Source organism: Enterococcus sp. DIV0691 (genome assembly GCF_051711145.1).
Lineage (GTDB): Bacteria > Bacillota > Bacilli > Lactobacillales > Enterococcaceae > Enterococcus_B > Enterococcus_B hirae.
Window position 1 is genome coordinate 347,501 of sequence record NZ_JBIOLY010000001.1, and the last position, 230,686, is coordinate 578,186.

Below are 230,686 nucleotides of genomic sequence, written 5' to 3' on the forward strand. Positions count from 1 at the left end.
GATACTCATCATCTTTCCTCCTCTGGATAGTTTAAAAGCTCTAAACATCAACAAAATCATTTGTTTTCGTTTAGAGCTTAGCTAAAAAATCTCTTCTACTGATAAATATGGTTAATTTGTAACTATTTGTCAAAAGTTTCGCTTACTAGGAAACGATTTGTTACAGAAAATTGAAGTGAATATCTGATAGTATATGGGTTTCTCAATGGGTATGACAATTTATGCTTCGACTTGAGACCATTCATCACGTTTTTCTAAAAATTCACGAGCGAGTGCTTGCGCACCTTCTAATGTATGGCTCGCTGCCCAGCCACATTGGGTTTCGTTGCTTGCAGGGACTTCCGTTGCTTCTAGTACATCCTTCATTGTTTGCTCTAGGACATCTAAAATATCTTCGTAACTTTCATGGTTCAAAACAGTTAAGTAAAAACCTGTTTGGCAACCCATTGGTGACCAGTCAACAATATAATCTGCGTGGTTACGAATCAATTCCGCAGTTAAATGTTCTAAAGAGTGTAAACTTGGCATATCCATATGCTCTTTATTCGGTTGTTTGAAGCGAACATCATATTTGATAATGACATCGCCGTGTTCCCCAGTTTTTTTATCAGCTACTCTGATATAAGGTGCTTTTACTTTCGTGTGATCAAGATTAAAACTTTCTACATTCATTTTCATGACTTAAGGCTCCTAACTATTGGTAATCATTTTTGTTTATCGGCATCAAGTAAGCATCTCCTAGAAGAAACTTCGATAAACACAGTGCTTCCAATTAGATTCTATCACTTATTTCTTTGTAGGTGTAGCAATCTGAAATGAAATTTATCTTTTCTTTCAATCGTTAATTTTCTTCTAATTGCTGAAATGCTTGAGTTAAATCCGCAATCAGATCATCCTCATATTCAATTCCCATAGACAAGCGAATCAATCCATCTTTGATACCAGCTTTTTCTCTTTTTTCTTTAGGAACGGAAGCATGCGTCATCACTGCTGGAAGTTCAACTAAACTTTCCACACCACCTAAGCTTTCTGCCAAAATAAACAATTGGAGAGATTCAACGAAAGGAATGGCAGCCTGTTCATTTTTTAGTGTAAAAGAAACCATGCCACTATAACCACTCATTTGTGCTTGCGCAATTTCATGATTTTTATGAGTGACCAAACCAGGATAAAAGACTTGTTCAACTTCAGGGCGTTCTTTTAAGAAGTGTGCGACCGCAAAAGCATTTTTTTGATGTTCTGCCATTCGTACACTTAATGTTTTGATTCCTCTTTGAAGTAGCCAGCTGTCTTGTGGCCCTAATACACCGCCAATGGCATTTTGATAATAGCCGATAGCATCCGCTAAGGTTTCATTATTTGTAGTAACCAAACCTGCGACGAGATCACTGTGTCCTCCGAGATATTTTGTCCCGCTGTGTAAGACGATATCTGCCCCTAAGTCAAGTGGTCTCTGGAAATAAGGAGTGGCAAAAGTATTATCAACGATTGTTATCAGTTGGTGTTTTTTTGCTAGTTGACTATTTTTTTGGAGATCAGTGATTTTTAATAACGGGTTACTTGGTGTTTCTAAATAAAGTGCTTTTGTATTGGGTTGAATGGCTTGCTCTACTTGTGCCAAATCACTCGTATCGACAATTGTATATTCCAGACCACTTTTGGTTAGGACTTGATCAAAGAGTCGAAAAGTACCACCATAAACATCATCGCCTAATAAAATGTGGTCTCCTGATTGAAAAAGAGAGAAGACTGCATGAATACCGGCTAAACCAGAGGCAAAAGCAAATCCTTTGATTCCACCTTCCAACTCAGCAATCAATTCTTCAAGGGCAAAACGTGTGGGATTCCCAGAACGAGAATATTCATATTGCTTGGGATTTCCCACGCTATTTTGTCGATAAGTGGATGTTTGATAGATCGGAACACTAACTGCTCCAGTAGTAGGGTCTTCACTGATTCCGCCATGTATTAGTTTTGTTTGAATATGCATTATTTGTTCCTCCTAATTTTTTATATCTGTATTTCGGTCAAAACGACTATTTGTTTTATGAATAGATTCCTTTTGATAAATAACGGTCTGCTCCATCTGGGAAAATAGTTACCACTGAACTTCCTAAAGGTAATCGTTGGACTTCATGTAAGGCTGCCGCAAAAGCAGCGCCGCTAGAACTACCAACTAATAGACCTTGTTGCTTGGCTAGTCGCTTCGTGTAAGCAAAGCCTTCTTGATCAGAAATCGTTTCAAAACCATCTATGGTGATATCAGCAAGAAATGGTGGGGTAAATTCAACGCCAATTCCCTCGATTTTGTGACTATGAGCAGTACCACCATTCAAAATTGAGCCTTCTGGTTCGACACCAATTAAACGAATGTCTGCATTTTGTTCCTTTAAATATTTAGCGGTGCCCGCAAACGTACCGCCACTACCAATCCCCGCTACAAAGCTAGTGATTGGTTCTGTAAGTTCTTGACTAATTTCCGGTCCGATCGTCTGATAATAGGCCATGGGATTCGCCCAATTCTCAAATTGCATTGGTAGAAAGCTGTGAGGAATGGTTTTCGCTAATTCTTTACTTTTTTCAATCGCACCAACGATGCCCAGTTCACTTGGTGTGTGGATGATTGTTGCGCCTAATGCTTTCATCACTTGTTGTTTTTCCATACTGAATTTTTCAGGAACAACAAAGATTGTTTTGATAGAATAACTTAAAGCAGTTAATGCTAAACCAATTCCAGTATTACCAGCAGTAGGTTCAATAATTGTTGTCTCTTTTGTGATCTGTCCGGTTTGAATCCCTTGTTGGATCAGATAATGACCGAGTCGATCTTTGATACTTCCGCCAGGGTTCAAATACTCTAATTTCGCATAAATAGCTGAATGTTGGGGCATAGGATAATCTTTAGCAGTAAATTTAAAAAACGGGGTGGAACCAATTGCTTCGGTGATTGTTGTAATGATCATAATTCCCTCCTAAAAAATAGAATATAAAAAGGAGCTGACTATTAAATCAGCTCCTTGAAAAAATCATGAAATAAGTATTGGAAAACGGAAGAAGGCAATACCAATTTATGAAGGGCTATTAATAGACATGACAAATCGTATGCTGCTTTTATGCACCATACAACAACAAATATTCATTTGTTTTGATTTGCTGTTTGTCATGTGAAGTCCCTCCAAAAATGAATTTCATTAAAAATAGCATGATTAAACGAGAAAGTCAAAGAGTAAAACTTAAAAATAGATAATTCCCTAGTTTTCTAAGCAGTTGTCTGATACAATAAAGTTGATTATGATTAAGTTAAGAAGGAGCAAAAATAATGATCTCAGCAAGTGATTTAAGAGCCGGTATGACATTTGTTCAAGACGGTAAATTAATTAAAGTTTTAGACGCAAGCCACCACAAACCTGGTAAAGGAAACACTGTGATGCGTATGAAACTAAAAGATGTTCGTTCAGGAGCAACATATGACACAACTTTCCGACCAGAAGAAAAGTTTGAAAAAGCACATATTGATACGAAACCAGTACAATATTTATATACAATGGACGACACAGCATTCTTTATGGATCTTGAAACATATGAACAATATGAAATTCCAGTAGAGACTGTAGAAGAAGAAATGAAATATATTTTAGAAAATATGGAAGTAAAAATTCAATTCTTCGGCAGCGAAGTGATTGGTGTTCAACTTCCAACAACGGTTGTTTTGCGTGTTGTTGAAACACAACCTTCAATTAAAGGAGCAACCGTGACTGGTTCTGGTAAACCAGCTACAATGGAAACAGGTTTAGTCGTTAACGTTCCAGACTTCATCGAAACAGATGAACTACTTGAAATCAATACAACAGAAGGCACATACGTAAAACGTGCATCAAAATAATAATAAAGGCTTTTGTTCAAGATCCAGTAGGATACTTGAGCAAAAGCCTTTATTTATAGCTGTTTTTTTAATTTTTCATGGTGGGCATGTGAAAGTCGTTGATACAATGCCGTTTCAAAATCATTGTAACGACAAAAATCAATGACCGCATATTTTGCTGGGTCTAGCTCTGGAGGAATAAGCAAGGGTGAACCAATAATATAAAAATCATACTGTTTCGTGAGTGGCAGATGGGCTTTTTCAATCTCGATAAAAGGAATCTTTTCACCTAGATTAAATATCTCATAAGTGATCAAGTATTCTGAAACGTTGATAAAGCCAACTTTCAATTTATAGTCTTCTTCCAGCTTGGTATAATACGGATAAAGTAAACAAGCTTGGATGAAAGCTAATTCACTACTACAATTTTTTAACCAAAGGAAGTTTTTACGATTCGCAATCTTTTTCCAATAACTTTCGATTTTAGTAGCTAAAATTTGGATCATAGGATATTTCTTTTGGATATACGTAGAAATAAAAAAGGTTGTTAAAGGGATTTTTTGTTTGAATACAGTAAAATTCAACAATGAAAGGTAGATATTCGCATGAAGGGAAGGCTCTTCATGAAAGTTGAAATTACTAATATATTTTTGACAATGCGTTTCAAACTCTTCCAAGACTTTTTTTAAATGGTTGTTCGCCTGCAGATAAGAATGTTCCACGATTGGTAATTGGACATCTGATTTGGAATTTAGAAAAGGCCAATAATAGAACAAATAAAAAAGGGAATTGATTTCTAAAATATCGAGCTTCAAATTAGCAAGTTGAAAGAAATCATAAAAAAATTCAAGATCTGTTCCACTAGGGATAAAAGAAGTGGGAGTTAATTTATAAATATCAGTGAAATGACCCTCTTTAATTCGTAAAAGATTGATTTTACAATGGAGCATAGCTTGCTTCTTGCCGATTGCATATTTATCTTTCAGGTGTTCCGCTTCGTATAACTCAAATAGTGTTTTTAAATCATCGCTAAAATAGAGATCATCTAGACTTTCACCTAATGAAACAAACCAAAAAAAGTTAAAAAACATAATCCGGATCAGCATTTCCGAACCTGTTAGTGTTAAGTTCGTTAAGTTCAAAGTGATATGATAGTCTTTAAAATACTGCGCTAATTTTTTGGTTTGGCGAAAACAAGTGGAACGGCTAATATAGTTGCGTTGACAAAAAGAAGCAAGATCTTCATCTTGCTTCTTGATGATACTAAGCAATAACTGATAAGGGATACTTTGTGTGGTTAAAAAATTTTGATATTGATTGTAATGGATCATTCTTTCACGAATAATCAACTTATTTTTAGCCGTTAATAATTGTTTATTACTTATCTTTTCCAAGTCTTCCTGAATAGAAACAAGGATTTTTTTTAGTTTAACCATACTGATTGTTGTTTCTAAGTTTTCTCTTAGGTTATCGATCAAGTGCTCTCCTGGAGATAACGTCAATAGTTGACCATAAATAGCTAATTTTCCTCGCGAATGATCATCTAACAATAATTGCTCGATCAATAAATCACCATCTTTTCTAATTTAGTATTATTATTATTAACTCATTTTTATCATCTTGTAAATATGTATCTCAGATTTTTATATTTTTTCAGTAATTGTAGAAATGAGAAGAAAGTCAGTGTTTCAAAACCAAGTCTATTCGATCAGTTATTTTGAAAATATAAACTACATCATTATATAAAAATAACATAACGTTTATAGATATATTTCTTATTTACATATCTTCTATAGATTTAATATAACTAAAAAATCCACTTAAAAATTGAATGAGAATAAAAAGAGAAAAAATAGAGGTTTTTTCTCTTTTTTTATATTATCTAACTGAATTTTAAATAATTTTTAAGGAGGATATCTATGAGAAAGAAACAATTATTCTTTTTGTTAGGGTCTTTAGGAATCATTGTTGTACTCAATTTTTTCTTTCAGAATAGGAAACTTGTGGAAGCAAGTAATGAGGCTACTATGGAAATAATGGCTAATGAATATGGCCAAGTCCAAGCTCATCAATCTGCGGAACAATTGACCATCGAATTAGGGCTTTCTGAGAATGACCAAGGACATAGATACTTGGTACGGGTTATTGATTCAGAAACAAAAGAAATGCTTCTACCAATTCCAACAACTGAATATACGGAATACCTTAATGAAACTAGTGGAAAATGGCTCACAACTAGCCAATTTTTCAAGCAAGAGTATCACGAGAAGTGGATTTTTGCAGGCATCAAGCAGAATCAGTCAGTTGACGTAGAAGTTTTATTGGAACAACAAACGGCAGAAAATGAGCAAGGAAAAGCACTCACGCCGATTGTGAAGGAATCATTTAAGTTTCTGGAAAATAATACATTAGAGCAACAAAGTAATAAGGAAACTTCGCCGGAAACAACGGAGCAATCGACTAAATCTAACGAAGCAGACACAAAGGGATCAACAGAAAGAGGAAATGAAGAGCAGCAAGCAAAGGAACAAGATCTTGAAGAAGAGACAAAAGAAGAGGTTGTACGTCCGTTTGAGTTTCCCGCTCTCTTTTCTGCTGGAAATAATAAACAAACTGTCACACCTATCGTACCAAATTATACTAACGATTCTACTGGGGTCTACCCACAAGCAGCGTGGCAGCCGACAGGAAACGAAACGGTTCTCAATCATCAAGGAAATCAAAATGGTCAGTGGGATGGTGTAACGTCATGGAATGGCGACCCATCTAATCGGTCAAATTCTTATATTGAATACGGGGGGACAGGAGAAGAATCCTCTTATGCTATTCGTAAATATGCACGAGAAACGGCTACACCAGGATTATACGATGTTTTTTTAAATGTACGTGGGAACGTTCAAAAAGAGTTTTCACCTGTAGACGTTGTATTAGTAGTTGATTGGTCAGGCAGTATGAATGAAGACAATCGTTTGGCAGAAGTGAAACGAGGGGTCAATAGTTTTGTAGATACCCTTGACCATAGTGGTATAGCTGAAAAAGTCAATCTTGGCTATATTGGGTATTCTAGTGTGGGTTATAACAACGGTTCAATCCCACTAAGTTCATTCAATTCTGTAAAAAATCAGATTAAAGCGATCACTCCTTCAACGACACAAGGGGGAACCTTTACTCAAAAAGCGTTGAGAGAAGCTGGTGAGATGTTGGCTGAACAAAATAATCATGAAAAAGTGATTGTGTTATTAACGGATGGTGTGCCAACCTACTCCTATCACATGAACAAAGTGTTTACAGAACAAGATGGTAGTTATTATGGAACTGAATTTAGCGATGTACGAGAAGGAGCCGGAAATACTTCTCTTTTAAGTAGATATTACGATGTTCCAGATCAAAACAATCGAGAGAAGCAAATTCGGAGTACGTTTATAGCGACGATTGGCGAAGCATTAGCGTTGAAAGAACGAGGAATCAAGATCCATGGCTTAGGAATCCAATTGCAATCAGATATTCCAGCTGGCTTATCAAAAGTTGATGTGGAAACAAATATGAAGAAAATGGTATCAACGGATGAATCTGGTCAATTCTATTACGAATCGGCTGATCGTGCCACAGATATTTCTGATTATTTAGCGAAAAAAGCGGTTCATATTGCTGGAACCATCAGTAATGGAAAAGTGATTGATCCGATTGCTCAACCCTTTGTTTACGAAGAAAATACCCTCACGATCAAAGATGTAGGGAAAAATGCTGTCGCAGTAATGCCTACGATTGGTATTTCTGGTTCAACGATCCAAAGCAATCAGCTATATTTAGGGAAAGATCAGGAAATTCAAATCCATTATCAGGTACGAATCCAAACTGAAAGTAAAACGTTTAAACCCGATGTATGGTACCAAATGAATGAAAAAACAACCTTGCAACCGACGGCGGATGCTTCAACAATTGTTGAATTTGGCGTTCCTTCTGCAAAAGCACCAGGCGTAACATTGTCTTTCACAAAAGAATGGGAAGAATATGATCATGATACTAGCCTACGACCAGATCAAATCACTTATGAAATAAAACGAACGCCAACAACAGATAAAAATAGTTGGCAAACGGGATTTATCCAGTTAAATAAACCAACTAATGATACCGAGGGAACTTGGAGACGTGAAGACATCAAGTTACTCTCAGCAAGTAATGGCACTGACTATCAAGAAAACATGATGTTGCCAAAATTTAATAACCAAGGACAAGCGTTTAACTATCAAGCAAGTAACGAAATGACCGTTGAAGGTTATGAGGCTGCTAAAGTCAACGATACGACTTGGAAAAATACTAAAAAGTTTACACCATTTGATTTGAACATCACCAAACATTCTTCATCTGGAGCAAAAAATCTTGTAGGAGCAGTTTTCGAATTAACTGGTCAATCTAAAACGATCCGCTTGATCGATAACAAAGATGGCAGTTATCACTTGCCTGCTGATGTTCGATTAATGAAAGGGGAAACCTATACGCTTACAGAGGTACAGGCACCAGACGGCCATGAACTTGCTCAAAAAAACACCTGGAAGATTGCGGTATCAGCCGAAGGAAAGGTAACGATTGACGGACAATCCGCAAAAATCGAGGAACAGGCGATTCTTCTAACGATCGAAAATCCTTTCAAAAAAATTCCTTTGGCGATTCACAAATATACGCTTCATGGGTCAGAAAAAGTCCACTTAGCAGGTGCTACTTTTGAATTACAGAAAAAAGATGCTGCTGATAGTTATCGAACAGTAGCGACAAAAGTATCGGAACTAACGGGACTGGCTCAATTTACAGTAGAGGAACCAGGAGAATATCGAATGGTAGAGACGAAAGGACCCGTTGGCTATGATACGATTGCTGGGAATTATGAATGGACGATTGATCAATATGGCACGATCCACTATGAACATGAAAATGTTGAGGTAGATCCGCAGTGGACATTACAGCATCAAAACCATCTCAAACCTTTTAATCTTACGGTCTATAAAAAACAAGATAACGGGCAATCATTAAAAGGGGCTAGCTTTAAACTAGAGGGGGAAGGGTCAAGTGTCGAACTACCTCAAGCAGGTGAATCAACGGATACATTTACATTTGAAAACCTTCAACCTGGTTCTTACACGTTAACGGAAACCAAAACACCAGATGGGTATCAAGGATTGAAAAAGCCAGTCTTGATCGTGGTGAAGGAAGATGGAACAGTGACCGTGGATGGGTCCAAACAAGAAAGTGGATTAGTAGCTGGAGACGAAAATAATCAAATTACGTTAACGATTACCAATCAAGTCAAAGTTCCTTTACCTGAGACTGGCGGAATGGGTCGTATCTGGTTCTATTTAGCTGGTTTCCTTGCGATAAGCAGCACATGTTTCGTTGCCTTTTTCAAAAAACAAAGAAAGGGCGTGGCGTAATGAAAAAAAGAATCTGGTATATCTTGTTCCTCATTCCGTTGTTGTTGACGATTGGATCGCAAAGAAGTGCGGCTCAAAATATTCCGAATCAATCTTCGAATGAGCAAGTACAGATTATCTTGCATAAACTTCTGTTTACGGAAGGGAATTTACCTGATCCACAAAAAAATACGGGTGAAGAGCAAGTATTCTTCCAAGAAGCTCAGGGACTAAATGAGGTGAGTTTTTCGGTTTATGATGTCACAGCTTCTTTCTATCAATTGAGAGAACGAGGGATCGATGTCACAACAGCACAACAACAATTAGCAAAAAAGGGACAAGAGATCGGAACGTTTGTAACAGAACAAATCACCAAAACCGTTGGTAACGAAGCTGGTATCGCTCAATTTCAATTACCAAAGCAAGATGCACAAGGAAGAGATCAAGTGTATCTTTTTCAAGAAACGAAGACACCAGTAAACGTCAAAGAAAAATCAGCCAATTTAGTTGTGGTACTCCCAATTAATAATGAGCAAGGTCAAGAATTGAAGACGATTCATTTATATCCTAAGAACGAAGAAACGACTCCACTTTCTTTTTTGGAAAAAAAGATCCAAGGAGATTCCAGTGTTTCGTTTGGTGAAATCGTCACTTATACAGTAGATACCATTGTTTCTGACTGTCAAAGCTATCAACTCATTGATGAAGCTGATGATCATTTGCTCTTCTTACCTGATACATGGAAACTCAAAATTGGCGGACAAGAAATACATTCCGGGTATAAGATGGTTTCTCATCAAAATGGCTTTGAATTGACATTGGCTAAAGAGACACTCCAAAAAATGGTTGGACAACCACTTTCGATTACCTATCAGATGCAAGTATCAGCGACAGCAATTCCAGACGAGGAATTGAAGAATAACGTCACGGTCACTACAGAACGTGAGTACCTCCAACGATCAACTGCGATCCGTACGGGAGGAAAGCATTTTTTGAAAATTGATAGTCGAAATCAAAGACCTCTACAAGGCGCTGTATTTCTAGTAAGAAATCAAAGAGGTAAATACCTTCATCAAACGAAGGAAGGCGTTACTTGGCGAATGAGTAGTGAAGGAGCGTATCGACTAACTTCCGACCAATCAGGGAATTTTTCAGTTCGAGGGTTGACCGACGGGAATTATTACCTTGAAGAGATTCAGTCACCGAAAGGTTATATCAAAAGTGAAGAGCTAATTCCTTTTGTAGTTGAAAAAAATTCGTTTCAGCAAAACGGACAACAGGCGGATCCTTTGAAGGTAAAGAATCGTAAAGCAGATTTCGGTTTGCTGCCTAAAACAAATGAAAAAAATAGCCAGTTTTATGTCATCGTTGGGCTAATACTAGTTAGTATCAGTCTGTGGAAATGGAGAAAGAAAGGTGAAAATAAATGAAAAAAGAGTGGAAAGCAATCGACATTTGTTGGGGAATATTATTCGTGTTATCAGCTGTTTTAGGTAGCTGGGTAGGGCAATCGCCTGTCTTTGCAGCTACCGATCAAGAAGTTGCACAAGTGATCTTGCATAAGAAAAAAGCACTTTCTTTACCCAATGTTATTCAAAACAGTGGGAAAGAGATGACAGAGTTTGACCAATATCAAGGTCTAGGAGATGTATCATTTACTGTTTATAATGTAACGAATCAATTTTATGAACAACGAAATAATGGTAAATCAGTCGAAGAAGCGCAACAAGCAGTTCAAGAGCTGACTCCTGGAGAACCTATCACGTCGGGAACGACAGATGCACAAGGAAGCGTAACGCTGGAATTGCCAAAATCTCAAAACGGAAAAGATGCGGTTTATGTCATCAAAGAAGAACCGAAAGCAGGAGTAGTCGCAGCTGGCAATATGGTATTGGCTTTTCCTGTTTATGAAATGATCAAACAACCAGACGGCTCTTATCAGTATGGTACAGAAGAATTAGACACGATTCATTTATATCCTAAAAATCTTGTTTCTAATAATGGGGTATTGCAAGTCAAAAAAGTGGGGACAGCCGAAAATGAACCATTGAATGGCGCAGCCTTTAACATTTCAAAAACCGAAGGATCAGTAAAAAAATACCTTCATAGTGTGAAAGACGGTCTTTATACTTGGACAACTGATCAAACCGCTGCTAAATCTTTTTTGACTGGGAAAACGTATCATATCGGAACAGCTGACTTCATTGAAGAAAACAGTGAAAAAGGTCAGATGGAAATTCACGGATTAGAAGTTGGTCACTACCTTTTGGAAGAAGTGAAGGCACCAGATAACGCCGCATTGATTGAGAGTCAAACGAAAACAGCATTTGAAATTACCGAAAATAATCAAACGCCTGTCGAAAAAACGATTAAAAATGATACATCAAAAGTTGAAAAAAGTACGCCAAAATTAAATGGCAAAGATGTAGCAATTGGCGAAATGATCCAGTATGAAATCAAGGTCAATCTTCCCGAAGGAATTGCTGATAAAGAAGGTTCAATGAACAAATACACGAAATTCAATTTAATCGATCAACACGATGCAGCATTGACTTTTCATCATGCAGTCAATGGCGCCAATGGCTATGCACTTTACGATGGAGAAACAACAATCGATCCAAGTCATTATACAGTGATTGAGCAAGAAAATGGCTTTACGGTGGCAGTTGATCCAGCGTACATTCCTTCTTTAACGCCTGGAGGAACATTGAAATTTATTTATTATATGTATTTGAATGACCAAGCAAATCCAACTGCAGGATATCAAAATGAAGCAAATGTAGAAAACGACTATACGAAAGACCAAACACCGCCAACTGTTGAAGTAGTTACAGGTGGTAAGCAGTTTATCAAAGTCGATGGAGCGGTTTCGACAAACCAGCCGTTAGCAGGTGCTGGCTTTGTTGTTCGAGACCAAGATTCAAGTGAGGCGAACTATTTGTTGATTGATCCTCAAACGAAAGCCGTTAATTGGACGAAAGAGCAAGGAAAAGCGACTGTTTTTACTACTGAAAAAGATGGGTTGATTACCATCATTGGATTAGCTTATGGAACCTACTATTTAGAAGAAATCAAGGCACCAGAAAATTATGTACAGTTGACTAACCGCCTTTCATTTGTAGTCGATGAACAATCTTATCATTTGTCTGGACAAGTCATTTCACCAGAAAAGGTACCAAACAAGCATAAAGGAACATTACCTTCTACAGGTGGCAAAGGGATTTACCTTTACCTAACAATTGGTACGATCTTATTAATCATGGGTATTGGTTATTTTGTAAAAGTAAAAAAATCCCATCAATAAAAGGAAAAACTAGTCAAAAAAGGATGACGATCAATGAGTAACAAAAAGCGGCGATATTTGGATAGTTTCATGACCTTGTTATTCATCACAGGAATCGTAATTTTTATGTATCCTTTTGTTAGTGATCATATCAATGATTACTTGGATCAACAAATCATTAGAAAATACCAACAACAAGCACAACAACAAAAGACAGAAGAGTTAGAGAAAATCCAACAAAAATATCTAGAAAAAAATCGAGAACTTGCAAAAAGTAATTCTTCCCCAGGCTCTGACCCATTCGCCGAAGAAGAACCGGAGAAGGTAACACAATCAACGATCCAAAAACATACCATTGGTGTGTTATCAATCCCGAAAATCAATGTGCGACTACCGATTTTTGACCAAACGACTTCTTTTTTTCTGGAAAAAGGTGCCTCTTTATTGGCAGGAACCTCTTATCCAGTTGGGGGTGAAAGTACTCATGCCGTTCTTTCCAGTCATCGTGGATTACCCAAAGCCAAACTATTTACGGATTTAGATCAACTAGAGAAAAACGATTTGTTTTTTATCGAAAGTCAGAATGGTAAATTAGCGTATCAAGTGGATCAAATCAAAATTATTGAGCCTACAGATCTTGATGATCTGATGATTGAAAAAGGGCAGGATTTAGTTACATTATTAACGTGTACCCCTTATATGGTCAATAGTCACCGGTTGCTGGTACGAGGACACCGTATTCCCTATGAAGATCAAGACATTGAAAAAGAAGACAAGAAAATCAATAGCCAAAAAAAACGATCTCTTTTGATTCTTGGATTCGTATTGATTGGCTTGCTAGTGGTCGGGATAGTGTGTTTCATTTGCTATTTTAAACATTAAGTTTTAATATAGTTTTGAAAACTAGATGTAAAAGTCTTATAAACAGTATATAATAGGTTTATGAGAAGAAGGCATCAATGATTGGAGGAAATACAAAAATGGAAGTAGAATTTAGTCGGAAGTATCAAATAGTGAATGAAGTGTTGAATGCCGTCACCCATGGAATTGCAGCGTTTTTAAGTCTCATTTGTTTTGACTTGCTGATGGAACAAGCTCATTCAACCCTCGATTATGTTGCGTTTATCATTTATGGCAGTTCGCTGTTTTTGCTTTTTTTCAGTTCTACGTTGTTCCATAGCTTGATTTTTACAAAAGCAAAAAAAGTGTTTCAAATATTCGATCATTGTTCGATCTATTTACTGATTGCCGGGACCTATACGCCTTTTTGCCTGTTAATCGTTCAGGGACTTTCTGGTGTACTATTACTTAGTGTAATCTGGGCAACAGCAGTTATCGGGATCATTTACAAGTGTTTGACTTTAGCGAAAGCCAGTCAGGTTTCTAAAGTATCAACGATTATTTATAATGTGATGGGCTGGGGAATCGTGATCGTTTTACCGAAACTTTATCAAAACATCAATTTGACCGGTTTACTTTTATTGGTCGCTGGTGGGTTAGCTTACTCGATTGGCTCAATTTTTTATAGCATGAAAAGCAAGAGGTTCACACATGTTATTTGGCACTTATTTGTGATGTTAGGTGCATCATTGATGTTTTTAGCCGTTTACTTTGGGTATGTGGTTTAAGTAAAATCAATTTAAGAATGAATTTTCTGATGAACAAAGGAATAGCTCTCCTTTTTACAACGAAGGATTAAATTAAAAAATACGTTTGGTTTCGATGGAATGATCGCAACCAAACGTATTTTTATTTGATGGAGCAGTTGCTTTCACTAGATTGTATGATTGAAATAGTGAGATTTATGAGCATATCCATTGTTTTTTAATCTTTTATTCGCTAGTTTTGTATTTATACAAAAAAATGTATGAATGCACTTTTTTTTATTAAATTTATGAATATAGTAGACAATCACTGAGAATTTGTTTAATATTATTCAAATAAAATTCAAATCTTAATGAGAGAAATTTTAAAAAATATTGCGGAAAAGAGGTAGTCTCGAATGTCAGAATTAATGATCGGTGAAATTCCTGTTAGTCAATTAGTAAAACAATATCAAACACCCCTTTATGTTTACGATGAGAAGCAAATGGTGGAGAACATCAAGGCATTTAAACAAGGATTTCAATCAGATCATTTTAAGACAAAGATTTTATATGCATCAAAAGCATTTCAGACCGTTGCCATGTTAAAACTGATTCAATCACAAGGATTAGGTTTAGATGTAGTTAGTGGCGGCGAGATTTATACAGCTGTGTGTGCTGACTTTCCAATGGAAGAGGTCTATTTTCATGGAAACAATAAAACACCTGCGGAAATCCGTTATGCTATCGAAAATGGACTTGTTCATTTTGTAGCGGATAATCTCATGGAAGTTGAATTGTTAGTCGCACTTAGCCAAGAATATCAAAAAGAACTCCAGGTGATGATCCGGTTGAATGTAGGGATCGAAGCACATACGCATGAATATGTCGTTACCGCTCATATTGATTCAAAATTTGGTCTACTCTATGAAAGCGAAGAGTGTCAAAAAGCGATCCAATTTATTCAGGATAGTGAATTTTTACAATTAGAAGGCTTTCATGCCCATATTGGTTCGCAGATTTTTGAATTATCGGCCTGGATAGCAGAGATCCATAAACTGATTGGTTATCTTAAAGATTTTGATGAAGTACTTTCGCTAAATCTTGGGGGAGGATTCGGTATTCGTTATACCGAAAGTGATCAGCCATTGCCCATTGAAGAATCTGTTCGAGAATTAGTACGTTTTACGGAGGAAGCTTTAAAAAAACAAGGATTAGTAATCAATGAATTGTTGATCGAACCCGGAAGAAGTATCGTTGGGGAAGCAGGAACGACGCTTTATACGGTAGGCTTTATTAAGCAAACGCCAAATAAAAAATATTATTTTGTCGATGGGGGAATGACCGATAATATCCGTCCAGCACTCTATCAAGCGAGCTATCAATGTGATCTGGCAACCAAATTAAGGGAAAAGAAAACCGAAAAAGTCACGATCGCTGGGAAAATGTGTGAGTCAGGTGATGTGGTTATTCAAGAAGCTCTTTTGCCTATCGCTGAACCCGGAGATATTTTAGCGGTATATGCCACAGGCGCTTATGGTTATTCAATGAGTAGCAACTATAACCGAGCCTTGAGGCCTGCTGTGGTATTCGTCAACGGTGAAACTGCTCGATTAGTGGTACGTAGGCAAGAATATGAGGATTTATTGCGAGGTGAAGTTCAATGATCCTGCATAAATATAATGGTTGCGGCAATGATTTTATCTTAATGGACTATGAAGAAGGAATCGATTATCACCAATTAGCCAGCAAGTGGTGTGGACAGGATCGATTTGATACAGATGGGTTGATTGTCGTTCGAGAGCAACCTTTAACGATGCTTTATTTCAATAAAGATGGCAGTCAGGCGCCGATGTGTGGGAATGGGATTCGTTGTTTTGCTCGGCATGTATGGGATAAAGCTATGGTAGAAACTTCACCTTTCGACGTACACACATTAGCGGGTGTGATTTCCATTGAAATTTTGACAGAAGAACCTTTTTATTGTACCGCTCAGATGGGACAACCCGATTATTCGACAGAAAAGTTAGCGGTCAATCAAACAGAACCCATCGTGGATCAAATAGTACGTATTGGACAAGTGGATGTCCAGCTAACTAGTTTGTTTATGGGCACGATCCATACCGTTGTTTTTGTAGAGGATGCAAAAGCGCAACAAATGAAAGCGTTAGGGGAACAGATTTGTCACCATCCATTATTCTCAGAAAAAACCAATGTTAATTTTGTCCAACGAGTCAATGAACAGGAACTGATCGTACGCACGTATGAACGTGGCGTTGGTTGGACATTGGCTTGTGGTACTGGCTGTTGTGCGGCTTATGTCGTAGCTAGAGATCATGGATACTTAGCAAGTGCTAAGGCCATGATTCACTTAGAGCAAGGAGAGTTAATGATTACTGGGGAGACACAAATACAAATGACGGGACCAGCTGTTCATGAATGGTCACAAAAGGAGATGACGTATGATTAAAGGTTCGATCGTTGCATTGATTACACCGATGGATGCGCTTGGCGAAATTGACTATCAAGGATTAGAGAAACTAATTGAGTTTCATCTTTCAGAAGGTACAGATGGCCTGTTAGTGTTAGGAACAACTGGGGAATCTTCGACGTTAACGCCAGAAGAAGAAGAGGAGATTCTACGTTTTACAGTAGCAAAAGTAGATAAAAGAATCCCAGTCATCGCAGGCGCAGGAACAAACGATACGAAAAAAACAATTGAAAGAGTCCAACGTTTAGCAGCGATTGGGGCGGATCAATTGTTAGTGATCACGCCTTATTATAATAAGACAAGTGATGCAGGTTTGTTGGCGCATTTTACTGCAATTGCTGACCAATCACCACGACCGATCATTTTATACAATGTACCATCTAGAACTGGAATGACGATCCCAATCCCAGTCCTGGAAAAATTAGCGACACATCCACAAATCAGCGGGATCAAAGAAGCATCAGGTGATCTGGCTTATGTGATGGCAGTTGGTCGTCTTTTGACAGACTCGTTTGTCCTTTATAGTGGCAACGATGATGCTATTTTGCCGATATTAAGTGTGGGTGGAAGTGGGGTTATCAGTGTTTGGGCCAATATCCAGCCTAGATTAGTCCATGAATTAGTCGCAACGTTTGAGCAAGGGAATCTTCGACGAGCGCAACAAATCCAATTAACTGCCTTACCATTGATCCATGCCTTGTTTAGTGAAACAAATCCGATCCCAATAAAAGCCGCAATGGAGATGATGGCTCTTCCTTCAGGTGCGTTACGGCTACCACTTGTTCCTCTGTCTGAGGACAAGCGAGGAGTATTACAGGAATTATTACCTATGAAAGGACGAGAACAGGTATGAAAATTGGTGTAGTCGGACATGGACGAATGGGCAAAAAAATCCAAGAAGTCATTGAGTCTTATGAACATGAGGTCGTTTTTCCAAAAGTCTCCCTTAAAGAAGCGACTACTTTATCTTTTCCGAGTAATATCTCACTCCTTATTGATTTTTCTCACGCAGATAATTTGGAAAAAGTGCTAGATTATGGAGCAGCACACCAACTTCCAGTCGTGATCGGAACGACTGGCTATAGTGAGGAACAATTCCAGGCAATCGAAGCGTTTGGGCAACGTTTCCCCATTTTATACAGTGCGAACTTTTCTTTAGGGATTTTTGTCATGAATCAATTAGTGAAGCAGGCTGCTGAATTATTGAAAACATGGCAAATCGAATTGATTGAAAAACATCATGACCAAAAAAAAGATGCGCCTTCTGGAACGGCTCAATCACTACTCGCTAGTATGCAAGAAGTCCGCAAACTATCGCCTGTTTTCCAATGGAAAGATCAACCTAGAAAAACCGATGAAATCGGAGTACACAGTTTACGTATTGGTTCTGTACCTGGAGAGCACGAAGTTTTATTTGCATCTACGGATGAAGTATTATCAATCAAACATGAGTCGTTTTCCAATCAGATTTTTGCAGAAGGAGCAGTAAGTGCAGCTTTTTGGTTAAGCAATCAACCAGCTGGATACTATCAATTAGCAGATACTTTAGGTGGATAAAGGAGAGAAAGCAAATGGACGCACAAGCAATTATACGTTTGATTCAAACAGCTGATAAAAAAACACCGGTTAAAGTGTATTTAAATGTCACTGAACCAATTAAATTTGAAAAGTGTAAAGTATTTGGTCAGGGGAATAGCCAAATTATTTTCGGTGATTACCAAGAAATCGCACCAATCCTCGCAAAAGAATCCGCTAAAATCATTGAGATCGAAATAGAAGAAACAGCTAGAAATAGTGCCATACCTCTGCTTGATTTAAAAGAAATCAATGCTCGGATCGAGCCAGGAGCAATTATCCGGGATCAAGTAACGATCGGTGATCATGCGGTCATCATGATGGGAGCGATCATCAATATCGGTGCGGAGATTGGGGAAAACTCGATGATCGACATGGGGGCAATCTTAGGCGGAAGAGCGATTGTCGGCAAAAATTGTCACATTGGTGCGGGTGCAGTGTTGGCGGGTGTGATCGAACCGGCTTCCGCTCAACCAGTGGTGGTTGAAGACGGTGTCTTGGTTGGTGCGAATGCTGTCATTGTTGAAGGTGTCCGTATTGGCAAAAATGCAGTCGTAGCGGCTGGAGCAGTTGTTTTAGAAGATGTAGCCGCTGATACCGTAGTGGGTGGAACACCTGCCCGAGTATTAAAAATCAAAGACGAACAAACGAGGGAAAACACCGCATTGATCGCTGCATTACGGGAATTATAGAGAGGATGAAAAAGATGCGCAAAATAGATACCTGTATCGTTGGAGCAACTGGTTTAGTTGGTCAAACGATGTTGAACGTGTTAGCAGAATATGATTTTCCAGTAGGTCGTTTGAAATTATTAGCATCCAAGCGTTCAGCTGGAAAAATCTGTGTGTTTAAGGGAAAAGAATACACAGTAGAAGAATTAACAAAGACATCATTTGACGGGTATGATTTAGCGCTTTTTTCAGCCGGAGCAGAAATTTCACTTGAATTTGCGCCACTTGCTAGAGAACATGGGTTGGTCGTCATTGATAATTCTTCTGCTTGGCGAGAAGATCCGTCGATTCCGTTGATCGTTCCAGAAGTCAATCTAGCAGATCATGAAATGAACCGATTGATTGCCAATCCAAACTGTTCCACGATCCAAGCCGTTTTACCGTTAAAGGCATTGCAACAGACATTTGGTGTCAACCGCGTGAACTATTCCACCTATCAAGCGGTCTCTGGTTCGGGGCAACAAGGGCTAACTGATCTTCACGCCACTCAAAAAGGGCAGGAACCTTCGCTTTATCCGTATGATATCAGTCAAACAGTCATCCCCGAAATTGATGCACCGTTGGACGATGGGTATACGAAAGAAGAACACAAAATGATGGCTGAGACAAGGAAGATCCTACATTTGCCTAACTTACCTGTCTCGGCTACTTGTGTACGTGTCCCCATCGAAGTTGGTCATGGTGTTTTAATCGCAGTCCAGTTGGCGCAGCCATTTTCACTTGCAGCAGTCCGTCAATGTCTACAACATTTTCCGGGAATAACAGTCGTGGATGATTTGCCCAACCATAGTTATCCGACCAGTATCCTTGCTAAAGGAACAGATGAGGTATACGTCGGCAGACTCCGGCATGATCCTACATTGGAAAATGGGCTGTTGCTGTATACCGTAGCGGATAATATCCGTAAAGGCGCAGCTGCGAATGCTGTACAAATCGCCTCTGCATTGTTATCACCAATCAGGGAGGTGATCCAATGAAAGTCGCAAAATTTGGTGGCTCATCGATGGCTCATGAAGAACAATTCAAAAAAGTAAAATCCATTATTTTAGCTGCCTCTGAACGAAGTGTGATCGTTGTTTCCGCTTTAGGAAAACGAACGAAAGAAGATGACAAAGTCACGGATCTCTTGTATTTGATCCATGCCTATCTTCATCATGGAGTCGATTGGACACCTTTGTGGGAAAGGATCTGTGAACGATTCATTCAAGTGAGAGATGTCTTGTCGTTGACTTTTCCGATTGAAGATGAATTGTTAGAGATCCAAAAAAAATTACAGCGAGAAAAAGTCTCACAGGACTTTTTGGTCAGTCGGGGAGAATATCTCACTGCGAAGTTATTAGCTGAATATGTTGGTTATACGTTTATAGATGCGAAAGAACTGATTTTCTTTGATTATACGGGTGAGATCGATGAAGAACGGACGAAACAAGCAATAATAACTATTTATCAAGAAAAAGGCCCACTAGTAGTCCCAGGATTCTATGGTGCTAATCCAGTTGGAAAAGAAAAATTGATGGGGCGAGGTGGGAGCGACATCACTGGCGCAATCTTAGCCAAACTATTGAATGCCGACTGTTATGAGAATTGGACGGATGTTTCCGGGATTATGATGGCTGATCCACGAATCATTGACACGCCAAAAATCATCAAAGAAATTTCATTTAGAGAATTACGAGAGATGGCGTATATGGGGGCAAATGTTCTCCATGAATCAGCTATTTTCCCAGTACAAGAAGCAGGTATCCCGATTCAAATAAAAAATACGAACGATCCAGAGGCGCAAGGCACTAGAATTTCCAGCAAAGAAGTCGAAAAAGAAAATGGCTTAACAGGGATTGCTGGAAAAAAAGATTTTCTTTCGCTAACACTATTTAAACGACATATGTCTGATGAAATCGGGTTTATTTGGAAAGCAATGAGTGTCTTTGCGAATCATGGTATCTCGATCGAACACATTCCTTCGGGGATCGACAATATTGGAGTAGTCGTTTCAGCAGAAGCCATTGCAGATCAATTATTTTTGATTACCAAAGAGTTAAAAGAAAATTTGGGTGTCGAAGAAGTCGAAATTATCGAGAATCTGGCATTGATCTCAGTTGTTGGCGGACCACATAAAGAACTGATTGGACTTTCTGGCAAAGTCTTATCCATCTTAAATCAACTAGAGATTCGGACATCGATCTTATCCCAAGGGGCACAAGAATTAAACTTGATCATTGGGGTAAAAAATGAAGAATATGAAACAGTCGTTAAAGGGCTCTATGAAGGGATGGTGAATGTCGATGTTAGCAAAACATCGCATGGCGTTACATCAAATTCCTGAAATCGGCTTTCATGAATTTAAAACCAAAGCGTATTTACATGAACAAATCAAGGATCTTGGGGGAGTCCTGCATGAAATCGGCGAGACTGGTTTATTGCTTTATTTTGATCATCAACAAAACGAAACGATTGCTTTTCGGACAGATATTGACGCCTTACCGATCCAAGAAGAAACAAATCTTCCCTTTGCTTCTACTCATGAAGGGATGATGCATGCGTGTGGTCACGATGGACATATGGCAATGTTATTAGGGTTAACGGAATATATCGCAGATCATAAAGAACAGTTAATGTACAACGTTGTTCTGATTTTTCAACCTTCGGAAGAAATATCTGGCGGAGCGGAAAGTGTTATTCAAACAGGTTTGTTAGAGGACTATCAAGTCCAAGCGATTTTCGGGTTTCATTTATGGCCAGGTCTTCCCAAAGGCGAGATCTATTCACGATCGGGCGCCTTTATGGCACAAAGTAGTGAGACAGATATCATTGTCAAAGGGAGATCTGCCCATATTGCCTCTAGTGAACAAGGGATCGACAGTATCCGAGGAGCCATTGGTTTTATGGATGAAGTATATGAGTTGGAACAATCTTTACCTAAAGAATGGCGACGTTTAATAAAGTTTGGACAGATCACTGGTGGTACGATTCGAAATGTTTTAGCAAATGAAGTGACTATTTCAGGCAGCATCCGTTCTTATGATCAGCAAATCCAAGATTCGATCAAAGTACAACTGGCTAATTTAGCAGAGAAATTTCAAAAAAATTCGCAGGTATCGATCCAATTCCGTTATAATGATGGATATCCAGCGGTCATCAATGATCCTCACTTATATACAGCCTTGAAGCAATCAGAAAAATTACATGAGCTTGAACAACCGGTCTTGCAAGCAGAGGATTTCGGTGTTTATACCCAGAAGTATCCATGTGTTTTTTTCTTTCTCGGTGTCGGTGATACACCAGCACTTCATGATGCACGATTTGATTTTGATATGGCTGTGTTAGAAAAGGGTGTCGCTTGGTATCAAACAATCCTTCATACAAAAGGACTTTTGCTAAAAAAGGATCAGTGACAAAGAAGTGATAAAAAGGAGAAAACCACATGAATTTAACCAATCGTTTTAATCACAGGCTTGCAAAAATAGCAGTGTCACAAATCAGAAGTTTTGACCAACAAATTTCTGCTATCCCCGATGTCATCAAGTTAACCTTAGGAGAGCCTGATTTTCCAACACCCGAACATGTCAAACAGGCGGGGATCACTGCTATTGAAGAAAATTATTCCCATTATACGGGGATGAGGGGACTACCCGAACTTTGTGAAGCTGCTTGTTTCTTTCAAAAAGAACGTTATGGGTTGGTATACGATCCTCAAACTGAAGTACTAACGACAGTTGGTGCCACAGAAGCAATCGCTGCTTCTTTGCTAGCGATTTTAGAAGAAGGCGACAAAGTATTGATTCCTGCGCCTGCTTATCCTGGCTATCAGCCGATAGTGGATCTTGCTGGAGCGGAATTGATCACGATCGATACGTCAGAAACAGGCTTTATTTGCCAACCAGAACAGTTAGAAGCAGCCTTTGCTACTTATGGCGACTCGATCAAAGCAATTATCTTGAACTATCCAAGCAATCCAACAGGAACACTGTTAACTTCAGAACAAATGGCAAAATTAGCTGAAGTCATCAAACAACGATCGGTCTTCGTGATCAGTGATGAAGTCTATGCAGAGTTGAATTATGTCGGAGACCATGTCTCGCCAGCGTCTTATCTTCCGGAGCAAACAATTGTGATTAGCGGTTTATCCAAATCTCATGCGATGACCGGCTGGCGGATCGGCTTTATTTTTGCTCAAAAATATGTGATTGATGAAATCATCAAAGTCCATCAATATTTAGTCACTTCAGCCACTACAATGGCTCAAAAAGCTGCGGTTGAGGCACTTACTACCGGAATGTATGATGGGGAAAAAATGAAAGAACAGTATGCGAAGAGAAGAGATTATCTTTTAGGTCAATTAAGTGAGTTAGGGTTTGAAGTCATACCACCTGATGGCGCCTTTTACCTGTTTTGTAAACTGCCAAAAGAAGTTACCCTAAATTCTTGGGAGTTTTGCTTACAGTTAGCAGAACAAGGTAGAGTCGCCTGTATCCCTGGTTCAGCTTTTGGACCAGAGGGTGAAGGCTATATTCGGATTTCTTATGCAAGTAGTTTGGCAGAACTTACGGAAGCTTGCCAACGGATTCGCCTTTTTTTAGCTAATATATAATCAAAAAAATGAAAAGCTGCGTTCGTTTTATTGAACGAAGTTTTTCATTTTTTTGTTTGTTTTGTTGATTGAAAGAGGAACATTTAAGTCAAAATCTTAATAGAGAAAGTCTTGTTTTTTCTGTCCAATATTTGGGCATTTCTTTTGATTTATAAAAAATCGAGTGTTATGTTTGAATTGTTTAGAGTTATTCTAAATAATTGAACAAGGAGGTTTCATCAATGGAGAAAACAAAGGTTATTATTGTCGGCGCATCTCATGGCGGACATCAATCGATTTTAGAATTGCTATCTAGATATGGTGAAAATGTCGATATCACCTTATTTGAAGCAGGGGATTATGTTTCGTTCATGTCATGTGGCATGGAATTATATTTAGAGGACCAAGTGACAGATGTTAATGATGTACGAAATTTCAGACCAGAAAACTTTCCACAACCCAATGTTCACATTTTAAACAATCATGAAGTAAAAGCGATTCATGCAGACCAAAAGACAGTAACGGTGACTAGTATCTTAGATAAGAGTACCAAAGAGTATGAATATGATAAATTGATCTTAAGCTCAGGAGTAAAACCAAATTCATTGCCAGTACCAGGAACAGATTTAGAGAATGTTTATTTGATGCGTGGGTACGATTGGGCTACTAGAATCAAAGATAAATTAACTGATCCAGCGATCAAAAATGTAGCTGTTATCGGTGCAGGCTATATCGGGATCGAAGCCGCTGAAGCTTTTCAAAAAGCAGGGAAAGAAGTGACGTTATTAGACGTGATTGATCGACCATTAGGCACTTATTTAGATCCGGAAATGACAGATATTTTAACCGAACATTTAAAAGAAAAGGGTATCAAAGTCGTGACGGGTGCGAAAATCACTGCTTTCACTGGTGAGCAACAAGTCGCTGCGATTCAAACAGCAGATGAAGAAATCGCGACAGATCTTGTGATTCAAGCAGCTGGAGTCAAAGCGAATACGGAATGGCTAAAAGGAGTCGTAGATTTAGATGATCGTGGTTGGATCGTTACCGATGAATATTTGCAAACCAATTTACCTGATGTGTATGCAGTAGGGGATGCAACCCTTGCTTATTCGATACCTGCCCGCTCAAAAATGCCGATTGCACTAGCAACAGTGGCAAGAAGAGAAGCACGATATGTAGTCAAACATCTATTTGAGGATACACCAAGCCAACCATTTGGAGGCGTTGTAGGTTCTTCGGCATTAAGTGTTTTTGATTATCACTTTGCAGCTAGTGGTTTGAATAGTTTTACAGCAGAAAAAGCAGGCGTAGCCATTCGCACAGCTTATTATGAAGATACTATTCGTCCTAAATATGTACCTGAAGAATATGGGAACACGAAAGTTTCAATCCAATTATTCTTTGACCCAATGACACATCAAGTCCTTGGCGGAGCTGTTTTATCTACTTATGATGTGACTGCTCAAGGCAACGTACTAGCGCTAGCGATCCAACAAAAACTGACGATCGAAGATTTAGCAGAAGCTGACTTTTTCTTCCAACCAGGTTTTGATCGCCAATGGAATATGATCAATCTAGCCGCGCAACAAGCATTGGGAGAAGAACCATTTGTAGAATAAAATCAAACAATTAGAGACATTCGTTAGACATGTTGTATTTTACGTAAAATATAAATGGACCGCCTGAAACATATCAATTGTTTCAGGCGGTTTTTGTTATTTTTTTTGTTAATAACTTTTCGTCACTGTTTTACAGTTGGAATTAGAGAGTTGTACCATTCATGTTTCAACTACTCTTTTTACATCCGTTTTTTTCGGAAATAATCAGGTGTTTTTCCGGTTTCTTTTTGGAAAAGTTTGAAAATCGAAGGGACACTTTTATAGCCGATTTTTAAGGCAATCGTACTTAGACTATCGTTTGTTTCTAGCATGAGTCGCTTTGCTTCAGATAAGCGTTTTTGATCGATCAACTCTTGGAAACTACTACCGGTTTTATTTTTTAACAAGTTGCTTAAATAGTTTTTGTTATAGCCAAAAGTTTCTCCTAATTGCTGTAAGGTGATTTCTGCATAGTGATCATTGATATAATCTAGGATTTGAATCAGCGGCTCATTACGAATCGTTTTTTTATTCGTGATAATCACTGGTGCTTGGGCGCTTTCTACCATCAGTGAAGAAAATAATAAATTCAGCAAAAGTTGCTTATGCACAGACTCTTTTTGATAAGTGGTCATCATCAAACTTTTAATTAGCTGATACGCTAAGGGACTCATTGATAAGTCTAGGAGGATATAACTAGTATGTTCAGTAGGCGAACGGGTTGCTTGAAAGAAAAAATCTGTGATTAGATTATTGGATTTTGGTAGATTAGGCAATAGAATATTTTGAATAGCTGGAATATCAAGGAGGAAATTGATCAAGATATCCTTTGCTCCTACATAATCGATTTGTTGGATAACCTTACTATCTAACAGAAGTAACTGTCCTTTTTCTAAATGAAAAACGTCACCGTTCAAACGCTGGGTGCACTGTCCATTGAATAAAAAATTCAACTCAATAAAATGATGGGTATGCGCGGGTGTGTAAGAAAATCTTGGATGTTTGTTAATTGCGATTGATCCAAACTCAAAGAACTTACTTTTAGGAATTTCTGGAACGATCGAACGATGATAGTTGAGGTTCATCGTATTAATATTTTTACCTGATTTTTTTTGCAATTTTTCGATTTCCGTTTCTTTGAATAACTCTGCGATCCATTTCTCCATGAACTTCACCTCTTAATGATCATCTTACCTTGCTATTAATGTAACACAACTTCTTAACCAAAAAACCTGTAGATTTGATATAAACATTCTGGATTTTGGAAATTGTTCCCTGAATATGAAAGCGGTTAATATGTAGAGGGAGAAAAAGCATAAGTGTTTAGGAAGGAGAACTTAAATCTTTTAGCTGTTGATTGATAACGACTGTTTCTGTTTTTTTTTAAGTGATAGAAAGCGCAAAATGGAAAATTTTAACCTATTTTTGAGGAAGAGTGAGCTATCAAAATGACTAAACAAATGTGTTCATTTGGCTTAACTTTCGCTAGTTTGGGTGAGACATACGGGGCTGTTTCATTTGTTATTAATCAATGTGTTCAAAAGGCTTAGACTATCAGTTATTGATAATGAGAAAAAAGAATCGTGCATGATTACCATTGCTACGATCCAAAACCAAGGAGTGTGGAAGATGAATAGTGAAAAACAAACAAGATGGTTATGGTACCCAGGAGATTTTGAAATCAGACAAGGATTATTACAAAATTTTTCAAGAGAAGAAAGAGGTTATGACTGGCCTGCTTATTGGAACGTTGATGATTGTCATAAAAATGTGAAATTCAAACGTTACTACGAACTGACAGAACCAACTTCTTTTATTGTTTATGCAACAGGGATTGGCTATGTGGAAGTGAATGGGAAAAAGTATCCACTTAAAGAAACAATCAATTGTCAGCCTGGAAAGAATAAAATCAGAATTTTTGTAGGCAACGCAACTGGATTACCCGCTGTCTTTGTCGAAGGAGAGGTTATCAAGAGTGATTTAGGTTGGCGAGCAAGTAACTTTATTGAAGAACTACCAGCTGGTTGGAGTTCCCTTTATTTAGATAAAGAAAACGATCCAAATCATGTCTATTTTGAAAAAAAAGTGGTTAGACCTGTTTCAATCAACGAACAGAATGATGGGGTATTGATCGATTATGGTCGTGCGGTTTACGGAACACTGGCAATCAAAAAAATGACACATGGACAACCGATTATGATTTGCTATGGTGAATCTGCATCAGAAGCATTGGATGTGGAGATGTGCTATTACAAGGAAAAAGCAGCTACTGTTGAAACAATCCCAAGAAAGCGTGCTTTTCGGTATTTGTTTGTTCCAGATGTTGCGAAGGAAGAAATTGAGATCGAGGCGATCCATGAATCCCTTCCTTTAACCAATCATGCTGCTTTTTCTTCAGACAATGTCCTTTTAAACAAGATTTGGGAAGTTTCTGTGGAAACATTTACCCTATGTAGCGGATTGTTCTTTATCGATGGGATCAAGCGAGATCGGTGGATCTGGTCAGGCGATGCTTACCAAAGCTATTTTATCAACCAATATCTCTTTTTCGATGAAGAAATCAATACCCGAACGATGTTAGCGCTTCGTGGGCAAAATGAAATCAAGCAACATATGAATACGATCGTTGACTACTCGATTTTATGGATCATCGCTGTTGAGAATCACTATTTAATGACGGGCGACACGGTTTTCTTGAAACAAATCTATCCTAAGATGAAGACGATGATGGACTATCTCCAAGCACAAACGAATGAACTTGGCTTTATTTATGGGCGAGAAAAAGATTGGTTGTTTATTGATTGGACGGAGATGGATCGAGAAGGAACCTTGGCAGCAGAACAAATTCTATTGCTTAAAGCTTACCAAACGATGATGACTTGTGGAGCTGTTTTGGGTGAAGTAGATGACTATGAACAGAAGTATCAACAACTAAAAGAAAACGTCATGAGCTATTTCTGGGACGAAGAAAAGCAGGCATTTATTGATTCCTATGAATCGAAAAAGCGCCACGTAACTCGTCATGCCAATATTTTTGCCATTTTATTCGATTTAGTGGAACAAGAAAAGAAAGAACAGATTTTAACCCATGTATTGTTAAACCCTGAAATTACCCAGATCACGACACCTTATTTCAAATTTTTCGAGCAAGATGCTCTATGTAAAATGGGTCAAACAGACCAAGTGTATCAAATCATCTGTGATTACTGGGGCGGAATGGTTGAAAGAGGGGCAGTGACATTCTGGGAAGAATATATCCCTGAGGAAACGGGCGAACAAGTGTATGAAATGTATGGGGATCCTTTTGGCAAAAGCTTATGCCATGCTTGGGGAGCAAGCCCAATCTATCTATTAGGCAGATATTTCGCAGGTGTCCGACCACTTTCACCAGGATATCAAACTTTCGTCGTTGAACCTAATCTAGCTGCCTTTGAAAGTCTAAACATGCAAATACCAATCAAAAATGGACTTGTCACAATCAATAAAGAACAAGAACAGCTACACATTTCAACGACACGAGAAGGAGGGATTCTCCGTATCAACCAACAAGAGGTTCATTTAGAGCCAGGAAAAAATTATGATATCTCCCTTGAAACAACTAAGAGCAAACAACTGATTTGAAAAAGGAGAGGATTGGAATGCAACAAACACGAATCAGTGTAAAGGAAAAAATTGGTTTTGCTTTAACAAATCTCGGAAATATCCCAGTGATGACGTTGTTGAATACGTACCTTTTGATTTTTTATACCGATGTAATTGGCATTAATCCTGCTGTAGTTAGTACGCTTTTTCTGGTCTCCAGACTACTTGATGGTTTCAGTGATCCTTTATTAGGTTTTTTGATCGATCGTTTCCCAGTGACACGCTTTGGCAAATATCGCCCGATTTTGGTGCTGGGAACAGTGATTTGTTGTATCAACTATTTACTCGTTTGGTTTGCACCGTTACTTTTTACTAGTCAAAAAATCGTCGTTATCTATATTTCTTATATTTTGTTAGGTATCACTTTTGATTTAATGGATATCCCATTAAATAGTTTGATCCCCGTATTAACCGATCAAGAAGCCGATCGAAACATCTTGTCGTCCATAAAAGGTGTGTCGTATACAGTAGGACCTACTTGTTTGAATATTTTGGCACCGTTGATCCTTTCCGCTTACAATAATGGGCTTTCTGGGTATACCTTGTTGATTGTCGGAACGGTACTAGTCGTCTTGTTCTTCACGATTTTTGGTACATTAGCACTGAAAGAAAGAGGGAATGAAGAGCACGCTGAATTATCGCAAGAGCGCGGCTATTCTTATAAAGAAGCGCTTGCTATCTTAAAAATTCGTCCAGTGATGACCCTATTTATCAGTATGCTTTTTATTACCGCCGCAAGCAATATCTTTAGTGGATCGCTTTTGTATTATTTGAACTATATTTTGAATGACACAAAATTGCTAAGTTTCGCTAGTTTTTTAGGACTGTTTGGTGCTTTAGGAGCAGGTGTGTTGGTCCCTAGTTTATCTAAGCGATGGGGGAAGAAAAAAGTATATGTTGGCGCATTATCTTTACTCTGTTTAGCGATGATCGTGATGATCGGCGTGCATCAATCGAAAATGATTTTCTTAGGGGCTTATCTTGCTGTCCAAGTTGGCTTAGGGCTGACCAATACTTTGCAGTATAGTTTATCTGCTGATAACGTGGATCAAATAAAACACGAGTTGGGAATTGAAACAGCAGCGCTGATCGCTTCATTGAATTCTTTTATCATGAAATTTGCGATGGCGATTGGTGGAGCGATCCCAGGATTTGTTTTGAGCTATACAGGCTATGTAGCGAATCAGGCGCAATTATCTAGCGCATCATTTGGCATTATTTTCTCTACTTTTGTAGTACCACTTGTTTTTTACCTAATCACGCTCGGTGTTTTCCAAATCGGTTATCCAGCGAATTATTTATTTGTTACGACTAAGGAAAAACCTTCCATTGGTTGATTTGCTGCTTTTTCGTTCGTTAGACTGAAAGATAGTTACCTAATTACCTAAAAGATCCGGTTGCTATTGACGAAAAGCTAACTGAAAATGAAGAAAAAGGGGAGGATGCCAGTGTTTACCTTTGAGCAACTAAAAACATTTTTGATGGAAAATAACGAAATTGAATGTCGACAACAAATTGATGGTCAAAATATCAATGACCAACAGTTGCCCTATGAGACAGTCGCAGTACCTAAAATGCCCAAAAACCAATTTTTCAAAGAGGGTAATATCTTTATCAATAAACATCATCGTTACGCTGAAATGCCTGCACATACGCATGAATTTGTTGAATTTAACTATATGTTGTCTGGTTCATGTGTCCAATATGTCAACGATAAGAAAATTCACTTGAAAGAAGGTGAATTGCTGTTATTAGACAAAGAAATCGTTCAGCGTATCGATCCTTTAGAAGAGGAAGACCTTTTGATCAATATTTTATTGAAAGGGGAATCGATTACGACTGACATCGTGATCAATATGGTGAAGTCACGTGGATTGGTCAATGAATTTCTATTAAATGCTTCGCAGGAAAAAGGAAAACATGATGAATTTATCCATTTTCATTGTGGTGATAACTTAGAAGTGCAAGGGTTATTGCACAAAATGATTTTGGAATATTACAACAAACAAGACTATTATATGCGGGCACTGAATCTGAGATTGTCTTTACTATTGATCGAACTTACCCGTGATTTAGAAGAATATGTTACGCAACGTGAGAATCAGGAATTATTAGAGATTTTACGATATATCGATCTTCATTTCCGAAAACTGACACTGAAAAATCTAGCGAAACATTTTGGTTATAATGCAAATTATTTAAGTAATAAATTGAAAAAAGAAACAGGGAGTTCTTTCCAAGAATTGATCAATTCTTTGCGGTATAAAACGATGATCGAGTTGATGAGAGAAACGAATAAAACTTTTGAAGAAATCTCGTATGAACTTGGTTTTGAAACTCTTGCTTCTTTGTATAAATTAGTCGGAAAATACACAGAACTGACACCTAAAGAACTCAAAGATAGTCTGTTAAAAAAATAGAATAGGCAGTTGTGATGCAACGAGTCCTTTTTCTCAGGTGATCTGTAAAAAAGATTTGACCAATCATGAACTGGCAATGAAAAGCGAAGATTAACTAAAGCGTATTCCAAATGTATTGGATAAGTGTGAAACTTCTTTTCGTCTCCTGAATGTTCGAAAAAGAATCGCTTGTTTGATTCGCTGAAGCATACGAATGTGATTTGGATAAAAAGAACACTTTTTTTGCTATAGTCCTGAGTAATTCATACGTTTACAATTCTAACTGTTCGAACTTATAAAACTTATTTTAAGGAGTGTTTTTTATGAAGAAACAACAGGCATCAACTACTACCACGGTCAAAGAGTATTCGCCTCTAGCTGTCGCTGCTGGAATTGGCTCCATGCTTGGATCTGGCTGTATTGTTGGACTCTCAGCGACGATTCCCGTTTGGCAAAAGGGACTAGAGCTGACAACTGGACAAGTCGGGATCGTTTCTGGCGGGCTAACTTTTGCAATCGCTTTCGGATCGCTGTTTACCGGACAGATATCAAAAGCATTTGGCTTGATCCGTTCATTTAACTGGATCAATTTGTTTTACGCGATCGGAGCTGCGGTCTGTATTCTAGCCACAAGTTTCCCAATGCTCTTATTAGGCGTGATTATCATGGGCGTAGCATCTGGAGCAGACTTACCATTAAGTTTGACCGTTGTTTCTCATGATGCACCTGATGAGCATACTTCTGCTCGTTTGATTTCTTCCACACAGATTTTTTGGCAAGTGGGGATATTCATTTCTTACATCTGTTCATTTCTTTTATCGGGAATCGAAGGTGTGTTAGGAGCAAGAATTGTTTTTGCCATCTTATTTACGTTTGCAGTGATCACTTGGTTATGGCGGACACTTTCACCTAAGTTTAGACAATTTCATGAAGCCGGAGCTGCTCGACAAGCAATGACCAAAGTGACAAGCGACTCGAAAGAAGTTTCTTTCAAGACAGTACTATTTGGGGAAAACAAACAAAAATACCTTGGCTTTTTCGCCGCTATCTTGATTTTTTATGTGTGTTGGAACCTCTTAGCGAATACTTGGGGACAATTTCAAACCTATGCTTTGACAAATGCCGGAGCTAGTCAAGCACAAGCTACAGGATTAGGGATCGGGTTGAATGTGATTTCTTTAGCAACAACGATTGCATTTGCCTCTGTTGCAGGTGGTAAATTTAGAAACAAAGCTTTCTTTATTGGGGCAGTCGTTCAATTTGGCGCAATGTTAGGTATGGCATTGATCGGTGGTGGTGCAGGATTTATTGCATTAGCGATCACAATTGCTTTTTATAATTTTGGGAATCCACTAGCCGGAGAAGCAATCTACAAAGTGTGGACACAAGAATCTTTCCCAGCAGAAACACGAGCTTCACTTCAAGGGTTCATCAATGGTTTTTCAAGAATGTGTTGTGGATTATTTGCCTTTGTTACCCCTTACTTAGTTGCTCCTGATCGTATCCAGACGTCTATGTTTGGCTTTGCGGGAATCGTTTTAGTAGCAACAATTGCTGGAGTAATCATGATGCGTCTACAGAAAAAATACCCAGTGATTGATCCGGTGGATAAAGAGTTGGCTGAAGGAAAAATGACTGCATCGTTCACCAAGTAAAGAAGAGGAGAAAGCAAAATGGCATTTACTTTTCAAATCAATCAAGATGTGCGTTGGGAAAAGGACGAGGCACTGCTAACCAAAGCACAACAACATGTACCAAAGCTTTTGAAAACGAAGATCGAACCAGTAGCAATCACTGAAGTCGTTGAAGACCCACATGGTTTGAATGGGTATTCAGCAATTAACAGTGACAAAGAAATCAAACAACTAGCTGATTATACCTTAAAAAGGGATGAAGCGATTATCTTAGATTTAGGGGATCATTATGTTGGGCATTTTAGTCTGTCCATTGACTCGGTTGGTTCGCCAATGGATGCCCCTTTATATTTACAACTGAAATTTGCGGAAGTACCCGCTGAACTTGCGACCGATTCTAGTGCGTATGATGGTTGGTTGTCAAGGTCTTGGATCCAAGAAGAATTTATTCATCTTGATGTTTTGCCGGCACGTTTAGAATTACCAAGAAGATATAGCTGTCGTTATATTGAGCTAAAGGTGTTGGATACTTCACCCAAGTGGCAAGCTAGTTTTTCTGATCCGCTTTTTATCGCAGAAAGTTGTGTGTCACTTGACCAATTACCAAAGCCTGTGATTGCTGATGAAGAACTTGCTTCCATCTACCAAGTTTCTGTTAAAACATTATTTGATTGTATGCAAGAAGTCTTTGAAGATGGGCCTAAACGAGATCGCCGATTATGGATTGGTGATTTACGTTTACAAGCGTTAGCGAATTATGCGACTTTCGGTGATTTAGCTTTAACGAAACGTTGTCTTTATTTATTTGGTGGGATGACGACCAGTGAAGGGAAGATTCCAGCCAATGTTTTCACAGCCCCGCAATTGACACCAGATGATACGTTTTTATTCGACTATAGTTTGTTTTTTGCAGTGATCTTAGCTGATTTTTACCATCAGACGAAAGATTCAGTTGTCTTGCAGGATTTATATCCAGTAGCGAAAAAGCAGATGGAACTAGCACTGACATGTGTCGATGAAGAGGGACGCTTGAATTTGTTAGAAGAGTGGCCAGTATTTATTGACTGGTCTAATGAGTTTGAAAAGAGTACAGCAGGGCAAGCAGTATTGATCTATGCGATGAAACGATTCAACCAGTTGGCAGAACAAATGAAAGATCCACAACTGAGTCATTACCAAGAAACAACAGAGAAACTGATTGCGTTTGCGAAGCAACAATTATTTGATGAAGAACAAAAGCAATTTATTATTGAAACAACCGGAGAAATCAATGTGGCGAGTCAAGTTTGGATGGTTTTAGCAGAGGTCTTTGATCAACCAATGAATCGAGAAATTTTGGAGACGATGATTGCGCATCATTTTCCGATCACAGGGATTGCTACACCTTATATGTATCATCATGTAGTCGAAGCGCTATTTGTAGCTGGACTTCAAGAAGAAGCTATCCAGTTAATGAAAAACTATTGGGGCAAAATGATTCAGCTGGGAGCAGACACTTTTTGGGAAGCTTTTAAACCAGAAGAACCAGATTTTTCTCCTTATGGCAGCCCGATCATCAGTAGTTATTGCCATGCGTGGAGCTGTACGCCAGCGTACTTGATCGAAAAATATCTAAATTGAAAAAGCAGTCAGTTACTTTACATTGTCAACTGAAAAAAAGACAGTTGGATCGTTAAGTAATGATTCACTGATTCATCCTAGACATAAGCAAAAAATCTCAAAACCATTTTTGCGGTTTTGAGATTTTTTGCTGTAGTATGAAACGGACGAGCAGTTTATCCGTATAATCAAAGGTTTATCGCTTACGAGAAGACTTGTACGTTTTTTGGGGGGAGTCCATGCGTTCCATATAATAGGATTAGGTGTTCCAATTATATGGCTTTGTTAGGATGTCGGTTCCTTTAGATGTAAAATATCTTCCCAAAAGTGAAAGCATTGATCGGTCAATTGGATTTCAACGATGTCCACCCAATGAATCAATTGCTCATCTAAGGAAAATCCTTTTTCTGTCATGTCTCGTTGGACAAATCCTCGATAAGAGTTGTTATCCTTGCAGCGGACAATGATTTCTTGTTTGGCAATAAACGCAGTGATAGCGATCGTTTCAAAATGTTGATGGACTGTTTTCAAAAAATCACTTCTTTCTAGTTTAATGAAATAGGCATTTTATGCTGATCAATGGCAAAACGCTACTCTTCTTCAGGAAAACTTTGGTAAAATTCATCTTTGATCGGAACGATCTCTTCGTTAAGACTTCGGTTACTTAACGTTTCATGTTGTGTGACTGACTGGGGAAAATAGGAAACATCAAACCACTTATCTTCCTGTTTTATTTGAACATGTCGGACGTCACACCAGTGAACGGTCTGTTCTTCAAGGATAAAATAGTCGTGATAAGCTTCACCAGTAAAGAAACCCTCGATGCTTTCTAAGTAGCGGCCAAATTCATCCTTGGTATTTAATTGCAGACTTACTTTTTTATGGTAAAGAAAAGCCTCTAATAAAACACTATCCATTTCTTCTCGAGACATTTGTTCCAACGGACGAATCTCTTTCACTGCCCACGCTTCATTTTTTTTGATCCCAGTGACTAGCTCTTCCATAGCGAATGCGGTGCCCCATTTTAATCCGAATGGGCGATCTCGGTATTCATTGTAGTCGAGAAATTCTTTTTTTGTTCGACGCATAGCCCTCACCTTCAATACCGGCATGACCACCAGCGTGTCCGCCAACGAGTGAACTCCTTGCGATCGCACGGCCACCTTCTAATAAGCTATGGGCATGGACAATTGCACTGAACCCATATTTTTGGCGAATACGATCAACGACAAAATCGATTTTGGCATCGTTGACTTGTTCATCGGGATCTGCAAATAGATTCAATTGCAGACTGTCTGTGTAAATTAGTTTGGAGCAGTTGACACCGACACTGCGAATGTCTTGATGCTGGTAATGTTTACGAAAAAGATTCAATAAAATGAGACTGAGTTCATGACTAGAATTTGTCGGCTCAACTTTTAGTTGTTGATGAAATCCAGTTTTCCCTAGACGATCTCGATAACCTAAAGAGTAGCCCATCCACAAGCTAACAACTTGCGCTTTCGCATGTTCACGCCGCAGACGAGTTCCGACTTGATCAGCCATTTCTTTGAGAACGATTTCAAGTTCTTCACGCCTTGTATAATCACGATTCAAAATTTGACTATTCCCAATACTTTTTGATTTGGGGGTATAGTCTTCTCCCAAAAAGCTTCGATCAATTCCCCAAGCATGGGCAAAAAGCTGGGTGCCAATCACTCCAAATTTTTCTTTTAGTTGGTAATAATCCGCATGAGCTAAATCATGAACAGAATGAATCCCCAGTCGTTTGAGTCGTTTGGCTGTCCGATGACCAATTCCCCAAAAATCGGTGAGAGAAGGAATACGCCAAACGTTGTCTGCCACATCTGCATAGCGCCATTCGGCCTTTCGCTCTTTTCCTTTAGAACCGTTATCCAACGCTAACTTAGCTAGTAGTGGATTATCACCAATCCCAATAGTTGTATGGATTCCTGTTTGTTGGTAGACATCCTGATAGATGATTTCAGCTAGATCCCAAGCACTTTTGACTTTAAAAAGTTTCAAACTGTTGGTGACATCAAGAAAGCTTTCATCGACAGAATAGACATGATGATTCTCTTCATCCACGTACTTTTTATAAACAGCATTGATCTCGGTATTTTTTTTCATGTAGTAAGCCATTCGTGGAGGGACCATATAAAGATCGTCGGGATAGGGAAAGGGTAAATCTCTTGCTCGACTGATATTTGTAATATGATAGGCTTTTTTTGCGGCTGGACTAGCAGCTAAGATCAAGCCGCTCCCACGTTCATCGGTTTTCCCTGACGGATAGGACATGACGACGAGTTTGGTTGTTAGAGGATCTAAATGACGTTCGGCACACTCAACAGAAGCATAAAACGACTTACAATCGATGCAAAGAATATCTCTCGAAGGTTCTTTTGTGTAATCAAAGACTGGATTTTGATTTCGAATCATATTCGTCACCTCTTCTTATTGATTAGAACACATGTTCGTGTTTTGTGTCAACGAAAAAAACGTGATGGAATGGGTAAAAAAAAGTGGAAAAGAAGATTGTTGTCTTTTTATCGTTTAGAGAAATGGGTAGTATCTGAAGCAAAATTAATTGAAAGAAAAAACAGCAGGATGACCTCATTAGTTAATAAAAAAAGTTATTTTATTTTTTGCTGATCAGAAAGTCATTAGGAAATTTTACACTGAAAAAAGAATGAGCCTAGATATACTCATCATTAGAATGGTAAAAAAAGATTTGCTTTGAAATTATCGTGTAAAAGTGCACAAAATCGTTTATAATGAATCCAATTGAATGAGAACGATTCTCAATGAAGGAGGAAGTAAAATGAGAGAGATCGATTTTTCCAAAACATTATTTGAATTAGTTACAGAGTATCCAGAAGTCAAACAAATCATGGCAGAGCTAGGATTTAATGCCATCAACCAACCTGGGATGTTGCAAACTGCTGGTCGCTATATGACGATTCCTAAAGGGGCTCAAATGAAAAAAATTCCTTTAGAACAAATTGTTACTGCCTTTGAAACATCAGGATTTATTGTGAAAGGATTGGTAAAATGAAACCCACGAATCAACGACAAGAACGGATTGTTGAAATCCTGTCACTTTTACATAAAGGTGGTTCTTTTGAAGAAGCAAAACGATTGTTCAATGAAGAATTTGAGGGAGTCGATGTTACAGAAATCACTGCTGCGGAAAAAGCATTGATTCAAAGCGGTCTTGATCCGTCAGAAATCCAAAAGTTATGTAATATCCATGCAGCTGTTTTTAAAGGAGCGATCAATGAGATCCATCATTCCAATTATGAACATGCACAACCAGGACACCCGATCCATACCTTAAAGTTAGAAAACCAAGTGTTGCAGTCGTTATTGACGGATGAAATTGACGGGTTATTGGCAAAAATGGCTAAAGGAGATTGGTCACAAAAGGAACGCTTGCAACACGCTTTGACTGATTTATTGCAGATCGACAAGCATTATGCACGAAAAGAAACGTTGATCTTTTCTTATATGGAAAAATACGGAATCTCAGCCCCACCTAAAGTGATGTGGGGTGTAGATGATGATATCCGTGAAATGATCAAAGCGCTGAATGCTTATTTAGCTACAGACAAAGCGGCTTATAATCCGCTATCCGAAAAATGGGAAGCAGTAAAAACAGAAATTGAAGAGATGATTTTTAAGGAAGAGGAGATCATGGTACCCATGACCTTAGATGTGTTTAGCCTTAAAGATTGGGAACAAATCGCTCATGACAGCTTTGATATCGGTTTTGCGTTTATCCCTGAACCACTTCCATGGAAGCCAAGCCAAGAATCACTCGAAAAAGAAAGCGAACGGGAACCAGCTCGTCAATTAGCCATCAAAAAAGCTAAAGAAACGACCGATGGTATTGCTGCTGGTCTTGGGATCGAAGAGTTTACGTCAGAGGCAGTTCAAGTCGAAACAGCACCTATGACTGATTTAGTTGTGCAATTTCCGACAGGAGCGTTACAGTTGGAGCAATTAGTTGCCTTGTTTCAAGTGTTGCCTGTGGATTTGACATTTGTTGATCATGAGGATCGGGTCCGTTTCTTCTCAGAAGGAAAGAAACGGGTCTTTCCAAGAACTACTTCTGTCATTGGTCGTGAAGTCGTCAACTGTCATCCACCAAAAAGCATGCATCTTGTCCAACAAATACTTGACGATTTCCGTACAGGAACAAGGGATTCAGCAGAATTTTGGATTGATATGAGAGGACGGAAAATTTATATTCGCTACTTTGCTTTAAAAAATGAGACAGGTGATTATCTTGGGTGCTTAGAAGTCACGCAAGATATTACTGAGATCCAAAAGTTAGACGGACAAAAACGATTGTAAGAGCGGGCAAATTTCAAAATAAAGAACAATTTCAGCTCACTTTTGGGCTCGTTTGATTATAGAAGTAGAAGCCGGACATGCTGTTGATACTTTTCTGTGGTATTTTCAGCATTCTCCTGCGACTATTTAGTGGGTAAATTGGAGTTTTTATCAGGTAAAAGCCCTTTTTTCATACCCTTTGATCATTTTATTCAAGAAATTGTTTGACTTCTTTCAAAAACATCTCTATACTTAAACTCAATCTTATATCAGTTTGGAGCGATTATTATGAAAATCACACATAGTTCACAACTGAATAATTATTACTTTAGCTATTTTAGATAAGTTTGTATTCATACGATTATGGGTGCAAACATCAGCGTTTGTTTGTATCTATGATGGCTAAGGATGTTTGAGATGACTTGCTCGCCGCATAGATGAAAAATCTATAGTGGCTTTTTTATTTGATTGATTCAGGGGCTCACTGTAGATGGATTTTCTACGGTGGGCTTTTTTTGTTACATAAAGGGGGAACTAAACGCATTCAAACAAGGTATAAGCAAAGTAACGATTGATTTGCAAGAATTTATGTAATCCAATCAAACAGCGAGGAAATCGATGAAGCGAAACACAAAATAAAAAACAAAGGGAGTTATTGTATGATTCTAATCATTAAACCAGGTATCCAAGAAAGTGAGTTAACACAAGTAATTGAACGTATTAAAGAAGAAGGGCTAGATGTACAGATCAACCATGGTAAAGATCGTTTTGTCTTAGGGCTTTTAGGAGATCCAAAGGTAATTCGGGATGTTCCGTTTGAACGCTACGATATCGTAGAACGTGCCGTACCGATTACCAATACGTACAAATTGACGTCACGAGAATTTCATCCTCAAGATACGATCGTTGATGTAGCTGGAGTGAAAATCGGTGATGGGAGTTTTGTGACAATGGCTGGTCCTTGTTCTGTCGAAGGGGAAGAGCAAATCATGGAGACAGCACGAATGGCTAAGGCTGGTGGTGCTAAAATCTTACGTGGTGGTGCCTACAAACCAAGAACGTCACCATACGCTTTCCAAGGATTAGGTGAAGAAGGGTTGAAAATGATGCGTAAAGCTGCGGATCATTATGACTTGAAAGTGATTACCGAAGTGATGGATGAAGCGCATATCGATGTGGTCAGTGAATACGCAGATATCATTCAAATCGGCGCACGAAATATGCAAAATTTCCGTTTATTAGAAGCTGTAGGACGAACAGGAAAACCAATTGGCTTAAAACGTGGCATCTCAGGTACGATCGAAGAGTGGTTAAATGCCGCTGAATACATTGCAGTTCAAAACAATTCAAACATCATCTTCATTGAACGCGGAATCCGCACTTACGAAACAGCTACTAGAAATACATTCGATCTAAGTGCCGTACCACTGATCAAAAAATTAAGTCATTTCCCGATCATCGTTGACCCAAGTCATGGAACGGGTGTCTGGGACTTAGTGACACCAATGGCACGAGCAGGTGTTGCTAGTGGGGCAGATGGAATGATTGTAGAGATCCATCCTAATCCGATTCATGCTTGGTCTGATGGACAGCAGTCATTGAATGAGAAAAACTACCTGAAAATGATGAATGAAGTGGACATCTTAGTAGAAGCGATGAAGAAAATCAACGCTTTATAGAGAGGAGAAACACGGATGTTAGAAGTTGTCTTACCCGAAAAAAGCTATGAGATCATCATCCAGCGAAACGCACTAGATCAAGTCGCAGATTGGCTTTCCGGTTTATGGCAAGAAAAGAAAATTGCGATCATTAGTGATGAAAATGTCTTTCCGCTTTATGGTCAAAAGATACAACAACAATTAGCCGATCGGTATGAGGTTGTGAATTATATTATTCCGGCTGGCGAAGAAAGTAAATCACTGTCGATGGCTGCTAAATTATATGATTTTCTAGCCACTGAACAATTGACGAGAAGTGATGGCATTATTGCTCTAGGTGGCGGTGTTGTAGGTGATTTAGCTGGTTTTGTGGCATCAACTTACATGAGAGGAATTTCTTTTGTACAGATTCCTACCTCCTTATTGGCACAAGTAGACTCAAGCATAGGTGGCAAAACAGCAGTCAATGCACCAAACGCCAAAAATATGATTGGCACATTTGCACAGCCAGACGGTGTGTTGATTGATCCAGAAACGCTGACGACATTACCAGTAAAAAGGATCCAAGAAGGAATTGCAGAAATCATCAAGTGTGGTGCGATCAAGGATGAAAGTCTTTGGAGAGAGTTAGCTCGTTTTATTGATGTAGCTGATTTAGTAGCACATAGCGAGCTAGTGATCGAAAAAGCTTTACGTGTAAAAAAAGAAGTAGTAGAAGAAGATCAATTTGATCAAGGCAGTCGTTTGTTCCTCAACTTTGGTCACACGATCGGACACGCTATCGAGCAAACAGCGGGATATGGACAGATTAGTCATGGAGAAGCAGTGGCGATCGGCATGGTACAAATCAGTCGGAATGCTGAAAAAAGGAAAGAAACACCTGAAGGAACGACGCAACAACTTATCAAGATGATCCAAAAGTATCAGTTGCCCATTTCTTACGAACCATGGGATGAACAGGCGTTGTTCCAGGCGATCACTCATGATAAAAAAGCCCGGGGAAAACAGTTGAAAATTATTTTATTAGAAAAAATCGGTCAGGCAAAAATCCAATCGATCCCAATCGAAGCAATCAAAAATTATTTAGAAGAAGGTGAGTAAATGCGTTACTTAACAGCAGGAGAATCACATGGGCCTAATTTGACAGCGATTATTGAAGGAGTTCCAGCAGGCTTAACCTTATCGATTGAGGCAATCAATCAAGAATTAGCTAGACGACAAGGTGGTTATGGTCGAGGTGGGCGCATGAAGATTGAAAAAGATCAAGTGACAATCACGTCGGGTATTCGTCACGGCAAAACATTAGGCTCACCGATCACAATGACTGTCACGAACAAAGATTGGAAGAACTGGCAAACGGTGATGTCAGTTACTCCAGTTTCTGAAAAAGAAGAAAATCTACGACGAGTGGCTAAACCAAGACCAGGTCATGCCGATTTAGTTGGTGGTATGAAGTATCAACACCATGATCTTAGAAATGTATTAGAGCGTTCTTCCGCAAGAGAAACGACGATGCGAGTAGCAATCGGGGCACTAGCAAAACAGATTTTAGCTGCTTTAGATATAGAGATTGCTAGTCATGTAGCGATCCTTGGAGGAATCAAAGCGAATGTGCCAGAGAATTTGACCGTGACAGAAATCAAAGAAAAGACGACTATCTCCGAAGTGAACATGGTAGATCTAATGATTGAAGAGGAAGTAAAAGCCCTGATCGATGCTACTAAAAAAGCAGGAGATACTTTGGGAGGTGTAGTGGAAGTTCGGGTCGAAAATGTGCCAGCAGGGTTAGGGAGCTATGTACAGTGGGATAAAAAATTAGACGGTAAGCTAGCTCAAGCGATGTTAAGCATCAATGCTTTTAAGGGAGTCGAATTTGGAATTGGGTTTGAAGCTGCTTCGTTACCAGGATCACAGGTGATGGATGAAATCACTTGGGACGAAAGCGGCTATCACCGAGCAAGTAATCATTTAGGTGGCTTTGAAGGTGGAATGACCAACGGAGAACAGATTATTGTTCGGGGCGTGATGAAACCAATTCCTACTTTATATAAACCTCTCATGAGCGTGAACATCGATACTAAAGAACCTTATAAAGCTAGTGTGGAACGTTCCGATAGTACGGCAGTTCCAGCAGCTTCAGTCGTCGCAGAGCATGTGATTGCGACCACTCTTGTTCGCGAGATACTTGAGCATTTTCCAGCAGATAATATGCAAGAATTAAAAAAAGCCGTTGCAAATCACCGCCAAATGACCAAAGAATTCTAATCGGAGGTAGCGATGAAAAAAAAGGTGTTTGTCATAGGATTGGGTCTGATTGGCGCTTCCTTATGCCGAGCGATCAAAGGGTCAGCAATTACCCTTTATGGCTGGGATCATTCAGAAGAAACAAGAGAAATAGCGGAAAAAACACAGTTAGTCGATCAGGTTGTCACAGGGATCGAGGCAGCTAGTCAAATGGATGTGATTATCCTTGCCGTTCCAGTTCAAGTTAGCTTGGAGTATCTCAACTGTTTGGCGACACTTCCCTTGAAAGAAACAGTATTAGTAAGTGATACCGGAAGTACGAAAGCGACGATAATGGCGCTAGCAAAGCAACTCCCATTTGATTTTATTGGTGGGCATCCGATGGCTGGTTCACATAAATCAGGAGTAAAAGCAGGCAATCCGTATTTATTTGAAGAAGCGTATTATATCGTAACGGATGACTGTCAAAGTAAACGTACAGAAGAACTGATCGCTTTACTACGTCCTACTCGAGCAAAGTTTGTTCGCTTAACTGCCAAAGATCACGATGAGATTGTTGGGGTGCTAAGTCATTTGCCACATATTGTCGCTTCAGGATTAGTACAAATCAGTGAGCAGCTGAATCAAAAATATCCACGTGCCTCACAATTAGCCGCTGGCGGATTCCGGGATATTACACGGATTGCTTCATCGGATCCCCAAATGTGGACGGATATTTTAATGACGAACCAAGAAATGATGATTCAGTTGTTGGAAGACTGGCAAGGCGCAATGGAAACGTTAAAACAGGAACTGATTGATCAAAACCAATCGGCGATTCAAGAGTTCTTTGTGCAGGCAAAACAAACACGGGATCAGTTGCCCCGGAAAAAACAAGGAGCGATTCCAGCTTTTTATGATTTATATGTCGATATTCCCGATATAGCTGGTGCTGTCGCAAAAGTTACTAACGTACTAAGTCAGGCAAATCTTTCCATTATTAATTTGAGCATCCAAGAAACAAGAGAAGATATTTTTGGTGTGTTAGAGTTGTCTTTTAAAAATCAAGCGGATTTACTTAAAGGACAGAAGCTGATCGAAGCCGAAAAATTTCATTGTTGGATAAGGAGTTGAAGTCATGAAACTATTGACAGCTAAAAATGGGATCAATGGAGAATTAGTGATTCCTGCTGATAAATCGATTTCCCATCGCAGCATCATGTTTGGTGCAATCAGCAAAGGAACTACGATCGTCAATAATTTTTTAAAAGCTGAAGATTGTTTAAGTACGATTGCAGTTTTTAAGCAATTAGGGGTACGTATTACCGAAAAAAATGAACAAATCATGATTGAAGGAAAAGGATTTGAAGGATTAACAGCACCATTTTCCAGGCTAGATGCAGGAAATTCTGGCACAACGATGCGCTTAGTATTAGGAATTTTAGCAGGCTGTCCATTTACTTCTGAGATTGCAGGGGATGCTTCTTTGAATCGCCGTCCGATGGAACGTGTGATGAAGCCATTGCGTGAGATGGGTGCTGATTTACAAGGAACGGCCGAAGCTGAATTTCCTCCACTAAAAGTAACTGGAAATACATTGCACGGGATCGAGTATCACATGCCCATTGCTAGTGCGCAAGTGAAGTCTGCTATCCTTTTTGCAGCTTTACAAGCCGAAGGAACCACTAAAATCATCGAGAAAGAACAGTCAAGGAACCATACCGAAGAGATGATCAAACAATTCGGTGGGAAGATCCAAGTGGAAGGAAAAGAAATTATAGTCACTGGACCACAGCAGTTGATCGGCCAAGAAGTCACTGTCCCAGGGGATATTTCTTCGGCTGCGTTTTATCTCGTCGCAGCAAGTATTTTAGCAAACAGTGAAGTCCTCTTAAAACAAGTAGGAATCAATCCGACACGGACAGGTATTCTCGATGTGTTGATGCAAATGGGTGCTAATATTGAAGAAAGACAGCTGGATGAGCAAAATCAAGCAGCAGATTTGATTGTCCGTTCTGCGCAACTCCATGCTTGTGAGATCCAGGGAGAAATCATCCCACGCTTGATTGATGAGTTACCAATCATTGCATTAGCTGCTACTCAAGCAACAGGCACAACCATCATTCGTGATGCTCAGGAATTAAAAGTCAAAGAAACAAATCGGATTGATGCAACTGCGGAAGAATTAACGAAAATGGGTGCGAACATTGAACCGACAGAAGATGGTTTGATTATTCACGGACCAACACCTTTACATGGAGCGACAGTGGATAGCCATGGGGACCATCGAATTGGGATGATGTTACAAATCGCCGCTTTACTAACCGCAGAACCTGTCGAATTACTCAATCCTGAAGCAGTCAATATTTCATATCCTGAATTTTTTACGGATCTAGCCAAATTGGTTCAGGAGGACCCATCATGACGTCACTTGTATTGATCGGTTTTATGGGCGCTGGTAAGACGACGATCAGTAAGAAACTAGCGGCTCGATTGGATCAACCAGTCATCGATATGGATGACTATTTAGTTCAACAATTAGGCTGTTCCATTGAGCAATACTTTGCTACCTTCGGAGAAGCCGCGTTTCGTGACCACGAAACCGCTCTTTTAAAAACAATTTTACAAAAAAAGGCAGTGATCGCTACTGGTGGCGGGGTTGTCTTACAGAAAGAAAATCAGGAACTATTAAAACAGCAACAAGTCATTTATTTAAAAGGAGAAGCCGATATCTTGATCGAACGGATACGACAAGATCAAACAAATATTCGACCGTTAGCGTTAAAGAATAGTGACACAAAACTACGTGAGATCATGTGGGAACGGGAAAAAATATACAAAAGTTTAGCAAAAATCACGATAGATACGTCTAAGAAATCGCCAGACGAAATTATCACAGAAATCATAAAGTGGGTAGAAAATAATGATGAAAATTGGGTATCTAGGTCCTAAAGGTTCCTTTACTTATAGTGCAGCCACACGTTATTTCAAACAAGGTACTTTTCTTTCTTATGATTCCTTGATTGATTTGATCGATGCACAATTAGAAAAAGAGATTACTTATGCAATGGTGCCAATCGAAAATACGATTGAAGGTTCTGTTTTGCCAACACTTGATCATGTGTATGAGACATTACCTTCTATTCAAGGAGAAATCGTTCTGCCGATCCGACAACAATTGATGGTCCATCCGACCCAACAAGCCAACTGGCGAAATATCACAAAGATTTGTAGTCATCCGCAAGCATTAGCCCAATCACAACTTTTTCTACGGGCAAATTTTCCAAAGGTCGAGATTGAACAAGTAGGTTCCACTGCCCAAGGAGCCCAACAAGTAGCAACCCATCCAGAAGAATGTCTAGGTGCGATCGGCTCCAAAGAAGCTGCAAACGAATTTGGGTTGACCATCGTGCAATCAGATATCCAGTCCATTGCAACTAATGAGACCCGTTTTTGGGTTCTAAGTGCCGCGCCTGTTGATGCAAAATTACAAAAAAACAGTCATAAAGCGACATTCTTTGTGGATTTGCCAGAAAATAAACCTGGGGCGCTTTATCAAGTTCTTTCGGTCTTTGCTAATAATCAAGTGAATTTAACAAAAATCGAATCACGCCCACAAAAAACGCGGTTAGGCGAATACTTTTTTGTTATCGATGTTGCTATCGATGACAAGATCGACAAGGTGAATGAGCTGATTGAAGTGCTAAAAGAGCAAGGCTATCCTACGCATTTGGTTGGTTGTTATCCGGTTTATCACATCGATGAATGACTAAAAGAAACAAGATGGACGGGGACAAAAACCGATCTTTAGTCCAAACAGATGATTTGCACACTTGAATAAATTCCTTTAGGCTTGAATTAAGCGATAAGAAAGGAAGAGAACAAATGGCAAAAAAAGTTGCAGCAATCGTTACAGATTTAGTTGAAGATGTGGAACTAACGTCACCGAAAGAAGCACTAGAAAAAGCTGGACATACAGTGACTTTGATTGGGTTTGAAGGAAATCAAACAATCAAAGGAAAAAAAGGCGCAGAATTCACAGTCGAACAAAGTATTGCAGATGTTTCTCCTGAAGACTTCGATGCGCTATTGATACCAGGGGGATTTTCACCGGATCAATTACGAGCAGATCAACGATTCGTTGATTTTGTTTCTTACTTTTTAAAAAATGATCAACCGTTATTTGCAATTTGTCACGGTCCACAATTATTTATTCAAACAGGTTTAACTGAAGGACGGACAATGACAGCTTATGATACGGTACGTCCAGATATCGAATATGCCGGTGCCGTCGTGAAGGATGAGCCAGTGGTAATTGATCGAGGCTTGATTACTAGCCGAAATCCTGATGATATTCCAGCATTTAACGAAGCAATCGTTGAAGCACTCGCAAACTAATCTGAAAGAGGTTGAGATAAAAGTGTTTAGCATCAAGAAATAAGAAGGAATTTCCGAAAATCGACAAGAAACACAAAAACTAGTTTTTGATGTTGATTGTTACCTAATTGGTGCTTCTCAAATTTTTGGTAAATTTCGGCAAATTTTCCGAAGATGCTGCTTTTGTCTCACCGTGAACAAGAGGTCGTGAAAACATCGGGTAGCTCTGATGACAATAAGAAAGAATTTTTTGAAACAGCTCCTCATGTTTTGAAAAATTCAGGCTTATTTCAAGGAGCTGATGTTTGAACACCGTTTAGCAAGAGGCTGCGAAAGAAGCGTTCAGCTCCGAGCGAATAAGAGAGGATTTTTTAAAATAGCTCCTCATATTTTAGAAAATCATCGCTTATTGTTGAGGAGTTGCTTCTTGAACGCCGTTTATTCGTTTTTAGAGATACTAGAAGAGACTGAGACAAGTTTTGTCCCAGTCTCATTAAAAAAAGCAGTCGTATCGGTCGAAAATGGCATCAGCTATTTTCTGAAGGATGCGATTGCTTTTTGTCGTTTTTCGAAAAACTCTTTCTTATTTCTTATTTCTTGATGCTACACACTTTTATCTCAACCTCAGACGATGCGATGCTATTAGTCCATGTTGGTAAAGATTCCCATATTTTTCTACAAGCACCAAATAACCGTTTTTCGAATACTTAGCGATCTAAGTACTTGAAAAACGGTTAGTTAGTGAAACGAATGGTTCTTGACATGATTAGTTAGAGAGTAAATATAAATGGCTACTTCCTGGTTGTAAGCGAGAATCATTTGTATGTAAATGTTCACCATCAAAAATTTGATAAGAATCATTTTTAGTCTTACAAAGTTCTTTTATTTTTCGGACTGTATTTGTGCCTTCAATTAAGACACCAAAGTCTTGTTCACAGGAGTAGTTATACACTACAGCAGAAGGATGTTTGGTGATGCCCATTTCTCGAGCAATTTTTTGATCAGAGAAAAAAACTTCTTTAACAAACTCGGATTGACGATCTTCTTTGAACATCTCGATATCGCCGCCGACTTCTGCAAAAAGTGATTCAGCAAGTTCTGGAGAATACGGTACTTTATTACAACCTACAGCTTCTTGCATTTTGATCAAAAATTGACGTCCTTTTTTCTTACCTTGGAACTGTGCCGCTTTACAGTCTAACGCAGCAGAATAGGTAGTTGAAAATAAGTGGTTACGCGTAACGAGGTCGTTTTGAGAAATTCCGTTACGTTGCATGACATCCCCAATTGTCTGCAAATTAACTAAAGGCAGAAAACGAAATTGCATCTTTTCTTTGGATGTTTTTCCGTACTCTTCTTCAATAAATTGTAATAACTGTTGTTCTAGTGTAAAACAATGTTTCCCCAAAGGATTAACAAATAAATAGATTTCGATCATATGAATCTCCCCCAAAATAGATTCTATACAACTCGTGAATTCTTTTATTCACAACGTATAACTTAACAGAAAAACGATAAAAAATGAACTCAAGTGCCTTGTGAAAATGATAGAACTTTAATTTTTCGCTGCTAGCATCCGTTGAATTTTATTTTTAGCTGGTCGATAAGGGAAAGAATGTCTTTCCAAAAACGCTAAAAAGGCAGATTTACCAAGAGTAGCATCAGATACTTCTAACTCCAGTTCAAAATCATGTAATTGTTCTCCAAAACTTTCATCAATCGCTAAAAGACCTTCCTCAATGTGAAATTCCGCACGTTTGGTAGTAATGTCTCCAATTTTGCCCAATTCATCCGAAGGAACAGCCAATTCTAACAATTTTTGAAAAACAGCACCCTGACGTGGTAATTGACGTTGCTCAATGAAAGAGAGTGCTTCCTCTTTTCTTAAAGTATCAGTGGTTTCAAGTTTTCCTTCTTTTGCAGGTGTTTTTAGTGTATATTCTGCCCGATTTTCAAGTAATCGGATGCGTAACCCACAATTTTTTTGTGCTAATTGTCCATCTGGTGTATCAAAATAGATATTCGTTTGAACCGTAAAATCTTCTGGTTTTAGTTGATAATACTGGATCAATTGATTATATTCTTGTTGCGTCAGCATGGACTTGTATTCAATTTCTAACATTTCAGACATAATGATCGCCCCTTTCATTCATTCTGCCTAATTTTTCCTTTTTGGTCAATACAAAAAGCCGAGAGGTACAAAAAAACTTCATTTATATGTTAAAATAGAAAAGAATGTTAACGAAGTAGAGGGATCAGCGATGGAACGAGATTGGGAAGAGTTTTTAGCACCGTATGAACAAACAGTATCAGAATTAAAAGTAAAGTTACGCGGGATCCGTAAGCAATTCAGAGAACAAAACCGACATGTTCCGATTGAGTTTGTTACTGGACGAGTCAAACCAGTCGATAGCATTGTGACAAAATCACAGCTGCGTCATATTCCGATGAGCCGTTTAGAAGAAGAAATGTCTGATATTGCTGGATTACGAATCATGTGTCAGTTTGTAGAAGATATCCACCAAGTAGTAGATATCATTCGTAAAAGAAAAGATATGAAAGTGATTCAAGAAAGAGATTATATTACAAATAAAAAAGCCAGTGGGTATCGTTCGTATCATTTAGTGATTGAGTATCCTGTTCAGTTGATCAGTGGCGAAAAGAAAATTTTAGCTGAAATTCAAATCCGGACGTTAGCTATGAACTTTTGGGCGACAATCGAACACTCATTGAACTATAAATATCAAGGCGTGTTTCCTGAAGAAATGAGTGAAAGACTCCAACGTGCGGCAGAAGCGGCTTATCAATTGGACGAAGAAATGTCCAATATTCGGGAAGAAATCCAAGAAGCTCAACGTCTATTTTCCCATGGAAGAGGAAAACGAGATGACGTTTACTATCGTACCGTATTAAATCGAGAGAAAAAAGAGGAGGTCACGGATGAAAGTAGCGATCGTTCATAACCAAGAAGCGAAAACAATTGAAGTTACCGAACGATTGAAAGCTCTTTTGACACAATCGGCTATTCAAATCGACGGACAACGCCCCGATTTAGTGATTTCCGTAGGTGGTGATGGGACGTTATTGTCCGCTTTTCACAAGTATAGCCATCTATTAAATGAAGTTCGTTTTTTAGGGGTCCATACAGGGCACTTAGGTTTTTATACGGATTGGCGTGACTATGAATTGGAAGAATTAGTCAATAGCTTACAGACCAATCAAGAACAAAGTGTAAGTTATCCTTTGCTCGATATAAAGATCAGTTATTTAGATGATAAGCCGGCAAAACATTTCTTGGCTTTGAATGAATCCACGATTAAACGATCAAATCGGACGATGGTTGCCGATGTATATATCAAAAATGAATTGTTTGAAAGTTTCAGAGGGGACGGATTGGCTGTGTCTACGCCAACAGGTTCAACCGCTTATAATAAAAGTATCGGCGGGGCAGTTATTCATCCGAGTATCAATGCCTTTCAGTTAACTGAAATTGCTTCATTAAATAATCGAGTTTTTCGTACACTCGGTTCGCCTATGGTCATCGCACAAGACGAATGGCTGGAAATCAAATTAGAAAATACAGAGGATTATCTTGTTACAGTCGACCAATTGGATATTAAGGAATCGAATATTCGTTCCATCTATTATCGCATTGCAAAAGAGCGAATTCATTTTGCTTCTTATCGCCACATGCATTTTTGGCATCGTGTAAAAGATTCCTTTATTGGTGAGGGATAACATGGAATTTGTGTGGACGTATGAAAAAAATCATCCGCAGCAGATAAAATATTTTTTAAAAGAAAAAGGAATTTCTAAAGGTTTGTTAGCGAAAATCAAATTTCAAGGTGGCGAGATCAAAGTAAATGGTCAAACTGAAAATGTCTTGTTTTCTCTATCGTACAATGATAAGGTAACGATTGTCATTCCAGCAGAAGGCGAACACGAAACGGTACTTTTAGATGAAACACCGATCGAGATCGTTTACGAAGATGAACATCTATTAGTTGTGAATAAACCAGCTGGCGTTTCTTCGATTCCAGCACAATATCATCCAAACTATACGATGGCTAATCGAGTAAAAGCTTATTACAAACGACAAGGTTACGAAAATCAAGTCATTCATGTGGTGACAAGACTAGATCGGGATACTTCTGGGTTGATGTTGTTTGCCAAACATGGCTTTGCTCATGCAAAGTTAGATGTACAGCTTCGAGAAAAACGATTTGTGAAGAAATACCAAGCACTTGTGAGTGGCGAAATAACTAAATTAGCACCTCACGGCTGGATTGACCTTCCAATTGCGAGAGACCAATCTTCTTTACTGAAACGGATGGTTTCGACAGCTGGGCGAAGCGCACAAACCGAATATTGGTTAACGAAAAACACCGCAGAGGTTGCTTTGGTAGATATCCAACTGCATACGGGGAGAACCCATCAAATCAGAGTTCATTTTTCAGAAATTGGCTGTGCGCTATTAGGAGATGAAATGTATGGTGGGCGTATGGATCTTGGAATAGCAAGACAAGCTTTACATTGTTACGACCTGCGTTTTGATCATCCTTTTACACAGGAACGATTGGAATTTAAACAGCCTTTGGCTAAAGATATGGCGACTGTTCTCCAGCATTTTGAAAGTTAGGGTGAGGTGAGATAGAGTTGGATGAAAATCAAGAACTAGAGGAACGATTTGCCCAGTTACTCCAGGATTTAAGAGAAAATAACCTACAGGAATTTAGAAATAGTTTCCTGGAAATGCATATTTACGAGCAGGGGCAATTCTATCAATCTCTGAACGAAGAGGATCGTCAACTGATCTATTCCTACTTATCTCCTAAAGAATTGGCAGATATGTTTGATGTGATTGAAGAAGACAATGAATATATGAAAGAGTATTTAGCTGAAATGCGTCCGAGTTATGCTGCAGAAATGCTTTCAGAAATGTATACCGATAATGCGGTAGATTTGCTAAATACCTTAGATAAAAAACAAGTCGCTAAATATTTAAGTTTAATGACTGCTGACGATGCTAGTGAAATCAAAGAGTTATTACACTATGAAGATGAAACAGCTGGCGCGATCATGACGACAGAATTTGTTTCGATCGTGGCGAATCAAACGGTCCGTTCTGCGATGTATGTCTTAAAAAACGAAGCAGATGTAGCTGAAACCATTTACTATATCTATGTCGTCAATCAAGAAGAGCAATTGGTTGGAGTTATTTCATTGCGGGATTTGATCGTTAATGATGATGATGCAATGATCTCTGACTTGATGAGCGAACGTGTGTTATCCGTCCATGTGGGGGATGACCAAGAAGATGTCGCGCAAACCTTTCGTGATTATGACTTTCTAGCATTACCCGTAACAGATTACGATGACCATCTACTGGGGATCGTAACAGTTGATGATATTATTGATGTTATTGATGATGAGGCTGCAAGTGATTACTCTGGTTTGGCAGGGGTCAATGTTGAGGAAATCAATGAAAATCCCGTGAAGTCAGCTGCTAGACGTCTTCCTTGGTTGATCACCTTATTATTTTTAGGGATGTCTACGGCTTCGTTGATCAGCCATTACGAAGAACTGGTGAGTGAAGCAAGTATTTTAGCCGTCTTCATTTCGTTGATCACCGGAACTGCGGGGAATGCTGGCACCCAATCATTAGCGGTTGCAGTTCGCCGTTTGGCTGTTTCTGACGACAAAGATGCTGGTTTTGTCCGTTTGATTCTAGCTGAAGTACTCACAGGACTTGTGACAGGGGCAATCACTGGCTTGACGATCTTTTTGATTGTAGGAATTTGGAAGCATAACTTTATTTTAGGCTTTGTAATTGGGATTGCCATGTTATTTGCGATTACTGTAGCCAACTTGGCAGGAAGCTTGATTCCGATGTTGATGGATCGCTTAGGGTTTGATCCTGCCGTGGCTAGTGGTCCTTTTATTACCACCTTGAGTGATTTGACTAGTGTCTTGATCTATTTCAACATCGCTTCATTGTTTATGGGGTATTTTATGTAGCCATTCCTTTTGAGATGGTGCAACAAGTCTGTGATAAAAATAAAAAACGTAAGGAGCAAAGTAATCAACTTGCTTCTTACGTTTTTATTATTACTAAAAAAATTTAGTCGAATGAAACGATTTTTGTTCCATGAACTTCATTCACGCCTAGTTCTTTGGCAACATGTTCTGCATTTTTGTAATCGATCTTGCCACCAGGTAAGATGATCAGACGTCCGTCAGCATAAGCAATCAATTTTTTTAAATGGTCAAAATTGGCTTCAATTGGTGCGTTCGCATCTCCACCATGAGTTAAAATACGGTCTACACCGTGTTCAACCAGCCAATCAATTGCTTCAAATTGTCGTTCTTGCGGGATACAATCAAAAGCCATGTGGAACGTGATTTGTAGACCTTCTGAGGTTTCGATCAATAATTCCATTGCCTCTTCATCGATCCAATTTGAAGGAGTCAAACAGCCTATAACTACGCCATCTGTACCTAATTTCTTCGCTTCGATTAAATCAGTATGCATGATCTTTAATTCAATATCGTTATAGACAAAATCGCCACCTCGTGGTCGGATAATTGTCATTACAGGTACTTCTTTTTCATTGGCATAGCTTAAAACTTCTTCGATCACTCCGGTGCTAGGTGTGGTTCCGCCAGCAGCTAAGTTATCGCATAATTCGATCCGGTTCGCTCCCTTAGCAATTGCTAGAGGAATGGAAGTATAATTTTCTGCACAAAATTCTTTGATCATTTGCCTGCTCCTTTATCATTCGCCTTCTTCTTCTAAAATTGTACCATATTTTTTGTAGTTGCTAAAGTTTTCTTCTAACGGTAAGATGAAAAGGGAATAAAGCAATATTCAACGATTAAAACAAGAAATGAGCAAAAAAAATGTTAAAAAAAATTGATCAAGGTCGCCAATTTTTAAAGGGAAATCAACAGTTGTTCCGATGCCCACTTTGCCATGCTGGAGTAGCAGTCACTGAGAACGGTTTGGTTTGTCATCAGAACCATCGCTTCGACTTATCCAAAAAAGGCACGCTTTACTTTTTATCTCATGGGGTAAAAACGGAATATGATCAGAGTATGTTTGATCCCAGACGTAGAATGATCCAAGCCGGGATGTATCAGCCAGTGATCGACTTGTTAGCACAACAAGTATCGCAGGGATCAGAGGTCTTAGATGTTGGCTGTGGCGAAGGAAGCTTTTTAAATGAATTAGCACGACTGCAACCATTGAAAAAGGCCGTAGGTTTTGATCTTTCTAAAGAAGGTGTTTATGCGGCTACTGCTCAGCCGGTCGAGGCGTTTTGGTGTGTAGCAGATTTAACCAATCTTCCTTTTGAAGACCAAACATTTACTACAATTCTAAATATTTTTTCGCCTTCTCACTATAAAGAATTTCAACGTGTGCTAACCGATGATGGGGAAGTCTTGAAAATCGTTCCGCAACAAGATTATTTAAAAGAATTACGCCAAGCGTTTTATCCAGACCAGCCTGAGAAACAACAGTATTCAAATGAACGAGTGGTGGCTAAGTTTGCGGAGTCCCTAGAATTGACTGAACGTCGGCGTGTTACCTACGAATTTGATATCCCAGAAAAAAATCGGCAAGATTTGTTAGCGATGTCTCCGCTCGAATGGCAAGTCAGTCAAGACGTCAAAGAGCGTGTGTACCAGAATCCTTTGAAAAAGATTACAATTGACGTAGAATTATTAAAAGGAAATAAGAGAAAACGATTTCAATGAAATTATTCATTTCTAAAGGTTGCAAAAAGAGTTTGTTGATGATATAGTAACGACAAGTTGTTTTTTCATTGGTTTTTATCAGGTTCCTGTTCTGATAAAAGTTAGTGAGAAGAGCTTCACTAACGTAACGACTCGCAGTGACTGACACCGAGTTGATACGTTTTTTTTTATGCCAAAATCACTACTAGTTAGTTAACATATAGATGAGAGGATGGATCTTAATGAACCATATCGTTTTATTTGAACCATTGATTCCAGCAAATACTGGAAACATTGCCCGAACTTGTGCAGCAACCAATACGCCCTTGCACTTGATTGAACCGTTAGGATTTTCAACAGATGATAAACATCTAAAACGTGCAGGATTGGATTATTGGAACGATGTCAATATTACCTATCATCAAAATTTAGATGCTTTTATGGCTTATTTAGGGGAACGTAAACTTCATTTGGTATCGAAGTTTGCCCATAAAGTATATAGTGACGAAAATTTTGCTGATGGAGAAGACCATTTCTTTTTATTCGGCAAGGAGACAACAGGTTTACCTGAAGAATTTATGCGTGAAAATGAAGAAAAATGTTTAAGAATCCCAATGAATGACGAACATGTCCGTTCATTGAATCTCTCAAATACGGCTGCAATGATCGTCTATGAAGCATTGCGCCAACAAGGATTTCCTAATTTAGAGTTAACGCACCATTATGAAAATGATAAACTAGACTAGAGGTCATTTTTCAAGTGCTCTGATTCAAGCATTAAGGAGAAACAAAGAAAAACAGCTTTTCATGTTTTACTTGGTTTGGACTTAATGCACAGAATCAACTTTTAAAATACCGTTTATCAAGAGGTCATTTATCAAGTATTCTGATTCAATACGAATAATCACAAGGACTTTTTATTGAAGGAGTTCTTTGTTTTTAAGGAACAAATTTTATAAAATAGCAGCATCATCTTTGTCTAAATGAGCCTATAAGGAGTCCGATATAAATGGAATTATATTTTACCCGACATGGAAAAACACAATGGAATCTCGAACGCCGTTTTCAAGGAAGCCAAGGCGACTCACCACTTTTACCTGAAAGCTATGAGGAAATCAAAGCATTTGGTAAAAAAGTGAAGTATGTACCATTTAAAGCAATCTATTCAAGTACCGCTAAGCGTGCCCGTGACACAGCCGAAGGAATCAATCAGGAATTAGCGCATCCAGTCGAAATTATTTATACTGATAAATTAAGAGAATTGGGTTTAGGAGAATTAGAAGGTCAATCAATTGATGAAATGTACGAACGATATCCGGAAAACCTTCCCAATCTACGTAACCACTTAGATCGTTATGATCCGACACCTTTTAAAGGAGAAGCGATCGAATGTGCCATTACTCGTATTGAAACAGTTGTGGCTGATGCCGTTGCTTTACATGATGGACCGATCTTGTTTGTTGGGCATGGGGCATCATTAACTGCGGCGATCCAATGGTTGACAGGAAAAAAACTGAGTCAACTAAGAGAAATGGGTGGCTTATATAATAGTAGTTTGACGATTTTAGAAACAGGAGAACCCAACAATTTGTTGCCTTATGAACTAAAAGTTTGGAACGAAATTGACTTTTTAGGAAAAGAGACAAAACCAGAACCATTACTCTAATTGGAAAGGAGGCGGCAAGATGCAGCCAGAAGAAATGCCTTATTTTGTTGGTACAGTTGCCGCAATCTTTTTTCAAAATCCAAGTAATTTTTATAAAGTACTGTTGGTTCGGCTCACTGAAACAACAGCTGACTATCGTGAAAAAGAAATTGTGGTCACTGGAAGCTTTGGTGAGATCCAAGAAAATGAGCTTTATCGTTTTTACGGCGAATTAGTCGATCATCCTAAATATGGGCGACAGTTAAAGGTTGAACGCTATGAGCAGGAGAAACCAACAACAGTCAACGGGATCGTGGGTTATCTATCCAGTGAAAAATTCCCTGGGATTGGCAAGAAAACAGCTGAGAAGATCGTGGAGCAACTAGGTGAAGAAGCGATTGAAAAAATCATCGAAGAGCCGTCCGTATTAGAACAAATCGCAGGCTTGAATCAAACCAAAAGAGACATGATCGTTGAGACGATTCGTTTGAACCATGGGATGGATCAAGTGATCATGGGCTTGAATCGTTATGGCTTTGGTAGTCAGTTAGCTTTTAGTATCTATCAAGCATATAAAAATGAAGCTTTAGATATCATCCAGGAAAACCCCTATCAGTTAGTCGAAGATGTGGAAGGGATCGGCTTTAAAAGAGCAGATAATCTTGCAGAACAATTAGGGATCGCGGCTGATTCACCAAGACGGATTCGAGCTGCAGTTTTACATCAGATTTTTCAACATGCTGTTCAAACTGGCGATACATATGTACCAGCTGAAACGCTTCTTCATCAAACAATCAAAATTCTGGAAACCAGTCGACCAATTGAAATCCAACCTGATCAAGTAGCGACGGTCATTATTCAACTTGTGGAAGAAGGTAAGATCCAACAAGAAGAAACCAATCTCTATGAAAATAGTCTGTATTTCTCAGAATGGGGGATCGGTAACTCGATTCAACGGTTACTTAGTCGGAAAAAAGAAATCAACTATGACGAAAAAGAAGTGCAGAAAAACATTCGGCGAATTGAAAAAATATTTGGTATCCAATATGGAGAATCGCAAGAAAAAGCAATTTCGGAAGCAATCCGATCACCTTTATTTATTTTAACTGGGGGTCCCGGTACAGGGAAAACAACAGTTATCAATGGGATCGTCAACTTGTTTGCAGAATTAAATGGCTTAGAATTAGATCCAAACAAATATACCCAAGAAATTTTTCCGATCCTACTGGCTGCACCAACTGGTCGAGCAGCCAAACGAATGAATGAGACGACAGGATTACCTGCCAGCACGATCCATCGACTACTAGGTTTGAATGGTCGAGAAAAATCTCCTTCAGTAAGTACGAAAGAATTAGAAGGTGGGTTGTTGATCATCGATGAAATGTCGATGGTCGATACATGGCTAGCTAATACGCTATTTAAAGCCATCCCTACCAACATGCAAGTGATTTTAGTAGGAGATAAAGATCAATTACCTTCTGTCGGACCGGGACAAGTCTTGCATGATTTATTAGGAATTGACCAAATCCCGAAAGTGGAATTGAATCAAATTTATCGGCAGGGAGACGGATCAAGTATTATCCCCCTTGCTCATGAAATCAAAGAAGGTCATTTACCAAGTGATTTTTTGCAAAATCAAAAAGATCGTTCTTTCTTTCGAAGCGATGCCTATAGTATCGAACCTTTAATCGCAAAGATTGTTGAAAAAGCCAAAAATAAAGGCTTCACTGCACAAGATATCCAAGTCTTGGCGCCAATGTACCGTGGACCAGCTGGAATCGATGCGTTAAACAAAATGATGCAGTCGATTTTTAACCCTGGAGGTGCAGGGCGGAAAGAAGTCCACTGGAATGAGACTGTTTATCGAATCGGTGATAAAGTATTACAATTAGTGAACACACCTGAACTCAATGTGTTTAATGGTGATATGGGTGAGATCACGGGGATCGTGTTAGCGAAAGATTCAGAAGATAAAGTGGATGAATTAGTGATTCAATTTGATGCGAATGAAGTGACTTACAAACGCAATGAATGGAACAAAATCACCCTTTCTTATTGTTGCTCAATCCATAAATCTCAAGGAAGCGAATTTAAGATGGTCATTTTGCCGATGGTTCATCAGTACCAACGGATGTTGCAACGAAATCTTCTCTACACGGCTGTCACAAGAAGTAAAGAACTATTGATTCTACTTGGAGAAGAACAAGCGTACGTTACCTGCGTTGCGAATGAATCGGCTAGTCGAATGACGACATTGAAGAAGCGGATCGAAGAAAATGACAGTATGAGTCTTGTTACACGGACGAAGCTTGTCGCTTATGAAGATTCCCTTGTAGGTAATGATCCTTTTGAAGAAGGAAATTATACCAAGGCGGGAGAAACTGCTCATCCCGTAAAAGCAGAGACAAGTCAACAAGCCACTCAAGAAAATGCCGTAGATTCAACGGAGGGAAATGTTGGCGATGATCTCTTTACTTTATCAGTAGAACAAGACACAACCGAAACGTCTGTCGAATCAAAAGCGATGGAAGAAGCATCAACAGAGCAACTACCAAAAACATATATTTTAACAACCGAAGCGATTGAAAAACAGTGGATTGATCCAATGATTGGGATGGAGCAAGAGGCTGTGAAAGAAGTGTTTAGCTCCGAATAAGAGAGAATTTTTTAAAATAGCTCCTCATATTTTAGAAAATCATCGCTTATTGTTGAGGAGTTGCTTCTTGAACGCCGTGAATCAGAGGTCGTGAAAACATCGGGTAGCTCTGATGACAATAAGAAAGAATTTTTTGAAACAGCTTCTCATGTTTTGAAAAATTCAGGCTTATTTCAAGGAGCTGATGTTTGAACACCGTTTATCCGTTTTTAGAGATAGGTAGAAGAGCCTGAGGCAAGTTTTGGCTCAGGCTCACTTGAATCGCTCCTAATGAGAATGTTACTTATTTTTTAAGAGCCAAGAGATAGATAAAGACCGCAAAAGTTAGTCCAACAAGTCTGACTTTTGCGGTCTCTTCAATATCTCCAGCTCTTTTTATGGGGTTATCTTACCCATGGAAGAAAATGTATATAAAATAGGCAAAATCAATGTGACACGTTACACCAAAACAGTTGCTTTTTGGTAGCTAATTGCAAATCAAAAGGTTGTTTTTGGCTATCTTCACCATCTTCTTGACCATACTGAGGAACAGTTGATAGTATGCGCAATCTGCTAGTAGTAAAATGATGGAAATTTTTTGATTTCATTTGCTTTTTCTGTAGTAATAAGAAGATGATTCCCAAGATTTTGAATAAATTCACTCGTTCAACAACAACTAGATCGATCGTTGGTTTGGTAATTTCTGCTGTCGGTGCAATCGCTACACCGCCGCCAAAATAAGGATGGTTCGTTGCAGTACATAGAAAAGCTTTGTCAAAACTGATTTGTTTTCCGCCAATGTCCACTAAGATTGGAAACCCTTTTTGCCAAAAAAAGACACGTAGGATAGAGAACAGGTAAGCGAAAGAACCTAAATTATATTTATTTAATTTTGTCTTTGAAGTAGAGTTGTTTGTAGCATGGACGATTGCCGCATCTAAGCCAATGCCAAAATTGTTTACTACTACACCTTGTTTGTCACTCACTTTTTCCTCGTAAGTTAAGAGGTTGATTTCTTGAGGTTTGTTCGTCTTTAGGATATTTTCTAATGCTTTCTCGGCATTTCTAGGTAACCCAATCCCTCGAGCGAAATCATTGCCAGAGCCTGCGGGAATATAGGCTACTGGAAATGCCACATCTAGTTGATAAAAGGTATTTAACACTTGATGCAGTGTGCCATCACCACCGATGATCACGAGTAGGGGAAATTCAGACTCGCTTTCTTGTGGTTCGTCTGTCCATTCAACTAATGTTTCTTTCGCTAACTCTTCGGCAATTTTAGCATCATGCCCTGGATACTCACTGTATTGGATCGAATAGTGAAGCTTTTTTTCGGCAAATAGCGGAATCATTTTTTCTGCTACTTTTTTACCAGCACCACTTCCAGCAGCTGGATTGATCAATAAGTAATAATGGAAATTCATTTTTACCTCCTGCATCTGATTCAGAAGATGAGTAAATCTCACTCATTCCACTCATTCATTAAAATAGAAAAAATGATCAAACTATTTTTTGCTTAGTCATTTAGTGAACAAGCAACTGAAACTTCTATCGTTAATTTTACATGGTTTGTGTCTTAGCGAAACTAAGAAAACAAACATTATTTTTTATCCTTGGCTATTATAGCAGAGAAGAGGAATTTTGAAAAAGCACCGTGCATAAATAAGAGGTAAAGTTCACCCTGATTTGAATAAATAGCATGGAAGCAAAAGACTTATATTTAGAGAACGTTTTTTGTAGGAGCAGTTTCAAATCGCGGGGATATCTGCTATAATGAATCCTTGCTTATGACAGCTGCGGTTCATCAACCATCCCGCATTAAAAAAACTAGGAGAAATGAGGAATATTTTATGCAAAAAACGGTGGAACGCCAACGATTGATGGTCGTTGTAGTAAATGGAATCATTATGGCTTTGTATTTGGCACTTACGATTTTAGTGGCACCAGTCTCTTCTGGACCTATTCAATTTCGTATTTCTGAAAGCTTGAATCACTTAGTAGTCTTCAACCGGAAATTACTTTGGGGCGTGTTAGGTGGCGTCATTGTCTATAACGCATTTTTTGGTTTTGGTATATTAGATGTGGTCTATGGTGGGGGACAAACCTTGATTTCATTGGGGTTGACTGCTTTGCTACAAAATAAAGTAAAGAATGTCAAAATAAGATTAGCATTAAATACGCTTTTCTTTACAATTAGTATGGGATTGATTGCGTACATGTTGGTACCAACTGGTGGACAAGCATTTTGGACAACTTACGGTACGCTAGCTTTGAGTGAGTTCATCATTATGGCTATTTCTGCGCCATTGATGTATTACTTGGATCGTTCCCTAGACTTTGAAAAAAGAGTATAGCGATCAATAGGTAGATAGAGGAAAACCTGTTAATCAGTTAAAATATATTTATAAAAAGGGATAACAGTAGTTAAAAGAAATTCATCTTTAGCTACTGTTTTTATTTACGCAAAATTAGAGGTTGTGAAAGAAGCGTTTAGCTCCGAGCGAATAAGAGAGGATTTTTTAAAATAGCTCCTCATATTTTAGAAAATCATCGCTTATTGTTGAGGAGTTGCTTCTTGAACACCGTGAATCAGAGGTCGTGAAAACATCGGGTAGCTCTGATGACAATAAGAAAGAATTTTTTGAAACAGCTTCTCATGTTTTGAAAAATTCAGGCTTATTTCAAGGAGCTGATGTTTGAACACCGTTTATTCGTTTTTAGAGATACTAGAAGAGACTGAGACAAGTTTTGTCCCAGTCTCTAATCTTAGTATGTTTTTTTCTATCGTAAAGTCGTAAAGTTGACTGATCCTTTACACATTTATTCAGGGTTTTGTAAATTTTCGATTTCGATCACTTTGTAATTTTTCTTTTCAAGATGGTTCACGATCGTGTCGCAAACTTTTTGATCTGTATGTGCAGGTAACGTGATCAGTGTACGACGGATGTATTCTTCTTTTTCAATATCTAACGTGATGCAACTTGCGATACTACTATGTTTTGCGATGATTTTAGCGATCGTAGCTAAATCTCCTTGTTTTCCAGTAGAAGCAATCGTTAAAACATAGCTGCCTTGTTCTACGCTCCAAGATTGTGAAAGCATGTTTAGCAATGTACTGTGGGTCAAAATACCGTAGAAATGATTGTCATTGTCAAGAACAGCGATATAAGGCAACTCTTTGATCGTAAAAAATATTTTAAAGAATGAAGTATCTAAATAAATGAATTTTGTTGCATTTTTCAAGAGGTGGGTGACGGGTAAAGTCATATCTCCACCATTCGCTTTGTGACGATAAATGTGCATTTTGTAAATATTTCCACGGAAAATATTTCCTGAAGCATCTAAAATTGGCACACAACGATAACCAGAGGATTCTAGAATCGCTAAGGCTTCTTCCAAGGTACTAGTTTCTGTGACAGTTGTTAAATCTTTTTTCTTATATACGAGTGTTTTTAGTAGCATAAAGTTACCTCCATGTATCTCATTTTTACTTAATTTCAAATTAATCATATCATAATTAATTATAAAACAATAGGTTATTCAATCTCGAATTGACAGAAAATCTTTTCCATGATACTGTAAATGAGTATAATTTTGATTTTCAGTGAGGAGGTAGGAGCGGATGGCAAAGAAGAAAGCAGCATTAGCTTGTTCCGTTTGTGGTTCTAGAAACTATACCAAATCGGTTAGTGAAGGAAAAAGTGGCGAACGTTTGGAAATCAATAAATTTTGTAAATATTGTAATCAATACACATTACATAAAGAAACAAAATAGAGGACAGGAGGGCCCGCAATGAAATTCATTAAAAGTGTAAAAGATGAAATGAAACAAGTGACTTGGCCTAGTGGCAAACAATTACGCAAAGACACACTAGTTGTCATTGAAACATCAATTATCTTTGGTGTGATGTTTTTCGTAATGGACACAGCGATCCAAAGCTTATTTGCTTACTTACTAAAATAAGTCGCTAGTAAAAGCAAGGATATCGTGCTATAATCAACGTGAAGAAAAACTTCGGGAAACTGGGGTTTTTTTATTTTACAACGAAATGAGGAGCCTTTAATGGAATCTTTTGAAAAAAATTGGTATGTACTACATACATACTCTGGTTATGAAAACAAAGTAAAAGCAAATATCGAATCACGTGCGCAAAGTATGAAAATGGCTGACTTTATTTTTCGTGTAGTTGTTCCTGAAGAAACTGAGAAAGAAGTAAAGAACGGAAAAGAAAAAGAAATCGTTCATAAAACATTTCCTGGTTATGTCTTAGTAGAAATGATTATGACAGATGCTTCTTGGTATGTTGTACGTAATACACCTGGTGTAACAGGATTTGTAGGGTCACATGGTGCAGGTAGTAAGCCAGCTCCATTATTGCCAGAAGAAGTAAGTCACATCTTACGTTCAATCGGTATGAGTCTTCGTCAAACAGATCTAGAGATCGAAGTTGGCGAAGTAATCAAGATCATCGAAGGTGCTTTTGCAGGCTTAGAAGGTCAAGTAACTGAAGTAGATGAAGAAAAAGAAAAACTAAAAGTTAATATTGATATGTTTGGTCGTGAAACAAGTACTGAACTTGATTTTGAACAAGTAGATAAAATCGACTAAGTATTCAACTATCTGAGGATGGATTTTTAAATAGAAATCCATGCGACGATCAGATAGCATCACGACTAAAAGATTGAAACCGAGATTTGCAAAAATTGTTTAACCTATTTTTGCAATATTTCGGTTTATTTTTTCAAGTTGTTCACGAATAACCACTAATATAGGTTGGGAATTTGAGCCGATTTGTCAGTGGAAAATTGAGAATGCTAGTCAGAGGATCGATCAAATTAGAAAGGAGAAACAATGAAAAATTGGAGAAAGTCTGGAATCGTCGGCTTTTTATTGATGGTCAGTGTTCTTTTTATAAGTGGCTGTCGTCAGACAAAAGAAACAAGTCAGTCGTCTGAAGCCGCTAAAACAGTTGAAACAACGCAAGCAACGAAAGAAAAGGAAACGCAATCGACTACCCCTACTTTGTTTTTCCATGGCTATAGTGGGACAGTTAATTCATTCAAAGGAATGATCCAGCGCCTGGAATCATCAGAGAGTGGGAAAAAAGAATTAACATTGACGGTTGATGTCAATGGCAATGTACAGGCAGAAGGAGAACTTTCAAAAGAAGCAGATAATCCAATGATCCAAGTTCTATTTGTAGATAATAAAAATAATGAATGGAACCAAACAGAATGGATCAAAGACTGCTTGATTTATTTGCAACAGACGTATGGAATCAATCAAGTGAATCTGGTAGGACATTCGATGGGGGGAGTCAGTGGTCTTCGATATCTAGCTACTTATGGACAAGATCAAACGTTGCCTAAGGTGGATAAATTTGTGGCAATTGCCGCACCATTCAATGACTTTGAAGAAAATAATGGGCAAAGTATCAGCGATGAATTAGCTAATGGCCCAGCGATAGCTTCTAGTCGTTATCAAGACTACCAACGACTTATTGGCAATGTGCCAACCACTACACAAATCCTGCTGATTGCAGGACAAGTGAGTGAGACGGATTTAAGTGATGGGACGGTGCCATTAAGCAGCGCTTTAGCAGTGTATGCGTTATTGAAGCAACATGGAAATCAAGTGGAAGAAAAAGTGATCACAGGGGAGAACGTAACGCATAGTATGCTTCATGAGAATAAAGAAGTTGATGCCCTGACGCGCCAGTTTCTTTGGAACATCGACTAATGAAAAAAATAGGTTGTTAAAGTATATAAATATCTATAAATATATTTTTTAACTATCGATATAACATAAAAAAAACTATGACAATCGGCAGGAATGGCATGTTGGATTTTCAGTCGCCTTCTATTTTTTAGAAAAGTAGCGCTTATTACGAAGATCAGTCCAGTAACCTCTAATTATTCGATAGTCGCTGAGCTTGGGACAAAAAGGTCGTCCCGAGCTCTTTAGCATGTATAAAAACGAATAAACAGAGATGCAAAAGTAGCGCCTTCGAGAATTTCCTTCTAATCTTTGGATAATAAATGTTTTTAGCTCAGCCTCTAAGAAACTTTTTTTTCGAAAAATAAGGAAAAATGTACCCGTGTTTCAGCATTTTCTATGAAATAATAAAAGATAGAAGCTAGCGAAAGGAGTAAATGAGCATGAGAGTTTTTTTCCCTGATCCTCAACGAAGACCACAAAAAGATATTCAAGAAATGACTGCTAAATTAACCAAGCAATTCCAAGCAATTGATGAACGATTAACACTAGAACATTTTGATGATTTTGTTGATTATGGCCCAGAAGTGTTTCCCCAATTAGCTCCACTTTATTGGGATCCACGAGTGCCGAATCATCCAATGGAACACTTTGTTTACTATGAATATGTTTTGAGATTAAATGGGTTTCCTATTTATGTGATCACACCGTATAGTGAGGTCATAGATAAAACTTATACGAGAAAAGGGAGAGATAAAGATCCCTTTTGGTCTTTGATGAGACGTATTGATCCTGAGATTTTATCGCTCATCCATGATTATCAGATCCAAAATCTTCATTACTGGCGGGATCTTTATTCAGTAACCCAATTTCAAGCAGAAATCAATAAAATCAATAGTAGAGTATCCTTGATCCCCGAAAAAACAAATAACGAGGCGCGCACACTCCTTTTTATTGATCCAAAACAACGAGACCCTGAATTTGTCCGACGAACCACAGAACAAATGGCTCAAGAATTAGCTGAGCTTGATCCGCACTTGTCCGTGGTCTACCATGAGGACTTTATTGATTTTGGCCCAGAAGATGGGCTGTTTTTATCCGAGTGTCCTTTTGATCCAGAAGAGGATGATCCTGATGATCCACGAGCGGGGCTAGCAGATACAGAGTATACCGTCTATTATGAGGATACGATTTTATATGCTTCAACCCCTTATTCCTTAGGTTATGGGTACCATGGGGACTATTTTAGAGGAGGAATCCCTAGCAGGGAATACTTAGGACTATCTCAAGAATTTACGGAAGAAATCCTAAGAATAATGAATAAATTTAGCCTTTATAACTACTATTATTGGCGACATTTATATACTCCTGCAGATTTTCAAACAGAAATAAGACGCTATCAAAAAAGTTGGGACTTAGAGTAAACAGTTCTTTAGCATGGATAAAAACGAATAAACAGAGATACAAAAGGAGCACCTTCGAGAACTTTCTGCTTATCTTTGGATAATCAACATTTTAAGCTCAGCCTCTAAGAAACTTTTTTTTCGAAAAATAAGGAAAAATGTACCCGTGTTTCAGCATTTTCTATGAAATAATAAAAGATAGAAGCTAGCGAAAGGAGTGAATGAGCATGAGAGTTTTTTTCCCTGATCCTCAACGAAGACCACAAAAAGCCATCCAAGAAATGACTGTAAAGCTAACTAAAAAATTTCAAGCAATTGATGAACGATTAACACTAGAACATTTTGATGATTTTGTTGATTACGGTCCTGAAGTGTTTCCTCAATTAGCTCCGCTTTATTGGGATCCACGAGTGCCGAATCACCCAATGGAACACTTTGTTTACTATGAATATGTTTTGAGATTAAATGGGTTTCCTATTTATGTGATCACACCGTATAGTGAGGTCATAGATAAAACTTATACAAGAAAAGGGAGAGATAAAGATCCCTTTTGGTCTTTGATGAGACGTATTGATCCTGAGATTTTATCGCTCATCCATGATTATCAGATCCAAAATCTTCATTACTGGCGGGATCTTTATTCAGTAACCCAATTTCAAGCAGAAATCAATAAAATCAATAGTAGAGTATCCTTGATCCCCGAAAAAACAAATAACGAGGCGCGCACACTCCTTTTTATTGATCCAAAACAACGAGACCCTGAATTTGTCCGACGAACCACAGAACAAATGGCTCAAGAATTAGCTGAGCTTGATCCGCACTTGTCCGTGGTCTACCATGAGGACTTTATTGATTTTGGCCCAGAAGATGGGCTGTTTTTATCCGAGTGTCCTTTTGATCCAGAAGAGGATGATTCTGATGATCCACGAGCGGGGCTAGCAGATACAGAGTATACCGTCTATTATGAGGATACGATCTTATATGCTTCAACCCCTTATTCCTTAGGTTATGGGTACCATGGGGACTATTTTCGAGGAGGAATCCCTAGCACGGAATACTTAGGACTATCTCAAGAATTGACGGCAGAAATCCTAAAAATCCTTCATACGTTTAAAATTTATAATAAGTATTATTGGCGACATCTATATACTCCTGCAGAATTTCAAACAGAAATAAGGCGCTATCAAAAAAGTTGGGACTTAGAGTAAGCAAAGTCCCAACTTTTTTCTATTTTTTTACAAGAGGATAGACGGTGGAAATCGTTATTTTTCCATTTTCTTTGATGTTAACATGACCTTGGATCTCAAAAAGACCGTTGCTTGCTTTTCCGCTGAATGGTTTATTTCCGGTGCCATTAAAGGTCGTTTCGGAAATGATTTGTTCGACTTCTTTCATGATTTTTTCTGCATCCCAATCATCGGGAAAGACAGTAGAATTAGCTTCTTTATATTTTCCTGCGTATTTTACTTTCGCTTCATAAGGCATACCTTTTTTTACTTCTCCGATTGGTTCGTAGATAATGCCGCTTTCTTTTCTATAAAAATCTGGGTGTCTTGAATGCGCACCTGACAGATTAGGAACACCATCTTTGCCTGGTTTGACCTCACCCGCTAGATGATTGAGAGTTTTTCGTTTAAAATATTTCGTCGGTTGGATCTTTTCTACGATGCCTTTATTTGGGCACCCTTTGAGAAGGATTTCTTCTTCTGCTGCTAAAATGGTTTTGGCTTGTGCTTCTTCGACTTCAACAGCACCGATGAGTTCTCCTCGTTCGACCGTGGTCAATAAGGAACGCATCTCACTCCACGGCAAACACATGGCCACTAAAAGCACATCCAGTGGTTCAATTTTCATCTCAGATTGCTTGATGCGCAATTCGGTATTTTCGTAATTCGGTAGGTTCTTTAAGACGTTGCCACCAATTTCTTCTAAGACATTTACCGTGTCGTCATTTAAGGTTTTAGGTAAGGCGTCGGTTCGTTCCTCGTCATAAAGACCATCAGCTAATGCGTAGTATGTAGCGTAAATACCAAAAAATTTCTGGACTTTCCGTAAAGAATAGATGACTTGTTGGTTATAGCCGATGGTAATTTGTTCCATCGGCACAACGGTTTGTGTCCCGCGATAAACAAATGCGCCCTCTCGATTGAGTACTAAATCCTGCCCATTGGCTTGTGCAACGATTCGGAAGAAATTAGTATAAAATGTTTCTGGAAATTGGCTGATCAGCTGGTCACGTTCCTTGATCATTGCTCCAGTGATGTCTTTTCCTGTCCGATTGACGGTATCGACATCGGTTGGTGGGATCGCACCTATTTGAACGGTTGCATGATTCAAAAAGAACTGTAGTACGGTCTCAGGTGTGTCCATTTGGTTAAGGAAGGTATCAAAATCTGTTTCGATGGCAATATTGATCGTATTAGAACTGTAGTTATTGTAGGTTTGTTTCTCATGATCATAGGCAGTAAATGCAAAAGTAGCATTCACTTGCTTATCGGTCCACATCGAAGGAACAAACGTGATTTCTTGTAATGAGCCGATCCTAGGTGGAATTTTGATGTTCCCGGGGTAGTAATTATTGATCGAATTCTCTAGATAAACTAATAAACTTTGTCCATCAGTTGTTTTTGGTCGAAAAGTCAATTTTTCTTTGGTTTTGATGAGTTGATAGCCTGACAGATCGGGACTGACATTTAAGTAATCGATAAATTGGTTTTGTAAAGCAATCCAGCTAGCCATTTCCATTTTGCTAAATTCGTCTAAATCGGTAGGATTTTCTGGATGATCAATGATTTCGTCAAAAACAGCAAGGGTATGTCGTAACAACTTCTTTTGTGTGAGACGATAAGCTTGACTAAGGGCGGTTTCTTGTGCACCGGGTTTGAGATACGGGGTAGTAAACTCTGCTAAGGTGACCGCTTGAATAATTGGTGCGATCGGTGCGAGATTGAAACGAGTACTTAACGGTAGGAACGCTGGGCCATACATTAAATCTAAGTAGTCATTTAAGATCAAATTATCAAATACGTTTCGCTGACTCGTTAACGAAGAGAAGCCTTTTTGAAAGGTAAGTTTTTCTATTTCTGCTATTTTTTGTGGTTCTTCGAGTGGCGAAAGCGTATTAGGCAACGTGAAAGGCACTGTCGCTTCTTTACGTGCGGCTTGAAGTGTTTGTTCTGTAGCAAAAGCCGTGATGCTAGGCGGAAGTATCGTGGTAAACAAAAGAGAGAGGACAAGCCACCAACAGCCCCAAGTTAATTTTTTGTTTTTCATTTTTTATCACTCCTTTAGTTTGATACCACAAGTGTACAAAATAAAGAAAGCGTTTTATTTGAAAATGAATGTTCTCTAACACCTTATTTTTCCAAAAAAAAGAAAAAAAGTTCTTCTATAATGAGCAAACATGAGCAAGGTGGTGTAAATCATGTGTTTTTACGATGGCTTATAAATAGAAATACTCTTTGACAATAAAAAAAGGCTCTTTTAAAATGCGAAAAACGATTTTAAAAGAGCCTCTTTTTATTGCTCAAGATGAGGGAAATCAACACACCCTCACATGAAACAAATAACTATTCATTTTTTATAAGGAAACTATTGTTAGTGATTCAAGAGTTCGGCTGTTAAACGTTTTGCTGTCGGTGTAACCGCCAAACCACCTTCAGCCGTTTCTTTAAAGATGGCTGGCATCTGACGACCTACTTGATACATCGCTGCGACGACTTCATCTGGTGGGATGACACTTTCGATTCCTGCTAGGGCCATATCTGCCGAGATGAATGCCTGAGAAGAGCCGAGGGCGTTTCTTTTAACACAAGGGACTTCAACGAGGCCTGCGACAGGATCACAAATCAGACCCATCATGTTTTTCAGCGTAATTGCGATAGCTTGGGCTGCTTGATGGGGCGTGCCATTTTTTGCACAGACTAGGGCGGCAGCGGCCATTGCACTTGCTGAACCAACTTCTGCCTGGCATCCGCCTTCTGCACCACTGATGGAGGCGTTATTGGCAATGACTAATCCAAAGGCACCAGCGGTAAAAAGAAACTCAATCTGTTGTTCGTGGGTCAAAGACAATCGGTCACGGACAGCCATGAGGACACCAGGTACAACACCAGCGCTTCCTGCTGTAGGGGTGGCACAAATCAACCCCATTTTTGCATTTACTTCGTTGACAGCGATAGCGTTGCGGACTGCTGACAAAATGGTTTCACCACTTAAAAAGTCGGCTTCTTTTAAGTAACGAGCTAGTTTTTGGGCATCACCGCCAGTGATTCCAGTCACAGACGTTACACCTTCGTTTCCTTCAGTGATGGATTGTTCCATGACACTGAGGTTTTTTTCCATGATTGCAATGATTTGTTCCCGTGGACGACCACTCATTTCCATTTCAACAGCAATCATTAATTCTGCGACACTAGGATAATTTTCTGCTTGGCGAACCAACTCTTCAATAGAGAAAAACATCTTTCTTCCTCCTTTAATCAAAATAATTAACGCTGTCGATCTTCGGTAATTGCGTCAGTTTACTTATAGTGTCATCTACTTGTGGATCATCTACTTCGATAATCATAATGGCATTTTCACCCTTTGATTCTCGTGTAACAGTCATTGTACCGATATTTGTATTTGTTTCTGAAAGGATATTCGTTACTTTAGCAATCATCCCAGGTACATCTTGATGAACGATGATAAAGGTCGGTGTTCCCATGCTTAATGAGATTTTGAAGCCGTTTAATTCCGAGATTTGGATATTTCCGCCACCAATCGAGATACCAGTGACTGAAAGTTTCCGTTTTCCTTTTTTCAACAATAGTTTAACGGAGTTAGGATGCTCTGCTTTTTCACCCTTAGGCACAAAGAGAACTTCCATTCCTGCTTCATAAGCTAACTGCAGTGAATCTGCCAGACGCTCATCATCTGGTTCCATGCCTAACAAACCACCAACTAAGGCGATGTCTGTTCCGTGTCCCCGATAGGTTTTTGCAAATGATTCATAAAGATAGATATCCACAGAATCTGGTTGTTCCCCAAAAATACTACGGACGATTTTGCCGATTCGAGCAGCTCCAGCAGTGTGAGAGCTGCTTGGACCGATCATGACTGGACCAATAATGTCAAAAACACTACGATATCTTAATTCTTTCATTTTTCCACCTCTTTAAAATAGATAAACACCCCAGCAAAAGTAAGTGAACTGTGTATAGCTCACTTACTCGTTTCCTCATCATTTTTGAACCATAAACTACATTAGTTAAATTAAATAAATATTTCACAAGCGTGCATTAATCTAGGAAACGCATCAATGATAGCTATGAAAATATATCGAACAATATTTTTATATTTTTAAATAGAAGAAAGCAGAAATTTCTAAATTACTAATGAGTGAGCGGTAGTGATACCTTATGTATTTTCGCTTGTTTTCTTTTCAGCGTAAGTGTATCACAAAAGAAGGAAGATGAGGTGGACTTCCTGTTGATTTTTAGTTTTTTTTTAGAGGTTCAAGCAATAAATTAAACATTTATCAGAAAAAAATCTTGAAAAAAAGAATATATTTGCTATACTGTATCAGTGTGCATTGTCATATGCATTATTTTGACTGATAATCGAAGGATTATGAGTGAAAACGTGGGAGGAGAAATATGCATCTCCAATTAACCACATCACGGACTTAAGGAGGTATGTCTCGTGGCAAAGAAAGTAGAAAAAATCGTTAAATTGCAAATTCCTGCAGGTAAAGCAACTCCAGCTCCACCAGTAGGTCCTGCACTAGGTCAAGCGGGTATCAATATCATGGGATTCACTAAAGAATTCAACGCTCGTACAGCTGATCAAGCAGGTTTAATCATTCCGGTTGTTATTTCTGTATACGAAGACCGTTCATTCACATTCGTTACAAAAACACCACCAGCTGCAGTATTATTGAAAAAAGCTGCAAAAATCGATAAAGGTTCAGGCGAACCAAACAAAACTAAAGTTGCTAAAGTTTCTAGCGATCAAGTAAAAGAAATCGCTGAATTAAAAATGGAAGACCTAAACGCAGCTGATATCGAAGCAGCTATGCGCATGGTTGAAGGAACTGCACGAAGCATGGGGATCACTGTAGAATAATCGCTACACCCTAAGAAAGTAGCTTCTCAGTTGGCTCTGTATTGAAAGATATAGAACACGTGGGAGGTACAACCGTTATAACCACAATCAAGGAGGAACCAAAATGGCTAAAAAGAGCAAAAAAATGCAAGACGCATTAAAAAAAGTTGATTCAAGTAAAGTTTATCCTGTTGCCGAGGCTGTAGCTTTAGCAAAAGAAACAAACATTGCAAAATTTGACGCGACTGTTGAAGTTGCATACCGTTTGAACGTAGACCCTAAAAAAGCAGACCAACAAATTCGTGGTGCTGTAGTATTACCAAACGGAACTGGTAAAACACAAACTGTTTTAGTTTTTGCTAAAGGAGACAAAGCAAAAGAAGCTGAAGCAGCTGGTGCAGATTTCGTTGGTGACGACGACATGGTTCAAAAAATCCAAAACGGATGGTTTGACTTTGACGTAGTTGTTGCTACACCTGATATGATGGCAACTGTTGGTCGTCTAGGACGTGTTTTAGGACCTAAAGGCTTAATGCCAAACCCTAAAACAGGTACTGTAACAATGGACGTAACAAAAGCTGTTAACGAAGTAAAAGCTGGTAAAGTTACTTACCGCGTAGACAAAGCTGGAAACATCCATGTACCAATCGGTAAAGTATCATTCGACAATGAAAAATTAGTTGAAAACTTTGCAACAATCCATGATGTATTAGTGAAAGCTAAACCATCAGCAGCTAAAGGTCAATACATGAAAAATATCACAGTTACAACAACATTTGGACCTGGTATCCATGTAGACCAAGCTTCTTTCTAATTCTTGAATTAGAACGTTGATTGATCCAACTGAAAAATAATTCTTGACTCAACTAGTTTAGCATGCTAAGCTAGTTGAGGTTAATAATTAACTTGTACCGAAGACAGTAGGTGGCGTAGCCTTAATTTCCTACCGAGGACGTTTATTGAATACTTTCAATAGTCCCTCTATGTCTACGGTGGCATAGAGTTTTTTTATTGTGAATCACTAAGAACGAAGTGAGTAGATGATGAACAATACTTGGTCAATGATCAAGTGTAAAAACTCTTCCATCAAAATTCAGGAGGTGAAACTCAAAAATGAGTGAAGCAATTATCGCAAAAAAAGCAGCAATCGTTGATGAAGTGAGCGAAAAATTTACAGCAGCAGCTTCTGTAGTCGTAGTTGACTACCGTGGTTTAACTGTTGATGAAGTGACTCGTTTACGTAAACAACTTCGTGATGCAAACGTAGAAATGAAAGTTATCAAAAACTCAATCCTTTCACGTGCCGCTAAAAAAGCTGGATTAGAAGGCTTAGACGAAGTATTCACTGGACCTACAGCCGTTGCATTTAGTAACGAAGACGTTGTAGCACCAGCGAAAATCATGGACGAATTTGCTAAAGAAGCAAAAGCATTAGAAATCAAAGGCGGTATCATCGAAGGTAAAGTATCTTCATTGGAAGAAATCACAGCATTGGCAAAATTGCCAAACCGCGAAGGACTTCTATCTATGTTGCTATCTGTACTACAAGCGCCAGTCCGCAACGTGGCTTACGCTGTCAAAGCAGTGGCAGACAAAGAAGATGGAGATGCAGCTTAATAGCCGCATAGCATAAATAAAAATACGAACATCTAAAACGGAGGAAATTATAATGGCAATGAACATTGAAAACATTGTTGCTGAGTTAAAAGAAGCAACTATCCTAGAACTTAACGACTTAGTTAAAGCTATTGAAGAAGAATTTGGCGTATCTGCTGCTGCTCCTGTAGCTGCAGTTGCTGCTGGTGGCGCTGCTGCTGCTGAAGAACAAACAGAATTCACTGTAGAATTAACTGCAGCTGGAGACCAAAAAGTTAAAGTTATCAAAGCAGTTCGTGAAGCAACTGGCTTAGGCTTGAAAGAAGCTAAAGCTGTAGTTGACGGAGCTCCTGCACCAGTTAAAGAAGGCGTATCTAAAGAAGAAGCTGAAGAATTAAAAGCTAAACTTGAAGAAGTTGGCGCATCTGTAACTGTTAAATAATTTTTCGAAATTAGTAGGCATTGAGACCCTTGATACAATAGGGTTTCAATGCTTTTTTATTATTGTCTTTAGACCTAGTTTCACTCGCAAAGCGAGTGAAACATAAAACCACCTGCTATGCGGGTGGGGAATAAATGGTTCTACCAAAAAGCCCTTCATATCGTTAAAATATGATTGTTCAGGTCATATTGATAACGAAAGGAAGGGATAGAAATTGGCTAATAAAGCAAATAGTTTAGCCCATACAAAGTGGCTATGTAAATACCACATTGTATTCACACCAAAGTATAGAAGAAAAATCATCTATAATCAATATCGAGCAAGCATTCAAGAGATTATTAAACGGTTATGCAAATATAAGGGGGTAGAAATATTAGAAGGACATATGATGCCAGATCACGTTCATCTGTTATTGAGTATTCCACCAAAAATGAGTGTATCCAGTTTTATGGGCTATCTAAAAGGAAAAAGTGCGTTAATGATTTTTGACAAACATGCGAATTTAAAATATAAGTTTGGGAATCGACATTTTTGGGCAGAAGGCTATTATGTAAGTACAGTGGGACTGAATGAAGCGACCATAAGAAAATACATTCAAGAACAAGAGAAACATGATATAGCACTAGATAAATTGAGCGTACGAGAATATGAAGACCCTTTCAAGGGTTAAAGAGTAATACAACCACCTTTTTAAAGGTGAGCAAAAGTGGCAAAGGCAATATGGCTTGAACATGAAATGAGAAAGCCAGCGTCTTTAGGCGCTGGCCGGTGTAAAGGGCTTATAGCCCTAGTGCAAACCACCCTTTTGAAGGGTGGTTATGATTATAGCTCTATAATTTATGTGATTGATAATGTTTGAAGGATGACAGTCTATCCAATGTCTCTAAAAAAGAAATAAGGAGTAAAAGATGGAACTTTATAAAATGCTAAGCCCTGCAGACATCCAGTTTTTGAAAACTAAATTAAACGTCATTATTCAAGATCGTAATTATACGGATGATGAAGTTGTGCAGATTTACGATAAAATTGAAGATTTTCATATCCTTCAATCCTTTGATGAGAACTATAATCTTTCAGAAGACGGTAAACACGCATTAGATATTTTGTACTTAGATATTTGGTAATAGTACTTAATCAGCTAATGATTAGGTGTTATTTTTTATTCCAACATTAAAGATTTTCCGAAAGAAAAAGCTCATTTTTTAGGAGTGGGATGATAGTGAGGCAGGAATGAGAGGTTGTTTTAGCGGTCTCGAAGTCTTAAATATCTATTATTTCGTTCTTTTGCGTATGTTATCATTGTAATTGAAGCCGAGAAAGACCATTGTCGTTTATTTTTCAGCATATTGCCAACTCATAGCCCGCCAGATATCATGATAGATTAAGAACTGGAGAGCAGCACTAGATACAAATGGGAACGGTTGGATTGGATTATACGTTCGGGAAATGTGGAATGATTCGCAGACTGTTTTTATTGGAACAGAATATAAAACAATGTAAGTAAGGTGTAATGATGAAAAAGTTCGATTCCAGATATATAATAGGTGTATTTCTTGTATTGTTTATTTTAATAGGAAGTGTAGAATTCATTTTGAAAGGGCATCACTCATTTACTCTCAATGAAATTTATTTTAGAGTACCTATTGTTGTTGTCGGTATGGTTGAGATGCTACCAAATGCTAAAGCTTGGGGAACGTTTCGTGTGCTTTTCCTCGTTTTTTTGAGTGATTATTTATTAAAAAAAATATTCGATCATTTTGGGTTAGAAGAAATAACACTTACATTCATACCCTATCTAATTATCTTAGGAATCCTTTTGGCTATTTTCTTTGCCAGATTAACGATAAAAAAAAGACTTTTTCAAACACATAAAAAAGGAAAATAAATGAACAGAAGAGACTGTGACAGAAGTGTCTAGCTCTGAGAAATAAGCCGGAGAATCCAAAAATAGCATCCCCTATTTTTGGTGTTCTTCGGCTTATTTTCTGATAGAATTTGGAATACCGCGAAAATGAAGTTGTGAAAGCATCGGGTAGCTCCAATGATAATAAGAAAGAATTTTTTGAAACAGCTGCCCATGTTTTGAGATTTTTTGACTTATCGCCTAAGGGCAGCTCTTTGAATACCGTTTACCCGTTTTTAAAGTGATTCCCCAGACTCTTTTTCTCATACTTCTGAATAATTACCAATGTGATAAAAAGCGTAAAATGAATAAAAAAGACTCATAGTTATTTTTGTGATACTCTAATAGAAGATGGATTATTTTAGGCAGGTGAAAAAATGAAAACAAAAAAACTACGTGTTTTCTTAATCATTATTGGACTCCTTTTGATTCTATTTATTGGTTATCGTTTATATTTGGAGTATCAGACGGATATCCAAATGTTTTTGGATCCCAAGACCAGTCGACAAGCATTACTGGATCAGATTCGATCACATGGCTTTCGGACAGCGCTCTTTTTGATATTACTGATCAGCGTGATGTGTGCTGTTCCAGGTATCCCTACTTCTGTCATCGGTGTATTGGTAGGTTTAAGCTATGGTCCGTTGCTAGGAACTTTAATCAATGTCTCTGGTAATGCTTTTGGGAATATGTTATCGATTTTTTTAATGCAACATTTAAAGCTGTTTGATCATTCAAAAAAATCCAATCGCTGGGTAACTGCGATCCGCAATATGAAACATCCCAAAATTGGCGTAATGGTGGGGTACATGGTTCCTGTGATCCCTTCTTCCGTTATCAACTTTGCAGCGATGACGTTAAATCTACAAATTCGTGACATCATTTTATCAATCGTGATTGGCGTGATTCCTTCCTCGATTCTTTATGCTTGTGGAGGCGAAGCGTTATTTCATGGCTATAGTAAGATGGCTTTGTTGTTAGTAGCTAGTGTCCTTATTTTGACACTTCTAGTGGTAATTATTTACAAGGATCGTAGAAAACGACATGTAAAATAATTGATATTATCAATGATTAAAAGAAATATCCCTTTGATTTCGTTCTATACTTTTAAGATTCATTTTTATTTTAATTTCACGATAACTTATGTTTCATAAAGTAGTAAAACACTGAACTTTCCTATTCCCAATCTTTCTAAGAAGTTGTAAACTAATAAAGGAAATGAGGGAAATAAATGGATAAAAATGAAAAAACGACGTTAACTTCTTCACTGATTTTGCTCTTATCAATTACTTGTGGCGTGGTAGTAGCGAATATGTATTATATCCAACCGATTGGTACGAAAGTGGCAGCCAGTTTATCGGTTAGCACAAGTGCAATTGGTATTTTGACGATGTTGACTCAACTTGGTTATGCGTTAGGTTTGTTGTTTTTGGTGCCATTAGGGGATGTAGTCGATCGTCCGAAGCTGATTATCCGAATGGCTGCACTCTCTGCGATTTCATTATTAGCGGCCTTTTTTGCACCGTCATTTACGTTATTTGCGTGTGCTTCTTTTTTGATCGGCTTATTATCGATCGTGCCCCAAATCATTATTCCCTATGGAGCAGTATTGGCAGGGCCCAAGGCTAGAGGAAAAGTGATGGGGACCTTGTTAAGCGGTTTATTAGTGGGGATCTTACTTTCACGGACGGTTTCGGGCATTGTAGCAAGCCTCTTTTCTTGGCGGATGATTTATCTTTTTGCTTTAGTGTTAGTGGCTATCTTGACCGGATTATTGTATTGGAAAATGCCAAGAACGCAAATAAAAACAACTTCATCTGTATCGTATCTTGATTCCTTAAAAAGTTTACCTTATTTAGTGAAAACACAACGCTTATTGAGAGAAGCGTCTATTAGTGGCTTTTTTATGTTTGGAACTTTTTCGATTTTTTGGTCAACATTGATTTTTTATATCAGTAGTCCGGTGTACCATTGGGGAACATTTGAAGCAGGAATTTTGGCGATTTTTGGACTATCAGGAGCAGTAGCTGCACCGATTGTTGGCCGGTTGTCTGATTCTTATTCCGAGAGAAAGATTGTCGGAATGGGACTTGCGATGCAAACGCTCAGTTTTGTTGCTTTATTAGTTGCAGGGAGTCATTTAGTCGTTTTGTTAGTGGCAATTATTCTGTTAGATGTCGGGAATCAATTTGGGCAAGTGGCAAATCAGACACGAGTACAAGGACTAGGCGAAGCAGCAAGTAATCGGAATAATACAGTGTTTATGTTTATGTATTTTATTGGTGGTGCTACTGGTTCATTACTAGGCACAACGATGTGGCAACAATTTGGTTGGCTCGGTGTGACACTTACTGGTTTAGCCTTTCAATTATGTGCCTATATTTGTCAATACATCATTTTTCAAAAGCGGTCATGATAGAAGTGTCCAACTTGAAAAGTAAGCTGAAGGATTCGAAAGTCGTTTTTCGATTCCTTCGCTTACTTTTTTAATATACTTCTATCCTATTTTATTTGGGAGTTTCTATAACTGATTTCGTGATCAACCGCAGTTATTAGAAAATTTCGTGCAACTTCCAACGAAAAAATAATATGGATACGTTCAATAGTATAAAATCACTTTGTTTAGTACCAGTTATATTATGAAAGATCCAAAAAAATATTCAGTAGACTACTTAGAAATTTTTATATTTAATTTGTATAACATTTTCATATGAAAATGAGTTGTTTCCATAAAAATCTATTCACTTAAAAGATATGTTTTGATAATTTCGTTAAACTGAGTTTAACTTAATTTAGCAAAAGGATTGGAGATGAAAGATATGGAAACAGTAGCAAGAAAAATAGGTAATTCTGTGGGAACAATTTTCCCGAAGGATATATCTCCAAAAGTGGGAGAAATATTTACTATTTTGAAAGTAGGAGAAGCGTATATATTGAAACCTAAGAAAGAAGATATTTTTAAAAACGAAAAGGCTTGGGAAGGTTTTAAAGAATCGATTACAGCCGAAGAATCCGAATGGGATAGCATGAAACTTGAAGGCGAGGAATACTAGAGGAAATATCCAAAACAAAAGGATATTATTTGGATCGACTTTGACCCTTCTAAAGGTAAAGAGATAAGAAAGCGTAGACCTGCGTTAGTAGTTAGTAGAGACGAGTTTAATGAGCGTACAGGTTTTTGCTTAGTTTGTCCTATCACTTCTACAAAGAGGAACTTTGCAACATATATTGAAATAAAAGACTCGCAGAAAATAGTGGGTGAAGTAGCTACACACAAATTAAGATCGGTTGATTACACCACAAGAAATATTGAAAAAATTGAACAATGCGATTTGTTGACATGGATTGAAGTGGTGGAAGTGATAGGGATGTTTATTTAGTAGGAGATAACGGGCAAAGTAGTAATTTCCATTTTAGAGAAAGTTAGATTACTCACCGCTTTTACGACGTTGGTTTTGCTAATAATTGACCATGTAGAAAAAAGTAACCATCTTCGAACTTTGGCGAATGAAGATACAATAGACACTTAATAAGACTACCGTTTTTTTTTACGGTTCTAAATTGGGGCGATGTTTACCTGAACACTTAAGAAAAAAGAAAAGATTGTAAAAAACGATGAGCGAAACAGCAATAGCCCCATCCACACAAGGGTTCTTGTGTAGAGGAGACAGGCTGGTGTTAAAGGCTGTACATAATCTATTTTTAGAGAATTTAGTCAATTTTATCCCTCGATTTCAATGACTCGATCGACTAAATCCTGGTAAAATTCTTGTTCATGAGAGACGATGATTACCGTCCCAGGAAAATGCTTGATACCGGTTTGTAAGCTATCTTTTGTTTCATGATCGATATGATTCGTTGGTTCATCAAGAATTAATAAGTTTCCTTGGTTCATCGTGAGTTGTGCCAATTTTACTTTGGTTTGTTCACCACCGCTAAGAGTAGAAAGTGGTTCACTAGCTAGTTGATTGACTAAACCAGATTTGGCTAGTTGTCTTCTTAATTCTTTAACGGTTGCTTTAGGAAACTGTGCGCCTAGATATTGTAAGGGTGTTTCTAAAGGTTTTTCCCAAATGAGATCTTGTGAGAAATAATTGATCGCTGTGTTGTCGGGAAAGTGATATTCGCCGGCTAGTTGTTCGATTTCACCAATCAAGGTTTTCAAAAGTGTGGATTTACCAATACCATTAAATCCACGAATCGCCACTTTTTCACCAAAGCGGATGGTTAGGTTGATCGGCGAAAGCAAAGGTCGGTCATACCCAATAACTAAATCGGTCGTTTCAACAGCCAATGTCGTTACGATCGGAGAATAAGGAAAATCAAAGATTGGCTTAGCTGTTGAGGCAGGCGGAGTCAATCGCTCAATTTTATCTAATTGTTTTTGGCGACTTTTTGCCATGGTAGAGCGAGAACCAGCTTTATATTTTCGGATATAAGCTTCGGTTTTTTCGATGTGCTTTTGTTGGGCATGGAATTGGCGTAGATAACTTTCACGGTTTTGTTCTTTTTGTCGTAATGCTTGTTTTAAGTGCCCCGTATATTTGGTGATTTTACCAAATTCTATGTCAGCGATATGGGTTGTGATTTTATCTAAAAATTCTTGGTCATGAGAAATCACGATATAAGCGCCCTCGAATGATTGTAAAAATTGAGTAAGCCATTGGATATGTTGGTCATCTAAGTGATTGGTTGGTTCATCTAAGATCAGAACATCGGGATTTTCTAAGAGTAATTTTGCCAAAATCACTTTAGAACGCTGTCCGCCACTCAGTTTTTTTAGAGGAGTGGACAATCCTAAAACATCAATGCCTAGACCACTACTCATCTCAGCGACTAAGGTATCAATTTGATAGAATACTCCTTGGTCTAATTCTGTTTGAAGCTTTCCCGCTTTTTCGAGTAATGCCTCTTCCATTGTTTCGCTATATTCTTGATAAAGTTGGGTAATCAATGCTTCTTTTTTAAATTCATCAGAATAGGCTGTTTTTAAAAATTCTTCGATGGTTAATGTTTCATCCACCGCTACATATTGATCTAAATAGCCTCTATGGATATTTTTTTGCCAATGGACTTGTCCATCGTCTGGTAGAATTTCTCCTGTGATGATCTTGATCAACGTACTTTTGCCAGCTCCATTTTGTCCGATCAATCCTAGATGTTCTCCAGCATTGACTTGGAGTTGTACATTTTCATATAAGATTTTATCTCCAAATTGTTGCGTGATATTTGTTAATGTTAAAAGACTCATGTTCTGTTCCTTTCTAATAATGTTATGCATGTTAAGAAGACTAATAGAAGAAAGCAAAACAAATAAAAAAGCTGATCTGAAGTTGTTCAACATACTATAGGATCATTCGACATGATCGAACGAATCTAGGAGAACATGTCAGTTAAAATTTTTAAATAAGTTGCTCGTCTTTTAGAAAATCGTTTCTCAGTTAATGAGAAGTAGCAATTGTTTTCTAAATTTCTTGGTCTTTAATGTTTTAATTATAAAAAACGTATACTAAAAGTATCAGTTTAAAGGACATGCGATAGGTTATCTTATGCAACCTAACATGCGAGGGACAAGATTGTCAAGAAAACGAAAATCGTCGGTTTTGGTCTATACTAATATTGTAAAAAAAGACAAGTCGTGCTATAATTGGGCTATACCAAAAACAAAGGAGTAGTCGTTATGGAAATCATTCGAGTGAAAAATGCTGAAGAGGGCGGAAAAAAAGCTTTTGAAATTATTAAAAAAGGCATGGAAAATGGGGCAAAAGTATTAGGTCTTGCAACAGGTAGTACGCCAATTACTTTATACAAAGAAATGACTTCAAGCGATCTGGATTTCAGTGACATGACTTCTGTAAACTTAGACGAGTACGTTGGACTAGGCGGTTCAGATGATCAAAGTTACCGTCATTTTATGAATAGCCAATTGTTTGATAAAAAACCATTTAAAGAATCATATGTACCAGATGGAAAAGCTGCTGATCTTGAAGCGGCTTGTCAAGAATACGATGAAATCCTTGAACAACATCCAATCGATATCCAAATTCTAGGAATTGGTCAAAATGGACATATCGGATTTAATGAACCTGGTGCACCATTTGATGGCACAACTTCAGTAGTGGACTTAACAGAATCAACGATTAATGCGAATAAACGATTCTTTGAAAAGGCAGAAGATGTTCCAACAAAAGCTGTCTCAATGGGGATTGGTTCGATCTTAAAAGGAAAAGAGATTGTCTTACTTGCTTATGGTGAAAACAAAGCAGATGCAATCAAAAGAATGATTCAAGGACCAATGACCACTGATTTGCCAGCAAGTGCTTTACAAGAACACGACAACGTGATCGTGATTATTGATGATGCAGCAGGAAGCAAACTATAAGAATAAATAAAAATTTTGGGGGGCTGCTCGTTTTCAGCTCCCTTTTTTGATCGAATAAGATTTTTAATCTGTCGCACAAAGCAATGGGGGGATTTGCTTTGTTTGAAGTTGCGAAACATGCTATATTGGTTTGGAGGGGATTTATATGGATGAGATGATCTTATCGGTCCCAGAAATCATCTTACGACTAGGGATTGCATTGATCTTTGGCGGGGCGATTGGATTTGAACGGCAATATAAAAATCGTCCAGCAGGGATGCGGACGCATATTTTAGTATGTATGGGTGCTTGTATCATTGCGTTGATCCAAGTGGAAATTGCAAGTAAAGCGTTACGTGATGCGTTAGAATACCCAGAACTAGTTGGTACGATTCGCTCAGATGAAGCACGTTTGATTGCACAAGTCGTTAGTGGCGTTGGGTTTTTAGGAGCTGGCACGATCATTGTGACGAAACAATCAGTCACCGGGCTAACCACAGCTGCTTCCCTGTGGGCGATTGCTGGACTAGGAATCGCCATTGGTATGGGATTTTATTGGATTGCGATCATTAGTTTTATCGGGATCGTGATTGCATTAACGGTTGTCAAAAAAATTATCCACGTACCAACGACCAAAAAACTAGAAATCCAATATATTCATCGGAAAGAAACCAAAGATTTCTTGACCGAGTATTTTGAACAACGAGGAATTATCATTGAAGACGTAAATTTTGACGTGGATTTCGTGGAGGATTATCGGGTATATAAAAATATTTATACAATTGACTTACCAAAGGACATGACGTATGCAGATGTCATTGAAGAGTTATCTGTCCATAAAAATATCATGAAGCTTCATTTAGTTAGTGTGGCACAATGAAACAATTCCTTTCAGTTGGTAATATAAGGCTTTTCACACATTGGTTTTATGAAGAGTCGGTTACAAAAGAAAAAACGCTCATTCGCTAAGAGAGTATTTCCTATTTTAGCCAATGAGCGTTTTTTGGTGTCTTTTTTTGATTTATTTGCATTTGTTTAGATATTGATTTCAGTCATTAAGCTTAGAAGTTTCTTAAATTTGAAAATTAGCTACTAGTAATTAGAAAAAGAAAGAATATTTTTGTAGCTGTTTATCAGAAAAGAGCGCTTTAATTCTAATAAAATGATAAAATGAAAGTATCAAGAGTTGGAGGAGAGGTATGCAAGAAAAGTTTAAAAATTCAAAATTATTATTTTGGACTGTCGAGTTGGTACTAACGATCATTGGGGTATATTTTATTTTACAGATGCCAAATGTCTTTAGTCCAGTGTTAAAAATGTTATCAGCGATTTTATTGCCATTGTTGGTTGCTGGATTTTTCTATTATATGTTTGATCCGGTCGTTGTTTTTTTGGAAAAACGAAAAATCCCAAGGGTTTATGGATACATATTAACGCTAGTTGTTCTAGTCGTACTAGCGGTTTTAGCGATAATGAATGTAATTCCTCAATTGGCAGAACAGACGATCCAGTTGACTAAAAGTTTGCCGATGTATGCGGAAGAGACAAGTAAATGGCTCAATGAATTGGCACAGCGTGAGGAAATCAAAAATTTCAATATTGAAGAACAATTAGCTTCGGCTAATCTTTCGTTGAGTAATTTGTTCAATATTGTATTGGTAAGCTTATCCAGCAGTGTCTCTAAAGTTTTTTCATTTATGATGCAGTTTTTTGTTTTACTGTTTACCGTGCCTTTTATTCTATTATTCATGTTTAAAGACGGACACAAATTTATCGATGCTTTAGCAAAATTCTTTCCACAAGGGATTCGAGGTGAAGTACGTCAAACGGTCAAAGAACTAAATGAGACGTTATCGGCATATATCAGTAGTACGATCGTTGATGCGGTTATCATTGGTATCATGAGTTTTATTGCTATGACCATCTTTAAACAACCATATAGTTTATTGTTAGCTGTATTTTGTGGTATCACCAATATTATTCCATATGTGGGACCTTTTATTGGTGCTGTCCCGGCAGTGATCGTTGGTCTATTTGTTTCGCCATTCCAAGCATTATACATGGCGCTTTCGATCCTTGTTATCCAACAATTAGATGGAAATGTAATCAAACCGTTGTTATTTGGAAAAAACATGAATATGCATCCATTAACGATTATCTTAGTGTTGATCGGTGCTGGCAGTGTCGCAGGGATTCTAGGAATGTTGATTTGTATTCCGGTGTATGCTGTCATTAAAACATTAGTCTTGAATATCAGAAAAATTTACTTATTGCGAAAGTTTGATTCTGGTGTGGAACCAACGATCCAAGAGATAAAAACGAATGGACGTGAAAATTAAAGGTACTATAAAGAAGTAGAAGGTAGCACAACAGTAGTCACTAAGTAATTTTGTACACCATTCATTATTTATTAGAGAGTCTAGGAAAACGTCCTAGACTCTCTTTTTTTGTTAAAATTCTTATGAGTTCCTGGGATTGTTTGAAAATGAGTAATTTTTTCCCATAATAAGTTAAAAAAGACTATAATAAACAAAATCTTTCTTACGCTTTCGTAAAAAGTAAGTAACGGATAATGAATTTAAAGAAAACGCATACAAAATGTCTGTTGCAATGGACAAAGTCCAGTGAAACAAAATAAATAATGTGTCTTATGATAAAGATACACAGGGGGGATGAAACATGACTAGTCAGATGAATCGAGAAAATAAGTTGATCCTTTTGTTATCAAAACAAAAAGATTATATGACTTCAGAAGAACTAGCCATTCTATTAGAAACTTCGACCAAAACAATTTACCGTTTGATAAAGAAAATCAATCTTGAATTTCCTAACGGTCACTTGATCCTAGCCGAAAAAGGTCGGGGGTACAAATTAGATTATGGGAAGTTTATCGAACAAACCAATGAACTGAATAAACCCTCTGTAGAGCTATCGCCTGCTGAACGTCAAGATCGAGTAATGGAAGAATTGCTAATGGTTTCACCTAAAGCACTTAAAATCACTGAGCTGTTCAGAGATTATTATGTTGGTGATTCTGCTATTGCCAATGATGAAAAGCAGATTGCTAAGAAAATAAAAAAGTTTGATCTTGAACTGATCCGTAAAAATCGCACGCTTGCGATCCAAGGATCAGAAACAAATATTCGGCGAGGGATCGCCGAAGTCATCTGGCGGATGAATATTCTTGATATTGATGAAATCAATCGCACAAAAGAGCTGAATTTTAATCGTTACGATGTGTTGTTTGTATCAGAACAATTGAAATTGATTGAAAAAACATTAGGCGGTGGAATCCCTTATCCTTATAACGTCAATATTTTTTCACATCTGTACATCATGATCAGCCGTTCCAGAAAGACGAATTACCAAATCAAAGAAATCGAGTTATCTACCGAGCAACTTCAATCGTTAGACCACGAAAGTCCAATTTATGAGATGGCGATGATCGTGATCCAAAACGTGGAACGTTATCTCGTTACTCGCTTACCGATGAACGAAGTCTATTATTTGTATCAATATCTAGTATCCTCACGGATGGAAAAAACAACGCAAAAGAAACAGGTTTTTCCAGATAAAGTATCAGAAATTACCTCTTATTACCTGAAAGAGGTGGGCGACAAAATCAATCTCAAGGTGGCGAATGAAGCGATTTTTGTTGATCTAGCCAATCACATCAAACCAATGCTCAATCGGTTAAAAAATCATATCCATGTCAAAAACGGATTGTTAGAACAAATTCAATTGACCTATGAAGAGATTTATAAAAATGTATCAGTCGTTTCTAAAGATGTTAGCAAAAAGTATCAGCTACCTTTGATCAATCAAGATGAAATCGGTTTTATCACATTATATTTTGCACGAATGTTGGAAACACAGCAACTACCGATTCAAACACTGATCATGTGTACTACAGGGATCGGTACTTCAGAATTATTAAGAGCAAAAATCAATAAGAAGTTTCCTGAACTGGCGGTCGTTGATGTGATTGCCACCAAGAATTACCAATCAGCATTAGAAAAAAATCCCGGAATTGAATTGATTTTAACAACCATTGGAATCAAAGATCCGCTGCCTGCACGTACATTACTTGTTAGCGGCATGTTAACAGCAGATGATCAGTTAAGAATCCAACGAAAGATTGAGGAAATATACAATGAAAGATGATTGGCTCGAATATGTTCCTCCCACAGTATTCCATTCACGAAATGAAGTCTATGAATGGCTAGCACAGCAAGTCGATTCAGAAATGGGAATAAAAAAAGAACAAATCGTACAAGCGTTGTTGGAACGCGAGGAAACTGGAGATATTCAAATTGATGAAGGGGTACTTCTACCTCATATTGAAAATCAATTAGTCAAAGCAACAAAAGTCATTATTTTGCCATTAGAACAAAGAATTGCGCACTGGAACCCAGCAATCCAACAAGTCGAGTTGATTCTTGCGGTATTTCTGGCACCGCAAGAAAAAATCGAAACCAAGCGTCAAATAGCAAACTTCATGCGCCTACTAGCAGATGAACAAGTAATCGAAACTTTAAAAGAAGGAAAAAGACTGGAAACAATCGATGGAAACGAAAGGAGAAATGACAAATGAAAATCATTGGAGTAGCAGCTTGTACCGTGGGGATTGCCCACACCTACATTGCTCAAGAAAAATTAGAAAATGCAGCTAAAAAAGCAGGGCATGAGATACACGTAGAAACCCAAGGAACCATCGGGATCGAGAATGAACTAACGCCTGCACAAATCAAAGAAGCAGATTTGGTGATCTTAGCAGTAGATGTAAAAATCAGTGGTCGAGAACGGTTTGAAGGAAAGCGGATCATCCAAGTACCGACTGAAATTGCGATCAAATCACCAAATAAGTTGATTGAGAAAGCCATGGAAGTCGTAAAACAGTAAAGAATAGGAGTGAAATTTGATGGTAGAAGTAGCAAAAATCATTGATCCAAATAATATTAAGACCAATTTAGTGGGGGAAACGAAAGATGAAGTACTCAAAGAATTGGCAACGATGTTATTGCAAAATCATTATATTACAGATGTAGATGGCTTCATGGCAGATATCTATGCACGAGAAGAAGAAGGACAAACTGGGATCGGCAATTATATTGCCATTCCTCATGGGAAAAGTCCTTATGTAGATAGAATTGGTGTAGCAATCGGTGTTACAGAAAATGAAATCCCTTGGGAATCATTAGATGGTAAGGGAGTCAAAGGAATTATTTTATTTGCAGTGGGGGATGATAACGAAGGGGCACAAGAACACTTGAAGTTACTTTCACTATTTGCTAGGAAACTAGGTAATGATGAAGTAATCGAGCAATTGATCCAAGCAAAAGATGCAGATGAAGTGGTCGCAGCATTCAGCTAAAAATCAAAGGAGGATAAAAAGATGAAAATCGTTGGAGTAGCAGCTTGTACCGTGGGGATTGCCCACACCTATATTGCCCAAGAGAAACTAGAAAATGCGGCAAAAAAAGCAGGACATGAGATGCACGTAGAAACTCAAGGAACCATCGGGATCGAAAATGAATTAACGCCCGAACAAATCAAGGAAGCAGATTTGGTAATCTTAGCAGTTGACGTGAAAATCAGTGGTCGAGAACGCTTTGAAGGGAAAAGAATCATCCAAGTACCAACTGAGATTGCGGTGAAATCACCCAATAAATTGATTGAAAAAGCGCAAGAAGTGTTAGTACAGCAAAGTATTTCATAAAAATAAGGAGGAAGACTGATGGAAAAGATAAAGAAGCTGAATCTGAAAGGGCATTTGTTAACTGCCATCTCTTATTTAATTCCCATTGTGTGTGGTGCGGGATTTCTGATTGCGATTGGGATGGCATTTGGTGGAACGAGCCAAGGAACTTTGGTGCAAGGCGAATTTTCATTTTTTGATGCCTTAGCAACGATGGGTGGTGCTGGTTTAGGCTTATTACCAGTCGTGATTGCTACGGGGATTTCTTACTCGATTGCTGGAAAACCTGGTATTGCTCCTGGCTTTATTATTGGTTTAACAGCTAATGCGATCGGTGCAGGGTTTATTGGTGGAATATTAGGTGGTTATCTAGCTGGTTATCTTGTTTTAGCAATTTTAAAATATTTCAAAGTGCCAAATTGGGCAAAAGGCTTGATGCCAACATTGATTATTCCTTTTGTTGCTTCATTTATTGGTGGATTAGTGATGGTCTATGTGATTGGAGCTCCAGTCGCAGCATTCACTTCTTTACTAACGAACTTCTTGGATGGATTAGGAAACTCTTCCTTGTTGATCTTTGGGGGAGTGATCGGTTTACTAAGTGGTGTTGACTATGGTGGACCAATCAACAAGACAGTTTTTGCTTTTGTGTTAACGATGCAAGCAGAAGGCGTGAACGGTCCTATTACAGCTTTACAACTTGTGAATACCGCTACACCAATCGGTTTTGGCTTGGCTTATTTCATAGCTAAACTTTTCCGCAAAAACATTTATACAAAGGTTGAAGTGGAAACCTTAAAGTCAGCAGTTCCTATGGGTGTGATCAATATCGTTGAAGGGGTCATCCCGCTAGTGATGAATGATATTGTTCGTGGGGTTGTAGCAACTGCAATCGGGGGCTTTGCTGGTGGTGCGACTACTATGATCTTAGGTGCAGATGCAACGGTTCCTTTTGGAGGCGTTTTAATGATCCCAACGATGTCACGTCCTTGGGCAGGCGTTATCGCCATTTTAGTCAATGTGATCGTGACAGCGGTTGTTTTAGCCATCATTAAGAAAGATGTTGGTGAGGAAGTCACAACAGTCCCAGAAAAAGAAGAGGAAGACATTCGTTTAGATGACATTCAAATCTTTTAAGCGATAAAGCAAATTAGTTAAAAGGTGTCGCTATAGTGTAGATAAATTATAGAATAAAGGAGTTTTTTCAATGAGCAAAGTAGCTTTTTCACCATCCTTAATGACGATGGATTTAGATAAATTCAAAGAACAAATCGAATTTTTGAATGAACATGTTGATTCTTACCATATCGATATCATGGACGGCCATTACGTTCCGAACATTACATTATCGCCATGGTTCATCGATGAAGTACGTAAAATCAGTCAATTACCTATGTCTGCTCATTTAATGGTCAGCGATCAAAGTTTTTGGGTAAATCAACTAATCCAACAAAAATGTGAGTGGATTTGTATGCATGCTGAATTACTTGATGGTTTAGCTTTTCGTTTAATTGATCAAATCCATGATGCTGGCTTAAAAGCTGGAGTAGTCTTAAACCCTGAAACACCAATTGAAACGATTTTTCCTTATATCGAATTAGTTGATAAAGTAACGATCATGACAGTTGATCCAGGATTTGCTGGTCAACGATTTATCGAAAGTACATTAGATAAAATCACCGCATTACGACAATTACGGCAAGAAAAAGGATATCATTATTTGATCGAAATGGATGGTTCGTCTAACCGTCAATCATTTAAGCGAATTGATCAAGCCAATCCAGATATTTATATTATTGGGCGTAGCGGATTATTCGGCTTAGATGAGGATATCAAAACTTCTTGGGAGATCATGAAAAAAGATTTTGAAGAGATGACTGGAAAAACAGTCGAATCAAATAGTATAAATGCGTACAGTCTATAGCTATACAAGAATCAAAAATTACTTTTAGGGAATAAATACGCTTTTCTTGCAATACCCGTGTAAGAAATGCTGAGAATATAAACAAAAAATAAACCAAAGAACTTCAAAAATAGGGAAATCTATTTTTTGGATTCTTTGGTTTATTTTGCGTACTTAGGTTTAGGTACCTCTGTCACGATCTCTCAAAAATGATCGATCAATAGAGAAATTCGGTATCGTGTTTCAATGCAAGTTGTAAGTAATCATCTGCTGGTTGTTGATCCGTGACGATGTATTCAAAAGAGGTCCAATCAGAAAATTTATACGCATGTTTTTTATCAAATTTTGTATAGTCGACTAATAACAAACTTTTATCTCCTCTAGACATTACCTTCTTTTTCACTAAGGCTTGAGCAAAATTAGCTTCATAGATCCCTGATAAATCAATTCCTGTCGAACTAAAAATACATAAATCGATTTGAAAAAGGTCTAAGAAAGAATTCCCATAGTCCCCAACAACGCTCTCGGCATCCTTGATTACTTCACCCGCCAGCATAAAAACTTTGGAATCTTCCGTACAAGCTTGAGAAAGCTCATAGGCGATTTTCAAGCCATTGGTTATGACAACGAGATTTGACAGTTTAACTAAATAGGGGAGCAGCTGTTTCACAGTTGAACTTGAGTCAATAAAAAGACTCATTCCTGGTCCGATAAATGTGCTAGCGATCTCCGCAATTTTTTCTTTTTCTTGAACCATGACATTTTCACGATAATTTGTTGAGATGACGTGATTTCGTTCGACTTCTAAAACGACACCACCACGGTAACGACGGATGATCCCATCTTTTTCAAGTGCGACTAATTCACGCCTTAAAGTCGAAGGAGAGCAAAACAACTGTTTTTGCAGTTCTGAGTTATCTAATTTTTTATATTTTTTTAGCAAAGTTAAGATTTGTTCTTTTCGTGACTCAGTCATGGCTATCCCTCCTTAACCACTGGTCTAACATGACTAAAGTGTACCACAAGAAACTTATTTTTGTCCGTATGTTTTAAAACGAATCGCCATATTTGCCATTTCTTCTTCGGACATCAAGGTTGGTTTGCCAACACTTGAAGCTATGATATGGACTTTTGAACAATATTCTAATTCTTCTAAAACGGCAAAGGCTTCAGTCATTGTCTTTCCACCAGTCAAAACGCCATGATTTGCTAATAAAACGGCTTTTCGATCTTTCATGGCTTCATAGGCATTTAGAGATAATTCTTCCGTGCCAAATGAAGCATAGTCTGCACAACGAACATCTTTACCGGCAACAGCAATCATGTAATGTGATGCAGGCAATGGTTGTCTGAGGACCGCTAGGGCAGTGGAATAAATCGTGTGACCATGGATGATATAGTCCAGATCTTCCCGCTTTTCATACATGATTCCGTGCATTCGCCATTCACTGGAAGGACGACGATGACCTTGAACGATCGTGCCATCTAATCGCATAGTCACGATGTCAGGTAATTCGATTTTATCAAATGGGATTCCAGAAGGCGTGATGAGCATCACTTCATCTTGTCGGATATACGTACTTAAATTTCCGCCTGTTCCTAAGGTATAGCCATCTGCTATTAATTTATTTCCATAATCGATCAATTCTTGTTTTTGTATTGAATACATCATAATCCTTCTTCCATCATCTTATTTATAAAAGGGGCCAAATGATTGGCAAGCATTGAAATCAGCTGCTTCTAAATCTTTTGTTCCGAAACCAGAAAAGGCGTGGGGTCTAAAGATTTTTTCACTAGGTACGTTGTGAAGTGAAACGGGAATGCGCAACATACTGGCTAATGTCAGTAGTTCTGCGCCTACGTGACCGTGTACACTAGCGCCATGGTTGCTTCCCCAGTGGTTCATCATCGTATACACATCTTCAAAACCTTTCTCACCTAAGTTTGGTGCAAACCAGAGTGTTGGCCATGTTTGATCGGTTCGTTCGTTTAAGATGTCATGGACTTCATCAGGTAATGAACAGGAATAACCCTCTGCTACTTGTAAAGTTGGTCCCACACCCTCAACGATATTCAAACGAATGAGCGTTAAAGGTAATTCTGCTTGTAGATGGTATTGACTGGAGAAGCCACCGCCTCTAAAGTATTCATAATTAGCACGACACCATTTTGTTTTTTCTAAGCAAGCTTGGATATCGGTTTTTGTCATATTCCAAAATTCTTTCATCGTTGGATTACCTTCGTGATCGATACTTCCACCACTGCCATCTAAAGCACTCGCACCTGAATTCAGTAGATGGATTAAGCCATGTTGTGCTTTACCCGTTAATTTGTGCCCAGTGATTCTTTCCACTGACTCCGCACTCCAATAGGTTCTGACATCGGAAAAAATCGGTGCTTTATTAGTCAATAAAGAGCCAAATAACATAGCAGCAGCGTTACAGGTATCATTTTCAGTAGCGAATGAGACGGGTTGTTTAGGGCCGTTCCAGTCAAAAGTACTTGTTAAAATAGATTCCATAAAATCGCCATTGGGTAGCCAGTCGGTCCATTGTCGTTGTCCTTGGAACCCTCCAGCAATGGCATTTCTGCCTTTTGCTTCTTCCATCCAACCCAATTTTGCTAGTTCAGGGTTGCCAAATAAAAGATCACGAACGATTAGGGTTTGTTTGGCAATAAAGTCCCACTGATCTTCTTCAGCGATATAGCGTGATTTTGTAATGACTTCAGGGAATGACTTGCCTGCATTGATATCGATTCCTTCCTGACAATATTGTTTGATCCAAGTTCTAATGGTGTCATATTCTTTCGGATCAAAGATATTTAGTTCGATTCGACGTAAGACTTCAGTCATATCCACATATTCAACTTGCATTCCTAGATATTTTTCAAAAAAGGTTTGATTGATTTGACTACCGGCAATTCCCATTGAAGAAGCACCGATATTCACATAAGATTTGTTTTTCATTTCCCCGGCAGCCACACTCGCACGTGCAAAGAGTAAGATTTTTTCTTGGACGTCAGCTGGAATCGACTTGTCGTCACTATCTTGGACTTGTTCACCATAGATCTTATAGGCAGGGATTCCTTTTTGCGCATAGCCACTCATAGCGGCAGCTAAGTAAACAGCTCCTGGTCGTTCTGTACCATTAAATCCCCAAATCGCCTTAAAGGTATCTGGTCGTAAATCGATCGTTTCTGTGCCATAGCACCAGCAAGGTGTCACCGTTAAGGTAGCGACCACATCTTGACGGGCAAAATCATCGTCAACAAAGCTGGCATCGGCGTAACCGCCAATCGTTTGTTCTGGTAAAACGCACTGTACTGGAGTGCCGTCCATGTAATAAAGGGATGATTCGATCAATTCTTTTGCTCGACGCGCCATGTCCAGCGTTTGTTGTTCTAATGATTCACGGACGCCTCCTTGTCTGCCATCGATCGTGGGTCTAATGCCGATTTTAGGATAATTCATTGATGTTCCTCCTCATAAATTGTTTATAGTTGATATAAGTTTGGTTAAAGGGTGTCGAAGTTTCTGGAAAAAAAGAAATTGGTGGATAATTTTCTGTAACGAGCGTAACTAATTCGTCTCTATTTTTGATTGCTTTGATCGCTAAAAATTGGGCTAACGCATTACCTAAAGCTGAATTTTCAGAATAGCAGACCTCTATCGTTGTTTGCGTTAAATTGGCTGTTAGTTGAGTCAAAAAGTGTGATTTACTCCCACCACCAAATAAATATAGATTAGTGAAAGGAGCGGAACCTGCTAATTTATCGAACGTTTCAGCGTATTTAAATGCTAGATTTTGATAGATGGCTAAAAACAATTGTTGTGGCTCTTCAATTGATGAAAAATGATGTTGGTTTCCGTATTGCTGCAATTTTTTTACAAATTGACCTTTACTCAAAAATTCAGGATGTTCGTTATCAAAGAAAAAATGAATCGGCTCAGCAGTAAGTAGCATGTCTTGGATCTGTTGGATCGTGATTGACTGGGTTTGATTGCTGAACGCTAAAGCTTCCTCAATGAACCACATTCCTAACATGTTTTTGAGTTTTAATATTTTTCCATCACCGGCTTGTTCATAAGAATAGTTCGTATCTAATGGGTGATTGACCAAAATTCCTCTTTCTGATTTTTCTCCTAGAACAGACCAGGTGCCAGAGGATAAAAAGAAACAAGAGTGATCGTTGGTTGGTAAAGCAAAGATCGCACTAGCAGTATCATGGGACATCACCGAATGAATCGGAAGTTGTTTTTCGGCTAGATTTATCAAACCGATTTTTGTATATGGAAGAACGATCGTTGAGAACAAGGAAGGGGAAATCCCTAATTGTTCAATAAGGTCGGATGCCCATTGATGTTTATCGATATCGAATAATTGACTCGTTGAGGCGATCGAAGATTCTGTTAAGATCGTACCTGTTAATAAAAAATGGATCAGATCAGGCATCATCAAAAGAGTACTTGCTTTATTTAGCTGCTCAGGATAATGTTCTTTCAAGTAGAGTAGTTGGGAACTGGTATTGATCGATGCATTTGGAATCCCTGTACGTTCGTGAAAGTGAGTTGGTAAATCCCCACCATAATGTAAATTAGGTTCTTTCAGCATAGTTTGATAGCAAAGTGGTGGTAGCACTAGCTGTCCTTTTTTATCTATCAAACCAAAATCACAGCCCCATGTATCGATACCGATACTTTCAATGACATATTCTGTAGTTGCTAAAGTAATGATTTCCTTGATATTCGTCATGATTTTCTCAATATTCCAATGGATTTCATCTTTGTTGGGATCAATCACTTGGTAATCAGTGAAACGATAAACTTTTTCTTCCTTGATTTGACCATTCATTAAGGAAAAAACGATACCTCGCGCACTGGTAGCACCTAAATCAAAGGCTAAGATCGTACTCATAGATTTTTCCTCCTTTTCTAAGTGGATAGCAAATCTGCTTCGGTTATAATCATACAATAGAACGCTTACATATTTTCGCGTGAATCATTTTTTGAATAAATGTCAACAAATTATTCAAGTATGGAAACGTTTTAAATTGCTCGTTATACTTTGGTTAAATCAAATAGAAATGTTAACGGAGGAAAAAAATGAGTGTAAATAGTGAACGAAAATGGTTTTCTGAGAGTCGATATGGTTTATTTATTCATTTCGGATTGTATTCAGTGGCAGGAAGACATGAATGGGTCCAGACTTTAGAAGAAATCAGTGTAGCAGATTACCAAAAATATCTGGATCAATTCGATCCTGATTTATTAGATCCACATGAATGGGCTCAAAAAGCCAAAGAAGCAGGTTTTAAGTATGTCATCATTACAGCAAAACATCATGATGGCTTTTGTTTATGGCATACGAAAGAAACAGAATATCACATAGGAAAAACACCATATCAGAGAGATTTGTTAGGAGAATTGATTGAAGCATTTCGTCAAGTTGGAATCAAGATCGGTCTTTATTATTCTCTATTAGACTGGCATCATCCAGATTTCTTAGTAGATGGCTATCATCCAATGAGAAATAATCCAACCTATATCGAACAACATCCTGGCAACATGGAAAATTATCGCCAATTTATGGCAAATCAAGTCAGAGAATTATTGACAAGTTACGGTACGATCGACTATCTATGGTTTGATTTTTCTTATAAAAGCAGAGATTGGGGGACTTCGGTCGGTAAAGGGGCGCAAGATTGGGGAAGTGTTGAATTAGAAAAAATGATCCATAAGATTCAACCCAATATTTTGATCAATGACCGGTTAGACTTACATCGTGGTGTACTTACCCCAGAACAATTTGCTAGAAGTAAGGCAATGGACAATGAAGAAGAGGTATGGGAAACCGTTCAAACCTTAAATAATAGTTGGGGTTACGATCGGGACAACCTTAATTTCAAAACGAGTGAAATGGTAGCGAAACAACTAGTGGATACTGTCTCCAAAGGTGGGAATTTCACGATGAATATTGGACCAAACGCACGAGGAGAGTGGGATGACAATAGCGATAGCATTTTAAGTTCTGTTGGTCAATGGCTACGAAAACATGGAAAAGCGATTTACGGTGCGGGGTTATCTAGTTTTACACCACCTCAAGATTGTCGATACACTCAAAAAGGAAATAAATTATATCTTCACATTTTTAGTTGGCCTTATCGAACGATTTTATTACCAGAATTAGGTGGGAAAGTGAAGTTTGCGAAACTGCTCAATGATGGTTCCGAGATTCGTTTTGTCGATACGAAGCATTTAGGAGGAGAAAGAAAAGCGACAACTAATTTATACAAAGAGATTACTGAAGTTCATGTGAAGGAGGCGCTTGACCCGAGCATGTTGATGCTAAACATTCCGATTAAAGAACCAAATGAATTGATCCCAGTGATTGAATTGACACTAAAGGAGGAAGAAAAATGAGTATCGGCATTATTCTTGCAAGCCATGGCGAGTTCGCTTTAGGCGTAAAGCAAACGGGAGACATGATCTTTGGAGAACAAGAACAGGTAGATGTGTGTGTATTGATGCCTGAAAATAGTCCAGAAGAGTTTCGCCACCAAGTGGAACAGGTGTTAGCGAAGTATTCCGTTGATGATGAACTGTTGTGTTTAGTTGATCTATGGAGTGGGACACCTTTTAATCAGCTGAACCAGCTGAAAGAAGAAGGAAGCAGAAAAATCGAAATTGTTTCTGGTTTGAATATTCCGATGCTGCTTCAAGCTTATAGCGAACGCTTTAATCCTAAGGCTTCGCTGAATGAAATCGTTCAGACTATTTCGACCGTCGGTGTTCAAGGGATTAAAATGTCCCTTGGAAGCACCGCAGCGGATTTACCATCGAACACAGCAGAGACTGAGCCATCAGTTGTGGCTTCCGTTTCCAACAAAATGAGTGAATTGGGGATCAGCCATGTCCGATTGGATGAACGGTTGATCCATGGTCAAGTAGCGACACTTTGGTTAGGGAAAATGGGAACAACAAGAGTTATGATCGTTGATGATGGAGTGGTCAATGATCCAATTGCTAAGGCCTCTTTAAAAGCTGCTGTTCCTGGTGGTATCAAATTGAGTATATTGAAAACGGTTACCGCTGCAAAACGGTTAAAAGAAGGGATTTATCAAGATCAAAAAATCATGTTGCTTACCAAAAAGATTCAAACGATCTTTGATTTGATCGATGCGGGTGTACCAATTGAATCATTTAATTTAGGCAATGCCAGTTCGAGAGAAGGAACCCTTCAAATCAAAAAATCCGTCTTTTTAACCGAAGCAGAAATTGCGAAGATTTTAGAGTTGGAAAAAGCAGGAGTCGTTGTGACGGCACAAATGGTACCAATGGAAGAAGAAAAACGATTTTCACAATTTTACGGAAAGTAGGGGGAACGAATGAATATAGAAATTTGGCAAATCATCGTATTATCACTGTTAGGATTTTATGTCATCATCGAAAATTTAGGGATCAATGTGATTGCTAACCAAGCACTGATCGTAGGTACCATTACAGGTTTAGTAATGGGGGATCTGACCACTGGATTGGCAGTAGGTGCGACATTGCAATTAATGGGATTGGGGATTCAAGCTTATGGAGGAGCAAGTGTCCCAGATTATATGACCGCTTCGATCGTGGGAACTGTTTTTGCGATTACGAGTGGAAGAGGTGTGGAATTTGGTATCGGATTAGCTGTTCCAGTAGCATTGTTGATGATCCAGTTAGATATTTTTGCTCGATTTTGCAATGTGTTCTTTCAAAAGAGAATCGATAAAAATATTCGTTTAGCTGATACTAAAAAAATAAGAATTTATCACTTGTTGGGAGCAATGAGTTGGGGATTATCACGAGGAGTACCTATTTTTATCGTCTTTAGTTTTGGTGACCGAGTGATTCAAATTGTTTCAGATGTAATTCCAGAATGGTTGACTGGTGGGTTGGCGGTTGCAGGAGGCATGTTACCAGCAGTCGGTATCGCCATTTTATTAAGATTTTTACCAGTTAAAAATTTCATTACGTACTTGATGATTGGGTTTTTGGCAGTTGCTTACTTAAAGATGCCTATGTTTGGCGTGGCTTTATTAGGATTGGCTTTAGCCATTTTACAATTTAAGAATTTGATTGGAAAGCAAAACAATCTGACACAAGTGGCTCAAGCTGATGCAAATGGAAAAGGAGGATTAAGTGCTGATGAGTACGAAGATTAATCAAAAAGACCTAGATAAAGTAAGTATCAATTGGTTGTATGGTAGCCAATTGTCTTGGAACTATGAGCGAATGATGGGTGGGGGCTATTTGTACTCCATGTTACCGATCATCGAAAAACTCTACGGCGACGATGAAGAAACCAAGATTGCCATGATGAACATGCAAAGTCAATTTTTTAATACCACACCACATATGGGCGGTTTTATTTTGGGAATCGATATCGCTACTGAAGAAGCGGAAGGCAAACAATCAAAAGATACGGTGTCTAGTTTGAAAACTGGATTAATGGGTTCCTTTGCCGGTGTCGGGGATACGATTTTTGGAGTATTGTTCCCAACTGTTTTTGGTTCAGTGGCTTCCTATTTAGCTCTACAAGGAAACGCGATCGGAGTTGCTGTTTGGGTATTAGTAAATCTGGCGATTTTAGTCTTTCGATTTTTCTCTGTAAGAATAGGTTATACTCAAGGCGTGAAATTAGTGACTAGTATGTCCGGACATTTGAATGCGTTGACCAATGCTGCTACTTTATTAGGGGTCACGGTGATTGGTGCCATGATTCCATCGGTGATCAATGCCCAAATTACTTGGACCTTTAAAACGGGAGATGTCGAACTTAACCTTCAAGAAACACTAGATCAGATCATGCCGATGATGATTCCAGCCCTTTTAGTGGGTGTCATTTATTGGTTGTTAGGCAAAAAATACTTTAATTCAACAAGAGCGATTTTAGCGATCATGGTGTTATCGATCTTATTAAGAGTATTCGGAATCATGTGATTTTCTAACTAAATGAGGAATAATCATAAAAAGGAGAGAGCCTTATGACACTCGCATTTTTTGAAGAATGTAAAAAATTAACTGAAACATTAGAGAAGTATGAAACAGAAAATATAACGAAAGCAGCCCAAATCGTAGCCGATGGAATTATGAACGGTGGGATTACGCAGGCTTTTGGTAGCGGACATTCCCATGCAGCAGCGCTAGAAATCAGTGGGCGTGCAGGTGGATTGATACCGTCAAAACTGATTTTAGATCCTGCGGGGGGCATGTACGAACAACATGCTGGTGTCGGACGAACGCTCATGCACAAAGTATCCATCCATCCCAATGATGTCTTTTTCCTGATTTCTAATTCTGGGAGAAACCCCATGGCAATTGAAATGGCTGAGGAAATCAAAAAGCGTGGAAATAAATTGATCGTGGTCACGGCATTGGCTGCCTCTAAAGCATCCACTTCACGACATGAAAGTGGAAAGTTATTATATGAATTTGCGGATGTTGTTTTAGATAACCACTCTGTTTATGGCGATGCGGTATTACCTGTTGATGGATTAGAGACCAAAGTATGCGGGACTTCGACATATGCGGCTACATTGTTACTCCAACAAACGATGTTAGAAGCCATTGAGCGAATGGTTGCTCAAGGTTTTGAACCGCCAGTTTATTTAAGTGCGAATATCGATGGGGGACACGAACGAAATCTAAAAATCGAAGACCAGTATGCAGAGAGAATTTTCCATATTTAGTTTCATGAACATATCAAATGATTGACTGAGAAAAAGCACATAAAAAAGCACATAAAAAAGAACGTTTAAGGTGGGGACAACCCAACGCTTAAACGTTCTTTTCCTATTTAGTCATCTAAACCAATCAAATAATCGTCATCTTGCATTGCTTCCACATGCCCTAAGAGGTAGCCATTTCCCACTTGTGAGAAGAAATCATGGTTGCTGGTACCGGTAGAGATACCGTTCATCACGATTGGATTGACATCATTCGCTGTATCTGGAAAAAGTGGATCCATTCCCAGGTTCATCAATGCTTTATTGGCATTGTAGCGCAAGAATGTTTTTACTTCTTCCGTCCAACCGATTGGATCATACAGTTCCTCGGTATAACGTTCTTCATTTTCGTACAATTCATATAATAAATTATACATCCAGTCTTTTAGCTGCTCTTGTGCTTCTTCTGATAGTTCATTGTAACCTAATTGGAATTTGTAGCCAATGTAAGTCCCATGAACAGATTCATCTCGAATAATCAATTTGATGATTTCTGCTACATTCGCTAACTTATTATTTCCTAAATAATAAAGAGGAGTATAAAAGCCGGAATAAAATAAGAATGTTTCTAAGAACACACTAGCGATTTTCTTTTCTAAAGCTGTGCCATTTTTGTAGATTTCATTGATACGTTCCGCTTTTTTTTGTAAATAAGGATTTGTATTCGTCCATTCAAAGATTTCTTCGATTTCTTTTTTTGTATTCAATGTACTAAAAATGGAAGAATAACTTTTTGCATGGACCGATTCCATAAATTGGATATTGTTCAATACAGCCTCTTCATGCGGCGTACGGACATCCTTACGCAGCTGATCCATTCCGCTTTCTGATTGGACAGTATCGAGTAAAGTCAGTCCACCGAAGACATGGCCAACCGTATCTTTTTCTAACTGTGACAGTGTCCGCCAGTCATCTAAATCATTAGACAAAGGAATACGGGTATCTAACCAAAATTGTTCAGTTAGTTTCTCCCACGTAGATTTATCAATGATATCTTCAATTTCATTCCAGTTTATTGCTTCATAGTAAGTTTCTGACATGAGAAATGCTCCTTTATTTAAATTACCTGTCTGTTCATTTTTTGCTTACTTGTTTTAGATGACACAACTTTCACATTGATTGCTGCCGATTTCTTCTGCATCATCAGTAAACGTCCGAACGTAATAAATTGATTTGATTCCTTTATGGAAAGCGTAGTGACGTAAGATATTCAAATCACGTGTTGTTTGTTTAGTCGTTGTTTTCCATTCATATAGACCTTCTGGGATTTCAGAACGCATAAATAGGGTTAAACTCATTCCTTGATCTACATGTTGTTGAGCAGTTGCGTAAATGTCAATGACTTTTCGCATGTCCATGTCATAAGCTGAAGTATAGTAAGGAATTGTTTCATTTGACAGATAAGGCGCTGGGTAATAGATTTTCCCGATTTTCTTTTCTTGACGCTCTTCGATCATGCGTGTAATCGGATGAATACTTGCACTAGTGTCATTGATATAAGAAATCGAACCATTCGGTGCTACAGCTAGACGATTTTGATGGTATAAACCATCGGTCATGATCGCTTGTTTTAAGTTTTCCCAATCTTCAGCAGTTGGAATAAAGATTCCTTCAAATAAAGCTTTTACTTTATCAGATTTTGGTTGGAATTCTCCAGTAACATATTTATCAAAATAGCTTCCATCTGCATAAGCAGATTTTTCAAAGTTATGGAAGACTTGTTTTCTTTCACGAGCAATCGTATTACTTTCAACTAATGTCCAGTAATTTAAAAGCATAAAGTAAATATTTGTGAAATCTAAGGATTCTTCAGAGCCATACGCCATTTGTTCCTTCGCAAAGAAAGTGTGTAAGCCCATTGCTCCTAGTCCGATCGTATGATTCAATTTGTTTCCATTTTGGATTGGAGGGACAACATCGATATCGGAAGCATCTGTGATGTAAGTCAATGCCCGTGTCATCGTACGCACAGACTGACCAAAATCAGGGCTGTCCATCAAGTTAACGATGTTAGTCGAACCGAGATTACATGAGATGTCCGTTCCTAATACTTCATATTCTTGTTTTCCATTGATAACAGAAGGTGTTTGAACTTGTAGGATTTCCGAACACAAGTTACTCATGATGATCTTTCCGTCAACTGGATTTTCACGATTAGCTGTATCAATATTGATGATATAAGGATAACCGGATTCTTGTTGTAATTTCGAAATTTCATTTTCAAGTTCACGTGCTTTGATTTTTTGTTTCCGAATATTAGGATTCGCTACTAAATGATCATACTCAGCAGTGATGTCGACATAAGAAAATGGCACGCCATATTCTTTTTCCACACTATAAGGACTGAAAAGATACATTTCTTCATTTTTACGAGCTAACTCGTAAAATTTATCAGGAACGATTACACCAAGTGAAAGTGTCTTTACTCGGATCTTTTCATCTGCATTTTCTTTCTTGGCAGAAAGAAAAGCAATGATATCTGGGTGGAAGACGTTCAAATAAACGACACCAGCACCTTGACGTTGACCTAATTGGTTTGAATAGCTAAAACTATCTTCAAATAATTTCATAACAGGGACAACACCACTTGCTGCTCCTTCATAACCTTTGATCGGTGCCCCCGCTTCACGTAGGTTTGAAAGAGTGATCCCAACACCACCACCGATACGTGATAGTTGTAAAGCAGAGTTGATCGAACGACCGATAGAGTTCATATCATCAGTTACTTGTGTCAAGAAACAAGAAACGAGTTCCCCACGACGTTTCCGACCGGCATTCAAGAAAGAAGGGGTAGCAGGTTGGTAACGTTGGTGGATCATTTCATCTGCTAAAGACAGCGCCAATTGTTCATCACCATTAGCAAAATAAAGTGCGTTGAAAGCTACTCGATCTTCATAAGATTCAAGATAAGCAGTCCCGTCATTCGTTTTTAACGCATATTGTGAATAAAATTTGTAGGCAGCCATAAATGATTTAAAGGTAAAGTGTTGTTCTGCTAAAAATTGATAAAGTGATTCAATAAATTCAGCAGAGTACAGTTGGATAAATTCTGACTCTAAATAGTCGTTTTCAATCAAATAATTGATTTTATCCATTGCTGTTGCAAACGTCATCGTGTTTGGTTTGACATTTTCTTCAAAAAAAGCGGTTAGCGCTTCTTTATCTTTATTTAGCGGGATCTGACCATTTACTGGTCGATTGATTTCATTGTTTAATTTAAAGTAACTAACATCTTTTAACTGCTTAAGACTCATAAGTACGCCCAACCTTCATTCCATATTTTGATAGTGAATATTGTTTCGTGCTGTAAAAAAGGATTTGGGGAGTTTACGGCAAAAACAAGTGCCTCAATTCCATCAAATCCAATTCTACGTTCTTTTCCATTTCGATTGACTGGTGACTAACTAGCAAGTTTGCGAAGTTGATCTGGTCGAAACCCGATCACCGTTTGTGCATCTGACGTAATGACAGGAACACTTTGGAATCCTTGAGCTTTTAACCATTCAATTGCATCTGGTTGTTCGTCGATATTAACTTCTTCAAAATCGATTTGGTTGTCAGTTAAAAAGCGTTTGACCATCTTGCATTGCATACAATTATTTTTAGAAAATATTTTGACATTCATGTGTATTGCCTCCTCCACAGCTCTTGTTTATCTATAATGAATAGTATAAAACTATTAGTAAAAAAGTCAAACAACAAACACTACATCTTGTGTTGTGGAAACTGTGGAATACTATGTTTTGTGGTTTTTGAAAAACAGCTGAAAACAAGTAACAGGGGAAAAAATACTTGTTTTAGTACAGTGAAGGTTGTGGAAAAATCCCCGAAAAGATTTTTTTATCTCCTTATTAAGTGGTTAAATGAAAGTTCGCTCATAAAATCACAACGTTCGTTGACTTTATGAAGTAACGAGAGTATTCTTATTGAGAATGATTCTCAATGTATGTTGATAAATGAAGTAAATAATAGGGAAAATAAATAGAAAGAACTATCATGATGTTTTTCACAAGAAGGAGATGAAAATCGATTTATGAATTTGAATGCTACTTTATCTTTAGATGCCACTGTCCCTTTAGAAGAAGCGAAGCTAAATCTTGTTTACCAAATTGAAAAATTGCAAACGAGTGAAGCAGTCAAAAAACATTTGCAAAATCTCGGTATAATCGTTGGAAGTAAACTCGTTGTTATCAATCGATCAGGAAGTAATGGAATCGTCCTGCTAAAAAATAATCGGATCGCGATCGATCGAGAGTTGTTTAAACAAATTTTAGTGAAAAAGAACGAACTTTCTAAGGATAACTGGACTTCATTAGATCAACTGACTGTTGGAGAACGAGGAATCGTTGTAGGAATACATGGAAAAGGCGCTGTTAAACGGCGTTTGATGGATATGGGTGTAACGAAAAATGTTCCTTTGACCGTAAGAAAATTAGCACCACTAGGAGATCCGCTAGAAATTACCTTGCGAGGGTATGAGTTAACGCTTCGTAAAGAAGAAGCAATGTTGATCCTTGTGCAAAAAGAGGTGTAAAAAATGAAGGTAGCTTTAGTCGGTAACCCTAATAGTGGAAAGAGTAGTTTATTCAATGCCTTAACTGGTGCTAAACAATACGTAGGGAATTGGCCAGGGGTAACGGTGGAAAAAAAAGAAGGAAAAATGAAGAAGAATCCGATAATCAAGATTCAAGATTTACCTGGAATCTATTCCCTGTCACCTTATACACCTGAAGAAGTAATTGCGAGAGATTATCTGACCAACGAATGTCCTGATCTGATCATCAATATTGTCGATGCCACAAATTTAGAAAGAAATCTTTATCTGACTGCACAATTATTAGATCTAGGCATCCCCATCATTATCGGACTGAATATGATGGATATCATTAAAAAAAATGGCAAAAAAATCAATGTCGAAAAATTAAGTTATGGTTTAGGCATACCTGTGGTTCCTATCAGTGTATTGAAAAAAGAAGGGTTGGATAAACTCACGAAGAAAATCATTGATGCCTCCAAGCAGCCAAAAGAACAGAAGGTATCCTTACTAACTAATTATGACGATCGACTAGAAGCTGCAATCCATGAAATCGAAGAGATATTAGGAAAAGATCAGCCTTTTCAACGCTGGTCTGCCATCAAATATTTTGAGCGTGATCCACAGTTATGGGAAAAACAAACAATAACGACAAAACAAGAAAAAGAAATTGAGCAGCTGATTCGTCTGACAGAGAGACTATTTGATGAAGATAGCGAAACGATAGTTATTAATGAACGATATGAATGGCTAACGCAACTTACTGCACTTTGTGTCGTGTCTACGGATTCATTTCGCTTGTCCATCAGTGATAAAATCGATCGAATCGTTACTAATCGCTGGTTCGCTTTACCAATTTTTGCTTTTGTCATGTGGCTGATCTATTATTTAGCGATTCAAACAATCGGAACAATGGGAACTGATTGGATCAATGACACGTTATTTGGCAGCTGGTTGCCACAACACGTCGAACAGGTACTGGTCAACTGGCAAGTGGCACAGTGGATGCAACAATTGATTCTCAATGGAATCATAGCAGGGGTAGGCGCAGTGTTGGGCTTTCTACCTCAGCTGATCGTCTTGTTCTTGTGTTTAAGTTTCTTGGAAGATTGTGGCTACATGTCACGGATCGCTTTTGTGATGGATCGTTTATTTCGGAAATTTGGTTTGTCAGGGAAATCGTTTATTCCTATGTTGATTGCTACAGGTTGTGGCGTTCCAGGGGTGATGGCTAGCCGAACCATTGAAAATGAGCAAGATCGGCGCTTGACGATCATGGTCACGACGTTTATGCCATGTTCTGCTAAATTACCAATCATTGCTTTGATAGCAGGAGCGTTTTTCCCCCATACTTCTTGGGTAGCACCCTCTGCTTATTTTCTAGGTATGTCTTCCATCGTTTTATCAGGGATCATGTTGAAGAAGACGAAGTTATTTGCTGGCGATACCGCACCATTTATTATGGAACTACCAGCGTATCATTTTCCACAAGGAACAACGATTTTACGCCAAACCTATGACCGCAGTAAATCATTCGTCAAAAAAGCAGGAACGATCATCTTTGTTTCAAGTATTTTGATTTGGTTTACTTCTTCGTATAACTTTTTTGGTCAACCTGTTACAGAAGATCAAAGTATTCTAGCAAGTGTTGGACGGATTGTGGCTCCTCTTTTCCAACCACTAGGATGGGGGAATTGGCAAGGAACAGTAGCTACGATCACTGGATTAGTGGCCAAAGAAAATGTCATTGGGACTTTTGGTATTTTGTTTGGGCACAAAGAAGTAGCGGAAAATGGTCGAGAGATTTGGCAAGCATTGCAAGGGACGTATACTTCCGCTGCTGCTTATTCCTTATTGTCCTTCAATCTGCTTTGTGCTCCCTGTTTTGCAGCAATCGGTGCGATCCATCGTGAAATGAATTCAAGGAAATGGACACTGATCGCAGTTGGCTATCAATGTGGGTTTGCTTACTTGGTAAGCTTCATGATTTATCAGTTCGCTCATTTATTAGAAGGCGGCTCTATCGTATTTTCGACTTATTTAGCAGGTATGGTTCTGATTGGATTAGGTTACGCTTTATTGAAAAAACAGCAGAAGAAACAAGAAATTTTGACGTTATCATTAGAAGGTGGAAATTAAATGGCGACTTTTTTATTAAGTGTATTGATCTTTGGCAGTGCTGGTTATATCGTGTTTTCACGTATCAAATCAGGAAAAACGTGTGATGACTGTAAAAGTGCTTGCCCAGTAAAGAAAATCTAACGGATGTGAGATGATAAAAACAACGAGTGATGATCGAAAAACAGTTCATCGTTCGTTGTTTTTTTTGTGGTTGATCCTGCTTCTTTTGATTTTTCTCCAAGGAAAAGACTTAAAACCTTTTTAAGATTTTTTGCTTATTTTGATTTCCCATAGTAAGATGTAACTGAAAAAGAGAAGGAAGAGGAGAATAAATGGCAGGAAAGAAAAAAATTGTTCGTCCAAGATACCAACAAATCGCAGTTGATCTGGCTGAACGAATCGTGGAAAACCGTTATCAGGTGGGGGAGAAGATCCATGCGAGATCCACTTTAGCAAGTACATATAATGCTTCTCCTGAAACTACAAGAAAAGCAATCAATGTGCTAGTTGATCTAGGGATCATGGAGGTTCGCCATGGCAGTGGGGCATTCGTTGCCTCAAAAGAGAAAGCCAAAGATTTTTTATTGCAATACCAAGATGTTCAATCGATCCAAGAAACAAAAGCCGAAATTATGGCAAGTGTAGAAAAGCAACAAGAAGAATTGGATCATTTTTCACAATTATTAGATCAATTAGTCAGTCAAACGAAACGGATACATAAGATGAATCCTTTATTGCCATTTGAATTAACGTTGACGAAAGAAGCGACCCATCTTGACCGCTCCATCAGCGAGTTGAATATTTGGCAAGCAACAGGAGCGACAGTGATTGCGATTTCCCATAAAGAAGAGTTGCTCGTTTCACCTGGACCGTATGCCAAATTCACAGCGGGTGACACTGTACATTTCATTGGAAACGAATTTACCTTACAAAGAATGACTAATTTCTTCTATCCAGAAAACTAGTCCTTTAATTATTTTTTATCATCAAATTTTAATCTTGAATAAGCCTAACCGCTAGGGCTTTATTCAAGTTTTTTTTATTTTGGAAGCAAACAAAAAAGTCTCCTTTTTGACAAAGTGACTACACGATGTTAGTATAGTGTGGTCACTTTTTTCAGAAAGTAAAATGAATTTACATAAACATAAAAAAGGAGAAATTTGTTTGGTAAAGGTAGAAGTAAAAAATTTAACAAAAATATTTGGTAAAAAGACACAAGTAGCTTTAGAAATGATGAAGAATCATCAACCGAAGACAGATATATTGAAAAAAACCGGCGCAACGGTCGGTGTGTACGATGCTAGCTTTGATGTTCAAGAAGGCGAAATATTCGTTATCATGGGTCTTTCCGGTAGTGGGAAATCAACCTTGATTCGGTTATTGAATCGTTTGATCGAACCAACAGCAGGAAACATCTATATCGATGGAGAAGACATCTCAAAATTGAGTAAAGAAGAACTTCGTGAAGTTCGTCGTCACAAGATCAATATGGTTTTCCAAAACTTTGGGTTATTTCCACATCGTACGATCTTAGAAAATACGGAATATGGTTTAGAAGTTCGAGGAGTTCCGAAAGAAGAACGCCAACAAAAAGCAGAACAAGCACTTGAAAACTCAAGTTTGCTTTCATTTAAAGATCAATATCCAAATCAATTATCTGGTGGGATGCAACAACGTGTGGGGCTAGCTCGAGCATTAGCCAACGATCCAGAGATTTTATTGATGGATGAAGCTTTTTCTGCTCTTGATCCGTTGATTCGCCGTGAAATGCAGGATGAACTACTCGAATTACAATCAAATGTCCAAAAAACAATCATTTTCATCACCCATGATCTAAACGAAGCGTTGCGAATCGGTGACCGTATTGCATTGATGAAAGATGGTGAAATCATGCAAATCGGCACAGGAGAAGAAATCTTAACAAATCCTGCTAACGATTATGTTCGAGAATTTGTGGAGGAAGTGGACCGCTCCAAAGTCTTAACAGCTCAAAATATCATGGTTCCAGCGTTGACTACCAATATTGAATCAGATGGTCCGAATGTTGCATTGACTCGAATGCGCAACGAAGAAGTAAGTATGTTGATGGCAGTCGATAGAAAACGAAACTTAAAAGGAATCATTACAGCTGATCAAGCGCTAGAAGCCAGACGCCAAAAACGGCCGTTGATTGATTTCTTAGATGAAAATGTCACTGTCATTGGGAAAGACATGATTGTCAGTGATATCTTCAATATTATTTATGATTCACCTACGCCACTAGCAGTAGTTGACAACGGTAAACTTAAAGGGGTTGTCATTCGAGGAAGTGTGATTGAAGCATTAGCAGAATCAGGTGAGGTGAATGAACATGAATAATTTATTAAACTATCAATTACCCGTAGCAGATTGGGTTGAGAAATTGACAGAATGGTTTACGACTACGTTTGCAGGACTATTTGCTTTTCTACAAACGATCGGGCAAGCAGTGATGTCTGGGATCACTAATTTATTATTAGTTATTCCAGCGCCAGTGTTCATCCTTTTATTAACAGTCGTTGCATTCTTTATCTCTAAGAAACGTCCAGGACTGACCTTGTTTACGTTGATCGGTCTATGGTTTATTTACAATCAAGGGTTATGGTCTGATTTGATGAATACTGTGACACTTGTCTTATTGTCTAGTATGATCTCCATCATTATTGGTGTACCATTAGGAATCTTAATGGCAAAAAGCAGCAAAGCGCAAAGTATCATCAAACCGATCCTTGACTTTATGCAAACTATGCCAGGATTTGTTTACTTGATCCCAGCAGTCGCATTCTTTGGGATCGGGATGGTTCCAGGGGTATTCGCTTCGGTTATTTTTGCGTTACCACCAACTGTTCGTTTCACAAATCTAGGTATTCGCCAAGTACCAAAAGAATTGGTGGAAGCATCTGATTCATTTGGTAGTACCAGTTGGCAAAAACTGTTCAAGTTAGAATTACCATTGGCTAAAAGTACGATCATGGCGGGGATCAACCAAACCACCATGTTGTCACTTTCAATGGTCGTGATTGCTTCAATGATCGGAGCGCCAGGATTAGGTCGTGGCGTCTTGTCAGCATTACAACGTGCGCAAGTCGGAAATGGATTTGTTAACGGGGTAGCTTTAGTTATCTTGGCGATCATCATTGACCGTTTTACGCAACATTTGAATCAACCAAATAATAAAAAAGCGACAGGTGCGAACAAACAAAAAAGTAAAAAACGCCAAGGAATCATTATTGGAGCTGTAGTGGTTGTGATTTTAGGTGCCATTGGCTTAGGTAGTTTAGCTAATAACAAAGAAACAAAAAAAATCAATCTTTCATATGTAGAATGGGATACTGAAGTAGCTTCAACGAATGTAGTTGCTGAAGTACTTAAAGGAATGGGCTATGATGTGTCGATCACACCATTAGATAATTCCATCATGTGGGAATCTGTTTCTAAGGGAGAATCAGATGGGATGGTATCTGCGTGGTTACCAAAAACCCATGGTTCTCAATATGCACAGTACAAAGACCAAATAAATGATCTAGGTGCTAATTTAACTGGTGCTAAAGTTGGCTTAGCTGTTCCAAGCTATATGGATGTCAACTCGATTGAAGAATTAACCAATCAAGCAGGTAAGAAAATTACAGGTATTGAACCTGGTGCAGGAGTCGTAAACGCTGCTGAAAATACAATCAAGCAGTATGACAATTTAAAAGATTGGACCGTAGAAACTTCTTCTTCAGGTGCGATGACAGTGGCATTAGGTCAAGCCATCAAAAAGAAAGAACCAATCGTTATTACTGGTTGGACCCCACATTGGATGTTTGCTAAATATGACTTGAAGTATCTTGAAGATCCTAAAAAAGCTATGGGAAGTGCTGAAGAAATCCATACGATCGTCCGCAAAGGATTAAAAGAAGACCAACCAGAAGCATATAAGGTCTTAGATAATTTCCACTGGTCAGAAAAAGATATGGAAAAAGTCATGTTAGAAATCAATAACGGAAAAGATCCACAACAAGCAGCACAAGACTGGATCAAAGAAAATCAAAAAACAGTCGATAGCTGGAAAGAATAATGTTTAGGTAACTGATCACGAAAAGTTGGATCAAACTCTAGTAAATCATAATGAAGCGTTCTGAAAATAGTCTTTACTATTTTTGGAACGCTTCATTTTTTGTACCAATATATTAGAAGTTTTTGTGCAAGACAGCTAGTATTGAGGTGTTCGTTCAATTTTTTGTAAATATTTGAATAATGTTATGATGCTTCAACACTTCAAAACAAACCGAAGTATCTGAGAAGCATTTTGCTCATTGTATTTTTCAGTACATGTATGTTTTTGGTTATATATGGTTTTCGTCTACATTTCGTCGACTTAACTCAGGCATCTTCGCTGTCAGTTGACTCCTTGCAAAATCTAAATCATTAAGCCAGTCTTTAATCTGTTCTTTTGCTAGGATTAAGGGCATGCGATCATGAACGGGAAGCACTGATTGACTTGGTTGAGTGGTCAAAATGATTGATTCGGTTTCAAATCCAGCTTCATTTTTATGGATTCGATAAAAACCACCGACATAAAGGACGGACGTTTGACTGTCAGTGAACATTACTTTGTGTTTGTCAGAATCCCATTCATAAAAACCCGACATTGGAAAAACACAACGAGTCTCTTTGAAAGGGTGAGAGAATGTCTTTTTTTCTTCCACAGTTTCTGCTCGAGCATTGATCATTAGCTGTCCTTTTTTAAAACCGGTAAAGCCCCAACGAGTGATACCTGGCACAACAACGGATTCTTGATTAAGACCTAATGTTACTACATGGTTCGATGGAAAAATTTCATTTTTTCCAATGTGGATTTGCCGACTTTCTGCCTGTGGCTTTACTTGTTCATAATATTTTTTCAGCTCATCGGATGCTAAATCAAAAAAATAACGTCCACACATAATTTTTTCCTCCAATCACTAGTTGATAAAACGATCCAATAGTTAGTTAATGGTTGGCAAAAGGCTGTCTCATCAACTAAATAGGATCCCAAGGTGTACGAACTTCTTTGGTAATACGTCAAAGGGCTAGACTTACTTTGTTTCATTGAAACTTTAATTAGATTGTAACGATAAATGCTTTATTAATAAAGTAAACGCTATCATTTAGTTGCGATGAAGAGATCTGTTAGAGGAAGCAATGTGGGTTAATTAATTGACGGTTTGGCGGAGTTCATTCATTCGTAGTTTTCCCCCGGACAATACTAAGTGATCAATCAAAAAAATATATCCGAAAAACAAAAAATGTCATCACGTACACTCTTTTCGAAACTACCGAAGTAGCCAAGAATGTACTGATGACGTGGGTTTGGCACCCAATGGGCCGTGAGGGGCTCGAACCCGCGACCCGCTGATTAAGAGTCAGCTGCTCTACCAACTGAGCTAACGGCCCAATAAATTTATGAAATATTTAATGAATATTACTTAATAATAGTAGCACTGTAGATTTTAAAATGCAAGACTAGCTTAAAAAAAATCATAAAAAACTTTACGTCTTTATAGAAATTCATTCATAGTTTATTCACAAATGCTCAGTATGATATAACCATACCAACCAACAAAAGTTCTTGCAAAAGAACTAACCCTAACACTTTTTCATTTTTACTCCTTCCCGCCATTTTTAATGGCGGGTCTCCTATTTTAGTAGGTAAAACCATGCAAATGATCCACTTCCTCAAATCCTGCTGCGATCCCTTTTTGTTCCAAAAGCGTTTCATTATTTTTTTGTAACGTTACATAGATTTCTGTACTGGCTTTTTCACGAATCACTCGATTCATCAATCCTTTGTGAGGCGCCATTAATGGATGTCCGTCTTTTTGCAGGACTGCCAGTGTTAATTTAAGCTGTTGTTGTTTGATCGTGATAACTAAATAGTCTTTTTCTTGGACGATCGATAAAATTTTAGCTCCGTAGTAAGTAGCAAAGCGATATTCTTCGCTCTGGATCTGCAACACTGCGATGATTCCCAAAAAACGTCCACCAAGAAATGGAATTTCTGCTGCAGAAAAGAAAAAACGTGCATCGGACGTCTCAAATTGATTACACTGGGCCCATACATAAGTTGCAGGAAAAGAAGAGCCCCAATCTTTTTCTACATAACCAATCCCCTGATCAAAATCAATGGGTTGATCATTCCAGACTAATTCTCCCTGTAGTGAATGTTTCATGCTTAATATCCCATGGTAACATTCCATAAAAGCGAAATAAGAAAAAGGGCCCATGATACTAGGAGCATAGTAGGTCCGATGGATAGGTGTAAAATCGCCATAATCAATCGTTCCATGAATCGACAGATTGTCATTGGTTAACGAAAGAGAAATACCCTTTTCACTAAAGATATTTTCACCAATTTTTATGAATAAATGTTCTTTTTCGATAAAGAGGTGCGCACTATCAAAATAAAAAATCTCGGAATGTTCATGACTGATTACTTGTATAAAGGGAGACTTTTCGCCATTTTCCGCAATCGAATAGCCAGGAATGAAAGCATAAACGTTATTTCCGATTTGATGTTTAAAATACCATCCTTCAAAAAAAGGGTGGGTTTTGTTTTCTCCTTGAAAAAATTTATCTGTTGGAATCATCTTTATTTCCCTCCATTCACTCTTATTCAGTGTACCATGCCGAATGGACTGAAGGTTTCAAATAAGCTTAGAAGTAAGCCAGTTACTATCCGTAGGTCTTAAGGAATCAGAAAAGTAAGAAAAAATAGCAAACAAAGAACCAAGGTATCTATTTAAGGAGGGAAAGATTGTTTTATTTTAGGTATTCGCAAGTAAAATTGTTTTATTTTCTCGAGAAATTTATTATAATTGAATTACCTAGTTAAAAAAACTAGATTGGATGTTTTTAATAACTCTAATAAGATGTTTGTGAAAACAACAAAGGAGAACAAGTAATGGAAAAAATGCGACAACAATTAATTGAATGGGGAAAAGAACTGGAAAATTATCATTTACCTCAGTGGGATGAACTTCCTGATTTAGAACTTTATATGGATCAGGTCAGAACGTTAGTTGATCGCTATCTTTCTCCTGTTATCCGAGGTGAGAAACATCCATTGTTGACCTCTTCAATGGTAAATAATTATGTGAAATTAGGGCTAGTTCCAGCGCCCATCAAAAAACGATACAACAAAGAGCATGTTGCATTTTTAATTGCAATTACATCATTGAAGCAAGTCCTGACAATTCCCGAAATTAAAGAAGGAATCCTCTTTCAAGGGAAAACGGTTGGTATCCGTGAAGCCTACAATCTATTTTGTCACGAACAAGAAAAAGCCATCAAAATGGTTAGCCAATTGGCTCAAGGAGAAGTCTATCCACAGATATTGGAGCAAGAGATACCCGTAGAATATATCGCAGTTCGATCGGCGACCTTGTCATTTGCGATGAAATTGTTGGCAGAAAAAACGATTAGTCTAGAAACTGAGTATTTAATTGAGGAGAAAAAAAATGAAAAATAAAGTGGCGATTTTAGTAGACTCTGGGACAGACGTTCCACAAGAGCTAATTGAAAAATATCAAATGTATGTGATTCCATTAAAGATTATTTATAAAGATCGAGTATATACTGATAAAGTTGATATTACTCCGGAGGAAATCTATCAAAGATTACCTCAAGAGATTCCAGGAACATCTTTACCTGATGGCGAAACAATTACCAAAATTTTTGAACAGATCAAACAGGACGGCTATGAAAAAATCTTAGCAGTAACAATCTCAAGTGGATTAAGTGGTACGTATAACATCGTTCGGTTGATTGCCCAACAACAAGAAGAATTGGAAGCGTATGTACTAGATACTAAGAACATTGGGATCGGAGCAGGCTTTTCAGCAATTCAAGCAGCTAAATGGTTAGAAGAAGGAATGGAATGGTCATTATTGATTGAAAGACTCAATGAATTAGTCAAACAGACCAAAGTATTCTTTAACGTGGCAACCCTTGAATATTTACAAAAAGGGGGAAGGATTGGGTTAGTTGCTTCTATATTAGGAACGGCTTTAAAATTAAATCCAATCATTTCTTGTAATGATGAAGGCATTTACTATACAGTGGGCAAAGCAAGAGGTCGTAAAAAAAGTCTAGATCGAACTGTTTCCTATGTGAAAGAACGAGTTGGAACAGCTAAAGTCTTTAACTTAGCCGTTGCGCATGGAGACGCCAAAGAAGAAGCAACTGAGATGATGGCTAGATTGAAAGAAGAATTTCCACAAGCGCAACAAATCTATTTTGGTCAAATATCCCCTGCACTTGTTGTTCATACAGGTCCTGGTTTGTTAGGCGTCGGGGTTCAAGTATTAGAAAAGTAATCAGAAAAATAGCTATTCAACAAAGTCAAACAGCTTAAAATAGCAAAGAAGAGGTTGAAATAAAAGTGTTTAGCATCGAGAAATAAGAAGGGATTTTCGAAAATTGAAAAGAAGTATAAATACTAGTGTTGCTGTTAATTGGTACCTAATTGGCGCTTCCCAAATTTTTGGTTAATTTCGGCTTATTTTTCGAAGATGTTGGTTTCACCATTTATTTGTTTTTCTAGATACTAGAAGAGGTTGAGACAAAAGTGTTTAGCATCAAGAAATAAGAAGGAATTTCCGAAAATTGATTCTCAAATTTTTGGTAAATTTCGGCTTATTTCCGAAGATGCTGCTTTTGTCTCACCGTTTATTCGTTTTTAGAGATACTAGAAGAGACTGAGGCAAGTTTTGCCTTAGTCTCTTTTTGATCGTTTTTGATCGTTTAGCTAAGAATGACTCTGAGCGATAGGAAAGATAAAAATCAACATTTTACAACTTAAACAAAAAAAGATAAATATTATATAGCTTAAGTAGCGATGTATTTGGCAGCGTAAAATGTTATAATACGAACTATTAATAAAAAGAGGTGGTATAAATGAAAAAAGTAGGATTTGTAATGGTTATTTCAGCTTTTCTTCTTGTTGGTTGTGGCACAAAAGGAAATAAAGCAGAAGAATCAAAGGCTGCTTCATCCAGTGAAACTCAAACAATGACTAACTCTTCAAGTTCAGCCAAACAAGCATCATCACAAACCCAATCTACTACGACTAACTCCCAGTCTGTCGCGAAAAATACGAATACTACGCAAAATGAAACAACGAGCGCATCAACGACAATCAGCAGCACCACCGAAACAATGGTCACTCCCGATCCGCTAAGTGGCTATACAAACGACCAAATTGAATATGCCCGTGTCTGGTTAGCAGTTATGGGTACACATTACAAAACCGATTTAGCCAGTGGGAATTTTAAACTTCATGTGTCACATTCAGCTGCTGGAGCAGCAGTCAATCCTTATGATAGCACGAGTTTGACTTTTCCAACTGAAACGGTCACTCTTTCAGGAGAATATGGTTATCAAAGTTTAGTTGTTTATTCAAGCAATCATAACGGTACGATCACTTGTTATCCTGTTCCGAGTCATTTTCAAGGTGATCCAAGAGATCAAGCAGCAGTGAAAAAGCAGGAACAAGAAATCCTTGATCAAGCAACGATTGTTTCGATCCCGACTGGCAATCCTGAAGATGTCAAAGAATTAATTGCGGTACAAGTTGTAGATAACTGATGAATACCGTCGTTTTCTATAAAAAATAAAATAGCCCTATCAATCAGTAAAACGAATCGAAAAAAATGCTATTTTTTGATTCGTTTATTTTTTGTCACCAAAAACAAATAAAGGATAAACAAAATGAGGATTCAAGTGAGAAGTGTATGTTTTCTGTAAGGCTTTTTTTACAAAGATGAAACATCTTGGAAAATACGTTATAATGGGAGAGTATGACAATAATAAAAAAGAGGTGGCTCTTTAATGAAAAAGATTTTAGTTGTCGATGACGAAAAGCCGATTTCGGATATCGTCAAATTCAATTTAGCCAAGGAAGGCTATGATGTTTATACTGCATATGACGGGGAAGAAGCCTTAGAAAAAGTCACTGAGGTGGAACCTGATTTGATCTTGCTAGATTTGATGTTACCAAAAATGGATGGCTTAGAAGTCGCGCGTGAAGTACGGAAAACCTACGACATGCCGATCATTATGGTGACTGCAAAAGATTCTGAAATCGATAAGGTATTAGGGCTGGAATTAGGTGCTGATGATTACGTGACGAAGCCTTTTTCTAATCGTGAACTAGTGGCTCGAGTGAAAGCCAATCTTCGTCGTGGCGCAACTGCTACCAAAGAAGTAGAAGAAATTGCCCCTTCTGAACTCGTGATTGGTGACCTGACGATTCATCCGGATGCTTATATGGTAACGAAACGAGGCGAAACAATTGAATTAACGCATCGTGAATTTGAATTGCTTTTTTACTTAGCAAAACACATCGGACAAGTGATGACACGAGAGCATTTGCTGCAAACCGTGTGGGGCTATGATTACTTTGGTGATGTGCGAACTGTAGATGTAACCGTGAGACGTCTACGCGAAAAAATTGAAGATAATCCAAGTCATCCTAATTATTTAGTGACACGGCGAGGTGTTGGTTACTATTTACGTAACCAGGAACAGGAGTAATTGATGAAAGGAAAAGTGCGCTTTTTTCGATCAGTCAATTTCAAAATTGCGATCACGTTTATTTTGATCTTACTGATTTCGATTGAGATTATTGGTGCCTACTTTATCCGAGGGTTAGAGCGTTCAACAATCAATACATTTATCAAAGATATGAATCAAACAGTTGAATCTTTAGCGACCACGATCAGTCCCGAATTAAATCGTAAAGACAACGCAGACATTGAAGAAGTCAATGCCAATATCAAACGATTCATTGAAAACAATGCCTCGAGTGACATTTTAGAGATTCGAGTTATTGATGAAAAAGGGATTATACGTGGGACAACGGATGTTAGTGATCAAAGCTCAATCGGTAAGAAAAACGATTATGTAGATATCAATGATTTCACAACAAAAAGGTATGTCGCATTAGATAGTGACGATAAGCGAGTGAATATCAATATTCAACCGATCCTGTCCCCGACCGGCGATGCCGTTATCGGGGCTCTTTACGTCAAAAGTAATATTGAGCAAAAATATTCTGAAATCAATAATACTGCGATTATATTCTTCACAGCTTCGTTGATCGCAGCCCTGATCTCCATGGTCGTATCAGTCTTAGTCGCACGGTCGATCACTCAGCCAATTGGCGAGATGCGAGAGCAAGCGATTAGGATTGCTCGGGGAGATTATAGTCGTAAAGTTAAAGTCCATGGACAAGATGAATTAGGGCAACTGGCGGATACATTCAACCAGCTGGCTGAAAGAATCGAAGAAGCTCAAGACACGATGGAAGCGGAAAGGAATCGGTTAGATAGCGTCCTGTCACATATGACAGATGGTGTCATTGCGACCGATCGAAGAGGTAAAGTCATTACGATCAACGATATGGCTGTTTCTTTATTGGATGTCAAAAATGAAGATGCAATCGGTCAGTCGATTTTGACTTTGTTAGATATTGAAGAAGAATATACATTACGTAAACTGCTAGAAGACCCAAATGAAATGGTACTTGATCGTTCAACTGGATTAATGGAAAGCGACCAAATGATTTTACGAGTAGATTTCTCCATGATCCGCAGAGAATCAGGTTTCATTAGTGGATTGGTAGCCGTACTGCATGATGTAACAGAACAAGAAAAAACAGAAAGAGAACGTCGTGAATTTGTCTCGAATGTGTCTCATGAACTTCGCACACCGTTGACAAGTATGCGTAGTTATATTGAAGCTTTAAGTGAGGGAGCTTGGAAAGATGAAGAAGTTGCTCCTAATTTCCTAAAAGTAACGTTAGATGAAACAGATCGAATGATCCGCATGATCAATGACCTGTTGAATCTTTCGCGAATGGATACAGGAAATACACAATTACAGTTAGAGTACGTCAATTTTAATGAATTAGTCAATTTTGTTCTTGACCGCTTTGATATGATGGTGGGTAACCAAGAAAAGAACTATACGATTAAACGGGAATTTACTCAAAGAGATCTTTGGGTAGAGATTGATACCGATAAAGTAATCCAAGTGATTGATAATATTATGAATAATGCGATCAAATATTCTCCAGACGGTGGAATGATCACATGTCGTTTGTTGGAAACACACAATAATGTGATTTTAAGTATTACTGACCAAGGACTTGGGATTCCTAAAAAAGATTTGAATCGAGTATTTGAACGATTTTACCGCGTGGATAAAGCGCGTGCGAGAGCCCAAGGTGGAACGGGGTTAGGGTTGGCTATCTCTAGAGAAGTAGTCAAAGCCCACCGTGGCGCAATCTGGGCAGAGAGTAAAGAAGGAAAAGGATCAACCTTCTATATCTCGTTGCCATATGAACCATATGAGGAGGAATGGTGGGAATGAAAATTTCTGAAAAAGTTATTCGAATAGGATTGCTCCTAATGATTGCTTTAAGTATCTACCTCTCATATGCCATTTGGCTAAGTCCAGCAGGTAAAACCTCGGTTAATTTTGACGAATCCAATTCACAGATGATCGATTCACAAAACTACCGAAAAGCATCTGAAGTTTTTCTTCCATTACATGTGACTTGGTTGCATTCAGGACAAATAAAGGAAACAAATAGTGAAAATCTTGTTTCTCGCCTCCAAACAGTTATCGAGGGCGCTCGATTTGGCAGAGTAACAGAAATCGTCAATGGCGATAAAGAGAAATTTGACAAGCTAAAAACTATTCAAGAAGGCATTGAGCTTACTTATAATGCGCCGCTGCTACTTAGTGAGTATAAAGAAGCCTTTCATCTAAGTTTGGATTTTTCAGCGCTTCCTAATCGGACAGATTCTATTTACTTTATGCGTATCCAGTTTGATAAAAATGAGAACAAAGTGCGATTCCTTGATTTTGAGACGGATTCCATTTACGAATCGAATCTTTCAGTTGATTGGAAAGAGTTGGAAAAAGAATTAAAGGCAACCGATAGTACGTGGACAGAGATGGAAAAAACGCCTTCGATTGTTGAGACACAATATGAAACGAAAGATAAAATCAAATTAAAAAAATATAGTTATATCCTGTCACAACAACCATATACTTTGTTTAGAAATGCCTTTTTCCAAAAACCAGATGAGGTCAAAACAAATAATGAGAGCAATGAACTGCTTTTTTATGATGGAAATGAGACGATGAGGATCCATTCAGAAACACAAATCGTTGATTTTCGGGGAGAAATCGGACAAGACAACGTCACAGCGAATATTTTCTCACAAAGTTTTCCATATATTAGTAAATTAGGCAATTCATTAGGAAATATGCGTTATTTTGATCGAGAGAACAATCAGATCGATTATCGAATATTTGTAGAAGGATTTCCTGTATTTGGTTCAGACAGTAAAGGGAAAGTTGAGATTGAAATTGGAGCGGATCAAGTAGATTCACAAGTGAAGATCCAAACCAGCTTGAATACGATCCAAGTACCGATTCCATCTGATGAAGAAGTTGAATTGCCACAAACAGAAAAAGTCATCCAGAGTCTTTTGGATAAAGGGGCAGACAAAGAAAAAATCGAGTCGTTGATTGTTGGCTACACGTGGCAAAATATCAAGGAAACGAATCGAGTCGTCGATTTATTACCTGAGTGGTATGTAAAATACCAAGGTCAATGGTACGCTGTCAATGATTTGCTTGGACGATTACCTGAAACGGAGGCGAATTAAATGGATTTCAAAAAAATTGAATGGATTTTTTTCGTTGCTTTTTTAGGGTTAAATGTTTTTTTATTTAGAAGTTATCAAGAAACGATCAGCCAAGAAAATAATGTGATCCGATCAGGACAAACCGAATCCATTCAACAACGACTTTCTAGTGATGACATTTCTTATACTGGTAAAATCTCTTCAGAAAGTAGACAAGGGTATTATTTAAGTGCGGAGGAAACGGACCTTAGTAAGGAACTGGACAGTCAACGTCATGGGACAAGTAAAAAAGGACTGTTGAGTAGTGGGATTGTTTTCAATGACAATGTCTTAACAAAAACTTTATCTGAGACAGAATCAGAAAATAGTATTTTTGATCCTGATAAAATGGGAAGTTCAGTGAATAGCTTTTTAAACAAAAAAAACAATGTACTCTTTGGTAGCGATTATGTTTATATGAAGAATTTTTCTGATCTAGACAGCGCAACGCCGGAAGTACAAGCGAGTCAGAAATATGATGGTCTACCTTTTTATGATGATACAGCTAAAATTGTGTTTTCACTGAATAAACAAGATAAAAGTTATGCTGTCACGAAGTACACTCAGACACATTTATCCGATATTGAACAATTACGGGAAAAAACAGAATTACACACAGAAGAAGATGCAATCAAAACATTGTATGTAAATAATAAGATTTCTCGAGGTTCAAAAATCCTTTGGAGGCAGCTTGCTTACTCTTGTATTTTGAAAGTGCGAGAAAAGAATGTGTATGTTCCAGTCTGGTATGTGGCGATAGAAACGCCTGATAAATCGATCCAAGTAGAGTCGGTCAATGCATTTAGTAATACGATTGTAACAAATAATACGATTCCAAAGGTGGAAGATCATTAAAAAAGTAGTATAATGAAAAAAGTTTACAAAGTAAGAAGGGAAGTAGTCAAATGGCTGAAGAAAAACCAGCTTTTAAAATCAGTATCCTAGCCAGTGGAAGCTCTGGAAATTCACTTTATATCGAAAGTGATAAAAAAAGGCTCTTGGTAGATGCTGGTCTCAGCGGGAAAAAAATTACTTCTTTGTTGGCACAAATTGATCGGACACCTGACCAATTAGACGGGATTTTAGTCACTCACGAACATCGTGATCATATTCATGGAGTAGGGGTACTTGCAAGGAAATATCATTTAGATGTGTTTGCCAATGAAAAAACATGGGAAGCAATGTCTCCATTAATTGGGAATGTTCCTATTGAACAAAAGCATTTGTTTGAAATGGGGAAGGTGCAAACATTTGGGGATCTAGATATTGAAAGCTTTGGCGTTTCTCACGATGCTGCAGCTCCGCAATTTTATCGTTTCCATAAAGAAAACCGTTCATTTGTGATGTTAACTGATACAGGTTATTGCAGTGATCATATGCGGGGAATCATCAAAAATGCAGATGGCTATTTGATGGAAAGTAACCATGATTTAGAGATGTTGCGGATGGGACCTTATCCTTGGAATTTAAAGCAACGGATCTTAGGTGATCGGGGGCACTTATCCAATGAAGATGGCGCCTTAGTCATGACCGATGTTATTGGTGATCGTACCAAACGTATCTACCTTGGTCACTTGAGTAAAGAAAACAATCTAAAAGAACTAGCTCACTTGACGATGGAGAATGTCCTAAAAGAAAAAGATCTAGGTGTCGGTTATGAATTTGATATTTATGATACCGATCCCTCAGAAGCAACGGAGTTATTTTCGATTTAGCCGTAGTCAACTATATAACCCAAAAAACGCTCAAACAACTTGTTTTGAGTGTTTTTTTTGTTCATTAGTCACGGACTGTTTAACTGGGAGTATTTTGGCTAATCCAGTAACGTTTTATTAATGACAATAGGCGGGCCTTTCAAAAAATATGTAATAGTTTAAATTTTAGATAAGATATATTGTTTGTTGGTTATTTATAGTGATTTTTTATTATATTTAATTAAATACAAATATTTATACAACTGAGGTGTTATTATGAAAAAAAGTTATTTTATTATTTTAGGGTTGTTATTATTGTCGGGGTGTTCCAACTCAGGAGTTGATCGTACCTCTTCCAGCACGGATCAGACTTCCACGCAGATCACCAAGACTTCTACAGAAAATTCACAAAATAGTACTACCAAGGAAAAAGAGAATCAACCTATTAGTAATGTAGAATCGACGGGAAATAATCCTGCAGAGGATTCAAATGTGCAAGAAATAAAGGATTCTTCAACTACTACTGAAACGATTGCTAATGAAAGCGAGAAAACAGATGAATACTATCGTTTAATCAAGCAGGCGTGGCAAGAACAATCTGACTATATCAACTCGTTAACAGATCCTAAGGTGAAACAATCTGTTCAAACACCGTCTGCTGCCGCAAACGCCAAAGCTAGCCAATTGGAATTGGACAATCCAGCAGATACTCAGTTGATCCAAACTAGTTTAAAACAAGTGCTGAATGGTCAATAATAAATAAGGAAAAATAGTTGTGATTAACAGGATCCTTTCCGAAAAAATTAGCCGAAGGAGATTGAGACAAGTTTTGTCTCAGTCCCTTCGGCATTTTTTGACAAATGCTGAAACAGCTATTCAAAGATTAAGTATAGTTAGACCGTAAATGAAAAATATAATAGAGAAGACTAGGCAAGAGGGACATTGCTCAAAACAGACAGATACAAAGTGAAACTAGCTTCCCATTATTATTGTATTAGTGAAAAGATTGAAAATTTTTATTACGCCTAATAGGTGTATCAATTACTTTTACATAATCATAGAGTTGAAACAAGCTAAAAGTTTATTTTAGAAAAATTATTGGATCGTTCCAAATGTTTCGCCGTTTTGTACTCTCCATGCGAGATAACGTCTTGACCCTGAAGAGGCAATATAGCTTAACCAGACATACCCATCATTTGCAACATAAGAATCATAAACAAGGGATTCTCCACTTGTATATTGTGCTAAAATATTTCCTTGAGTACTTGGATAATCACGTACATTAATTGTAGTATTTGGATAGAAAGTCGCTGTTTGTGGGATTAAATTAAGTCCTGAATCTAAACTAGAATTGAAAGAACCATATGTTTCTCCGCCTTGTACTCTCCAAGCGACATAGCGACGCAACCCAGAGTAGGAGATATAGCTTAACCAGATGTAGCCTTCATTAATGACGTACGAATCATAATAGAAACTATCTCCGCTCGTGTATTGTGCTAAGATATTTCCCTGAGTACTCGGATAGTCACGTACATTAATGGTCATTGCTGGGAAGAACTGTCCAGTTTCTGGAATGCGATTAACATTACCAGTTTCTCCTCCAGGAATCGTTCCAAATGTTTCTCCACCTTGTACTCTCCAAGCAACATAACGACGCACTCCAGAGTAGGCGATATAACTTAACCAAACATAGCCATCGTTGATCACATAAGAATCATAAACAAAACTATCCCCACTTGTATATTGTGCTAAAACATTCCCTTGAGTACTTGGATAGTCACGTACATTAATCGTGGTGTTAGGATAAAAAGTTCCCGTCTCATTTATTCTAGTGAAATTATCATTCGTACCTGGATTATTGATGTCTGGATCAATTATTCCACCCGTTGAGCTACTATCAATCGCTTCTAATTTTCCAGGATTTTGTTGTTTGATGGCGTTATAAGTTGGGATTAACAGATTGTAGTAATTATCATAGCCAGTAGCAGCATAATCAAACGTAGCTCCACCAACACGAAATAATCCTTTACAAAAATCGACAATAGAAGTCGTTCCTTCTGTGTTATATAGGCCGTTTCTTTTTGAAAGAATAAATGTATAGGCTTTAAAGTAATCTTTTAAACTTTCAAAATGAACATAGTAGCTACCTTCTCCGGCTGGTCGAGCTGTTCCTCTTCGCATATTAATTGCAAGATCCGATGGTGCTGTAAACGGTTCGGAAATACCACTCCAGTTATTATCAACACTTCCTACAATGGATGTATTAGGATCGCCCCAATGACTTTCAATGAACATTTGAGCAATTAAAAAACTTGGCTTCATATTATATTTTGCAGCATATTCAATGACTAAACGAATGTTGTTTTGAGTCAGCACATGACCTGCATTAACTAGTGAACCAGAATTATATAGTGTGCTATTGTTGCCTGAAGAAGAGTAACTAGGACGAGCGAAACCACGGATATTTCCATGACCGACACTATACGTGTTTCTTCGGACGGCGCTTCCAGAATTTCCTTCTATTGTTGTAATAGTGTTTCCCGAAACACTTTCGACAATTCCGATGTGATCACCCCAGGCATTATTTGGCTGAACGGATTGACTCCAAGCAAAGGTAATAATATCTCCGGGATGAGGTTTGATTGTACCGTCCTCAATCCAAATACCTAATTGTTTAAAAATTTGAATATGACGTTCAACACCGCATTCTCGCCCAATTAAGTTTGTTGCCCCCGATTTGATTGCTAGAAAACTCACGAATATGTCACACCAGTCATCGTAATAAGTGACCTGATATCCTTGAGGCAAAGGCTTAACACTATTATAGGTATTAACAATTGAATGATGCTCAGCTGAGCCCTGTGTTACACCGATATATTTTCTTGCTTCAGTTAAAATTTGTTCTACAGATGTTGTCATAAATAAAACCTCCTCGTTTCTGCTATAAAGTTAGATTGTTTAGGTCTTCATTACCTATAAAATATAATTTTTCCTTCTTTCCTATTGCATCTTTCACGAAATACTCTTCCTAAGTTTTAAGTGTCATTGCGTTTCCCTTCTTCCATTCAATTTTTTTATTACGTTTACAGTACGTATGTTTCTAATTTTTCCTTCTTGTGACAAAAATATTTTGTATTCACGGTGGTGATTAGATTTTTACGATGGACATAACATTGAAATGTCTAGCTATTTTTCGAAGTAAAATTAATGGAGAAAGAAAAACATAGTGATTAGGCAATATATTTCAAGAATGATTCTTTGATTCGTTGACATTTTTTTCTGGTTTTTGCATCGTAAGTCTTACTGATTCCTAAAAGGAGACAAATTTCTTTACAAGAATAACCGTGATAAAGCAGTTCGATGAAGGTACCTCTAAAAAAGTCCTGTTTTTTAAAATTTTCTATTAGAAGTTTTTCCTCGATCGAACGTTCTGCGCTTTTAACTGTGCAATTTTTAGAATGATGTAGCGATTCGATGTTTTCCCATCTTGTCACGTCATAAGTAATCCCATCTTTATTGAAGACCTTACTTCCGGATTTTTTATATTGTTTCCAAGTCTTCTTTTCAGCAATATAAATCCTTCGCAACGTAACATTTTTAAACGTGGAGCCTGAGATACTCTTGAAATCTTCAATGCCTTCCCAAATTGCTAAACAAAGGTTACTGTAGAAGTCTTCAAAAGGAATAAATACTCCATTAGATTGTGCTTTAAATACAAAACGATGCGCACAAGATTTTATATAAGGGTCTAAATCTAAAATGATTAAATCTAAGATATTTTTATCATTCGTCAGATAATATTTCTTCAATAAGTCATCAATCATTTGCCAGATATTCATTTCGCAACACACTACCTTTATTTTTTTGAAAGATACGTTCCTAAAAATGTTATTTTGTGACATATAAAATAACTTTTTTGTAAAAGTTAAATAAATGATAGTCTGTTAGATATATAATAAAAACAGTGGTTTTTTAACAAAAAATTTTATTTTTGTTTTATTCTTTATAAAATCGTGAATGACGGCAGTCAATCTGATATAAAGGATATGTCTTTTTTTAAATGATTTTTCTAAGAGATGATGCATTCGTAAGTAGTAATGATTGATAAAATTAATTAAAGTATGTAATGAATTAGCAAGTTCCTCATTTAATAACAAAAACAAAACAATATTAATTGTTTTAAAATCACTTTTGTATTTATCTTTTTATAAATAAAGTGTTTTTTAATCGCATTTTTGTTAGGCTGTTTTTCTCTCATACTGCGTATTTTTGTAAAACGAAAGCAAAGACACTTTAGTTGGAAGAGAAGGGGAACGAGTTGGTTTAGTGCAAAGTTGATAACTCTTGTGGGCGCCCATAAGACGATGTGGTTAAATTTTTCCATGAACCAATCTAATTAAATGTTTATAGTTAGATCTAGATGAACATGATTTTAATAGGATCTGAAAATAATCCAAATGGCAATGACTGCTATTTTCTGTCGTATTTAAAATAAGTGTGCTATTAGAGAAGACCATCAAAGTGTTTTGAGAAGGTTAACAGAGGAAATGGCGAGTGTCACGATAAATGGAAACTGCTAGTAGCTAGCGGATAAAACATAATGAATAGCTCTAAATAATTCTATCTTTTTCATGACTATGAAGGGAAAATTTGTTAAGAGAATGAGCCGGGATCGGAAAGGACACAAAAAAAGACCAGCGACTAAGAGTTGCTGGTCAGTGGATGGTATAAGAAGAGTCTTTTGATAAGGGGTTGTTTAGTAGCTTATGAAGCAGCAATCCAGCCCTTTTGAACGGCGATTTGTACAACTACCACCAATGTATTCATTCCCACATGTGTGATCATCGAGGTCCAGATTCTTCCCGTTGCTTTGTATTGTAGACTAAAGAAAAAACCTAAGAAAAAGTAGATCAGTAAGTGACCATCGTTATGGGCAAAAGCAAACAATAAGGAACTAACAATTGCCCCAATCCAAAAGTTTGTATATTTGCCAACGATACCTAAGATGCTGCGGCGAAAGACGAATTCTTCCATGACTGGACCAGCAACTGTGGTAGCTATTAAAAAGGCTGGAGCTTCAAGAATCATTTGAATAATATTTTGTGTATTCTCAGAAGGAGCGCTGTTACCAAATAAAAGAGTTTCCAACGTTACTGCAAGCGCCTGTAAGATCAAAGCAATGAAAATCCCAACAAACCCATATAAGATGATTTTTGGCGTCGAAGCACTAGGAATGGCTGCTTCTAGTGGTAGTGGTTCATTTTGCTTGAAATAAAAGAAAGCTAAAACAATTGCTCCTAGGATATAGGCAATCGTCGTTGCTGTAATCACGTCAGTAACAGTATGGACGATTCCGATAGAGGAAAGGATCAATGGGGAAAGAAAAATGAGTCCATAGCAAAAGATACTAGCGAAACTATATTTTTTTAATGACATAAAATACCTCCTTAAAGATAGGCAGAAGTAGACTGCAAGAATAGAAATTAATTATAACATAGATCAATTTAGAGGATATTACTAAGGGACTTCTAACGGTTACGGATAAAATTAGTGTACTTTCATTTAAAAAGCTTGCAAAAAAATCAAAGTATGAGTATTATTAAAAATGTAGGTTAGCACTCGATGTGTAAGAGTGCTAACGAATCCAAAAAAAGAGTTATCGGAGGGATTTATCGTGTTAAAACCATTAGGTGATCGCGTCATTATCGAAGTCGCAAAAGAAGAAGAAACAACTGTTGGAGGAATTGTTTTAGCTTCATCCGCTAAAGAAAAACCACAAACAGGAACAGTTGTTGCAGTCGGTGAAGGCCGTTTATTGGAAAACGGAGAAAAAGTTCCTGCTGCTGTAAAAGCGGGCGACCAAGTGATGTTTGAAAAATATGCCGGTACAGAAGTAAAATTTGAAGGAAAAGAATATTTGATCGTTGCAGGAAAAGATATCATGGCGATCGTTGAATAAATAAAAAAGTACGAAAAAAATTTGATGAGGTGAATAGACATGGCAAAAGAATTGAAATTTGCAGAAGATGCACGCGCAGCAATGCTACGTGGAGTTGATAAATTAGCTGATACAGTAAAAGTAACATTAGGTCCAAAAGGTCGTAATGTTGTATTAGAAAAATCATACGGTTCACCATTGATTACTAATGATGGCGTAACGATTGCAAAAGAAATCGAATTGGAAGATCACTTTGAAAACATGGGTGCAAAATTAGTTTCTGAAGTGGCTTCAAAAACCAATGATATTGCAGGTGACGGAACAACAACCGCTACTGTGTTAACCCAAGCAATTGTTCGTGAAGGATTAAAAAACGTAACAGCTGGGGCAAATCCTTTAGGTATTCGTCGTGGGATCGAATTGGCAACAAAAGCAGCAGTTGAAGAATTACACAATATTTCAACAGTCGTAGATTCTAAAGAAGCAATTGCTCAAGTTGCAGCTGTTTCTTCTGGTTCAGAAAAAGTGGGACATTTGATTGCTGATGCAATGGAAAAAGTCGGCAATGACGGCGTTATTACTATTGAAGAATCAAAAGGAATCGAAACCGAATTAGATGTTGTTGAAGGGATGCAATTTGACCGTGGTTACTTGTCACAATACATGGTGACTGACAACGACAAAATGGAAGCTGTTTTAGAAAATCCATACATTTTGATCACAGATAAGAAGATTTCTAATATCCAAGACATCTTGCCTTTATTAGAACAAATCTTACAACAATCTCGTCCGCTATTGATCATCGCTGACGATGTGGATGGAGAAGCTTTACCAACATTAGTCTTGAACAAAATCCGTGGGACATTTAACGTTGTTGCAGTGAAAGCACCTGGTTTCGGTGATCGTCGTAAAGCAATGCTTGAAGATATCGCTATCCTAACAGGCGGAACAGTGATTACGGACGACTTAGGATTAGAATTGAAGGATGCAACAATCGAAAACCTAGGAAATGCTTCAAAAGTTGTGGTAGACAAAGATAACACAACAATCGTTGAAGGCTCTGGTGATAAAACAGCCATTGAAGCACGTGTTCAATTGATCAAAAACCAAATTGCTGAAACAACATCAGATTTTGACCGTGAAAAATTACAAGAACGCTTAGCAAAACTTGCTGGTGGGGTTGCAGTGGTCAAAGTTGGTGCAGCAACTGAAACAGAATTAAAAGAATTGAAATTACGAATTGAAGATGCGTTGAATGCAACTCGTGCAGCCGTTGAAGAAGGTATGGTTTCTGGTGGTGGTACAGCATTAGTGAATGTCATCAGCAAAGTTTCAGCAGTTGAAGCTCAAGGAGACGTTGCAACAGGTGTGAAAATCGTTGTTCGTGCCTTAGAAGAACCAATTCGTCAAATCGCAGAAAATGCGGGATATGAAGGCTCAGTCATCGTTGATAAATTGAAAAATGTTGAATTAGGAACAGGTTTCAATGCTGCAACAGGCGAATGGGTAAATATGGTTGAAGCAGGGATTGTTGATCCAACCAAAGTTACTCGTTCAGCATTACAAAATGCTGCATCTGTTTCAGCTCTATTATTAACAACTGAAGCAGTAGTTGCTGACAAACCAGAACCAGCAGCACCAGCAGCGCCAGCAATGGATCCATCAATGATGGGCGGCATGATGTAGTCATTAAATCCTCATTGTCAAATGATGATTATGATGAGAAATTTTAGAATAATTGGGACAGAAAGAAGTTTTTCTTCTTTCTGTTCTTTTTTTTGGTAGAATCTACCATGATGAATCATGATCCGTCGTTTGATAAGTACCAACTTCCCAACACATGATCTCAGAGAGGGGGGCACAAAGACAATACAGACATTCCTCTGGCGTGTCCTGAAGAGTACTTTTACAAATCAAACAAATTTTCTCTTTCTATTTTTGGTTAAACAATTTTTCTTGAAATAGATAGTTCGGTCTAAAATAATTAAGGTAGCTTTGATAAGCTGATGATAAGATATCTTGAGTTCTCCTATGAATTGGTTAACCAAAATAATTCTAAAGGATTTCAGGTTGTCTTTTCTATCCTTTTAAATCATAAAAAAAGATGTTGATGAATTTCACTCATATCAAAAAGCATAGAGCCTTCTTGAGAGCTGACGATTGTCTCACAGTCTTTATTTAGGTAAATGTCTAGTCAAGTCGTGTTGACTAGGTTCCTACTTCCTACTTTATACTTATATAAAAAATATATATTTATGTGAAGGTGGAACATTGTTTGGAAGATAAAGTGTATGTCGTATTTATATTTTTACAGTATGCTATTTTGGATTTTTATATGGGAAAAATTTTTTTACATAAGAGATACAAGTTATTTTTTCTTTTATCCTTAATCATTTTTTGTTTCCTATCATGGAGATTTATCAATCTCGCTGGATTTTTTATCTTAACTGCAATGGGACTGAATTTATGGCTATTGTTTTATTCTTTTAAAAAAAAGTCTCTCTTCTCATTTGTCTATATACTTGGAGTATATTTTTTCATTCAATTTCATATTACCAGTATTGATACTATATATAGTTTTTTTGCTCAATTAGATAGTGTGAAAAATCCTTTATTTCTATTGATTGGTCTGCAAATACTAATCTTTTTGATTTTTTTGGCTGGGAATTTAATGGTAAAAAAGGTTTATACTAAAAATAAAATTTTCTTATTTCTTCATAGAAGAATACGCATAAAAAAAGTTCTTATTTTATGTGGTATTTTCTTTTTTATTTTAGCGATGTATTTCCAATTCATGTACTCGGTGTTAGATCGTGGAGACTTTTGGCTTGTATTAATTATTTTGTTGTTGAAAGGAGCCCTTATCTTCGGAGGCATTGTCTTTCTGGAGTATTCAGCTGTATGCCATGAAGATTTATTTAATACCATAAATTTTTACGAAGAAAAATTAGAGAGAATCGATGAAATAGAAGGTTTTAAACATGATTACGAAGGAATACTATTCACATTGGCGCTGTTGCTGGAAAAAGGGGACACGGAAGAAGCAATAGAGCAGCTTTTGAAGATTAAAGATTATTCTAAGAATATTATTTTTTCAAAAAATAATATTGGGGGATTAACTAAGGTAAGAAATATGGCAATTAAGAGTGTGCTTTTGATTGAAATCAATAAAGCGATAAGCATGGGAATTAAAGTAGATTTATCTATTGATACAGTGATCGCTGAAGTACCTATAAATAGTTTAGATTTTATTCGATGTCTCAAGATTCTGCTAGATAACGCAATTGAAGCGAGTATAGAGACAGAATCTCCTTATATAAACTTAACTATTAATAAACAATTTGGTATCTATCAAATTTTGGTCAAAAACAACTATGTTAATAGTGCAATATTGAGTGATATAGGGAGGAAAGGGATTACCTCAAAAGAACAGCACTATGGAATTGGATTCAGTAATTTACATCGAATTACTCAAGAATATAAAAATTTTTCCTATACAATTTTAAGAGATAATACTGCTTTTACAGTCACTCTCTTTTTAAAAGAGTAAGAAAAATTTTGTTTTTTTCATAGAAATTGTTTCAGTGACTCTTCTATTTTTTTTATTACCTTATGTCCAAAGTAAATTTCTGATCCGTTTTTAAATATAATGATTCCTAACTTACGATTAAGTGCTTTTATCTGCCGTAAATTTATGATATATGATTTTAAAAATAAAAAATATTTGGGAAATTTGAGTTTTTTTATATCCGAAAAGCTCTCATTGATCAAAAGTTCTTGAGAGGTCGTTTGTAGGTATACCCGAAAACGATCCTCTTTTATTGTTTGTATATAATTTATATGAGAAAAGGCAAATACTTGTCTTTCTTTTTGAACGGATAATATCAGTATTTCTCCGGTGTTTATTTGCAAAGAAAAAAATAGTTTTTTTAATGTAGTATGAATTTTTTTACGTATATCAGATAAGCAGATGCTTTTATGAATGTAGTCAAAAGGAATGATATTGCGAGTAACAATAGCCATACTTTGATCTTCGTAATTGGTGATAAAAATGATCTTACAAAATGAATTGGTATATCTAATCCATTCGGCAATATCGATCCCTGTATATTGATGTCTTAAATCTATATCTATAAAAAAGATGTCAATATCGGTTATATCAAGTAGATGAATTTCTTTAATAAATGAATTGACCGACTTGATAGGTACAACTTCTGCAGAAATGTATGAGCGTTTGATAAAATCGCTGATTGTTTCTACAATAAATTTCTGGTGTAATAACTGATCTTCGATAATGTAAATCCTTTGCATTCTTTTCCTCCAATAAAACTTTCCTATAAAACTAGTAAATGAAGTTTAACAAAGACTAGAATATTTTTACATACTTACGACGTTAAAATAACGCAAAAGGATAAAACTGCTACGTGAAAGAAATGAAAATAAACCATAGATAAGACACAATAAGTTCTAGGAGATTGTTTAAATAAACACTCATTCAATTAGAAGAGAAAAGGGAGGGGTTGTTGAGATAAGACTATATAAAATTAACAAGCTGTAAAAGACAAAAATGTATGTAACTCATTTAAAAGTAAGTTAAGGATTTTAATGATTCTTGTGGGGGAGAAGAGGGGCTTTAAATGTATAAAATAACGAATGATATTTATCTTGAAGATGAAGGTTACGGTGTCCTGATTATTGATTACTTAAAAAGTCCTTTTTTAAAGTATACATTGAAAAATGGACGTCCTGTTTTAAATGAAAAAATCTATTTTGTTCATCCGAGGGCAGATAAAGTTAAAGTCAAAGAACTTAGTAAGCAATCTCCTATGTTTATCCAAGTTTCGAAAGAATTAAACGATCTGATAAAAGAGAAAAGGGGAGGAAAAAATGAATAAAAAACTGGCAAAAAAATTTTTCGCATTATCATTAGTTGGGATTTCTTTATTGAATACACAGTCACTGACTGCTTTTGCTGAAGAGTTACAAAAAAATGATGGTACATTAGTGATGAATGATACGACAAATCATATTGAGGGATTGAATGCTTCTCATATGTGGTCGAATGACGGAGGAAACAGTTGGTCTCAAGGAAGAGAAGGACAATTATTCAGAGGAACCCAAGAAGTACGGGTAGCGGCATTTGATCAAGTTGTTGTGGATAGTTCAGTATGGCAAGTAAAAAGCTATCCAGGAGGAGCAACAGTTATCTATAACGGAAGTGTCTGGCGTAATGCTTATTGGGCAGAGCCTTCAGATAGACCAGGTAGTGCTTCTGTTTGGCAAAAAGTCAAAGACTTGCCAACACCTTTAAATATCTTTAAATTTAATCGATTTACAGGTGAAGAGGCAGAACGATTACAAAAAGAAGAAGCACAAAGAATTCAAAACGAGAAAAAAGTAATTGGTTATTTCTCAAATTGGCATGGGTATAAAACAGACTATGAGCCAGATAAGCCAGACTATAATTATAGTCAAGGAATCATCGATGGAAAAGGATACGATCCAGTAGATGTTCCTTTTGATAAAATTACTCATGTCAATTATGCTTTTATGGTTATTGACCAAAATGGAGAATTGGTTTCAAATGATCCTTGGGCCGACTTCGATGATTCACATGAAGGTGGGGGCAGAAACTACATCAATCAAATCACTCAATTAGCTGAAGAACATGATGTTGCAGCAATGGTTTCTATCGGTGGTTGGACCAACTCGGTAGACGATCATGGATTTGATCATGCTACAGCAACGCCTGAACGTATGGATCGTTTTACTACACAGTTAGTAGACTTTATGCTGAATTATCATTTTGAAGGTATTGATATTGATTGGGAATATCCAGAAAATGATGAACAAAAAGAAAAATTTGTGGCTTTGATTAAACAGCTACGTGAAAAGATGACCGCAGCAGGTAAAGAAAATGACGTCTACTACCAGTTAAGTATTGCAGTGACAGCTAATCATGAAAAAATGGCGTTTATTGCTCCCGAAATTACGAATGAATATGTCGATAACTTCAACGTAATGACTTATGATTACCGAGGTGGGTTTGATGATCAAACCGGACATCAATCTCCACTATATCCAAAAACAAGAGACGATAAAGATCAAAAATTCAATATTTCTGCAACCATGGAAGAGTACCATAAGGTTTACGGGATTCCTAAACATAAATTGATGGTTGGTATGAGTTATTACTCAAGAGGGTTTGCTAATGTTGATTCAGCAGCAATGGCTGTACCAAGTAGAGGAGCAGCCAATGGCGGAAGTTGGGACGATCCTGAACAATTAGCTGGTTTGAAACCTTGGTGGCAATTAAAAGAATTTGAAGCTAAAGCTAAAGATCCAACTGTTGAACACTTGTCTTACCATTGGGACGATGAAGCCGAGGCGCCATTTATCTATGATTCAGAGAAGAAAGAATTATTCACTTATGATAACATCGCAAGTATTTCTAGAAAAGTAAACTATACAATTGATCAAGGTTATGGCGGCGCGATTATTTGGGAATTAGCACATGATACACCAGATACAGCTGAATTAACTACTTTAGTCAAAAATATTCTAAGTGATACTCATGTTGATATTACGGATGAAACAGCCTTTACTACCCAAAGGTTTCATATTGGCGGTCAAAAAGTTCCGTCGAATCCAGAAGTATTTCCAACAGGTTTTTCACGTTTGGTAGTAGAATCACAGAACGGAAAAATTTCATTGGTCAAACACTCTGATTTTAGATTTCAATGGAATGACTGGCAAAATCAGAAATATGTTTCAGTCAAGATTTCTGAACCTAACGGCAAAATACTGTTTGACCAAACTTGGAATGGGAATGAGTCAGTCGTTGGAAATGGACTTCACACGTTTGGGACATTCGCTCAATATGACTTACCTGAAGGAAGTACTGTAGAAATTTATCATGCAGAAGGTCCAAGTTATATGTTTAGAACGAGCTTCGATCAGGAATTGAAAAGAAAACTAGGGAACGATAAAACGACTTATATCTATACGATGAAAAACAATAAATTAGAATTAACAGTTGTTAAGTAGTTAGCTTTATAAATTTATGAAGAAACTGATTATCTATGAATACTTATTTCATGGATAGTCAGTTTGTTACATGTAATAAAGAAAGAGGTTATTTGGTGAAAAAAATTTTTTCAATATTCATGCTATTGTTTGTTTTGGTTTTACCTAAAACAGTAGATGCACATTATCATCCAGCATATTTACGTTCGATTTCAGAATTTCATTCTAGAAATCCCAATTGGATGTCTGAAATACAAGATAATACTAGGCTGTCACAGTTATCTATTCCAGGTACGCACAATACCATGTCTAACGGTCCAGGGGGAGATATCGTTCAAAACCAAGGATTATCATTGAATGAACAATTAGAAGTGGGGATCCGTTTCATTGATATACGTGTAGCTGCAAGACCAAATTCGCTTACGGTTCACCATGGGTTTGTTTTTCTAGCTAGATTTGAAGACGCTTTAAATACATTACGAACATTTCTTCAAAGGAATCCTAGTGAAGCGATTTATATGCGGTTAAAACAGGAGCATACTAGCGTCAATGATCCGGAGCTGAACCGCTTAGTGAATAGCTATCTTAATAATCCTAATTATAAAAATATGTTTTTCTTAAGCAATAATGCGAATCCTACTTTAGGAGAAACCCGTGGTAAAATTGTAATTTTACGTAATTTTGAAGGATCTTCTTTAGGAATACGCTATCCAGCCAGCTTTGTGATACAAGACAATTATCATCTAAGAACAAATTGGGATCTATACGATAAATGGTTAAGTGTAAAAGAACATTTAAATCAAGCAAATAAAGATAATGGAAACAGGATTTTTATTAACTACTTATCAGGATCAGGAGGATCCTTTCCTTATTTTGTAGCTAGCGGTCATAGCAGTCCGGGAACCCATGCAGGTAGACTTGCCACTGGTATGACTCATCCGGGATGGGCAGGTTCCGTTCCAGATTTTCCCAGAATCGATTGGTTTTTAGGTATCGCAACGATTGCTTTTGAAGGTACAAATATATTGACTTCTGACTATATCAGAAATCAAAAATTAAGACATGTTGGAATTGTTGCTGCTGACTTTCCTGGAGAAGCACTGATTCATAATGTGATCCGACTAAATGAACGTCATATAAATAAACAATCTTTTTCAATTGGCGGAGATGCAAAAGCCTCAAATCCTTCTGGTTTTGCTAGGATTACTGTAGAAGTAAAGGGAAGAAAAATTTTATTAGTAAAGAATTCTGATTATCAATTTCATGGAAGTGGGTGGAACAATCAACGGTATGCGTCTATTAGAGTCAATGACCCTTCTGGGAGAATATTATTTAGCCAAATGTGGAATGGAAACGGTACGGTTATAGGTAATGGTCCTCGAACATATGGAACGTTTGCACAGCAAGTTTTATCTGAGGGAAGTACAATTGAGATTTATCACGCAGAAGGGCCATGGCACAGATTTAGAACGAGTAACGATGGTGAGTTAAAAACAAAACTAGGAAATAATAAATATACGTATGTATATATGCTGAGAAACGAAAACCTAGAATTAATATCCGCAACATAAGTATGAGGCGAAGGATCTGAATGGAAAATCTTAAATAGAACTTTTCTTTTACAATTAGAAAAAGACGAGAAGATGTAAACTTTTTATGGAATAAATCTTGAATCAACAAAAAACATTTATTGATTTTAGTGTTATCTTGGATTTTTTACACTAAAATTTATATGGAAATACAAATAAGCCTTCTGAAACTAGTTTGTTCAACTAGTTCCAGAAGGTATATTTCTGTGTAATAAATTTCAATTTTTAAGTCACTCCCAAGGATTTCGAAAGCTGAAATAATCCCTTCTATTTATAGTTCAGGTAAAAACCAGCATTTATAATAATCAATTGCTTGTCCAGTTTCTGATTTTCCTGAAGCAAGATATTGGGCAATACAAGTAGTATCCACAGGAAAATTTGCTCGTTCTAAGAGAGATTCCAAATTATTCTTTTTATAATTTATATTGTCTACTTCAAGCAGTCCACCAAAAATAATTTTTTGTTTTTGTTTTTCGAATAATAAATGATCACTTAATTTTTCATCTACAATAATTCCCTCTTGATAAGCATGACCACTGTCATTAGAAAAAAATAAGACAAAGTTTGTTGGACTAGTGGAATATTGACTGACATGTTCCATAGAACTAAGACTGAGTTGCTCTACATATGAAAAATTCATTGGAATAGATAGAGATGTCGAGTTTTTTTGTAATTGAATCAATTCTTCTAAGCTTTGTTTTTTGTGTGCAAGCATTTTTTGTTGTTTTGTTATTTTATTTAGTTCATCCATTAAATCTTGTTCTGACTTTACTAATGCTTCATAAGTGGTTTCGGGCTTTTGATGTAAGATCAATTTTAATTTTTTTATTGGGATGTTTAAATTACGATAGAACACAATGTCTAGTAAATCAAGTAAAGTACGGCTGTCAATAAGTCGATAGTGATTATCATGGTCACGTTTGAAACTTAGTAAGCCTTCACGCTCCCAATAACGAATAGTTGATTTGTTTAATGTGGTTAATTTTAAAATATCTTTGATATGAAATGTTTTTTTATCCATAGTATGCCCTCCCTTTAGAAAATAGTTTAACGGTTAATATCTGAAATGTAAAAAAAAGTTTTGACTGGGCACTTGGTACATACCTTAGAATGGCTGATGTAAAGGAGGGAGTGAAATGAAAGTACGATTAAATAAAACCACTATAATCATAAAATTAGCTCTTGTAGCCGTTCTTCTTTTAGCAATTGAAAAAATAAATCAAGTTCCAGTTTTTGGAGATTCCAGCGCACCATTTTCAGTTAGGAGTTTGGAAGAAGATGGATCAGTAAATGAACAAGGCTATTACATCTTTGAAGGGAATCCAAATGAAGAAGAAACCGTTACAATCGAAATAATGAATAACAGCAATGAATCAATAAAGATTGGAGTAGAAGCCATTCCTGCTCAAACGAATCAAAATGGGATTACCTCATTCATAAGTAAAGAAAATCTTGATGAAACGCTGGAATTTCCTTTTGACACATTAGTAGAAAATAAAGAAGAAACAATTGAGCTTAATACAGGGGAAACCAAAAAATATACAACAAGAATCAATTATCCAACAAAAAAATGGGGTGGCGAGATTCTTGGAGGGTTCCGATTTTATCAAGAAACAGCGCTTCAAGATCAGCAAGTTACACATCAATTTGCTTATACAGTCGGGGTGTTGATGCGTCAAAAAAATATAGAACTACCTGTTAACGAATTAATCGCTCGGGACGCTAGGATGGGGCAGCGAAATTATAGAAATGTCGTTGAGATAAATTTACAAAATAAACAACCTGTATCGATTCGAACCATGGAAGTTAATGCAAAAGTATACTATCAAGAGGAAAAAGACCCACTCATTCAATATGAAAAAGAAAATTTAAGAATGGCGCCAAATTCGAACTTTGATTTTGGGATACCCACTTTTTCCCAGCTAGTTCGTGCCGGGAATTATCGTGTTGAGTTAATAGTGAAAGCTGATACAGAAACCTATCATTTTGTCGAAAATTTTCATATCAGTTCATCTGCCGCAAATACACTGAATCAAACAGCTCTGGACATCGAATTACCGACACCTTGGTTGACCTACTTGTTGATAGGGGTCGGAATAATCTTGATATGTTTGATTTTGTACTTACTTCTAAAAGATAAATTTAAAGGGGGTGAGGAAAAAGAGAATAATTCAGTGGTAACAAAATAAAATTGACTTTTATTAGAGGGTGAGAAAACAATGAAAAAAACAAACTTACTATTTATGACTAGTTTATTAGGAATCATGACTTTAGGACAAGCGATGAATGTAGCTGCTGTTGATTACGATGGGGCAACTAAAGCAACAACTGAAGGTTCTGTAACAGTTGGTGCACCAGATCCAGACAAACCCGAGGTTGTCGATCCAGAAGATCCAGACAAACCAATCGAGCCGCCAACTCCACCGAATCCTAATCCTGGAGATTTAAAAATCAACTTCGTAGCAGATTTTGATTTTGGAGAAATTGAACATACGAACTTAGCAATTAATCAAAATGCCCAGTTGATTGATGTTCAAGTAGATGGTCAGACGGAAAAACGAGTACCATTTATTTCAATTGAAGATCGCCGAGGTTTAGCCAGACAAGGGTGGGAATTAAGAGCTTCGCAGCCTAGTCAACTTACTAACGAAGACGGTAAAGAGTTAGATGGAGCAGAGATATCGATTCAAAACATGTATTATGCAAACACTAATAATACACCACAAATCCCTAATTCGAGGGTTGTATTGAATAGTAGTGAACAAGTTATTTCTACAGCAAATGCTACTCAAGGAGCAGGTACTTGGTCATTAGCTTTGGGAAAACCTCATGGTGATAGCTCAACAGATGGCGTCAGCCTTCATATTCCTGCTAATACAATAAAATCAGATAAAACATATTCTACTTCCATTGTTTGGGAACTCGTTGCAGATCCAGGCGCAACACCAACACCTTAGTAGACCACAGAGATAGAGGAGATGACTAATGAAGAAGCTGATTACATTTTTAGGAATAGTGTGCATGCTGAGTCAAGCCATATCCCCGTCTCTATATATGGTGTACGCTGAAAGCTTTCTAGAAGAGGAAAATCCTCAACCTGCTTCAGAATTAGAAGGTGCAGAAAATACTGTTTCTTCATCGGAAAATACAGTTGCTTCTGAGAACATTCCTGAAAAAGAAGATGAAAATAACCCTACTTCTGTCTCAGAAAATGAAGAAACCACGGATGGTTCTGAGAGTACAAGTAGTGAAAAAAATGATAGTACTGAGGAGAATAGCGGAAATAATATAAAACATATTCTTGAAAATGAAAGTATACTCCAAAATTTCTCTGCTCCACCTTCAGGAGGACCAGGCCCATACGATACTGTAGGAGGGCTGCCTGCTCCTGGAAGACTGCGGCTCTGGCATGGGGCGGGAAATTCCCCTGCACCTAATTCTTCAGCTTGGCGATCGCCCTGGACTAATTCAAATTTAGTGTATAGGATAGGAGATTCATGGGATCCTTTCGGACCATTTATCAATGCTCTTAACTTTTCCGGAGCTGCCACTGAAATTCTTAACAATAGAAGCCGACACATAGGACATTTGGTAGGAGTAGATAAATGGGTATATACGTCAGGATACGAATGGATGGAACATACTTTTCCTCTACATTATCGAATCACTGAATTTCCAGATGACGATATTGTAAATACATCTTCTGGAAACTCGCGTGCAAGATTTACCGTTCGGATTACAGACGAAGTTGCGCCTCATGGCTGGATTGATCTATATGGATACGTTCAAGTGCAATGGGGAAATGGAAATAATAATGCTATCTACATGGGAGCAACACAAGGATCGGGAGGCGTATTTTTATATAATCCACAAACACGACTGATAGAATTCAAGCGTCATGAACGAAATACAAACAGCATGTCATCGAATGCTGCTGAAACATTCTATACGTTTTCGGTAAGACGGCCAGGTGCAGCCCAAACAATAGAAAGTATCAACCCCATTCTTTCATTTACTGCTAATGGTAGAGATACAGTAGATACTTTACGCACAAAATATAGTTCAGTATCTAAACCAGTGTTTGCATATGGTGATGTGGTTGAAGTATTCCATGCACAACCGAATAGAGTCGGTACTCTTTCAAGCGGGAATGTACAAGGATTAGGCTCTGTCGCAGATTCACGCGATGGGAATAAAGGCTATCTTGAATTAACAAATTCAGGTTATCGACAGTTAACTTTTAATAGAGCGACACCACGTCAAGCAACAATAAGTACAAACACAACAAACGCACAATTAGATGCTAGTCTAGCAAATTATTTAGATATGAGTCGTGCTACGGGTTCGCAAATTGAACGATTTGTTACGTATCCTGATCGTTCCAGAACAGGGACAAGTAATGGCGTTATTCGTGTTCGTCAACAGTTATCGACAGGAAACTTTGTCTATAAGGACTACCAAGTACCATTTAATGTGCAAGATGGGATTCAAGCAGATATCACCCATCAGAATCTATTAGTTGGTGAAACATTTGATATTAATAAATCCATATCAAATGTTCGTTACAGGGGCACAACATTAAATAGCAATCAATATACCCTTGATTTTCAATTAGGAACAGTTTTAGATGTGGCTGGTACAAGAGATCTATCGGTGAAAGTAACACATAATACTAGTGGAGAATCTGCTGATTTTAGTGTACCGATAACGCTAAGATGGGGTAACACTATTATGTTCCGTGGTGTTGGTGATCGTGCGGGAGGGGCGCTTGCTTATGTTCCATCAGAGCAACGATTGACGATGACACGTGGAAGTTATGAAACTCTTGCTCCTACACATCCTCTTTTTTCTCATGAATACTTCAATCTCTCTTTGTTGCGTAATTCAGCCAATCGACAGAACTTTGCAGAGTTACCTGAATATTATAAGTTTTCCTCACCAGGTACGTGGAATGCTGAACAAAATAAGCAGAATTTCGGTAGCCGAACCATCAATTACGGGGATATCTTAAAAGTGCATCATGAGGAAGCTGAAGAACGATTAAGGATCTTCAATAATGAAGCAGAAGGTGCCTTGTCACATAGAGACAATATAGCTTACTTGGAATTAACACCGACAGGTTACCGCCAAGTATTGATCGATCGAGTAGCGCCTAAATCAGGGACAATTAGTCGTCGAATGACTGATGGACAATTGGATCAGCAAGTGGCTTCTTATTTAGATTTGAGTAATGCACCAAACGTAGAGGTGGTTGGTTTTACAAGATATCCAGACCGATCAAGTTTAGGACAAACGACAGGGACAATTCAGGTTCAAGAAAAACTAAGTAATGGCAACTATATACAAATGACCTACGATGTGCCATTTACTGTTCATCAGGGGCTAGAAGCCACTCCTGTGGCTCAATCATTAACGTTAGGTGAATCTCTTAATTTAGAAAAAGCAGTGGGGGAAGTAAAATATAACAATGCTGTTCTAGCAAGAGATGCTTATGAATTCGAGTATGATACTGGCCAAGATCTGGATGTGCCAGGAAGCAGAAACACAACAGTAACAGTCGTTCATAAAGCTTCTGGTGAACGAATCCAAGTGCAAGTTCCTGTAGTAATTACGTGGGGAGAAACCCTTCTGTTTAGAGGGCAGGCAGATCGCTCAGCAGGAGCATTGGCCTATTTACCTGGAGAAAATAAACTTGTGGCTCGTCGTGGAGACTATACCTGGGCAGCCCCGATCCATCCTGGATTTCCAGATATGTATTATTCATTAGAAGTATTGAGAAATACGGATTCAAAACAAGCGCTAAATGAGTTGAATACAGTTACTAGTTATGAAGCAACTGGAAATAGAGATGTAAATGAACATATCCGTGATATTGGAACGATTTCGATTGAACATGGAGATATTTTAAAAGTGTACCATGCAGAAGCGCAAGGTCGATTGAGAATCTTTCATAACGAAGCAGAAGGTGCCTTGTCACATAAAGACAACATTGCTTACCTTGAATTAACATCAACTGGTTACCGCCAAGTATTGATCGATCGAGTAACACCTCGTACAGGGACAATTAGTCGTCGAATGACCGATGAACAGTTGGATCAACAAGCTGCTTCTTATTTGAATTTGAGCAACGCACCAAATGTCGAAGTGGTTGGGTTTACGAGTTACCCAGATCGATCAAGCTTAGGGCAAACCACAGGAACAATCCAAGTTCAAGAGAAATTGAGCAATGGCAAGTATGTCCAAATGACTTATGAAGTACCATTTACTGTTCATCAAGGATTGGAAGCCACTACCATAGCACAAGCATTAACACTTGGTGAAACCCTTGATTTAGAAAAAGCAGTGAATGAAGTCAAGTACAATAATACTGTTTTAGCAAGGGATGCTTATGAATTAGAGTATGATCCCGGACAAGATCTTGATGTAGCGGGAAGTAGAAATACAGTAGTAACAGTCGTTCATAGAGCGACAGGAGAACGAATCCAAGTGAACGTACCTGTTACCATTAGATGGGGTAATACCATTATGTTCCGAGGTAGAGGTGATCGTTCAGGAGGAGCGCTTGCTTATGTTCCATCAGAGCAACGATTGACGATGACACGTGGAAGTTATGAAGCGTTGGCTTCTACACATCCTAATTTTCCAAATGAATACTTTAATATCTCTTTATTGCGTAATTCAGCTAATCGTCAAAATTTGACAGAATTACCTGAGTATTATAAGTTCTCCTCCCCAGGTACATGGAATGCTGAACAAAATCGCCAGGGATTCGGTAATCGGACAATTATCTATGGTGATATTCTGAAAGTCTATCATGCAGAAGCACGTACGCGACTCAGAATTTTTAATAATGAAACAGAAGGTGCCTTGTCCCATAGCAATAATATAGCTTACTTGGAATTGACGCCGACCGGTTACCGTCAAGTATTGATCGACCGGGTAACGCCTCGTACAGGGACAATTAGTCGCCGAATGTCTGATGAACAATTGGACCAGCAAGTGGCTTCTTATTTAAATTTAAACAACGCGCCAAATGTAGAGGTGGTCGGCTTTACGAAATATCCAGACCGATCAAGACCAGGACAAACAACAGGGACAATCCAGGTTCAAGAAAAACTAAGTAATGGCAACTATGTCCAAATGTCCTACGATGTGCCATTTACGGTGACGGCTGGGTTAGAAGCAACTGCCGTTTCACAAGTATTAAACTTAGGTGAAACAATTGATCCAAGCCAAGTAGTCAAAGATGTTAAATATAATGGTCAAGCCTTATCTAACAATGACTTTGAAGTAAAAGTCAGCGAAAACGGAATCATGAATTTAGTTGGCAGTCGTACGATTAACGCGTCCATCACACACAAAGTATCGGCTGAAACTATTGAAGTGGAAATTCCTGTAACTATTCATTGGGGGAATACGCTGATTTTGAAAGGGACAGCTCGTCATGAAAGTTTAGGACTTTCATTAATAAGAGCTGGAAATCAACTACAATTGATCGGAACAAAAGGTTCAGAAGACAGAAATCTTCAGCTTCATACAGGTCTCTTTTTTGACGCCGCTTATTTGAAAATAGGCTTGATTTCAGGACAACAAAATATAGCACTGGACTTACCAAACTATCAAAGAAACATTACGTATTATGGACGAGACTATAAGTTTGATATTATAGATGATTTCGGTGTAAATAATGTTCAAGTTGGAGATGTTGTAGAAGTTTATCATCAGGAATCGTTAAGTGCTGGCAGAATGATGAGTTTGTACACCGATAGTGTTGAAGTGGATGTTCACGAAAACAATGGATTCGTCAATCAAACAACCTATTATGAAACCACGAATGATGGATTAAGATTGTTGTTCATTAATCAGCTAAGCCCTAAAAACACAACAATCTCACAAACGATGAGTGACGAACAATTAGATGCAGCAGTAGAAACATATCTTGAATTTGGTAATGCTAAAAACGTTGAAGTAGTCGGGTTTACGAGATACCCAGACCGATCAAGACAAGGTCAAACGCTAGGGACAATCCGAGTTCAAGAAAAACTAAGTAATGGCAACTATATTCAAATGAACTACAATGTACTATTTACTGTTCATCAAGGATTGGAAGCCACTACCATGGCACAAGTATTAACACTTGGTGAAACCCTTGATTTAGAAAAAGCAGTGAATGAAGTCAAGTACAATAATACTGTTTTAGCAAGAGATGCTTATGAATTCGAGTACGATCCTAGACACGATCTTGATGTGCCAGGAAGAAGATATACTATGGTGACAGTCGTGCATAAAGCTTCTGGTGAACGGATTCAAGTACAGGTTCATCTAACCATTAGGTGGGGAGAAACTCTTCTTTTTAGAGGAGAAGCAGATCGCTCAGCGGGAGCATTAGCCTATTTACCTGGAGAAAATAAGATTGTAGCGCGTCGTGGAGATAATATTGGAGTAGCACCTATCCATCCTGATTTTCCAGAATTGTATTACTCATTGGAAGTACTAAGAAATACAGCTAGTCAGCAGTCGTTGGATGAATTAAGTATTAAAAAGAATTATGAAGCCGCTGGTAGCAGAGGTGTCAATGGGCATGTAAGTGGTATCGGAACGATTTCAATTGAATATGGAGATATTCTAAAAGTGTATCATGCGGAAGCACAGGAACGGTTAAGAATCTTCAATAACGAGATAGAAGGAGCATTGTCACATAAAGACAATATTGCTTACCTTGAACTAACACCAACCGGTTATCGCCAAGTGTTGATTGATCGAGTAACACCTCGTACAGGGCTGATTAGCCAAAACATGACCGATGAACAATTGGCTCAACAAGCTGCTTCTTATTTAAATCTGAGCAACGCACCAAATGTCGAAGTGGTTGGGTTTACGAGTTACCCAGATCGATCAAGCTTAGGGCAAACCACAGGAACAATCCAAGTTCAAGAGAAATTAAGTAATGGCAAGTATGTCCAAATGGCTTATGAAGTACCATTTACAGTAGAAGGTACGCGTAAGATAACGAATGTCTCCAATTTTGATTTTGGCACCATCAGAAAAAGTAATCGTCGCCAGATAGTTACAGCTTTGAATGAAGAAGATACTCCATTGGGATTACAGTTATCTGACTATATTGGTACAAGTAACTGGTCTCTTCAAGCATATCAAAGTACTTCATTTCAAAATTCTAATGGAGATGAACTAAGAGGCGTGGAAATTAGGCTTCATAATATTGTCAGCCAAAGTGATCAAGCAGCCAATCTTCATACACAAAACGAAGTAAATTTAAATACGCAACCTATAGAAATTGCAAACTATGTCGTGAATAGCTCGGTAGGAAGCCAGCCAGTTGGTAACACTACTATCTCATTTGGAACGAATCATACACCTGGTGTAGAGCTTCAAGTACCGAATTCATTAGAGGCAAACGAAGATACCTATAGGACAACGATCAATTGGGAGCTGGTAGCAGATCCAAGTCAGGGAGTGAACTAACGTGAGGATAAATTTTAAGAAAAACAGCATTCTATTGATGCTCGTTATGATACTCGTTTTTTTCACACCGCAAAAGATAGCTGCTGATACAATTGATATGGAAAAAATATATGAAAATAATGTTTCCGTACGATTTATCCCGAAAAAAACTGGGAGGTTGCCCCAAACAGGCGATATGAGGATGGGTTATCTACAAAAGGTTGGAACCATTCTTATTCTATTGATATTTATAGGAGTAAAAGATAAGCACATAAAGAAAAATAAATAAGCTATCCAATGTTAAGATGGATTCTAGGTACCCCTAACTGTAAAAAGATAGTTAGGGGGATTTAGGATAGAAAATCATACATCTCAATCTTGCATAAAATGACTTACTTCAGTTTTTTATTGATTGCTAAAGTAAAATATTTTTTCTTCTTATTCTAAGAGAAAGGTGACCTGCTAGAGATAATTGCTGGTTGAAATCTAAAACTTTTTTCAAAATTGTATATATTAGATGATTTTGGTTTTGGTAAACGAGGTACATTCTATTTAAGTGAAAATAAAAATTTTTATGGAGCTTCTGTAGTGGGTTGCGCCACAGGTATATTTCACAATATATCAAAAGTATGGAGTCTAAGAGAACCCTTATGTAATAAGGGCTCTCTTTTTTTATTACAAGCTAAAGGGTGCAAAAATATGAAAGATTATTTTTTTAATCAATCATTCGATGCGGATAGTTGCTTATGTTCTAGAACGACCTATATACGTGAAGCCAGAGGATCTTGATGTGCTACTATTTTTGTCTTTTTTTTTCTTCTTTATATTCTTCATATTTTTCAGATTCTCATTCTTAGACAACAAGGAGTGATTATTTTCCTTTGTACTTTTTAATGGCATAGGTTTCTCTACTAGGCAGTATTCTTTAATGTTTACTAGGTTAGACATTCGTTCGTTTATTCGATGTTTTCTTCTCAATATTTTTAATAGTCTTATGCGTTGTAGTATGGCCTTTATTTTATTCTTTATTAGTCTCAGTATTCTTTTCAGTATACCTGCTTTTTTTTGCTTTTTATACAATTGAAAAACTCCTCTCATTTACTGGTTTAAATGCATAGTAACAGAGTTTGAATGAGGTACTCGAACTTATTTTTCTAGATAATTAAAATAAAGTTCTACTTTTAAAAATTCAAAGACAAGTTTAAAGATTCGAAGACAAAAGTATGTATCGTATTGCTCGTTTTTTTAGAAGGTGAAGCAAAGATCTTGCTATGAGACGCGTTTCATAAGCTATACTCAATTCATCAAAAAGGAGGAATTACTGATGAATACTTATATCAAAACGACCAATGGCGCTACGAATGACTATTTTTATGCTTTTGTTGAATTTAAAGAAACAGTGCTTGAATTGTCTAGTCCTCAAGGGTTAAATAAAACGGTAATGAAAAAAATTCCTTTAGATGAAATTAGTGGATTGGCTAAAGATACGTATCTGGGTGGGCAACGTATTAGCTTTGAATATGATGGAACGTTCTATCAATTTTTTGAATGTGGGCATGCTGTGGTAGACTATTTACAAGAAAATCTTTTTGCATAGGTGGTTTTAGTAAAGCATGACAAACATTAGAGATATTGCAAAACTGACGGGTTATTCTGTCTCTACCGTTTCACGGGTGATCAATAATCATCCTTATGTTGACGAAACAAAACGTGCCAAGATTCTATCCGTCATTAATGAGTTATCGTATGTTCCTAATGCAAGTGCCAGACAGCTCAGTTATGGAAAAACAAAAAATATTGGTGTTATTCTGCCTTATACGGATCATCCTTATTTCGATCAATTGCTTAGTGGGATCATTGAAGTCGCCTTCAACGAAGATTATCAGGTGACCTTGTTACCAACAAATTATCAGGCAGAAAGAGAGAGAATGTATTTAGAAGAATTTGCAGGTAAACGATTTGATGGTTTGATCGTTACTTCTCGTGCCAACAATTTAGATGTATTGCTCTCTTATCAAAAGTATGGGCCAATCATTTTTTGTGAAGAAATAAAAGAAACAGAAGCTGGTTGCGTGTTTATCGATCGTGAACAATCTATTACTGAAGCATTATTGTATTTAAAAAAACAAGGCGTGGAAAAGCTTGGCGTTACTTTAGGAAGAAGTGGTCGTCTTAGTTTTAATACAAAAGTGACGTTGGAACTTTGTAAAAAAATATTTCCCGATTTCAAAGAGGAAAATGTTTTTTGGAACTGTATTGACTATGAACAAGGGGTGAATGCAGCGACGTATTTTAAAGAAAAAAAGGTAGATGGTGTCTTCACTAATTCAGATACAGTTGCTGCCGGTATATTGCAAAGCTCCATCTTAGAAAGTAAAAACCGTCTTGTTGGTCGTGATAATCTGTTGATCAGTGAGCTAATGTCTTTTTCTACGATTGACCATGGCTTAAGAGAGTGTGGAGAAACGGCTTTTCTACTTTTTATCGAAGAAAAAAAAGATCAAATCAAAATTCCTTATCGATTTATTGTGCGATAGTCGAAATGGTTTTAATGCGGAATCAAAAGTAGATCGAAGTAACGCAAAAACCTAAAAAAGAAACCGAATAGCCAAAAATAGTTTCTCCTATTTTTGTGATTGCTTCGGTTTCTTTTTGACGTCAATGGATTATGAAAGAATGTGGTGTCTGCATTCTGACAGGATGGATCATAAAGTGAGATCTTCGCTACTTATTTCCTAAAATGAACGTCCACTCAAAGACAACTTATTCAACCGCGTATGTTTGAATGATCGTATTCAATGCTTGGGCAGCTCCGTTTCCACAACGCTCATCATAGTAAGCGGTGAATCGTTCATCAGAAATATACAATAAGCCTAAGCCACGATGAGCTTCGGAACTATAAGAAGGCCAGCTAAAAGTAAGCCATTTTTTGTGTTCTTCAAATAGTTTCAATGCTAGTTTTTGATCAGAGTCTGATTGTAAATAAGCTGTCAAATCAGCTAAGAGTTGTTTTTCTAAAGACTGCATTTCTTCAAATTTTTCTTCAGACATATTTTGCCATTTTTTATTTGCTTTCTCAACGGTGTCGTCTCCATATTTTTCTCGTATTTCTTGTCCATAGTTTGTTTCATTTTCCATTATTTTTTGTTTTTTAAATCCTTCAAATTTCTCATGATCTTTCATTGGTTTTCCTCCTTCGTAACTCTCCAGTGTATGTTGAATAGTCATTAATAGTGTGTCGAGCTGTTTTCTTTTTTCTTGTAACATTTCTTGATGTTGGATCAACGCTTGTCGATGATCGAAAGCTGGATTATCTAAAATTTCTGCAATTTGTTCTAACTTAAAATCAAGGGAGCGATAAAACAAAATCTGTTGTAGTCGGTCAACTTCTTGGCTAGTGTAGATCCGATAGCCAGACTCAGTCACCCGTGATGGTTTCAGTAAGTGGATCTGATCGTAAAAACGCAGGGTACGAGGACTAACACCAGAAATTTCTGCCATTTTTTTTATAGTATATTCCATGCTTAACCTCCTTATAGAATGATCTTATTCCTTGACGTAACTAGAAGGTCAAGAAATTTTGAATATTTTTTTGTGTTTATTTTTATGTTATAATAAGTAAAGTAGAAAAACGAATTTTTCTGCTTTAAATATGTCATGTTGAAAGCGATTCCTTTGTTGGGCGCTTGTTATAAATAATAATAGAAAAGAGGAATAAGATGAAATTAATCGAAACGCCAGTTACAAGTAATTTAAATATTAAGACGTTTTATCCTAAAGTAGTAGATTTTTTCTTTAGTAGCAAAGCCATCAAATACTATAAACTTTATTCGCTTGATCGAACACAGATTTTATACATTGATACGTATGAAAAATCCCAATTATTGATGATTAATACGAAGAAAAAAATCACCAAGCAAGAAATTGATTTTGCAATCCGTCGTATTTTGAAAGCAGAACGTGAAGACGTCAAGGTCCATATTGGTGTAAAACAAGACTTAGAACGAGCAGGTGTCCAATTCAAACGACCAAATAAAGATATCGTTATTGTTGAACAGAAAGTAGGTCGTTCAGTGGAGGACAAATAAAACAGTCTTCTGCAAATGAGTAAGTTGTGTACCGGTCTCAAAATTGGAGCTGTTAAGAAAAACTAGATACTTGGTTCAGAGAACAAGAGAAAAAATTTTTTTCAAGGTCTCTAGGGATGGATGACTAAGGGCAAAATGCATCCCTTTAGTATTGTAGTAAGTTTTAATACATTTAAATATTTCCATCTGAGTTTGAGGTGATGTCTCTGAATTGAGTCTCTTTGTCCAACGAGGTTGGTAACGAGAAATCTTAGGATAAATTCAACAGAAAGAAGAAAACTTCTTTCTGTTTTTTTGAACTGGAAATCGGACGCTTGTTTGACTTCAAAAAAACTAGGAACTTTTTTATAAGCCTCGTTCCTCTCTTAAGTAATGCTTTTCTTGTTCTAACTTCTTCATGTCATCATGAGCATCAAAAAGTGCGTTCCCTTTTCTAAGAAACGCACTTGCTTTATATTTTTTAATTTCTTGAATCCAACGATACAAGCGGTGAGCCTGTTTTTTTAGCTACAGGCTAACTTCTTTCGCAAAAAATTATTCTTCGATCATTAGGTTGACGGCAACAATTTTACTTACTTTATCAACTGAATCTCTTGGCATAATAGAAATCCTCGATTTTCCTTCATTTTTTATCTAGTTTATTACAACAATTCCAACATTAAACTATAAATCTTTCCTAATACTTATTAAAATAAAAAAAAAATTTATGATGGTACCTCTTTATCAGTATATAATGCTAAGTGTCGGGAGATACGTTACATAAATCTTATTACTATAGATAAAGGGAGGTCGTTAAATATATAAGAAAGTGCAAAGTGTAATATTTTTTTATTTAGGAAAAAAAATTAAGTTTATGTAACTATGTATTATTAGATCTCTATTGAATCCAAGGATGATTTATTTAGATGATAATTAAATTTAAACCCATTCAGACATCTATTATTGAATAAACATAATTATCCGATTACTTGGAGAAAAATCAATACCGACATTTATTAATGGTTAGAGAATATGAACTTTAGGATGTCATGATAAAAAATAAAACATAAAAGGATTGATTTGATGAAACATAGTAAACTATTATTATTAACCTCGTTTTTGTGCATTAGCGCTGGGACAATAAATACCATGACAGTTAATGCAGCTCAACAAGTAACTGTCTCAGATTCAACTGTCCGAAACGCTGTAGAGGCTGTAAACCATTTATTTACCGACAATACATACACCACATTATCTCCAAACACAACAACTGAAACGATCAAAGAAGCTAGAACGCTGATTCTTAAGACCGCAGGAAAATGTGACATCGTTCATTTAAGTAATTTATGCAAGAAGGCGGAAAGCTTGTTATTAAAAAGTACCAATTCAGTAGATTCAGCTGTCCGAAATGCTGTAGAGGCTGTAAACCATTTATTTACCGACAATACATATACCACATTATCTCCAAACACAACAACTGAAACGATCAAAGAAGCTAGAACGCTGATTCTTAAGACCGTAGGAAAATGTGACATCGTTCATTTAAGTAATTTATGCAAGAAGGCAGAAAGCTTGTTATTAGAAAGTACTAATTCAGTAGATTCAGCTGTCCAAAATGCTGTAGAGGCTGTAAACCATTTATTTACCGACAATACATATACCACATTATCTCCAAACACAACAACTGAAACGATCAAAGAATCTAGAACGCTGATTCTTAAGGCTGTAGGAAAATGCGACATCGTTCATTTAAGTAATTTATGCAAGAAGGCGGAAAGTTTATTAGCACTATCTGTTCATTTATAAAAAATAGAAAGTTTATAACCTTTCACTTCTTTAAATATTCCTATAGGCACGACACCTAAAAGTGGGAAGTAAACAAATTGACATAGGCTGTTTGTTCTCTGCGCTGTACGGAGGGCGAACAGCCTAATGTCTGTAGTCTTTTATGAGAGAAGCGGTGATTAAAGTCATTTTTTTCGGAAAAATCATGGAAGATTGGACAACTTTTAATTTCACTTCAAAATTGTCTGTAACCATAAAAAAGTCGACCCCCAAAAAGGTCACTTTTTAGTCTAAATTTTTTGAGGTTGGTTCATTATTGTTCTGGGTTATAAATTTATTTTCATTTGTCCTTTTTCAGAAAATAATCAAGATTTCTTCTACTCTAGCGTTTTTTTGTTATAATGGATAAGAAATGAAAACTTGCCAAGAGGAGTAATATAAAGATGAATAAAATTTACCCAGATGACAGTTTGACGTTGCATACTGATTTATACCAAATCAACATGATGCAAACGTACTGGGAATTAGGTCGTGCGGATCTCCACGCTGTTTTTGAATGCTATTTCCGTGATATGCCATTTAACCATGGGTATGCCGTGTTTGCAGGATTAGAACGTCTTGTGGAATACTTAGAAAATTTGACGTTTAGTGAGTCAGACATTGAATACTTACGCAAAATGGACATCTACCCAGAAGGTTTTTTAACATATTTAAAAGAATTTAAATTTAAAGCTACTGTCCGCTCGGCGCGTGAAGGTGAATTAGTGTTTGCCAATGAACCATTGATCCAAGTGGAAGGTCCGTTAGCACATTGTCAATTGATTGAAACAGCCCTACTGAATATGGTGAACTTTCAAACGTTGATCGCTACGAAGGCAGCAAGAATCAAATCAGTGATCGGCGATGATCCATTGTTAGAATTTGGTACTAGAAGAGCGCAAGAATTGGATGCTGCTGTTTGGGGAACTCGAGCTGCTTACATCGGTGGAGCAGATGCTACTAGTAATGTCAGAGCTGGGAAAATCTTTGGGATTCCTGCAAGTGGAACGCATGCGCATGCACTTGTTCAATCTTATGGAAATGATTATGAAGCGTTTATGGCTTATGCGAAAACTCATAAAGACTGCGTGTTCTTAGTTGATACTTACGACACCTTGAAATCTGGTGTGCCTAGTGCGATCCGTGTAGCAAAAGAATTAGGCAATAAAATCAATTTCCTTGGGGTTCGTATCGATAGTGGCGACATGGCGTATATTTCGAAACGTGTTCGTGAACAATTAGATGCTGCTGGTTTCACTGAGGCTAAAATTTATGCTTCAAATGATTTAGATGAAGCAACGATTTTAAATTTAAAAATGCAAAAAGCTAAAATCGACGTTTGGGGTGTAGGAACGAAATTGATTACAGCCTATGACCAACCTGCGCTTGGTGCAGTCTTCAAATTGGTTTCAATTGAAGATAAAGAGGGCAAAATGATCGATACAATCAAGCTTTCCAGCAATGCAGAAAAAGTAACAACTCCTGGCAAGAAGCAAGTGTGGCGAATCACTCGCAATTTTGATGGCAAATCAGAAGGAGACTACGTTACGCTTTGGGATGAAGATCCTAGAGAGGAAGCAGAGATTTTTATGTTTCATCCTGTGCATACCTTTATCAATAAAACGGTGCGTGACTTTACAGCTCGACCTATCTTACAAGATATTTTCGTGAAGGGCGAACGGGTCTATGAATTACCAACTTTAGATGAAATCAAAGCATATACACGTGATAACCTTGATTCACTGTGGGAAGAGTACAAACGTGACCTTAATCCACAAAAATACCCAGTTGATTTATCAACAGATTGTTGGAATCATAAAATGGCTACGATGGAACGGATGAAGAAAAACGTAGCTACTTTATACAATGAATATTAAGGAGGAAAAAGAATGAGCTTACAAGAAGAGATTATCCAAGAATTAGGTGTCAAACCAACCATTGATCCACAAGGTGAGATTCGAACTAGTATTGATTTCATGAAAGCTTATTTAAAGAAATATCCTTTCTTAAAAACCTTTGTTTTAGGAATCAGTGGGGGACAAGATTCTACGTTAGCGGGACGTTTGGCTCAATTAGCAATGGAAGAAATGCGTGAAGAAACACAAGACGATCGTTATCAATTTATCGCTGTACGCTTACCTTATGGCGAACAAGTAGACGAAGAGGATGCGAAAGCTGCAGTTGAGTTTATCCAGCCTGACGTTCGCCTACGAGTGAATATCAAACCTGCTGTCGATGCGCAAGTTGCTGAATTAGTCGCTGCAGGGATCGAAGTCAGTGACTTCAATAAAGGAAATATCAAAGCTCGTCAACGGATGATCACACAATATGCAATTGCAGGTGGTCATGCAGGAGCAGTCTTGGGAACGGATCATGCAGCTGAAAACATTACTGGTTTCTTTACAAAGTATGGCGACGGTGGCGCCGATTTGTTACCATTATTCCGCTTGGACAAACGTCAAGGAAAACAATTATTACAAGAACTAGGGGCACCTGAGAAACTTTATACCAAAATCCCAACAGCTGATTTGGAAGATGGCAAGCCGTTGATCGCCGATGAGGTTGCTTTAGGTGTTACTTACACTGAGATTGATGATTATTTAGAAGGTAAAGAAGTTCCAACAGATGCCAAACAAAAAATTGAAGCTTGGTGGAACAAAACGCAGCATAAACGACACTTACCTATCTCGGTGTTAGATGATTTTTGGAAATAAGCCTAAAAACTTTGTTGAAGATCACACCAATGAATGAAGTAGCATTGCTTGTTTTTAATGAACTCGTCATTTAGTAAAAAATAAGGTTGTCATAGTAAAGTTCAGATGGAAAAATAACCTGCTATATCCGAAAACAGCTTCTCGCATTTTCTGGATATAGCGGGTTATTTCTATTATCAAGAGAATATGAACCGCATGTTCTTTTTCAAGATTTAAGACAAAAGATTAAAAATAGCTATTCATTGGGTTTCAGTTCTATTCTGTAGTAGTACGTCAATGAAGTACTATTAATTAAGATTATAAACGCATGGAGGATTTTTTTAACGCCTTTTTTATAAGTCGCTACTTGCATACTATTGTTATGCTTTTACAATACGATATTGAGCAGTCGACAATTTGTGAGCAATCAAATCGGACAACGAATAAAAAAAGATAAGGGTTTGCAGACAGTTCTTTACTTGTTATCTGGAAATCATTAAAATAAGGAAAGCGGTATCGAATAATAAATGAATTAAAGGAGTATCCATTTGAAAAGACATATAAAAGATAGTCTCAATCAATTGTCTGTCAAACAGAAAAATTGGTTAAAATATACATTAGTGGCGATAAGTATCGTTTTTGTCGTTGGACTAAGCAATTTGTATTTACAATGGTGTCAAAACGATCTTTCTTTTGATCTAGCTGTAAAATTTGCTTTTTCGTGGCATACGGAAAAATTTTTATTAGCTTGTTTAGTGTTATTAATGATCTTCCTTTTTTTAGTGGCAGTATTAGGTTCTTTTCTCTTTGGAACATTCTTTTATCTTGTTGGCATTGGAATATTAGGTTACGCAAACTATTTAAAAATGACCTATCGACAAGAACCGATTTATCCCGACGACCTAAAGATGATCAAAGAGTTTGGTTTATTAAAAGATATGACAGGCACAACCTCGTTTTATCTATTAGCAGGAATGATCCTATTGGTGGTAGCAGGTGGTTGCTGGGCTATCTATCGGAGTTTTAAGAAAGACAAGAAATTTCAAGCCATCCGAGTGATCACATTATTTACTACGATCTTTGCGCTAATTTATATTAGTCATTTCAATAACCCAAATAATTTATTACGTAAAGCATATAACAAAACGGCTTTGTGGATTCCTTATAGTCAAAAGATGAATTATTATAATACAGGTTTTATTGGTGGTTTCTTATACAATTTAAAAATCGATCCAATGGAAAAGCCAAAAGGGTACTCCGAAGAAAAAATAAAGGAAATTACATCACACTATCAAAAGCTGGCAGATGAAAAAAATAAAACTGCCTCAGAAGAACAACCGAATATCATTTATGTGATGAGCGAAAGTTTTTCAGATCCTAGTCGTTTGAATGGGGTGGAAATTACCGGTGATCCTTTGGCAGATTATTATGCGGTGGCTGATCAAACTTATAGTGGTCAGATGCTTTCTCAAAATTATGGTGGGGGAACAGCCAATATCGAATTTGAAGCATTAACTGGTTTTTCAATGGGACTATTCAATGCTCAATTAACAACACCCTACACAATGCTAGTACCTAAAATGAATCAATTACCTTCGATCGTTTCAACATTGAAAGATCAAAATTATCATACGACTGCGATCCATCCTTATAACACCTCGATGTACAAAAGAAAAGATGTTTATGAGGTTTTAGGTTTTGATGAATTTATTAGTGAAAATACGATGACGTATACAGACACCATTGAAGATAATCCCTACATTTCTGATGCTTCTGCTTATCAAGAAGTGATGGATCTTTTAAAAGAGGACGATACACCCCAATTTATCCATCTTGTGACGATGCAAACCCATATGCCTTATGATGGAAAATATCAGCAGCTCGAATATACAGCCAAAACAGAGGATAATAGTGGGATAAGTAGTTTAGAAAATTATCTTCAAGATATTTCGTATAGTAGCCAATCCTTAAAAGCGTTCACGGAAGAACTGAAGAAGTTATCAAGAAGAACACTAGTTGTTTTCTGGGGAGATCATTTACCAGGGATCTATTCTGACACCATTCAAAATAGTAATGAGAAACACACATTACACGAAACACAGTTTTTGATGTTTGATAGTCAAGGAGAATTAGAAAAAACCGAAGCTCCTGTTACAAGTCCCTTTTATTTTGCTGCTGACTTGATGAATCAGACTAATCAACAGACAACTGGTTTTTATCAATTATTGTTGGCACTTCAAAATGAATTACCAGCATTTGAGCGAGAACTATACTACCAAGAGGGGCAATGGCATCGGGAAGCACAATTAAACAAAAAACAAGCAGAACTTTATCAAGCTTATGAGATGATTCAATATGATATTGTTTCTGGAGAAAAATACAGTTTACAAACAAATTTTTTTGAAAAATAACATATGACTTTATTACTCTGGGTAGAAAGCCTATTCAATTGTGCTAAAAAAAGGTAAAATAAAAGAGAAATAAAATCGAAAGTAGGAGAAAGAATGTTACCAAATATTGGTTATTATGTACAATCAGTCGATCGAATGGTCAAAGAGACGGAAGAGATCGGTGAACAGATGCATCCAAAATATCAAGTGATCAGAGAAGCGATTGATCAGAAAAAAACAGAAGACTTGTCTCCAGAAGAGTTAGCTGAAATTGTTCATTTGTTTGAAGAAGGAACAAAAAAATATCGTGTGATATTGAAAAAAATCAGTCAGTTGCGACCACCAGCAAAAGTAATGGGTATTCATAAAAGTTTTGAAAAAGCCTATACTTCCTACGTGGCTGGTTGTGAAGAAATGACTCAAAGTATCCAACCAGAGTCTGGAGTTGACCATGATTTATTTGATGCTTCTGAAGAAAAACAGGATCAAGCGACAGAAAATATTTCTTCAGCCATCCAAAAAATGACAAATTTATTGTTGAAAAAATAAAACAGTATAAAGTTTCGTTGAAAAATAGAGTGTTTTAATTTAATTATCATATGTTTTTTATGATAAAAATCAGTCAATCACTTATTATATGAAAGTAACCTATACCAACAACAATTTTGAATTATTCGATCGAATCATTCACTTTTACCGTCAAGCCTAACCAACTTGACGGTTTTTGCTATTTACCGATCGTTTGTCTCAGTTCAACTCAATCCCTCCATATTCAAATTCAACTTATAGAGGCTGCTTTTAACAAATCGTTCACCGAAAACAATGTAGTTCAGATGAACAAATATTATACCCAGCGGAGTTTCAACACTAAGCCAAAAAACTCGAAACGTGAAAAACTTGTTTCGAGTTTTCGTCATGATCAAATCAAGTAGTACTTTTCCGATCATTTATTTAATTTTCAACATTTCTGACATAATCATCAAAATATTGAAGTAAATCTTGTTTTAATTTTTGATAATCTGCTTCACTATATTCTTTTTCTTCTAACTTTCCTTGGAAAAAAGGAATTTCTAACTCTTCCCGTAATCGATCCAATACTTCATCTTTGTTCATGTTACTGCTCCTTTTCAAAATAAACACAGACACATTCTGGTGCATAGATGTCTTTTTGGCGTAATTCTAGTAAACCAGTCTCTTTATTTCGCGTGAAAAGCGTAAGATTATCGGTATTTTGATTGGCACATAAGACATAGTCGTTCGTAGGATCTAAAGCGAAATCTCTAGGGAAATCGCCTTCAGTAGAAATAATTTGGATACATTCCAACAGTTGATCCTTTTCAGAAACTGCAAAGACTGCAATTGAGTTATGGCCACGATTGGAAACATATACAAATCGACCATCATCTGAAATACGAATCGCAGCACCACCATTTTCTCCTTGAAAATCAGCTGGTAGTGTACTAATTTTTTGTTTTTCTTCAAAGCTGCCTTGGGCTTTATTATACGAAAGCACACGAACAGTACTATCAAGTTCACCAAATAGGTAAGCAATGGTTTCATTTGCAGGATGGAAGACAAGGTGGCGGGGACCAGTTCCAGGTTCTGCCACAAATTCAGAAACTATAGTTAATTTTCCTTGATCAGATACATCATACGTATAGACCCGATCCGTTCCCAGGTCACAAACCACTAATCGGTTGTCTGGAGTTAAATCAGTATAATGGACATGTGCATGGTCTTGATTTTTATGAGGACCAGTTGCTTCTTGATGAAAAACGGCATCAGTTGCTTCGAGACCTCCATCGTCTAGAATACGATAAACATTGACTTCACCTTTATGATAATTAGCACCATATACTAATTGACGAGATTCATCAACTGCGACGTAACATAAAGGAGCGCCTGATTCTGTTACCGCATTCAAAAAATGGAATTCTTGATCGTAAGCCCCGATCCCACCTAAACCGTCCAGACTTGTGACGTTATAAAGATTACCAGCTTCACTTTTTGCTAAGTAAGTTGGACTATTTTCTTTTACAGCTAGCTTCAATCCTGAGACTTCTGCTTTTTCTGTATCTAATTCAATGGTATAAATTCCTTCACTCACACGTCTTGTGTACGTCCCTAAAATGATTTTTTCTTTCATTTTATCCCTCCTAGAATGTATGAAATAGGTTCCTTGTTTATTTTAGCACATTTCAAACAGGAGAGTTAAACAATGAGAATATGTTATACTGAATATAGAGTTGAGCGACAGAATTTGTAACAAAGGAGAGAATAAAATGATTCATGCAACCATCAAAGAAATCGGAGAAAATGCAGTAAGTGAACAAGAACCGATCTTGATTTTATTTGATCGAACAGCAACAACTACACTACGTAACTATTCAGTGATCCAAAAGATTACTTCTACCGAAAAATTTTCATTAAAAAAAGGGGATTCACTTTTTTTTGATCAACAAGAATATCAGATTGAACATGTGGGAAGATTGGCAAATGAAAATTTAAACACAGTAGGGCATGTTACGCTGATTTTTGATCATTATTCTGAGGAAAATAGTATTGTGAACGGTCTTTACTTAACACCACATCAGTTACCTGAGATTCATGTCGGTACACAAATCAAATACAAGTAGGTGAGATTATGGAAGGGAAAAACAAGCGATCAAAACCAGTCTCTTGGTTTTGGCGATGGTTTTTAAATAATCAAGTCGTTACTGCGTTATTAGTAGTACTTTTGATCTTATTGATCGTTTTTTTATTTACTAAGGTGTCCTATCTATTTGCCCCGATCTGGCAATTCCTGGCGATCGTTGGCTTACCCATTATTTTAGCGGCAATTTTGTATTATTTGATGAATCCAGTTGTTGACTATTTGGAAAAGCGCCAAGTTCCAAGGCTCTATAGCATCATCGGGTTATTTGTATTAGTCGTGGCACTGATTGCTTGGGGAACAGTGGTAATCATTCCTAAAATCCAAGAGCAAACCGTGAGTTTTATCAATCATTTTCCTCAATATGTGGATACGATCGATAATAAATTGACAGAAATACTAAGAGATCCTCTATTCAACCAATTTAGGGAACAATTGGAAGCTACTGGCGATAAGTTCATGAGTTCAGCAGGTGATATGCTCCAAGATATTTCAAAAAGTACGGTTCAAAGTTTAGGAAGTTTTGTGGGAGCAGTTGCTACGATTATTGTTGCTTTGCTAACTATGCCGTTTATCCTTTTCTATTTATTGAAAGATGGCAAGCAACTTGCCCCTTATTTTGTGAATTTCCTACCAACACGTATGCGAAAACCAACTTTGAAAGTATTAAGTGAAATGAACGATCAAGTTTCTTCTTATATCCGTGGACAATTGACGGTGGCTTTTGCAGTAGCGATCATGTTTATGATTGGATTTGCAATCATTGGACTCGATTATGCAGTCACCTTAGGGATCATTGCCGGCTTTTTAAATTTGATTCCCTATCTAGGCTCATTTTTAGCAATGATCCCGGCAGTATTCTTAGGAATCGTGGCGGGACCGATCATGTTGATCAAAGTATTGATCGTATTTGCTTTAGAACAAACGATTGAAGGACGATTGATTTCTCCATTAGTCTTAGGGAATCAATTGGCGATCCATCCGGTCACGATCTTATTAGTTTTATTAACTTCTGGGAAGCTGTTTGGAATCGTCGGTGTGATTTTAGGTATTCCAGTATATGCTGCAGCAAAAGTGGTCATCTCACATGTTTTTGAATGGTATACAACTATCTCTAGTTTATATGAAGAAAAACAAAGTGACTAACCAATTGTGCACTAAAAACACATGACTAAAAAAACGAAGAAAGCGAAAATAGTTTAACTATTTTCGAGATTCTTCGTTTTTTTTTTAATTTTTTAAGAAATTTTTAGGTACTCGCTATGCAGCAATCAAAGTTAGTAAGGGACTAACTTTATAGTAAACCTGCAAGTAGCTTTTATTAGAACGTTTGACCAAATGCTGCAGCTTTATCTAAAGCTGATTGCATCAATTCTTCTGCACGGTCAGGGGTATAGTCGATACCTTCAATAAATAATTGATCCACTTGATCGATACCGACAAAGTTTAAGATGCCTTTGACATATTGAGAAGCGAAGTCTTGACCGTTATAAATGCCTCCGTTGGATTGGATGTGCAAAGCTTTTTTACCAGAAACTAATCCTTCTGGTCCGTTTTCAGTATAACGGAATGTCTTGCCAGCGACATTGACGGTGTCAAACCAAGCTTTTAATTTTGTTGGGATATTCAAGTTCCATAAAGCATTTGCAATAACGATCTTGTCTGCAGCAAGAAATTGGTCGGTCAATTCATTGAAACGAGCAATTTTTTGTTGTTGACTTTCAGACAAAGTAGAGAACTCAGCACCTGCCCGAAGTGCTTCCCATCCTGAAAGTAATTCTTCATCGATTTCTGGGATATCATCACGATAAAGCTCTAAAACAGTCACTTCATCTTCTGGATGATTTTCTTTGTAACTAGTTAAAAAAGTTGTTAATGCTTTAACTGAACGTGATTCTTGTGCAGTTAATGGGTGCCCTTTTACTACTAAAACTGATGCCATAATATTCTCTCCTTTAAGCTGACTTGTTATCTGACTAACATAGCTAGTTTACTTGAAAGCGAAAAGGCTATCAAGTTTTTTTAAGGTTCGATTTTTAATTATGAATTTTTTTAGTCTTTTCATGAAAAAACATGGAAAAGTATTGCAAAACATCTTCTTGATGTTATAATGACATAGTGTCATGTGACAGTGTGTCATTTTTAGAGAGGAGGAAAAAGATGCCTACGAAAACTTTTTTTCATTTACCAGAGGAAAAGCAGAAACGTTTATTAGAAGCAGCTAGGATTGAGTTTTCCAGAGTACCATTAAAAGATGCTTCTATCGCAAATATCGTGAAGATCGCAGAAATCCCTAGAGGTAGTTTTTATCAGTATTTTGAAGATAAAGAAGATCTTTACTATTATTATTTTGAAACTGTTCGACGTGATAGTTCAAAAGATATGTTCCAACTGATAAAAGATGTCGATGGTGATTTATTTCAAGGATTCGAGCTTTATTTTACTAAAATCATTCGGGAGATTTTAGTTGGGGAAAATGCTTCTTTTTATCGTAATCTTTTCATGAATTTGGACTATCGTGCTTCTCGTAAAGTCGTGCCACATACAAAAGATGATCAGCGTCATTCACATGCAAAACATCAAAAAGAGGCAAAAGAATTAATTGGATTGATTGATCGAACGACACTGAAAGTAAACGATGATCATGAACTGGAACTACTGATCCAATTGATCATGAATATCGTCTTTACTACGATTGCTCATGCCTATAAATCATTTTCAAAAAACGAAAATTACTCCGTGGATCATGCTATTAAAGAATTTAAATTAAAACTATCATGGTTGAAAGACGGCGTATATCAATAGAAAGAGGGGAATTACATGCTAAAAATCGTCAAACGGATTTCACTGACTTCAGCTATTGCAGCCACGTTGTTCATGGTTATCCAAGTTTTATCAGATCTTTATTTGCCGACGCTCACATCAAATATCATTGATAAAGGTGTAGCACGAGGTGATGTTGATTATATTTGGCAAACAGGTTTTGTTATGATCGGTTTTTCTTTGATTAGTATCATCGCAGCGATCGCAAATACCTTTTTTGCTACACGTGAGTCACAAAAATTAGGAAAGCAATTACGTACCGATGTTTATAAAAAATCTGAAAGTTTAACAAAAGATGCATTTGACAAATATGGTACAGCATCCTTGATTACCCGTACAACTAATGACGTGACACAAATCCAGATGGTTACGCAAATGTTTTTAAGAATGATGATCAATGCACCGATCACATTGGTTGGCGCAAGTTTTCTTGCTTATCAAAAAGATCATCAATTAACCAAAATCTTCTTAGTAGTTATTCCAATCATGCTAGTGGTGATCGGCGGAATCATGTTTTTTGCGGTACCACTATTCAAGAGCATGCAAAAGAAGACAGACCGTTTGAACCTAGTGTTTCGTGAAGGATTAACAGGGGTAAGGGTAATACGAGCGTTTGATAAGACACGTTTTGAAGAAAATCGTTTTGATTTAGCAAACAAAGATTATACAAATACAGCAATTAAAGTCAACACGATCGTTGCATTGATGATGCCGATGATGACTTTGATTATGAGTGGAACAAACGTAGCAATTACTTGGTTTGGTGGACACTACATAGCAGATATGACGTTAGAAGTCGGAAACCTAATTGCATTTATGACGTATGCTATGCAAATTTTAATTAGCTTTATGATGCTTTCAGCTATTTTTATCATGGTCCCTCGAGCGCAAGCTTCTGCTGATCGGATCAATGAAGTATTAGATGAAAAAGTAGGTATCTCAGATCCTGAGAACCCAACTGAGGTGACTCCTGCAGGTAAAGCTGCCACAATCTCATTTGAACATGTCAACTACCGGTACCATGGAGCTGAGAAGCTGGCATTAGAAGATATTGATTTTTCAGCAAAATCAGGCGAAACTGTTGCGATTATTGGTGGAACTGGTTCGGGTAAATCTACTTTAGTCAACCTTATCCCACGACTATACGATGTCGAATCAGGAACAATCAAGATTGATGGTGTAAGTATTACCGATATGACTCAGTATAATTTGCGTGAATTGATGGGCTTTGTTCCACAAAAAGCCATGTTGTTCTCTGGCACGATCAGAGAAAACATGCAGTACGGCAAAGCAGATGCTACTGATGAAATGATTTGGAAAGCGTTAGAAATCGCCCAAGCCAAAGACTTCGTTTCAGAAATGGAAGAGGGCTTAGACAGTCATGTTGAACAAGGCGGAGGAAATTTTTCTGGTGGGCAAAGACAACGTTTGGCGATTGCTCGAGCATTAGTCAAACCAGCTGATATTTATGTATTTGATGATTCTTTCTCGGCTTTGGACTTTAAAACAGATGCAAAATTACGTCAAGCTTTAAAACAAAATATGAAAGAAAGTATTACGGTTTTAGTTGCACAACGAGTAAGTACAGTAATGGATGCGGATATGATCTTAGTCCTTGATGAAGGAAAACTAGTTGGCAAAGGCACACACGATGAACTTCTTAAAACGAATGAAACCTATCAGGAAATCGTTCATTCACAATTAAGAGAGGAGGATCTAGCATGAGTAAAGGAACGACCAAACCTTCTCAACGACCAATGCCTGGCGGCGGTCACGGACCCGGTCGAAACATTGGGGCAAAAGGAGAAAAACCAAAGAATTTTTGGGGCACAGTGAAACGTTTATTTGGCTATATGTCAAAACGCTCGGTTGCGATCATTGCTGTATTTTTATTAGCGATCGCAGCAGTCATTTTCCAGATCCAAACACCAAAAGTATTAGGGAGAGCAACTACTGAGATTTTTAATGGGGTGATGGCTGGTGCAAAACAAATGCAAGCGGGGCAACAAATTTCTAAATTCCCAATTGATTTTGATAAAATTGCTCAAATCATCGCCACGGTTATTGTGATGTATTTGATTTCTGCAGTATTCAATTTCTTGCAACAATTTATTATGACACGAGTATCGCAACGAACAGTTTATGAGTTACGTCATGATCTAGAAGCAAAAATGAATCGTGTACCGATTTCTTATTATGATACACATACAAATGGAGACATCATGTCTCGTGCAATCAATGATATGGATAATATTGCCAGTACCCTTCAACAAAACTTAACACAGTTTGTAACAAGTGCAGTTACTTTGATCGGTGTCATCGTTATGATGCTTTCTATTAGTTGGCAATTGACGTTAGTGGCTTTACTGATGATTCCATTGAGTTTGATCGTCGTGATGATCATTGCACCCAAATCCCAAGTCTTTTTTGCAGAGCAACAAAAAAGTTTAGGTCTCTTAAACAACCAAGTAGAAGAAACTTATGGTGGTCATACGATCGTCAAAACTTTTAATCATACAGCCAAAGACCAAGAAGTTTTTGAAGAAGAAAACGATAAGTTATATGCTGCAGGGTGGAAAGCGCAGTTTATCTCTGCGATCATTATGCCTTTGATGAACTTCGTTAAAAATCTTGGCTATGTATTTGTTGCTGTATTAGGTGGGATCAAAGTTGCAAATGGGAATGTGACACTTGGGGACGTTCAAGCGTTCTTACAATATACGACACAATTCTCACAGCCGATTACTCAACTTGCAAGTTTAATGAACACGATCCAGTCAACTGTTGCATCTGCGGAACGGGTTTTTGAAGTGCTGGATGAAGAGGAAATGTCTGATAAAAAATCTGGGTTACCTGTTGAAGAGAACACACCATATAAAGTTCGTTTTGAAAATGTTCAATTCGGTTATACCAAAGATCAACTATTGATGACAGATTTTAATCTGGATGTGAAACCTGGAGAAATGGTGGCCATTGTTGGTCCAACTGGTGCTGGTAAAACGACCTTGATCAACTTGTTAGAACGTTTCTATGATGTTTCTGGCGGAAGTATCCGTTATGACGGGGTAGATACGAGAGATTTATCTCGAGATAACTTACGTGCTCAATTTTCAATGGTTCTGCAAGATACATGGCTATTTACAGGTAGCATCTACGACAATATCAAATACGGGAACGATGATGCAACTGACGAACAAGTGATTGAAGCAGCCAAAGCTGCCCATGTTGATGACTTTGTTCGCAAACTGCCTGAAGGTTATCAAACGGTATTAAATGAAGATGCCAGCAACATTTCCCAAGGGCAACGACAGTTAATCACGATTGCTCGGGCATTTTTAGCTAATCCGGATGTATTGATACTTGATGAAGCAACTTCTAGTGTGGATACTCGGACAGAGATTTTGATCCAAAAAGCGATGAATCGTTTATTAGAAAATCGAACAAGCTTTGTAGTAGCTCACCGTCTGTCAACCATTCGAGATGCCGATAACATTATTGTCATGAACCATGGTTCAATTGTTGAAACAGGAAATCATGATCAATTGATGGAAAAAGATGGGTTTTATGCTGATTTATATAACAGCCAGTTTTCCGAATAAGCTGTTTCTTAACAATTCATTAATAGTAAAACGCATGGAAAGAGCATCTGAAGCGTTCCATGCGTTTTATTTATTATAATGAATGTTATTTAAAAATAATTGCAGTATTGCGTGGAAAATGCGAAAATTCTCACATTTTTTTTAATAAAAACCCATTTATTGCTTGAAAGAAATGTGAAGCATCGTTAAAATAAAGCTGGACGTAGAGGGGAGCAAGAAAAATGAAAGAATTTAAATTGGGGTCTACTACTTACCTAAAAAGTGTAGCAATCCGGGTTAAAGATAGAGATAAAATGATTGATTTTTACAAAAATACGATCGGTTTTGATTTGAAACGGGAAGAAAATGAATTAGCTATTTTAGGGACACAAGAGCAAAATAGTGAGATGCTATTGCTAGAAGAAAGTCCTAGAGCGCATGATTACATTGGGGAAATCAAAAAACTGAAACGTTTTTCATTGATTATTCCAACGGTAGCAGAAATGGCTGATATCCTTTCCCGTATCCGTAAAACAAACTATCCAATTGAAGATGCGTTAGAAAATCAAGGGCGCATGGGGATCTTACTTAAGGATCCAGAAGGTAACGAATTAGAAATTTATCACGAAGAGGACAATGTTCAAGAACGAAATCAACCAGAAGCAATGGATCAAGAGTCATTATTACGTAAGTCAGAAGAGCGTTACAAAAAATTATCCGCTAATTCTTACTTTGAAAAAATCCATTTAAACGTTTTTGATAGCGAAGAAGAACGCCGTTTTTTAAGTGATTTACTTGGACTAAAAGTTCGGGAAGAAAAGAACGGATTACATGTTTTAAATGAAGGGAACTTCCATGTAGGAATCTCAGAAGCAAATAGTGAGGCATTAGCCTTGCCGACTCATGAAGTATTAGGTTTAGATTTCTTGAAATTCGTGATTGATCAAGAAAGCATGGAACAGTTGATTCAGCATTTAAATGAAACTGCAGTTGACTTCTTTATCGATCAAAGACATACTGTGTTAACAATTTATGATGCGATTGGTATCGAATGGTGGTTTGTGATCGATACAAAAAAAGCCAAAAAATAAAGCGAAGACAAATAATTGAATAGGTAGAAATAGCTCCTAACGATTTGATGTTTAGGGGCTTTTGCTTTTGTTCATTGTTGGCAAAGCGCATCACAAGCAACAACGGAAATCGAAAGCTGATTTTTTGTTCAATATATAAAGAGATACCAGAAACAACTCTTCAACTAAAGAAGTTTCTCTAAGATATAAGATGATAGAAGAAAAGTTGGTTTAAAAAATTTCTTATTGTCATTGGAGCTGACCGATGTTTTCACGACCTTACCCACGGCGTTCAAGAAGCAACTCCTCAGCAATAAGCGATGATTTTCTAAAATATGAGAAGCTATTTTAAAAAATCCTCTCTTATTCGTTCGGAGCTAATCGCTTCTTTCACGACCTAATCCACAGTGTTCAAAGAGCTGCCCTTCGGTAATAAATCAAAAAATCTCAAAACATGAGGAGCTGTTTCGAGATTTTCCTCCTTATTACTCAGGGAAAAACGCTCTTTTCACGACCTTTATCCACGGCGTTCAAACATCAGCTCCTTGAAATAAGCCTGAATTATTTAAAACATGAGGAGCTGTTTCAAAAAATTCTTTCTTATTGTCATCGGAGCTACCCGATGTTTTCACGACCTTTATCTACTTGCATCCTCTTGGAGAAAGCTATATGATTTGACTTAGCATGATGAACAAAAATTGATTTCTTCGACAGAGAAGGAGAATAAAATGTACCCAGAAACGAAACAGTTGATTTTAAATAAACTTGAAGAAGGTTATTATCCTGGTGTTGTTGGTGCGTTTATTAAGCATAAGCATGTTGAAACTTTTTCAGCAGGTCATGCACAGATCGTACCTGAAACCCAACCAATGACAGCAGATCTATTATTTGATGTGGCTTCTTTAACAAAAGTGATCGCTACCACCAGTCTAGTGTTACGCTTGTGGGAAGATGGTAAAATCGACTTAGACAAACCGTTACACCATTATTTACCGGCTTTTGAAAATGAAACAATCACGATACGACATTTACTGACTCATACATCAAATATTGAAACTTGGATTCCTAATCGAGATCAACTCTCTCAAGAACAGCTGATCGAAGCCTATTTAAAGCTTCAACCTGGTGATCAGTTAGGGAAATTAGTGAAATATACAGATGCAGGCACGATTTTATTAGGATTGATGCTTGAAGAGATTTTCCAAGAGCCAGCCACAGAATTATTTGAAGAACAAGTATTAGCGCCTTTAGGGATGATGCACAGTACGTTTTTACCTTATCCTTCTAAAAGAATTGTTCCCACACAACAACTCGCTTCAGGTGAGGTTTTGCGGGGCGTTACACATGATCCTAAAGCGAGAGTACTCGCTGAGCATGCAGGAAATGCTGGGTTGTTTCTTGATTTAGAGGACAGTATTACCTTTGTAAAAATGTATTTGAATTTAGGGAAAGCTGAAAATGGGCGTTTTTTAGAAGAACAAACGATTCGCTCACTTTTACAAGATCATACGCCAACGAAAAAAGGCAATCGTTCCTTAGGATGGGATTTAAAAAAAGGATTAGAACAACAGCAACCAATTCTTTTTCATACTGGTTATACGGGCACGTTCTTACTAATTGACATTATTGAACAGGAAGCATTTATTTTCTTATCAAACCGTATCCATCCAACGGATCATCGTGAAGCTTATATTCGTTGTCGTGATGAAATTGTTGAAAAATTTTTGAAAGAGAAAGCGTTATTAAAAAAATGATGCTATAATAACTATGATCATTGAGAGGAGTTTGAACTATGCAAGAACCTATGTTTTTAAAACCAGTTTTTCAAGAAAAAATTTGGGGAGGCAGCCGTTTAAGATCAGTATTTGGATTTGATATACCTAATGACAAAATCGGTGAAGATTGGGCGATCAGCGCACATCCACATGGTGTAAGTGTCGTTGAAAACGGTGAATACCAAGGACAAAAATTAGACGAGTTATGGCAAAACCACAAGGAATTGTTTGGCAACCCAACTGAGCCTGTCTTTCCATTATTAATTAAAATCTTAGATGCAGAAGACGAGTTATCAGTACAAGTCCATCCAGATGATGCTTATGGAATGAAGCACGAAGGTGAGTTAGGAAAAACAGAATGTTGGTATATCATTGATGCTGAACCTGGAGCAGAAATCATTTATGGCCATCATGCAAAAACAAGAGAAGAACTTGCTGAGATGATCCAAGAGGGTCGTTGGGATGACTTATTGAAAAAAGTCCCAGTTAAAAAAGGCGACTTTTTCTATGTCCCTAGTGGAACGATCCATGCAATTGGTAAAGGGATCATGATTTTAGAAACGCAACAAAGCTCGGACACGACTTATCGTGTATATGATTATGACCGTAAAGATGCCAATGGCAATACGCGTGAATTGCATATCCAACAATCAATTGATGTGACAACTGTTCCAGCTATTACGCCACAGATTCAAATGAAAGAAGTACGTAAAGGGAATTCTTCGATCGTTACGTATTTAGAGACCGAGTTTTTTAATGTTTATGAATGGGATATCAAAGGAATTACATCATTTAAAAAACAAGCACCTTATACATTAGCGACAGTAATCGATGGAGCAGGAGAGTTAGTTGTTAATGAAAAAATTTACCCATTAACTAAAGGGGCAAGTTTTATTTTACCAAATGATGTGACAGAATGGACGGTTCAAGGAGAGTTATCAATCATTGCCTCTGAACCAGGTAAAGCATCGAAATAAATAATCAGTGATTTATTAGTTAACTTTGCAGATGGTTATTTTTTCTGATTGGTGTTGTGAAATAAAAAAACTGAGCCTTGTGTTGTGAATGTCTTAAGTTAGACCAAGATCTAACTGAAGCAAGTCAGCACAAGTGTTCAGCTTTTTTGTTTTAGAATGCTGGTAAAAATGAAGCTGCTGATTGCTAATAAAAAATTAGAAAAAATAGGTTCTTGAAATAGCTTTCAATCTGTGGTATATTTTCGGTGTAGAGTTAAAACGTTTTAATTATTGATGAATGGCGTTTGATTCAATTAATATGTAATATAATGGAGTGATGAAGGAATGAACACTGTAACAGTTATCGGTAGCATTAATTTAGATCGGACCATCCGAGTTAAACACATGCCTAAACCAGGAGAAACGATCCACACGAAAGAAACATTTTCAGCTGGCGGAGGAAAAGGAGCAAACCAAGCAGTTGCTGCAAGACGTTCAGAAGCTACTACTCATTTTATTGGAGCGATTGGTACCGATGAAGCTGGCAAAACAATGGCTGAGCTTTTAGAACAAGAAGAAATCAATTTACAAGGTGTAGCAACTCTTGAAAACCAAGCGACTGGTCAAGCTTACATCATCGTTGATGATGCTGGGGAAAATAGTATTATGATCCATGCCGGAGCGAACAATGCGTTTACACCAGAACAAGTTAGACAAAACAAAGCGATCATCGAAAAAAGTGATTTTATCATCGCACAGTTTGAAAGCGCTGTAGAAAGTACGATTGAAGCTTTTAACCTAGCAAAAGAGGTTGGAGTAAAAACAATTTTGAATCCTGCCCCAGCATTAGAAAATGTGCCTGAAGAGTTATTGAAAGTAACAGATATGATTATTCCTAATGAAACAGAAACAGAAATTTTAACAGGGATTTCGATTACGGACGAAGAAAGCTTAAAACAGGCTGCAGCTCACTTACATCAATTAGGAATCGAAGTTGTAATTATCACGATCGGAAGTAAAGGCGCATTTTACTCGATTAAAAACAGCAAAAATGGGATCGTGCCAGCGTTCAAAGTGAATGCAGTCGATACGACAGCTGCAGGTGATACATTCATTGGTGCGATGAGTAGCATGTTAGCAACTGATTTTAGTAATTTAGAGGAAGCAATTACCTATGGAAATAAAGCTTCTTCTTTGACTGTTCAACGTTTTGGCGCACAACCTTCTATTCCATATAAACAAGAATTGAATTAAGAAAGGACGTTTTTATTATGAAAAAATCAAAAGTAATCAATTCAGATATCTCTCGTGTAATCGCACAAATGGGACATTTTGACACATTAAGTATCGGTGATGCAGGTATGCCCGTGCCGATGACAACTGAAAAAATCGATTTGGCTGTAGATAATGGTATTCCAAGCTTTATGGAAGTCTTGAACAATGTGCTTGAAGAGTTAGAAGTTCAACGTATTTATTTAGCTGAAGAAATCAAGTCAGAAAACCCTAAAGTATTATCGGAAATTCAACAACGGCTACCTGAAACACCTATTACTTTTATCCCTCATAGTAAAATGAAAGCTGATTTGAATCAGTGTCATGCGTTTATTCGCACAGGGGAAATGACACCTTATGCTAATATTATTTTAGAAAGCGGCGTCGTTTTTTAAAAAAGAAGGAGGAATAGTCTACCATGAATACTACCGCGCTTTTAATTGGCTTAGGCCCACTACTTGGTTGGGGGTTATATCCTACGATCGCATCTAAGATCGGGGGACGTCCGGTCAATCAAATTTTAGGTTCAACATTAGGAACATTGATTTTTGCAATTGTTTTTGCTTTATATAAAGGAATGGAGTTACCAACAGGATCTGACCTGACTTTTTCAATCTTATCTGGTGTTGGTTGGGCAATCGCCCAAATCATTACATTCCAATCCTTTACCTTGATTGGTTCTTCTCGTGCAATGCCTATTACTACTGCTTTTCAATTATTAGGGGCTTCATTGTGGGGCGTGTTTGCTTTAGGAAATTGGCCAGGTGCTACTGCGAAAGTCTTGGGTGCCTTTGCTTTAGTTTTGATTATTTTAGGTGCTTGGATGACTGTTTGGACTGAAAAGAAAAATACAGAAGGCAGTAACTTATTGAAAAAAGCGGTTCTTTTATTAGCAGTAGGCGAAATCGGCTACTGGGCTTATTCCGCAGCTCCTCAAGCAACTTCAATTGATGGAATGCATGCCTTTTTACCTCAAGCAATTGGTATGGTAATCGTTGCTGTTGTTTATGCAGCTGTTTTAAGTTTTAAAGAAAAATCAGCGTTTGTCGAAGTGGTCTCTTATAAACATATTTTTTCAGGATTTTTCTTTGCCTTCGCTGCTTTAACTTATTTAATTTCAGCTCAACCAGATATGAATGGGTTAGCAACAGGGTTTATTCTTTCTCAAACATCCGTAGTATTAGCGACACTGACTGGTATTTGGTTCCTAGGACAAAAGAAAACCAAGAAAGAAATGACTGTTACAGTTATTGGACTAGTCTTGATTTTAGCTGCTGCTACGATCACTGTAATGATCTAATTCTTCCCCAAAACAAAATAAGCTGAACTGAAAGACATTGATTGACTTAAGTTGATCAATGTCTTTTATTTTTTTTGGAAGAATCGCAAATAAATCGTAATTATAGAGTGAGGAGGGATTTACGTGTTACGAATCTGTTCAAAAAAAGCAATTCGAAGTAAAGCACTAACGATTCGATTATTTGATGGTTCTACGTGGGCTAATTTAGGGAATGGACAGTTTATCAATCAAGAGACAAAAAAAGAATTACCTGACTACAAGATTTATCCACAAATAAAAACAGCCGTTTCTTCTGGCGGTCTTATTTTTTCTAAACGAAGGAACACAAAACAAAACTTACAGTACGTGGAACGACCAATGAAAGTAAAAGCTTGGCAAGTTTAGTCGTTGCAAAAAAACATATTTGTTCGTTGAAAACGTTATATGTGAGCATCATTACTGGTTAGCAACCTAACTGATAACGATGATTTGCTGTCAATCTTTATCGATGCTCAACTAAATGACAGTCCTGTTAGTGTTGGCATGCTAACAGCAAAAGTATGACTAGAATCTCTTACGGAGGACGGAACCGATAACTGTGATTAATGGTTTGAAGAAAAATTTCTTACGTAATGTTTTTTCCGAGGACCGTGAGGATATGGGGTGGCTTTTTCCTAAAAAAGTCAGGTTTCCATTTATCCTAAAAATGGTGTGGCCTTAAAATTTTTAAGGAGTGACAACTTGATGACAGAACTCCAGCGATTATTAACTTTTATGCGTAGTAGTAAAAGAAAACAGATTACTTTGCGTGAATATGAACAGCTTGTTCATCAAGATGGATGGACAAATGGAGACAAAGCAAAATTGATCAATCAGATACAAAAAAGTGGCGTTTTAAGGTATGACCGCACTAAAAATGAATATGTGATTCGCTTGATTCAGTAGCGAATATTTTGATTTTTAGTGTCAGTAGTAATTCTATGTTTATGAGAGAACTTTTGTAGATAAGCAGGTTTATTATCAAAAAACAGGAGAATTTCGATGAAAAAATACCAGTTAGTTGTACGCATATTTTTGATCATTCATTTATTATCCGTTTCGTTTTGCCGACCACTTGTTGTTTTAGCAAGAAATTTAGAAAATACAGATCAAGACGATCGTAAGATAAGTTTTCTTCAAGAGAATCAGTTGATTCAAACTGAAGACGGCAAATTATATACGACAACTCCTTCGAATTACATCACTCACTCGATTCATGCTGCTTTAGGAGAAACTCAAACCCACCAACGAAACAATCAAACGATTTATGTTGACCCCAATGCTCATATCTCCAATATTGATATTCGCTTATCGAACGGTGTACGTGAATATGGCTGGTACGGTAAACGGATCAACAATGAAATTGCCTTGTGCATAGAACCAGGTGCTGCACTTAATCTTGGAAATAACTCTGGCTATACAGTCGCTGAGCGAAATACTGAACAGATGAAAAAAATTTCTTTGATTAAGTATTACGGGCTGATGGTTTCGGGCCACACGTTGAAAAAAGAATTGATGACTCAAATTTTGGCATGGGAACAACAAGGGATTACACCGTTGAGTATTTCAGGGGTATTTTCGATGACGGACTATCAAACCTTTAAATCTGCTGTCATGAAAAATGTCAATTATTTCTATACATCACCTTCTTTTGACAAACAAACGATAACCTTAAAAGTTGGAGAAAGTATCACCTTAACTGACACGACCCATGCCTTTAGTAATTATCAGTCATTACCATCTTTCGTCTCACAAGGACTAAGTATTTCTAAAAAAGGAAATCAATTAACGATTCTTGCCAACAAAAATGCAGAAGCGACTAGTCGAGTTGAATTTGACTATGATATTGCCTCTACTTTTCAAGGTGTTCCGCTAATTTATCAACACCCATATACCCAAAATATGATGGTTGGTAGATTAAATGAACGTAAAAAAATTTCTTTAACCATAACTGTTTTAAAAAACGGCAATGCCCGTGTACGCAAAGTAGATGAAACGACCAAGCAACCACTGGCAGGTGCCGTTTTTCGTTTTACTACGTCTGATGGAAAAGCCAAAGAAATCACTACAGGTTCTGATGGCTATGCTACCTGGAATGATTTGTTAGTCGACACAAAAGTAACGATCCAGGAAATCAAAGCACCGAATGGCTATGTCCTCAATGCCACACCTCAGACAGTGACCATCAAAGCCAATGAGACCACCACAATCAGTTTAGATAATAAAGAGCAACTAGCGAATCTCAAAGTGATCAAAGAAGATGAAGAAACAGGCAGTAAACCACAAGGGGCTTCTCAATTGGTAGGAGCTGTTTACGAGCTAACCGATAAGAATGGGACTTCTATTAGTAAACTAACGATGCAAGATGTCAATGGCATAGCACAAGCAGAGGTGAAAGGATTAAAGTTAGGAACCTATTATCTCCAAGAAATCGAACCGCCAGAAGGCTACACCTTAGATACTACAAAACATACCGTTAACCTCACGTATGCTGGACAAAATGAAACTGTAGCGCTTCACAGTAATACGGTGACTGATCGAGTCATCAAAGGAAATGTAGAAGGCTATAAGTTTGGTTCACGCCCCTTGATTCCTCAAACCGTTTTTGAAGTAATTGCCAGACTGGCGAAAGAGCAACAGGGGGTAAAGCCACCTTTAGAAGGTGTTGAACTGACAGCTACTTCTCACACCACTGGACAAGAATATATCCAAGTCACTGGTAAGAACGGGTATTTCAAGTTTGAGAATCTACCTTATGACACCTACACCATTGAAGAAACCAAAGGTGTGGACGGCTATTTATTGATCGAACCATTTGAAGTGACGATCACGGAAGACGGCTATACCCATTTCTTTTTATTGGAAGATAAAGTGATTGAATCTCGATTGCATATCGTCAAAGTGGATGAAGAAACAGGCGAGAACATACCTTACGCAGGCGCTCAGTTCAAAATTTTTGATACTTGGGCAAATGAAGGAGAAGGCGAATTTGTTTCGATGGTGCGACCCAATGACACGGAACAGACCGAGATTTTTGAAACCAATGATAAAGGCGAAATCATTACCACAGAAAGTTTGCCTTGGGGTGTGGATCGCTATGAACTCCATGAGATCAAAGCACCAGAAGGATATGTACCACTAGAAGAACCACTCATTTTTAGTGTCACAGAAGAGAATGCTGGCGCCTTGATTCGCCTAGAAGTTCCGAACCGTTTAGCTCGTCAAAATATCCAATTGATCAAGCGAGATCGGTTGAATGAACAACCAATAGAAAATGTCCCATTTCATTTATACAACATAGCAACGGATGAAAATGGAGAATTGACTGAAACCTTAGTTGAAAAATATTTGACTGATAAAGAAGGGAAAATCAATGTAGAGGCACTACCTTATGGCAACTATAAATTTGTTGAAGTGGAACCTTTGGCAGGCTATTTACCATTAGAAGAACCAATGGATTTTTCTGTCACGGTTGAAAAAGATGGCGAACTACTTGTTCTTGAAGCCTACAATGAACGGGAACCATTAGAGTTGACCTCTTTATTTAGCGATATTGCTGGCGAAAAAATACTTGATCCAACAGTAGACAATCAGTTGAAAGATGTGGTGTGGGTCAAAGGCGAGGCAATCGAAATCGGACACACTTATACTGTTTTTACGCAATATAAGAATACGAAAACAGGAGAAGTAGTCAGTGAAGCGACATCAACTTACACTCCAAAGAACAAAGAAGATACATTTGAAGTATTTCTTGAGTTGAAGGCAAATATCCTCAAAGATAGCGATCAATTAACAGCGACCCACGTCCTATATTATGAAGAAGAGCAAAAAAATGAAGTAGGACGTGAGGATGATTTAAGGAACAAAGATCAGACAATTACATTAAAAAAAGAAAAATTATTATTAAAGCAAAGCATGTTGCCAAAAACGAATGAACGACGTTCGCTAGAGATGGTTCTTCTTGGATTGAGCTTGATTATTATCGTTAGCAGTTATCTCTATCTTCAAAAAAAGCAGAAACATGTAAAGTTGTGAAAAAATTGATTTCGCTTATTTTTACTAAAAGTATGATCAAAGTGTTTAGAAGATAAAAGAAAGGATGGTCTAAAGAATGGTGAAACGTTCAATTGTTGTAGATCAGTTATCGAAAAAGAATCTAGGCAGGATAAAATATGGACTTTTGTTCCTTTTTATCAGTGGAAGTATCACAGGAATTACTAGCATCTACTTGAGTCACAATCAAGAAAAACCAGTAGCAAGTAAACAAAAACAAGTAGCAAATATCATTGATACAAAAAACATAGAAAAAGAAGAAATACCCACTCATTATTTTCTTGAAGAGGATCATGATCCGGCAATCGCAGTCATGGAACAATTTGACTATTTTAGTTCTAAAACTGAGGGAACGGAATTGCCACTTCAACAACTAGAGCATGAGGTAGCGCAATTAGTTGTTGCCTTTGCCAAAGAAAAAAAGAAAACAGAAGTCACAACTTTAGAAACTTCAAAAGAAAGAGCGGATAGTAAACAAGCCCCAGTCTATGAGGCCCCTCCAGTTTCTATTGAAAAAGAAAAGAATCGTGAGAGTGATCAAACGACTTGGCAGAAACCACAAATTTCACTAGCATCCACTTACATGGTCATTGAGCAATATAGTAAATTTGAACCAGCAGACTATTTTGAGATTCTCACGGGTAACGACGCTTTTCCCACAGTCAAACATAATTTTATTGACACGTCGAAGCTGGGCGAGCAAAAATTTACGATCCGTGTCACCGACTCGGCAGGAATGTTTACAGATGCCACCATCTACTTTTTTGTTAATAGCTTACCGAAAATCAACTTGAAGCAGTCGACAATGTACCAGCAGATCGGTGTACCAGTTGATTTGTTAGCAGGAGTATCCGCAATGGACCAAGAAGATGGGGATCTAACCGCAAAGATTGAAGTCGAAACAAATCTAGATATCAACAAAGAAGGAAGCTATGAGGTGCTTTATTCTGTCAATGATCGACATGGCGCTCAAGCGAAAACGAAAGCGTTTATCAAAATTGAAAATGATGCACCGGTAATCCATATACCCGAATGGATTGACCATCAGATAAATCAAGAGTTGAATATTTTCGACTATGTGAAAGCTTGGGATAGGGAAGACGGAGATATCTCATTAAATAAAACCAATATCTTAGAAACTAATTTTGATTCCAATAAAGAAGGAAAATATTTCTTTAGGATTGGCAATGTGCAAGATCGATATGGAAAATATGCAGAGGAGAGACGACTTCTCGTACAAGTAACGAATGAAGCCCCTAAAATCATCCAGGCGGATCTTCAAGTCAATGTTTTCTCTGCTTTGAAGAAAGAAGATTATTTTGCACAACTGGTTGTTTCAGATCGAGAAGATCCATTAGAACGATTAAATATTGAAATAGATGAAGCAGCATGGAATCGGATCGATACATCTAAATTAAGAAAATATTTGCTTCCTCTTAAAGTCACTGATACAAATGGCAAAACAACCAGTGGTTATGGGAAAATCACGGTCATCAATGAACCACCACGATTTATAGGCATAGCCGATAAGGTGCTAGCTATTGGAGAGGCATTTGATCCGCTAGCAGGAATTGAGGTTTACGACAAAGAAGAAACATTATCTTTAACAGATGTCGAAGTGACTGAAAACGTCGATGTCAACAAACTAGGAACTTACACTGTCAGTTTGAGTATCAGTGATTCTTTTGAGCGGGTACATGCTAGTTACCAAGTAACCATTATGAATCAACAAGCGATAGAAAAGGAGAAAGAATAATATGGACTATTTTGAGCAAGCGATGTCGTTGTTTTCAAAAGGAGTACTTGCTTCTGGCAGTCTGCTCACTGTATGGGGGATTATTCAACTCGGTGCGGCTATCAAAGAACATAATGGTCCCGGAATGCAAAATGCTCTTTTTCAGATCGTTGGTGGGGCTGTTATCGTTGCAGCTGGCGCTTGGGTAGCAACTATTTCAATCTAAGGAAGTGGCTAAGCTGGACGGTGCAATCAAATTTTTACTACAAACAATTGCTGATCAATTAAATTTTTCAAACGACCCTAAAAATATGCTACTACAAAATCTAGAAACTTATCTACCTGATATCTATCAATACAGTGAGTTAATTATGAATGGAGTGATCAAACCAATTGCTTATTCTGTACTAGGCTTTTTACTATTGCTGGAGTTTCAACAAATGGCACAAAAAATTTATGGAAATTATTCCGGTTTTGGTGGCATGGAGTTGTTCCTCCCGCTCTTTCTTAAATTAGGAGTAAGCCTGTTGATCATGCGCCATTTAACAATATTTATCCATATGATCGTTGAAATTAGTACAACAATCAGTAATGGTATCAGTCAAATTGGGATTCGAGAAGGTGGAAGTAAGGCTGTTGATGTTCTTTCATTGATTGAGGGAATCTACCATTGGGGCTTTTTTGAAAAACTTACGTTGTTAATTATTTTGTTGATCCCGTTGATTTTATCCGTACTAACAAGTGTGCTAACAAAACTGGTTATTTTCATGCGTTTTTTTGAAATTTATTTGTATTTTAGCATTTCTCCATTACCTCTTGTGACGTTTCTTAATGAAGAAGTTAGTTCGATTGGTAAAAATTTTTTGAAATTAGTTTGTGCTTCCTCCCTGCAAGGGATCCTCTTATTTATTATATTAAGTTTTTATCCACTGCTCGTACATTCTGTGTTTTCAATTGATGAAAAACAGGGAATGATTGCAGTGATCAGTGGGATATCAGGGAATTGTCTAACATTATGTGCTAGTTTATTTTATACCAATAAATGGGCAAAAATCATTCTTGCAACTGCCTAGAGAATCATTTTTAACTGGAGGGAAATAAAATCGATGATTGAAGTACCAATTCGAAAAGAAATTTTAACCTACCAAGAAAAATTGTTTTTTGGCGTTTCGTTAAGACAATTTATCTCTGCTGTTGTAACGTTGCTTTTGATCGTTCCTCTGGGCATTTTAAATTATGTCAGTTGGAAGTATCCGATTGATGATATCGGGATCGTTTTTATGGTACTCAGTGCCCCTATCTTGTCAGTGGGCTGGCTGACACCTAATCACTTACCTTTAGAAAAGTATGTGCAGATTCGATGGAATTATTTTCAATTGGCGAATTATTATACTTATCCTATTGTAGAGGAGTTGTATTCAAATGCCATGGTGGGTCAAAGGAGTAAGCGTGCCGAAAGAAAACAAGTTGAGTACGGAAACTAATAATAAAAAATTTATTCGTTTGATGCAAAAACAAAAGAAAAAAAGAGGGCAATATCAAAAAAAGTTAGCGCCAAAGCGTAATGTCCAAGATTTGTTGCGTTATGAAAAAATGTTTGAAAGTGGCATTTGTGAAATTGTGCCTAATTATTATTCCAAAAGTGTTCGATTTTCAGATGTGAATTATCAAATTGCTCAACAAGACGAACAATTGTTGATTTTCCAAAAATATGGCGAACTATTGAACAGTCTTGATGATACGATCCATCTAACAATCACGATCTTAAAAAAAAGAGTTGAGCTTGATGAGATGACGGATAAGCTTTTTTATGAGAGTAAAGGCGATCAACACGATAGCTATCGTGAAGAAGTCAATCAGATGCTTCTTCAAAAAATCAATGAAGGGGAGAATCGTTTTACAAAAGAAAACTATTTGACTTTTAGTACTCCAGCCAATCACTTAGAGCAGGCAAAACAATTATTGGGACGAATCGAAAAGAATTTAATCGGAAATTTGGAAGAAATTGGCTCAACGGTTGACCCATTAGACGGTTTAAAGCGTCTAAAATTGGTCAATCAGTTGTTGAAATCATCGGAACACTTTCAATTTAACTATTCCGATTTAGTCTTTAATCATCTTTCAACAAAAGCTGTGATTGCTCCTTCCAGTTTTAATTTTAAAAAGAAAAACTATTTTGAAATCAATGAGGAATATGCCCAGATTCTTTACCTAAAAGACTATCCAGCTAGATTGTCAGATAAACTCATGGCAGAATTGATGGAAATACCCGAAGAAATCACGTTATCGATCCACATTGATCCAGTCGGGGCTGAGCAAGCCAATCATCTGGTTCAAATAAAAAAAGCCTATATGGAAGGAGACAAAGTCGCTGCTCAAAGAAAAGCAACTCAAAAAGGCTACGATCCTTATACAAGTATTCCATATGAATTAACCAATAGTATCAATGAAGCTAATTTATTATTAGATGATTTGTTAAAAGAAGGACAGAATTTATTTTTCGTTTCGGTTTTTGTCTATTTCAGAACAAACACAAAAGAAAAATTGACTGATATAGCCGAACGAGTTTTGAGTATTGCCAGAAAAAATGGTTGTGGCTTTCATTATTTGGATTATCTACAACTAGAAGGGATGAACTCCGTCCTTCCATTTGGAAAAAATTGGATAACAACCCGCCGAACATTGACTACAGCAAGTGCAGCTATTTTTATTCCATTTACTGCGCAAGAACTTGACCACGAGGAGGGTAAATACTATGGAATGAATGAGCTAACGAAAAATGTAGTTCGGATCAATCGGAAACGGTTGAATACCCCAAGTGGAATGATTTTAGGTAGTTCAGGCTCAGGAAAAGGGGTAGCCAAAAAATATGAAGAAATTACTACACTACTAAAAAATCCAACAGACGAAATCATCTCGATTGATCCTGAAGATGAAGATACATTAATTGGGCAAACTTTTGATGCGCAAATTGTTAAAATTGCACCAAACACCGATACATTTATCAATCTATTGGATATCACAGATGATTTAAGTGGGGAAGTTGATCCAGTAAAATTAAAATCCGACTTTTTGTTAACAGCATTTGAAGCTTTGATCGGTGGACAATCGGGTTTGAATTCCGCACAACGTTCCATCATTGATCGTGTGACTCGCTTGACTTATTTTAACTATTTTCATTCTCAGGACAAGCAAATGCCAACATTAGCGAAGGAATGGTTTACGTTGCTCAAAGAACAGCCGGAAAAAGAAGCGCAGGCACTAGTATTAGACTTAGAATTATATATTGAAGGTTCTTTAGCGATTTTTTCCCATACGACAAATATTGAGTTAAATAAGCGTTTTATCATCTACAACACCAAAGAGTTAGGAAGTCAGTTAAAAACATTTGGGATGATGGTGGTTTTAGAGCAAGTATGGAATCGGGTGGTACGTAATCGGGATCGAGGGATCACTACGTGGATTTACATTGATGAAATGCAGTTGATGCTAAATGATCCTTACTGTGAAAATTATTTTTTTGAATTATGGAGTCGTATCCGAAAGTGGGGAGCAATTCCTACAGGGATCACGCAAAATGTGGAGACGTTACTGCTTTCAGATAAAGCACGGAGGATGCTAAGCAACACTGAATTTATCATTATGCTAAAACAGGCTAAAAGTGATCTGGACGAACTTTCTACTCTTTTTCGTCTTTCTACTCAACAACAAAAACACTTGATCCATCCGCCAAAAGGTGCAGGGTTGATACGTGCAGGTCATGCAATCGTGCCTTTTTCTAATACCGTTGATTCAACCACAAGATTATATGAATTAATCACGACTGATCCCGAGGAACGGATAAAAAGAAAACAGGAACAATCCGATGAATAAATCTAATTGGAACAAACGAGACAACGAGTATCGGAAAATTTTTCTATCAAGTAGCTTGAATCAATCGATAAAACGGAGCGTTACAAATAAAATGTTAGTTCCCTTCAGAAAAAAGCGTCGTAAGTTCTTAGCTGTTCAGCCCAATAAATGGCATTTTTTTAGATCACTCATGGTTCTTAGTTGTGTATTACTATTCTTACTGACGATAGGGATAACCAGTGTCATTTATTCGAGTGTACCCAATATCAATGAATTTGAATTAACAAATATTTGGACGTACATGACTCATTTGGATGTTGAAAAAAATCGAGTGCTTCGTCAGCAGCATAACATTATTAAAATCAACGGACAGATAGGGATGACACAAGACATGAATTTGGTTTCTAATATTGATGAAGTATTGTCTTATTTGGGTATTTGTTATGAGAATGTGGAACTCGAAAATCCAGTAATCAAAGCGAAAATCCATGAGATCCATGATAACTTATGGTCCCTTCATGCAAAAGGGAACGAAGCAACATTAACAACAAAATATTTTACTCAGATCATTGAATGGACAGAAGAATTGAAAGAACGATTGAATGTTGGTTCAACGATTGGTCGTTATCGTCAATTGATGGAACTACAATCGCCATTTAAGGAAGATCATCGATTAATGGTCAATCAAAGATATGGTTACTTTCTCGATGGCCAAGAAAAAAAGCTATTTCAGGGAATCCAATTACAAGCTGAGAAAAATATAGAATTATATGCTCCGATGGCTGGGAAAACGACTGTGACTGATCAGTCAATCGTGATCCAATTCAATAATCGACAGCTTGTCTTAAAGAATGTTTCACCATTAGTCAATCATGACCAAGAAGTCGTTTCGGGAGAATTGATTGGAACTGTAGCGAAAGAAAATGAAGTAACCATTGAATATTCCAAAAATGGACAATCAGTAAATCCAAGTTTTTATTTTGAAGAAGTAGCATATTCGGAAACATTCCAATTAGACTCTGGTAATCAAAACACGTCATTTGATGAATGGACATTTCGGCAATTAATTCTGCTTAAGTGTCATGCGTTTAGCGATCGAGCAGATAAAATTTTACAAGAAGCAAAAAGAAACGGCATCTCACCGGTGATCTTAGCGGCGATCATGATTCATGAAAGTGCTTGGGGGACTAGTAAAGGAATCCTAGAAAAAAATAACCCAGCTGGTCTAATGAATGATCAAGGTTTAATTTCATATCGTACGTTAGACGAAGGAATCGAAGCAACTGGTCGAACACTCAAAAAGCTGATTATTGACCAGCAACGAGTAACTGTCGAACAATTAGGAGCGGTCTATTGCCCGATTGACCCATGGGTCTCAATCGTTATTGGGTGCCTGCGATCAAACAATTAATGGTGCAATTGGGTGGAAAGCAAGAGATGGGATTGCTGTGGGAGCGATTCTCTGACTTTCATGAAGCTCTTTTAGCTAAAGCACAAAGTCTTCATCAAAAAGGTGTGTATTATTCTCAGGGAAACCAAAGAGGCGTATTTCCTTATCACGATTGCTCGTCTTACGTAATTTGGGTGTTGAATGAAATGGGACTAAATGTACCGTTGGGAAATACAGAAACACTTTATGGTTTGGAAGGACAGCTTCTCTATCCGATCAACTATTCCGAAGTACAAGCAGGTGACTTATTTATTTGGGGAGAAAAAGGTAATTCGTCGGGCGATTTTGGGCATACAGGATTCTTTTTAGATGCTGGTGGAAAAACGATTATCCACTGTACACCCGCTACGAAAAAAGGATTTAGTCAAAATGGTGATGTCGTCATTACTCCATTTGCAGGGTATTATGGTGATCCACAACTGGCACCAGTTTACTTTTATCGAATCGTAGGGAGCGGGTAAAAATCAGAAATAAACATCAATTATTTACAACGATTGCTTGTTTGGTTATCAGTAGCAGTATAGCGGTAAGTATTGGATATACTTTTGGTAAAAAGAACACACAACAAGAAGCAAATAACCGTATACCTGTTGCTCATTTCTCGGAACAACAGGTCAATGATTTTTTACGCTCGTATTTTACTTTCACAGAGTACGGGGATAATTATTTGAATTATGAGAAATTTTTAGCAAAACAAGCGAAAATTGCTGAAGAAGAAAGCAGAAAGCAAAGCGATTTTTTTCCACAATTTTTTGGTCATTCTCGTTTTATAAAAAGTAAGAATTTTATACGTCACGTGAATGACCAACAAATTGAAGTGATTGCCAACGTCACAAGGACGATTGATAGTTTGAATCAAGAAGGTAAGTCTACTAAAACACTTGAGAATGAAGGGCTGTTTCAAATTTGGTATGTGTTTGATTCAGCTACAAAACACTTTTTGGTGGAAAGGTATCAACCAATAGAGATAGCTGAAAAGGAATCGAAAGAATACGCAGAATGAAAATACCGGTTTTGTCCATCACTTTTGGTAAATGAAAAGGATGTCTATCTATGGCAAGAGAAACTGTACTGATTGATCATGTCAAAAGGCTAGAAATCGAAGAAGAGCGTCTACCGATTTTCGAGGCCCTCATTTTATTAGAAGAGGTCAATAAACAAACGATCCTTAATAAAAGCATAGGTAGTTGTCGTATTCGGATTTACAATCATAAAAATCACCTTCTTCATTCAATGGAATTACAATTTCCGTTAAAGGATGCCATAGAAGAAATAATCAGTGGGCAATATCAGATAGTCCGAAGTAAAAAGAAGACGACAAAAAGTAAAGCAGCGATACGCACGAAAAAAGCAATTAAGTATGGTGAACCTAGCAGATCAACCAAAGGAAAATTACTATCTTTGATCCCCACGATCAAAAGGGTCTGGTTTATTGTGGTGATTGTTTTCAGTCTTTTCATAGGCATTAGCGTAATGTGGCCACACTTTATTACGAAAGTAGATCAAAAAGAAATTACCACGACAGAGGAGCAGGAATGGGCAAAATTAATCGAAGCGCAAGCCTATCTTCAAGCAGCAACGGAATATCCAGAAAAGCGTCATGAATTGATCGACTATTTGACAGAACAACAAGAATTTACATGGTTGAAAGAGATCAATGAATATTACCCCACCGCAGATGCACGATTTGATTTAGCTTTTTTTGAAAAAAATTGGGAAGTAGTTATTGAAACGACCCCAGAAAATTTATCTGACAAAAGAAAAGTGATGCTTGCATTTGCTTACATTGAATTAGAACAATTGGCCGAAGCAGAGATATTAAATAAATATTTAGAAAGTGAAGAATTATCAAGAAAGTTAGACCAAAATTATTTACAGAAAGGGCTGTTTTTTTTAAAACAGAAGAAGATTGCAGAAACAACGAAACATTTAGAATTGATCCAAGAGGAAGAAGTGAAAAAAATATTACAAACTTATATCGAACAAGCTTCCATCATTATTGATTTTATTGAGTTATACCAGCAAAATGAAGATCCGGAAAATCAATTATTGTGGGAACAACGATTAGAAATGATTGGTCAATCAGATATCAATGATAGGGAATGAGTGGTCTTGGATTCAGTTGTTATTTGTCGAATGATAACTAATTAAGGGGAGTAAGATAATAAAAATAATAAAGAAGAAAAAGAGATTGGCAAATTAGCTAAAATTATTAGTTAAAAGATAGTGTTGAAGTGTTAATGAAAAGAGGTAACGGCAGAAAAGTTAGTTCGTTTTTTCAAACGATTCTTTCTTATCGTCAGTGAAGTCATTTGCTTTTCCAATCGTATCCCAAGGTAATAATCATTACTTGATCAAAAATAGGCCAAAGAATATCAGAAATCAGAGCAGTGATTTTCGTATTCTTTGGCTCAATTATTAAAGTTTGCTATTTCTGTTGTGGTGTTGCGCTTGTTACTATTGATTTATTTACAATCACAATCCAGCAAATATTTATGGTAACAAAAGTTATGTTTTATGCTAAAGATTCGACTGGTAAGTCAAGTTCTGTTCCATAACGTTGTTTAAGTGCTAAACGAATCAATCGTTCCGCAAGATTCTCATTTCGGGCAAGAATCGGTCCGTGGAAATAAGAGCCAAAAACATTTTTATAAATGACACCTTCGGATTGGTCTTCACCATTATTTCCGTGACCTTGAACGACTTTTCCTAAAGGTCGTTCGCCTTCCCCTAAGAATGTCCGCCCATTGTGGTTTTCAAAGCCATAATAGGTTTCATTAAACTCTTCATTATAGATAACGATATCGCCGATAAAACGATTATTTTCTTGACTTAAGGTGTAATGGTCTAATGCACTGATTCCTTGGATTTTTTCTCCATTGGCACCCACATAATAGTGTCCAAGGAATTGGTACCCGCCACAGATAGCTAACATCACACCATCATTTTCAATGTAGTTTGTTAGTGCTGCTTTTTTTTCTTGGATATCTTTTGAAATAATCAGTTGCTCATAATCTTGTCCGCCACCAAAAAAGACTAAATCATATTTATCTGCTTCAAATGGTTCATGCAGACTGACAATTTCGGTATGACAGGTCACACCTAATTTTTTAGCGACATATTTAAGCATCAATAGATTGCCGTTGTCTCCATAAGTATTCATCAAATTACCGTAGAGATGGGCGATATTCAATTCATAATTAGGCATGATTCATCCCTCCTTTGATAAATCCTTGATTCGCTAATTCTTTTCGTAATTGAAGAACTGCTGTATAGGTAGCTAGGATGTAGACGTGTTCGGTCGGTAATTGTTTGATATTTTTAATGACTTCATTCAGTTCCTTTGTTTCGATGATCTTATCTTCAGGGATTCCTGCAACTTTTAGACGTAACGACATATCGGTATGACGATCCCCACCAGCGATCACTGCAGGAATATCCATATCAGCAAAATGTTCAAAATTCCCGTCCCAGATCCAACTAACGTCAATTCCATCTGCATAGTTTGCATTTAATAAAGCAACTAGTGAGAATGGATAAGGGGCTAAGCCGATCATATCGATGACCTGATTGATCCCAACAGGATTTTTAACAAGTACGAGTGTACATCTTTTACCATTGATATCAATGATTTCTTGACGACCAAATATTTTTTCGTCGTATCCTAGGCCTTGCTTGATTTTTTCAGGGGTTACCCCAAAATATTCAGCTACCGCTGTGGCAGCTAACGCGTTGTAGACATTATACATCCCGCCAACTTCAATTCCATAGTTATGACCATCAATCGTAAAATCAGCTGAGACATTGTCCATGCGCAACATATCCGTTAGACGATAATCAAGTTCAGGACGTTTAAAGTCACAGTTTGGACAATAGTATTTCCCTAAATTTGCATACGTGATCATCTTGTAATGTAAAATATGATGACATTTAGGACAGAGTACACCATCCGTATTATAATGAGCCATTTGTTCATGGTCTTCTTCATGATCAAACCCATAATATTGGCGAGGATTGATTGTTTCCACAGAGTTGAAGATTGGCGAATCTCCATTACTGATAATTGTGGCATCAGGTGATTTCGCTGCTCCGTCTACAATCATTTTGTAGGTGGTATAGATTTCTCCATAACGATCCATTTGATCACGGAAAATGTTTGTAAATAAAAATAGTTCAGGCTTCATGTATTCAGTTACTTTACTCAAACTTGCTTCATCGATTTCTAAAACAGCGAATTTTTTTTGCCCTTTTTTAGGTTTTGCTTGCAAAAAAGTAGAAACGATTCCTTGAACCATATTTGCCCCAGTTGGGTTGGTTAATACTTCATCAAATTGTTGCCGTAATATATTAACTGTCAAAGCAGTTGTCAATGTCTTTCCGTTTGTTCCAGTAACGACAACCACTTGATAATCTTTTGCAAGACTGTCTAAAATGTGTGGGTCGATTTTAAGTGCAAGTTTACCTGGTAAACTTGATCCTCCTTTAAAGAAGGTTTTTAATGCCCATTGTGATGTTTTACCAACAGCAATCGCAAATTGACTGCGTACTCCCATTATGTAACCTCCATAAAACGTCTTAACGACGAGTAAATTCAATTAATCATACCATATGTTCAAAAAAAGGTTAAATTGCTTTTCTTTTTTTTAAGAAATGGTTGCGATTCTCTTGTCTAACAACGATTGGTACTAGGCTTGATTGTTTATTTGAAGTTTCGTTTAGTCTAAGAATAGCCCCAACGGATAACAGTTGATTTTTTAGGAATAACTATAGTGAATTAATAGTTGTTTTTGATCGTCTGAAAAAAGAGTGTACATTGTTCGCTTAAAAAAGAATACTCCAGTTTGTCTAAGGTTTCGATAATAAAGTGGATCATTGTTTCACTTGTGCTTTTTTCTTCTGTACAGTAAATCAGAATGTTCTCAAAATAAATACGATATAATTTAAAGATTGTATCTTCAGTTCCGGTAGTTAATTCCTTTAAATGACTAAGCGCATCTTTTGCTAAAAAGAAATTCCCATAGGAAATAAAATGACCGCAACTATTAAGAAGCAAAGTCAAATAAATTTTTTTACCAGCGGGATATTCTTGATAGATCTGAATTTTTTTTAATGAATTTTTATAGAAAATTTGTTGCTGTTCTTCTGAAAAGTAATTCAAGGTGTTGGTATAAATTTTGATTTCTTGTAGTGTCCATGTTTCGATGGATTTTAAATAATCAACAAGGAACTCCAAGGTCTCATTGTCTATTTGATGGTCGCTCAATTGATCATGGCCAATTTTAGTTAAAGCGTTTAGAAGCTGACTTTTTTTATCTTTTGAAGCGGTTGTCGTTTGATAGATCTCAAAGAGCTTTTCTAAGTCCTTTGTATTAGAAGCCAATTCATATTGTTTCCATAAATTTTGTGAAGAAGAGTGATAATAGTCATATAAAAAGATAAATTCTTCCACATCTACCAGCAATCGCTCCAACACTTGAGCTAAAAGTCGGAAAGACAAGTCATGGTTTCCTTTTTCAAATTCAATGCAATAAGATTTTGTTACGATTCCTGAATAGATTTCCTTTTGAGAAAAACCTTTATCTAATCGGATTTTTCGTATTAACTGACCATACTTCATAGTATCTCTCCATCAAAATTATTTTATGTGTTTATGTAATGAAGTAATAGTAGCAAAAAATTTGTCAAAATTCTAAGAAAGATACTTTTGGAAAAGTGACCAGAAAAGCGACTGAAAGAAAGAGAAATTAGTAAAATTAGGCGAGGGGTGTTATCCGAACGTTTCTTATAACAAATAAGTACGAATGAAGGTTAAGTGGGGTTCAAAAAAACTAATTATTTGCATATTTATTGTGTTTATGGTCAGGTTATTTTTAGATATAAAGTACCAAAAGTCTTAAATATAGGACTATAAAAGAATTTTCATTCGTAGATGATTATACTATGGAAAATTAAAGGAAAACATTCGTGATAAATCATTGGAAATCTGTCAATGATGAAGGCTTGTTTGAGGAGATGGGGCAGTATAAAAGACACGTAAACAATACTCATGTGAAGGGTCGTCAGCGACTAATCAATGAACAAATGATAATTATTTAAGGGAAGAGGAACAAGAAATATGACAAAAAGAATTACAGAACCAAATAATCAAGTCCTTAGAATAATGATTGCTTTTGGAGTATTAGGGGCAGGGTTCTATGGGTTGACTCAGGTTGACTTTTATTATATTCAGTTTAGTTTTCTTGTTATTAGTGGTTTAGTAAGCTATTTACTGGTATTTGGTTTTGTTGGTGTGAGGCAATTATTTAGTACACCTAAACGATTTATAAAAACATTCTTGCTGATTTTAGTTGGTTCACAAATTTATGGTATGTTGGCTTCGATGATCATGGGAATACTGGCACAGTTGTTAGATATTCAGACGAAAGCAAATAGTGCGCAAGATAATCCTTGGTGGTTTTTTGTATTTATTTTACCAATTGCTTTACTGGGAGAAGAACTATTTTCGATCACTATTTTTGATACTTTACGTAAAAAAATGGGGATCAATACTAAGGTGGCATCATTGCTCACAGCAATTATTTTTGGACTGATTCATTTTGAAACTTATCTAGGAAGTTCAGCGTTGTTCACGATTGTGCAAGTCATCTTAGTTCAAGGAGGAATTAGACTTTGGTTTAACCAAGCCTATTTAAAAACAAAGTCATTGAATACTAGTTGGGCAGTGCATTATGCTTTTGATTTAATTGCTTTTGTTTTAGGAAGTTTATTATCCTCTTAGACAAATAAGAACAAAGTTTTCAGTACAAATAAATAACCCGAAGTGACCGAAAATAGCTTTTCTATTTTCTGCCTACTTTGGGTTATTTTTATTAGAGCGACACAGGATGCATTTTTGTATAGTAAATATAGATTCAGGCTTTCAAGGTTTGTCGATTGTCTGAAATTTTACCCAATGATGATTTTTTCAGTAGGGTATTCGTAGCCTAAATCTCGTGTTTCTTTTGGAACAAATAACATCAAAGTATACAACATACCGATACGACCGATAAACATTAAAGCTGCAATCGTGATTTTCCCAATTACTGACAAGTTCCCAGTAATTCCCAGGGATAAGCCAGTGGTTCCGAAGGCTGAAGTTACTTCAACGATAATTGCAATTAAAGGCTGATTTTCTGTAGCTGATAAAAAGACGATACAGAAAAAACACATACCAAGAGATAACATAAATACAACGACTGACTTACGCACATCATCATTATCGATTCGACGACCAAAAATATTGATGTTGTCTTCGCTTTTAAGGAAAGAGTAGAGATAAAGACCAATAATTGCTACGGTCGTTGTACGAATCCCACCACCTACCGAACTGGGGCTACATCCAATGAACATCAATAAAGAAAAAACGATCAATGTAGTGATTTGGAAATTACCCAAATCATGGATTTGTAAGCCAGCATTTCTAGTGGTCATTGAGTAAAACATAGAATTGATCCACTTGACACTTAAACTAGAATCTTGAAAAAGATGGTCTTTTTCAAGTAAAAAGATTAACAGCGTCCCACCAACAAATAAGATGATAAAGGCTAAAACCGCTAATTTTGTAAATAAGGAAAAGCGAAACGGTAATTTTGCTTTTGAGCGTTTATACAAAATCCATTCACGAAATTCCATCAAAACAGGAAATCCTATCCCACCAATAAAAATCAAAAACATGATAACAAATAGGAACAGATAGTCATGTGCAAACGGCTCGATTGAGTTTCCAGTGACATCGAAACCCGAATTGGTCACAGCAGAAATCGATTGGTAAAATCCATAGAAAAGTGCATCCCGCCAATGATCAAAGTAGCCTCGATAATAGAAATAAATGGAAAAGAAAGCGCCAAAAAGGACTTGGAACCACAACAAAATTACAAAGGTGATACGAATCAAACGAACAATACCAGATAAGCGTGGCTGATTCATATCCGTCATGATCAGTTGTCGCTGTCGTAACGTGATTCTTCGTTTAGAAAAGATAATAAAAGCAGTAGAGATCATCATAATCCCTAATCCACCTACTTGGAATAGTATTTCAAGTAAGATTACCCCGTTATCATTAAAAGCCGAATTAATATCAAATGTGGACAATCCCGTTACACTGATTGTACTGATCGCCATGAAAAGCATATCGATAAAAGGTACGTGACTATCTGGTTCACGAAAAAAAGGAATGTAAAACAATCCTAAAGAGACAATGGTCATAATAAGATAGTAAAAAACAATGACTTGGATTGAAGAAAAATGACTAGAAGCGTAACGTTCGCTTCGACGTCTTAATTTCCGCATGAAAAGGGTTAATTTCAAGAAACTATCCTCCTTTTTAAAAGTTGTTTCTTTCAGTATACCGAGGTTATAAATAATACTCAAAGAAATCTTAAACAAAATGTACGTTTTCTTTTGATTTGCTATCAAATAGCATATAATTATGGAAGAATTGAAGAATAGCGAGGTCTCCCAATGATTGATGCAAAGGTAATTGTTGAAAAAATGAAAAACCAGAAAATAAATTATGATCGAGTACTACAAAAAATGATCCAACAATGGCAACAAGAAGAAACTCGACCCAAAATATTAATCCATACTTGTTGTGCTCCTTGCAGCACACATACGTTAGAATTTATGTGCCAATTTGCAGAGGTTACTTTATTTTTTTCAAATTCTAATATCCATCCTAAAAATGAATATTTAAGAAGACTCCATGAACAAAAGCGATTTGTTGATCAGTTTAACGAGCAAACCAATCATCATGTTCAGCTGATCGTTGATGATTACCGCCCCAGCGAGTTTAATAAAATGGTCATTACGCAAGGCCTTACGGAAGAAAAAGAAGGTGGCGCAAGATGTAGTGCCTGTTTTAATATGCGTTTAGACCTGGTAGCACAAAAAGCCCAAGAACTTGGTTATGATTATTTTGGGAGTGCATTAACGATCTCACCCAAGAAAAATGCTGCTCTGATCAACCAAATCGGGATGGATATCCAAAAAATTTATGGAACTCATTACTTACCAAGTGATTTTAAGAAAAATAAAGGATATGAGCGATCGATCCAGATGTGTAAAGAGTATGACATTTTTCGTCAGTGTTACTGTGGCTGTGTCTTTGCAGCTAAACAGCAAGGTTGTGATTTAAAGAAAATAAACCAAGAAGCAAAGGATTATTTAGCAAGTTCAAAAATTTCAATTAATTAGCTCTATTATAAAATTTTCAAGAAAACGTAAGAAAAAAATAAGAAATTTATGTTAAGTATAATTAAGTGTCAAAATAAAAGCGATTGATTCGATTGAAAATGAATATTCAGTTTGGTGGAAAAATGAATTTTAGACCAAGCATAAAAAATAATAGTGATGAAAAATAAAACATAAAGGAAGAGATATGATGCGAAAAGTAGCACCTATTTTGAAACCAATAGCAGTCTTAACTATTTCAACAATCGTTGCTACTGCGACCGGTGTTGTCAACAGCTCAAGTTATCGTACCCCTAGTTCAAGTTCGGTGGAAGAAACAACACCAACATCAACACCAGAGACCACATCTAATGAAACGTCGACAACACTGGATCAGACGAATGATTCATCGAGCACATGGGAAGAAAATACGAGTTCAACCAATGAAAATACGTATTCTACAGAGCAACCAAGTAGTTCGAAAGAAAAGTCTGACAAGCAAGGAAGCAGTTCATCCGAAACCAGTGATACGAATGCGATCAATGGAGGAAATCATACAGAACCAAGCTCAAGTTCGTCAACAGTACCAAGTAATACGACACCAAGTACTGAAGGACAAGATAGTGGAGAGGCTACCGTGAAAAATGTAACGCCAACCCAAAATACAGATGGGAAGCAAGTGTATAATCAGCAAGCAGGTGATTCACAATGACAATTTTATTAGATATTATCAATAGCGTGCATAAGTTTTTAGGTTATTTAGATATTAGTCCTAAATATTTAAATCGAGGCTATACGATTTTAAGTGTGATCCCAACGATGTATCTTTTACGGATTATTTATGGACTTTGGCAAAACCAAAATTACTTACAATTTTTCTTGTATGGAATCGGCTTTTTAGTGTTAGTGTATTTTATCATTTTGAATGTGTTTTATTACTTTCTGGATAAGAATACCAAAGCGGATGTGACACAATTGTTTGTCAAATATTTACCGGAAGAAGCATTCAATATTCAAACAGAAGAAGCGATGCTGAATAGCGGTGCAATCGACAAAGTGAACACGAAAGAAGTCAGTGTTTCTTATGATGAAGATTATCAATTGCGATTAGCTGAAAACATGCGTTATTTAATCGGGAATGGTGAGATTAAAACAAATGATCTAGGAAGAATGGATGGCTATCTTGTGGATCGTAACACACTTTATCCTTATTATTACGTTAAAAAAGTAGCAGAAAAAGAATATCAGTTGAGTATTGGGCGCAGCTACTCGGATTTAGCCCCTGTTGGAACGATTCTTATGGATTCGGCGGATGAAAAGCTCGAACCAGTTGGGTTGTTTATTGTAGGTGGTGACTTCGTCAAAGAAGGCTTAAGGTATCATGAGCCTTATCGTTTAAAACTTATCGTGAAAAAAGAACAACCAGAAAATGAAGCAATGGTTTACAGTAGAAGTCAACGAAGAAAGCATTCACGAAGTTAATGGATCACGTTGATCAAGACAGGTTGGAAAATTGTGGATGAAAAATGACAGAATCTCCCTTTGAATAATAAAAGAAAAAAATAGAGTTATACGTGATGTATTCTTATTCTTTCCTTTACTTTCTAAAAAAGGTAAAATAAAAAAGAACAATAAAAAAATCAATTGAATAATACGAAGAGAAAACAAAAGTAAAGCGGGAGGTATGTTGTGAAAGAATTTTTTAAAAATTGGGGTATTTTGATCGTAGTACTAGCAGCTATTTTATTAGCTCGGGTCTATGTATTTACGCCAGTTACCGTTAATGGACATTCAATGGATCCGACGTTGAGTGATGGTCAACGATTGATCTCGTCGAAAATCTCAAAGTATGAACGCTTTGATATTATCACGACGAAAGAACCTGGAGATGAAGAACGAATGATCGTTAAACGAATCATTGGCATGCCGGGCGATACCGTGAAAATGGAAAATGATCAATTGACGATTAATGGTAAAAAATATAATGAGTCTTATTTAAATGAGTTTAAAAAAGATTTTGCGAAAGATAAATTGCAGAATGAATATTCTTACAGTGAAGCTTTCCAAGCACAGGCTGAAAATTCGCAGCATTTCACAAGTGATTTTGAATATGTCGTGCCCAAAGGAAAATATTTAGTTTTAGGAGATAATCGTTTGATCTCTAAAGATAGCCGAATATTTGGTTTGGTGGATGCAGACATGATTCAAGGAAAAGTAGTTTTCCGTTACTGGCCTTTGAACGAAATCAAAATCTTTTAAGTCTCTTTCTGAGTAGGTATCAGAAAGAGCATGAGCAAAAATGTAGGCAACAGTGGTCATGACCAAGTTGTCTAGCCCAGAAAATAAGCCACAGAATCCGAAATAGTCTTTCCTATTTTAAGGATTTTGTGGCTTATTTTTTATTTTTTTCCGCTAGCAAAAAACAAAGAAGCATCTTGGTTCATGAATAAATTTTTACCAGAGTGAAAAGTGTAGATATTCGTGGAATGAAACCCAATTTGTTCAAGTAGAGCCATAAGTGCTTCATGGTCAAACCCATTATGGACTTTTGGATGGTTGATCGCATCATTGTGATCAAAATCAATGATCAAAAGTTGACCGTTTGGCGTAAGCATGTGGTAGAGTTTTTCTAAGATCAAACGTGTGTTAGGAATATGCAGTAGGACTAATGACATCAAAATAAGATCTACTTTTTGATCGATTTTTTGATCGATAGATTCGGTTGTGGCATCGAACGTTACCGAAGAGACGTTTGTTAATCCGCTAGTCTTAATTTTGTCTTCAGCAATTGTTAGCATCGCATCAGAGGAATCAACTAGAAGAAGTTGCTTGAATCGGTCAGCTAAAGATAACGAAACCAAACCGGTACCTCCGCCATAATCCATAAAAGTCAGTTCTTTGGTGGAAGAAGGTAGTTGAGAAATTAGTTCGTCTTGAATAATTTTTGCTAGTGCTTTTCTTTCGGGAGTATCATAATGGTTTGCGATTTGATTGAAGATTTCTGACATAAGGTCACTCCTGACTTCATAAGTTAGATGAATTTTATTAAGTATAGCAAAAAAATCTGTTTTCCCAAACCACTAGTTGATCTTGAAGAATTGAAAGACACGCAGCTATTGTTTTAAATGTATGAGTGTTTTAATCTAAAGTAACGTTTTTACCAGATGAAAAATTCTCACTGTAAAAAATAATGAAAATCAAGTATAATACCATAGGAACAAACTGGAAGGTGAGCAAGTAAATGGCACAACTATTTTTTAAGTATGGCGCAATGAATAGCGGCAAGACAATTGAGATCTTAAAAGTCGCACATAATTATGAAGAACAGAATAAACCAGTTGTCTTGATGACAAGTGGGATCGATACCAGAGATGGTGTTGGTGTTGTCTCTAGTCGTATTGGGTTAAAAAGAGAAGCCACGCCGATTTTTGAAGAAACAGATGTCTTTGATGTCATTTTTCAAATGGAGGATAAGCCATATTGTATATTGATCGACGAGGCGCAATTTTTAAAGAAAAAACACGTAATTGCGTTTACGAAAATTGTTGATGAATTAAACATTCCGGTGATGGCATTTGGTTTGAAGAATGATTTTAGAAATGAGTTATTTGAAGGATCAAAATATCTATTGCTTTATGCAGACAAAATCGAAGAGATGAAAACGATCTGTTGGTTCTGCCATAAGAAAGCAATCATGAATTTACATTATATCGATGGTCAACCAGTTTACGAGGGGGATCAGGTACAAATTGGTGGAAATGAAGCCTATTACCCCGTTTGTCGGAAACACTATTTTGAACCATCAATTATGACAGAAGGAGAATAAAGATGTACGATCAATTACAAGCAATTGAAGACCGTTATGAAGAACTGGGCGAGCTATTAAGCGATCCAGAAGTAATTTCAGATACGAAACGTTTTATGCAATTGTCAAAAGAAGAAGCAAACACTCGTGAAACTGTTGATGTCTACCGTCGTTACAAAGATGTCGTCCAAGGGATCAAAGATACAGAAGAGCTGTTAGGTGAAAAGTTGGATGATGAAATGGCTGAAATGGCCAAAGAAGAATTATCTGATTTGAAAAAAGAAAAAGAAGAATTAGAAGAAAAAATCAAAATCTTATTACTACCAAAGGACCCGAACGATGATAAAAACATCATCATGGAAATCCGCGGGGCAGCAGGTGGAGATGAAGCAGCGTTATTTGCTGGTGACTTATTCAACATGTATCAGAAATATGCAGAATCACAAGGTTGGAAAACGGAAGTGATGGAGGCAAGTATTACTGGTATCGGTGGCTATAAAGAAGTCATCATGATGATCTCTGGAGAAAATGTCTATTCAAAATTAAAATATGAAAGTGGTGCGCATCGTGTACAACGAGTGCCATCTACAGAATCACAAGGACGAATCCACACATCAACAGCAACCGTTGTGGTCATGCCAGAAGCAGAAGAAGTAGAAATCGATATTGAAGATAAAGATATCAGAACAGATATCTATCATGCATCAGGGGCTGGCGGTCAGCACGTCAATAAAACAGCATCGGCAGTTCGTCTAACTCATTTACCTACTGGAATTGTGGTAGCAATGCAAGATGAACGTTCACAGCTGAAAAACCGTGAAAAAGCCATGAAGATTTTACGTGCCCGTGTCTATGATAAAATTCAACAAGAAGCACAAAGTGAATACGATGCAAACCGTAAATCAGCCGTTGGAACGGGTGATCGCTCTGAGCGGATCCGTACGTATAATTTCCCGCAAAACCGTGTGACTGACCATCGTATTGGTTTAACTATCCAAAAATTAGATCAAATCCTTGCTGGAAAAATGGATGAGATCGTGGATGCGTTGATCATGTATGACCAAACATCAAAATTGGAAGAAATGCAAAATGGGTAAGACCACGTATTTAGAAGTCCTATCACGGGCTTCTTCTTTTTTAGAAGATCATGGAAAAGAAGGTCATAGTATCCAATTTCTTTTTCTTGAACGTAAAGGCTGGCAAAAACTTGATTGGTTGTTGCAGATGAATGAGCCCATTTCTAGCGAAGATCAACAGATGATCGAACAAGATCTGGAGCATTTGATGAACAATTATCCGCCTCAATATTTGTTGGGATATGCTGACTTTTATGGTCACCGCCTAAAAGTGACACAGGACACTTTGATCCCTAGACCGGAAACAGAAGAATTAGTTGAACGATGTTTGCAAGAAACGTCAGAACAAAACTTGAAGGTCATAGATATTGGAACAGGAACAGGGGCAATTGCGATCAGTTTAAAAGCTGAAAGAAAGAACTGGGACGTTTCGGCTGTGGACTTATCTCCAGCAGCTCTTTCAGTAGCGAAAGAGAATGCGCAACAAGCTGGACTGGCGATCCATTTTTATCATGGAGATACACTAGCACCGGTCAGTGATCAAACCTTTGACGTCATTATTTCCAACCCGCCGTATATTCGTTTCGATGAATGGGAATTGATGGATGAAAGTGTTCGGACATTTGAACCTAAAATGGCATTATTTGCCGAAGATGAAGGATTAGCCATCTATAAAAAAATAGCAAAAGAAGCAAAACAATGTTTGAAACCAGAGGGAAAACTATTTTTGGAAATAGGATTTAGCCAAGGGGAGATCGTGAAACAAATCTTTCAAACGGCATTCCCCAATAAACAAGTAAGTATTCATAAAGATTTATTTGGAAATGAACGAATAGTTTCTGTGATGAGCTGATTGTGGATGAAAAATATTTTTTATGTTTTTTTATCATAAAAAAACATTGATTTTACAAGGATGAAAACGAGTTATTGACTTATCAACATACTTATCCACTATTGACAAAATAGTTATCAACACTCTGTTGATAACATGAGGATAAAGTAGAATAAATCAAGCATATTGAAAAATGAGGGTGTGGATAGACTGTGGAAACAAACTATTATCATGAAGAACAATTATCAGAAGCAGCACAAGCATTAAAAAGTGGCGAACTCGTTGCTTTTCCAACTGAAACTGTCTATGGACTAGGCGCTAATGCACTTTTGCCTGAAGCGGTAACCGAAGTGTTTTCGGTCAAAGGTCGTCCACAAGATAATCCTTTGATTGTCCATGTTTCATCGTTTGAGCAAGTAAAACAATTTGTGGATAACTTTCATCCTTTAACGGAAAAAATCGTCAATCATTTCTGGCCAGGTCCCTTAACACTTATTTTTGAGATCAAAAAAGGGTCTTTACCACCTATTGTAACAGGTGGGTTATCCACAGCTGCTTTTCGTATGCCAGATAACAAAAAAACACTTGAAGTCATCCAATTAGCTGGTATACCAATTGTTGGTCCTAGTGCGAATACTTCGGGAAAACCTAGTCCAACGACTGCGGAACATGTCTACCATGATTTAAAAGGAAAAATCAATGGGATCATTGATGATGGTGCAACCCGAATTGGTGTGGAATCAACCGTGATCGATCTCAGTGATCCGGATCGTGAACCCATGATTTTACGTCCAGGAGCGGTGACCAAAGAACAGCTTGAAAAAGTGATCGGTGGAAAGGTAGCCGTTGATCGTCATTTAGTCCAAAGTACTGAAACACCTAAATCACCAGGAATGAAATATAAGCACTATTCGCCTGATACGCAAGTCATGATGGTCCAAGAAAATGATTGGGAAGCCGCTGTAAAATGGGCGAAAGAAGAACATTTGCGTGTTGGAGTAATTGCAGGTCCTAAAATTGCTGAAGCTGTTCGTTTTGATGTAGCAGCAGTCTACATGTATTTTGATGATTCAGTAGAAGCCGCTACGAAAGGATTATTTGCAGGATTACGTGGGTTAGATGAGAAGAACCTTGGACTTGATATGATCTTTGTTGCAGTATTTCCAGAAGAAGGTCTGGGAAATGCTTATATGAATCGCTTAAAAAAATCAGCGGGACAAAAATATTTTGAAAAAAGAACGTAGGTAGCTTGTACCCATACTTTATTATGATACAATGCAATAAAGTAAACTCTACTTGAATAAATTTGAATAAAACTGAGAGATCATGTTCAAAAGAGAAAGAATCAGCAATCATTCGTGAGATATAGCTTTTTACAGCGATCTGAATGACCAGTTAAGGATTTTAGCTGATCGTGCATAGATTGCTAGTTGATTCATGATTTCTTAGTAAACAATAAGAAGGAGCTGTTGTGTGTGGTAGACTACAAAACGTTTGACCCAGATTTATGGGCAGCAATCGCAAAAGAAGAAGAAAGACAAGAAAATAATTTGGAACTTATCGCTTCCGAAAATTTTGTCTCTGAAGCAGTGATGGCGGCTCAAGGAAGTATCTTGACAAATAAATATGCAGAAGGTTACCCTGGGCATCGTTATTATGGTGGCTGTGAATTTGTCGATATCGTCGAAAGTTTAGCGATTGATCGTGCAAAAGAATTATTCGGTGCAAAATTTGTCAATGTTCAACCTCATTCTGGTTCACAAGCGAACACGGCAGCATATCTTGCTTTAGTAGAACCTGGTGACACGATTTTAGGGATGGATCTTTCAGCAGGTGGACATTTGACTCATGGTTCTCCTGTGAACTTTAGTGGAAAAACGTACCATTTTGTAGCCTATGGTGTTGATCCAACAACAGAAGTCATTGATTACAATGTTGTGCGGATTTTAGCTAGAAAACATCAACCAAAATTGATCGTTGCCGGAGCAAGTGCCTATGGTAGAATCATTGATTTTGAAAAATTTAGAGAAATCGCTGATGAAGTTGGTGCGAAATTAATGGTTGATATGGCACATATCGCTGGCTTAGTTGCAGCTGGTGTCCATCCAAGTCCAATCCCTTATGCGGACATTACTACGACAACCACTCATAAAACATTACGTGGACCACGTGGTGGTATGATTTTGACCAATAATGAAGAATTAGCGAAAAAAATCAATAGTGCAGTTTTCCCTGGCATCCAAGGTGGACCACTAGAGCATGTCATTGCAGGGAAAGCAGCAGCATTCAAAGAAGCATTGACACCTGAATTTAAAGAATACAGTGAACAGATTATTGCTAATGCCAAAGCGATGGCAAAAGTCTTCAATCAAGCAATCGGTACAAGAGTGGTCTCTGGCGCAACGGATAATCATTTAGTTTTAATCGATGTCCGTGGATTAGAGTTAAACGGGAAAGAAGCCGAAAGTATTTTAGATAGTGTGAATATTACGGTTAACAAAAATTCAATTCCATTTGAAACACTTAGCCCGTTCAAGACTAGCGGTATCCGTATCGGTACTCCAGCAATTACTACAAGAGGCTTCAAAGAAGAAGATGCTGCGAAGGTGGCGGAATTGATCGTCAAAGCTTTACAAGCCAAAGAGAATGAAGCCGAATTAGCTGAAGTCAAAGCTGGTGTGCGTGAATTGACTGAAAAATATCCTTTATATAATAAATAAAAGGAATAATCACTACAAAACGAGTCGCTTAACGCAAGAAGTACCATCAGCAGACATAAAAAAGCAACTGTTCCAAAATTCTTAGTTTGCTGAAATTTACTGTGTATTAAAAATAATCCGAAGAATCCAAAATCGCTTCTCCTGTTTTTGGAATTCTTTGGATTATTTTTTGAAATGGCTTATTGTGTGTAGATACTTTTTCAAGGGAAAGTTGTTGGAATCGCTTCTTTTGGGTGTTTTAGTTTTATTTAGGCAAAAGTGTTCTTCTATCGATGCAGCACGAATACATTGGTGAGATCTATTTAAAATAGGCTGAGATATAGGATTGAGATGGATTAGGTGTGGAAGTGTTGAGGTTTTGTTTTAATGATTGGATAAACTAAGACGCAGGTACTGGGGGAAGTATGGGGAATGCTTATGTTTACTGAGTTTGAGAGAAAACAAACAAACTGATTTTTTGACTTTTTCATTGGGGCTCACTAGTATATGAGGTGTAATTTGGCTTTTTATTATAATCTAGGGAGGAACCATGATGACCGAACGAATCTCATTAGAAAAAGCAGCAATCGAATTTAGTGATGCAAATGCTCCCCACCCAAGAATCTACGAATTACCACCTGAAGAAGGACGAGCGCTATTAGAAAAAGTCCAAGAATCGCCCGTTGATAAACTACCAGTCGACATTGAAGATTTAACGGTTGATACTGGTCAATGGGGGTCCATCAACGTTCGTTTTGTCCGTCCAGAAGGAAATACTGATAAATTACCAGTGATTTTCTATATTCATGGAGCTGGTTGGGTTTTTGGTAGCGAACAAACTCATGACAAGTTGATTCGTGAATTAGCCGTTCGCACGAACTCGGTCGTCGTTTTTCCAGAGTACAGCCGCTCGCCGGAAGCAAAATATCCAACAGCGATCGAACAAAGCTATGCAGTCTTACAAAAGCTAAGTGAACTAGCGGAATCAAAAGGGTTAGATTTATCTGAATTAGCGGTAGCGGGCGATTCAGTTGGAGGTAATATGGCAACTGTAATGACTATTTTAACCAAAGAACGCCAAGGGGTGCCCATCCAAAAACAACTTTTGTTTTATCCGGTGACGGATGCCAATTTCACTACTGATTCTTATCAAGAATTTGCCGAAAACTATTTTTTAACAAAAGAAGGAATGAAATGGTTTTGGGACCAATATACAACTGATGATTCAGAGCGGTCAGAAATCACAGCATCACCATTACGAGCGACTTCTGAAGAGTTGGCAGACTTACCACCAGCTTTGATTTTAACTGGTGAAGCGGATGTTTTAAGAGACGAAGGAGAAGCTTATGCTTGGAAGTTACGTGATGCAGGTGTGGCAGTCACCCAGGTTCGTTTTCAAGGGATGATCCACGATTTTGTGATGGTCAATTCATTGGACCAAACCGATGCTACCAGAGCAGCGATGCTTTTAGCGACTCAGTGGTTACAGCAGGATCGATGATCCTATTTATATAACCAGATATATGTAATATTAATCTGACTAAAAGACAGTAAAAATAACAAAAAAATTCATTGTTCAAAGCTTTTTTGTTATTTTTTACTGCTTTTTTTTATTTTTGATTACTGTTGTTTTATTTATTTTATTTTCTTTTGAAAAGTTGTTGGTTTGACTAGTCAATTGGGTCTTTTTGTTTTACAATTAAAAAGAAACGACAGAACAAAGGAGACCAGAAAAATGGGCAAATTCCAAGTAATCGACCATCCATTGATCCAACATAAACTAACTATTATTCGTGACAAAGACTGTGGAACAAAAGTTTTCCGTGAGGTTGTCGACGAAATTGCTATGTTGATGGCATATGAAGTATCACGTGACATGCCATTAGAAGATATCGTAATCGAAACACCGATTACAGAAACAACTCAAAAAACGTTATCTGGTAAAAAAGTAGCGATCATTCCGATTCTACGAGCAGGTATTGGGATGGTTGACGGTATTTTAGAATTGATCCCAGCTGCGAAAGTCGGACATATCGGGTTATACCGTGACGAAGAAACATTTGAACCTCATGAATATTTCGTAAAATTACCTGAAGATATCGATGCACGACAATTATTTGTTGTTGACCCAATGTTAGCGACAGGTGGCTCAGCGATCATGGCGATCGATGCATTAAAAGAACGTGGCGCTTCAAATATCAAATTTGTTTGTCTAGTAGCTGCTCCAGAGGGTGTAAAAGCTTTACAAGAAGCACATCCAGATATTGACATCTACACAGCTGCATTAGATGAAAAATTGAATGAACACGGCTACATCGTTCCAGGTCTAGGCGATGCAGGGGACCGTTTATTTGGTACGAAATAAAAATAATAAACGCTAAGGCACCAAACCATAGTAGGATTTCTTATTCTATTATGGTTTTTTGTTTGTTATTAATTCTAGTAATTTATCATGGTTTTGATAGAAAGTAGTTTATTCAAAGAATAGCTGCAAGAAGATGGATCAAAGAATATACGGAATTTGAAAAAACGGATGGAGTCTTGCGGAATCTTAAGTGAACAAGAGGAACAGCAAAAGAATAGAGGATAGTTTTTGACATCTCATAAGTCTTTATTGATGTGAGAAAAAAACTGTTTTTTAGTTAGAGAGAACAATAGGCACGTTTATGATCCCATGAATGGAATAAGTAATCCTAGATAGTTGATGAAATTTTTCAAATAAAAAAACCATCCCAAAAAACGCAGAGATGGTCAGTGTTAAATTTTCTTCAATTCTTTGTAATTGATGATGATTACACCTTTGCTTTGCGTCATTAAATTGGCATTTTCATCTGTTTTGTCAATTTCAACCACAGCCGAGTTTTTCAGTTGTTTTGAAATTGTTCCAGTTTGCGGTGTTCCATGAATCATAAATGTCACGTGAGTGTCGATCGTAAATTTTTCCCCAAATTCTGACGGTACGATAGTTGTATCAAATTTTCCAAACGTTGCCATTTTCATAAAACCTGCCTTTCATATCAATTATACCACGTTTTATGAAAAAAATCATGAAATAGAACGAAATTTACACTTGTGCCTTTACAAATTTTTAAAATACGTATATAATTTCATATGGAAACGCCAGCTTAGCTCAGTTGGTAGAGCAACGCACTCGTAACGCGTAGGTCGTAGGTTCGATCCCTATAGCTGGCATCATTTATAAAAGCAATGATCTCACAGATTTTTTATTTTGAGATCGTTGCTTTTTTTCGTAAGGAATTTGAAAAGTAGAGGAAGGACCATCATTAAAAATAGCGGATACGGTGATGTCTATTCTGGATCTGTTTTACTATTCAATAACTGAGAAGAAGCATCAAGATCTGGTTCTTCAACCAATTTTTAAACATCAAAATTAGTAGATTCTACTAGTTTTGATGTTTTTTTGTTGAACAAATGACAGCCGTCAAGTGCTAAAACAGATGGAATCATAAAACTGTTGAAAAATAAAGGAGTTTGGCACAACTAGAGGTTTCGTTCTTTTTTATAAAAAAACTAAGTGGGATTTCTAATAAATGTAAAATTATGGATAGGAAAAAAGCGGATAGGAAATGATTTTTTTCTTAAATCAAGTCAATTATTTGGCACATTATTCCTTTATTTGCTATCTAAGTCGCCTTTTTTTTTCACTGTAAATATAGATTACTATTTTTTAAAATGTTATACCGATTTTTTTATTGGTTATTTATTTGTCGTTATTAATGATAGCAAACTAGTTCTGTAGTTATATTTTTATATTGAAATAAACGATGTTCTGTATGATCTTGCTTCATGACCTTCTGATTTAAAAGTTGAAGAAATTTGACGATCAAAAAAAATTCACTTGAAATTAGTTATTTATTTTTCATATTTATATGCAAACATCAGCAAACCTTCATAATACTATTATTTTTTATTTTAAAAGTGAAAAAAATAGAAAAAAACGGAAAAAATTGGTGTTTATTCAATAAAAAACACTCTATTCTAATTATATATTTGAATTTATTTTAAATTAGGAGGGAAAAATGAAAAAGAAAAAAATTTATCAGGTATTGGTGATGGGGTTAGTTGTTGGTCAGGTTCTTACTAACGGGACAACATTTGCTTACGCAGCGACACTTGAAAGAAATCTTTTGGATGAGAGCAAGTTTTCAGATGAGCGTATGGATGCATTGAATGATCAGTATCAACCAGTTACTTATGTTTACCATAAAATAACGATAAATGAAGCGCCTAAAATTCCTAGTCAACTTCAAAATAAAGAGCTTGTTGAAACTCAAAATATAAATAAAAATGAAGTAAAACAGATCGTTTATCAAGTTCATCAGCAAATAAAACAACAAATAAAACCAACTACACAGCAACAAATAAAACAACGAAGTTTGTCAAAAACGAACGAAAAGAACCTTTCTAGCCTCTGATTCGAAATGTTTGGAATAGGATTCAATGCTCTTGAAGACAATCAGGTCTTTTGGAAAAAGAGCAAAACTGAATAATTAACATACTTCTAGTGTATTGAATTCATCTACTGGAAGTAATTAGGGAAAGGAATGGCGAAATGGATATCGTTCAGTTGCTAGATGAAAACTCAAAAATGAAAATTAAACTTCTGGAACTTATTCAGACAAAACTTGGTGAAAGAGTAGAAATCTCTTTTTTAGCGCAGAAAACAGGTATATCTAAATTTAAATTAAGTAAATTAATTCATGAGTTGAAAATGGAGCTAGAACAGAAATTATGCTTAAATGATTTTTTTGTCGTAAAGCGGGGCGTTATTCAAGTATATTCTTTTATTTGTGATGAGAACATTCTTAAATTACGTCAGCACTATTTAAATAGTTCGCTAACTTATCAGCTGCTTATTTTCCTGCTGTTTTCAAACCGACCGATTAATAAATTTACGACCGATCATTACATTTCAAATTCTTCTTTATATCTTTATAAAAAACGAATCAATAAATTGTTAGAAAAAGATCATCTCATTATTAAGAAAAATAAGATAGTAGGGAATGAATGGAAGATTCGCTCGGTGGGCTATGGCATTCTCCATAATTTGAATGGGATTGATTCCCCTTTTACTGAGCAACAAAAAAATCAAAGTGACCGGCTTGTATTTTGGATCGAACAATTTTTTAGGATTAGAATCCGTAATAGTTTACGTTATAAATTATCTTTATTTCTATCAATCAGTGCGCTTCGGATTCAGAGAAAAGCGTATTTGGATGAAGCACATCTGACGATCAAAGTTGATCAGACCTCAATATTGGTTCAAAAACTTGCAGGAAAATTGAAGACAGAGTACCAAATATCAGATACAGTAGCAGTAAAAGAAGCTTCAGTCTTGTATGCCTATTTATATGTTAATCGGATCATTGATAAGAAGTCTTGTCTAGATTTTTCTGAACTAGATCCGACACTGTCAATTTTTAACAATAATTATTCAAGTATGCTAAAAGGTATTGCTGATTCAACTTTTGTTGATCAACATCTGTTTAAAGTGTTATTGAAAAATGTGCAACCGATACATGAACGGTTGTTATTTATGCCCGATATCCATCATCGTTTTGGAAATATCCATAATTTTCAATTTTTAAGAGAAGAATATCCTTTATTTGATCAGAAAGTCAATGAAACTATTATGGAAACAGCTCGTTCTATTTTACTTAATGAAGAAGAAAAAGCAGATTTATACATGTACTATATGATGGAATTGATTGAAAATTTTCCCTTAGAAGCAGTTGAAGAAGCTGTTTATATTACGTTGGATTTTTCTTATGGAAAAGCGTATGAAGAGTTTATTGCAGAACATCTCCAATATTCCTTAGCTGGAAAAATAGTCATTGAAAAAGTTATTTCTTCGAAAACGGATATCTATATTTCTGACTTTCATTTAGGAAACCTTCAATGTACCCATATCTTATGGCAACGATTGCCCAACAATCATAATTGGCAAGAACTAATTAAACAAATTAAACAATGCATCAGCGAAAAAAATGTCGTAAATCAAAAGGAAACGTCCAATGTTTCCTCTACCAGCTAGTCTTTTTTCTTTTACCTGCCTATAATGTGACAGAGATTCATTCAATAGCTTTATCGGAATGTTATTGTTATGTTTAGAAGTAATGTATTTGCTAACTAGAAAAATAAAAAAACACCTGAAATCACACGCTCATTTCAGGTGTTTTTTTATAGAGAAAACCTTGGGCACGAAGGGAGAACATCTCGAAATAGAAATAGCTATTCTCACCACGGTCAGTATTCACGATTTATTCTTTTTCACGAGAAACGATGGTTTGTTCTGTTTCACGTATGATATAAACGGGGCGTTGTTTGGTTTCAAGGAAAATTTTACCAATGTATTTGCCAATGATCCCTAGGCATAGTAATTGGATGCCGCCGATAAATAAAAAGATCGATACCATTGAAGGCCAGCCTGCTGTCGGGTCACCAAATAATAAGGCTCGTGCAATGATAAATAAAATAGCAATTCCCGAACCAATACAAGAAAGAGCGCCAGTGAAAGAGGCGATCGTTAGTGGTGCATCTGAAAAATTGACGATTCCATCAATCGAATAATTGAATAATTTCCAAAAAGACCAAGAGGTTTCACCAGCCACTCGTTCACGGTTTTCAAAAGAAAGATACTCTGTTTTGAAACCGACCCAACTAAATAATCCTTTTGAAAAACGATTGTACTCGGTTAACTCTAAAACAGCATCAACCATCTGTCGAGTCATCAAGCGGAAATCTCTTGCACCATCTACCATTTCTGTGTCACTGATTTTATTGATCAACTGATAGAACCGTTTAGCGAAGAAACTCCGAATCACTGGTTCTCCTTCTCTTGTTGAGCGTCTCGTTCCTACGCAATCAATGTCAGTTGTCGTGATTTTTTCAATCATGAGTGGTAGTAATTCTGGAGGATCTTGTAAATCAACGTCCATTACTGTGATTAGCTCCCCAGTCGAAGCTTGTAAACCCGCATAGAGGGCAGCTTCTTTTCCGAAATTTCGAGAAAAAGAAACGAATCTCACATATTCATATTTTCTCGCTAATGCTTTAATGGCTTGTAGCGTACCATCTGAGGAGCCATCATCAATAAACAAGTATTCAAACTCGTGTCCGTCTTTGAATTTTTCTACTTCATCGAAAAAAAGCGGTACAGTCTTTTCTTCGTTATAGCAAGGGACAACAATTGATATTTTCATATGATAAATCCTTTCAAGCAAATATTATTTGTTCGAACAGAATAGTAAATAAACTGTATTTTCTGTTACTTAAGTAATCATCATTTTTAGTTTATCATTAAGCTGACACTTAATAAAACTTTAAATTGCATTTTTAGCTAAAATAATACAAGATAAATAAAATAGTAGAACGGTAGAGGAGGGCAAGTCTAGTTCATTCAGGATTAGACGATGAAAATGAAAATAAATACGCCAATTGGAGAATTATGGTTAGATGCAGATCAGAATGGGTTGACGAAGGTTTCGTTTCATCCGATTGAAGAAATGGCGGTAAATGGTGCACAGGATCAAGGAAAGAAACAAGAAATCCTACTTGAAACAGAACGTCAATTGGCTGAGTACTTTGAGGGCAACCGGCAGGACTTTCAACTTCCGTTATCAATAAACACAGGCACGATTTTTCAACAAAAGGTTTGGCAAGCATTGCAAGAGATTCCTTATGGAGAACTACGCACATATAAAAAAATAGCAGAAACCATTGATCATCCCAAAGCGGTCCGAGCAATCGGACAAGCGAATCGCATGAATCCATTACCAATCGTGATTCCATGTCATCGAGTGATTGGACAAAACGGTCAATTAACCGGTTATATGGGAAATGCGGAAGCTGGCTTATTGATCAAACGTCAACTACTTGTATTAGAAAAAGCACTATCTGAATAAAAAAACTGGAATCATTGACCTAAAAACCACCCCTTCGCCCTGAAATAGAAGTGACTATTTTGGGACGAAGAGGTGGTTTTAAGTCTGGGGATTTTATGAAGCCAACAAAGGCAGACCGCTTATACCAGTGGAATCCGGTAGTTATAGTGTTGTTAACCAAATGAATAGCAGCGCAGCAACAGTTTGCAGTAAACCAACTGCTAGACCATAAGATAAGAATCGAGGTCCTTCTTTCATGAATTTAGCGAAATCTAAACGTAAACCAATTGCGGCTAAAGCAGTGATTTCAAACCAATTACTAATAAAGTGAGCCCCTTTGTCGATAAAAGTTGGGAGCGTAAATAGGCTGTTGAGCAAGCAGAAAACTAAAAAGCCTAAAACATACCATGGTAATGGGAATCTTCTTTTCTTGGGACTGTCAGACGAAATCGTTTCAGCAGAAGCTGTCTTTTTTTGGATAAATTTTTCAAATAAATAGACAACAGCAACTAACATCATGATCCTTAAAATTTTAAAGAGCATGGCAAATTGAACAACTGAAGCATCAAGCAAACTGGCGCCAGCGACTACTTGTCCAACAGATTGAAGTGTTCCACCTAAAAGGGCACTTTTTTCAATTAAGTGATCTCCGTATAAGTGTAAGCCAAGAAAAGGTAAAGAAAGCATCATGATCGTTCCTAATAAATTCACTAATGTAATGATCTGTCCTTTTTCTTCCTCTTCAGCATGGATCACTGGAGCGATCGCTGCAATAGCCGAAGAACCGCAAACAGCATTTCCTCCTGCCATCATCAAGGAAGCTGTATCACTAAATAACAATTTCTTGCCGATCCAATAGGCACCGACGATCGTCACACTCATTTGCAACAAGACGAAGGCAATCCCTTTGATGCCGATTTGAGCAATCGTTTGAGCCGTAACCGTTGCTCCCAATAAGAAAACGGAGCATTCCAATAATTTGCTTTCAGCGAATTTTGTCCCAATGGCTAAAGAAGGTTGTTTGAAAAAAGTATTACCTAACAAGATCCCTAATAAAATGGCGATCGTGGCAGCACCAAGCTGTGGGAGCAACAATGCGAGAAGTTTGCTCATGACTGCTACTGAAAAAGCAAGAAGTAATCCAGGCAAGATTCTTCGTGAGCCTTGATTTTTAAATTGATTAATGGTTACTTGTAGATTCATGTTCTAAAAATTCCTTTCATTATCTGTGCGCATGTTTCAGAGTTGAAAAACGGGTACTCGTATTTAGAGGACGACGACTCTGAACTCAAGAATATCCTTGATAATAGTAGCACTATTCGTTTTGATTGACAAAGTTTAAAAACGCAAAAAATCTTCTGCCTTTTTCTAAATTTGAAAAAGACAGAAGAATAACATCTTAATTAAATTTCTTTAGGGACATATTTATTTGTGTTTCCATGTTCTTTGAACAAGAAGCGGATATAATGACCTAATACATAAAGCACCATTCCAGTAGCGATTACTAATTCAACCAGTTTCAAGACCGTTAAAAAGCCAGTAGCGATCCCTAATGAATGAAAGTAATTTACAGCACAAAACATAGCAGTTGCAGAAATAACTAGTGGAAAGGTAAAAGCAGCGTAGCTTGGATAAAAATGTAGTTTAAGTAATCGTGGTAAAAGAGATAGCACGATAAAATATAAAGTTTGCGAAAGGATAAATAAGGCAACGACTAAATAAAAGGAAGGTTGCGCAAAATTTTTCAAATAGCCAGTTAAACAAAGAGATCCCGGAGCTGCAACGATCGTGATCAATGGTAGTGTAGGATGTGCCATGTTTTTCACGAAAAATACCCGATGGATGATGATTGGCAATAAGAAAACGTAACAAGCTAGAGATAACCAAAAGAATAGTTGGCCAATGAATGGGAAAAAGTTTCCAGCAGTTACTGTAATTACCCCGAAACCAACATAAATAATGAACCAACTTGGATAAATGACTTCCAGTGATAAGTCTGCTTTGATTACATGATGGTAAGTAAAGTAAACAACTAAAATCACTTGTAGAAGGACAGCGCCAAGCCAGATGATCCGAACGATTGGTAAAAGGTGCGTAAATGGAACAAAGTAAGTACAAATAACCATTAATGACATCGTAAAAGTCGGTGAAACCGAGGCAATGATTGGATCATGTAATGTTTGTCTCGTATGTTCAAATAATAGGAACAATTTGCTAAACATTAGGATCATGAGAATCATACTAATCCCACCAATGATATTTCCTAGATGAATCCAATGATATTCTTTAAACAGATTACCTAGCGAAGCTAAACCTAGAATGAGCCCACAAATCGGGACAGGAATAAGTTTTAAAAAATTCTTCATTAATTGAATTCTCCTTTTCATAAGATGAGTGTGTTGTCTAAAGCTCAGAACAAAATGATCAGTCAGGTGGAAAGGTTGATAGTAGGTTGCATAAATAATTATGAATGACTATTTATTGGGAAATAAACAAATCGGTAGCCCTGACTGATCATTAAGAATACAAGTAACGATCTTTTTATGTCTGAGCGAGATCGAAACATTCGTTGCTTTTCAATCTCATATATTGTGCGTTACATTTACTATTATAGTCATTTCATGATATATTTAAATCAAATAGTTGATATAGTTACTATAATAAATAATTATGGAAGTGATCGCATGCTGAAATTGTTAACAACTTTTCGTGTCGTATACGAAACAAGAAATTTTTCTCGAACAGCCGAATTACTTTTCTTATCTCAACCTGCTGTTTCAAATCAAATCAAACAGCTGGAAAGAGAATTAGGAGTGATTCTCTTTGAGCGAAATGGTCGGAAAGAAATGAAGCCGACAAAACAAGCAGATCTACTCTACGAACGAGCGTTAGTTTTATTAGAGGAGTGGCAAGAAACACAACAACAATTACTAGATGAACAAAATGAAGAAGAAGTTTGCCGAATCGTTGCTTCTCACACTTTTGCCGTCTATCTGTTACCAAAATTGTTGAAAGATTTGCTTTTGAAATATCCTAAAATTAATTTTGTGATTGCCTATGCCAATTCTCATGATGCGTTGGAACAAGTAGCAAAACACGAGGCTGACTTTGGTTTTATCGAAAAACCTTTAGAAACTTCTGGTGTTCAAAGGTTTTCATTGATGGAGGATGAACTAGTGATTGCGGGGGATTCTGACAGTCAGTTATGGTTAGTTCGAGAAACAACTTCTGGAGTTTTTCATTATACGCAACGGTATTTTGAAGAAAAAAATATCCATGGGAAAAAGTTGTTAGTAAAAAGTAACGAAGTCATTGCCGCTCTTTTAAAGGAAGGAGTGGGACGTTCGATTTTATCAAAACGTGCGGTGCCACCAGAAATACCAACCGAGAAATTAGCGTATCATCGAAATTTTTATTTGATCCAGCGAACAAATTTAGTTTCAGAGAATTTACAAGCGATTGGTAAAGAGATCTTGAGATATAATGAACGCTATCAAAAATGATTCGTCAGAACTTTATCTGTTATCTCGATGATGGGTCTAACTGAAGAGTAGCAAGGCAGATGATTAGATAAGAATAATTTTAAGTTTTCCCAAATGTATTTGCTTTGGCTTTCAATTATGCCGCTAGACCGCTATAATATAGAACAGTATGGTTTTTAAGAAAAGGGATGAAACATGGAAAAAAAAATAAAAGCTTCTAATAATAATCGTGATAATCGCATTGATTATGGCGTCATATTACCAGTCTTCTTATTATGTTTGATTGGATTGCTTTCTTTATATGTCGCGCTGAGTCATGATCCTAACCACCCTTCGGTAGTAAGAGGTGTTGGGATGCAAGCGATTTGGTATATCGTGGGCTCAATTGCTATTGTCGTGATTATGCATTTGAATTCCAAATGGATCTGGAAATTAACACCTTATCTCTATGGTTTTGGTCTAATTGTAATGGGACTCTTGTTAAAGTTTTATGACCGCAACCTCGCCCAGTCGACCGGTTCCAAAAACTGGTTTAGTTTTGGTTCCTTGACGTTTCAGCCAGCAGAGTTAATGAAAATTGCTTATATTTTAATGATGGCGCTGATCGTGACAAAACATAATACTCAGATGAAGGAACGAACGCTCAAATCAGATTTTTGGTTGATCGCCAAGATGTTGATTGTGACGCTCCCGGTTTTAGCCTTGATTATGGCACAAGATGATTTTGGGACCATGCTGGTATTTTTAGCAATTTTTGGTGGAGTTTTCTTAATGTCTGGTATCTCTTGGCGCATTATCGTGCCCGTAATTGCTTTGGCAGTGATTGTCGGTGCTGGGACGATCTTTTTAGTTACCACAGAAGGCGGAAGAGATTTATTATATAAAATCGGGTTTAAATCTTACCAGTTTGCTCGTATCGATTCTTGGCTTGATCCATTCCATGACACGACTGGGATGAGCTATCAGCCAGCACAAGGGTTGCTCGCAATAGGAACTGGTGGATTATTAGGTAAAGGATTCAATGTAAGTAATATCTATGTACCTGTTCGTGAATCAGATATGATTTTCACCGTGATTGGTGAGAATTTTGGGTTTATCGGTGGCGCATTCGTCATCTTCTTGTATTTTATTTTGATTTATCGTATGATTCGTGTCTGCTTTGATACGAACAATGAATTTTATGCTTATATCGCCAGCGGCTTGATCATGATGCTCTTGTTCCATGTATTTGAAAATATTGGTGCTAATATTGGACTCTTACCATTAACAGGGATTCCCCTGCCATTCATTAGTCAAGGTGGGTCATCGATCCTTGGAAATATGATTGGTATCGGTTTGATATTATCCATGAGGTATCAAAATGAGGCGCCTGCGAAAACTTCTAGGAGGTAACACTGTTGTATCGTTTTTATTGGTATCCGAAATGTTCCACTTGCAAAAAAGCGAAAGCTTGGTTGGATGCGCATCATGTTGATTATCAAGTAATTGATATGATTGCTAGTCCACCATCGGAAGAAATGATCACAGACTGGTTGGAACATAATGAGATTCCATTACGTCGTCTGTTCAATACGAGTGGCATGAAGTATCGGGAAATGGGGCTAAAAGACCAAGTGGCTGATTTTTCGATCAATGAAGCTAGTCGCATTCTTTCAAGTGATGGGATGTTGATCAAACGTCCCCTGATCGTCAAAGGCAAACAACTCGTCGCAATCGGTTTTAATGAAAAAATATACGAAGGAGTATTGATATAAAATGGCTGGGAAACACTTGAAGAAAAAAGATAACCTTTGGATCTTATTTAATGGGAAAGAATATTGTGTCGGTTTAACTAATGAAGCACAAAAAGAATTAGGTGATATCACATTTGCCAATTTGCCAAAAGCTGGTCAGTCTTATCAAAGCGGGGAGCCTTTGATCGAAGTGGAAGCTGAAAAAGCAGTCAGTGAATTTGCTAGCCCATTAAGCGGTACGGTTTCTTCCGTGAATGAAAAAATCAATGAAGATATCAATGTCTTAAATGATCAAGATGAAATGAATGCTTGGCTTTTAAGCTTTAAAGAAGTCGATCCAACAGAATTTGAGAAATTATAAGAGTTAGCAATTTTCAGAAAATTTTAAAGAAGTAACCGGTAAAATGTTGACACGTTATTTTCCAACTGCTATAATCAGAACAATCATAAATAAAGCTTTGAAAAGAAGAGTACATGTCACAGACGTTCAAAGAGAGCCCTGATTGCTGAAAAAGGGTAACGGAAATGAGATGGAAGATGGTCTTAGAGCAGAGTAGGTGAGCCTTGCAAACTTACTACGGGGGTGCCCGTTACAGCACAACGGTATACGGGCATGATTATGATGAAAGAACGATGACCCAAGTACTGGTAAAGGTTGTTATTGTGAGATAGCAGCAAATCAAGGTGGTAACACGGAAGTTTCAGCTTTCGTCCTTTTGCTAAAGCAAGGGGGCGGAAGCTTTTTTGTTTCCCACTTGATCTCCATGTAAAAAATAAAAGAAAGATGTGAGCGATATGTCATTGATCCAATTAACCAATGTTGAGAAAACATTTGGTGGCAAAAATGGAACGATCCAAGCGGTAAATGATGTTTCATTAACTGTTGAAAAGGGTGATATTTACGGCATCGTTGGCTATTCTGGAGCAGGTAAAAGTACACTTGTCCGTTTATTGAACGGATTAGAGCTACCTACTAGCGGAACGGTTGTTGTGAATGACCAAGAGATTACCAAACTAAAAAATAAAGAACTGAGAACATTTCGTAAAAAAATCGGTATGATTTTCCAACATTTCAATTTGTTATGGTCACGGACGGTTTTAGAAAATATCCAACTACCATTAGAATTAGCAGGCGTACCTAAAGCCCAACGTAAAGAACGGGCAGAAGAATTGCTTGGATTAGTCGGATTAGAGGGTAGAGGAAATGCCTATCCTTCACAACTTTCAGGAGGACAAAAACAAAGAGTTGGGATAGCTCGAGCGTTGGCAAATGAACCTGAGATCTTACTTTGTGACGAAGCAACAAGTGCGCTAGATCCACAAACCACTGAAGAAGTATTGGATCTTTTATTAGCTATCAATAAGAAATTACATTTAACGATCGTATTGATCACGCACGAAATGAACGTGATTCGTAAAATCTGTAACAAGGTAGCTGTGATGGAACGAGGAAAAGTTGTGGAAGAAGGCGATGTTTTGACAGTCTTCAAAAATCCAAAACAAGAAGTAACAAAACGTTTCGTGCAACAAGATATCGAACCAGAAGCAGACTCAAAAGAATTATTGGCTGAATTGATCAAAGAAAATCCAAAAGGTCGATTAGTGACATTAGTGTTCAACGAAAAAAATGCTAACGAGCCAGTCATCTCTCAAGCCATTCGTCAGTATAACGTCGACATCAATGTCGTTTACGGTAAAATTAAACAAACAGCAGAAGGTTCTTTTGGTTCCTTAACGACACTGATGACTGGGTCAGAGAACGAATTGGATCAAGCAGAGCGGTTTATTAAAGAACAAGGTGTTGGAGTGGAGGTGATCCACCGTGGATAAAAGCTTTGCAGAAACGTATTTAGATTTTAGTCAAATCAACATGGAGACGATGAAACAAGCATTCATCGATACGCTTTATATGACGTTGGTGTCCATGGTATTAGTGACCATCATTGGTTTAGTCCTAGGTTTGATCCTGTATTCGATTGGACGAAAAAATAAACCTTATGCACGAATCATTTATGGCATTGTTTCGATTATTAGTAATATCTTTCGATCTACACCATTTATGATCTTGATGGTCTTGATCATTCCTTTCACGAAAGCAATCGTCGGAACCATGCTAGGGGCGCAAGCTGCTATTCCTGCCTTGGTACTTTCAGCTGCCCCATTTTATGCTCGTCTAGTTGAAATTGCTTTTCGTGAAGTTAGTCCTGGAGTTTTAGAAGCGGCGGATGCGATGGGTGCTAGCTACTGGGAAATCATTTGGAAAGTCTTGATACCAGAAAGCGTGCCTGCACTGATCTCCGGATTGACAGTTACTACCATTTCAATGATCGGCTTTACTGCGATGGCGGGTGCAATCGGAGCTGGTGGTTTGGGAGGTCTTGCTTGGCAAGAAGGTTACCAACGTGGTAATCTGACCGTGACATTTGTGGCAACGTTAGTGATACTAGTCATTGTATTTATTGTTCAAGGAATTGGGGACTTTTTAACAAAGAAAACAGATAAAAGATAAGAAGAAATAGGAGGATAAAGGATATGAAAAAGAAAATTTTTGGATTTGCAGCAGCGGTCTTGCTGACTGTAGGGTTAGCAGCTTGTGGCAATAATAGCGATAGTAAAGGTGCTTCATCAAAAAGTGACGATACAACTTTAAAAGTAGGCGCATCACCAACACCTCATGCAGAAATCTTGGAACACGTCCAACCGCTATTGAAAGATGAAGGCATTAATTTAGAAATCGTGAAATTCGATGACTACATTTTACCAAATCAATCTTTAGCAGAAGGCGATATCGATGCCAATTATTTTCAACATATTCCTTATCTAAATAAAGAAATCAAAGAAAAAGGCTATGATTTTGTCAATGCGGGAGCTGTCCATATTGAACCAATGGGCTTGTACTCAAAGAAAATCAAAGACATTGCTGATTTAAAAGACGGCGCAACAGTGATTACTTCAAATTCAGAATCTGACTGGGGACGAATCATCACTATTTTACAAAATGCTGGCTTAGTTAAGGTAAAAGATGGCGTAGATCTAGAAACAGCTACGTTTGATGACATCGCTGAAAACCCTAAAAACTTAAAATTCAATCATTCGATTGATCCTTCTTTATTAGCTTCTACTTATCAAAATGATGAAGGTGACTTAGTAGCGATCAATGCAAACTTTGCTTATGGTGCTGGTTTGAATCCATTGAAAGATTCTGTCTTATTAGAAGAAGACAACTCACCATATGTGAATATCATTGCCACACGTAAAGGTGATGAAAATAGCGAAAAAATCAAAAAATTACTTGAAGTCTTACACCGTGAAGACGTCCAAAAATGGATTGAAGACAAATGGGGCGGTTCAGTCAAACCTGTCGCAGCTGATGCTAAATAAGCACTTCAAAAAATAGAGTTGAACAAAATCAAATGTTAATCTAAAAAATAATCAAGTCATCAAAAACATCAAAGTTAGTTGATTTTACTAGCTTTGATGTTTTTTTGTAGAGTGAATAGTGAATAAATTAGCTATGTAACCAATAGAGAACTCTCTTTATTATGGCATTTTTCAAGAAGCATTTATTAAGAACAGGTAAGCGGTAATCAAGAGATGCGTACTGACATCATTCTGCAAGCCAACGTTCACCTATCGTTTTACATAAAACAAATCAACATAACCAGTGATCTATGAATGCTAAAAACAGAAGTTTCTTTATAAATATTATTATCTAGTAATATTGATTTAATGATAACTCGTGAAAAAAGTTTTGATTTTAGTGGGTTATAACATTGCGCTCTATTCTCAATTAGTCTAAAATAAGTGAGAACGAAACAGAATCTGGAGGGAATTTGCATGTCTGTCTTAGAAATAAAAAATTTACACGTCTCAATTGAAGAGAAAGAAATTCTTAAAGGCGTAAACTTAACGATGAAAACAGGCGAGATCCATGCCATTATGGGACCAAATGGAACAGGGAAATCGACGCTGTCAGCCGCTATTATGGGGAATCCAAACTATGAAGTCACTGAAGGCGAGATCTTATTTGACGGAAAAAATATCTTAGATTTAGAGGTCGATGAACGGGCACGTCTAGGGTTATTTTTAGCGATGCAATACCCAAGCGAAATTCCTGGGATCACGAATGCAGAATTTATGCGTGCAGCGATCAATGCCAAACGTGATGAAGACGATAAAATGTCTGTTTTGACTTTCTTGAAAAAATTAGATGAAAAAATGGCGATGTTAAATATGCCAGAAGAAATGGCCGAACGTTACTTGAATGAAGGTTTTTCTGGTGGCGAAAAGAAACGAAATGAAATCTTACAATTATTGATGTTAGAACCAACTTTTGCCATTTTAGATGAAATTGATTCTGGGTTAGATATCGATGCATTGAAAGTCGTAGCAAAAGGGGTCAATGAAATGCGTAGCGAAAACTTTGGCGCATTGATCATTACCCACTACCAACGATTATTGAATTATATCACTCCTGATGTCGTCCACATCATGATGGAAGGACGTGTCGTGATGACTGGGAATGCAGATCTAGCGAAACGACTTGAAGCAGAAGGGTATGCTGGCATCAGCAAAGAACTAGGAATTGACTATAAAGAAGAAGAAGCGTAAGGAGGAGCGGAAAATGAAAGAAACGAACTGGCTCGACCAACTTGACGCAGTTACCAATTTTTCTTTAAGCAAAGGGGAACCTGAATGGATGACCCAATTACGTCAAGCAGCGTTAGAAAAAGCCAATCAATTACCACTTCCTCAGATCGATCGTGTAAAATTCCATCGCTGGCCATTATTCGATATCCATGAGTTCACAGACCACTTTAGTGAGACAGGAAATGTAGCTGGGTTTGACGTAATGAAAGATAACCCTGTGTTGGTGCAAGAAGGAACAAGTACGATCTTTGAACAATTACCAGTGGAACTCATGGAAAAAGGCGTGATCTTTACAGATATCTTCACAGCGCTCCAAGAGCATCCAGATTTAATCAAACCATACTATATGGAAAAAGCAGTGAAAATGGATGAAGATCAATTGACCGCTTTACATGCTGCTTTCATGAACAGCGGAGTATTTTTATATGTTCCTAAAAATGTCGTGATCAATGAGCCAATTGAGAGCTTATTCATCCAAGATGGCAAATTAGCACAGCATTTCTTTAAACATGTCTTGATCGTCGCAGAGGAACATAGTGAGTTCTCTTACTTGGAACGATTCCAAACGACCAAAGAGAAAATCCAAAAAGCTTCTGGTAATATCATTGTCGAAGTAATCGCTAAAGCTGGAGCAAAAATCAAATATTCAGCTGTCGATCAATTAGGAGAAAATATCACTTCTTATATCAACCGCCGAGGTCATATTTTACGTGATGCTTCTGTAGATTGGGCAATCGGCGTGATGAATGATGGACATGTAATTGCTGATTTTGATTCTGATTTAGTTGGCGAAGGCGCCCATGCAGAAGTGAAAATCGTTGCCATTAGCTCAGGAAAACAAATCCAAGGAATTGATACGCGTGTCACGAACAAAGCGCCTCATACGATCGGACATATCTTACAACATGGTGTGATCCGAGAAAAAGGGACGTTGACTTTCAACGGGATCGGACATATCTTAAAAGGCGCAAAAGGAGCCGATGCCCAACAAGAAAGTCGAGTATTGATGCTTTCAGATAAAGCAAGAGGAGATGCCAATCCGATCTTACTCATTGATGAAAATGAAGTCACTGCAGGACATGCTGCCAGTGTTGGTCGGGTCGATCCTGAAGAAATGTATTATTTGATGAGCCGTGGTCTTCATAAAGAAGAAGCAGAACGATTAGTTATTCGAGGCTTCCTTGGCTCTGTGTTAACAGCAATTCCAGTAGAAGCAGTCCGAAAAGAGTTAGTGGAGGTTATTGAAGGGAAGTTGAATGTATGATTCTGAAAGAAACCATTCGCGAAGATTTTCCAATATTATTTCAAGAAGTCAATGATGAACCGCTCGTTTATTTAGACAATGCAGCCACTACGCAAAAGCCAACAGCAGTAATTGAAGCAATAAAAAAATACTACGAACAAGATAATGCCAATGTGCATCGAGGAGTCCACACCTTAGCCGAACGAGCAACATTTGCCTATGAAGGCGCTCGGGAAAAGGTCAGAAAGTTTATCCATGCAGCTGAAACTGCTGAAGTCCTATTTACTCGTGGCACCACCACGAGTTTGAACTGGGTCGCTCGCAGCTTTGGTGAACAGTTTCTGCAAGCAGGGGATGAAATCTTAATTTCTTACATGGAACACCATTCCAATGTCATTCCTTGGCAACAATTAGCCAAAAAGACAGGAGCAACATTAAAATATATTGACTTGACTACCGACGGATTTTTAGACATGACACAAGCAAAACAATTGATCACTAACAAAACAAAAATCGTATCGATTGCTCATGTTTCAAATGTCTTAGGTGTGATCAATCCCGTCAAAGAACTAGGAAAACTTGTCCATGAGCAAGGTGGGGTACTAGTTGTAGATGGCGCACAATCCGCTCCTCATATGCCAATCAACGTCCAAGAATTAGACTGTGATTTCTTTGCGTTTAGCGGACACAAAATGTGTGGACCGACTGGGATCGGAGTCTTATATGGCAAACGAAAATGGTTAGAACAAATGGAACCAGTCGAATTTGGTGGCGAAATGATCGACTTTGTCGACTTGTACGATAGTACTTGGAAAGAACTTCCATGGAAATTCGAAGCCGGCACACCTAATATCGCTGGAGCCATCGCACTAGGTCAAGCGATTGACTATCTCGAAAACGTTGGGTTGGACAATATCCATGATCATGAAAAAGAATTAATTGCCTATGTCTTACCTAAACTACAACAAATCGATGGGTTGACCATTTATGGACCACAAGATCCCGCTACTCGTACAGGGGTCATCGCCTTTAATCTAGATGGCTTGCATCCTCATGATGTAGCCACTGCTTTAGATATGGAAGGTGTCGCTGTTCGTGCAGGTCATCATTGTGCCCAACCTTTATTGAACTATTTAGAAGTCTCGGCGACTGCACGAGCAAGCTTTTATTTTTATAATACGAAACAAGATGCAGATCGTTTAGTCGAAGCAATTCTTGCAACGAAGGAGTTTTTCCAACATGGCACTCTCTAAACTAGATAATCTCTATCGCCAGGTCATACTTGATCATTCTTCGCATCCTCATCATCGAGGTACATTGACTGAATCAACCAGTCGAATCGAATTGAATAATCCGACCTGTGGCGATGTCATCGAATTACAAGTCGAAGTCAAAGAAGGAATCATCAAGAATATCGCATTCAACGGTAACGGTTGTTCCATCAGTACAGCCAGTGCATCCATGATGACCGATGCTGTCATGGGAAAATCTGTTGAAGAAGCACAACAATTGATCACTGATTTCTCGCAATTAGTCCAAGGAAAAGAAGTCAAAGCCATCGACCAATTAGGCGATGCAGCAATGCTCAGTGGCGTAGCCAAATTTCCCGCAAGAATCAAATGTGCCACATTAGGCTGGAAAGCCTTAGAAAAAGCAATGGAAGAAAACGGCACTGCAACCTTCCATCACGTGCATCAGGAAGAGGAGTGAGAACATGGGTGTACCAGAATTAGAAGAATATAAATTTGGTTTTCACGATGATGTGGAACCAGTTTTCAGTACAGGAGAAGGCTTAACTGAAGAAGTCGTTCGAGAAATGTCTCGAATCAAAGGTGAACCTGAATGGATGTTAGATTTTCGTTTGAAATCCTTAGAAACATTCAATAAAATGCCCATGCAAAAATGGGGACCAGACCTGTCAGACATCGACTTCAATGCCATAAAATATTACCAAAAACCAAGTGATAAACCTGCCCGAGATTGGGAAGATGTACCTGATAAAATCAAAGAAACCTTTGAAAAAATCGGGATTCCTGAAGCAGAACGTGCATACCTCGCAGGTGCTTCTGCTCAATATGAATCAGAAGTCGTTTACCACAACATGAAAGACGAATTTGAAAAATTAGGGATCGTCTTCACCGATACTGATTCTGCATTGAAAGAATATCCTGAGTTATTCAAAGAATACTTTTCCAAATTAGTCCCACCCACTGACAACAAACTTGCTGCTTTAAATTCAGCTGTTTGGTCAGGAGGAACATTTATTTATGTACCTAAAGGAGTAAAAGTCGACGTTCCATTACAAACATACTTTAGGATCAATGCCGAAAATACCGGACAATTTGAACGAACATTGATCATCGTTGACGAAGGAGCCAGCATCCATTATGTCGAAGGCTGTACAGCACCAACGTATTCAAGTAACAGTCTTCATGCAGCAATCGTTGAAATCTTCACCCGAAAAGACGCCTATTGTCGCTATACCACGATCCAAAACTGGTCAGACAATGTCTATAACTTAGTGACCAAAAGAGCCAAAGCTTACGAAGGTGCCACAGTCGAATGGATCGACGGCAACCTAGGAGCTAAAACAACGATGAAATATCCAAGTGTTTACCTAGACGGCAAAGGTGCGCGTGGCACGATGCTTTCCATTGCATTTGCTGGCGCAAACCAAATCCAAGATACTGGGGCGAAAATGATCCATAACGCACCAAACACTTCAAGCTCCATCGTCTCCAAATCAATCTCAAAAGACGGTGGAGAAGTTAATTATCGAGGACAAGTAACCTTCGCTAAAAACAGCGCCGGTTCCATCTCTCACATTGAATGCGACACGATCATCATGGACGAATACTCAAAATCCGATACGATCCCATTCAACGAGATCCACAACAGCCAAGTCTCTTTGGAACACGAAGCCAAAGTCTCAAAAATCTCAGAAGAACAACTCTATTATCTTATGAGCCGAGGCCTAACCGAATCCGAAGCCACCGAAATGATCGTCATGGGCTTCGTCGAACCATTCACCAAAGAACTCCCAATGGAATACGCAGTCGAACTCAACCGTTTGATCAGTTATGAGATGGAAGGTTCCGTGGGTTAAATGAATACCATAAGCTAGAAATACCTTTTTAGGGTGTTTCTAGCTTTTTTGTTAGTTCAGTCATCTTTGCAAAGAAGATAGCATTAAAAGTTAAATGCTATAGAAAAAATGAAATATTTTATCAAATATTTGCAAGATAAAATAAAAAAAATGAATGAAATAAGCTGAAAAAAGAAAAAAACAATTGAGGGAAATATGCTAACATGAACAAAAAGTATCCATTAATCCTTAGTCTGATATTATTGATGGTTCGACTGATGTTACTTGATAGCCTATACAGTTATTTAATAGTAAAGATTTGATTCAATAGTTTTAATACCGAATTAGTTAATTAAGATAAGCAACAGCTTTTATAATGATGTTTCGTTCCTTAACTAGATAAAAGAATGGAGAGTATTTCTCATGGAAAAAAATGTAGATCTCGATAAATTAGTAGCTGATTCATATAGTCTAAGTAGCTGTCTTTCAGCATTAAGTCAGATGTCTTATGAACGATTGACATTAAATTCAATCAGTTTAGAAGATATTAATGAAATAAATGCAATTATTATTAGTATAAAATGTCTAGCAGAACAACATGCACAAGAGATGGAAGCATTTGAACTTGAAAAAATGGAATATGTTTCAAGTACAGTAGAAGAAGTTATCAAGAAAAGTTGAGTGGCTCTGAATTCCAGTTAAATCTTTTATTCCCAATAATCTAGAATAAGCATATAGTCTGAAATTGAGGTGGTATGATCTAAATGTTTTCCATATCTATGAATGGACAAGACAAAACGAATCAAATAATTGATTGGAAGCTCTGGGAAAAAGACAATAAACTAATGATAACTGTTTATTTCCCGTCAGGTAAATCGTTTTGGAAGCCATTAGATTTATGTAAAAGTACACCACAAAAAGAGATACATGCAGGTCTTTTATCTAAAGAAGAAAATGTTTATCAACAAATAGATAAAGCCACTGAATACGGGAATAAGTATATTGTTGTAAACTATCCAAATGACCAAAAAAAGTATGTCATGAAGTCAGAAAAAGTAAGTATTATTTCGAGTTCTGATTTGAAAAATGAGGATATATTTTCTTATTTTACTGAAATTGTAAAAGAGCGTGTTCGTAATGCTAGTCCAGCAAATAAATCTATGGCCGAAAACATCAAGAGGCAATTGGAAAAAATCACTCCTTATAAAGGAACCGCGTTGCATTCGTATTGCTATGGTAAAAATGAGGCTAGAAATTCTTTGAAACATTTTATTTTTCCCTTTGGATTGAATGAGAGTCAATTAAAAGCTGTTGAAAATGCCTTTTCCTCTCAAATTAGTATTATTGAAGGACCTCCTGGTACAGGAAAGACACAAACTATTTTAAATATTATTGCAAATATTTTAATGAATAAAAAATCTGTTGCAATTGTTTCAAATAACAACCCAGCAGTTGAAAATGTGTATGAGAAGATGGCTAAAAAAGAACTAGACTACCTTATTGCGAAATTAGGAAGTTCAACTAATAGGACAGAATTCTTTGCAGGGGTAAAAGAAGTTCCTCGTTATAATTCAAATTCTGCAGCTACTCCTATAAAGGAAATTGATGATATTTTAGCGAAGGTGAAAGCAAGTCTGGCTACACAAAATAAAGTAGCGCAATTGACTGCAGAAATCAGCGAGCTGCTTGTTGAGAAAAAGTACTTAGAAGAATGGCATGAAGAAAATACACTTGTAGAGTTAATGGATGTCGAAAGATACAAATTAAGTCCAGAGAAAACTTCTGATTTACTTGCATATATGAATTATCTTTCTCAAATAAAATTTTCTTTTAAAGAGAGATTCCGCTTATTGCTAGGGTTTAGAATATTTAGAACTAAGTTTTTAAATACTTATACTGAACGAATAAATTTTATTTATTCTCTACAATTTCATTATTATGAAAAAACGTTACAACAAAAAGAACAGCAATTACAAAAATATAAGAACGATTTGAATAGGGATAATTTCGAAAAATTATTAGAAGAGTTAACGAATAAATCAATGCAATTTCTCAAGCAACAATTATCAAAATCAATTCCATCTAATTCAAATTTTACCGCAGATAGCTATAAAAAGGAGTTCAGTAATTTTATTAAACGTTTTCCAGTGATTGGCAGTAGTACACATTCGATTATTAATTCTATAGCAGAGGGAGCGATATTAGACTATATCATTATCGACGAAGCATCACAGCAAGATATCGTTCCAGGGATTTTGAGTCTGGGCTGTGCAAAGAATATTATTGTGGTGGGTGATCGCAAACAACTTCCCCACATACCTGAAAAGACAGAAATCAAGGCGCCTTCTAATGATTACGAATGTACAAAATATAGTTTACTGGATTCTTTTATCAATGTATTTAAAGAGAAAGTGCCGATTACTTTGTTGAAAGAGCACTATAGATGCCATCCTAAAATTATCCAATTTTGCAATCAGCAATTTTACAATAATCAATTAATCCCTATGACTATCGATGAAGGAGAAGCATCCATTGAACTAATTACCACATCTAAAGGAAACCATACAAGAAAACGAACTAATTTGCGGGAAATTGAGTCTTTAGTAGAAGTTGGCTGGTCTGATGAGAAAGACATCGGATTTATTGCTCCTTATAACAATCAAGTGAATTTAGCTGGGAAGTATCTACCAGAAGAGTTTGCTAGAGCAACCATTCATAAATTTCAAGGAAGAGAATGTAAAGAAATTATTTTTTCAACAGTTTTGGATAAGAAAAAAAGCAGTCAAGTATCGATTGATTTTGTTGATAATCCGCATTTGGTTAATGTAGCTGTTTCTAGAGCCATCAATAAATTCACTTTAGTAACTGGTAATCAAGTGTTTACAAAGAATAATAAAAGTTTGGCAGCTTTAGTTAGATATATTAAGTACTATGCCTCTGATCAATACATCTATGATAGTCCAGTAATTTCTGCATTCGATTTATTATATAAGGAATATGATCGTTCTCTGGAAAAATTAAATACTCAATTAAATTTAAAGGACTCATATTTCAAATCTGAGCGGATTATGGCTGCCTTGTTGAGGGATATTTTAAGGACAGATGAATTTGCTTCTTTGACGTTTCATATGCAGATCAAGTTAATCCAACTTGTCTCCATAAAAAATAATTCATTTACTGATAGAGAGATAGAATTCATGAAGCAAAAATCGAGCTGTGATTTTGTCATTTATTATAAGATCGGCAAGATTCCGATTGGAGTGATTGAAGTGGATGGAAGTAGTCATGATGATAAGGTGCAGCAAGAACGTGACAGGCTTAAAAATATTATTTTAGAAAAAGCTGAAATCCCTTTGCTTAGGTTGAAGACAATTGAAGGAAACATTGGGAGAAAAACAAAAAAATTTTTAAACGAGTGTATGAATAAGAGTGGTGCCTAATTTGAAATGAGTAGTTGCTCAGTTTATGGGAAAATTATTTATAAAGAAAATGTAATCGTTAGCAATATAAGACGAATCCGATTAGAGAAAGAAATTGGTCAATTCGAGGTTTTACGGTGTATCAAATAATAAAGACTTGTCAGCATTACTACAGTTGGAATTAAAAATCTTAAAAAATATAGAAAAGGAAAGAAATATGGAATATTACAAGAATACATTGGGTTATATAAGAAATAAATTTGATGTTCCTCGGGGAAGGAAATATTTGTATTAAAAAATAGGAATTAATATTTACAAATAAAGTGATGTAAGGAAATGAAAAAATGAAGCTTATACTATCTAAATGTAGAACAAATAATTTTTCTGAGGTTTCTAGGATACTTAATGAAAATGGTTATATACAAATAGGAAAAAGTAGAACTGAGCCAAAAAATAATTTAGAATTGTTTTTCTTTTTTGAGAGTCATGAAAAGAAACAGATAGAATGGCTTTCTGAATTATTACGTTTCTTTAATGTTGGTGAAGCAGACTATAAAGAGCATAATATTATAGATGATACTTTATACCAATATAATGCAGTTATTATACTAAAAACTCCGAATAACTTGTATGCACATTCGTTAAGTCAAGGATTTAGAGTTCTTGAAAAGTTTATTGACGAAGAATTTGGCTTGAAGTTTGCTGAAAAGACCATCAAAAATGAGCATATTACTTTAAAAAATGTGAGTTATATTCAAAAAAATAAAATGAAAGGTATCACTAATTATAAGAAAGATCAAGGAGAATTTCCTAAAGCAAGTGAAAGCTATGCTTATATAAGTGGAAAACCAGATTTTAGTTTTTATGGAAATTCTATTGACTGTGGAACTGGTGTATCTTTTCCGAAAAATTTTGATATAAATAGTAAAGAAGGATTTGATCAATTATCTGAATTATTAAAAAATGTAGATAAAGCTTTAACTTTAAAAGAAAATAAATCGATTTTACCTAGAAAGAAAAGGATTGCGAAAAGTTCTCAATTATCAGGATCATTGGATGAAGAAGTTATAGAAAGAATAGTAAATGATGTCAATGAAATTGGTATAGCTTTGGACGTGAGTAAAATACACTTAGTAAATAATTCGATTAATATATATTCGGAGAATAACCATTTAGAGATATATGTTAGTAACCATTTGAAAGAAACGAAAGAAGAGCTAGAACCTTACGACAGTTCTATACTGGAATACATTCGTAAATACAATGAAAAAATAACTTCTTTAACAGATCTGAAAATTAGAGTGACTAATCATGAACATCATGTAATTGAAAATCGTTTATTAAAAGAATGGATTTATTGTGAATTAGAATATAATAATATGTTATATACTTTGGATTCAGGATTTTGGGGATACTTTAACGATAAATTTTCAGAGTTATTAAAAAAACAATTAGAAGAGATAAATAGAGTTATTGAGTATAATGAGGAGTTTAATATATACTATTCTTCTGGTGAAGGAAGGCTAAAAGGAGAAGGTGGGTATATTGAAAAACTAAGTGAGAATAAAAATTATATAAAGTTACATCAAAGAAACATTAATTACAACGGAGTTCCAATAGAAATAGCAGATGTATACAAAAAGGATACCAAGGAGTTAATAGCAATCAAAAGAGGAATGGATACATCAAATAGTATGTATAGCTTTGAGCAATCTATATTATCACTTCAATTATTAAGAAATATTACTGAGTTTAATGTAGAAGAAGAGTTATTAAAATATAATGATAGAAAAGCATCTACAGATGAAGATAAAGGTAAATTTCCTCATATTCAGAAAAAAAATATTGAGAAAATTTTAAATTCTAGGATTTCCTCAGTGTTGTGGTTACAAAGTACAAAAAAATATGTAAAGATGACAGAAGAAAAGAAATTTGACTTCAATCAAATAGGTTCAATTCTATTAAAATTAAAGATTGTTGATTGGTATAGTTCAATATTAGAAAATAATTTCACACCAAAAATTTATATGGGGAAAGACCTTCAAGTTAATAAAAAAGATCAATTTTAGTAGACTTTTACATTAAGTATTGTTCCTAATAACATATCTAAAATGACCAGATTTTGATCATTTTAATTTGATAACCATTAACTCGTTAAACTACTATATGGACTCTTAATTACTTGATTTGATGGTTAATGAGACTGATTGAGAAGGTATTTTTAATGTGGAATAATCTGCAAAAATTAAAATTTTTTAGCTAGAAATATCTAATGGCAGGTTTTACTTGCTTTTTTTACTCTTTATTTAAAAAATATGAATGATACAAAATCAAATCTGGATCAAAAAGGACCATCATTCTAGCTCAGTTCTTATTTGAATTTTGTTAAATTTTTATCTATTAATTTTAGCATTTTTTAGTTGAAATCATTTATAGAGCATATTGGCCTCTCAGTTGGTTAGGTTTTGGTGATTTAATCATACTAGAGAACGATATGTTTTTTTATAGCAAAAATGAAAATGGGGCTGAAGAATCAATTTTGATTTTTCAGTCCCATAAATTATAGAGCCGTCAATGTTTTGGCCCAGTCTCTTTTGGTTTATTTGCTTATAAATTAATATTTAATAACATTTACAAGTTTTAATGGAGTTCTTTCATCCCAATCAAGGATGGCTTGGTTTTTAATAGTTAAATAATTTCCACCGATATTTTCAATGCTAGGTAAATAATATATGTATTCATTCATTTCACTTTTGGCTTTCATTGAAACTAAAAAGCCTCTTGGATCATTGTTTCTGCTCCAGCTCTCTACAGCTGGACGAGCAAGTTCAAAGTAATCTGCATATCCGCCAGTTTTCCATTTGCTTAATGCAACCTGAACAGTTCCATCAGAGAGATTGACCATATTTACAATTTTAGTTCCTTTTGTATCAGAGTAGACTACTTTTTTCAGTGGTGTGATTTCAGTTGAGCTGTTTCGTTGATAAAGGCTACCATCTTTATAAGAGTAAGAAGCACTTGTTGGCGTATAATAGGTTCTAAGCATTCCGTTATGGACAATCGACAAGATAAATCCACTACGAGAAAGTCTGCTCCAAGAGTCTGATTGACCAGGTGTGATATTGAAGTAGTCGGTGTTACCCGTTCCTGTAGAATTTGCACTAACTGAAACCTGAATACTTGAAAAGTCCGTACAATCGTTTGTTACAGTGACGTCAGCGTGTGCTGCTTTGGTCGGGATTAAAAAGATGGCTAAAGCGACCATTCCTATTAATAAACTGACCAGTGATGATTTTTTTTTCATGATATTCCTCCTGTTAATATAATATAGTCGTAAACGTTTTCGCTTACAATTTAAGTCTAAAGGATGCAGACTATTTTTCAATGATTCTAATTTACTATTTTATTAATTTTTTTTATTTTAGAGTCAAGTATAGTGGAATTTTCTTTGGGATATCGATCAGTTCTTGAATATCGGAGGAGCTGGCTGAAATTTAGCAAGAGGTTGGAAAAAGTACTGTAAGATGAGTGAATAAGCGGATAGCCTTTATAAACGTTTTTTATACTTTATACGACGGTATTTCTATTGTGTGAAGCTTAACTTCAAAAACACTGGTTATTTATTTTTGTACTTAATGAAAAAGCCTAGGGCATCTTTTCTCCCTAGGCTCATCATTAGTTATTATTTGATCGCTTTAATGGTTCTTCATGCTTAGTAGTCAATCACATTAACTACTTTTAATTTCTGTGTTTCATCCCAATCATAGATAGCATCTTTTCTGATTGTCAGAAAATTTTTGTAGCCTAGGTATTGTATGCTAGGTAAATAATATATGTATTCTTTTGAGAATCCGCTATTATATAGGACTGAAACTAAAAAGCCTCTTGGATCATCATTTCTGCTCCAAGTTTCACTATCAAGGTGGTTTAGCGTAAAGTAGTCTGTCGATCCGCCACTTTTCCATTTACTTAACGATACTGTTGTAAGACTTGTGGAAAGATTAATCATGTTAACGTTCATACTTCGCGTAACAAGCGAATTTGTTTCAACTTTTAACGGAGTGATTTCTGTTGTGCTACCTTGGG

The 230,686-nt window shown here is 37.1% G+C and carries 204 protein-coding genes, 2 tRNA genes and 2 other annotated features (2 of these 208 cut by a window edge); of the genes, 158 read left to right on the top strand and 48 right to left on the bottom strand.

Annotated elements, in window-relative coordinates:
* From IGJ11_RS01590 to IGJ11_RS01605, 4 genes are all read right to left on the bottom strand, one after another.
* Nucleotides 1-9, bottom strand: the 5' end (the start) of a protein-coding gene (locus IGJ11_RS01590; RefSeq protein ID WP_207433280.1) for a glutathione peroxidase. Its footprint begins 462 nt before the window's first position; the window shows 9 of its 471 coding nt (coding positions 1-9); its start codon is at nucleotides 7-9; its stop codon lies off the left edge, out of view.
* Nucleotides 10-219: 210 nt separating this feature from the next.
* Complete coding sequence (locus IGJ11_RS01595; RefSeq protein ID WP_010720211.1) at nucleotides 220-678, bottom strand: S-ribosylhomocysteine lyase; 459 nt, start codon at nucleotides 676-678, stop codon at nucleotides 220-222.
* A 163-nt stretch (nucleotides 679-841) separates the two neighbouring features.
* The gene (locus tag IGJ11_RS01600) at nucleotides 842-1,990 is read right to left on the bottom strand and encodes a cystathionine gamma-synthase (RefSeq protein WP_207433278.1); all 1,149 of its coding nucleotides are present in this window, start codon (nucleotides 1,988-1,990) and stop codon (nucleotides 842-844) included.
* 55 nt (nucleotides 1,991-2,045) lie between these two features.
* Nucleotides 2,046-2,963 (bottom strand): PLP-dependent cysteine synthase family protein, encoded by a 918-nt coding sequence (locus IGJ11_RS01605; RefSeq protein WP_207433276.1) that lies wholly within the window; start codon nucleotides 2,961-2,963, stop codon nucleotides 2,046-2,048.
* 356 nt (nucleotides 2,964-3,319) lie between these two features.
* Between IGJ11_RS01605 and efp the strand changes: the two genes are divergently transcribed.
* The gene (gene efp, locus IGJ11_RS01610; protein WP_010720208.1) at nucleotides 3,320-3,883 is read left to right on the top strand and encodes an elongation factor P; all 564 of its coding nucleotides are present in this window, start codon (nucleotides 3,320-3,322) and stop codon (nucleotides 3,881-3,883) included.
* A gap of 53 nt (nucleotides 3,884-3,936) precedes the next feature.
* On the opposite strand, the gene IGJ11_RS01615 is transcribed toward efp, so the two are convergent.
* Nucleotides 3,937-5,427: a helix-turn-helix domain-containing protein gene (locus IGJ11_RS01615; protein ID WP_207433274.1), complete on the bottom strand. Its 1,491-nt coding sequence runs from the start codon at nucleotides 5,425-5,427 to the stop codon at nucleotides 3,937-3,939.
* Nucleotides 5,428-5,781: 354 nt separating this feature from the next.
* Here IGJ11_RS01615 and IGJ11_RS01620 point away from each other — a divergent pair, with 354 nt between their 5' ends.
* From IGJ11_RS01620 to IGJ11_RS01690, 15 genes are all read left to right on the top strand, one after another.
* Nucleotides 5,782-9,288 carry a vWA domain-containing protein gene (locus IGJ11_RS01620; RefSeq protein ID WP_207433265.1) on the top strand — a complete coding sequence of 1,169 codons (3,507 nt, stop codon included), beginning with the start codon at nucleotides 5,782-5,784 and terminating at the stop codon, nucleotides 9,286-9,288.
* Nucleotides 9,288-10,697, top strand: a complete 1,410-nt coding sequence (locus tag IGJ11_RS01625) for a SpaH/EbpB family LPXTG-anchored major pilin (protein ID WP_207433263.1) — start codon at nucleotides 9,288-9,290, stop codon at nucleotides 10,695-10,697. Before IGJ11_RS01620 ends, IGJ11_RS01625 begins: the two co-directional genes overlap by 1 nt.
* Nucleotides 10,694-12,571, top strand: a complete 1,878-nt coding sequence (locus IGJ11_RS01630) for a SpaH/EbpB family LPXTG-anchored major pilin (protein ID WP_207433261.1) — start codon at nucleotides 10,694-10,696, stop codon at nucleotides 12,569-12,571. The genes IGJ11_RS01625 and IGJ11_RS01630 overlap by 4 nt, the downstream gene beginning before the upstream one ends.
* A gap of 33 nt (nucleotides 12,572-12,604) precedes the next feature.
* Entirely contained in the window at nucleotides 12,605-13,432 is an 828-nt protein-coding gene (locus IGJ11_RS01635; protein WP_207433253.1) for a class C sortase, read from the top strand.
* A 98-nt stretch (nucleotides 13,433-13,530) separates the two neighbouring features.
* Nucleotides 13,531-14,178 carry a PAQR family membrane homeostasis protein TrhA gene (gene trhA, locus IGJ11_RS01640; protein ID WP_025480259.1) on the top strand — a complete coding sequence of 216 codons (648 nt, stop codon included), beginning with the start codon at nucleotides 13,531-13,533 and terminating at the stop codon, nucleotides 14,176-14,178.
* A gap of 374 nt (nucleotides 14,179-14,552) precedes the next feature.
* The gene (gene lysA / locus IGJ11_RS01645) at nucleotides 14,553-15,800 is read left to right on the top strand and encodes a diaminopimelate decarboxylase (protein WP_207413455.1); all 1,248 of its coding nucleotides are present in this window, start codon (nucleotides 14,553-14,555) and stop codon (nucleotides 15,798-15,800) included.
* Nucleotides 15,797-16,603, top strand: a complete 807-nt coding sequence (gene dapF, locus IGJ11_RS01650; protein WP_207433251.1) for a diaminopimelate epimerase — start codon at nucleotides 15,797-15,799, stop codon at nucleotides 16,601-16,603. The genes lysA and dapF overlap by 4 nt, the downstream gene beginning before the upstream one ends.
* Nucleotides 16,596-17,477 (top strand): 4-hydroxy-tetrahydrodipicolinate synthase, encoded by an 882-nt coding sequence (gene dapA, locus IGJ11_RS01655; protein ID WP_207433249.1) that lies wholly within the window; start codon nucleotides 16,596-16,598, stop codon nucleotides 17,475-17,477. Before dapF ends, dapA begins: the two co-directional genes overlap by 8 nt.
* Nucleotides 17,474-18,181 (top strand): 4-hydroxy-tetrahydrodipicolinate reductase, encoded by a 708-nt coding sequence (dapB, locus tag IGJ11_RS01660; protein WP_034699411.1) that lies wholly within the window; start codon nucleotides 17,474-17,476, stop codon nucleotides 18,179-18,181. The genes dapA and dapB overlap by 4 nt, the downstream gene beginning before the upstream one ends.
* A gap of 14 nt (nucleotides 18,182-18,195) precedes the next feature.
* Complete coding sequence (gene dapD / locus IGJ11_RS01665; protein ID WP_034699414.1) at nucleotides 18,196-18,891, top strand: 2,3,4,5-tetrahydropyridine-2,6-dicarboxylate N-acetyltransferase; 696 nt, start codon at nucleotides 18,196-18,198, stop codon at nucleotides 18,889-18,891.
* A 14-nt stretch (nucleotides 18,892-18,905) separates the two neighbouring features.
* Complete coding sequence (locus IGJ11_RS01670) at nucleotides 18,906-19,907, top strand: aspartate-semialdehyde dehydrogenase (protein WP_207433247.1); 1,002 nt, start codon at nucleotides 18,906-18,908, stop codon at nucleotides 19,905-19,907.
* Nucleotides 19,904-21,253 carry an aspartate kinase gene (locus IGJ11_RS01675; protein ID WP_053765847.1) on the top strand — a complete coding sequence of 450 codons (1,350 nt, stop codon included), beginning with the start codon at nucleotides 19,904-19,906 and terminating at the stop codon, nucleotides 21,251-21,253. The genes IGJ11_RS01670 and IGJ11_RS01675 overlap by 4 nt, the downstream gene beginning before the upstream one ends.
* Nucleotides 21,213-22,322 (top strand): M20 family metallopeptidase, encoded by a 1,110-nt coding sequence (locus IGJ11_RS01680; RefSeq protein WP_207433282.1) that lies wholly within the window; start codon nucleotides 21,213-21,215, stop codon nucleotides 22,320-22,322. The genes IGJ11_RS01675 and IGJ11_RS01680 overlap by 41 nt, the downstream gene beginning before the upstream one ends.
* A gap of 29 nt (nucleotides 22,323-22,351) precedes the next feature.
* The gene (locus tag IGJ11_RS01685) at nucleotides 22,352-23,518 is read left to right on the top strand and encodes a pyridoxal phosphate-dependent aminotransferase (protein WP_207433237.1); all 1,167 of its coding nucleotides are present in this window, start codon (nucleotides 22,352-22,354) and stop codon (nucleotides 23,516-23,518) included.
* Between the two features lie 221 nt (nucleotides 23,519-23,739).
* Nucleotides 23,740-25,119, top strand: a complete 1,380-nt coding sequence (locus IGJ11_RS01690) for an FAD-dependent oxidoreductase (protein ID WP_010738534.1) — start codon at nucleotides 23,740-23,742, stop codon at nucleotides 25,117-25,119.
* A 179-nt stretch (nucleotides 25,120-25,298) separates the two neighbouring features.
* Here IGJ11_RS01690 and IGJ11_RS01695 read toward each other — a convergent pair whose 3' ends face one another.
* Nucleotides 25,299-26,264 (bottom strand): AraC family transcriptional regulator, encoded by a 966-nt coding sequence (locus IGJ11_RS01695; RefSeq protein WP_207433235.1) that lies wholly within the window; start codon nucleotides 26,262-26,264, stop codon nucleotides 25,299-25,301.
* A gap of 463 nt (nucleotides 26,265-26,727) precedes the next feature.
* Between IGJ11_RS01695 and IGJ11_RS01700 the strand changes: the two genes are divergently transcribed.
* The 5 genes from IGJ11_RS01700 to IGJ11_RS01720 all read left to right on the top strand — a co-directional run bounded on the left by IGJ11_RS01700 (nucleotide 26,728) and on the right by IGJ11_RS01720 (nucleotide 34,393).
* Entirely contained in the window at nucleotides 26,728-28,719 is a 1,992-nt protein-coding gene (locus IGJ11_RS01700; protein ID WP_207433233.1) for an amylo-alpha-1,6-glucosidase, read from the top strand.
* A 17-nt stretch (nucleotides 28,720-28,736) separates the two neighbouring features.
* The gene (locus IGJ11_RS01705; protein WP_207433231.1) at nucleotides 28,737-30,077 is read left to right on the top strand and encodes an MFS transporter; all 1,341 of its coding nucleotides are present in this window, start codon (nucleotides 28,737-28,739) and stop codon (nucleotides 30,075-30,077) included.
* Between the two features lie 111 nt (nucleotides 30,078-30,188).
* Nucleotides 30,189-31,160: an AraC family transcriptional regulator gene (locus tag IGJ11_RS01710; protein WP_010720188.1), complete on the top strand. Its 972-nt coding sequence runs from the start codon at nucleotides 30,189-30,191 to the stop codon at nucleotides 31,158-31,160.
* Between the two features lie 302 nt (nucleotides 31,161-31,462).
* On the top strand, nucleotides 31,463-32,794 hold the full coding sequence (locus IGJ11_RS01715; protein ID WP_010720187.1) for an MFS transporter: 1,332 nt from the start codon (nucleotides 31,463-31,465) through the stop codon (nucleotides 32,792-32,794).
* 18 nt (nucleotides 32,795-32,812) lie between these two features.
* Nucleotides 32,813-34,393, top strand: coding sequence for an alpha-rhamnosidase (locus tag IGJ11_RS01720; protein ID WP_207433229.1), 1,581 nt, complete (start codon nucleotides 32,813-32,815; stop codon nucleotides 34,391-34,393).
* 264 nt (nucleotides 34,394-34,657) lie between these two features.
* On the opposite strand, the gene IGJ11_RS01725 is transcribed toward IGJ11_RS01720, so the two are convergent.
* From IGJ11_RS01725 to IGJ11_RS01735, 3 genes are read right to left on the bottom strand one after another with little or no spacing between them, the layout of a single operon-like run.
* Nucleotides 34,658-34,903 (bottom strand): hypothetical protein, encoded by a 246-nt coding sequence (locus IGJ11_RS01725; protein ID WP_207433227.1) that lies wholly within the window; start codon nucleotides 34,901-34,903, stop codon nucleotides 34,658-34,660.
* 59 nt (nucleotides 34,904-34,962) lie between these two features.
* Entirely contained in the window at nucleotides 34,963-35,460 is a 498-nt protein-coding gene (locus IGJ11_RS01730; protein ID WP_053765838.1) for a hypothetical protein, read from the bottom strand.
* Nucleotides 35,423-36,811 (bottom strand): Y-family DNA polymerase, encoded by a 1,389-nt coding sequence (locus IGJ11_RS01735; RefSeq protein WP_207433225.1) that lies wholly within the window; start codon nucleotides 36,809-36,811, stop codon nucleotides 35,423-35,425. The genes IGJ11_RS01730 and IGJ11_RS01735 overlap by 38 nt, the downstream gene beginning before the upstream one ends.
* Nucleotides 36,812-37,193: 382 nt before the next feature.
* Between IGJ11_RS01735 and IGJ11_RS01740 the strand changes: the two genes are divergently transcribed.
* The 10 genes from IGJ11_RS01740 to IGJ11_RS01785 all read left to right on the top strand — a co-directional run bounded on the left by IGJ11_RS01740 (nucleotide 37,194) and on the right by IGJ11_RS01785 (nucleotide 46,986).
* A complete protein-coding gene (locus IGJ11_RS01740; RefSeq protein WP_034699449.1) occupies nucleotides 37,194-37,427 on the top strand; it encodes a DUF1858 domain-containing protein in 234 nt (77 codons plus the stop codon).
* Nucleotides 37,424-38,728: a DUF438 domain-containing protein gene (locus tag IGJ11_RS01745; protein WP_010720181.1), complete on the top strand. Its 1,305-nt coding sequence runs from the start codon at nucleotides 37,424-37,426 to the stop codon at nucleotides 38,726-38,728. The genes IGJ11_RS01740 and IGJ11_RS01745 overlap by 4 nt, the downstream gene beginning before the upstream one ends.
* Nucleotides 38,729-39,366: 638 nt before the next feature.
* Entirely contained in the window at nucleotides 39,367-40,386 is a 1,020-nt protein-coding gene (gene aroF, locus IGJ11_RS01750) for a 3-deoxy-7-phosphoheptulonate synthase (protein ID WP_438772263.1), read from the top strand.
* Nucleotides 40,387-40,401: 15 nt separating this feature from the next.
* A complete protein-coding gene (aroB, locus tag IGJ11_RS01755) occupies nucleotides 40,402-41,466 on the top strand; it encodes a 3-dehydroquinate synthase (protein ID WP_207433223.1) in 1,065 nt (354 codons plus the stop codon).
* Nucleotides 41,467-42,630 carry a chorismate synthase gene (aroC, locus tag IGJ11_RS01760; protein WP_010720178.1) on the top strand — a complete coding sequence of 388 codons (1,164 nt, stop codon included), beginning with the start codon at nucleotides 41,467-41,469 and terminating at the stop codon, nucleotides 42,628-42,630. It begins immediately after the preceding gene.
* 12 nt (nucleotides 42,631-42,642) lie between these two features.
* The gene (locus IGJ11_RS01765; RefSeq protein ID WP_207433221.1) at nucleotides 42,643-43,722 is read left to right on the top strand and encodes a prephenate dehydrogenase; all 1,080 of its coding nucleotides are present in this window, start codon (nucleotides 42,643-42,645) and stop codon (nucleotides 43,720-43,722) included.
* 4 nt (nucleotides 43,723-43,726) lie between these two features.
* A complete protein-coding gene (gene aroA / locus IGJ11_RS01770) occupies nucleotides 43,727-45,013 on the top strand; it encodes a 3-phosphoshikimate 1-carboxyvinyltransferase (protein ID WP_088745418.1) in 1,287 nt (428 codons plus the stop codon).
* Nucleotides 45,010-45,540: a shikimate kinase gene (locus IGJ11_RS01775; protein ID WP_010720175.1), complete on the top strand. Its 531-nt coding sequence runs from the start codon at nucleotides 45,010-45,012 to the stop codon at nucleotides 45,538-45,540. Before aroA ends, IGJ11_RS01775 begins: the two co-directional genes overlap by 4 nt.
* Nucleotides 45,512-46,357, top strand: a complete 846-nt coding sequence (pheA, locus tag IGJ11_RS01780; RefSeq protein ID WP_034699462.1) for a prephenate dehydratase — start codon at nucleotides 45,512-45,514, stop codon at nucleotides 46,355-46,357. Before IGJ11_RS01775 ends, pheA begins: the two co-directional genes overlap by 29 nt.
* 116 nt (nucleotides 46,358-46,473) lie before the next feature.
* On the top strand, nucleotides 46,474-46,986 hold the full coding sequence (locus tag IGJ11_RS01785; protein WP_010738518.1) for a type 1 glutamine amidotransferase domain-containing protein: 513 nt from the start codon (nucleotides 46,474-46,476) through the stop codon (nucleotides 46,984-46,986).
* A 745-nt stretch (nucleotides 46,987-47,731) separates the two neighbouring features.
* Here IGJ11_RS01785 and IGJ11_RS01790 read toward each other — a convergent pair.
* Both IGJ11_RS01790 and IGJ11_RS01795 read right to left on the bottom strand, forming a co-directional pair.
* Entirely contained in the window at nucleotides 47,732-48,403 is a 672-nt protein-coding gene (locus tag IGJ11_RS01790; protein ID WP_034699468.1) for a ClpXP adapter SpxH family protein, read from the bottom strand.
* 117 nt (nucleotides 48,404-48,520) lie between these two features.
* On the bottom strand, nucleotides 48,521-49,096 hold the full coding sequence (locus IGJ11_RS01795) for a CYTH domain-containing protein (protein WP_207432737.1): 576 nt from the start codon (nucleotides 49,094-49,096) through the stop codon (nucleotides 48,521-48,523).
* Between the two features lie 130 nt (nucleotides 49,097-49,226).
* Between IGJ11_RS01795 and IGJ11_RS01800 the strand changes: the two genes are divergently transcribed.
* From IGJ11_RS01800 to mgtE, 4 genes are read left to right on the top strand one after another with little or no spacing between them, the layout of a single operon-like run.
* Nucleotides 49,227-49,928 (top strand): GTP pyrophosphokinase, encoded by a 702-nt coding sequence (locus IGJ11_RS01800; protein ID WP_010720170.1) that lies wholly within the window; start codon nucleotides 49,227-49,229, stop codon nucleotides 49,926-49,928.
* A complete protein-coding gene (locus IGJ11_RS01805) occupies nucleotides 49,906-50,703 on the top strand; it encodes an NAD kinase (protein ID WP_010720169.1) in 798 nt (265 codons plus the stop codon). Before IGJ11_RS01800 ends, IGJ11_RS01805 begins: the two co-directional genes overlap by 23 nt.
* Before the next feature lies 1 nt (nucleotide 50,704).
* On the top strand, nucleotides 50,705-51,604 hold the full coding sequence (locus IGJ11_RS01810) for an RluA family pseudouridine synthase (protein WP_010720168.1): 900 nt from the start codon (nucleotides 50,705-50,707) through the stop codon (nucleotides 51,602-51,604).
* Between the two features lie 17 nt (nucleotides 51,605-51,621).
* Nucleotides 51,622-52,983 carry a magnesium transporter gene (gene mgtE / locus IGJ11_RS01815; protein ID WP_034699476.1) on the top strand — a complete coding sequence of 454 codons (1,362 nt, stop codon included), beginning with the start codon at nucleotides 51,622-51,624 and terminating at the stop codon, nucleotides 52,981-52,983.
* A gap of 103 nt (nucleotides 52,984-53,086) precedes the next feature.
* Here mgtE and IGJ11_RS01820 read toward each other — a convergent pair whose 3' ends face one another.
* The gene (locus tag IGJ11_RS01820; protein ID WP_010720166.1) at nucleotides 53,087-53,725 is read right to left on the bottom strand and encodes a copper homeostasis protein CutC; all 639 of its coding nucleotides are present in this window, start codon (nucleotides 53,723-53,725) and stop codon (nucleotides 53,087-53,089) included.
* A 140-nt stretch (nucleotides 53,726-53,865) separates the two neighbouring features.
* Between IGJ11_RS01820 and IGJ11_RS01825 the strand changes: the two genes are divergently transcribed.
* The 4 genes from IGJ11_RS01825 to recD2 all read left to right on the top strand — a co-directional run bounded on the left by IGJ11_RS01825 (nucleotide 53,866) and on the right by recD2 (nucleotide 59,003).
* Nucleotides 53,866-54,723, top strand: coding sequence for a methyltransferase domain-containing protein (locus tag IGJ11_RS01825; RefSeq protein ID WP_207432740.1), 858 nt, complete (start codon nucleotides 53,866-53,868; stop codon nucleotides 54,721-54,723).
* A 221-nt stretch (nucleotides 54,724-54,944) separates the two neighbouring features.
* Nucleotides 54,945-55,448, top strand: a complete 504-nt coding sequence (gene trmL / locus IGJ11_RS01830) for a tRNA (uridine(34)/cytosine(34)/5-carboxymethylaminomethyluridine(34)-2'-O)-methyltransferase TrmL (RefSeq protein WP_010720164.1) — start codon at nucleotides 54,945-54,947, stop codon at nucleotides 55,446-55,448.
* Between the two features lie 263 nt (nucleotides 55,449-55,711).
* Complete coding sequence (locus IGJ11_RS01835; RefSeq protein ID WP_010738514.1) at nucleotides 55,712-56,368, top strand: histidine phosphatase family protein; 657 nt, start codon at nucleotides 55,712-55,714, stop codon at nucleotides 56,366-56,368.
* Nucleotides 56,369-56,387: 19 nt separating this feature from the next.
* Nucleotides 56,388-59,003 (top strand): SF1B family DNA helicase RecD2, encoded by a 2,616-nt coding sequence (gene recD2 / locus IGJ11_RS01840; protein ID WP_207432741.1) that lies wholly within the window; start codon nucleotides 56,388-56,390, stop codon nucleotides 59,001-59,003.
* 425 nt (nucleotides 59,004-59,428) lie between these two features.
* On the opposite strand, the gene IGJ11_RS01845 is transcribed toward recD2, so the two are convergent.
* A complete protein-coding gene (locus IGJ11_RS01845; protein WP_010720161.1) occupies nucleotides 59,429-60,406 on the bottom strand; it encodes a diacylglycerol/lipid kinase family protein in 978 nt (325 codons plus the stop codon).
* 426 nt (nucleotides 60,407-60,832) lie between these two features.
* Between IGJ11_RS01845 and IGJ11_RS01850 the strand changes: the two genes are divergently transcribed.
* A complete protein-coding gene (locus tag IGJ11_RS01850) occupies nucleotides 60,833-61,336 on the top strand; it encodes a QueT transporter family protein (RefSeq protein WP_010720160.1) in 504 nt (167 codons plus the stop codon).
* A 466-nt stretch (nucleotides 61,337-61,802) separates the two neighbouring features.
* On the opposite strand, the gene cbpA is transcribed toward IGJ11_RS01850, so the two are convergent.
* Entirely contained in the window at nucleotides 61,803-62,444 is a 642-nt protein-coding gene (cbpA, locus tag IGJ11_RS01855; RefSeq protein ID WP_010738510.1) for a cyclic di-AMP binding protein CbpA, read from the bottom strand.
* A 160-nt stretch (nucleotides 62,445-62,604) separates the two neighbouring features.
* On the opposite strand from cbpA, the gene rpmG reads away from it, so the two are divergent.
* The 6 genes from rpmG (at nucleotide 62,605) to IGJ11_RS01885 (ending at nucleotide 67,309) form a co-directional block, all read left to right on the top strand.
* Nucleotides 62,605-62,757: a 50S ribosomal protein L33 gene (gene rpmG, locus IGJ11_RS01860; protein ID WP_002294578.1), complete on the top strand. Its 153-nt coding sequence runs from the start codon at nucleotides 62,605-62,607 to the stop codon at nucleotides 62,755-62,757.
* A gap of 18 nt (nucleotides 62,758-62,775) precedes the next feature.
* Nucleotides 62,776-62,946: a preprotein translocase subunit SecE gene (gene secE / locus IGJ11_RS01865; protein ID WP_010720158.1), complete on the top strand. Its 171-nt coding sequence runs from the start codon at nucleotides 62,776-62,778 to the stop codon at nucleotides 62,944-62,946.
* Between the two features lie 99 nt (nucleotides 62,947-63,045).
* Nucleotides 63,046-63,591 carry a transcription termination/antitermination protein NusG gene (gene nusG / locus IGJ11_RS01870; protein WP_010720157.1) on the top strand — a complete coding sequence of 182 codons (546 nt, stop codon included), beginning with the start codon at nucleotides 63,046-63,048 and terminating at the stop codon, nucleotides 63,589-63,591.
* 243 nt (nucleotides 63,592-63,834) lie between these two features.
* Nucleotides 63,835-64,722 (top strand): alpha/beta fold hydrolase, encoded by an 888-nt coding sequence (locus IGJ11_RS01875; RefSeq protein ID WP_207432744.1) that lies wholly within the window; start codon nucleotides 63,835-63,837, stop codon nucleotides 64,720-64,722.
* A 419-nt stretch (nucleotides 64,723-65,141) separates the two neighbouring features.
* Nucleotides 65,142-66,122 (top strand): hypothetical protein, encoded by a 981-nt coding sequence (locus tag IGJ11_RS01880; RefSeq protein ID WP_178306197.1) that lies wholly within the window; start codon nucleotides 65,142-65,144, stop codon nucleotides 66,120-66,122.
* Between the two features lie 206 nt (nucleotides 66,123-66,328).
* A complete protein-coding gene (locus IGJ11_RS01885) occupies nucleotides 66,329-67,309 on the top strand; it encodes a hypothetical protein (RefSeq protein WP_063626530.1) in 981 nt (326 codons plus the stop codon).
* Nucleotides 67,310-67,328: 19 nt separating this feature from the next.
* Here the strand turns inward: IGJ11_RS01885 and IGJ11_RS01890 are convergent, their stop codons facing one another.
* The 3 genes from IGJ11_RS01890 to sdaAB all read right to left on the bottom strand — a co-directional run bounded on the left by IGJ11_RS01890 (nucleotide 67,329) and on the right by sdaAB (nucleotide 71,247).
* A complete protein-coding gene (locus IGJ11_RS01890) occupies nucleotides 67,329-69,374 on the bottom strand; it encodes an EndoU domain-containing protein (RefSeq protein WP_207432749.1) in 2,046 nt (681 codons plus the stop codon).
* Between the two features lie 324 nt (nucleotides 69,375-69,698).
* Nucleotides 69,699-70,565 (bottom strand): L-serine ammonia-lyase, iron-sulfur-dependent, subunit alpha, encoded by an 867-nt coding sequence (gene sdaAA, locus IGJ11_RS01895; RefSeq protein ID WP_063626532.1) that lies wholly within the window; start codon nucleotides 70,563-70,565, stop codon nucleotides 69,699-69,701.
* A gap of 13 nt (nucleotides 70,566-70,578) precedes the next feature.
* Nucleotides 70,579-71,247: an L-serine ammonia-lyase, iron-sulfur-dependent subunit beta gene (gene sdaAB / locus IGJ11_RS01900; RefSeq protein WP_010720152.1), complete on the bottom strand. Its 669-nt coding sequence runs from the start codon at nucleotides 71,245-71,247 to the stop codon at nucleotides 70,579-70,581.
* A 539-nt stretch (nucleotides 71,248-71,786) separates the two neighbouring features.
* Between sdaAB and rplK the strand changes: the two genes are divergently transcribed.
* From rplK to IGJ11_RS01955, 11 genes are all read left to right on the top strand, one after another.
* On the top strand, nucleotides 71,787-72,209 hold the full coding sequence (rplK, locus tag IGJ11_RS01905) for a 50S ribosomal protein L11 (protein WP_010720151.1): 423 nt from the start codon (nucleotides 71,787-71,789) through the stop codon (nucleotides 72,207-72,209).
* Between the two features lie 103 nt (nucleotides 72,210-72,312).
* Complete coding sequence (gene rplA, locus IGJ11_RS01910) at nucleotides 72,313-73,002, top strand: 50S ribosomal protein L1 (RefSeq protein ID WP_010720150.1); 690 nt, start codon at nucleotides 72,313-72,315, stop codon at nucleotides 73,000-73,002.
* Nucleotides 73,003-73,081: 79 nt separating this feature from the next.
* Nucleotides 73,082-73,207 (top strand) — a sequence feature (ribosomal protein L10 leader region).
* 94 nt (nucleotides 73,208-73,301) lie between these two features.
* Nucleotides 73,302-73,805 carry a 50S ribosomal protein L10 gene (gene rplJ / locus IGJ11_RS01915; protein WP_010720149.1) on the top strand — a complete coding sequence of 168 codons (504 nt, stop codon included), beginning with the start codon at nucleotides 73,302-73,304 and terminating at the stop codon, nucleotides 73,803-73,805.
* 52 nt (nucleotides 73,806-73,857) lie between these two features.
* Nucleotides 73,858-74,226 carry a 50S ribosomal protein L7/L12 gene (gene rplL, locus IGJ11_RS01920; RefSeq protein ID WP_010720148.1) on the top strand — a complete coding sequence of 123 codons (369 nt, stop codon included), beginning with the start codon at nucleotides 73,858-73,860 and terminating at the stop codon, nucleotides 74,224-74,226.
* A 214-nt stretch (nucleotides 74,227-74,440) separates the two neighbouring features.
* Nucleotides 74,441-74,896 (top strand): IS200/IS605 family transposase, encoded by a 456-nt coding sequence (tnpA, locus tag IGJ11_RS01925; protein ID WP_251850107.1) that lies wholly within the window; start codon nucleotides 74,441-74,443, stop codon nucleotides 74,894-74,896.
* A 238-nt stretch (nucleotides 74,897-75,134) separates the two neighbouring features.
* The gene (locus IGJ11_RS01930; RefSeq protein ID WP_081127692.1) at nucleotides 75,135-75,350 is read left to right on the top strand and encodes a Spo0E family sporulation regulatory protein-aspartic acid phosphatase; all 216 of its coding nucleotides are present in this window, start codon (nucleotides 75,135-75,137) and stop codon (nucleotides 75,348-75,350) included.
* A gap of 389 nt (nucleotides 75,351-75,739) precedes the next feature.
* Nucleotides 75,740-76,111 (top strand): hypothetical protein, encoded by a 372-nt coding sequence (locus IGJ11_RS01935; RefSeq protein WP_242697192.1) that lies wholly within the window; start codon nucleotides 75,740-75,742, stop codon nucleotides 76,109-76,111.
* A 395-nt stretch (nucleotides 76,112-76,506) separates the two neighbouring features.
* The gene (locus IGJ11_RS01940) at nucleotides 76,507-77,184 is read left to right on the top strand and encodes a TVP38/TMEM64 family protein (RefSeq protein WP_207432753.1); all 678 of its coding nucleotides are present in this window, start codon (nucleotides 76,507-76,509) and stop codon (nucleotides 77,182-77,184) included.
* 176 nt (nucleotides 77,185-77,360) lie between these two features.
* On the top strand, nucleotides 77,361-78,545 hold the full coding sequence (locus IGJ11_RS01945) for an MFS transporter (protein WP_053765777.1): 1,185 nt from the start codon (nucleotides 77,361-77,363) through the stop codon (nucleotides 78,543-78,545).
* Between the two features lie 403 nt (nucleotides 78,546-78,948).
* Entirely contained in the window at nucleotides 78,949-79,182 is a 234-nt protein-coding gene (locus IGJ11_RS01950; RefSeq protein WP_207432757.1) for an AbrB/MazE/SpoVT family DNA-binding domain-containing protein, read from the top strand.
* A 24-nt stretch (nucleotides 79,183-79,206) separates the two neighbouring features.
* The gene (locus IGJ11_RS01955; RefSeq protein WP_207433142.1) at nucleotides 79,207-79,509 is read left to right on the top strand and encodes a type II toxin-antitoxin system PemK/MazF family toxin; all 303 of its coding nucleotides are present in this window, start codon (nucleotides 79,207-79,209) and stop codon (nucleotides 79,507-79,509) included.
* 341 nt (nucleotides 79,510-79,850) lie between these two features.
* Here IGJ11_RS01955 and IGJ11_RS01960 read toward each other — a convergent pair whose 3' ends face one another.
* Nucleotides 79,851-81,380 carry an ABC-F family ATP-binding cassette domain-containing protein gene (locus IGJ11_RS01960; RefSeq protein ID WP_053765776.1) on the bottom strand — a complete coding sequence of 510 codons (1,530 nt, stop codon included), beginning with the start codon at nucleotides 81,378-81,380 and terminating at the stop codon, nucleotides 79,851-79,853.
* Between the two features lie 429 nt (nucleotides 81,381-81,809).
* On the opposite strand from IGJ11_RS01960, the gene nagB reads away from it, so the two are divergent.
* The 10 genes from nagB to alsE all read left to right on the top strand — a co-directional run bounded on the left by nagB (nucleotide 81,810) and on the right by alsE (nucleotide 90,112).
* Complete coding sequence (gene nagB, locus IGJ11_RS01965; protein WP_438772268.1) at nucleotides 81,810-82,511, top strand: glucosamine-6-phosphate deaminase; 702 nt, start codon at nucleotides 81,810-81,812, stop codon at nucleotides 82,509-82,511.
* A 145-nt stretch (nucleotides 82,512-82,656) separates the two neighbouring features.
* Nucleotides 82,657-83,370, top strand: a complete 714-nt coding sequence (locus tag IGJ11_RS01970; RefSeq protein WP_010720086.1) for an MgtC/SapB family protein — start codon at nucleotides 82,657-82,659, stop codon at nucleotides 83,368-83,370.
* 319 nt (nucleotides 83,371-83,689) lie between these two features.
* A complete protein-coding gene (locus IGJ11_RS01975; RefSeq protein ID WP_034699501.1) occupies nucleotides 83,690-84,829 on the top strand; it encodes an AI-2E family transporter in 1,140 nt (379 codons plus the stop codon).
* 340 nt (nucleotides 84,830-85,169) lie between these two features.
* On the top strand, nucleotides 85,170-86,654 hold the full coding sequence (locus IGJ11_RS01980; protein ID WP_010720084.1) for a BglG family transcription antiterminator: 1,485 nt from the start codon (nucleotides 85,170-85,172) through the stop codon (nucleotides 86,652-86,654).
* Entirely contained in the window at nucleotides 86,644-87,084 is a 441-nt protein-coding gene (locus tag IGJ11_RS01985; RefSeq protein ID WP_178286838.1) for a PTS sugar transporter subunit IIA, read from the top strand. The genes IGJ11_RS01980 and IGJ11_RS01985 overlap by 11 nt, the downstream gene beginning before the upstream one ends.
* A complete protein-coding gene (locus IGJ11_RS01990; RefSeq protein WP_010720082.1) occupies nucleotides 87,081-87,392 on the top strand; it encodes a PTS fructose transporter subunit IIB in 312 nt (103 codons plus the stop codon). Before IGJ11_RS01985 ends, IGJ11_RS01990 begins: the two co-directional genes overlap by 4 nt.
* A gap of 19 nt (nucleotides 87,393-87,411) precedes the next feature.
* A complete protein-coding gene (locus IGJ11_RS01995) occupies nucleotides 87,412-87,864 on the top strand; it encodes a PTS sugar transporter subunit IIA (protein ID WP_207432760.1) in 453 nt (150 codons plus the stop codon).
* A gap of 21 nt (nucleotides 87,865-87,885) precedes the next feature.
* On the top strand, nucleotides 87,886-88,209 hold the full coding sequence (locus IGJ11_RS02000) for a PTS fructose transporter subunit IIB (protein ID WP_010720080.1): 324 nt from the start codon (nucleotides 87,886-87,888) through the stop codon (nucleotides 88,207-88,209).
* A gap of 18 nt (nucleotides 88,210-88,227) precedes the next feature.
* Complete coding sequence (locus tag IGJ11_RS02005) at nucleotides 88,228-89,325, top strand: PTS fructose transporter subunit IIC (protein WP_010720079.1); 1,098 nt, start codon at nucleotides 88,228-88,230, stop codon at nucleotides 89,323-89,325.
* A gap of 70 nt (nucleotides 89,326-89,395) precedes the next feature.
* Nucleotides 89,396-90,112 (top strand): D-allulose 6-phosphate 3-epimerase, encoded by a 717-nt coding sequence (gene alsE, locus IGJ11_RS02010; protein WP_010720078.1) that lies wholly within the window; start codon nucleotides 89,396-89,398, stop codon nucleotides 90,110-90,112.
* A 196-nt stretch (nucleotides 90,113-90,308) separates the two neighbouring features.
* Here the strand turns inward: alsE and IGJ11_RS02015 are convergent, their stop codons facing one another.
* The 4 genes from IGJ11_RS02015 to IGJ11_RS02030 are packed head-to-tail and all read right to left on the bottom strand — an operon-like array spanning nucleotide 90,309 to nucleotide 95,007.
* Nucleotides 90,309-91,067 (bottom strand): DeoR/GlpR family DNA-binding transcription regulator, encoded by a 759-nt coding sequence (locus IGJ11_RS02015; protein WP_010720077.1) that lies wholly within the window; start codon nucleotides 91,065-91,067, stop codon nucleotides 90,309-90,311.
* A gap of 54 nt (nucleotides 91,068-91,121) precedes the next feature.
* Nucleotides 91,122-91,760, bottom strand: a complete 639-nt coding sequence (locus IGJ11_RS02020) for an L-fuculose-phosphate aldolase (protein ID WP_010738454.1) — start codon at nucleotides 91,758-91,760, stop codon at nucleotides 91,122-91,124.
* Between the two features lie 21 nt (nucleotides 91,761-91,781).
* The gene (locus tag IGJ11_RS02025; protein ID WP_207432764.1) at nucleotides 91,782-93,563 is read right to left on the bottom strand and encodes an L-fucose isomerase; all 1,782 of its coding nucleotides are present in this window, start codon (nucleotides 93,561-93,563) and stop codon (nucleotides 91,782-91,784) included.
* On the bottom strand, nucleotides 93,550-95,007 hold the full coding sequence (locus IGJ11_RS02030; RefSeq protein ID WP_207432767.1) for a rhamnulokinase: 1,458 nt from the start codon (nucleotides 95,005-95,007) through the stop codon (nucleotides 93,550-93,552). Before IGJ11_RS02030 ends, IGJ11_RS02025 begins: the two co-directional genes overlap by 14 nt.
* Before the next feature lie 188 nt (nucleotides 95,008-95,195).
* Between IGJ11_RS02030 and IGJ11_RS02035 the strand changes: the two genes are divergently transcribed.
* From IGJ11_RS02035 to IGJ11_RS02055, 5 genes are read left to right on the top strand one after another with little or no spacing between them, the layout of a single operon-like run.
* On the top strand, nucleotides 95,196-96,512 hold the full coding sequence (locus IGJ11_RS02035) for an alpha-L-fucosidase (RefSeq protein WP_207432768.1): 1,317 nt from the start codon (nucleotides 95,196-95,198) through the stop codon (nucleotides 96,510-96,512).
* Entirely contained in the window at nucleotides 96,509-97,468 is a 960-nt protein-coding gene (locus IGJ11_RS02040) for a PTS mannose/fructose/sorbose transporter subunit IIAB (RefSeq protein WP_063626542.1), read from the top strand. The genes IGJ11_RS02035 and IGJ11_RS02040 overlap by 4 nt, the downstream gene beginning before the upstream one ends.
* A 9-nt stretch (nucleotides 97,469-97,477) precedes the next feature.
* The gene (locus IGJ11_RS02045) at nucleotides 97,478-98,287 is read left to right on the top strand and encodes a PTS mannose/fructose/sorbose/N-acetylgalactosamine transporter subunit IIC (RefSeq protein WP_010720071.1); all 810 of its coding nucleotides are present in this window, start codon (nucleotides 97,478-97,480) and stop codon (nucleotides 98,285-98,287) included.
* Nucleotides 98,271-99,065, top strand: a complete 795-nt coding sequence (locus IGJ11_RS02050) for a PTS system mannose/fructose/sorbose family transporter subunit IID (RefSeq protein WP_010720070.1) — start codon at nucleotides 98,271-98,273, stop codon at nucleotides 99,063-99,065. Before IGJ11_RS02045 ends, IGJ11_RS02050 begins: the two co-directional genes overlap by 17 nt.
* Before the next feature lie 44 nt (nucleotides 99,066-99,109).
* Complete coding sequence (locus IGJ11_RS02055) at nucleotides 99,110-99,814, top strand: SIS domain-containing protein (RefSeq protein WP_010720069.1); 705 nt, start codon at nucleotides 99,110-99,112, stop codon at nucleotides 99,812-99,814.
* A 107-nt stretch (nucleotides 99,815-99,921) separates the two neighbouring features.
* On the opposite strand, the gene nrdF is transcribed toward IGJ11_RS02055, so the two are convergent.
* The 3 genes from nrdF to nrdH form a co-directional block, all read right to left on the bottom strand.
* Nucleotides 99,922-100,890 carry a class 1b ribonucleoside-diphosphate reductase subunit beta gene (nrdF, locus tag IGJ11_RS02060; protein ID WP_010738448.1) on the bottom strand — a complete coding sequence of 323 codons (969 nt, stop codon included), beginning with the start codon at nucleotides 100,888-100,890 and terminating at the stop codon, nucleotides 99,922-99,924.
* Between the two features lie 54 nt (nucleotides 100,891-100,944).
* Nucleotides 100,945-103,104 carry a class 1b ribonucleoside-diphosphate reductase subunit alpha gene (nrdE, locus tag IGJ11_RS02065; protein WP_010720067.1) on the bottom strand — a complete coding sequence of 720 codons (2,160 nt, stop codon included), beginning with the start codon at nucleotides 103,102-103,104 and terminating at the stop codon, nucleotides 100,945-100,947.
* 146 nt (nucleotides 103,105-103,250) lie between these two features.
* The gene (nrdH, locus tag IGJ11_RS02070; protein ID WP_010738447.1) at nucleotides 103,251-103,475 is read right to left on the bottom strand and encodes a glutaredoxin-like protein NrdH; all 225 of its coding nucleotides are present in this window, start codon (nucleotides 103,473-103,475) and stop codon (nucleotides 103,251-103,253) included.
* 408 nt (nucleotides 103,476-103,883) lie between these two features.
* Here nrdH and IGJ11_RS02075 point away from each other — a divergent pair, with 408 nt between their 5' ends.
* The 6 genes from IGJ11_RS02075 (at nucleotide 103,884) to IGJ11_RS02100 (ending at nucleotide 110,583) form a co-directional block, all read left to right on the top strand.
* Entirely contained in the window at nucleotides 103,884-104,384 is a 501-nt protein-coding gene (locus IGJ11_RS02075) for a FeoA family protein (RefSeq protein WP_010720065.1), read from the top strand.
* 3 nt (nucleotides 104,385-104,387) lie between these two features.
* A complete protein-coding gene (gene feoB, locus IGJ11_RS02080) occupies nucleotides 104,388-106,523 on the top strand; it encodes a ferrous iron transport protein B (RefSeq protein ID WP_053765767.1) in 2,136 nt (711 codons plus the stop codon).
* Nucleotides 106,524-106,646: a FeoB-associated Cys-rich membrane protein gene (locus IGJ11_RS02085; RefSeq protein ID WP_207432769.1), complete on the top strand. Its 123-nt coding sequence runs from the start codon at nucleotides 106,524-106,526 to the stop codon at nucleotides 106,644-106,646. It begins immediately after the preceding gene.
* 191 nt (nucleotides 106,647-106,837) lie between these two features.
* On the top strand, nucleotides 106,838-107,470 hold the full coding sequence (locus IGJ11_RS02090; protein ID WP_010720062.1) for a GntR family transcriptional regulator: 633 nt from the start codon (nucleotides 106,838-106,840) through the stop codon (nucleotides 107,468-107,470).
* Between the two features lie 199 nt (nucleotides 107,471-107,669).
* On the top strand, nucleotides 107,670-108,863 hold the full coding sequence (locus IGJ11_RS02095) for a quaternary amine ABC transporter ATP-binding protein (protein WP_010720061.1): 1,194 nt from the start codon (nucleotides 107,670-107,672) through the stop codon (nucleotides 108,861-108,863).
* The gene (locus IGJ11_RS02100; RefSeq protein WP_063626546.1) at nucleotides 108,856-110,583 is read left to right on the top strand and encodes an ABC transporter permease/substrate binding protein; all 1,728 of its coding nucleotides are present in this window, start codon (nucleotides 108,856-108,858) and stop codon (nucleotides 110,581-110,583) included. Before IGJ11_RS02095 ends, IGJ11_RS02100 begins: the two co-directional genes overlap by 8 nt.
* 268 nt (nucleotides 110,584-110,851) lie before the next feature.
* Here IGJ11_RS02100 and IGJ11_RS02105 read toward each other — a convergent pair whose 3' ends face one another.
* From IGJ11_RS02105 to IGJ11_RS02115, 3 genes are all read right to left on the bottom strand, one after another.
* Nucleotides 110,852-111,451: an SOS response-associated peptidase gene (locus tag IGJ11_RS02105; protein ID WP_010738444.1), complete on the bottom strand. Its 600-nt coding sequence runs from the start codon at nucleotides 111,449-111,451 to the stop codon at nucleotides 110,852-110,854.
* Nucleotides 111,452-111,868: 417 nt separating this feature from the next.
* A tRNA-Lys gene (locus IGJ11_RS02110) sits at nucleotides 111,869-111,941 on the bottom strand.
* 248 nt (nucleotides 111,942-112,189) lie between these two features.
* Nucleotides 112,190-113,134, bottom strand: coding sequence for a tocopherol cyclase family protein (locus IGJ11_RS02115; RefSeq protein WP_251849456.1), 945 nt, complete (start codon nucleotides 113,132-113,134; stop codon nucleotides 112,190-112,192).
* A 314-nt stretch (nucleotides 113,135-113,448) separates the two neighbouring features.
* On the opposite strand from IGJ11_RS02115, the gene IGJ11_RS02120 reads away from it, so the two are divergent.
* The 9 genes from IGJ11_RS02120 (at nucleotide 113,449) to IGJ11_RS02160 (ending at nucleotide 122,697) form a co-directional block, all read left to right on the top strand.
* On the top strand, nucleotides 113,449-114,015 hold the full coding sequence (locus tag IGJ11_RS02120; protein ID WP_010720056.1) for a DUF1836 domain-containing protein: 567 nt from the start codon (nucleotides 113,449-113,451) through the stop codon (nucleotides 114,013-114,015).
* Complete coding sequence (locus IGJ11_RS02125) at nucleotides 114,005-114,862, top strand: DegV family protein (RefSeq protein ID WP_010738442.1); 858 nt, start codon at nucleotides 114,005-114,007, stop codon at nucleotides 114,860-114,862. The genes IGJ11_RS02120 and IGJ11_RS02125 overlap by 11 nt, the downstream gene beginning before the upstream one ends.
* 580 nt (nucleotides 114,863-115,442) lie before the next feature.
* Nucleotides 115,443-116,132, top strand: coding sequence for a hypothetical protein (locus tag IGJ11_RS02130; protein ID WP_053765760.1), 690 nt, complete (start codon nucleotides 115,443-115,445; stop codon nucleotides 116,130-116,132).
* Between the two features lie 243 nt (nucleotides 116,133-116,375).
* Nucleotides 116,376-117,080 carry a response regulator YycF gene (gene yycF / locus IGJ11_RS02135; RefSeq protein WP_010720053.1) on the top strand — a complete coding sequence of 235 codons (705 nt, stop codon included), beginning with the start codon at nucleotides 116,376-116,378 and terminating at the stop codon, nucleotides 117,078-117,080.
* A gap of 3 nt (nucleotides 117,081-117,083) precedes the next feature.
* Nucleotides 117,084-118,919, top strand: a complete 1,836-nt coding sequence (gene walK / locus IGJ11_RS02140; protein WP_010738440.1) for a cell wall metabolism sensor histidine kinase WalK — start codon at nucleotides 117,084-117,086, stop codon at nucleotides 118,917-118,919.
* Nucleotides 118,916-120,229 carry a YycH family regulatory protein gene (locus IGJ11_RS02145; RefSeq protein WP_010720051.1) on the top strand — a complete coding sequence of 438 codons (1,314 nt, stop codon included), beginning with the start codon at nucleotides 118,916-118,918 and terminating at the stop codon, nucleotides 120,227-120,229. The genes walK and IGJ11_RS02145 overlap by 4 nt, the downstream gene beginning before the upstream one ends.
* Nucleotides 120,230-121,102, top strand: a complete 873-nt coding sequence (locus IGJ11_RS02150) for a two-component system regulatory protein YycI (protein WP_010720050.1) — start codon at nucleotides 120,230-120,232, stop codon at nucleotides 121,100-121,102.
* Between the two features lie 50 nt (nucleotides 121,103-121,152).
* Complete coding sequence (locus tag IGJ11_RS02155) at nucleotides 121,153-121,962, top strand: MBL fold metallo-hydrolase (RefSeq protein WP_010720049.1); 810 nt, start codon at nucleotides 121,153-121,155, stop codon at nucleotides 121,960-121,962.
* Between the two features lie 255 nt (nucleotides 121,963-122,217).
* Nucleotides 122,218-122,697: a hypothetical protein gene (locus IGJ11_RS02160; RefSeq protein ID WP_207432771.1), complete on the top strand. Its 480-nt coding sequence runs from the start codon at nucleotides 122,218-122,220 to the stop codon at nucleotides 122,695-122,697.
* Between the two features lie 339 nt (nucleotides 122,698-123,036).
* Here IGJ11_RS02160 and IGJ11_RS02165 read toward each other — a convergent pair whose 3' ends face one another.
* The 3 genes from IGJ11_RS02165 to IGJ11_RS02175 form a co-directional block, all read right to left on the bottom strand.
* The gene (locus tag IGJ11_RS02165; protein WP_207432774.1) at nucleotides 123,037-124,860 is read right to left on the bottom strand and encodes an SH3 domain-containing protein; all 1,824 of its coding nucleotides are present in this window, start codon (nucleotides 124,858-124,860) and stop codon (nucleotides 123,037-123,039) included.
* Nucleotides 124,861-125,171: 311 nt separating this feature from the next.
* The gene (bacL2, locus tag IGJ11_RS02170; protein WP_207432777.1) at nucleotides 125,172-125,780 is read right to left on the bottom strand and encodes a BacL2 family protein; all 609 of its coding nucleotides are present in this window, start codon (nucleotides 125,778-125,780) and stop codon (nucleotides 125,172-125,174) included.
* 925 nt (nucleotides 125,781-126,705) lie between these two features.
* Nucleotides 126,706-127,377 (bottom strand): CPBP family intramembrane glutamic endopeptidase, encoded by a 672-nt coding sequence (locus tag IGJ11_RS02175; RefSeq protein ID WP_010738437.1) that lies wholly within the window; start codon nucleotides 127,375-127,377, stop codon nucleotides 126,706-126,708.
* A 238-nt stretch (nucleotides 127,378-127,615) separates the two neighbouring features.
* Here IGJ11_RS02175 and groES point away from each other — a divergent pair, with 238 nt between their 5' ends.
* The 3 genes from groES to IGJ11_RS02190 all read left to right on the top strand — a co-directional run bounded on the left by groES (nucleotide 127,616) and on the right by IGJ11_RS02190 (nucleotide 131,429).
* Nucleotides 127,616-127,900, top strand: a complete 285-nt coding sequence (gene groES, locus IGJ11_RS02180) for a co-chaperone GroES (protein ID WP_010738436.1) — start codon at nucleotides 127,616-127,618, stop codon at nucleotides 127,898-127,900.
* Between the two features lie 39 nt (nucleotides 127,901-127,939).
* Nucleotides 127,940-129,565 (top strand): chaperonin GroEL, encoded by a 1,626-nt coding sequence (gene groL, locus IGJ11_RS02185; RefSeq protein ID WP_010720044.1) that lies wholly within the window; start codon nucleotides 127,940-127,942, stop codon nucleotides 129,563-129,565.
* A gap of 589 nt (nucleotides 129,566-130,154) precedes the next feature.
* Nucleotides 130,155-131,429 (top strand): GHKL domain-containing protein, encoded by a 1,275-nt coding sequence (locus IGJ11_RS02190; protein ID WP_242697193.1) that lies wholly within the window; start codon nucleotides 130,155-130,157, stop codon nucleotides 131,427-131,429.
* A 17-nt stretch (nucleotides 131,430-131,446) separates the two neighbouring features.
* Here IGJ11_RS02190 and IGJ11_RS02195 read toward each other — a convergent pair whose 3' ends face one another.
* Complete coding sequence (locus IGJ11_RS02195) at nucleotides 131,447-132,190, bottom strand: response regulator (RefSeq protein ID WP_207432781.1); 744 nt, start codon at nucleotides 132,188-132,190, stop codon at nucleotides 131,447-131,449.
* A gap of 326 nt (nucleotides 132,191-132,516) precedes the next feature.
* Here IGJ11_RS02195 and IGJ11_RS02200 point away from each other — a divergent pair, with 326 nt between their 5' ends.
* From IGJ11_RS02200 to IGJ11_RS02210, 3 genes are all read left to right on the top strand, one after another.
* The gene (locus IGJ11_RS02200) at nucleotides 132,517-132,774 is read left to right on the top strand and encodes a hypothetical protein (RefSeq protein ID WP_178286815.1); all 258 of its coding nucleotides are present in this window, start codon (nucleotides 132,517-132,519) and stop codon (nucleotides 132,772-132,774) included.
* The gene (locus tag IGJ11_RS02205) at nucleotides 132,767-134,926 is read left to right on the top strand and encodes a glycosyl hydrolase family 18 protein (protein WP_207432785.1); all 2,160 of its coding nucleotides are present in this window, start codon (nucleotides 132,767-132,769) and stop codon (nucleotides 134,924-134,926) included. The genes IGJ11_RS02200 and IGJ11_RS02205 overlap by 8 nt, the downstream gene beginning before the upstream one ends.
* 95 nt (nucleotides 134,927-135,021) lie before the next feature.
* Nucleotides 135,022-136,476, top strand: coding sequence for a phosphatidylinositol-specific phospholipase C domain-containing protein (locus tag IGJ11_RS02210; RefSeq protein WP_251849360.1), 1,455 nt, complete (start codon nucleotides 135,022-135,024; stop codon nucleotides 136,474-136,476).
* Between the two features lie 289 nt (nucleotides 136,477-136,765).
* Here the strand turns inward: IGJ11_RS02210 and IGJ11_RS02215 are convergent, their stop codons facing one another.
* On the bottom strand, nucleotides 136,766-137,515 hold the full coding sequence (locus tag IGJ11_RS02215) for a MerR family transcriptional regulator (RefSeq protein WP_438772276.1): 750 nt from the start codon (nucleotides 137,513-137,515) through the stop codon (nucleotides 136,766-136,768).
* 115 nt (nucleotides 137,516-137,630) lie between these two features.
* On the opposite strand from IGJ11_RS02215, the gene IGJ11_RS02220 reads away from it, so the two are divergent.
* The 5 genes from IGJ11_RS02220 (at nucleotide 137,631) to IGJ11_RS02240 (ending at nucleotide 148,493) form a co-directional block, all read left to right on the top strand.
* Complete coding sequence (locus IGJ11_RS02220) at nucleotides 137,631-138,683, top strand: DUF3324 domain-containing protein (RefSeq protein ID WP_207432798.1); 1,053 nt, start codon at nucleotides 137,631-137,633, stop codon at nucleotides 138,681-138,683.
* Nucleotides 138,684-138,713: 30 nt separating this feature from the next.
* Nucleotides 138,714-139,451, top strand: coding sequence for a WxL domain-containing protein (locus tag IGJ11_RS02225; protein ID WP_207432802.1), 738 nt, complete (start codon nucleotides 138,714-138,716; stop codon nucleotides 139,449-139,451).
* 28 nt (nucleotides 139,452-139,479) lie between these two features.
* Nucleotides 139,480-145,977, top strand: a complete 6,498-nt coding sequence (locus IGJ11_RS02230; RefSeq protein WP_207432813.1) for a putative mucin/carbohydrate-binding domain-containing protein — start codon at nucleotides 139,480-139,482, stop codon at nucleotides 145,975-145,977.
* 1,303 nt (nucleotides 145,978-147,280) lie between these two features.
* A complete protein-coding gene (locus tag IGJ11_RS02235; protein ID WP_034699533.1) occupies nucleotides 147,281-147,553 on the top strand; it encodes a hypothetical protein in 273 nt (90 codons plus the stop codon).
* Nucleotides 147,554-147,569: 16 nt separating this feature from the next.
* Nucleotides 147,570-148,493, top strand: coding sequence for a LacI family DNA-binding transcriptional regulator (locus IGJ11_RS02240; RefSeq protein ID WP_010738433.1), 924 nt, complete (start codon nucleotides 147,570-147,572; stop codon nucleotides 148,491-148,493).
* Between the two features lie 226 nt (nucleotides 148,494-148,719).
* On the opposite strand, the gene IGJ11_RS02245 is transcribed toward IGJ11_RS02240, so the two are convergent.
* Nucleotides 148,720-149,478, bottom strand: coding sequence for a MerR family transcriptional regulator (locus IGJ11_RS02245; protein WP_034699548.1), 759 nt, complete (start codon nucleotides 149,476-149,478; stop codon nucleotides 148,720-148,722).
* 197 nt (nucleotides 149,479-149,675) lie between these two features.
* Here IGJ11_RS02245 and IGJ11_RS02250 point away from each other — a divergent pair, with 197 nt between their 5' ends.
* From IGJ11_RS02250 to IGJ11_RS02275, 6 genes are all read left to right on the top strand, one after another.
* Nucleotides 149,676-150,044: a DUF1827 family protein gene (locus IGJ11_RS02250; RefSeq protein WP_063626561.1), complete on the top strand. Its 369-nt coding sequence runs from the start codon at nucleotides 149,676-149,678 to the stop codon at nucleotides 150,042-150,044.
* Between the two features lie 1,128 nt (nucleotides 150,045-151,172).
* Nucleotides 151,173-151,829 carry a hypothetical protein gene (locus IGJ11_RS02255; protein ID WP_207433144.1) on the top strand — a complete coding sequence of 219 codons (657 nt, stop codon included), beginning with the start codon at nucleotides 151,173-151,175 and terminating at the stop codon, nucleotides 151,827-151,829.
* Nucleotides 151,830-152,251: 422 nt separating this feature from the next.
* On the top strand, nucleotides 152,252-153,724 hold the full coding sequence (locus IGJ11_RS02260) for a nicotinate phosphoribosyltransferase (RefSeq protein ID WP_010738428.1): 1,473 nt from the start codon (nucleotides 152,252-152,254) through the stop codon (nucleotides 153,722-153,724).
* 12 nt (nucleotides 153,725-153,736) lie between these two features.
* Nucleotides 153,737-154,561 carry an ammonia-dependent NAD(+) synthetase gene (gene nadE, locus IGJ11_RS02265; protein ID WP_010720037.1) on the top strand — a complete coding sequence of 275 codons (825 nt, stop codon included), beginning with the start codon at nucleotides 153,737-153,739 and terminating at the stop codon, nucleotides 154,559-154,561.
* Nucleotides 154,562-155,100: 539 nt separating this feature from the next.
* Nucleotides 155,101-156,951, top strand: a complete 1,851-nt coding sequence (locus IGJ11_RS02270; RefSeq protein ID WP_207433146.1) for an LTA synthase family protein — start codon at nucleotides 155,101-155,103, stop codon at nucleotides 156,949-156,951.
* Between the two features lie 93 nt (nucleotides 156,952-157,044).
* Nucleotides 157,045-157,479: a hypothetical protein gene (locus tag IGJ11_RS02275; protein WP_010738426.1), complete on the top strand. Its 435-nt coding sequence runs from the start codon at nucleotides 157,045-157,047 to the stop codon at nucleotides 157,477-157,479.
* Between the two features lie 402 nt (nucleotides 157,480-157,881).
* Here IGJ11_RS02275 and IGJ11_RS02280 read toward each other — a convergent pair whose 3' ends face one another.
* Nucleotides 157,882-158,043 carry a hypothetical protein gene (locus tag IGJ11_RS02280; protein WP_010720034.1) on the bottom strand — a complete coding sequence of 54 codons (162 nt, stop codon included), beginning with the start codon at nucleotides 158,041-158,043 and terminating at the stop codon, nucleotides 157,882-157,884.
* A 1-nt stretch (nucleotide 158,044) separates the two neighbouring features.
* Complete coding sequence (locus tag IGJ11_RS02285; protein WP_207432820.1) at nucleotides 158,045-159,076, bottom strand: lactonase family protein; 1,032 nt, start codon at nucleotides 159,074-159,076, stop codon at nucleotides 158,045-158,047.
* Between the two features lie 136 nt (nucleotides 159,077-159,212).
* Between IGJ11_RS02285 and IGJ11_RS02290 the strand changes: the two genes are divergently transcribed.
* Nucleotides 159,213-159,566 (top strand): PTS glucitol/sorbitol transporter subunit IIA, encoded by a 354-nt coding sequence (locus IGJ11_RS02290; RefSeq protein ID WP_034699568.1) that lies wholly within the window; start codon nucleotides 159,213-159,215, stop codon nucleotides 159,564-159,566.
* 8 nt (nucleotides 159,567-159,574) lie between these two features.
* Entirely contained in the window at nucleotides 159,575-160,729 is a 1,155-nt protein-coding gene (locus IGJ11_RS02295; protein ID WP_010720031.1) for an AI-2E family transporter, read from the top strand.
* Nucleotides 160,730-160,904: 175 nt separating this feature from the next.
* Here IGJ11_RS02295 and IGJ11_RS02300 read toward each other — a convergent pair whose 3' ends face one another.
* Entirely contained in the window at nucleotides 160,905-161,525 is a 621-nt protein-coding gene (locus IGJ11_RS02300; protein ID WP_010720030.1) for an NAD(P)H-dependent oxidoreductase, read from the bottom strand.
* 218 nt (nucleotides 161,526-161,743) lie between these two features.
* Between IGJ11_RS02300 and IGJ11_RS02305 the strand changes: the two genes are divergently transcribed.
* The 21 genes from IGJ11_RS02305 to IGJ11_RS02405 all read left to right on the top strand — a co-directional run bounded on the left by IGJ11_RS02305 (nucleotide 161,744) and on the right by IGJ11_RS02405 (nucleotide 185,571).
* Nucleotides 161,744-162,388, top strand: a complete 645-nt coding sequence (locus IGJ11_RS02305; RefSeq protein WP_207432823.1) for a TetR/AcrR family transcriptional regulator — start codon at nucleotides 161,744-161,746, stop codon at nucleotides 162,386-162,388.
* A gap of 15 nt (nucleotides 162,389-162,403) precedes the next feature.
* Nucleotides 162,404-164,131 (top strand): ABC transporter ATP-binding protein, encoded by a 1,728-nt coding sequence (locus tag IGJ11_RS02310; RefSeq protein WP_034699574.1) that lies wholly within the window; start codon nucleotides 162,404-162,406, stop codon nucleotides 164,129-164,131.
* Entirely contained in the window at nucleotides 164,128-166,005 is a 1,878-nt protein-coding gene (locus IGJ11_RS02315; protein WP_207432834.1) for an ABC transporter ATP-binding protein, read from the top strand. Before IGJ11_RS02310 ends, IGJ11_RS02315 begins: the two co-directional genes overlap by 4 nt.
* 221 nt (nucleotides 166,006-166,226) lie before the next feature.
* Entirely contained in the window at nucleotides 166,227-167,075 is an 849-nt protein-coding gene (locus IGJ11_RS02320; protein WP_207432837.1) for a VOC family protein, read from the top strand.
* A 707-nt stretch (nucleotides 167,076-167,782) separates the two neighbouring features.
* Nucleotides 167,783-168,808: a serine hydrolase domain-containing protein gene (locus IGJ11_RS02325; RefSeq protein WP_010720025.1), complete on the top strand. Its 1,026-nt coding sequence runs from the start codon at nucleotides 167,783-167,785 to the stop codon at nucleotides 168,806-168,808.
* 38 nt (nucleotides 168,809-168,846) lie between these two features.
* On the top strand, nucleotides 168,847-169,806 hold the full coding sequence (gene manA / locus IGJ11_RS02330) for a mannose-6-phosphate isomerase, class I (protein ID WP_010720024.1): 960 nt from the start codon (nucleotides 168,847-168,849) through the stop codon (nucleotides 169,804-169,806).
* 324 nt (nucleotides 169,807-170,130) lie between these two features.
* Nucleotides 170,131-171,039: a ribokinase gene (gene rbsK / locus IGJ11_RS02335; RefSeq protein WP_010738416.1), complete on the top strand. Its 909-nt coding sequence runs from the start codon at nucleotides 170,131-170,133 to the stop codon at nucleotides 171,037-171,039.
* 17 nt (nucleotides 171,040-171,056) lie between these two features.
* Nucleotides 171,057-171,452: a D-ribose pyranase gene (gene rbsD, locus IGJ11_RS02340; protein WP_010720022.1), complete on the top strand. Its 396-nt coding sequence runs from the start codon at nucleotides 171,057-171,059 to the stop codon at nucleotides 171,450-171,452.
* A gap of 23 nt (nucleotides 171,453-171,475) precedes the next feature.
* Nucleotides 171,476-172,357, top strand: coding sequence for a ribose/proton symporter RbsU (rbsU, locus tag IGJ11_RS02345; RefSeq protein WP_207432841.1), 882 nt, complete (start codon nucleotides 171,476-171,478; stop codon nucleotides 172,355-172,357).
* A gap of 123 nt (nucleotides 172,358-172,480) precedes the next feature.
* Nucleotides 172,481-172,741, top strand: coding sequence for a hypothetical protein (locus IGJ11_RS02350; RefSeq protein ID WP_207432844.1), 261 nt, complete (start codon nucleotides 172,481-172,483; stop codon nucleotides 172,739-172,741).
* Nucleotides 172,742-173,080: 339 nt separating this feature from the next.
* Entirely contained in the window at nucleotides 173,081-173,281 is a 201-nt protein-coding gene (locus IGJ11_RS02355) for a hypothetical protein (protein WP_010720019.1), read from the top strand.
* A gap of 96 nt (nucleotides 173,282-173,377) precedes the next feature.
* Nucleotides 173,378-176,410, top strand: coding sequence for a SpaA isopeptide-forming pilin-related protein (locus tag IGJ11_RS02360; protein WP_207432847.1), 3,033 nt, complete (start codon nucleotides 173,378-173,380; stop codon nucleotides 176,408-176,410).
* A gap of 76 nt (nucleotides 176,411-176,486) precedes the next feature.
* Nucleotides 176,487-178,184: an immunoglobulin-like domain-containing protein gene (locus IGJ11_RS02365; protein WP_207432858.1), complete on the top strand. Its 1,698-nt coding sequence runs from the start codon at nucleotides 176,487-176,489 to the stop codon at nucleotides 178,182-178,184.
* 1 nt (nucleotide 178,185) lies between these two features.
* The gene (locus IGJ11_RS02370; protein WP_010720016.1) at nucleotides 178,186-178,389 is read left to right on the top strand and encodes a hypothetical protein; all 204 of its coding nucleotides are present in this window, start codon (nucleotides 178,186-178,188) and stop codon (nucleotides 178,387-178,389) included.
* 4 nt (nucleotides 178,390-178,393) lie between these two features.
* Nucleotides 178,394-179,236: a hypothetical protein gene (locus IGJ11_RS02375; RefSeq protein ID WP_010720015.1), complete on the top strand. Its 843-nt coding sequence runs from the start codon at nucleotides 178,394-178,396 to the stop codon at nucleotides 179,234-179,236.
* A gap of 33 nt (nucleotides 179,237-179,269) precedes the next feature.
* Complete coding sequence (locus IGJ11_RS02380) at nucleotides 179,270-179,647, top strand: PrgI family protein (RefSeq protein WP_010720014.1); 378 nt, start codon at nucleotides 179,270-179,272, stop codon at nucleotides 179,645-179,647.
* Nucleotides 179,586-182,036, top strand: coding sequence for a VirB4-like conjugal transfer ATPase, CD1110 family (locus IGJ11_RS02385; RefSeq protein WP_207432862.1), 2,451 nt, complete (start codon nucleotides 179,586-179,588; stop codon nucleotides 182,034-182,036). The genes IGJ11_RS02380 and IGJ11_RS02385 overlap by 62 nt, the downstream gene beginning before the upstream one ends.
* Nucleotides 182,029-183,426, top strand: a complete 1,398-nt coding sequence (locus IGJ11_RS02390) for a glucosaminidase domain-containing protein (protein WP_438772284.1) — start codon at nucleotides 182,029-182,031, stop codon at nucleotides 183,424-183,426. The genes IGJ11_RS02385 and IGJ11_RS02390 overlap by 8 nt, the downstream gene beginning before the upstream one ends.
* The gene (locus tag IGJ11_RS02395) at nucleotides 183,384-183,926 is read left to right on the top strand and encodes a peptidoglycan amidohydrolase family protein (RefSeq protein WP_438772286.1); all 543 of its coding nucleotides are present in this window, start codon (nucleotides 183,384-183,386) and stop codon (nucleotides 183,924-183,926) included. Before IGJ11_RS02390 ends, IGJ11_RS02395 begins: the two co-directional genes overlap by 43 nt.
* Nucleotides 183,927-183,967: 41 nt before the next feature.
* Complete coding sequence (locus IGJ11_RS02400; protein WP_225428991.1) at nucleotides 183,968-184,468, top strand: hypothetical protein; 501 nt, start codon at nucleotides 183,968-183,970, stop codon at nucleotides 184,466-184,468.
* A gap of 50 nt (nucleotides 184,469-184,518) precedes the next feature.
* Nucleotides 184,519-185,571, top strand: a complete 1,053-nt coding sequence (locus tag IGJ11_RS02405; RefSeq protein ID WP_207432869.1) for a hypothetical protein — start codon at nucleotides 184,519-184,521, stop codon at nucleotides 185,569-185,571.
* 409 nt (nucleotides 185,572-185,980) lie between these two features.
* Here IGJ11_RS02405 and IGJ11_RS02410 read toward each other — a convergent pair whose 3' ends face one another.
* The 3 genes from IGJ11_RS02410 to IGJ11_RS02420 all read right to left on the bottom strand — a co-directional run bounded on the left by IGJ11_RS02410 (nucleotide 185,981) and on the right by IGJ11_RS02420 (nucleotide 189,082).
* Nucleotides 185,981-186,673 (bottom strand): type 1 glutamine amidotransferase, encoded by a 693-nt coding sequence (locus IGJ11_RS02410; RefSeq protein ID WP_034699589.1) that lies wholly within the window; start codon nucleotides 186,671-186,673, stop codon nucleotides 185,981-185,983.
* Entirely contained in the window at nucleotides 186,666-188,018 is a 1,353-nt protein-coding gene (locus tag IGJ11_RS02415; RefSeq protein ID WP_207432872.1) for a Mur ligase family protein, read from the bottom strand. Before IGJ11_RS02415 ends, IGJ11_RS02410 begins: the two co-directional genes overlap by 8 nt.
* A 221-nt stretch (nucleotides 188,019-188,239) precedes the next feature.
* Nucleotides 188,240-189,082, bottom strand: a complete 843-nt coding sequence (locus IGJ11_RS02420; RefSeq protein ID WP_207432876.1) for a helix-turn-helix domain-containing protein — start codon at nucleotides 189,080-189,082, stop codon at nucleotides 188,240-188,242.
* Nucleotides 189,083-189,580: 498 nt separating this feature from the next.
* Between IGJ11_RS02420 and IGJ11_RS02425 the strand changes: the two genes are divergently transcribed.
* Entirely contained in the window at nucleotides 189,581-190,243 is a 663-nt protein-coding gene (locus IGJ11_RS02425) for a CPBP family intramembrane glutamic endopeptidase (protein ID WP_010720006.1), read from the top strand.
* Between the two features lie 167 nt (nucleotides 190,244-190,410).
* Here IGJ11_RS02425 and IGJ11_RS02430 read toward each other — a convergent pair whose 3' ends face one another.
* The gene (locus IGJ11_RS02430) at nucleotides 190,411-191,793 is read right to left on the bottom strand and encodes a TrkH family potassium uptake protein (protein WP_148282908.1); all 1,383 of its coding nucleotides are present in this window, start codon (nucleotides 191,791-191,793) and stop codon (nucleotides 190,411-190,413) included.
* Between the two features lie 171 nt (nucleotides 191,794-191,964).
* Between IGJ11_RS02430 and IGJ11_RS02435 the strand changes: the two genes are divergently transcribed.
* From IGJ11_RS02435 to lepB, 4 genes are all read left to right on the top strand, one after another.
* The gene (locus IGJ11_RS02435; protein WP_063626591.1) at nucleotides 191,965-192,696 is read left to right on the top strand and encodes an epoxyqueuosine reductase QueH; all 732 of its coding nucleotides are present in this window, start codon (nucleotides 191,965-191,967) and stop codon (nucleotides 192,694-192,696) included.
* A 187-nt stretch (nucleotides 192,697-192,883) separates the two neighbouring features.
* The gene (locus IGJ11_RS02440) at nucleotides 192,884-193,384 is read left to right on the top strand and encodes a hypothetical protein (protein ID WP_025480242.1); all 501 of its coding nucleotides are present in this window, start codon (nucleotides 192,884-192,886) and stop codon (nucleotides 193,382-193,384) included.
* Nucleotides 193,381-194,154, top strand: a complete 774-nt coding sequence (locus IGJ11_RS02445) for a DUF6681 family protein (protein ID WP_010720002.1) — start codon at nucleotides 193,381-193,383, stop codon at nucleotides 194,152-194,154. Before IGJ11_RS02440 ends, IGJ11_RS02445 begins: the two co-directional genes overlap by 4 nt.
* Before the next feature lie 207 nt (nucleotides 194,155-194,361).
* A complete protein-coding gene (gene lepB / locus IGJ11_RS02450) occupies nucleotides 194,362-194,931 on the top strand; it encodes a signal peptidase I (protein ID WP_010720001.1) in 570 nt (189 codons plus the stop codon).
* Nucleotides 194,932-195,071: 140 nt separating this feature from the next.
* Here the strand turns inward: lepB and IGJ11_RS02455 are convergent, their stop codons facing one another.
* The gene (locus IGJ11_RS02455; protein ID WP_178286772.1) at nucleotides 195,072-195,680 is read right to left on the bottom strand and encodes a class I SAM-dependent methyltransferase; all 609 of its coding nucleotides are present in this window, start codon (nucleotides 195,678-195,680) and stop codon (nucleotides 195,072-195,074) included.
* 233 nt (nucleotides 195,681-195,913) lie between these two features.
* Here IGJ11_RS02455 and IGJ11_RS02460 point away from each other — a divergent pair, with 233 nt between their 5' ends.
* From IGJ11_RS02460 to upp, 7 genes are all read left to right on the top strand, one after another.
* Nucleotides 195,914-196,498 carry a thymidine kinase gene (locus IGJ11_RS02460; RefSeq protein ID WP_010719999.1) on the top strand — a complete coding sequence of 195 codons (585 nt, stop codon included), beginning with the start codon at nucleotides 195,914-195,916 and terminating at the stop codon, nucleotides 196,496-196,498.
* A gap of 2 nt (nucleotides 196,499-196,500) precedes the next feature.
* Nucleotides 196,501-197,574: a peptide chain release factor 1 gene (gene prfA / locus IGJ11_RS02465; RefSeq protein ID WP_010719998.1), complete on the top strand. Its 1,074-nt coding sequence runs from the start codon at nucleotides 196,501-196,503 to the stop codon at nucleotides 197,572-197,574.
* The gene (gene prmC, locus IGJ11_RS02470) at nucleotides 197,567-198,406 is read left to right on the top strand and encodes a peptide chain release factor N(5)-glutamine methyltransferase (protein WP_178286770.1); all 840 of its coding nucleotides are present in this window, start codon (nucleotides 197,567-197,569) and stop codon (nucleotides 198,404-198,406) included. Before prfA ends, prmC begins: the two co-directional genes overlap by 8 nt.
* 191 nt (nucleotides 198,407-198,597) lie before the next feature.
* On the top strand, nucleotides 198,598-199,629 hold the full coding sequence (locus IGJ11_RS02475; protein WP_010738400.1) for an L-threonylcarbamoyladenylate synthase: 1,032 nt from the start codon (nucleotides 198,598-198,600) through the stop codon (nucleotides 199,627-199,629).
* A 231-nt stretch (nucleotides 199,630-199,860) separates the two neighbouring features.
* Complete coding sequence (gene glyA, locus IGJ11_RS02480; protein WP_034699610.1) at nucleotides 199,861-201,105, top strand: serine hydroxymethyltransferase; 1,245 nt, start codon at nucleotides 199,861-199,863, stop codon at nucleotides 201,103-201,105.
* Between the two features lie 532 nt (nucleotides 201,106-201,637).
* On the top strand, nucleotides 201,638-202,585 hold the full coding sequence (locus tag IGJ11_RS02485; RefSeq protein WP_438772290.1) for an alpha/beta hydrolase: 948 nt from the start codon (nucleotides 201,638-201,640) through the stop codon (nucleotides 202,583-202,585).
* Nucleotides 202,586-202,819: 234 nt separating this feature from the next.
* Nucleotides 202,820-203,449: a uracil phosphoribosyltransferase gene (upp, locus tag IGJ11_RS02490; protein ID WP_010719993.1), complete on the top strand. Its 630-nt coding sequence runs from the start codon at nucleotides 202,820-202,822 to the stop codon at nucleotides 203,447-203,449.
* Between the two features lie 392 nt (nucleotides 203,450-203,841).
* Here upp and IGJ11_RS02495 read toward each other — a convergent pair whose 3' ends face one another.
* Entirely contained in the window at nucleotides 203,842-204,084 is a 243-nt protein-coding gene (locus tag IGJ11_RS02495) for a hypothetical protein (RefSeq protein WP_010719992.1), read from the bottom strand.
* 119 nt (nucleotides 204,085-204,203) lie between these two features.
* On the opposite strand from IGJ11_RS02495, the gene IGJ11_RS02500 reads away from it, so the two are divergent.
* From IGJ11_RS02500 to IGJ11_RS02510, 3 genes are all read left to right on the top strand, one after another.
* Nucleotides 204,204-204,276, top strand: a tRNA-Thr gene (locus IGJ11_RS02500).
* Between the two features lie 848 nt (nucleotides 204,277-205,124).
* Nucleotides 205,125-205,520 carry a hypothetical protein gene (locus tag IGJ11_RS02505; RefSeq protein WP_010719991.1) on the top strand — a complete coding sequence of 132 codons (396 nt, stop codon included), beginning with the start codon at nucleotides 205,125-205,127 and terminating at the stop codon, nucleotides 205,518-205,520.
* 137 nt (nucleotides 205,521-205,657) lie between these two features.
* Complete coding sequence (locus IGJ11_RS02510) at nucleotides 205,658-207,139, top strand: helix-turn-helix domain-containing protein (protein WP_438772292.1); 1,482 nt, start codon at nucleotides 205,658-205,660, stop codon at nucleotides 207,137-207,139.
* A 226-nt stretch (nucleotides 207,140-207,365) separates the two neighbouring features.
* Here the strand turns inward: IGJ11_RS02510 and IGJ11_RS02515 are convergent, their stop codons facing one another.
* Nucleotides 207,366-208,307: a glycosyltransferase family 2 protein gene (locus tag IGJ11_RS02515; RefSeq protein ID WP_034699620.1), complete on the bottom strand. Its 942-nt coding sequence runs from the start codon at nucleotides 208,305-208,307 to the stop codon at nucleotides 207,366-207,368.
* Nucleotides 208,308-208,523: 216 nt separating this feature from the next.
* Here IGJ11_RS02515 and IGJ11_RS02520 point away from each other — a divergent pair, with 216 nt between their 5' ends.
* On the top strand, nucleotides 208,524-209,009 hold the full coding sequence (locus IGJ11_RS02520) for a methylated-DNA--[protein]-cysteine S-methyltransferase (RefSeq protein WP_025480241.1): 486 nt from the start codon (nucleotides 208,524-208,526) through the stop codon (nucleotides 209,007-209,009).
* Between the two features lie 141 nt (nucleotides 209,010-209,150).
* On the opposite strand, the gene IGJ11_RS02525 is transcribed toward IGJ11_RS02520, so the two are convergent.
* Nucleotides 209,151-210,191 (bottom strand): YeiH family protein, encoded by a 1,041-nt coding sequence (locus tag IGJ11_RS02525; RefSeq protein WP_034866233.1) that lies wholly within the window; start codon nucleotides 210,189-210,191, stop codon nucleotides 209,151-209,153.
* 200 nt (nucleotides 210,192-210,391) lie between these two features.
* On the bottom strand, nucleotides 210,392-211,354 hold the full coding sequence (locus IGJ11_RS02530) for a TDT family transporter (RefSeq protein ID WP_034699625.1): 963 nt from the start codon (nucleotides 211,352-211,354) through the stop codon (nucleotides 210,392-210,394).
* Between the two features lie 318 nt (nucleotides 211,355-211,672).
* Between IGJ11_RS02530 and IGJ11_RS02535 the strand changes: the two genes are divergently transcribed.
* The 15 genes from IGJ11_RS02535 to IGJ11_RS02605 all read left to right on the top strand — a co-directional run bounded on the left by IGJ11_RS02535 (nucleotide 211,673) and on the right by IGJ11_RS02605 (nucleotide 228,669).
* A complete protein-coding gene (locus IGJ11_RS02535) occupies nucleotides 211,673-212,491 on the top strand; it encodes a LysR family transcriptional regulator (protein ID WP_207432879.1) in 819 nt (272 codons plus the stop codon).
* Nucleotides 212,492-212,665: 174 nt separating this feature from the next.
* The gene (locus IGJ11_RS02540; RefSeq protein WP_010719984.1) at nucleotides 212,666-213,862 is read left to right on the top strand and encodes an FtsW/RodA/SpoVE family cell cycle protein; all 1,197 of its coding nucleotides are present in this window, start codon (nucleotides 212,666-212,668) and stop codon (nucleotides 213,860-213,862) included.
* A gap of 5 nt (nucleotides 213,863-213,867) precedes the next feature.
* Nucleotides 213,868-214,224, top strand: coding sequence for an arsenate reductase family protein (locus IGJ11_RS02545; protein ID WP_010719983.1), 357 nt, complete (start codon nucleotides 213,868-213,870; stop codon nucleotides 214,222-214,224).
* Nucleotide 214,225: 1 nt separating this feature from the next.
* The gene (locus IGJ11_RS02550; protein ID WP_034699629.1) at nucleotides 214,226-214,564 is read left to right on the top strand and encodes a glycine cleavage system protein H; all 339 of its coding nucleotides are present in this window, start codon (nucleotides 214,226-214,228) and stop codon (nucleotides 214,562-214,564) included.
* 88 nt (nucleotides 214,565-214,652) lie between these two features.
* Nucleotides 214,653-214,922 (top strand) — a binding site (T-box leader).
* 76 nt (nucleotides 214,923-214,998) lie between these two features.
* Nucleotides 214,999-216,033, top strand: a complete 1,035-nt coding sequence (locus IGJ11_RS02555) for a methionine ABC transporter ATP-binding protein (RefSeq protein WP_053765902.1) — start codon at nucleotides 214,999-215,001, stop codon at nucleotides 216,031-216,033.
* Nucleotides 216,026-216,712, top strand: a complete 687-nt coding sequence (locus tag IGJ11_RS02560; protein WP_010719980.1) for a methionine ABC transporter permease — start codon at nucleotides 216,026-216,028, stop codon at nucleotides 216,710-216,712. The genes IGJ11_RS02555 and IGJ11_RS02560 overlap by 8 nt, the downstream gene beginning before the upstream one ends.
* 23 nt (nucleotides 216,713-216,735) lie before the next feature.
* Nucleotides 216,736-217,584: a MetQ/NlpA family ABC transporter substrate-binding protein gene (locus IGJ11_RS02565; protein ID WP_010738388.1), complete on the top strand. Its 849-nt coding sequence runs from the start codon at nucleotides 216,736-216,738 to the stop codon at nucleotides 217,582-217,584.
* A gap of 456 nt (nucleotides 217,585-218,040) precedes the next feature.
* Nucleotides 218,041-218,814: a Fe-S cluster assembly ATPase SufC gene (gene sufC, locus IGJ11_RS02570; protein WP_207432880.1), complete on the top strand. Its 774-nt coding sequence runs from the start codon at nucleotides 218,041-218,043 to the stop codon at nucleotides 218,812-218,814.
* Nucleotides 218,815-218,827: 13 nt separating this feature from the next.
* Nucleotides 218,828-220,117: a Fe-S cluster assembly protein SufD gene (gene sufD, locus IGJ11_RS02575; RefSeq protein ID WP_161652270.1), complete on the top strand. Its 1,290-nt coding sequence runs from the start codon at nucleotides 218,828-218,830 to the stop codon at nucleotides 220,115-220,117.
* Nucleotides 220,114-221,349: a cysteine desulfurase gene (locus tag IGJ11_RS02580; RefSeq protein WP_063626601.1), complete on the top strand. Its 1,236-nt coding sequence runs from the start codon at nucleotides 220,114-220,116 to the stop codon at nucleotides 221,347-221,349. The genes sufD and IGJ11_RS02580 overlap by 4 nt, the downstream gene beginning before the upstream one ends.
* Entirely contained in the window at nucleotides 221,336-221,806 is a 471-nt protein-coding gene (sufU, locus tag IGJ11_RS02585; RefSeq protein ID WP_096709544.1) for a Fe-S cluster assembly sulfur transfer protein SufU, read from the top strand. The genes IGJ11_RS02580 and sufU overlap by 14 nt, the downstream gene beginning before the upstream one ends.
* A 4-nt stretch (nucleotides 221,807-221,810) precedes the next feature.
* Nucleotides 221,811-223,202 carry a Fe-S cluster assembly protein SufB gene (sufB, locus tag IGJ11_RS02590; protein WP_010738383.1) on the top strand — a complete coding sequence of 464 codons (1,392 nt, stop codon included), beginning with the start codon at nucleotides 221,811-221,813 and terminating at the stop codon, nucleotides 223,200-223,202.
* Nucleotides 223,203-223,604: 402 nt separating this feature from the next.
* On the top strand, nucleotides 223,605-223,862 hold the full coding sequence (locus IGJ11_RS02595; protein ID WP_063626604.1) for a hypothetical protein: 258 nt from the start codon (nucleotides 223,605-223,607) through the stop codon (nucleotides 223,860-223,862).
* Between the two features lie 98 nt (nucleotides 223,863-223,960).
* Nucleotides 223,961-226,621, top strand: coding sequence for an AAA domain-containing protein (locus tag IGJ11_RS02600; RefSeq protein WP_438772297.1), 2,661 nt, complete (start codon nucleotides 223,961-223,963; stop codon nucleotides 226,619-226,621).
* 323 nt (nucleotides 226,622-226,944) lie between these two features.
* Nucleotides 226,945-228,669, top strand: coding sequence for a DUF6119 family protein (locus IGJ11_RS02605; protein ID WP_207432902.1), 1,725 nt, complete (start codon nucleotides 226,945-226,947; stop codon nucleotides 228,667-228,669).
* Nucleotides 228,670-229,214: 545 nt separating this feature from the next.
* On the opposite strand, the gene IGJ11_RS02610 is transcribed toward IGJ11_RS02605, so the two are convergent.
* Both IGJ11_RS02610 and IGJ11_RS02615 read right to left on the bottom strand, forming a co-directional pair.
* Nucleotides 229,215-229,904, bottom strand: coding sequence for a hypothetical protein (locus IGJ11_RS02610; RefSeq protein ID WP_242697195.1), 690 nt, complete (start codon nucleotides 229,902-229,904; stop codon nucleotides 229,215-229,217).
* Nucleotides 229,905-230,312: 408 nt separating this feature from the next.
* On the bottom strand, nucleotides 230,313-230,686 hold the 3' portion of the coding sequence (locus tag IGJ11_RS02615; RefSeq protein WP_010719970.1) for a hypothetical protein. 322 nt of this gene lie beyond the right edge of the window; only the last 374 of its 696 coding nucleotides appear in the window; its start codon lies beyond the right edge, outside the window; the stop codon is at nucleotides 230,313-230,315.

Excerpts from the sequence above, each read along its gene's own strand:
- IGJ11_RS01595 (WP_010720211.1), bottom strand. The coding sequence starts at position 678 with ATGAAAATGAATGTAGAAAGTTTTAATCTTGATCACACGAAAGTAAAA.
- IGJ11_RS01600 (WP_207433278.1), bottom strand. The coding sequence starts at position 1,990 with ATGCATATTCAAACAAAACTAATACATGGCGGAATCAGTGAAGACCCT.
- IGJ11_RS01605 (WP_207433276.1), bottom strand. The coding sequence starts at position 2,963 with ATGATCATTACAACAATCACCGAAGCAATTGGTTCCACCCCGTTTTTT.
- efp (WP_010720208.1), top strand. The coding sequence starts at position 3,320 with ATGATCTCAGCAAGTGATTTAAGAGCCGGTATGACATTTGTTCAAGAC.
- IGJ11_RS01620 (WP_207433265.1), top strand. The coding sequence starts at position 5,782 with ATGAGAAAGAAACAATTATTCTTTTTGTTAGGGTCTTTAGGAATCATT.
- IGJ11_RS01625 (WP_207433263.1), top strand. The coding sequence starts at position 9,288 with ATGAAAAAAAGAATCTGGTATATCTTGTTCCTCATTCCGTTGTTGTTG.
- IGJ11_RS01630 (WP_207433261.1), top strand. The coding sequence starts at position 10,694 with ATGAAAAAAGAGTGGAAAGCAATCGACATTTGTTGGGGAATATTATTC.
- IGJ11_RS01635 (WP_207433253.1), top strand. The coding sequence starts at position 12,605 with ATGAGTAACAAAAAGCGGCGATATTTGGATAGTTTCATGACCTTGTTA.
- trhA (WP_025480259.1), top strand. The coding sequence starts at position 13,531 with ATGGAAGTAGAATTTAGTCGGAAGTATCAAATAGTGAATGAAGTGTTG.
- lysA (WP_207413455.1), top strand. The coding sequence starts at position 14,553 with ATGTCAGAATTAATGATCGGTGAAATTCCTGTTAGTCAATTAGTAAAA.
- dapF (WP_207433251.1), top strand. The coding sequence starts at position 15,797 with ATGATCCTGCATAAATATAATGGTTGCGGCAATGATTTTATCTTAATG.
- dapA (WP_207433249.1), top strand. The coding sequence starts at position 16,596 with ATGATTAAAGGTTCGATCGTTGCATTGATTACACCGATGGATGCGCTT.
- dapB (WP_034699411.1), top strand. The coding sequence starts at position 17,474 with ATGAAAATTGGTGTAGTCGGACATGGACGAATGGGCAAAAAAATCCAA.
- dapD (WP_034699414.1), top strand. The coding sequence starts at position 18,196 with ATGGACGCACAAGCAATTATACGTTTGATTCAAACAGCTGATAAAAAA.
- IGJ11_RS01670 (WP_207433247.1), top strand. The coding sequence starts at position 18,906 with ATGCGCAAAATAGATACCTGTATCGTTGGAGCAACTGGTTTAGTTGGT.
- IGJ11_RS01675 (WP_053765847.1), top strand. The coding sequence starts at position 19,904 with ATGAAAGTCGCAAAATTTGGTGGCTCATCGATGGCTCATGAAGAACAA.
- IGJ11_RS01680 (WP_207433282.1), top strand. The coding sequence starts at position 21,213 with ATGTTAGCAAAACATCGCATGGCGTTACATCAAATTCCTGAAATCGGC.
- IGJ11_RS01685 (WP_207433237.1), top strand. The coding sequence starts at position 22,352 with ATGAATTTAACCAATCGTTTTAATCACAGGCTTGCAAAAATAGCAGTG.
- IGJ11_RS01690 (WP_010738534.1), top strand. The coding sequence starts at position 23,740 with ATGGAGAAAACAAAGGTTATTATTGTCGGCGCATCTCATGGCGGACAT.
- IGJ11_RS01695 (WP_207433235.1), bottom strand. The coding sequence starts at position 26,264 with ATGGAGAAATGGATCGCAGAGTTATTCAAAGAAACGGAAATCGAAAAA.
- IGJ11_RS01700 (WP_207433233.1), top strand. The coding sequence starts at position 26,728 with ATGAATAGTGAAAAACAAACAAGATGGTTATGGTACCCAGGAGATTTT.
- IGJ11_RS01705 (WP_207433231.1), top strand. The coding sequence starts at position 28,737 with ATGCAACAAACACGAATCAGTGTAAAGGAAAAAATTGGTTTTGCTTTA.
- IGJ11_RS01715 (WP_010720187.1), top strand. The coding sequence starts at position 31,463 with ATGAAGAAACAACAGGCATCAACTACTACCACGGTCAAAGAGTATTCG.
- IGJ11_RS01720 (WP_207433229.1), top strand. The coding sequence starts at position 32,813 with ATGGCATTTACTTTTCAAATCAATCAAGATGTGCGTTGGGAAAAGGAC.
- IGJ11_RS01730 (WP_053765838.1), bottom strand. The coding sequence starts at position 35,460 with ATGCGTCGAACAAAAAAAGAATTTCTCGACTACAATGAATACCGAGAT.
- IGJ11_RS01735 (WP_207433225.1), bottom strand. The coding sequence starts at position 36,811 with ATGATTCGAAATCAAAATCCAGTCTTTGATTACACAAAAGAACCTTCG.
- IGJ11_RS01740 (WP_034699449.1), top strand. The coding sequence starts at position 37,194 with ATGAGAGAGATCGATTTTTCCAAAACATTATTTGAATTAGTTACAGAG.
- IGJ11_RS01745 (WP_010720181.1), top strand. The coding sequence starts at position 37,424 with ATGAAACCCACGAATCAACGACAAGAACGGATTGTTGAAATCCTGTCA.
- aroF (WP_438772263.1), top strand. The coding sequence starts at position 39,367 with ATGATTCTAATCATTAAACCAGGTATCCAAGAAAGTGAGTTAACACAA.
- aroB (WP_207433223.1), top strand. The coding sequence starts at position 40,402 with ATGTTAGAAGTTGTCTTACCCGAAAAAAGCTATGAGATCATCATCCAG.
- aroC (WP_010720178.1), top strand. The coding sequence starts at position 41,467 with ATGCGTTACTTAACAGCAGGAGAATCACATGGGCCTAATTTGACAGCG.
- IGJ11_RS01765 (WP_207433221.1), top strand. The coding sequence starts at position 42,643 with ATGAAAAAAAAGGTGTTTGTCATAGGATTGGGTCTGATTGGCGCTTCC.
- aroA (WP_088745418.1), top strand. The coding sequence starts at position 43,727 with ATGAAACTATTGACAGCTAAAAATGGGATCAATGGAGAATTAGTGATT.
- IGJ11_RS01775 (WP_010720175.1), top strand. The coding sequence starts at position 45,010 with ATGACGTCACTTGTATTGATCGGTTTTATGGGCGCTGGTAAGACGACG.
- pheA (WP_034699462.1), top strand. The coding sequence starts at position 45,512 with ATGATGAAAATTGGGTATCTAGGTCCTAAAGGTTCCTTTACTTATAGT.
- IGJ11_RS01785 (WP_010738518.1), top strand. The coding sequence starts at position 46,474 with ATGGCAAAAAAAGTTGCAGCAATCGTTACAGATTTAGTTGAAGATGTG.
- IGJ11_RS01790 (WP_034699468.1), bottom strand. The coding sequence starts at position 48,403 with ATGATCGAAATCTATTTATTTGTTAATCCTTTGGGGAAACATTGTTTT.
- IGJ11_RS01795 (WP_207432737.1), bottom strand. The coding sequence starts at position 49,096 with ATGTCTGAAATGTTAGAAATTGAATACAAGTCCATGCTGACGCAACAA.
- IGJ11_RS01800 (WP_010720170.1), top strand. The coding sequence starts at position 49,227 with ATGGAACGAGATTGGGAAGAGTTTTTAGCACCGTATGAACAAACAGTA.
- IGJ11_RS01805 (WP_010720169.1), top strand. The coding sequence starts at position 49,906 with ATGAAAGTAGCGATCGTTCATAACCAAGAAGCGAAAACAATTGAAGTT.
- IGJ11_RS01810 (WP_010720168.1), top strand. The coding sequence starts at position 50,705 with ATGGAATTTGTGTGGACGTATGAAAAAAATCATCCGCAGCAGATAAAA.
- IGJ11_RS01820 (WP_010720166.1), bottom strand. The coding sequence starts at position 53,725 with ATGATCAAAGAATTTTGTGCAGAAAATTATACTTCCATTCCTCTAGCA.
- IGJ11_RS01825 (WP_207432740.1), top strand. The coding sequence starts at position 53,866 with ATGTTAAAAAAAATTGATCAAGGTCGCCAATTTTTAAAGGGAAATCAA.
- trmL (WP_010720164.1), top strand. The coding sequence starts at position 54,945 with ATGAACCATATCGTTTTATTTGAACCATTGATTCCAGCAAATACTGGA.
- IGJ11_RS01835 (WP_010738514.1), top strand. The coding sequence starts at position 55,712 with ATGGAATTATATTTTACCCGACATGGAAAAACACAATGGAATCTCGAA.
- recD2 (WP_207432741.1), top strand. The coding sequence starts at position 56,388 with ATGCAGCCAGAAGAAATGCCTTATTTTGTTGGTACAGTTGCCGCAATC.
- IGJ11_RS01845 (WP_010720161.1), bottom strand. The coding sequence starts at position 60,406 with ATGAATTTCCATTATTACTTATTGATCAATCCAGCTGCTGGAAGTGGT.
- IGJ11_RS01850 (WP_010720160.1), top strand. The coding sequence starts at position 60,833 with ATGCAAAAAACGGTGGAACGCCAACGATTGATGGTCGTTGTAGTAAAT.
- cbpA (WP_010738510.1), bottom strand. The coding sequence starts at position 62,444 with ATGCTACTAAAAACACTCGTATATAAGAAAAAAGATTTAACAACTGTC.
- rpmG (WP_002294578.1), top strand. The coding sequence starts at position 62,605 with ATGGCAAAGAAGAAAGCAGCATTAGCTTGTTCCGTTTGTGGTTCTAGA.
- secE (WP_010720158.1), top strand. The coding sequence starts at position 62,776 with ATGAAATTCATTAAAAGTGTAAAAGATGAAATGAAACAAGTGACTTGG.
- nusG (WP_010720157.1), top strand. The coding sequence starts at position 63,046 with ATGGAATCTTTTGAAAAAAATTGGTATGTACTACATACATACTCTGGT.
- IGJ11_RS01875 (WP_207432744.1), top strand. The coding sequence starts at position 63,835 with ATGAAAAATTGGAGAAAGTCTGGAATCGTCGGCTTTTTATTGATGGTC.
- IGJ11_RS01880 (WP_178306197.1), top strand. The coding sequence starts at position 65,142 with ATGAGAGTTTTTTTCCCTGATCCTCAACGAAGACCACAAAAAGATATT.
- IGJ11_RS01885 (WP_063626530.1), top strand. The coding sequence starts at position 66,329 with ATGAGAGTTTTTTTCCCTGATCCTCAACGAAGACCACAAAAAGCCATC.
- IGJ11_RS01890 (WP_207432749.1), bottom strand. The coding sequence starts at position 69,374 with ATGAAAAACAAAAAATTAACTTGGGGCTGTTGGTGGCTTGTCCTCTCT.
- sdaAA (WP_063626532.1), bottom strand. The coding sequence starts at position 70,565 with ATGTTTTTCTCTATTGAAGAGTTGGTTCGCCAAGCAGAAAATTATCCT.
- sdaAB (WP_010720152.1), bottom strand. The coding sequence starts at position 71,247 with ATGAAAGAATTAAGATATCGTAGTGTTTTTGACATTATTGGTCCAGTC.
- rplA (WP_010720150.1), top strand. The coding sequence starts at position 72,313 with ATGGCTAAAAAGAGCAAAAAAATGCAAGACGCATTAAAAAAAGTTGAT.
- rplJ (WP_010720149.1), top strand. The coding sequence starts at position 73,302 with ATGAGTGAAGCAATTATCGCAAAAAAAGCAGCAATCGTTGATGAAGTG.
- rplL (WP_010720148.1), top strand. The coding sequence starts at position 73,858 with ATGGCAATGAACATTGAAAACATTGTTGCTGAGTTAAAAGAAGCAACT.
- IGJ11_RS01930 (WP_081127692.1), top strand. The coding sequence starts at position 75,135 with ATGGAACTTTATAAAATGCTAAGCCCTGCAGACATCCAGTTTTTGAAA.
- IGJ11_RS01935 (WP_242697192.1), top strand. The coding sequence starts at position 75,740 with ATGAAAAAGTTCGATTCCAGATATATAATAGGTGTATTTCTTGTATTG.
- IGJ11_RS01940 (WP_207432753.1), top strand. The coding sequence starts at position 76,507 with ATGAAAACAAAAAAACTACGTGTTTTCTTAATCATTATTGGACTCCTT.
- IGJ11_RS01945 (WP_053765777.1), top strand. The coding sequence starts at position 77,361 with ATGGATAAAAATGAAAAAACGACGTTAACTTCTTCACTGATTTTGCTC.
- IGJ11_RS01950 (WP_207432757.1), top strand. The coding sequence starts at position 78,949 with ATGGAAACAGTAGCAAGAAAAATAGGTAATTCTGTGGGAACAATTTTC.
- IGJ11_RS01960 (WP_053765776.1), bottom strand. The coding sequence starts at position 81,380 with ATGAGTCTTTTAACATTAACAAATATCACGCAACAATTTGGAGATAAA.
- nagB (WP_438772268.1), top strand. The coding sequence starts at position 81,810 with ATGGAAATCATTCGAGTGAAAAATGCTGAAGAGGGCGGAAAAAAAGCT.
- IGJ11_RS01970 (WP_010720086.1), top strand. The coding sequence starts at position 82,657 with ATGGATGAGATGATCTTATCGGTCCCAGAAATCATCTTACGACTAGGG.
- IGJ11_RS01975 (WP_034699501.1), top strand. The coding sequence starts at position 83,690 with ATGCAAGAAAAGTTTAAAAATTCAAAATTATTATTTTGGACTGTCGAG.
- IGJ11_RS01980 (WP_010720084.1), top strand. The coding sequence starts at position 85,170 with ATGACTAGTCAGATGAATCGAGAAAATAAGTTGATCCTTTTGTTATCA.
- IGJ11_RS01985 (WP_178286838.1), top strand. The coding sequence starts at position 86,644 with ATGAAAGATGATTGGCTCGAATATGTTCCTCCCACAGTATTCCATTCA.
- IGJ11_RS01990 (WP_010720082.1), top strand. The coding sequence starts at position 87,081 with ATGAAAATCATTGGAGTAGCAGCTTGTACCGTGGGGATTGCCCACACC.
- IGJ11_RS01995 (WP_207432760.1), top strand. The coding sequence starts at position 87,412 with ATGGTAGAAGTAGCAAAAATCATTGATCCAAATAATATTAAGACCAAT.
- IGJ11_RS02000 (WP_010720080.1), top strand. The coding sequence starts at position 87,886 with ATGAAAATCGTTGGAGTAGCAGCTTGTACCGTGGGGATTGCCCACACC.
- IGJ11_RS02005 (WP_010720079.1), top strand. The coding sequence starts at position 88,228 with ATGGAAAAGATAAAGAAGCTGAATCTGAAAGGGCATTTGTTAACTGCC.
- alsE (WP_010720078.1), top strand. The coding sequence starts at position 89,396 with ATGAGCAAAGTAGCTTTTTCACCATCCTTAATGACGATGGATTTAGAT.
- IGJ11_RS02015 (WP_010720077.1), bottom strand. The coding sequence starts at position 91,067 with ATGACTGAGTCACGAAAAGAACAAATCTTAACTTTGCTAAAAAAATAT.
- IGJ11_RS02020 (WP_010738454.1), bottom strand. The coding sequence starts at position 91,760 with ATGTATTCAATACAAAAACAAGAATTGATCGATTATGGAAATAAATTA.
- IGJ11_RS02025 (WP_207432764.1), bottom strand. The coding sequence starts at position 93,563 with ATGAATTATCCTAAAATCGGCATTAGACCCACGATCGATGGCAGACAA.
- IGJ11_RS02030 (WP_207432767.1), bottom strand. The coding sequence starts at position 95,007 with ATGAGTACGATCTTAGCCTTTGATTTAGGTGCTACCAGTGCGCGAGGT.
- IGJ11_RS02035 (WP_207432768.1), top strand. The coding sequence starts at position 95,196 with ATGAGTGTAAATAGTGAACGAAAATGGTTTTCTGAGAGTCGATATGGT.
- IGJ11_RS02040 (WP_063626542.1), top strand. The coding sequence starts at position 96,509 with ATGAGTATCGGCATTATTCTTGCAAGCCATGGCGAGTTCGCTTTAGGC.
- IGJ11_RS02045 (WP_010720071.1), top strand. The coding sequence starts at position 97,478 with ATGAATATAGAAATTTGGCAAATCATCGTATTATCACTGTTAGGATTT.
- IGJ11_RS02050 (WP_010720070.1), top strand. The coding sequence starts at position 98,271 with ATGAGTACGAAGATTAATCAAAAAGACCTAGATAAAGTAAGTATCAAT.
- IGJ11_RS02055 (WP_010720069.1), top strand. The coding sequence starts at position 99,110 with ATGACACTCGCATTTTTTGAAGAATGTAAAAAATTAACTGAAACATTA.
- nrdF (WP_010738448.1), bottom strand. The coding sequence starts at position 100,890 with ATGTCAGAAACTTACTATGAAGCAATAAACTGGAATGAAATTGAAGAT.
- nrdE (WP_010720067.1), bottom strand. The coding sequence starts at position 103,104 with ATGAGTCTTAAGCAGTTAAAAGATGTTAGTTACTTTAAATTAAACAAT.
- nrdH (WP_010738447.1), bottom strand. The coding sequence starts at position 103,475 with ATGAATGTCAAAATATTTTCTAAAAATAATTGTATGCAATGCAAGATG.
- IGJ11_RS02075 (WP_010720065.1), top strand. The coding sequence starts at position 103,884 with ATGAATTTGAATGCTACTTTATCTTTAGATGCCACTGTCCCTTTAGAA.
- feoB (WP_053765767.1), top strand. The coding sequence starts at position 104,388 with ATGAAGGTAGCTTTAGTCGGTAACCCTAATAGTGGAAAGAGTAGTTTA.
- IGJ11_RS02085 (WP_207432769.1), top strand. The coding sequence starts at position 106,524 with ATGGCGACTTTTTTATTAAGTGTATTGATCTTTGGCAGTGCTGGTTAT.
- IGJ11_RS02090 (WP_010720062.1), top strand. The coding sequence starts at position 106,838 with ATGGCAGGAAAGAAAAAAATTGTTCGTCCAAGATACCAACAAATCGCA.
- IGJ11_RS02100 (WP_063626546.1), top strand. The coding sequence starts at position 108,856 with ATGAATAATTTATTAAACTATCAATTACCCGTAGCAGATTGGGTTGAG.
- IGJ11_RS02105 (WP_010738444.1), bottom strand. The coding sequence starts at position 111,451 with ATGTGTGGACGTTATTTTTTTGATTTAGCATCCGATGAGCTGAAAAAA.
- IGJ11_RS02115 (WP_251849456.1), bottom strand. The coding sequence starts at position 113,134 with ATGATTCCAACAGATAAATTTTTTCAAGGAGAAAACAAAACCCACCCT.
- IGJ11_RS02120 (WP_010720056.1), top strand. The coding sequence starts at position 113,449 with ATGGAAAAAATGCGACAACAATTAATTGAATGGGGAAAAGAACTGGAA.
- IGJ11_RS02125 (WP_010738442.1), top strand. The coding sequence starts at position 114,005 with ATGAAAAATAAAGTGGCGATTTTAGTAGACTCTGGGACAGACGTTCCA.
- IGJ11_RS02130 (WP_053765760.1), top strand. The coding sequence starts at position 115,443 with ATGAAAAAAGTAGGATTTGTAATGGTTATTTCAGCTTTTCTTCTTGTT.
- yycF (WP_010720053.1), top strand. The coding sequence starts at position 116,376 with ATGAAAAAGATTTTAGTTGTCGATGACGAAAAGCCGATTTCGGATATC.
- walK (WP_010738440.1), top strand. The coding sequence starts at position 117,084 with ATGAAAGGAAAAGTGCGCTTTTTTCGATCAGTCAATTTCAAAATTGCG.
- IGJ11_RS02145 (WP_010720051.1), top strand. The coding sequence starts at position 118,916 with ATGAAAATTTCTGAAAAAGTTATTCGAATAGGATTGCTCCTAATGATT.
- IGJ11_RS02150 (WP_010720050.1), top strand. The coding sequence starts at position 120,230 with ATGGATTTCAAAAAAATTGAATGGATTTTTTTCGTTGCTTTTTTAGGG.
- IGJ11_RS02155 (WP_010720049.1), top strand. The coding sequence starts at position 121,153 with ATGGCTGAAGAAAAACCAGCTTTTAAAATCAGTATCCTAGCCAGTGGA.
- IGJ11_RS02160 (WP_207432771.1), top strand. The coding sequence starts at position 122,218 with ATGAAAAAAAGTTATTTTATTATTTTAGGGTTGTTATTATTGTCGGGG.
- IGJ11_RS02165 (WP_207432774.1), bottom strand. The coding sequence starts at position 124,860 with ATGACAACATCTGTAGAACAAATTTTAACTGAAGCAAGAAAATATATC.
- bacL2 (WP_207432777.1), bottom strand. The coding sequence starts at position 125,780 with ATGAATATCTGGCAAATGATTGATGACTTATTGAAGAAATATTATCTG.
- IGJ11_RS02175 (WP_010738437.1), bottom strand. The coding sequence starts at position 127,377 with ATGTCATTAAAAAAATATAGTTTCGCTAGTATCTTTTGCTATGGACTC.
- groL (WP_010720044.1), top strand. The coding sequence starts at position 127,940 with ATGGCAAAAGAATTGAAATTTGCAGAAGATGCACGCGCAGCAATGCTA.
- IGJ11_RS02195 (WP_207432781.1), bottom strand. The coding sequence starts at position 132,190 with ATGCAAAGGATTTACATTATCGAAGATCAGTTATTACACCAGAAATTT.
- IGJ11_RS02200 (WP_178286815.1), top strand. The coding sequence starts at position 132,517 with ATGTATAAAATAACGAATGATATTTATCTTGAAGATGAAGGTTACGGT.
- IGJ11_RS02205 (WP_207432785.1), top strand. The coding sequence starts at position 132,767 with ATGAATAAAAAACTGGCAAAAAAATTTTTCGCATTATCATTAGTTGGG.
- IGJ11_RS02215 (WP_438772276.1), bottom strand. The coding sequence starts at position 137,515 with ATGGATAAAAAAACATTTCATATCAAAGATATTTTAAAATTAACCACA.
- IGJ11_RS02220 (WP_207432798.1), top strand. The coding sequence starts at position 137,631 with ATGAAAGTACGATTAAATAAAACCACTATAATCATAAAATTAGCTCTT.
- IGJ11_RS02225 (WP_207432802.1), top strand. The coding sequence starts at position 138,714 with ATGAAAAAAACAAACTTACTATTTATGACTAGTTTATTAGGAATCATG.
- IGJ11_RS02230 (WP_207432813.1), top strand. The coding sequence starts at position 139,480 with ATGAAGAAGCTGATTACATTTTTAGGAATAGTGTGCATGCTGAGTCAA.
- IGJ11_RS02235 (WP_034699533.1), top strand. The coding sequence starts at position 147,281 with ATGAATACTTATATCAAAACGACCAATGGCGCTACGAATGACTATTTT.
- IGJ11_RS02240 (WP_010738433.1), top strand. The coding sequence starts at position 147,570 with ATGACAAACATTAGAGATATTGCAAAACTGACGGGTTATTCTGTCTCT.
- IGJ11_RS02245 (WP_034699548.1), bottom strand. The coding sequence starts at position 149,478 with ATGGAATATACTATAAAAAAAATGGCAGAAATTTCTGGTGTTAGTCCT.
- IGJ11_RS02250 (WP_063626561.1), top strand. The coding sequence starts at position 149,676 with ATGAAATTAATCGAAACGCCAGTTACAAGTAATTTAAATATTAAGACG.
- IGJ11_RS02255 (WP_207433144.1), top strand. The coding sequence starts at position 151,173 with ATGACAGTTAATGCAGCTCAACAAGTAACTGTCTCAGATTCAACTGTC.
- IGJ11_RS02260 (WP_010738428.1), top strand. The coding sequence starts at position 152,252 with ATGAATAAAATTTACCCAGATGACAGTTTGACGTTGCATACTGATTTA.
- nadE (WP_010720037.1), top strand. The coding sequence starts at position 153,737 with ATGAGCTTACAAGAAGAGATTATCCAAGAATTAGGTGTCAAACCAACC.
- IGJ11_RS02275 (WP_010738426.1), top strand. The coding sequence starts at position 157,045 with ATGTTACCAAATATTGGTTATTATGTACAATCAGTCGATCGAATGGTC.
- IGJ11_RS02280 (WP_010720034.1), bottom strand. The coding sequence starts at position 158,043 with ATGAACAAAGATGAAGTATTGGATCGATTACGGGAAGAGTTAGAAATT.
- IGJ11_RS02285 (WP_207432820.1), bottom strand. The coding sequence starts at position 159,076 with ATGAAAGAAAAAATCATTTTAGGGACGTACACAAGACGTGTGAGTGAA.
- IGJ11_RS02290 (WP_034699568.1), top strand. The coding sequence starts at position 159,213 with ATGATTCATGCAACCATCAAAGAAATCGGAGAAAATGCAGTAAGTGAA.
- IGJ11_RS02295 (WP_010720031.1), top strand. The coding sequence starts at position 159,575 with ATGGAAGGGAAAAACAAGCGATCAAAACCAGTCTCTTGGTTTTGGCGA.
- IGJ11_RS02300 (WP_010720030.1), bottom strand. The coding sequence starts at position 161,525 with ATGGCATCAGTTTTAGTAGTAAAAGGGCACCCATTAACTGCACAAGAA.
- IGJ11_RS02305 (WP_207432823.1), top strand. The coding sequence starts at position 161,744 with ATGCCTACGAAAACTTTTTTTCATTTACCAGAGGAAAAGCAGAAACGT.
- IGJ11_RS02310 (WP_034699574.1), top strand. The coding sequence starts at position 162,404 with ATGCTAAAAATCGTCAAACGGATTTCACTGACTTCAGCTATTGCAGCC.
- IGJ11_RS02315 (WP_207432834.1), top strand. The coding sequence starts at position 164,128 with ATGAGTAAAGGAACGACCAAACCTTCTCAACGACCAATGCCTGGCGGC.
- IGJ11_RS02320 (WP_207432837.1), top strand. The coding sequence starts at position 166,227 with ATGAAAGAATTTAAATTGGGGTCTACTACTTACCTAAAAAGTGTAGCA.
- IGJ11_RS02325 (WP_010720025.1), top strand. The coding sequence starts at position 167,783 with ATGTACCCAGAAACGAAACAGTTGATTTTAAATAAACTTGAAGAAGGT.
- manA (WP_010720024.1), top strand. The coding sequence starts at position 168,847 with ATGCAAGAACCTATGTTTTTAAAACCAGTTTTTCAAGAAAAAATTTGG.
- rbsK (WP_010738416.1), top strand. The coding sequence starts at position 170,131 with ATGAACACTGTAACAGTTATCGGTAGCATTAATTTAGATCGGACCATC.
- rbsD (WP_010720022.1), top strand. The coding sequence starts at position 171,057 with ATGAAAAAATCAAAAGTAATCAATTCAGATATCTCTCGTGTAATCGCA.
- rbsU (WP_207432841.1), top strand. The coding sequence starts at position 171,476 with ATGAATACTACCGCGCTTTTAATTGGCTTAGGCCCACTACTTGGTTGG.
- IGJ11_RS02355 (WP_010720019.1), top strand. The coding sequence starts at position 173,081 with ATGACAGAACTCCAGCGATTATTAACTTTTATGCGTAGTAGTAAAAGA.
- IGJ11_RS02360 (WP_207432847.1), top strand. The coding sequence starts at position 173,378 with ATGAAAAAATACCAGTTAGTTGTACGCATATTTTTGATCATTCATTTA.
- IGJ11_RS02365 (WP_207432858.1), top strand. The coding sequence starts at position 176,487 with ATGGTGAAACGTTCAATTGTTGTAGATCAGTTATCGAAAAAGAATCTA.
- IGJ11_RS02370 (WP_010720016.1), top strand. The coding sequence starts at position 178,186 with ATGGACTATTTTGAGCAAGCGATGTCGTTGTTTTCAAAAGGAGTACTT.
- IGJ11_RS02380 (WP_010720014.1), top strand. The coding sequence starts at position 179,270 with ATGATTGAAGTACCAATTCGAAAAGAAATTTTAACCTACCAAGAAAAA.
- IGJ11_RS02385 (WP_207432862.1), top strand. The coding sequence starts at position 179,586 with ATGCCATGGTGGGTCAAAGGAGTAAGCGTGCCGAAAGAAAACAAGTTG.
- IGJ11_RS02390 (WP_438772284.1), top strand. The coding sequence starts at position 182,029 with ATGAATAAATCTAATTGGAACAAACGAGACAACGAGTATCGGAAAATT.
- IGJ11_RS02395 (WP_438772286.1), top strand. The coding sequence starts at position 183,384 with ATGGGTCTCAATCGTTATTGGGTGCCTGCGATCAAACAATTAATGGTG.
- IGJ11_RS02405 (WP_207432869.1), top strand. The coding sequence starts at position 184,519 with ATGGCAAGAGAAACTGTACTGATTGATCATGTCAAAAGGCTAGAAATC.
- IGJ11_RS02410 (WP_034699589.1), bottom strand. The coding sequence starts at position 186,673 with ATGCCTAATTATGAATTGAATATCGCCCATCTCTACGGTAATTTGATG.
- IGJ11_RS02415 (WP_207432872.1), bottom strand. The coding sequence starts at position 188,018 with ATGGGAGTACGCAGTCAATTTGCGATTGCTGTTGGTAAAACATCACAA.
- IGJ11_RS02420 (WP_207432876.1), bottom strand. The coding sequence starts at position 189,082 with ATGAAGTATGGTCAGTTAATACGAAAAATCCGATTAGATAAAGGTTTT.
- IGJ11_RS02425 (WP_010720006.1), top strand. The coding sequence starts at position 189,581 with ATGACAAAAAGAATTACAGAACCAAATAATCAAGTCCTTAGAATAATG.
- IGJ11_RS02430 (WP_148282908.1), bottom strand. The coding sequence starts at position 191,793 with ATGCGGAAATTAAGACGTCGAAGCGAACGTTACGCTTCTAGTCATTTT.
- IGJ11_RS02435 (WP_063626591.1), top strand. The coding sequence starts at position 191,965 with ATGATTGATGCAAAGGTAATTGTTGAAAAAATGAAAAACCAGAAAATA.
- IGJ11_RS02440 (WP_025480242.1), top strand. The coding sequence starts at position 192,884 with ATGCGAAAAGTAGCACCTATTTTGAAACCAATAGCAGTCTTAACTATT.
- IGJ11_RS02445 (WP_010720002.1), top strand. The coding sequence starts at position 193,381 with ATGACAATTTTATTAGATATTATCAATAGCGTGCATAAGTTTTTAGGT.
- IGJ11_RS02455 (WP_178286772.1), bottom strand. The coding sequence starts at position 195,680 with ATGTCAGAAATCTTCAATCAAATCGCAAACCATTATGATACTCCCGAA.
- IGJ11_RS02460 (WP_010719999.1), top strand. The coding sequence starts at position 195,914 with ATGGCACAACTATTTTTTAAGTATGGCGCAATGAATAGCGGCAAGACA.
- prfA (WP_010719998.1), top strand. The coding sequence starts at position 196,501 with ATGTACGATCAATTACAAGCAATTGAAGACCGTTATGAAGAACTGGGC.
- prmC (WP_178286770.1), top strand. The coding sequence starts at position 197,567 with ATGGGTAAGACCACGTATTTAGAAGTCCTATCACGGGCTTCTTCTTTT.
- IGJ11_RS02485 (WP_438772290.1), top strand. The coding sequence starts at position 201,638 with ATGACCGAACGAATCTCATTAGAAAAAGCAGCAATCGAATTTAGTGAT.
- upp (WP_010719993.1), top strand. The coding sequence starts at position 202,820 with ATGGGCAAATTCCAAGTAATCGACCATCCATTGATCCAACATAAACTA.
- IGJ11_RS02495 (WP_010719992.1), bottom strand. The coding sequence starts at position 204,084 with ATGAAAATGGCAACGTTTGGAAAATTTGATACAACTATCGTACCGTCA.
- IGJ11_RS02505 (WP_010719991.1), top strand. The coding sequence starts at position 205,125 with ATGAAAAAGAAAAAAATTTATCAGGTATTGGTGATGGGGTTAGTTGTT.
- IGJ11_RS02510 (WP_438772292.1), top strand. The coding sequence starts at position 205,658 with ATGGATATCGTTCAGTTGCTAGATGAAAACTCAAAAATGAAAATTAAA.
- IGJ11_RS02515 (WP_034699620.1), bottom strand. The coding sequence starts at position 208,307 with ATGAAAATATCAATTGTTGTCCCTTGCTATAACGAAGAAAAGACTGTA.
- IGJ11_RS02520 (WP_025480241.1), top strand. The coding sequence starts at position 208,524 with ATGAAAATAAATACGCCAATTGGAGAATTATGGTTAGATGCAGATCAG.
- IGJ11_RS02525 (WP_034866233.1), bottom strand. The coding sequence starts at position 210,191 with ATGAATCTACAAGTAACCATTAATCAATTTAAAAATCAAGGCTCACGA.
- IGJ11_RS02530 (WP_034699625.1), bottom strand. The coding sequence starts at position 211,354 with ATGAAGAATTTTTTAAAACTTATTCCTGTCCCGATTTGTGGGCTCATT.
- IGJ11_RS02535 (WP_207432879.1), top strand. The coding sequence starts at position 211,673 with ATGCTGAAATTGTTAACAACTTTTCGTGTCGTATACGAAACAAGAAAT.
- IGJ11_RS02540 (WP_010719984.1), top strand. The coding sequence starts at position 212,666 with ATGGAAAAAAAAATAAAAGCTTCTAATAATAATCGTGATAATCGCATT.
- IGJ11_RS02550 (WP_034699629.1), top strand. The coding sequence starts at position 214,226 with ATGGCTGGGAAACACTTGAAGAAAAAAGATAACCTTTGGATCTTATTT.
- IGJ11_RS02555 (WP_053765902.1), top strand. The coding sequence starts at position 214,999 with ATGTCATTGATCCAATTAACCAATGTTGAGAAAACATTTGGTGGCAAA.
- IGJ11_RS02565 (WP_010738388.1), top strand. The coding sequence starts at position 216,736 with ATGAAAAAGAAAATTTTTGGATTTGCAGCAGCGGTCTTGCTGACTGTA.
- sufC (WP_207432880.1), top strand. The coding sequence starts at position 218,041 with ATGTCTGTCTTAGAAATAAAAAATTTACACGTCTCAATTGAAGAGAAA.
- sufD (WP_161652270.1), top strand. The coding sequence starts at position 218,828 with ATGAAAGAAACGAACTGGCTCGACCAACTTGACGCAGTTACCAATTTT.
- IGJ11_RS02580 (WP_063626601.1), top strand. The coding sequence starts at position 220,114 with ATGATTCTGAAAGAAACCATTCGCGAAGATTTTCCAATATTATTTCAA.
- sufU (WP_096709544.1), top strand. The coding sequence starts at position 221,336 with ATGGCACTCTCTAAACTAGATAATCTCTATCGCCAGGTCATACTTGAT.
- sufB (WP_010738383.1), top strand. The coding sequence starts at position 221,811 with ATGGGTGTACCAGAATTAGAAGAATATAAATTTGGTTTTCACGATGAT.
- IGJ11_RS02595 (WP_063626604.1), top strand. The coding sequence starts at position 223,605 with ATGGAAAAAAATGTAGATCTCGATAAATTAGTAGCTGATTCATATAGT.
- IGJ11_RS02600 (WP_438772297.1), top strand. The coding sequence starts at position 223,961 with ATGAATGGACAAGACAAAACGAATCAAATAATTGATTGGAAGCTCTGG.
- IGJ11_RS02605 (WP_207432902.1), top strand. The coding sequence starts at position 226,945 with ATGAAGCTTATACTATCTAAATGTAGAACAAATAATTTTTCTGAGGTT.
- IGJ11_RS02610 (WP_242697195.1), bottom strand. The coding sequence starts at position 229,904 with ATGAAAAAAAAATCATCACTGGTCAGTTTATTAATAGGAATGGTCGCT.